The sequence below is a fragment of the Pseudarthrobacter sp. LT1 genome (assembly GCF_035621795.1).
Taxonomy (GTDB): domain Bacteria; phylum Actinomycetota; class Actinomycetes; order Actinomycetales; family Micrococcaceae; genus Arthrobacter.
On the sequence record NZ_CP141830.1, the window covers coordinates 615,773 to 841,438 of the forward strand.

Annotated in this window: 213 protein-coding genes, 6 tRNA genes, 1 other RNA gene and 1 riboswitch (2 of these 221 only partly in view); of the genes, 90 read left to right on the top strand and 130 right to left on the bottom strand. The window is 66.4% G+C overall.

Features of this window, described 5'->3' with window-relative positions:
* Positions 1–661 carry the 5' portion of an ABC transporter ATP-binding protein gene (locus tag VIK36_RS03010; protein ID WP_324644015.1) on the bottom strand. The gene continues 155 nt to the left of window position 1, outside the view, so 661 of the gene's 816 nt are visible here — the first part of the coding sequence; it begins with the start codon at positions 659–661; its stop codon lies beyond the left edge, outside the window.
* A gap of 317 nt (positions 662–978) precedes the next feature.
* Here VIK36_RS03010 and VIK36_RS03015 point away from each other — a divergent pair, with 317 nt between their 5' ends.
* Entirely contained in the window at positions 979–1,404 is a 426-nt protein-coding gene (locus VIK36_RS03015) for a CoA-binding protein (RefSeq protein ID WP_255174320.1), read from the top strand.
* Between the two features lie 24 nt (positions 1,405–1,428).
* Here the strand turns inward: VIK36_RS03015 and VIK36_RS03020 are convergent, their stop codons facing one another.
* Positions 1,429–2,463: an isopenicillin N synthase family dioxygenase gene (locus VIK36_RS03020; RefSeq protein ID WP_255174321.1), complete on the bottom strand. Its 1,035-nt coding sequence runs from the start codon at positions 2,461–2,463 to the stop codon at positions 1,429–1,431.
* 45 nt (positions 2,464–2,508) lie between these two features.
* On the opposite strand from VIK36_RS03020, the gene VIK36_RS03025 reads away from it, so the two are divergent.
* The 5 genes from VIK36_RS03025 (at position 2,509) to VIK36_RS03045 (ending at position 5,149) form a co-directional block, all read left to right on the top strand.
* Entirely contained in the window at positions 2,509–2,922 is a 414-nt protein-coding gene (locus VIK36_RS03025; RefSeq protein WP_255174322.1) for an MmcQ/YjbR family DNA-binding protein, read from the top strand.
* The gene (locus tag VIK36_RS03030) at positions 2,915–3,463 is read left to right on the top strand and encodes a DUF1990 domain-containing protein (RefSeq protein ID WP_324644016.1); all 549 of its coding nucleotides are present in this window, start codon (positions 2,915–2,917) and stop codon (positions 3,461–3,463) included. The genes VIK36_RS03025 and VIK36_RS03030 overlap by 8 nt, the downstream gene beginning before the upstream one ends.
* On the top strand, positions 3,460–3,780 hold the full coding sequence (locus VIK36_RS03035; protein ID WP_255174324.1) for a putative quinol monooxygenase: 321 nt from the start codon (positions 3,460–3,462) through the stop codon (positions 3,778–3,780). Before VIK36_RS03030 ends, VIK36_RS03035 begins: the two co-directional genes overlap by 4 nt.
* A gap of 15 nt (positions 3,781–3,795) precedes the next feature.
* The gene (locus VIK36_RS03040) at positions 3,796–4,089 is read left to right on the top strand and encodes a DUF503 domain-containing protein (RefSeq protein WP_159633515.1); all 294 of its coding nucleotides are present in this window, start codon (positions 3,796–3,798) and stop codon (positions 4,087–4,089) included.
* Between the two features lie 118 nt (positions 4,090–4,207).
* Positions 4,208–5,149: a hypothetical protein gene (locus tag VIK36_RS03045; protein WP_324644017.1), complete on the top strand. Its 942-nt coding sequence runs from the start codon at positions 4,208–4,210 to the stop codon at positions 5,147–5,149.
* A 137-nt stretch (positions 5,150–5,286) separates the two neighbouring features.
* Here the strand turns inward: VIK36_RS03045 and purL are convergent, their stop codons facing one another.
* Genes purL through purS form a run of 3 tightly spaced genes read right to left on the bottom strand, consistent with a single transcriptional unit; the run spans position 5,287 to position 8,619 of the window.
* Positions 5,287–7,596, bottom strand: coding sequence for a phosphoribosylformylglycinamidine synthase subunit PurL (purL, locus tag VIK36_RS03050; protein ID WP_324644018.1), 2,310 nt, complete (start codon positions 7,594–7,596; stop codon positions 5,287–5,289).
* Positions 7,593–8,366, bottom strand: coding sequence for a phosphoribosylformylglycinamidine synthase subunit PurQ (gene purQ / locus VIK36_RS03055; protein ID WP_159633509.1), 774 nt, complete (start codon positions 8,364–8,366; stop codon positions 7,593–7,595). Before purQ ends, purL begins: the two co-directional genes overlap by 4 nt.
* A gap of 1 nt (position 8,367) precedes the next feature.
* Positions 8,368–8,619, bottom strand: a complete 252-nt coding sequence (purS, locus tag VIK36_RS03060; RefSeq protein ID WP_015935902.1) for a phosphoribosylformylglycinamidine synthase subunit PurS — start codon at positions 8,617–8,619, stop codon at positions 8,368–8,370.
* A gap of 270 nt (positions 8,620–8,889) precedes the next feature.
* On the opposite strand from purS, the gene VIK36_RS03065 reads away from it, so the two are divergent.
* A complete protein-coding gene (locus VIK36_RS03065; RefSeq protein WP_159633506.1) occupies positions 8,890–9,075 on the top strand; it encodes a hypothetical protein in 186 nt (61 codons plus the stop codon).
* A gap of 249 nt (positions 9,076–9,324) precedes the next feature.
* On the top strand, positions 9,325–12,456 hold the full coding sequence (locus VIK36_RS03070) for a S8 family serine peptidase (protein WP_324644019.1): 3,132 nt from the start codon (positions 9,325–9,327) through the stop codon (positions 12,454–12,456).
* Between the two features lie 89 nt (positions 12,457–12,545).
* Here the strand turns inward: VIK36_RS03070 and VIK36_RS03075 are convergent, their stop codons facing one another.
* The 4 genes from VIK36_RS03075 to VIK36_RS03090 all read right to left on the bottom strand — a co-directional run bounded on the left by VIK36_RS03075 (position 12,546) and on the right by VIK36_RS03090 (position 14,909).
* Positions 12,546–12,878 carry a serine protease inhibitor gene (locus tag VIK36_RS03075; protein ID WP_324644020.1) on the bottom strand — a complete coding sequence of 111 codons (333 nt, stop codon included), beginning with the start codon at positions 12,876–12,878 and terminating at the stop codon, positions 12,546–12,548.
* Positions 12,875–13,798 (bottom strand): 3-methyladenine DNA glycosylase, encoded by a 924-nt coding sequence (locus tag VIK36_RS03080; RefSeq protein WP_420716243.1) that lies wholly within the window; start codon positions 13,796–13,798, stop codon positions 12,875–12,877. The genes VIK36_RS03075 and VIK36_RS03080 overlap by 4 nt, the downstream gene beginning before the upstream one ends.
* Positions 13,785–14,360 (bottom strand): SSI family serine proteinase inhibitor, encoded by a 576-nt coding sequence (locus VIK36_RS03085; protein ID WP_324644021.1) that lies wholly within the window; start codon positions 14,358–14,360, stop codon positions 13,785–13,787. Before VIK36_RS03085 ends, VIK36_RS03080 begins: the two co-directional genes overlap by 14 nt.
* A gap of 75 nt (positions 14,361–14,435) precedes the next feature.
* Entirely contained in the window at positions 14,436–14,909 is a 474-nt protein-coding gene (locus VIK36_RS03090) for a MarR family transcriptional regulator (RefSeq protein WP_324644022.1), read from the bottom strand.
* A 78-nt stretch (positions 14,910–14,987) separates the two neighbouring features.
* Between VIK36_RS03090 and VIK36_RS03095 the strand changes: the two genes are divergently transcribed.
* Together VIK36_RS03095 and VIK36_RS03100 are read left to right on the top strand one after the other, a co-directional pair.
* Complete coding sequence (locus VIK36_RS03095) at positions 14,988–15,224, top strand: hypothetical protein (RefSeq protein ID WP_324644023.1); 237 nt, start codon at positions 14,988–14,990, stop codon at positions 15,222–15,224.
* A 117-nt stretch (positions 15,225–15,341) separates the two neighbouring features.
* Positions 15,342–15,557 carry a hypothetical protein gene (locus VIK36_RS03100; RefSeq protein WP_159633488.1) on the top strand — a complete coding sequence of 72 codons (216 nt, stop codon included), beginning with the start codon at positions 15,342–15,344 and terminating at the stop codon, positions 15,555–15,557.
* A gap of 83 nt (positions 15,558–15,640) precedes the next feature.
* Here VIK36_RS03100 and VIK36_RS03105 read toward each other — a convergent pair whose 3' ends face one another.
* The 4 genes from VIK36_RS03105 to ffs all read right to left on the bottom strand — a co-directional run bounded on the left by VIK36_RS03105 (position 15,641) and on the right by ffs (position 21,773).
* Positions 15,641–16,999 (bottom strand): aspartate kinase, encoded by a 1,359-nt coding sequence (locus tag VIK36_RS03105; protein WP_224024744.1) that lies wholly within the window; start codon positions 16,997–16,999, stop codon positions 15,641–15,643.
* Positions 17,000–17,220: 221 nt separating this feature from the next.
* Positions 17,221–17,820 carry a recombination mediator RecR gene (recR, locus tag VIK36_RS03110; RefSeq protein WP_141158226.1) on the bottom strand — a complete coding sequence of 200 codons (600 nt, stop codon included), beginning with the start codon at positions 17,818–17,820 and terminating at the stop codon, positions 17,221–17,223.
* A gap of 73 nt (positions 17,821–17,893) precedes the next feature.
* A complete protein-coding gene (locus VIK36_RS03115) occupies positions 17,894–21,655 on the bottom strand; it encodes a DNA polymerase III subunit gamma and tau (protein WP_420716244.1) in 3,762 nt (1,253 codons plus the stop codon).
* Between the two features lie 21 nt (positions 21,656–21,676).
* Positions 21,677–21,773, bottom strand: an RNA gene (gene ffs / locus VIK36_RS03120) — signal recognition particle sRNA small type.
* 393 nt (positions 21,774–22,166) lie between these two features.
* Between ffs and VIK36_RS03125 the strand changes: the two genes are divergently transcribed.
* Positions 22,167–22,251 (top strand) — tRNA-Ser (locus VIK36_RS03125).
* 79 nt (positions 22,252–22,330) lie between these two features.
* Here the strand turns inward: VIK36_RS03125 and VIK36_RS03130 are convergent.
* Positions 22,331–23,266, bottom strand: a complete 936-nt coding sequence (locus VIK36_RS03130) for an oxygenase MpaB family protein (RefSeq protein ID WP_255174333.1) — start codon at positions 23,264–23,266, stop codon at positions 22,331–22,333.
* 185 nt (positions 23,267–23,451) lie between these two features.
* On the opposite strand from VIK36_RS03130, the gene VIK36_RS03135 reads away from it, so the two are divergent.
* From VIK36_RS03135 to VIK36_RS03145, 3 genes are all read left to right on the top strand, one after another.
* Positions 23,452–25,134 carry a M23 family metallopeptidase gene (locus tag VIK36_RS03135; RefSeq protein WP_324644025.1) on the top strand — a complete coding sequence of 561 codons (1,683 nt, stop codon included), beginning with the start codon at positions 23,452–23,454 and terminating at the stop codon, positions 25,132–25,134.
* Between the two features lie 52 nt (positions 25,135–25,186).
* Positions 25,187–25,699 carry a glutathione peroxidase gene (locus tag VIK36_RS03140; RefSeq protein WP_255174334.1) on the top strand — a complete coding sequence of 171 codons (513 nt, stop codon included), beginning with the start codon at positions 25,187–25,189 and terminating at the stop codon, positions 25,697–25,699.
* 159 nt (positions 25,700–25,858) lie between these two features.
* On the top strand, positions 25,859–26,788 hold the full coding sequence (locus VIK36_RS03145) for a phosphodiesterase (protein ID WP_255174335.1): 930 nt from the start codon (positions 25,859–25,861) through the stop codon (positions 26,786–26,788).
* 85 nt (positions 26,789–26,873) lie between these two features.
* Here the strand turns inward: VIK36_RS03145 and VIK36_RS03150 are convergent, their stop codons facing one another.
* A complete protein-coding gene (locus VIK36_RS03150) occupies positions 26,874–28,511 on the bottom strand; it encodes a stealth family protein (RefSeq protein WP_324644026.1) in 1,638 nt (545 codons plus the stop codon).
* A gap of 76 nt (positions 28,512–28,587) precedes the next feature.
* Positions 28,588–29,517, bottom strand: coding sequence for a hypothetical protein (locus VIK36_RS03155; protein ID WP_324644027.1), 930 nt, complete (start codon positions 29,515–29,517; stop codon positions 28,588–28,590).
* 148 nt (positions 29,518–29,665) lie between these two features.
* Between VIK36_RS03155 and VIK36_RS03160 the strand changes: the two genes are divergently transcribed.
* Positions 29,666–29,965: a type II toxin-antitoxin system VapB family antitoxin gene (locus VIK36_RS03160; RefSeq protein ID WP_026264985.1), complete on the top strand. Its 300-nt coding sequence runs from the start codon at positions 29,666–29,668 to the stop codon at positions 29,963–29,965.
* The gene (locus VIK36_RS03165) at positions 29,958–30,632 is read left to right on the top strand and encodes a LytR C-terminal domain-containing protein (protein ID WP_324644028.1); all 675 of its coding nucleotides are present in this window, start codon (positions 29,958–29,960) and stop codon (positions 30,630–30,632) included. Before VIK36_RS03160 ends, VIK36_RS03165 begins: the two co-directional genes overlap by 8 nt.
* 9 nt (positions 30,633–30,641) lie before the next feature.
* Here the strand turns inward: VIK36_RS03165 and VIK36_RS03170 are convergent, their stop codons facing one another.
* The gene (locus VIK36_RS03170; protein WP_159633458.1) at positions 30,642–31,292 is read right to left on the bottom strand and encodes a TetR/AcrR family transcriptional regulator; all 651 of its coding nucleotides are present in this window, start codon (positions 31,290–31,292) and stop codon (positions 30,642–30,644) included.
* Between the two features lie 35 nt (positions 31,293–31,327).
* Positions 31,328–32,026 (bottom strand): DsbA family oxidoreductase, encoded by a 699-nt coding sequence (locus tag VIK36_RS03175; protein ID WP_324644029.1) that lies wholly within the window; start codon positions 32,024–32,026, stop codon positions 31,328–31,330.
* 214 nt (positions 32,027–32,240) lie between these two features.
* On the opposite strand from VIK36_RS03175, the gene VIK36_RS03180 reads away from it, so the two are divergent.
* Positions 32,241–33,302 carry a glycosyltransferase family 4 protein gene (locus VIK36_RS03180; protein ID WP_324644030.1) on the top strand — a complete coding sequence of 354 codons (1,062 nt, stop codon included), beginning with the start codon at positions 32,241–32,243 and terminating at the stop codon, positions 33,300–33,302.
* 57 nt (positions 33,303–33,359) lie between these two features.
* Positions 33,360–35,540: a glycogen debranching N-terminal domain-containing protein gene (locus VIK36_RS03185; RefSeq protein WP_324644031.1), complete on the top strand. Its 2,181-nt coding sequence runs from the start codon at positions 33,360–33,362 to the stop codon at positions 35,538–35,540.
* Positions 35,541–35,544: 4 nt separating this feature from the next.
* Here VIK36_RS03185 and VIK36_RS03190 read toward each other — a convergent pair whose 3' ends face one another.
* Both VIK36_RS03190 and VIK36_RS03195 read right to left on the bottom strand, forming a co-directional pair.
* Entirely contained in the window at positions 35,545–36,078 is a 534-nt protein-coding gene (locus tag VIK36_RS03190; RefSeq protein ID WP_324644032.1) for a GNAT family N-acetyltransferase, read from the bottom strand.
* A 25-nt stretch (positions 36,079–36,103) separates the two neighbouring features.
* Positions 36,104–37,063, bottom strand: coding sequence for a D-2-hydroxyacid dehydrogenase family protein (locus tag VIK36_RS03195; protein WP_324644033.1), 960 nt, complete (start codon positions 37,061–37,063; stop codon positions 36,104–36,106).
* 145 nt (positions 37,064–37,208) lie between these two features.
* Here VIK36_RS03195 and VIK36_RS03200 point away from each other — a divergent pair, with 145 nt between their 5' ends.
* On the top strand, positions 37,209–38,402 hold the full coding sequence (locus VIK36_RS03200) for a CynX/NimT family MFS transporter (RefSeq protein WP_255174345.1): 1,194 nt from the start codon (positions 37,209–37,211) through the stop codon (positions 38,400–38,402).
* Between the two features lie 191 nt (positions 38,403–38,593).
* Here the strand turns inward: VIK36_RS03200 and aceB are convergent, their stop codons facing one another.
* Both aceB and aceA read right to left on the bottom strand, forming a co-directional pair.
* A complete protein-coding gene (gene aceB, locus VIK36_RS03205) occupies positions 38,594–40,246 on the bottom strand; it encodes a malate synthase A (RefSeq protein WP_324644034.1) in 1,653 nt (550 codons plus the stop codon).
* A gap of 101 nt (positions 40,247–40,347) precedes the next feature.
* Positions 40,348–41,664, bottom strand: a complete 1,317-nt coding sequence (aceA, locus tag VIK36_RS03210; RefSeq protein WP_324644035.1) for an isocitrate lyase — start codon at positions 41,662–41,664, stop codon at positions 40,348–40,350.
* A gap of 149 nt (positions 41,665–41,813) precedes the next feature.
* Between aceA and VIK36_RS03215 the strand changes: the two genes are divergently transcribed.
* Positions 41,814–43,325, top strand: coding sequence for a helix-turn-helix domain-containing protein (locus VIK36_RS03215; RefSeq protein ID WP_324644036.1), 1,512 nt, complete (start codon positions 41,814–41,816; stop codon positions 43,323–43,325).
* Between the two features lie 202 nt (positions 43,326–43,527).
* Here VIK36_RS03215 and VIK36_RS03220 read toward each other — a convergent pair whose 3' ends face one another.
* The 3 genes from VIK36_RS03220 to VIK36_RS03230 are packed head-to-tail and all read right to left on the bottom strand — an operon-like array spanning position 43,528 to position 46,650.
* Positions 43,528–44,538, bottom strand: a complete 1,011-nt coding sequence (locus tag VIK36_RS03220) for a TAXI family TRAP transporter solute-binding subunit (protein WP_324644037.1) — start codon at positions 44,536–44,538, stop codon at positions 43,528–43,530.
* Positions 44,531–45,982 (bottom strand): HAMP domain-containing sensor histidine kinase, encoded by a 1,452-nt coding sequence (locus tag VIK36_RS03225; RefSeq protein ID WP_324644038.1) that lies wholly within the window; start codon positions 45,980–45,982, stop codon positions 44,531–44,533. Before VIK36_RS03225 ends, VIK36_RS03220 begins: the two co-directional genes overlap by 8 nt.
* Complete coding sequence (locus tag VIK36_RS03230; protein ID WP_324644039.1) at positions 45,979–46,650, bottom strand: response regulator transcription factor; 672 nt, start codon at positions 46,648–46,650, stop codon at positions 45,979–45,981. Before VIK36_RS03230 ends, VIK36_RS03225 begins: the two co-directional genes overlap by 4 nt.
* A gap of 238 nt (positions 46,651–46,888) precedes the next feature.
* Here VIK36_RS03230 and VIK36_RS03235 point away from each other — a divergent pair, with 238 nt between their 5' ends.
* Complete coding sequence (locus VIK36_RS03235; RefSeq protein WP_255174351.1) at positions 46,889–48,283, top strand: MFS transporter; 1,395 nt, start codon at positions 46,889–46,891, stop codon at positions 48,281–48,283.
* Positions 48,284–48,380: 97 nt separating this feature from the next.
* Here VIK36_RS03235 and VIK36_RS03240 read toward each other — a convergent pair whose 3' ends face one another.
* The gene (locus tag VIK36_RS03240; RefSeq protein ID WP_324644040.1) at positions 48,381–48,695 is read right to left on the bottom strand and encodes a hypothetical protein; all 315 of its coding nucleotides are present in this window, start codon (positions 48,693–48,695) and stop codon (positions 48,381–48,383) included.
* A 98-nt stretch (positions 48,696–48,793) separates the two neighbouring features.
* Here VIK36_RS03240 and VIK36_RS03245 point away from each other — a divergent pair, with 98 nt between their 5' ends.
* On the top strand, positions 48,794–49,417 hold the full coding sequence (locus tag VIK36_RS03245) for a TetR/AcrR family transcriptional regulator (RefSeq protein ID WP_255174353.1): 624 nt from the start codon (positions 48,794–48,796) through the stop codon (positions 49,415–49,417).
* A gap of 84 nt (positions 49,418–49,501) precedes the next feature.
* Positions 49,502–51,250: a pyruvate dehydrogenase gene (locus VIK36_RS03250; RefSeq protein ID WP_255174354.1), complete on the top strand. Its 1,749-nt coding sequence runs from the start codon at positions 49,502–49,504 to the stop codon at positions 51,248–51,250.
* A gap of 137 nt (positions 51,251–51,387) precedes the next feature.
* Here VIK36_RS03250 and VIK36_RS03255 read toward each other — a convergent pair whose 3' ends face one another.
* From VIK36_RS03255 to VIK36_RS03290, 8 genes are all read right to left on the bottom strand, one after another.
* Positions 51,388–52,245 carry a hydroxymethylpyrimidine/phosphomethylpyrimidine kinase gene (locus tag VIK36_RS03255; RefSeq protein ID WP_324644041.1) on the bottom strand — a complete coding sequence of 286 codons (858 nt, stop codon included), beginning with the start codon at positions 52,243–52,245 and terminating at the stop codon, positions 51,388–51,390.
* 135 nt (positions 52,246–52,380) lie between these two features.
* Complete coding sequence (locus tag VIK36_RS03260; RefSeq protein ID WP_324644042.1) at positions 52,381–53,319, bottom strand: hypothetical protein; 939 nt, start codon at positions 53,317–53,319, stop codon at positions 52,381–52,383.
* Positions 53,320–53,475: 156 nt separating this feature from the next.
* On the bottom strand, positions 53,476–54,225 hold the full coding sequence (locus VIK36_RS03265; protein ID WP_255174357.1) for a dienelactone hydrolase family protein: 750 nt from the start codon (positions 54,223–54,225) through the stop codon (positions 53,476–53,478).
* A gap of 35 nt (positions 54,226–54,260) precedes the next feature.
* Positions 54,261–55,547, bottom strand: coding sequence for a tRNA guanosine(34) transglycosylase Tgt (tgt, locus tag VIK36_RS03270; RefSeq protein ID WP_255174358.1), 1,287 nt, complete (start codon positions 55,545–55,547; stop codon positions 54,261–54,263).
* Positions 55,548–55,586: 39 nt separating this feature from the next.
* A complete protein-coding gene (locus VIK36_RS03275; RefSeq protein ID WP_255174359.1) occupies positions 55,587–56,315 on the bottom strand; it encodes an SRPBCC family protein in 729 nt (242 codons plus the stop codon).
* Between the two features lie 117 nt (positions 56,316–56,432).
* Positions 56,433–57,464, bottom strand: coding sequence for a DUF6707 family protein (locus tag VIK36_RS03280; protein ID WP_324644043.1), 1,032 nt, complete (start codon positions 57,462–57,464; stop codon positions 56,433–56,435).
* An 88-nt stretch (positions 57,465–57,552) separates the two neighbouring features.
* A complete protein-coding gene (locus VIK36_RS03285) occupies positions 57,553–58,092 on the bottom strand; it encodes an NUDIX hydrolase family protein (protein ID WP_255174360.1) in 540 nt (179 codons plus the stop codon).
* 9 nt (positions 58,093–58,101) lie between these two features.
* Positions 58,102–58,860 (bottom strand): VOC family protein, encoded by a 759-nt coding sequence (locus tag VIK36_RS03290; protein WP_324644044.1) that lies wholly within the window; start codon positions 58,858–58,860, stop codon positions 58,102–58,104.
* A 105-nt stretch (positions 58,861–58,965) separates the two neighbouring features.
* Here VIK36_RS03290 and VIK36_RS03295 point away from each other — a divergent pair, with 105 nt between their 5' ends.
* A complete protein-coding gene (locus VIK36_RS03295) occupies positions 58,966–59,568 on the top strand; it encodes a YdeI/OmpD-associated family protein (protein WP_255174362.1) in 603 nt (200 codons plus the stop codon).
* A gap of 132 nt (positions 59,569–59,700) precedes the next feature.
* Entirely contained in the window at positions 59,701–61,368 is a 1,668-nt protein-coding gene (locus VIK36_RS03300) for a glycoside hydrolase family 32 protein (RefSeq protein ID WP_324644045.1), read from the top strand.
* Here the strand turns inward: VIK36_RS03300 and VIK36_RS03305 are convergent.
* Positions 61,365–62,657 carry a glycoside hydrolase family 76 protein gene (locus VIK36_RS03305; RefSeq protein WP_255174364.1) on the bottom strand — a complete coding sequence of 431 codons (1,293 nt, stop codon included), beginning with the start codon at positions 62,655–62,657 and terminating at the stop codon, positions 61,365–61,367. The two genes, VIK36_RS03300 and VIK36_RS03305, sit on opposite strands and share 4 nt — an antisense overlap.
* A gap of 141 nt (positions 62,658–62,798) precedes the next feature.
* On the opposite strand from VIK36_RS03305, the gene VIK36_RS03310 reads away from it, so the two are divergent.
* Together VIK36_RS03310 and VIK36_RS03315 are read left to right on the top strand one after the other, a co-directional pair.
* Positions 62,799–63,593, top strand: a complete 795-nt coding sequence (locus VIK36_RS03310) for a 3-hydroxyacyl-CoA dehydrogenase (RefSeq protein ID WP_324644046.1) — start codon at positions 62,799–62,801, stop codon at positions 63,591–63,593.
* On the top strand, positions 63,590–64,795 hold the full coding sequence (locus VIK36_RS03315; protein WP_255174366.1) for an acyl-CoA dehydrogenase family protein: 1,206 nt from the start codon (positions 63,590–63,592) through the stop codon (positions 64,793–64,795). The genes VIK36_RS03310 and VIK36_RS03315 overlap by 4 nt, the downstream gene beginning before the upstream one ends.
* On the opposite strand, the gene VIK36_RS03320 is transcribed toward VIK36_RS03315, so the two are convergent.
* Positions 64,792–65,646 carry a DUF1684 domain-containing protein gene (locus VIK36_RS03320; protein WP_324644047.1) on the bottom strand — a complete coding sequence of 285 codons (855 nt, stop codon included), beginning with the start codon at positions 65,644–65,646 and terminating at the stop codon, positions 64,792–64,794. The two genes, VIK36_RS03315 and VIK36_RS03320, sit on opposite strands and share 4 nt — an antisense overlap.
* Before the next feature lie 115 nt (positions 65,647–65,761).
* Between VIK36_RS03320 and VIK36_RS03325 the strand changes: the two genes are divergently transcribed.
* From VIK36_RS03325 to VIK36_RS03335, 3 genes are all read left to right on the top strand, one after another.
* Positions 65,762–66,448, top strand: coding sequence for an NADPH-dependent F420 reductase (locus VIK36_RS03325; protein WP_324644048.1), 687 nt, complete (start codon positions 65,762–65,764; stop codon positions 66,446–66,448).
* A gap of 136 nt (positions 66,449–66,584) precedes the next feature.
* The gene (gene ppc, locus VIK36_RS03330; protein ID WP_324644049.1) at positions 66,585–69,392 is read left to right on the top strand and encodes a phosphoenolpyruvate carboxylase; all 2,808 of its coding nucleotides are present in this window, start codon (positions 66,585–66,587) and stop codon (positions 69,390–69,392) included.
* A 93-nt stretch (positions 69,393–69,485) separates the two neighbouring features.
* A complete protein-coding gene (locus VIK36_RS03335; RefSeq protein ID WP_043449019.1) occupies positions 69,486–69,791 on the top strand; it encodes a hypothetical protein in 306 nt (101 codons plus the stop codon).
* Here the strand turns inward: VIK36_RS03335 and VIK36_RS03340 are convergent.
* Entirely contained in the window at positions 69,788–70,411 is a 624-nt protein-coding gene (locus tag VIK36_RS03340) for a DedA family protein (protein WP_159633366.1), read from the bottom strand. The two genes, VIK36_RS03335 and VIK36_RS03340, sit on opposite strands and share 4 nt — an antisense overlap.
* A gap of 34 nt (positions 70,412–70,445) precedes the next feature.
* Here VIK36_RS03340 and VIK36_RS03345 point away from each other — a divergent pair, with 34 nt between their 5' ends.
* Entirely contained in the window at positions 70,446–70,976 is a 531-nt protein-coding gene (locus VIK36_RS03345; RefSeq protein ID WP_255174369.1) for an O-acetyl-ADP-ribose deacetylase, read from the top strand.
* Here the strand turns inward: VIK36_RS03345 and VIK36_RS03350 are convergent.
* Together VIK36_RS03350 and VIK36_RS03355 are read right to left on the bottom strand one after the other, a co-directional pair.
* Positions 70,948–71,940 carry an RluA family pseudouridine synthase gene (locus VIK36_RS03350; protein ID WP_324645215.1) on the bottom strand — a complete coding sequence of 331 codons (993 nt, stop codon included), beginning with the start codon at positions 71,938–71,940 and terminating at the stop codon, positions 70,948–70,950. The genes VIK36_RS03345 and VIK36_RS03350 overlap by 29 nt on opposite strands.
* Before the next feature lie 12 nt (positions 71,941–71,952).
* Entirely contained in the window at positions 71,953–72,105 is a 153-nt protein-coding gene (locus VIK36_RS03355; RefSeq protein ID WP_324644050.1) for a hypothetical protein, read from the bottom strand.
* A 46-nt stretch (positions 72,106–72,151) separates the two neighbouring features.
* On the opposite strand from VIK36_RS03355, the gene VIK36_RS03360 reads away from it, so the two are divergent.
* The gene (locus tag VIK36_RS03360; RefSeq protein ID WP_255174370.1) at positions 72,152–72,787 is read left to right on the top strand and encodes an ArsR/SmtB family transcription factor; all 636 of its coding nucleotides are present in this window, start codon (positions 72,152–72,154) and stop codon (positions 72,785–72,787) included.
* Positions 72,784–73,476: an SRPBCC domain-containing protein gene (locus VIK36_RS03365; protein WP_324644051.1), complete on the top strand. Its 693-nt coding sequence runs from the start codon at positions 72,784–72,786 to the stop codon at positions 73,474–73,476. The genes VIK36_RS03360 and VIK36_RS03365 overlap by 4 nt, the downstream gene beginning before the upstream one ends.
* A 109-nt stretch (positions 73,477–73,585) precedes the next feature.
* On the opposite strand, the gene VIK36_RS03370 is transcribed toward VIK36_RS03365, so the two are convergent.
* The gene (locus VIK36_RS03370) at positions 73,586–75,082 is read right to left on the bottom strand and encodes a PLP-dependent aminotransferase family protein (protein WP_324644052.1); all 1,497 of its coding nucleotides are present in this window, start codon (positions 75,080–75,082) and stop codon (positions 73,586–73,588) included.
* 60 nt (positions 75,083–75,142) lie between these two features.
* On the opposite strand from VIK36_RS03370, the gene VIK36_RS03375 reads away from it, so the two are divergent.
* A complete protein-coding gene (locus VIK36_RS03375) occupies positions 75,143–75,763 on the top strand; it encodes a hypothetical protein (RefSeq protein ID WP_324644053.1) in 621 nt (206 codons plus the stop codon).
* Between the two features lie 18 nt (positions 75,764–75,781).
* Here the strand turns inward: VIK36_RS03375 and VIK36_RS03380 are convergent, their stop codons facing one another.
* The 3 genes from VIK36_RS03380 to VIK36_RS03390 all read right to left on the bottom strand — a co-directional run bounded on the left by VIK36_RS03380 (position 75,782) and on the right by VIK36_RS03390 (position 83,441).
* Positions 75,782–76,612: an Fpg/Nei family DNA glycosylase gene (locus VIK36_RS03380; RefSeq protein ID WP_324644054.1), complete on the bottom strand. Its 831-nt coding sequence runs from the start codon at positions 76,610–76,612 to the stop codon at positions 75,782–75,784.
* A complete protein-coding gene (locus tag VIK36_RS03385; RefSeq protein ID WP_324644055.1) occupies positions 76,605–81,728 on the bottom strand; it encodes a DNA glycosylase AlkZ-like family protein in 5,124 nt (1,707 codons plus the stop codon). The genes VIK36_RS03380 and VIK36_RS03385 overlap by 8 nt, the downstream gene beginning before the upstream one ends.
* 126 nt (positions 81,729–81,854) lie before the next feature.
* On the bottom strand, positions 81,855–83,441 hold the full coding sequence (locus tag VIK36_RS03390) for an FAD-dependent oxidoreductase (RefSeq protein WP_255174373.1): 1,587 nt from the start codon (positions 83,439–83,441) through the stop codon (positions 81,855–81,857).
* A gap of 201 nt (positions 83,442–83,642) precedes the next feature.
* Here VIK36_RS03390 and VIK36_RS03395 point away from each other — a divergent pair, with 201 nt between their 5' ends.
* The gene (locus VIK36_RS03395) at positions 83,643–84,107 is read left to right on the top strand and encodes a DUF4383 domain-containing protein (RefSeq protein ID WP_255175527.1); all 465 of its coding nucleotides are present in this window, start codon (positions 83,643–83,645) and stop codon (positions 84,105–84,107) included.
* Positions 84,108–84,228: 121 nt separating this feature from the next.
* On the opposite strand, the gene VIK36_RS03400 is transcribed toward VIK36_RS03395, so the two are convergent.
* Positions 84,229–84,885, bottom strand: coding sequence for a DUF4232 domain-containing protein (locus VIK36_RS03400; RefSeq protein WP_255174374.1), 657 nt, complete (start codon positions 84,883–84,885; stop codon positions 84,229–84,231).
* Positions 84,886–84,986: 101 nt separating this feature from the next.
* A complete protein-coding gene (locus tag VIK36_RS03405) occupies positions 84,987–85,193 on the bottom strand; it encodes a hypothetical protein (RefSeq protein ID WP_255174375.1) in 207 nt (68 codons plus the stop codon).
* 271 nt (positions 85,194–85,464) lie between these two features.
* On the opposite strand from VIK36_RS03405, the gene VIK36_RS03410 reads away from it, so the two are divergent.
* Positions 85,465–85,812 carry a hypothetical protein gene (locus VIK36_RS03410; protein ID WP_255174376.1) on the top strand — a complete coding sequence of 116 codons (348 nt, stop codon included), beginning with the start codon at positions 85,465–85,467 and terminating at the stop codon, positions 85,810–85,812.
* A gap of 78 nt (positions 85,813–85,890) precedes the next feature.
* Here VIK36_RS03410 and VIK36_RS03415 read toward each other — a convergent pair whose 3' ends face one another.
* The 9 genes from VIK36_RS03415 to VIK36_RS03455 all read right to left on the bottom strand — a co-directional run bounded on the left by VIK36_RS03415 (position 85,891) and on the right by VIK36_RS03455 (position 96,324).
* Complete coding sequence (locus VIK36_RS03415; protein ID WP_324644056.1) at positions 85,891–86,544, bottom strand: NADP oxidoreductase; 654 nt, start codon at positions 86,542–86,544, stop codon at positions 85,891–85,893.
* Positions 86,545–86,578: 34 nt separating this feature from the next.
* Positions 86,579–88,294, bottom strand: coding sequence for a thiamine pyrophosphate-dependent enzyme (locus VIK36_RS03420; RefSeq protein WP_324644057.1), 1,716 nt, complete (start codon positions 88,292–88,294; stop codon positions 86,579–86,581).
* A 37-nt stretch (positions 88,295–88,331) separates the two neighbouring features.
* Positions 88,332–89,849, bottom strand: coding sequence for an amino acid permease (locus tag VIK36_RS03425; RefSeq protein ID WP_324644058.1), 1,518 nt, complete (start codon positions 89,847–89,849; stop codon positions 88,332–88,334).
* 45 nt (positions 89,850–89,894) lie between these two features.
* Positions 89,895–90,848 (bottom strand): glutaminase, encoded by a 954-nt coding sequence (locus tag VIK36_RS03430; RefSeq protein WP_255174380.1) that lies wholly within the window; start codon positions 90,846–90,848, stop codon positions 89,895–89,897.
* Positions 90,845–92,440: a helix-turn-helix domain-containing protein gene (locus VIK36_RS03435; protein WP_324644059.1), complete on the bottom strand. Its 1,596-nt coding sequence runs from the start codon at positions 92,438–92,440 to the stop codon at positions 90,845–90,847. Before VIK36_RS03435 ends, VIK36_RS03430 begins: the two co-directional genes overlap by 4 nt.
* A gap of 243 nt (positions 92,441–92,683) precedes the next feature.
* A complete protein-coding gene (locus tag VIK36_RS03440; protein WP_324644060.1) occupies positions 92,684–93,442 on the bottom strand; it encodes a maleylpyruvate isomerase family mycothiol-dependent enzyme in 759 nt (252 codons plus the stop codon).
* Positions 93,442–94,269 carry a fumarylacetoacetate hydrolase family protein gene (locus VIK36_RS03445; RefSeq protein WP_324644061.1) on the bottom strand — a complete coding sequence of 276 codons (828 nt, stop codon included), beginning with the start codon at positions 94,267–94,269 and terminating at the stop codon, positions 93,442–93,444. Before VIK36_RS03445 ends, VIK36_RS03440 begins: the two co-directional genes overlap by 1 nt.
* Positions 94,269–95,399: a cupin domain-containing protein gene (locus tag VIK36_RS03450; protein ID WP_324644062.1), complete on the bottom strand. Its 1,131-nt coding sequence runs from the start codon at positions 95,397–95,399 to the stop codon at positions 94,269–94,271. Before VIK36_RS03450 ends, VIK36_RS03445 begins: the two co-directional genes overlap by 1 nt.
* 118 nt (positions 95,400–95,517) lie before the next feature.
* Complete coding sequence (locus VIK36_RS03455) at positions 95,518–96,324, bottom strand: IclR family transcriptional regulator (RefSeq protein WP_324644063.1); 807 nt, start codon at positions 96,322–96,324, stop codon at positions 95,518–95,520.
* Positions 96,325–96,372: 48 nt separating this feature from the next.
* Between VIK36_RS03455 and VIK36_RS03460 the strand changes: the two genes are divergently transcribed.
* Together VIK36_RS03460 and VIK36_RS03465 are read left to right on the top strand one after the other, a co-directional pair.
* Complete coding sequence (locus tag VIK36_RS03460) at positions 96,373–97,668, top strand: aromatic acid/H+ symport family MFS transporter (RefSeq protein ID WP_324644064.1); 1,296 nt, start codon at positions 96,373–96,375, stop codon at positions 97,666–97,668.
* Positions 97,661–98,908: an FAD-dependent monooxygenase gene (locus VIK36_RS03465; protein WP_324644065.1), complete on the top strand. Its 1,248-nt coding sequence runs from the start codon at positions 97,661–97,663 to the stop codon at positions 98,906–98,908. Before VIK36_RS03460 ends, VIK36_RS03465 begins: the two co-directional genes overlap by 8 nt.
* A 120-nt stretch (positions 98,909–99,028) precedes the next feature.
* Here the strand turns inward: VIK36_RS03465 and VIK36_RS03470 are convergent, their stop codons facing one another.
* Positions 99,029–99,565, bottom strand: coding sequence for a hypothetical protein (locus VIK36_RS03470; RefSeq protein WP_324644066.1), 537 nt, complete (start codon positions 99,563–99,565; stop codon positions 99,029–99,031).
* Positions 99,566–99,917: 352 nt separating this feature from the next.
* On the opposite strand from VIK36_RS03470, the gene VIK36_RS03475 reads away from it, so the two are divergent.
* Positions 99,918–100,958 (top strand): LLM class flavin-dependent oxidoreductase, encoded by a 1,041-nt coding sequence (locus VIK36_RS03475; RefSeq protein WP_324644067.1) that lies wholly within the window; start codon positions 99,918–99,920, stop codon positions 100,956–100,958.
* Positions 100,959–100,995: 37 nt separating this feature from the next.
* Positions 100,996–101,622 carry a serine esterase gene (locus VIK36_RS03480; protein ID WP_324644068.1) on the top strand — a complete coding sequence of 209 codons (627 nt, stop codon included), beginning with the start codon at positions 100,996–100,998 and terminating at the stop codon, positions 101,620–101,622.
* A 124-nt stretch (positions 101,623–101,746) separates the two neighbouring features.
* Here VIK36_RS03480 and VIK36_RS03485 read toward each other — a convergent pair whose 3' ends face one another.
* Positions 101,747–102,802, bottom strand: a complete 1,056-nt coding sequence (locus VIK36_RS03485; RefSeq protein ID WP_324644069.1) for a LacI family DNA-binding transcriptional regulator — start codon at positions 102,800–102,802, stop codon at positions 101,747–101,749.
* Positions 102,803–103,024: 222 nt separating this feature from the next.
* On the opposite strand from VIK36_RS03485, the gene VIK36_RS03490 reads away from it, so the two are divergent.
* From VIK36_RS03490 to VIK36_RS03535, 10 genes are read left to right on the top strand one after another with little or no spacing between them, the layout of a single operon-like run.
* A complete protein-coding gene (locus VIK36_RS03490) occupies positions 103,025–104,386 on the top strand; it encodes an ABC transporter substrate-binding protein (RefSeq protein ID WP_324644070.1) in 1,362 nt (453 codons plus the stop codon).
* 6 nt (positions 104,387–104,392) lie between these two features.
* A complete protein-coding gene (locus VIK36_RS03495; protein WP_255174393.1) occupies positions 104,393–105,403 on the top strand; it encodes a carbohydrate ABC transporter permease in 1,011 nt (336 codons plus the stop codon).
* Entirely contained in the window at positions 105,400–106,323 is a 924-nt protein-coding gene (locus VIK36_RS03500) for a carbohydrate ABC transporter permease (RefSeq protein WP_324644071.1), read from the top strand. The genes VIK36_RS03495 and VIK36_RS03500 overlap by 4 nt, the downstream gene beginning before the upstream one ends.
* Positions 106,324–106,325: 2 nt before the next feature.
* Complete coding sequence (locus VIK36_RS03505; RefSeq protein WP_324644072.1) at positions 106,326–107,174, top strand: sugar phosphate isomerase/epimerase family protein; 849 nt, start codon at positions 106,326–106,328, stop codon at positions 107,172–107,174.
* On the top strand, positions 107,171–108,334 hold the full coding sequence (locus tag VIK36_RS03510) for a Gfo/Idh/MocA family oxidoreductase (RefSeq protein WP_324644073.1): 1,164 nt from the start codon (positions 107,171–107,173) through the stop codon (positions 108,332–108,334). Before VIK36_RS03505 ends, VIK36_RS03510 begins: the two co-directional genes overlap by 4 nt.
* 4 nt (positions 108,335–108,338) lie before the next feature.
* Positions 108,339–109,244 carry a sugar phosphate isomerase/epimerase family protein gene (locus tag VIK36_RS03515; protein ID WP_324644074.1) on the top strand — a complete coding sequence of 302 codons (906 nt, stop codon included), beginning with the start codon at positions 108,339–108,341 and terminating at the stop codon, positions 109,242–109,244.
* A gap of 2 nt (positions 109,245–109,246) precedes the next feature.
* The gene (gene uxaC / locus VIK36_RS03520) at positions 109,247–110,650 is read left to right on the top strand and encodes a glucuronate isomerase (RefSeq protein WP_324644075.1); all 1,404 of its coding nucleotides are present in this window, start codon (positions 109,247–109,249) and stop codon (positions 110,648–110,650) included.
* Positions 110,647–112,074, top strand: coding sequence for a mannitol dehydrogenase family protein (locus tag VIK36_RS03525; protein WP_324644076.1), 1,428 nt, complete (start codon positions 110,647–110,649; stop codon positions 112,072–112,074). Before uxaC ends, VIK36_RS03525 begins: the two co-directional genes overlap by 4 nt.
* A gap of 36 nt (positions 112,075–112,110) precedes the next feature.
* Positions 112,111–113,340 (top strand): D-mannonate dehydratase ManD, encoded by a 1,230-nt coding sequence (manD, locus tag VIK36_RS03530; protein WP_324644077.1) that lies wholly within the window; start codon positions 112,111–112,113, stop codon positions 113,338–113,340.
* 29 nt (positions 113,341–113,369) lie between these two features.
* Entirely contained in the window at positions 113,370–115,649 is a 2,280-nt protein-coding gene (locus VIK36_RS03535) for a gluconokinase, GntK/IdnK-type (RefSeq protein WP_324644078.1), read from the top strand.
* Between the two features lie 69 nt (positions 115,650–115,718).
* Here VIK36_RS03535 and VIK36_RS03540 read toward each other — a convergent pair whose 3' ends face one another.
* Entirely contained in the window at positions 115,719–116,339 is a 621-nt protein-coding gene (locus VIK36_RS03540; protein WP_324644079.1) for a Rho termination factor N-terminal domain-containing protein, read from the bottom strand.
* Between the two features lie 492 nt (positions 116,340–116,831).
* Here VIK36_RS03540 and VIK36_RS03545 point away from each other — a divergent pair, with 492 nt between their 5' ends.
* Positions 116,832–117,344 (top strand): hypothetical protein, encoded by a 513-nt coding sequence (locus VIK36_RS03545; RefSeq protein WP_324644080.1) that lies wholly within the window; start codon positions 116,832–116,834, stop codon positions 117,342–117,344.
* 11 nt (positions 117,345–117,355) lie between these two features.
* Here the strand turns inward: VIK36_RS03545 and VIK36_RS03550 are convergent, their stop codons facing one another.
* A complete protein-coding gene (locus tag VIK36_RS03550) occupies positions 117,356–117,742 on the bottom strand; it encodes a hypothetical protein (protein ID WP_324644081.1) in 387 nt (128 codons plus the stop codon).
* 187 nt (positions 117,743–117,929) lie between these two features.
* On the opposite strand from VIK36_RS03550, the gene VIK36_RS03555 reads away from it, so the two are divergent.
* Both VIK36_RS03555 and VIK36_RS03560 read left to right on the top strand, forming a co-directional pair.
* The gene (locus tag VIK36_RS03555; RefSeq protein ID WP_324644082.1) at positions 117,930–118,466 is read left to right on the top strand and encodes a GNAT family protein; all 537 of its coding nucleotides are present in this window, start codon (positions 117,930–117,932) and stop codon (positions 118,464–118,466) included.
* A 178-nt stretch (positions 118,467–118,644) separates the two neighbouring features.
* Positions 118,645–119,679, top strand: coding sequence for a zinc-dependent alcohol dehydrogenase family protein (locus VIK36_RS03560; RefSeq protein ID WP_324644083.1), 1,035 nt, complete (start codon positions 118,645–118,647; stop codon positions 119,677–119,679).
* Positions 119,680–119,796: 117 nt separating this feature from the next.
* Here the strand turns inward: VIK36_RS03560 and VIK36_RS03565 are convergent.
* Positions 119,797–119,886 (bottom strand) — tRNA-Ser (locus tag VIK36_RS03565).
* A gap of 110 nt (positions 119,887–119,996) precedes the next feature.
* Here VIK36_RS03565 and VIK36_RS03570 point away from each other — a divergent pair.
* The 4 genes from VIK36_RS03570 (at position 119,997) to VIK36_RS03585 (ending at position 124,148) form a co-directional block, all read left to right on the top strand.
* On the top strand, positions 119,997–121,553 hold the full coding sequence (locus VIK36_RS03570; RefSeq protein WP_324644084.1) for an HNH endonuclease signature motif containing protein: 1,557 nt from the start codon (positions 119,997–119,999) through the stop codon (positions 121,551–121,553).
* A gap of 70 nt (positions 121,554–121,623) precedes the next feature.
* A complete protein-coding gene (locus tag VIK36_RS03575) occupies positions 121,624–122,664 on the top strand; it encodes a dehydrogenase (RefSeq protein ID WP_324644085.1) in 1,041 nt (346 codons plus the stop codon).
* A 3-nt stretch (positions 122,665–122,667) separates the two neighbouring features.
* Positions 122,668–123,063 carry a 6-carboxytetrahydropterin synthase gene (locus VIK36_RS03580; RefSeq protein ID WP_324644086.1) on the top strand — a complete coding sequence of 132 codons (396 nt, stop codon included), beginning with the start codon at positions 122,668–122,670 and terminating at the stop codon, positions 123,061–123,063.
* 2 nt (positions 123,064–123,065) lie between these two features.
* The gene (locus VIK36_RS03585) at positions 123,066–124,148 is read left to right on the top strand and encodes a glycosyltransferase family 4 protein (protein ID WP_324644087.1); all 1,083 of its coding nucleotides are present in this window, start codon (positions 123,066–123,068) and stop codon (positions 124,146–124,148) included.
* Here VIK36_RS03585 and VIK36_RS03590 read toward each other — a convergent pair.
* On the bottom strand, positions 124,105–124,653 hold the full coding sequence (locus VIK36_RS03590) for a nucleoside deaminase (RefSeq protein ID WP_324644088.1): 549 nt from the start codon (positions 124,651–124,653) through the stop codon (positions 124,105–124,107). The genes VIK36_RS03585 and VIK36_RS03590 overlap by 44 nt on opposite strands.
* Positions 124,654–124,708: 55 nt before the next feature.
* Here VIK36_RS03590 and VIK36_RS03595 point away from each other — a divergent pair, with 55 nt between their 5' ends.
* The 3 genes from VIK36_RS03595 to VIK36_RS03605 are packed head-to-tail and all read left to right on the top strand — an operon-like array spanning position 124,709 to position 126,660.
* The gene (locus VIK36_RS03595) at positions 124,709–125,533 is read left to right on the top strand and encodes a phosphatase PAP2 family protein (RefSeq protein WP_324644089.1); all 825 of its coding nucleotides are present in this window, start codon (positions 124,709–124,711) and stop codon (positions 125,531–125,533) included.
* A gap of 12 nt (positions 125,534–125,545) precedes the next feature.
* Positions 125,546–126,181 carry a uracil phosphoribosyltransferase gene (gene upp / locus VIK36_RS03600; protein WP_141158139.1) on the top strand — a complete coding sequence of 212 codons (636 nt, stop codon included), beginning with the start codon at positions 125,546–125,548 and terminating at the stop codon, positions 126,179–126,181.
* A gap of 44 nt (positions 126,182–126,225) precedes the next feature.
* A complete protein-coding gene (locus VIK36_RS03605) occupies positions 126,226–126,660 on the top strand; it encodes a glyoxalase superfamily protein (protein WP_324644090.1) in 435 nt (144 codons plus the stop codon).
* A gap of 224 nt (positions 126,661–126,884) precedes the next feature.
* Here the strand turns inward: VIK36_RS03605 and VIK36_RS03610 are convergent, their stop codons facing one another.
* The 6 genes from VIK36_RS03610 to VIK36_RS03635 all read right to left on the bottom strand — a co-directional run bounded on the left by VIK36_RS03610 (position 126,885) and on the right by VIK36_RS03635 (position 135,905).
* A complete protein-coding gene (locus VIK36_RS03610) occupies positions 126,885–127,595 on the bottom strand; it encodes a hypothetical protein (protein WP_324644091.1) in 711 nt (236 codons plus the stop codon).
* Positions 127,596–127,600: 5 nt separating this feature from the next.
* A riboswitch (cyclic di-AMP (ydaO/yuaA leader) is annotated at positions 127,601–127,762 on the bottom strand.
* Positions 127,763–128,032: 270 nt separating this feature from the next.
* The gene (locus tag VIK36_RS03615; protein WP_324644092.1) at positions 128,033–130,159 is read right to left on the bottom strand and encodes a glycosyltransferase family 39 protein; all 2,127 of its coding nucleotides are present in this window, start codon (positions 130,157–130,159) and stop codon (positions 128,033–128,035) included.
* 6 nt (positions 130,160–130,165) lie between these two features.
* Entirely contained in the window at positions 130,166–132,244 is a 2,079-nt protein-coding gene (locus VIK36_RS03620; RefSeq protein WP_324644093.1) for a glycosyltransferase family 39 protein, read from the bottom strand.
* Positions 132,241–133,584 carry a bifunctional glycosyltransferase family 2/GtrA family protein gene (locus VIK36_RS03625; RefSeq protein ID WP_324644094.1) on the bottom strand — a complete coding sequence of 448 codons (1,344 nt, stop codon included), beginning with the start codon at positions 133,582–133,584 and terminating at the stop codon, positions 132,241–132,243. Before VIK36_RS03625 ends, VIK36_RS03620 begins: the two co-directional genes overlap by 4 nt.
* Before the next feature lie 74 nt (positions 133,585–133,658).
* Positions 133,659–135,152, bottom strand: coding sequence for a HAMP domain-containing sensor histidine kinase (locus VIK36_RS03630; protein ID WP_324644095.1), 1,494 nt, complete (start codon positions 135,150–135,152; stop codon positions 133,659–133,661).
* 12 nt (positions 135,153–135,164) lie between these two features.
* Positions 135,165–135,905 carry a response regulator transcription factor gene (locus VIK36_RS03635; RefSeq protein ID WP_324644096.1) on the bottom strand — a complete coding sequence of 247 codons (741 nt, stop codon included), beginning with the start codon at positions 135,903–135,905 and terminating at the stop codon, positions 135,165–135,167.
* Positions 135,906–136,129: 224 nt separating this feature from the next.
* Between VIK36_RS03635 and VIK36_RS03640 the strand changes: the two genes are divergently transcribed.
* The 3 genes from VIK36_RS03640 (at position 136,130) to VIK36_RS03650 (ending at position 139,293) form a co-directional block, all read left to right on the top strand.
* A complete protein-coding gene (locus tag VIK36_RS03640; protein ID WP_324644097.1) occupies positions 136,130–137,146 on the top strand; it encodes a hypothetical protein in 1,017 nt (338 codons plus the stop codon).
* Positions 137,147–137,712: 566 nt separating this feature from the next.
* Complete coding sequence (locus tag VIK36_RS03645; protein ID WP_159632957.1) at positions 137,713–138,579, top strand: winged helix-turn-helix domain-containing protein; 867 nt, start codon at positions 137,713–137,715, stop codon at positions 138,577–138,579.
* 186 nt (positions 138,580–138,765) lie between these two features.
* On the top strand, positions 138,766–139,293 hold the full coding sequence (locus VIK36_RS03650) for a SixA phosphatase family protein (protein WP_324644098.1): 528 nt from the start codon (positions 138,766–138,768) through the stop codon (positions 139,291–139,293).
* Here VIK36_RS03650 and VIK36_RS03655 read toward each other — a convergent pair.
* Positions 139,262–140,200: a LysR family transcriptional regulator gene (locus VIK36_RS03655; RefSeq protein WP_324644099.1), complete on the bottom strand. Its 939-nt coding sequence runs from the start codon at positions 140,198–140,200 to the stop codon at positions 139,262–139,264. The genes VIK36_RS03650 and VIK36_RS03655 overlap by 32 nt on opposite strands.
* A gap of 72 nt (positions 140,201–140,272) precedes the next feature.
* On the opposite strand from VIK36_RS03655, the gene VIK36_RS03660 reads away from it, so the two are divergent.
* The gene (locus VIK36_RS03660) at positions 140,273–141,277 is read left to right on the top strand and encodes an EamA family transporter (RefSeq protein ID WP_324644100.1); all 1,005 of its coding nucleotides are present in this window, start codon (positions 140,273–140,275) and stop codon (positions 141,275–141,277) included.
* 544 nt (positions 141,278–141,821) lie between these two features.
* On the opposite strand, the gene VIK36_RS03665 is transcribed toward VIK36_RS03660, so the two are convergent.
* The 5 genes from VIK36_RS03665 to VIK36_RS03685 form a co-directional block, all read right to left on the bottom strand.
* On the bottom strand, positions 141,822–142,469 hold the full coding sequence (locus VIK36_RS03665; RefSeq protein ID WP_324644101.1) for a TetR/AcrR family transcriptional regulator: 648 nt from the start codon (positions 142,467–142,469) through the stop codon (positions 141,822–141,824).
* Positions 142,466–144,502: a YhgE/Pip domain-containing protein gene (locus tag VIK36_RS03670; protein WP_324644102.1), complete on the bottom strand. Its 2,037-nt coding sequence runs from the start codon at positions 144,500–144,502 to the stop codon at positions 142,466–142,468. The genes VIK36_RS03665 and VIK36_RS03670 overlap by 4 nt, the downstream gene beginning before the upstream one ends.
* Positions 144,499–145,221, bottom strand: coding sequence for an ABC transporter ATP-binding protein (locus VIK36_RS03675; RefSeq protein ID WP_324644103.1), 723 nt, complete (start codon positions 145,219–145,221; stop codon positions 144,499–144,501). The genes VIK36_RS03670 and VIK36_RS03675 overlap by 4 nt, the downstream gene beginning before the upstream one ends.
* A gap of 67 nt (positions 145,222–145,288) precedes the next feature.
* Positions 145,289–146,743, bottom strand: a complete 1,455-nt coding sequence (locus VIK36_RS03680) for an NAD(P)/FAD-dependent oxidoreductase (RefSeq protein WP_324644104.1) — start codon at positions 146,741–146,743, stop codon at positions 145,289–145,291.
* A gap of 76 nt (positions 146,744–146,819) precedes the next feature.
* A tRNA-Arg gene (locus VIK36_RS03685) sits at positions 146,820–146,896 on the bottom strand.
* 276 nt (positions 146,897–147,172) lie between these two features.
* Between VIK36_RS03685 and VIK36_RS03690 the strand changes: the two genes are divergently transcribed.
* A complete protein-coding gene (locus VIK36_RS03690; protein WP_324644105.1) occupies positions 147,173–149,005 on the top strand; it encodes a phosphoenolpyruvate carboxykinase (GTP) in 1,833 nt (610 codons plus the stop codon).
* 82 nt (positions 149,006–149,087) lie between these two features.
* On the opposite strand, the gene VIK36_RS03695 is transcribed toward VIK36_RS03690, so the two are convergent.
* The 4 genes from VIK36_RS03695 to VIK36_RS03710 form a co-directional block, all read right to left on the bottom strand.
* Positions 149,088–150,248 carry a globin domain-containing protein gene (locus VIK36_RS03695; RefSeq protein ID WP_324644106.1) on the bottom strand — a complete coding sequence of 387 codons (1,161 nt, stop codon included), beginning with the start codon at positions 150,246–150,248 and terminating at the stop codon, positions 149,088–149,090.
* Positions 150,249–150,387: 139 nt separating this feature from the next.
* Positions 150,388–150,837, bottom strand: a complete 450-nt coding sequence (locus VIK36_RS03700) for an RrF2 family transcriptional regulator (RefSeq protein ID WP_255174428.1) — start codon at positions 150,835–150,837, stop codon at positions 150,388–150,390.
* A gap of 15 nt (positions 150,838–150,852) precedes the next feature.
* The gene (locus tag VIK36_RS03705; RefSeq protein WP_324644107.1) at positions 150,853–151,326 is read right to left on the bottom strand and encodes a hypothetical protein; all 474 of its coding nucleotides are present in this window, start codon (positions 151,324–151,326) and stop codon (positions 150,853–150,855) included.
* A gap of 6 nt (positions 151,327–151,332) precedes the next feature.
* Positions 151,333–152,751: a phosphomannomutase/phosphoglucomutase gene (locus VIK36_RS03710; RefSeq protein WP_324644108.1), complete on the bottom strand. Its 1,419-nt coding sequence runs from the start codon at positions 152,749–152,751 to the stop codon at positions 151,333–151,335.
* Positions 152,752–152,902: 151 nt separating this feature from the next.
* Here VIK36_RS03710 and VIK36_RS03715 point away from each other — a divergent pair, with 151 nt between their 5' ends.
* Positions 152,903–155,107, top strand: coding sequence for a RecQ family ATP-dependent DNA helicase (locus tag VIK36_RS03715; protein WP_324644109.1), 2,205 nt, complete (start codon positions 152,903–152,905; stop codon positions 155,105–155,107).
* Here VIK36_RS03715 and VIK36_RS03720 read toward each other — a convergent pair.
* The 4 genes from VIK36_RS03720 to VIK36_RS03735 all read right to left on the bottom strand — a co-directional run bounded on the left by VIK36_RS03720 (position 155,031) and on the right by VIK36_RS03735 (position 159,742).
* A complete protein-coding gene (locus VIK36_RS03720) occupies positions 155,031–156,512 on the bottom strand; it encodes an MFS transporter (protein WP_324644110.1) in 1,482 nt (493 codons plus the stop codon). The two genes, VIK36_RS03715 and VIK36_RS03720, sit on opposite strands and share 77 nt — an antisense overlap.
* A gap of 260 nt (positions 156,513–156,772) precedes the next feature.
* Positions 156,773–156,861: transfer RNA gene (locus tag VIK36_RS03725), tRNA-Ser, on the bottom strand.
* Between the two features lie 107 nt (positions 156,862–156,968).
* Positions 156,969–157,493 (bottom strand): GNAT family N-acetyltransferase, encoded by a 525-nt coding sequence (locus tag VIK36_RS03730; RefSeq protein WP_324644111.1) that lies wholly within the window; start codon positions 157,491–157,493, stop codon positions 156,969–156,971.
* Positions 157,494–157,498: 5 nt separating this feature from the next.
* Entirely contained in the window at positions 157,499–159,742 is a 2,244-nt protein-coding gene (locus VIK36_RS03735) for a prolyl oligopeptidase family serine peptidase (protein ID WP_324644113.1), read from the bottom strand.
* Between the two features lie 84 nt (positions 159,743–159,826).
* Between VIK36_RS03735 and VIK36_RS03740 the strand changes: the two genes are divergently transcribed.
* On the top strand, positions 159,827–161,761 hold the full coding sequence (locus VIK36_RS03740; protein ID WP_324644114.1) for an FAD/NAD(P)-binding protein: 1,935 nt from the start codon (positions 159,827–159,829) through the stop codon (positions 161,759–161,761).
* 102 nt (positions 161,762–161,863) lie between these two features.
* Here VIK36_RS03740 and VIK36_RS03745 read toward each other — a convergent pair whose 3' ends face one another.
* Together VIK36_RS03745 and VIK36_RS03750 are read right to left on the bottom strand one after the other, a co-directional pair.
* On the bottom strand, positions 161,864–166,384 hold the full coding sequence (locus VIK36_RS03745) for an ExeM/NucH family extracellular endonuclease (protein ID WP_324644115.1): 4,521 nt from the start codon (positions 166,382–166,384) through the stop codon (positions 161,864–161,866).
* A gap of 420 nt (positions 166,385–166,804) precedes the next feature.
* Positions 166,805–166,892, bottom strand: a tRNA-Ser gene (locus VIK36_RS03750).
* Positions 166,893–167,000: 108 nt separating this feature from the next.
* Between VIK36_RS03750 and VIK36_RS03755 the strand changes: the two genes are divergently transcribed.
* The 9 genes from VIK36_RS03755 (at position 167,001) to VIK36_RS03795 (ending at position 177,068) form a co-directional block, all read left to right on the top strand.
* Entirely contained in the window at positions 167,001–167,984 is a 984-nt protein-coding gene (locus VIK36_RS03755; protein WP_324644116.1) for an NAD(P)H-quinone oxidoreductase, read from the top strand.
* A gap of 123 nt (positions 167,985–168,107) precedes the next feature.
* Positions 168,108–168,713 carry a PadR family transcriptional regulator gene (locus tag VIK36_RS03760; protein WP_324644117.1) on the top strand — a complete coding sequence of 202 codons (606 nt, stop codon included), beginning with the start codon at positions 168,108–168,110 and terminating at the stop codon, positions 168,711–168,713.
* The gene (locus tag VIK36_RS03765; protein ID WP_324644118.1) at positions 168,710–169,447 is read left to right on the top strand and encodes an ABC transporter ATP-binding protein; all 738 of its coding nucleotides are present in this window, start codon (positions 168,710–168,712) and stop codon (positions 169,445–169,447) included. Before VIK36_RS03760 ends, VIK36_RS03765 begins: the two co-directional genes overlap by 4 nt.
* The gene (locus VIK36_RS03770) at positions 169,447–172,302 is read left to right on the top strand and encodes a hypothetical protein (RefSeq protein WP_324644119.1); all 2,856 of its coding nucleotides are present in this window, start codon (positions 169,447–169,449) and stop codon (positions 172,300–172,302) included. Before VIK36_RS03765 ends, VIK36_RS03770 begins: the two co-directional genes overlap by 1 nt.
* Positions 172,303–172,449: 147 nt before the next feature.
* The gene (locus VIK36_RS03775) at positions 172,450–174,747 is read left to right on the top strand and encodes a carbon starvation CstA family protein (RefSeq protein WP_324644120.1); all 2,298 of its coding nucleotides are present in this window, start codon (positions 172,450–172,452) and stop codon (positions 174,745–174,747) included.
* A complete protein-coding gene (locus tag VIK36_RS03780) occupies positions 174,747–174,950 on the top strand; it encodes a YbdD/YjiX family protein (protein ID WP_324644121.1) in 204 nt (67 codons plus the stop codon). The genes VIK36_RS03775 and VIK36_RS03780 overlap by 1 nt, the downstream gene beginning before the upstream one ends.
* A gap of 79 nt (positions 174,951–175,029) precedes the next feature.
* On the top strand, positions 175,030–175,656 hold the full coding sequence (locus tag VIK36_RS03785; RefSeq protein WP_255174443.1) for a bacterial proteasome activator family protein: 627 nt from the start codon (positions 175,030–175,032) through the stop codon (positions 175,654–175,656).
* A 7-nt stretch (positions 175,657–175,663) separates the two neighbouring features.
* Positions 175,664–176,107, top strand: coding sequence for a hypothetical protein (locus VIK36_RS03790; protein WP_255174444.1), 444 nt, complete (start codon positions 175,664–175,666; stop codon positions 176,105–176,107).
* A gap of 115 nt (positions 176,108–176,222) precedes the next feature.
* A complete protein-coding gene (locus VIK36_RS03795; protein ID WP_255174445.1) occupies positions 176,223–177,068 on the top strand; it encodes an aldo/keto reductase in 846 nt (281 codons plus the stop codon).
* 139 nt (positions 177,069–177,207) lie between these two features.
* Here the strand turns inward: VIK36_RS03795 and VIK36_RS03800 are convergent, their stop codons facing one another.
* The 3 genes from VIK36_RS03800 to VIK36_RS03810 all read right to left on the bottom strand — a co-directional run bounded on the left by VIK36_RS03800 (position 177,208) and on the right by VIK36_RS03810 (position 179,692).
* Positions 177,208–177,393, bottom strand: a complete 186-nt coding sequence (locus VIK36_RS03800) for a hypothetical protein (protein ID WP_324644122.1) — start codon at positions 177,391–177,393, stop codon at positions 177,208–177,210.
* Positions 177,394–177,494: 101 nt separating this feature from the next.
* Positions 177,495–178,583, bottom strand: coding sequence for a hypothetical protein (locus VIK36_RS03805; RefSeq protein ID WP_324644123.1), 1,089 nt, complete (start codon positions 178,581–178,583; stop codon positions 177,495–177,497).
* A gap of 74 nt (positions 178,584–178,657) precedes the next feature.
* Positions 178,658–179,692: a hypothetical protein gene (locus VIK36_RS03810; RefSeq protein WP_324644125.1), complete on the bottom strand. Its 1,035-nt coding sequence runs from the start codon at positions 179,690–179,692 to the stop codon at positions 178,658–178,660.
* A gap of 131 nt (positions 179,693–179,823) precedes the next feature.
* Here VIK36_RS03810 and VIK36_RS03815 point away from each other — a divergent pair, with 131 nt between their 5' ends.
* A complete protein-coding gene (locus VIK36_RS03815; RefSeq protein ID WP_324644126.1) occupies positions 179,824–181,065 on the top strand; it encodes an NAD(P)/FAD-dependent oxidoreductase in 1,242 nt (413 codons plus the stop codon).
* An 82-nt stretch (positions 181,066–181,147) separates the two neighbouring features.
* On the opposite strand, the gene VIK36_RS03820 is transcribed toward VIK36_RS03815, so the two are convergent.
* Positions 181,148–181,789: a hypothetical protein gene (locus tag VIK36_RS03820; RefSeq protein WP_324644127.1), complete on the bottom strand. Its 642-nt coding sequence runs from the start codon at positions 181,787–181,789 to the stop codon at positions 181,148–181,150.
* A 142-nt stretch (positions 181,790–181,931) separates the two neighbouring features.
* Entirely contained in the window at positions 181,932–182,870 is a 939-nt protein-coding gene (locus tag VIK36_RS03825; protein WP_255174451.1) for a polysaccharide deacetylase family protein, read from the bottom strand.
* Positions 182,871–183,225: 355 nt separating this feature from the next.
* Between VIK36_RS03825 and VIK36_RS03830 the strand changes: the two genes are divergently transcribed.
* The 8 genes from VIK36_RS03830 (at position 183,226) to VIK36_RS03865 (ending at position 187,753) form a co-directional block, all read left to right on the top strand.
* Positions 183,226–183,441 (top strand): hypothetical protein, encoded by a 216-nt coding sequence (locus tag VIK36_RS03830; RefSeq protein WP_224024964.1) that lies wholly within the window; start codon positions 183,226–183,228, stop codon positions 183,439–183,441.
* 178 nt (positions 183,442–183,619) lie between these two features.
* Positions 183,620–184,111 (top strand): HAD domain-containing protein, encoded by a 492-nt coding sequence (locus VIK36_RS03835; RefSeq protein ID WP_324644128.1) that lies wholly within the window; start codon positions 183,620–183,622, stop codon positions 184,109–184,111.
* 28 nt (positions 184,112–184,139) lie between these two features.
* On the top strand, positions 184,140–184,547 hold the full coding sequence (locus tag VIK36_RS03840) for a hypothetical protein (RefSeq protein ID WP_255174454.1): 408 nt from the start codon (positions 184,140–184,142) through the stop codon (positions 184,545–184,547).
* Between the two features lie 294 nt (positions 184,548–184,841).
* The gene (locus tag VIK36_RS03845; protein ID WP_324644129.1) at positions 184,842–186,050 is read left to right on the top strand and encodes a tyrosine-type recombinase/integrase; all 1,209 of its coding nucleotides are present in this window, start codon (positions 184,842–184,844) and stop codon (positions 186,048–186,050) included.
* A 38-nt stretch (positions 186,051–186,088) separates the two neighbouring features.
* Positions 186,089–186,574 (top strand): hypothetical protein, encoded by a 486-nt coding sequence (locus tag VIK36_RS03850; protein WP_324644130.1) that lies wholly within the window; start codon positions 186,089–186,091, stop codon positions 186,572–186,574.
* A gap of 35 nt (positions 186,575–186,609) precedes the next feature.
* A complete protein-coding gene (locus tag VIK36_RS03855) occupies positions 186,610–186,885 on the top strand; it encodes a DUF3263 domain-containing protein (protein ID WP_324644131.1) in 276 nt (91 codons plus the stop codon).
* Between the two features lie 44 nt (positions 186,886–186,929).
* Complete coding sequence (locus VIK36_RS03860) at positions 186,930–187,226, top strand: hypothetical protein (protein WP_324644132.1); 297 nt, start codon at positions 186,930–186,932, stop codon at positions 187,224–187,226.
* Positions 187,227–187,561: 335 nt separating this feature from the next.
* On the top strand, positions 187,562–187,753 hold the full coding sequence (locus VIK36_RS03865; protein WP_324644133.1) for a hypothetical protein: 192 nt from the start codon (positions 187,562–187,564) through the stop codon (positions 187,751–187,753).
* Between the two features lie 54 nt (positions 187,754–187,807).
* On the opposite strand, the gene VIK36_RS03870 is transcribed toward VIK36_RS03865, so the two are convergent.
* From VIK36_RS03870 to VIK36_RS04015, 30 genes are all read right to left on the bottom strand, one after another.
* Positions 187,808–188,164, bottom strand: coding sequence for a hypothetical protein (locus tag VIK36_RS03870; protein ID WP_324644134.1), 357 nt, complete (start codon positions 188,162–188,164; stop codon positions 187,808–187,810).
* A gap of 373 nt (positions 188,165–188,537) precedes the next feature.
* Positions 188,538–191,030, bottom strand: coding sequence for a polysaccharide deacetylase family protein (locus VIK36_RS03875; RefSeq protein ID WP_324644136.1), 2,493 nt, complete (start codon positions 191,028–191,030; stop codon positions 188,538–188,540).
* A 130-nt stretch (positions 191,031–191,160) separates the two neighbouring features.
* Entirely contained in the window at positions 191,161–193,257 is a 2,097-nt protein-coding gene (locus VIK36_RS03880; protein ID WP_324644137.1) for an acyltransferase family protein, read from the bottom strand.
* 87 nt (positions 193,258–193,344) lie between these two features.
* Entirely contained in the window at positions 193,345–194,862 is a 1,518-nt protein-coding gene (locus VIK36_RS03885; RefSeq protein WP_324644138.1) for a hypothetical protein, read from the bottom strand.
* 36 nt (positions 194,863–194,898) lie between these two features.
* Positions 194,899–195,060: a hypothetical protein gene (locus VIK36_RS03890; RefSeq protein ID WP_324644139.1), complete on the bottom strand. Its 162-nt coding sequence runs from the start codon at positions 195,058–195,060 to the stop codon at positions 194,899–194,901.
* 9 nt (positions 195,061–195,069) lie between these two features.
* Entirely contained in the window at positions 195,070–195,654 is a 585-nt protein-coding gene (locus VIK36_RS03895) for a hypothetical protein (RefSeq protein WP_324644140.1), read from the bottom strand.
* 67 nt (positions 195,655–195,721) lie between these two features.
* On the bottom strand, positions 195,722–196,093 hold the full coding sequence (locus VIK36_RS03900) for a hypothetical protein (RefSeq protein ID WP_324644141.1): 372 nt from the start codon (positions 196,091–196,093) through the stop codon (positions 195,722–195,724).
* Positions 196,090–197,070 carry a M23 family metallopeptidase gene (locus tag VIK36_RS03905; RefSeq protein ID WP_324644142.1) on the bottom strand — a complete coding sequence of 327 codons (981 nt, stop codon included), beginning with the start codon at positions 197,068–197,070 and terminating at the stop codon, positions 196,090–196,092. The genes VIK36_RS03900 and VIK36_RS03905 overlap by 4 nt, the downstream gene beginning before the upstream one ends.
* Positions 197,054–197,446: a hypothetical protein gene (locus VIK36_RS03910; RefSeq protein ID WP_324644143.1), complete on the bottom strand. Its 393-nt coding sequence runs from the start codon at positions 197,444–197,446 to the stop codon at positions 197,054–197,056. The genes VIK36_RS03905 and VIK36_RS03910 overlap by 17 nt, the downstream gene beginning before the upstream one ends.
* Positions 197,443–197,661, bottom strand: a complete 219-nt coding sequence (locus VIK36_RS03915; RefSeq protein WP_324644144.1) for a DUF7620 family protein — start codon at positions 197,659–197,661, stop codon at positions 197,443–197,445. Before VIK36_RS03915 ends, VIK36_RS03910 begins: the two co-directional genes overlap by 4 nt.
* Positions 197,658–197,951, bottom strand: a complete 294-nt coding sequence (locus VIK36_RS03920; protein WP_324644145.1) for a hypothetical protein — start codon at positions 197,949–197,951, stop codon at positions 197,658–197,660. The genes VIK36_RS03915 and VIK36_RS03920 overlap by 4 nt, the downstream gene beginning before the upstream one ends.
* Positions 197,951–198,901 carry a hypothetical protein gene (locus tag VIK36_RS03925; protein ID WP_324644146.1) on the bottom strand — a complete coding sequence of 317 codons (951 nt, stop codon included), beginning with the start codon at positions 198,899–198,901 and terminating at the stop codon, positions 197,951–197,953. The genes VIK36_RS03920 and VIK36_RS03925 overlap by 1 nt, the downstream gene beginning before the upstream one ends.
* A gap of 32 nt (positions 198,902–198,933) precedes the next feature.
* The gene (locus VIK36_RS03930) at positions 198,934–200,043 is read right to left on the bottom strand and encodes a Gp37-like protein (protein WP_324644147.1); all 1,110 of its coding nucleotides are present in this window, start codon (positions 200,041–200,043) and stop codon (positions 198,934–198,936) included.
* Complete coding sequence (locus tag VIK36_RS03935; RefSeq protein WP_324644148.1) at positions 200,043–201,020, bottom strand: hypothetical protein; 978 nt, start codon at positions 201,018–201,020, stop codon at positions 200,043–200,045. Before VIK36_RS03935 ends, VIK36_RS03930 begins: the two co-directional genes overlap by 1 nt.
* Positions 201,021–201,029: 9 nt before the next feature.
* Complete coding sequence (locus tag VIK36_RS03940) at positions 201,030–205,574, bottom strand: peptidoglycan DD-metalloendopeptidase family protein (protein ID WP_324644150.1); 4,545 nt, start codon at positions 205,572–205,574, stop codon at positions 201,030–201,032.
* A 20-nt stretch (positions 205,575–205,594) separates the two neighbouring features.
* Complete coding sequence (locus tag VIK36_RS03945; RefSeq protein WP_324644151.1) at positions 205,595–205,978, bottom strand: hypothetical protein; 384 nt, start codon at positions 205,976–205,978, stop codon at positions 205,595–205,597.
* 53 nt (positions 205,979–206,031) lie between these two features.
* On the bottom strand, positions 206,032–206,370 hold the full coding sequence (locus VIK36_RS03950) for a hypothetical protein (protein WP_324644152.1): 339 nt from the start codon (positions 206,368–206,370) through the stop codon (positions 206,032–206,034).
* 33 nt (positions 206,371–206,403) lie between these two features.
* Entirely contained in the window at positions 206,404–206,565 is a 162-nt protein-coding gene (locus tag VIK36_RS03955; RefSeq protein WP_324644153.1) for a hypothetical protein, read from the bottom strand.
* Between the two features lie 90 nt (positions 206,566–206,655).
* Positions 206,656–207,321, bottom strand: a complete 666-nt coding sequence (locus VIK36_RS03960; RefSeq protein ID WP_324644154.1) for a hypothetical protein — start codon at positions 207,319–207,321, stop codon at positions 206,656–206,658.
* A 52-nt stretch (positions 207,322–207,373) separates the two neighbouring features.
* Positions 207,374–207,697: a hypothetical protein gene (locus VIK36_RS03965; protein WP_324644155.1), complete on the bottom strand. Its 324-nt coding sequence runs from the start codon at positions 207,695–207,697 to the stop codon at positions 207,374–207,376.
* A gap of 77 nt (positions 207,698–207,774) precedes the next feature.
* Positions 207,775–208,053 carry a hypothetical protein gene (locus VIK36_RS03970; RefSeq protein WP_324644156.1) on the bottom strand — a complete coding sequence of 93 codons (279 nt, stop codon included), beginning with the start codon at positions 208,051–208,053 and terminating at the stop codon, positions 207,775–207,777.
* Between the two features lie 366 nt (positions 208,054–208,419).
* Entirely contained in the window at positions 208,420–208,827 is a 408-nt protein-coding gene (locus VIK36_RS03975; protein WP_324644157.1) for a hypothetical protein, read from the bottom strand.
* Between the two features lie 6 nt (positions 208,828–208,833).
* Positions 208,834–209,157, bottom strand: coding sequence for a hypothetical protein (locus VIK36_RS03980; protein WP_324644158.1), 324 nt, complete (start codon positions 209,155–209,157; stop codon positions 208,834–208,836).
* A gap of 64 nt (positions 209,158–209,221) precedes the next feature.
* Positions 209,222–210,241 (bottom strand): major capsid protein, encoded by a 1,020-nt coding sequence (locus VIK36_RS03985; RefSeq protein WP_324644159.1) that lies wholly within the window; start codon positions 210,239–210,241, stop codon positions 209,222–209,224.
* A gap of 16 nt (positions 210,242–210,257) precedes the next feature.
* Positions 210,258–210,644: a head decoration protein gene (locus VIK36_RS03990; protein ID WP_324644160.1), complete on the bottom strand. Its 387-nt coding sequence runs from the start codon at positions 210,642–210,644 to the stop codon at positions 210,258–210,260.
* A gap of 12 nt (positions 210,645–210,656) precedes the next feature.
* Positions 210,657–211,295: a hypothetical protein gene (locus VIK36_RS03995; RefSeq protein WP_324644161.1), complete on the bottom strand. Its 639-nt coding sequence runs from the start codon at positions 211,293–211,295 to the stop codon at positions 210,657–210,659.
* 70 nt (positions 211,296–211,365) lie between these two features.
* On the bottom strand, positions 211,366–212,166 hold the full coding sequence (locus VIK36_RS04000; RefSeq protein WP_324644162.1) for a hypothetical protein: 801 nt from the start codon (positions 212,164–212,166) through the stop codon (positions 211,366–211,368).
* A complete protein-coding gene (locus tag VIK36_RS04005; protein WP_324644163.1) occupies positions 212,166–213,599 on the bottom strand; it encodes a hypothetical protein in 1,434 nt (477 codons plus the stop codon). The genes VIK36_RS04000 and VIK36_RS04005 overlap by 1 nt, the downstream gene beginning before the upstream one ends.
* Before the next feature lie 12 nt (positions 213,600–213,611).
* A complete protein-coding gene (locus VIK36_RS04010; protein ID WP_324644164.1) occupies positions 213,612–215,117 on the bottom strand; it encodes a hypothetical protein in 1,506 nt (501 codons plus the stop codon).
* Positions 215,118–215,133: 16 nt separating this feature from the next.
* Positions 215,134–215,541 (bottom strand): hypothetical protein, encoded by a 408-nt coding sequence (locus VIK36_RS04015; RefSeq protein ID WP_324644165.1) that lies wholly within the window; start codon positions 215,539–215,541, stop codon positions 215,134–215,136.
* A 118-nt stretch (positions 215,542–215,659) separates the two neighbouring features.
* Between VIK36_RS04015 and VIK36_RS04020 the strand changes: the two genes are divergently transcribed.
* A complete protein-coding gene (locus tag VIK36_RS04020) occupies positions 215,660–216,004 on the top strand; it encodes a hypothetical protein (protein WP_324644166.1) in 345 nt (114 codons plus the stop codon).
* 162 nt (positions 216,005–216,166) lie between these two features.
* Here the strand turns inward: VIK36_RS04020 and VIK36_RS04025 are convergent, their stop codons facing one another.
* Positions 216,167–216,472 carry an HNH endonuclease gene (locus VIK36_RS04025; protein ID WP_324644167.1) on the bottom strand — a complete coding sequence of 102 codons (306 nt, stop codon included), beginning with the start codon at positions 216,470–216,472 and terminating at the stop codon, positions 216,167–216,169.
* Positions 216,473–216,511: 39 nt separating this feature from the next.
* On the opposite strand from VIK36_RS04025, the gene VIK36_RS04030 reads away from it, so the two are divergent.
* Entirely contained in the window at positions 216,512–217,123 is a 612-nt protein-coding gene (locus VIK36_RS04030; protein ID WP_324644168.1) for a hypothetical protein, read from the top strand.
* Between the two features lie 7 nt (positions 217,124–217,130).
* On the opposite strand, the gene VIK36_RS04035 is transcribed toward VIK36_RS04030, so the two are convergent.
* From VIK36_RS04035 to VIK36_RS04070, 8 genes are all read right to left on the bottom strand, one after another.
* Positions 217,131–217,204 (bottom strand) — tRNA-OTHER (locus tag VIK36_RS04035).
* Between the two features lie 137 nt (positions 217,205–217,341).
* Entirely contained in the window at positions 217,342–217,938 is a 597-nt protein-coding gene (locus VIK36_RS04040) for a hypothetical protein (protein ID WP_324644169.1), read from the bottom strand.
* Positions 217,935–218,168: a hypothetical protein gene (locus VIK36_RS04045; protein ID WP_324644170.1), complete on the bottom strand. Its 234-nt coding sequence runs from the start codon at positions 218,166–218,168 to the stop codon at positions 217,935–217,937. Before VIK36_RS04045 ends, VIK36_RS04040 begins: the two co-directional genes overlap by 4 nt.
* Positions 218,165–218,569, bottom strand: coding sequence for a RusA family crossover junction endodeoxyribonuclease (locus tag VIK36_RS04050; RefSeq protein WP_324644171.1), 405 nt, complete (start codon positions 218,567–218,569; stop codon positions 218,165–218,167). The genes VIK36_RS04045 and VIK36_RS04050 overlap by 4 nt, the downstream gene beginning before the upstream one ends.
* Positions 218,566–218,868: a hypothetical protein gene (locus tag VIK36_RS04055; RefSeq protein WP_324644172.1), complete on the bottom strand. Its 303-nt coding sequence runs from the start codon at positions 218,866–218,868 to the stop codon at positions 218,566–218,568. The genes VIK36_RS04050 and VIK36_RS04055 overlap by 4 nt, the downstream gene beginning before the upstream one ends.
* A complete protein-coding gene (locus tag VIK36_RS04060) occupies positions 218,865–219,059 on the bottom strand; it encodes a hypothetical protein (protein ID WP_324644173.1) in 195 nt (64 codons plus the stop codon). Before VIK36_RS04060 ends, VIK36_RS04055 begins: the two co-directional genes overlap by 4 nt.
* Entirely contained in the window at positions 219,056–219,502 is a 447-nt protein-coding gene (locus VIK36_RS04065) for a hypothetical protein (RefSeq protein ID WP_324644174.1), read from the bottom strand. The genes VIK36_RS04060 and VIK36_RS04065 overlap by 4 nt, the downstream gene beginning before the upstream one ends.
* Before the next feature lie 204 nt (positions 219,503–219,706).
* The gene (locus VIK36_RS04070; protein WP_324644175.1) at positions 219,707–220,195 is read right to left on the bottom strand and encodes a hypothetical protein; all 489 of its coding nucleotides are present in this window, start codon (positions 220,193–220,195) and stop codon (positions 219,707–219,709) included.
* 52 nt (positions 220,196–220,247) lie between these two features.
* Here VIK36_RS04070 and VIK36_RS04075 point away from each other — a divergent pair, with 52 nt between their 5' ends.
* Together VIK36_RS04075 and VIK36_RS04080 are read left to right on the top strand one after the other, a co-directional pair.
* Positions 220,248–220,910, top strand: a complete 663-nt coding sequence (locus tag VIK36_RS04075; protein WP_324644176.1) for a hypothetical protein — start codon at positions 220,248–220,250, stop codon at positions 220,908–220,910.
* 192 nt (positions 220,911–221,102) lie between these two features.
* Positions 221,103–221,687, top strand: a complete 585-nt coding sequence (locus VIK36_RS04080; RefSeq protein ID WP_324644177.1) for a hypothetical protein — start codon at positions 221,103–221,105, stop codon at positions 221,685–221,687.
* A 2-nt stretch (positions 221,688–221,689) separates the two neighbouring features.
* Here VIK36_RS04080 and VIK36_RS04085 read toward each other — a convergent pair whose 3' ends face one another.
* From VIK36_RS04085 to VIK36_RS04100, 4 genes are all read right to left on the bottom strand, one after another.
* The gene (locus VIK36_RS04085; protein ID WP_324644178.1) at positions 221,690–223,225 is read right to left on the bottom strand and encodes a DNA cytosine methyltransferase; all 1,536 of its coding nucleotides are present in this window, start codon (positions 223,223–223,225) and stop codon (positions 221,690–221,692) included.
* A 64-nt stretch (positions 223,226–223,289) separates the two neighbouring features.
* Complete coding sequence (locus tag VIK36_RS04090) at positions 223,290–223,607, bottom strand: hypothetical protein (protein ID WP_324644179.1); 318 nt, start codon at positions 223,605–223,607, stop codon at positions 223,290–223,292.
* The gene (dnaN, locus tag VIK36_RS04095; protein WP_324644180.1) at positions 223,604–224,734 is read right to left on the bottom strand and encodes a DNA polymerase III subunit beta; all 1,131 of its coding nucleotides are present in this window, start codon (positions 224,732–224,734) and stop codon (positions 223,604–223,606) included. The genes VIK36_RS04090 and dnaN overlap by 4 nt, the downstream gene beginning before the upstream one ends.
* 230 nt (positions 224,735–224,964) lie before the next feature.
* Entirely contained in the window at positions 224,965–225,282 is a 318-nt protein-coding gene (locus tag VIK36_RS04100) for a glutaredoxin family protein (RefSeq protein ID WP_324644181.1), read from the bottom strand.
* Between the two features lie 285 nt (positions 225,283–225,567).
* Between VIK36_RS04100 and VIK36_RS04105 the strand changes: the two genes are divergently transcribed.
* On the top strand, positions 225,568–225,666 hold the 5' end (the start) of the coding sequence (locus tag VIK36_RS04105; RefSeq protein WP_324644182.1) for a hypothetical protein. The gene runs 279 nt beyond the window's last position; only the first 99 of its 378 coding nucleotides appear in the window; its start codon is at positions 225,568–225,570; its stop codon lies beyond the right edge, outside the window.

Below are 225,666 nucleotides of genomic sequence, written 5' to 3' on the forward strand. Positions count from 1 at the left end.
GGTCGGCGAGCTGAAGGGCTTCGTCAACGTCGTGGGTCACCAGCAGGACGGTGGTGGGCTCTTCCCGGTGGATGTCCAGGAGCAGGTCCTGCATCTTGATGCGGGTGAGGGCGTCCAGCGCGCCGAAGGGTTCGTCGAGCAGCAGGACGCCGGGGTTCCGGGCCAGGGCCCGGGCAAGCGACGTGCGCTGCGCCATGCCGCCGGAGACCTCACGGGGACGGTGTTTGGCGAAGTCCTGGAGCCCCACGAGTTCCAGGAGCCGCGCCACCTTGGCTTTGCCTTCTTTCGCGCTGGTTCCGGCAGGCAGTCCGATGGCGACGTTGGCCTGCAGGGTGTGCCAGGGAAGCAGCCGGGGCTCCTGGAAGGCGAAGGCGCACCGGGGATCGATGCCGTGCACGGGGGTGTCCTCGATGACCACCGACCCCGCGCTTGGATAATCCAGGCCGGCGGTGGCGCGCAGGAGGGTGGACTTTCCGCAACCGGAGGGTCCCAGGATGGCCAGCACCTCGCCCGCTGCCACATCGAAGGTCACGTCCCGCAGGACGGTGTGGGCAGCGGAACCGGTACCGAATGTGCGGCGCAGGCCCCGGAAGGACACCGGAAGGGCTGGGGCGTGGGCGGTGCCCGCCCCGGCAGGCAGGGGCGATAAAACTGCGGTCATAGGATCACTCCATCGGTCCTGGCAGTAGCACCCTACGGAGCCAGCCGTCCGGAGTGGTCAGTTCCGGATACCCGCGGCTGCGGTCCTTGCTATCGCCGGGGCGTTGGGGCGCGTCCGGCGACCAGGGTTGCTGCGGCGTCATCGATCCAGGTCTCTCGGCCGCTCGGGATGGTCAAAGACCACTACACAGCAATGAATCGGCGAGAGCAAACTCTCGCGTGCGCCGCGTAATATTCGTTCACGCGGCCGTCTGCAAGGGCAGATCGTTCTTTTATTCGACGCTCTACGAGTCCGGGCATGGCGCGTAGGCTGATCCCATGGGCCACACGAACGATCCTGCAGTCATTGAACGCCTCATGCGAACCAAGGGCCGCTGGGCCATCGTCGGCCTCACCACCAATGAGTGGCGCGCAGCCTACGATGTTTCGCTCTTTATCCGCGACAAGCTTGGCATGGACATCATTCCCGTCAACCTGCCCGGCGATGCTGTCCACGGCGAAACCGGGTACCCAACCCTGGCCGACATCCCGGCGGAAAAGCAGCCCATCGACGTCGTGGATTGCTTTGTGAATTCGCAGAAGGTGGGCAGCGTGGTTGACCAGGCCATAGCCGTGGGGGCCAAAGCGGTGTGGCTGCAGCTGGGCGTCATCGATGAAGCGGCGGCGGAGCGCGCCGAGGCGGCCGGCCTCGATGTGGTGATGAACGCCTGCCCGGCGCAGCTCGCCTGGAAGTACAAGCTGTAGCGCTTCAGCGGCCCCGGCACTTCATCAGCTGCGGCCCTGCATCAAGTGGGGATAATGCCGCTCTGTAACGTCAGGGTGCGCGCGCATACGGCCTTTGAGCATGTTCAGGCCGAAGGAAGCCAGCAGCGGGTTGGCGGGATCGTCCGTGATGCCGCGGGCCGCCGCCTTCAGCCCGGGAGCCAGCGGAACCGGTTCGATGACTGCATCGAGCCGGGGCGACCAGAAGAACGGTACCGAGTAGCGGTCCACACCCGGCGGCGGGGCCTGGACGCGGTGGATGGTGGCGGCGAGGTATCCCTCCGTGGCTACTTCCAGCATCTCGCCAAGGTTCACCACCAGGGCTCCGGGAAGGGGCTCCACGGGCAACCACTGGCTGGTGCCGGGCGGCAGTACTTCCAGGCCGCCCACGCCGTCCTGGAGCAGGAGGGTCACGAACCCGTAGTCGGCGTGCGAACCGACGCCCTGGTCACCGGCGGCTTCCACCACGCCGCCCACGTAGTGCACCAGCTTGCCCATCCACGCCGGGGTGTCCTGGAACGGTTCATCGAAGTAGTCCTCCGGCAGCTGCAGCGACACCGCGATGGCCCGCAGCAGCTCCATCCCTACCTCCGACATGAGTTCGGCCCATTCCATGGCGGCAGGCCTAAGCCCGGGGAACGCTTCGTCCGGCCAGAGGTTGGGCCCCTGCAGCAGCCAGAAGGGCTGGTCCTCCGGATAGTCCTTCACCGGCTCACGTTCCGGGGAGTAGTCGATCTGCTCCCTCGCGTCCGCCCGGCCCTGGGTCACTTCGGTGCCCATCCGGGTGTAGCCGCGGAAGTGCGGGGACAGCCGGTTGTCCAGCTTCATCCGTTCCTCAAGCGGCAGGCTGAAGAAGCGCCTGAGGAGGTCCAGCAGCTCTTCTGCCTGGCCAGGGCGGCCTCCGTAGCCGGTGATTTGGAAAAAGCCCACATCGTGGGTGGCATGCCGCAGCTGCTCGATGAACTCCGGGCTGAAGGGCCCGTAGGGCTGCCGTGCGGTACTCAGATCCAGAACAGGTATGGCTCCCTGGTCGCGTGACATCCTCGCAGACTAGCACCGTGCAGGCCTGCTTTATAGGCTTCCTTCATGGACCCAAACGCGCTGCGGACGATCTGCCTTTCGTTTCCGGGAGCCTACGAGGATTTTCCGTTCGGACCGGAAACATCGGTCTTCAAGGTCCGGGCCCACATTGCCGGCGGCACCCGCCATGAGGCCAAGCTGTTTGCCCTGTCATCCATGGATGAGGACGACTTCTACGTGAACCTGAAGTGCGAACCGGCGCTCGCGGTGCAGCTGCGGGCGGTGCACCCGGCGATTACCGGTGCGTGGCACATGAACAAGACCCACTGGAATGGTGTCCGCCTTGACGGTTCGCTGCCGGACACGATGATCAGGGACATGGTGGAGGACTCCTACGACCTTGTGGTGTCAGGCTTGAGTCGGAAGCAGCAGGAACAACTGGGGTGGGCCCGCCTCGGGAAGGAAGGCAGCATTGACTGACAAAGCAGCGGCCAGGCTGGACTACCCGGGAGTCGGAGGCACGGAACAAGGCACCGCTCCCGAGGGGTACGGCCGTGTCCTGGAGGAGGCGCGGCTGGGGACCGGACTGGACGTTTACCGTCGCGTGGCGAACGGCATCCTCGCCTGGGAGCTGCAGCGGCGGGCGGGGCTGCACGTCCGCGCAGACTCGCCGAAGGCTGTCCCCGGCGCACGCGTGGTGAGCGGATTCGGCGTCGGGCCCTTCCGCCTGCCGGCCCCCTGCCAGGTGGTGTGGGTCCATGAGCCGACGCCGGACGGTGTTCCGCAATCGGCGGGTTTTGGCTACGGGACGCTGCCCGGACACCCTGCCCGCGGGGAAGAATCCTTTGAAGTGGAGATTAACAACAAGGGGGAGGTGTGGCTGCGGATCCGGGCGTTCAGCAGGCCTGCCAACTGGTTCTACGCGGCCGGCGGCGTGGTCACCCGTGCGGCGCAGCGCTACGTTACTTCCCGGTACATTGAAGGGGCACGCAGTCTCGCCGCGGAAGGAAAATCCCAGTGATCTTTATTGTCGTCAAGTTCAAGGTCAAGCCCGAGTGGTCCGAGCGCTGGCCTGCCCTCGTGGCGGACTTCACCGAAGCCACCCGGAAGGAATCCGGCAACCTCTGGTTCGACTGGTCCCGCAGCCTGGACGACCCCAACGAATACGTCCTGGTGGAAGCCTTCAAGGACGACGCCGCCGGCGACCACGTCAACAGCGACCACTTCAAGAAGGCCATGGCGGACATGCCGCAGGCCCTCGCCGAAACGCCAAGGATCGTCAGCCGGCAGCTCGACGGCGATGGCTGGGACCGGATGGGCGAGCTCACCATCGACTAGGGGAGGTCCGGAGCCATGTGGATTGGCTGGATCGAGTTCGACATCCTCCTTGGCGACGTGCACAGCCTGAAGGAGAAACGGTCAGTCGTCAGACCGCTCCTGGCCGAGCTCAAACGCCGCTTTGAGGTGTCGGTCGCCGAGGTGGGGGATCACAGCCAGTACCGGCGCACGCAGCTCGGCGTCGGCCTGGTGGCAGCGGACCGGCCACACCTCATGGAGGTGCTTGCCGCCGTCGAACGCTTTGTGGCCGGCCGGCCCGAGATCGAGCTGCTCAGCGCCCGCCAACGCGAGCTCCACAGCGAGGACTGACCCCGCCGATTGCTGAGTAAACGCCCTTTTGGCGCCTCAAAAGGGCGTTTACGGAGCAGTCGATGGAGGGTGTGGATAACTTCTGCGGACATGCGGCTCCTTCTGCTCTGATGTAGCAATGAAGACTGCACGTCCGCTTCCTGAAGTACTTGAGGGCAGGCCCTTCACTGCGGCTGAGGCGGCAAGGGCGGGGGTCTCAGCCAAGCGCTTGAGGCATCGTTTCCTCAAAAGGCTTGGTAAGGGCATCAGAGCAGACGGCCCGACGGCGGAGCTTGCGTTGGCCATGCGGGTGGGGCCCTTCATCGAAGTCAATGAGCTGTGTGCTGCCTCGCACGTTACGGCCGCGGAGCTTCATTCGCTGCCGCAGCGGCGCCGGGACGAGGCCTTCGACGCTTTCCACCTCATCCGTCCCGAGGGCGCAGCCCACCTGGACCGGCCCCACGTCGTCGCGCACCGCATGAAGCTGTACGGGGACGAAGTCGCAACGATGGACGGGATTCCGGTCACCACGCCGGCGCGGACCTGGCTCGACATGGCCGAGCTGCTGTCCATCGATGAAATCGTGGCCATGGGGGATGCCTGCGTTCGCGTTCCGCGCCTCGAATTCGAGGGGCGAAGCATGCCGCTGTGCAGCCTGTGGGATCTGCAGCGGACGATTGACAGGCACCGGGGAAAGCGGGGACTCCGGAAGGCCAAGGAGGCTCTGGAACTCATCCGCGTCGGATCGGATTCTGCCCAGGAAACCATGCTCCGGCTCGCGATTGTCCGCGCGGGCCTGCCCGAACCTGAGCTGAACGTCCCGATCATCACTGAGGACGGCGTCAGGCACCATCAGCCGGACCTGTCCTACCGCAAATACAGGATCGGAATCGAGTACGAGGGCGAGCACCACGGCGAGGACAGCCAGATCGCCAGGGACATCACACGCTCCGAACGGTACGCCGCGTTGGGGTGGACTGAGGTCAGGATCTCCAAACGCCACATGGTCAACGATGCGAAACCGGCCGCGGCCAAAGTCCTTGTTGCCTTGGCCCAGGCCGGCTGGCGGAGGGGTCCTTAAAAACGATTGCTCCCCACCGGCTCCCGGCCTTCGCAAGCTCAGGCCGGGTCCCTCGCCGGTGGGGGCCCACGCAACCGCCGTTTTGAGGGTTCAAAAGGGCAGTTACGGAGCAGTCGATGGGTGGGTGCCGGTGGGGACTAGCCGAAGTACTTGGGCAGGGTTCCCTCGTGGGCTTCGCGGAGGGCGTCAAGGGAGAGGCTCTCCACGCCGTTGATCTCCAGCTTGCCGCTGGCAGCGTCCACTACGCCGATGCGCGTGTGCGCGAAGCCGCGGGCGGTGCACATGTCGGTGAAGCGGACTTCCTCGGACCGCGGGACACCCACAATGGCGCGGCCCTGGGACTCGGAGAAGAGCGCCGTGAACAGGTCCACGCCGTCCCGGTCCATGATGTCCTGCAACGCGATCCGGGCGCCCACGCCGTAGCGCAGCGAGGACTCAACCAGCGCAGCCGCGAGGCCGCCCTCGGAGAGGTCGTGCGCGGAGTCAATCATGCCGTCGCGCGAAGCGTTGATCAGGATCTCGCCCAGGGCGCGTTCTGCCTCAAGGTCAACCTTGGGCGGCTGCCCGCCCAGGTGGTCGCGCATGTTGGCCCACTCGGAACCGTCCAGCTCGGCGCCTGTGGTGCCCAGCATGTAGATGGCCTGGCCATCTTCACGCCAGCCCGACGGCGTGCGGCGCGCGACGTCGTCGAGCTTGCCCAGGACTGCCACCACGGGGGAGGGGTGGATGGGCGTGGTACCCGTCTGGTTGTACAGCGAGACATTGCCGCCGGTGACCGGGATGCCCAGCACCATGCAGGCGTCGGACAGGCCGCGGATGGCCTCTGCCAGCTGCCACATGACGTCCGGATCCTCCGGGGAACCGAAGTTCAGGCAGTCGCTGACGGCCATGGGAATGGCGCCCGCGGTGGCGACGTTGCGGTAGGCCTCGGCCAGTGCCAGCTGCGCGCCGTGGTACGGGTCCAGGTAGGTGTAGCGGCCGTTGGCGTCGGTGGCCAGGGCCACGCCCAGGCCGGATTCCTCGTCAACGCGGACCACGCCGGCGTCGTCGGGGAACGCCATGGAGGTGTTGCCGCCCACGTACCGGTCGTACTGGTTGGTGATCCAGGACTTGGAGCACATGTTCGGCGACGCCACGAGCTCAGTCACGGCCGCAGCCAGCTCAGCCGGAGCGGCCGGGCGGCCGGCATCCTGCACCGAACCGGTGAAGGTGTCGGCCTGGACGGAATCCTGCCACTCGGGACGGGCGAACGGGCGGTCGTAGACCGGGCCGTCGTGCGCCACGGTGCGGGGATCGACGTCGACAATCACGTCGCCTTCCCAGGTGATGATGAGGCGGCCGGTGTCGGTGACCTCGCCCAGCCAGGAGTACTCCACGGCCCACTTGTCCATGACGGCCTCGAACGCTTCCACGTTCTCCGGGGTGACCACGGCCATCATGCGTTCCTGCGACTCGGACATCAGGATTTCGCCCGGGGTCAACGTGGGGTCGCGCAGCAGGACGGAGGTCAGCTCAACCTGCATGCCGCCGTCGCCATTGGAGGCGAGCTCGGACGTGGCGCAGGAGATGCCCGCCGCGCCAAGGTCCTGGATGCCTTCCACCAGGGAGCCCTTGAACAGCTCCAGGCAGCACTCGATGAGGACCTTCTCGGCGAAGGGGTCGCCCACCTGCACCGCGGGGCGCTTGGAGGGCTTGGAGTCGTCAAACGACTCGGAGGCGAGCACGGACGCGCCGCCGATGCCGTCGCCGCCGGTGCGTGCACCGAACAGGACCACCTTGTTGCCCTTGCCGGAGGCGTTGGCCAGGCGGATGTCCTCGTGGCGCATGACGCCCACGGCGAGGGCATTGACCAGCGGGTTGCCCTGGTAGACGGAGTCGAACACCATCTCGCCGCCGATGTTGGGCAGGCCCAGGGAGTTGCCGTAGCCGCCGATGCCGGCCACGGCGCCGTGCATCACGCGCGCGGTGTCCGGGTGGTCGATGGCGCCGAAGCGCAGCGGATCCATCACGGCCACCGGGCGGGCACCCATGGAGATGATGTCGCGGACAATGCCGCCGATGCCGGTCGCGGCACCCTGGTAGGGCTCAACGAACGACGGCGAGTTGTGCGATTCGATCTTGAAGGTCACGGCCCAGCCGTCCCCCAGGTTGGTCACACCGGCGTTTTCGCCGATGCCCACCAGCATGTCCTTCTTCATTTCCTCGGTGACCTTCTGGCCGAACTGGCGCAGGTGGTTCTTGGAGGACTTGTAGGAGCAGTGCTCGCTCCACATGACGGAGTACATGGCCAGCTCGGCGCCGGTGGGGCGGCGGCCCAGGACCTTGACGATCTCATCGAACTCGTTCTGCTTCAGGCCCAGCTCGGCCCAGGGCAGCTCGGTGTCCGGAGTCTTTGCAGCGTTCTCGACGGTGTCGATGTTGAACTTCTTGGTGGTTTCGGTGGTCACTTGTCGCCTCCCACAATCTTGTTCAGTACGGAGGTGAAGAAACCGAGTCCGTCGGTGTCGGACCCGCCGATGCCGTCCAGCGACTCGGGGCCGAAGCCCGGTTCCACGGCGTGCTCCGGGTGCGGCATGAGGCCCACCACGTTGCCTGCGGCGTTCGAGATACCGGCGATGTCGCGGCGCGAGCCGTTCGGGTTGAAGCCCACGTATCGGAAGACGACGCGGCCCTCGGCCTCAAGGGCGTCCAGGGTTTTTTCGTCGGCGATGTACTGGCCGTCCTGGTTCTTCAGCGGGATCGTGATTTCCTGGCCCGCTTCGTAGTCCAGGGTCCACGCGGTGTTGCTGTTCTCAACGCGCAGCACCTGGTCGCGGCACAGGAATTTCAGGTGGTCGTTCTTGATCATCGAACCGGGCAGCAGGTGCGACTCGGTGAGGATCTGGAAGCCGTTGCAGATGCCCAGGACGGGCAGCTTGGCGTCGGAGTTCGCGGCGTCGATGATTTTGGACATCAGCGGCGCGAAGCGGGCGATGGCGCCGGCACGGAGGTAGTCACCGTAGGAGAAACCGCCGGGGATGACCACAGCGTCCACGTCACCGAGCCCGGTGTCGCCGTGCCAGAGTTCGACGGCGGTGGCACCGGCCAGGCGCACGGCGCGGGCAGCGTCCCGGTCGTCAAGGGTGCCGGGGAAGGTAACGACGCCGATCCGGGCGCCGGCAAGGCGCGGCTCCGCCGCGACGGCGACAGCCTCGCCAATCAGGGGAAGTTCAGTCATCTCAGGCCTCGACGACCTCGACGTTGACGACGTCCTCGATCACCGGGTTGGACAGGAGGGTTTCGGCGGCGTCGCGGGCCTGGGCCAGGATTTCCTCCGTCACCTCGCCGTCGACCGTCAGTTCGAAACGCTTGCCCTGGCGGACAGAGCTGAAGCTGGTGAAGCCCAGCCGGGGGAGAGCGCCAACGATTGCCTTCCCCTGCGGGTCCAGAATCTCGGGCTTGGGCATGACGTCAACAACGATCCGGGGCATCCGGCAACTCCTGTGCGTGAGCTTGGGTAAGGGCGCAGCGGAGTGGTGCCGTCTCACGCCGTACCGGGGGTGCCGGGGACAAAGGGTCACCTGCGTTGGTTCACCATGAGGTCGGGCGCTCCGCGAGCTTGCTTTACCATTCTACCGGCCCGGGCGCATCCCTTTGAATCGCGGGGTTCTGTGCAGCGGAGCCGCACAAAACTCCGGGGCCGCAGGGCCGTTCTTTGGCAGGTTCTGGAGTTGCCGGGAGGCCTTCACTAGGATTGCTGGATGGCTGAGAATTCGAAGTCCGTGCTGTTGCCGGTGGTTGCCGCTGCCGTGTTCGCCGGTCTGGGCCGGATGGTGTTCCAGAAGGTGAAAGCGGACCGGCTGGCCCGCGAGACCCGGGTTGCCGGACCCGTGGATGAAAAGACCAGGCAATGGATCAGTGATGTGGTGCGCACTCCCCGGCAGTAGCGCGGGCAGGCTTCCTCCGCTCCTTGCAGGGCGTCCTTCGGGGCGCCCTTTTTTAGTTCCCTAATCCTTCAGGGGTCCCCGTATGACAAGCGAAATTTTCCTGAATGTGCCCTATGTCATATCGCGCTATCAGTCTGTACTCTGTGAACAGTCTGGTCGCGGCAAATTACAAAACCTGTAATTCCCTCTGCAGTGCCAGTCATTGGGGCGCCCACCAAGTATGGGCCGCACATCGTGAAAGGGTTGCACGTGAAATCAACTGGAAAGAGCCCTTCGCGGGCTGGGGGACTCCGGAAGGCGGCCGCGCTGGCCGTCGGGCTGCCCCTGATCCTCAGCTCGCTGGCCGTGGCTCCCGCTTCGGCGGCGCCTGCCGTCCAAGGCCCGGGAAATGTTTCCTCCAGCGCAAAGGACAGTCAGTTCAAGGACGGCCGGTACATCGTGGTACTCGCCGGCCCGGCCGCCGCGGCATACGAAGGGGGAGCTGCAGGGCTTGGTGCGACCAAGCCCCAGCTGGGCAGGAAGCTCGACGCCGGCAGTCCCAACTACAAGGCGTACGACGCCCACCTGCGCAACCAGCAGCGGGACGTTGCAGCGGCCCAGGGCGTCACCCCCGCCAAGCAGTACACCGCAGCCCTTAACGGGTTCACAGCGGAACTGACCGCGGTGCAGGCCGCCGCACTGTCCAAGGACAGCAGGGTCCTGGCCGTGGCACCGGACGTCGAGAACAAGCCTGACTACACCACCACGGACTTCCTCAAGCTCACCGGCCCCGACGGCGCATGGGCCCAGCAGTTCGGCGGCGAAGCCAAAGCCGGCAAAGGCGTCGTGGTGGGCGTTATCGACTCCGGCTACGCGCCGGACAACCCCTTCCTCCAGGGCGAACCGCTGAAGCCGCTGCAGGGCGACCCTCAGGTCGGCGTTCCTTACCGCACCGGTGACGGCAGGATTGCCATGCTCAAGGCGGACGGCACCACCTTCGAGGGCGAATGCCAAAAAGGCCAGGGGACCGGGGCATCCTTTGACGGATCCCTCTGCAATTCCAAGGTCATCGGCGCCCGCTATTTCGCGGATTCCTTCCTTCAGTACGTGCCCCCGGCAGAGCGTGCCCCGGAAGAGCAGATCTCCCCGGTGGACGTGGGCAGCCACGGCACGCACACCGCCACCACGGCCGCCGGCAACGCCAACATCGAACAGGTGATCGACGGAGCCAGCTTCGGAAAGAGCTCCGGCATAGCCCCCGCCGCCAAGGTTTCGGTCTACAAGGTCTGCTGGGAGGATACGAACCCGGACACCGGCGGCTGCTACTCCTCGGCGTCGGTTGAGGCCGTGGACGCAGCCATCAAGGACGGCGTCGACGTCCTGAACTATTCCATTTCGGGCAACAACAACAGCACCACCGACCCCGTGGCACTGGCATTCCTGAACGCTGCGGCCGCCGGGATCTTTGTCTCGGCCTCCGCGGGAAACTCCGGCCCCACGGCCTCCACGGTGAACCACGCGTCCCCGTGGCTGACCACGGTTGCTGCGTCCACCTTCCCCAGTGACCTCCTGGGAACGGTCAAGGTGTCCGACGGGTCGCTGTACCGCGGCGCGTCGATCATGAAGTCCGAAGTGGCGGACAAGCCCGTTGTCGTAGCTGCTGCTGCGGCCGCCCCGGGCGCGGCCAACCCCAACCTCTGCGGTCCGGGAACCCTTGACGCCGGCAAAGTGGCCGGCAAGGTAGTCGTCTGCGACCGCGGCGTGGTGGACCGGACCGCCAAGAGCCAGGAAGTCCTGGCCAAGGGCGGCGTGGGCATGATCCTGGTCAACCTCACCAGCAGCTCCGAGGACGCGGACAACCACGTCATTCCCACCGTCCACGTCAACGCCCCCAAGAGCCTGGAACTGAAATCCAAGCTGGAAGCCAACCCGGCGCTGACCGTCAGCCTGGTCAAGGGCGACCTGACCGGCCTGCCCCCGGCAGCCGCACCCCAGATCGCCGGCTTCTCATCCCGCGGACCCACCCTGGCATCCGGCGGTGACCTGCTGAAGCCGGACATCTCTGCCCCCGGCGTGAACGTCCTGGCCGGCGTCTCCACCATCGGCAACCACGGCGCCCAGTTCGGATTCATGTCCGGTACTTCCATGGCAGCCCCGCACATCTCCGGTTTCGGCGCCCTGGTGCTGGGCAAGCAGCCCAAATGGACCCCCGCCAGGGTGAAGTCCGCCATGATGACCACCGCCTATCCGCTGGTCAACGCCGATGGCACCCCCAACACGGATCCCTTCCAGGGCGGCGCCGGCCACATCGATTCCACCCGGGTGCTGGATCCCGGACTGGTCTACGACTCCGGCATCCAGGACTGGCTTGGCTTCCTGAACGGACAAGGGGTGCAAACCGGGGCGCCAGAGGCAGGCACCATTGCTGCCCGCGACCTCAACCTGCCCTCGATCGCCCTGGGCAGCCTGGTTGGAGAGGTCCAGGTGAAGCGCAAGGTGACCGCACTGGTGCCGGGCATGTACCGTCCCGAGGTGAACATGCCGGGCTTCAGCGTCAACGTCGAACCCAAGGCCCTGAACTTCGCCAAGCCCGGCCAGACCCGTGACGTAACCCTGACCATCCGGAACGTCAGCGCACCAATGGGCAAATTCAGCACCGGAAGCCTCACCTGGAAGGGTCCCCGGACGGTGACGTCACCAATCGCCATCCGTCCCGTCGACGCCCAGATCGCCCCGTCCTTCTCCTTCAGCTCGGCTACGGGCACCGGCAGCGGCACCATGGAACTTGTCTCCGGCTCGGACAATCCCATCGCCGTAGGCGTGGAAGGACTGGCGCCGCTGGGCCAGACCGCCATCACCAAGACCCCGGGCGCGTATGCCCCGACGAATGATGCGCACAACGCCCTGGTCCAGGTAAACGTGCCCGCCGGCACGTCGTTTGCCCGGCTCGGCATCCAGGCGCAGTCGAACGACGTCGACTGGGACATGGTGGTTTACGCGCCGAACGGAGCGGGTGGCCTCGCGGCCACCCAGGTGGCAACGGCATCCGCCAGTGAGTTCCTGGACTTGGAATCACCCCGTCCCGGAACCTACTACGTGGTGGCCAACCTGTACGCCACACCTGACAACGGCCCCGCCACTGCCTCCGTCCAGGCCGTGACATTTGCGGGGGACGCGGGCAATCTCACGGTGAACCCGAACCCCATCCTGGCGCCGAACGGAACCGCCACCTCGGCGACGCTGCACTGGACCGGCCTTGCTGAGGGTTCCTACCTCTCACGGCTGAGCCTTGGCAGCAACGGCATCAAAACGTGGGTGAACGTACAGGTGGGACCGGGCTCCGCGCCCGCCCCGGCCGGCGCTCCCCAGCTTGGCCTGGCGCAGGCGGTACCCGCCGCCTGACCGGGAAGACATGGGGGGAGGTCCCGGGTGGTCGTCAGGCCACCCGGGACCTTTTTCGTTCCGGCCGCTTTCGTTCCTGCCGCAGGAAGCTACGTGGCCGTCCCGCCCAGCAGGGGGCCCATGGCCTTCCAGCGTGCGATTTCGCAGCCGTCGGTACGGGAGAAGGTCGATTGGACGGCACGCCCTCGGTATGTGCCCGTGACCACGGCAACCTGCGGGCCCCCGTACTGCTGCGTGCACAATTTGGGCGGCCCCGGCTTGGGGAAAAAAATGTCTTCGCCGAACCGCTCCACGGCGGCAATGGCCGCCACGGGCTCGGGCAGGGTGGTCCCGGCAGCCGGGTGCCCGTCCTTTGATACCAGCCGGAACACGTGTTCGGGAGCGTCGGGGTGGTCTCGGATGCTGATGGTCAGGTCTATCACCGTGGCACTCCTTCCGCGATGACCCCGAGCTCCGCTGCCAGCCGTTCGCGCAGGGCACCCGCTTCCGCTGCGAAAGAGCGTTGGTGCTCAACATAGGCGGCCTTGCCATGGGGCGTCTCAATGGGGATGGCGGGATACCCCCAGTCGGCCAGGTCGTACGGCGATGCCTGCATATCCATGGCCCTGATCCGCCAGGACAGTTCGAAGCAGTCCATCACCAGCTCGCTGGGCAACGCCGGCAGCAGTTTGTAGGCCCATTTGTAGAGGTCCATGTTGGCATGGAGGCATCCCGGCTGCTCCATGTGCCGCTGCGATTCCCGGCTGGGTGAATGCTCGTTGAGCGGGATGGCGTCCGGGGTGTAGAACCGGAAAGCGTCGAAGTGGGTGCAGCGGATCCTGTTGTCCTCCACCACCTTGTCCGTACCGGCCGCACCCAGCCGCAGCTGCAGGTATTCATGGCGGAGGTCGAACTTGTCCTGGCGGTAGACCATGGCCCACTCGTGCAGGCCGAAGCAGCCAAACTGCGCCGGCCGGGCGGCGGTCCCGCGGAGGATGATGCCGGCGAAGGCCACTGCATCCCTGCGGTCGGCCAAAAAGGCGTGCCGGTCGAAGGTGACCGCGGTGCTTCCTGCAGGCAGCCCCAGGGAGGCAAGCTCGCCGTCGTCGAGCGTCCGGTAATGCTTCCAGCCGAGCCGCCCGGCTGCCTGGGCGCCGGTGAGGACGTCGCCGGCACCCGGGTGCCAGCGCTTCAGCTGGCCGGGTTTCCGGGTGTAGTAGGTGAAGAGGAAGTCCTCCACCGGGTGTTTCTGTCCCGTGGACCGCCGGGCCAGGTATGGATCGGCATAGCGGCTGACGCGCTGCAGGTGGGCCTCTTCCCTTGCCTGCGCACTGTCCGCCGCCAGGAGCTTAAGAGGCTCCACCGGATGCGCCCAATACGTCCTTGGCAGCGTCCCATGTGCTGATCTCGCATCCGTTGGTCCGCGAAAACTTTGAATCCACGGCGATGCCGTCCACCATGCCCGTGACGGCGGCCGTCTGGGGGCCGCCATACTGCTGGGTGCAGGGCTGCGAGGTTCCCGGTGCGGCCGGAGCTGCGATGGCCGGATTGGCTTTCAGGGCCGCGCACGCGGCAGCTGCGTTGGGATGGCTGCTTTCCGCGGCCGGCTCGCCTGAGGAGCAGACCAGGGTGTAGTTGACTTCGGGCGCGCCCGGGGACGGCACCAGGGTGATGGCGAGTTCAGCGTTCCCCTGCCCCGGGCCATTGCCAGGCCGTGACGTGGCGGGCGCAGGAGCCGGCACTGACGTTTCGGTGTCGGGGGAGGGGGCTGCGGAGCCCGCGGGAGAGCTTCCCGGGGCCGTGGAGGTTGAAGCGGAGGAAGGCGCTGTTGCCGTGGACGTGCCGCTGTCAGGAGTGCCGCTGCAACCGGAGATCAGCCCAGCGCCGACCGCCAGGAATGCCGCGAGCATCCGAAATTTCCGCATCAGGCCACCTCTCCTTCGTCCAGTAATTCTAGTCGCTTGGCGTACGGCGGCAGGTTTCCGTTTGGCCGCAATCATTCACTGGGAGGTGGCGGCGATCAGTCCCATCATTGACGCGTGCAGTTCGGTGACCTGCCCGCGGGTCAACCCCAGACGCTCCATCATGGTCCCCGGCACCTGGAGCGCCTGCTCCCGCAGGGCGGCGCCTTTGGGTGTCAGTTCGACGGCGAGGGCGCGCTCATTGCCGTCCGCACGGCGCCGGGTGATGAGTTCCGCTGCTTCCAGCCGGCGCAGAAGCGGGGAGATGGTGGCCGGTTCCTGGGCCAGGGCTTCACTGATGTTCCGGACAGTGCGGGGGCTGTCTTCCCACAGGCAGAGCATTACCAGGTACTGCGGGTGGGTGAGGTTGAGCTTCTCGAGCACGGGCTTGTAGGCGCCCACCACGCTGCGGGCAGCCACGGTAAGCGCAAAGCAGAGCTGATGCTCGAGCAGCAGGTCTTCCTCGTGGGCTGAGTCGGTTTCTTTTGAGTCCGTTGCCGCTGTGGCAGTCATTGGTCCTCCGATTGTTAGTGCACTAATGATTAGTGTACATTGGTGTTAGGTTGGATAGTGAGTGGAAGGAACCTCTTCATGGGCAGGTCCGCGGACAAGGGCAACGCCTCCCAGCGCTTCATGCGCGCCACCGGGAAGTTGAGGGCCGTATTCGGTCCCGCCAACCGCACCGCGCTGGCGCATGACATGACGGACGAGAACCGCCGCCTGCTGGCCCAGCGCCAGGCGGAGACCCAACAGTGGGAGACCATCACCAGGCCGGACGGCAGCACCTATGTAGTGCCGCGGAATCCTGAAGACCGCTCCCTGCGGTAGCGATTCCTTCGCTTTACGCCGGAGCCTTTTCCGCGTCCCGGGCATAAAATGGGGGCACTGGCTCCTGCCGGGGCCGGCTGCACTTTCGCCCGATGGTCGGGAAGGGGGTGGAAAACAGTGGCACATGTCCTTACCAGTTTCATGGGCCTGACTGACAGGCTGCGCTTCGTCTTTGGTCCTGCCACCCGACTGGACGCCGACGCGCCCGTGGTGCACAAACACGACGAATTCGAGCAGGCCTCCGAAGAGGACCTTTCGCATTTTGTGGTGGAAACCGACTCAACCGGCCACCACTACGCGGTACGCCGCGAAGATTTGGAACGCGAAACCTGATTCATCCTGGATGCTTCCAGAGACAGAAAAGCCGGGCTGCCTTCTCCTTTTGGGGAAAGGGCAGCCCGGCTTTTCGTTGGCGATCAGCGGCCGGTGCCGCCGTATACCGTCGCTTCGCTTTCGGTGTCGAGCCCGAATGCCTTGTGGATGACCCGCACGGCCTCGTCCAGCAGATCGGCGTGCGTGACCACCGAGATGCGGATTTCTGAGGTGGAGATCATGTTGATGTTGATGCCGGCGTCGGAGAGTGCCTTGAAGAACGTGGCGGAGACGCCGGGGTGGGACCGCATGCCGGCACCGATCAGGGACAGCTTGCCGATCTGCTCGTTGTATTCGATGGCCTCGAAGCCGATCTGGTCCTGCGCGGCGTGCAGGGCGGCCAGGGCATCGGCACCTTCAACGATGGGCAGGGTGAAGGAGATATCGGTCTTGCCCGTGCCGTGCGTGGACACGTTCTGGACGATCATGTCGATGTTCGAGTGCGCGTCGGCGATGACCTGGAAGATTGCGGCGGCCTTGCCGGGGATGTCGGGGACGCCGACTACGGTGACCTTCGCTTCGGAACGGTCATGCGCAACGCCGGAGATGATTGGCTGCTCCAAGGCAACTCCCTCTTGAGTGGTGATCTTGTCGTCGGCGCTGGGGATGACCCAGGTGCCTTCATGCTGGCTGAATGAGGAGCGGACGTGGAGCGGGACGCCGAAGCGGCGGGCATATTCCACGCAGCGCAGGTGGAGGATCTTGGCGCCGGAGGCCGCGAGTTCCAGCATCTCCTCGCTGGAGATCGTGTCGATCTTCTGGGCTGACGGGACCACGCGCGGATCGGCGGTGAAGATGCCGTCCACGTCGGTGTAGATCTCGCAGACATCCGCTTCGAGGGCTGCCGCGAGTGCCACGGCCGTGGTGTCGGAACCGCCGCGGCCCAGCGTGGTGATTTCATTGGTGGCCCGGGTCATGCCCTGGAAGCCTGCCACGATGGCGATGTTGCCCTTGTCCAGGGCGGTGCGGATGCGGTGGGGGTCGACGTCGATGATCCGTGCCTTGCCGTGGATGCCGTCGGTAATCATGCCGGCCTGGGACCCGGTGAAGGACTGCGCGGAGGCGCCGAGCTTGTTGATGGCCATGGCCAGCAGCGCCATGGAAATGCGCTCGCCGGCAGACAGGAGCATGTCCATTTCGCGGGCGGGGGCGGAGTCGGTCACCTGTGCGGCGAGGTCCAGGAGCTCGTCGGTAGTGTCGCCCATTGCCGAGACGACCACCACGACCTCGTTGCCGGCCTGCTGGGCATCAACGACGCGCTTTGCAACGCGCTTGATGCCGTCAGCGTCCGCGACGGAGGAGCCGCCGAACTTCTGCACAATGAGTTGTTTGGTCACCGCGCCGGAGGCGGGTGCCGCCAGCGGCTGTGTTGCGTTGTGCACTTCGGTGGTGGGCGTACTCATGCGCGTACCTTCATCGGATCAATTGGAGTTCTGGAGGCCAGGCAGCCTGACGCTGGACGGCGCGGCTTTCCTGCACAGTTTATCGCCGCCCCCGGAGGGACGTTGAATTGTGACCACATTCCGGCCATGGGGTGCCGCGCCAGCCGCGGACAGGGCTGTGGACAGGGCCGCGCCACGTCCGGCCCGGCGAGGAGTACGACGGCGGGAGGCCGCCGAGTGCCTCAGCCCAGGGCGTTCCGGCGTCCTTCGAAGGCGCGGCCCAACGTGACCTCGTCGGCATACTCCAGGTCGCCGCCCACGGGAAGCCCGGAGGCAAGGCGGGTCACTGCGATGCCGATCGTCTTAAGCATCCGGGCCAGGTAGGTGGCCGTTGCCTCACCCTCCAGGTTGGGGTCGGTGGCGATGATGACTTCCTGGATCTCACCGTCGTTAAGCCGGGTGAGCAGTTCGCGGATCCGCAGCTGCTCCGGTCCCACACCCGCGATGGGATTGATGGCCCCGCCCAGCACGTGGTACCGGCCACGGAACGAACGGGTGCGCTCCACCGCCAGGACGTCCTTTGACTCCTCCACGACGCAGATCACGGCGGGGTCGCGGCGGGGATCGCGGCAGATGTTGCACAGCTCCTGCTCCGTGACGTTGCCGCAGACGGTGCAGAACTTCACCCGTTCCTTGACGGTGGTGATGGCCTCAACCAGCCGCTTCATGTCCTGGGGGTCGGCTTCAAGAATGTGGAATGCCAGCCGCTGTGCGGACTTGGGCCCCACGCCCGGAAGGCGTCCAAGCTCATCGATCAGCTCCTGGACAGCACCTTCGTACACGTTTCCCTCTTTAGCTTGGTGTGAATAGCGGATGGATCAGTCAGATGGCAATGCCCGGCGGCAGGCCGGGCCGTCAATAGCGTGGCGTAACCGGGCTTCCGTCCAGGGACCGCTCCTCGATCAGTTTCCCGCCCAGGATGCGTTCGACGGCGGCCCGGCCGAAGACACCTGACTCCTCGATGGTTTCATCGTCGGCGCTTGGTATGTCCTGGACGTAGGCACTCGGGGTGGCGGCGGCCCTGGCCGGCGCCTTGGCGCGTCCTGCCTCAGCTTCGGGGCTGTTGGACAGCCGCTGATACAGGCTTTGCCGTGTTTCCGTTCGTCCGGCCGCCGGTGCAGAAGTCCCTGCAGAAGCCGGCGCGGCATTTCCTGGCTGTGGCCGGGAGGGTGTGGCCGGTGCCTGCGTAACGGAGGCATGCGCCACCGCCGCCTGTGCACCCGGTGCCTGGGAAGCGGTTGCCTGTGTAACCGGTGCCTGAGCAACAGTGGCCTGGGCAGCGGAAGCATGTGTGACCGGTGCAGGTGCGGCGGCCGCCATGGCGAATTCGGGTACCGGAGCGTGGTCCGGGGACTGGGCCTGGTACGCACCCGCAGCCGGCTCCGTCCGGCCGGGGCCGAAAACTGCCCCCGCGGCCCAGTCTGGCCCCGCTGCCGCAGCAGCCGTGGCCGTCGAGGCCACGGGAATGGAGGGCGGCACCTGGGCGGTTGCGGGCTCGTAATGGGGGACGGCGGCGGACGCCCCAATGTTGTCATTCGCGGATGCAGGTGTTGGCTTGGCGCCGACGTTGCTTTTGTCTCCCACTACCCATATTCCGGGTGCCTGTTCCACGGCCCGGGTCCAGGGATCGTGGGCGGCACCAGCATGCTGGGAAGCCGGTTGGCCAGCGGGTTGGGAAGCGGTGCTAGAGCCTGGCCCGCCGGGCGCAGTCCCCTGGGGGCGCGCGGCAGCTGCAGGGTGGGCGCCGTCTGCCGCCTGGTCGATGCCAGTGGCAGGGGAGGGTGGTGCCGTCCGGTTGCCCGGACGGGCGGAGGGCTCCCAGTCCATGGGGGGTTCCTCATCCAGCGGGGGAGCGTCCTCATCCCGCGGCGGTCCCCAATCGTCATCAGAGTAGGAGTAGTCGCCTCCGGCAGGCGGGTACGCGGGGTGTGCGGAATTCGTGCCGGAGGTGTCGGCAGCGGTTCCTGCAGCCCGGGCGCTGGCACCGGCGGTGGCACTGGTGCCAGACCCCGCAGGATCCATGCCGTGGTTGCCCCGCGCGTTGGCGTCGGCCGCCGGGCGTGCCCCCGGAGAGGTGGCAGCCGGAGAGGTTGCGCCCGGAGAGGTGGCACCTGCAGGGGCGGCCGTGGGTGCGGCCGAAGGGCTTGCGGCGACAGCGGAACTTCCCGAACTGCCGTAAGGGGCGGTGCTTCGCGCGGCGGGGGTGCTGCCGGCAGCGGCCGGGCTTCCGGAACTACCGCTCAGCGGCATTCCGGTGCACGCCGCTGCTGCGGGTACGTGAACCGCTGGGGATGCCTGGGCTGGGGCTGGGGCTGGGGCTGGGGCCGGGGCAGGAGCCAGGCCCCAGGCAACGTCAGCTGAGGTGGCCGGAACCACCGGGCTGGCGGGAACTTTTGGGTTTGGCTCAGAGCTCGCTTGGCTGGCGCCGCCGGCAACCGCTTGGATCTGGCAGTCGATGCCGACGGTCTTGTGGATGGCCTGGCGCAGGTTGTCCGAATGGTCCGCCCTGCCGAAGGCGCCGGCAAGCCCGGACGTGGTGAAGGACAGGGTCAGGACACTGCCGTCGAACGCCTGGACCTGCGCATTGGGTTCAACGAGGGCCCAGGTGCTGCGCTTGATTTTGGACAGTGCCTGCAGGACATCCGGCCAGGCCCTGCGAAGGACCTCCACGTCGCCCGTGGCCGGGGGGTTGGCTGGGGCGGACCCGCCGGGTGCTTGGTGGTGCGCTGCGGGAGCCTGATGGACAGGGGCCTGCGGTCCTGGCACCTGCTGGCCTGGCATTTGAGCGCCGGGGGAGTTGCTGCCGGGCCCGTGGGTGGCAGGCACCTGGTCGCTTGGGGCCTGCGGCCGGTCCGGGACGCGGGGCGCAGCGGACTGGCTGGGCGCTGGCCGGTCTTCCTGTCCCCGCGGCGCTGCATTGTCGTGGCCCTGCGGCGCTGAGTTGTCCTGGCCCTGCGGCACTGCCTTGTTTTGCGGCGCTGAAGAGGCCCGCTCGGCGGGGTTGATGGTCCCCGCGCCTGCGGCAGAACCTTGGGAGCCCTGTGGTGTCCGGGGCCGGGACGGTTCCTCGACGGGCCAGTCGCTGGTGCTGACCCGAGGTGGTGTCAGGGGACTGCGGGCGCCGTCAGAGGCGGGAGCACCCTGTCCGTCCCCGGAACCGGGCATAGCGGGAGCCGCCGGTCCGGCCTGGGCCGACGCGGATTGGGCAGGGGCAGCCTGGGCTGCGGAAGAGTGGGCCGCAGCAGTATTGGCAGAAGGCTCCGGGGCGGCCGAGTCGTGCGCGCGCTGGGAATCCAGCGGGGAACCGGCGGGAGTGGCAGCTGGTGCCGTTGGCTGGACTGCCGTTGGCTGGACTGCCGCCGCTGGTACCTCCGCCGATGCCGGCGTAACCGTGGCGGGAGCGCCGACGTCGTTTCCGGCGTAGTTCAACCGCCGTTCCACCCGGTCGATCCGGGCTGCCATGCCGCGCTCATTCTGTTCAGCGCTGGGCAGCAGGATCCGGGCGCACAGAAGTTCCAGGTGCAGCCGGGGGGACGTGGCCCCGGTCATTTCGGTCAGGGCCGTGTTGGTAACATCAGCGGCCCGGGAAAGCTCCGCCGCGCCAAGGTTATGGGCCTGGTTCTGCAGCCGCGCGATCTGGTCCTCCGGCATCCCGCGCAGGATGGCGTGGGCGCTCTCGGGCATGGCCTGCACGATGATCAGGTCGCGGAAGCGCTCCAACAGGTCCTCTACAAACCGGCGGGGATCGTGGCCGGTCTGGATGACCCGGTCCACCGCGCGGAAAACGGTGGCGGCATCGGAAGCAGCCACGGCTTCCACGACGTCGTCCAGCAGTGAAGCGTGGGTGTAGCCGAGCAGGGCCACGGCGAGCTCATAGTCCAGCCCGTTGGGTCCGGCGCCTGCCATGAGCTGGTCCAGGACGGAGAGCGAATCGCGGACGGAGCCGCCGCCGGCGCGGATGACCAGAGACAGGACGCCAGGGGCGACAGGAACGTTTTCCTGGCGGCACAGGAGCTCCAGGTACGCCATCAGGGGCTCAGGCGGCACCAGCCGGAACGGGTAGTGGTGCGTCCGGGAACGGATGGTTCCAATGACCTTGTCCGGCTCCGTGGTGGCGAAGATGAACTTGATGTGTTCCGGCGGCTCTTCCACGATCTTCAGCAGGGCGTTGAACCCGGCGGAGGTGACCATGTGGGCTTCGTCGATGATGAAGATCTTGTAGCGGTCCCGCACCGGGGCGTAGGTGGCGCGCTCGCGGAGGTCCCTGGCGTCGTCAACACCGCCATGGCTCGCGGCGTCAATCTCGATGACATCAAGGGAACCTGAACCGCCACGGGCCAGTTCAACGCAACTGGGGCAGGTCCCGCAGGGGGTGTCCGTGGGCCCTTGGGCGCAGTTAAGGCAGCGGGCCAGGATGCGGGCGGACGTGGTCTTGCCGCAGCCCCTGGGGCCGGAGAAAAGGTAGGCGTGGTTGACGCGGTTTTTCCGCAAAGCCGTCATCAGCGGCTCGGTGACATGCTCCTGGCCAATAACGTCAGCGAACGAGTCGGGACGGTATCTGCGGTACAGGGCGGTAGTAACTGTCACAGAGAAAACCCTACCAATCCGGGCTGACATCATGCCGCCCTGTGGGGGAATAGTAAAGACCCCCCATGCACCCGCCAGAGCCCGTCTACCCTTGCTACCTTCCGGTCCTGGGGGAGTTCAACAGGATGACGCCACATGAGGGGCCGTCAGATACTTTACCCGAACATTCGGTCCGACTCGAATCGGACCCGGCGCCGCCGGCGGAGGCCCTGGCCCGTTGCCGGTGCCCTGCCCGTGGATGCCCGGGTACGGATGTCCATTGCTTATCCCCGCCCCAGCCGGGATCATGGCTATGTACACCGATTGGGGCAATCTCAAGGTTGTGAGCTGCGTGGCCTGGCTTAATGGGGCTGGACCCGGCAGCTCAACGGTGCACCAGGGAATGGGCGCATTGGGGGCGTCCATTTTCAGGTTAAGGCAACCATCGCCGTACCCCTTTGAGGCGGGATGCGGCCGGCAAAAAACCGATGCCGGATGGGCCAATTGGGCGATGCGGAAAACTTCAGGTAATCTAGTACCTGCTTTTGATTCAGAAGCAGTTGGAGAATTCGCCTAGCGGCCTATGGCGCACGCCTGGAACGCGTGTTGGGTTAACGCCCTCGGGGGTTCAAATCCCCCATTCTCCGCCGGTCAAGAACCCGGCCCCGGTAACCCGGGGCCGGGTTCTTGCTTTTTCCGCCTCCGTTACAGCCTTCTGGTTGGTGGTCAGGCCAGATCTGCCAGCGGTTCACCAAGCCGCCTCAGGCGCTGCCTCGCTGCTGTTTCGCTGGGACCCATCCCCCTCCGGGGACCGCCCAGGGCCAGGTGGACGACGCCGAGCACCACCTTTGTGGTTAACCGCACGGGCAGGGGAAACGGGCCCAGCCGTGGAAGAGAGAGCCCCAGCATCTGGCGGTACCGGGGTTCCAGGCTGTAGACCGCAGCGGCAAACAGGATCCGGTAGCCAGGCTTCAGCAGCGGATGCAGGGGCGCATTGCGGATGAACTCCACCGTCTCCTTGACGCGGCCGTCCGCCCGCAGCTCGCCCTGCGCGTACCAGCGTTCCAGTTGGCTGCGCATCTGCGCTTCCGTCAGCGGCGGGTCTTCCACACCCATCAGCCGCCCGGCCTGGGCCCACTCCCGCACGTAGGCGTCCTGGCCGCCTGGGATGGGGCTGCCCCAAATTCTGTGGGCTGCGAGGAAGCCGTCCGTGAAGGCCAGATGGATCCAGTTGGCCAACCCGGGATCGTTGGCACTGTAGGTGCGCACTTCGCCGTCGTTGTCCTTGTAGTTGCCCTGGACAGGCTCATGCAGGCGGCGGACGCGCCGTGTTGCCTCCTCCGCGGCGTCCGTGGATCCATAGGTCACCGTAAAGATCCAGCGGATGGTGTTGGCCAGCCGGCGCAGGGGATCGTCACGGAAGTTGGAGTGCTCGTGCACCCCCGCCAGCGCGCCGGGATGGAGCGACTGCATGAGCAGCGTGCGGATTCCACCCACGATGGGCGTCATGGAGCCGTGCACCGCCCACACTGCCGAGCCGGGCAGGTGGTAGCCCACGTCGTCGCCCTCGGCCAGCTTGAGCGTCCAGTCCGGCGGGGCGTCGGCCCTGCCCGAGAAGGTCTTCTTGATTTCGTCCTGCCAGGTACGAAGGACATTGCGCATGAGACATTGTTGCCCATTTGCGCCACGCACGGCTGGATCCGGCAGAGACGCGCAGCTCCGGCCCCTAACGACCCACAAAAAACCCGCATTGTCCGGCTACGGGGTTTCCACGCCTGCGGTCCTGTGGTCCCATGGGACATACCGTCGAGACACCGTGCGGCAGGCCACGTCGTGGAGTCAGTCAATTGGGCAAGAATTCCGTGCCCGGCAACAGCAAGCCGGACCAGCGTACCCTTCCCCCCGTTGCCCGGGCCGTTGCTGCTGCCGGCGTGCTGGCGGCGTCCGTCTGCGCCGTCAACCTTTCCGCCGGCTCCGCTGAACCGCCACAGTTGGCGCGATCGGTTGCCGGAACCGGCACCACTCAGGGCAGTGCCGCCCCGTACGGAACGTCCGGAACGGCGAAGCTCCGGGAAGGGCACAGCGAACCAGCCCCCACGGCAACAGACCAGCTTGGCGCCGCTGCCCTTCCGCCGGCCATCTTCTCCAATCCACCTGTGGCATTGGCCTTCCCGCACACGTCCATTGGCGGCGTCGACCAGAGCGCCAGGGCGGCCCTCACGCTGGGCCCGGCCGGTGCCGGCAGGCCCTTGCCCGGCTTCCTCATGGCGCCCCTGCAGCTACTGGACCCGAGCTCGCCGTTCGGGTTCCGGGTCAGCCCGATCAGCGGGGCAGCGGGAGACTTCCACCTGGGCCAGGATTACGCAGCCCCCTGCGGAACTCCCGTCTACGCCGCTGACTCCGGTGTTGTGCGGGCGGCCGGCTGGCACCCCTGGGGCGGCGGCAACCGGATTGAGATTGACCACGGCGACGGGCTCATCACCACCTACAACCACCTCGAATCCATTGGTGTGCACACCGGCGACCAGGTGCGGGTGGGCCAGGTCATCGCGCGTGTTGGGACCACCGGATGGTCCACGGGCTGCCACCTGCATTTCGAGGCAATCCTGAATGGCCGCTACACCAACCCCTTGAGATGGAACTTCCTCCAGCTCCGTGCAGTGGACCAGGCCCTTCCGGCTAAGATGGTTTCGTACGTGCCCGGCACGGGGTTGTCCGGCGGCAGGATCAGCTGGACCATCCCCCTCCAGGTTGACCCGGGAGACGGACTCCCCGCAGCCGGGCTTCAGGTTTCACCCTTCCCGCCGCTTTTCGTACCAGGCCCGGCACCCTCGCCATCCCAGGCAACGGGCATCGTGCTGCCCGCTCCGAACGTGCAGTTGACGACGACGGGCCCGCCGGCCGCTGAACCGTCGGTAAGTGCCGCGCCGCCTTCGCCCGCGGCGGCACCCAGCGATCCGTCGACGATCCCTGCAAGCCCAACGCTGGCTCCGTCACCGACCGAGCCATCGCCGTCGCCCGCTTCGCCAACCCCTACTTCACCAAGTCCCACGCCGACGCCCGCTCCGACGCCGACGCCCGCTTCGCCAACCCCTACTTCACCAAGTCCCACGCCGACGCCCGCTTCGCCAACCCCTACGTCACCAAGTCCCGCGCCGACGCCTTCGCCGTCTCCCACTGACCCTGCCAGCCCAACGCCCACGCCGACGCCCACGACTTCACCGACTCCCGTCCAGCCCACACCCACCGAACCGGCTCCGGCGCCATCGCCGGTTGAGCCTGGGCCCGCTCCGGCCCCCGCACCCGAACCCGCCCCGGCTCCTGCTCCGATTGAGACCGCACCTGCGCCCGCCCCGGCCCCCGCTCCCGCCCCCGAACCGGTGCCAGCACCGGTTGAGCCCGCCCCGGCACCCACCACTGCCGCCCCGGCGCCTGCCCCAACCCTCCCGCCCGCGGAGCCTGCCCCAACGCCGACCCCAACCCCCACCCCTACGTCGACTGAACCAGTACCGACGGCGCCCCCGGCCTAGGGAATTTGCACCCGGAACCCGTACGGCGCCCCGCCGGCACCGAATCCCTTGCATGAACATCTCTCCTCTGACACGCAGCCAGCGACCCCTCTATCCGATCCCGCTGATCCTGAACGATGGCACCAGGACAAATTTCGGCCAGTTCAAGGGAAAAGTGGTGTTGGTGGTCAACGTGGCGTCCAACTGCGGCTTCACGCGGCAGTACGCCGCCCTGGAGGCCCTCTACGGCAAGTTCCGCGACCGGGGGTTCGAGGTCCTGGGCGTTCCGTGCAACCAGTTCGCTGGGCAGGAGCCCGGGACCGACAGCGACATTGCGGACTTCTGCGAACGGAATTTCGGTGTCACGTTCACGTTGACGGCCAAGGCAGAGGTCCGCGGCAGAAACCAGCACCTGCTCTATTCAGAGCTCACCAAGTTCAAGACCGGGCTGCTGCCGGGGCTGGTGAAGTGGAATTTCGAGAAGTTCCTGGTCAACCGCGAGGGGGACGTGGTGGCGCGGTTCGCCCCCACGGTCGAGCCCGACTCGCCAGAGATCCTCGACGCCATCGAGCAAGCGCTCGGATAAAGGGTGGCCGGCCGAATTTGCCCTGCAAAAGCGCAGTTCTTTTAACTTTTTCCACATCAGCGGCGGAGATTTACCCCATGTTTGCCAAATGTCTGATTGGATAAATATTACTGAAGGGTACAAGGGAAGAACGGCTTCCCACCGACCATAGAGGTAGCAATGGAGCACATCGAGGCCGAACATCCCCGGCCACGCCACTTCCTACTCCACCTGAGTGATCCCCACCTGTTGGGAGGTCCAGAACCCCTCTACGGAACCGTCGACAGCGAAGCCAGGCTCGCCCAGCTCTTCGATGAAGTCAAAGCGTCCGGGGCCAGGCCGGAGGCCGTGATCTTCACGGGCGACCTTGCCGACAAGGGCGATGCCGGGGCGTACGTGAAGCTTCGGGCCATCGTTGAGCCGGCCTGCAAGGAAATGGGCGCCCAGGTCATCTGGGCCATGGGAAACCATGACGACCGGGCCAACTTCCGCAGGGGACTCCTTGACCAGCCGGGCAGTGACGAGCCGGTGGACCACAGCTACTTCATCAACGGGCTGCGGGTCATCACCCTGGACACCACGGTCCCGGGTTTCCATCATGGCGAGCTGAGCCCGGCGCAGCTGGAGTGGCTGGCCCGCCAGCTGGAAACTCCTGCCCCGGACGGCACCATCCTGGCCCTCCACCACCCTCCGGTCCCGTCAGTGCTGGACCTCTCGGTGCTGGTTGAACTGCGCGACCAGGCGTCCCTGGCCGCAGTGGTGCGTAATTCGGATGTCCGCACCATCCTTGCGGGCCACCTGCACTACTCCACGACGGCGAGCTTCGCCGGCGTTCCCGTCTCGGTGGCGTCGGCTTCCTGCTACACCCAGGACCTGAACGTACCTGTGGGCGGGACCCGCGGCCAGGACGGCGGCCAGGCGTTCAACCTGGTGCACGTGTATGAACACACCATCGTGCACTCCGTGGTGCCGATGGGCAGTGCCCCCACCGTTGGCGAGTATGTGTCTCCCGAAGAGACCGCCCGGCGGCTGGAGGCTGCCGGGATCCGGATCCCGGAAACCACCAAGCAACGCGGCAGCACCAAGCTCGGGGTGCCTACCAGGCGGTAGCACCCCTCCACACAGCACTGGGGCCGGCTCCGTCAGGGCGCCGGCCCCAGTGCTTTGGGCTTGCGGGGGTCGACGCGCGGCCGGCCTACTTCTCCCAGGGTGCCTTGATGGGGAAGTACCTTTCCAGGAAGTCCGTCACCACTTCGGCGCGCTCGTCCGCGCTGACCTCAGGAAAGCTGCCGTCGTTCAGGCAGAAGAAATCCATGTTCCGCTTTGCGAGCAGCTTGGGCAGGTACTTCAGGCCCGAGCGCATGGTGGTGTCCACGTAGCGCACCTTCGCGGCAGTCTGCGTTACGGCGCGGCCGGTCAGCAGGGCGTAGTAGTGGTAGAAGGAATTGGTCACGGAGATGTTGTCCGCTGCACGGAACCGGCTGGCCGCCGTCTTGCGGAACTCCTCCGGGAACTCCTCCTCCATCTGGCCCACCACGCTCCGCCGCAGGGGCGCAGCGGTGTGCTCCAGGTGGCGGGTGGTGATCCGGCCGAACCGGTTCCACAGGAGCTTGCGGTTCACCCGGGCGGCGTTCTCGAACCCGCTGCGCTCGGCGTCGTTCTCGCCCAGGCCAATCCTGGTTTCCGCCTCGATGAACTTGGTGATGCCGCCGGGCGTGAAGAACATGTCCGGGCCCACCGGCCGGCCAAAAAACATGTCGTCGTTGGAGTAGAGGAAGTGCTCGGACAGCCCCTCGATGTGCTGCAGCTGGCACTCCACGGCCTGTGAATTGTGCGTGGGCAGCACCGAGGGATCGGAAAAGAACTCCTCGCTCCGGACGATGGTGACGGAAGGGTGCTCCGCCAGCCAGGAAGGTGCGGGGGAGTCCGTGGCGATGAAGATCCGGCGGATCCAGGGCGCGAACATGTACACGGACCGCAGTGCGTACTTGAGTTCATTGATCTGCCGGAACCGGGCTTCATGGTCGTCGCCTTCGCCCAGGACATGTCCCTTTTGCTGGGCGCGGCGGGCCGCGATGTATTCGGGGGAGCTGCCGTCGACCCAGGAGAACACGATGTCGATGTCGAAGCTGATGTCGCTGGCATGGTCGGCAAACATGTTCTCGATGGTGGGCCACGTGTGTCCGTAGCGTTCCACGGTGCCCCGGACCGCATCCTGGCGCAGCAGCGTCCTGCGGGTCAGGGAGTTCTCGATCGGAAGAATGAGCTGTTCTCCCTCGAAGGACCACAGCTCAATCTGGACGCCGGCGGAAGCGCCGAACTCGAAACCGCCCACCGGCTCCACCCGCGGCCGGTACAGACGGAAGATGCGTCCCTGCCGGTTGGGGGACAGCTCGCCGTCCGCCACCAGGACGGACGTCTTTTTCTTCGCGTCCACGGTCATGGAGTAGAAGGGCTCGTCCCGGCACGCCTCCACCAGGGCAGCCCGGAGTTTCTTCCGGTCTTTCCAGTCCAGGGCCAGCACGGGGCGGTCATTGTTGCCGCGGACCAGGAGGTACGCCAGGCCGGCGTTTGCCAGGACGTTCCGCAGGAACAGCAGGTCTTCCACCATCGCCTGGTATGGGGTCCTGGTGTCGTTGATCAGGGCATAGCGGCCCTTGTGCCGGACGACGTCGGCCCGGTGGCTCAGCCGCCGTTCTGCCGCCGCCGATGTGATCTCGGCGTGAAATTGTTCTTCCACTGACGCCTGGGCGCCGTAGTAGACCTCGTCCTGGACCGGTGCTTCTGTAATGGTTGTCTCCGTGCTGGTGGAAGTGGGCATTCTTACCTGCATGATAGTCCTGCCTGGGTAACGGAAGGTTTCGCGGCGTTATTGCGGCGGCGCGGGGAATTCCCGGCCCGGCAGGGGCTCAGGCGTCCAGCGCCTCACGCCAGGCCCGCAGGAAGGCGCCGCCGGCGTCGTCGTGGATCACCGTGGACTCCAGCCCCAGGTCCGCTGCCGTCAGCACGAGGTAGGGCTTGCTGGGCACACCGTCCGCGGGCCGGACGTCCACGTGCTTCACGGGATGGTCGTTGTGGTGCAGCCAGTCCGCCATGGCGTAATCGGTGCGGGAATCGCCCACGGTCCGCCACGCCTGCGGGGTGATGCCCTGCGCCGCGAGGAGCTCCACCGCACGGCTGGCGCCCAGGTCCTTTCCCAGCCGCACGGACTCAATGTCCGTGGAAATAATGGTGGGATCGACGCGGTAGTCCACCTCGTCGTCGGAATTTGGCACGTGATGGTCAAGCCGGACAACGCCCAGCCCGTGGCGTGCCATGAGTTCCATCGCCTCGGCGTCGAACAGCTTCTGCTCCGCCAGGTAGTCAGCGCTGGGCACATCGATGTGCTGCTCCACTGACACCATGGCGCGCTTGGTCTCGTCAAAGAACATGTGGGCGGCATAGTCCTCGGCCACCAGCCGGCGGATGTCATCCCCGTACGCTGCCGGGACGGCGAGTTCCCGGTCCACATGGATGGGGCCGGGGCCTGCGGAGGTATAGCTGAACCAGACCGCGCCCTTTTCACAGACGGCGTGGATAACGGTTCCCGCCGGGATGCCGGCCGCGATCATGGGTTCCATGACCTGTTCGCGGATAAAGGCGTCGGAACGGCCGGTGTTGAAAATGACAGGAATCCCGGCTGCTGCGAGGGCCACCAGGTCCAGGATGATGCCGGGCTTTACGTCCCGTGTCACTGGGCTGGCCACCGGCCCGTCCACGTCCAGCAGGAGCGCCAGCGGTGGTGCGGACGGCAGGCGGATTCCGGGTGCGGACACGGCAGGGGACTCGGATACTGTCATGGGTCCATTCTGTCAGCAGGACCGCCGCCGCCCCGTGCGTGCGCCCGCCGACCCGGCCGTGTGGCGGTATGGTCACTGTTTGGCTACAACCTGGCGCGGGCCAGCCCTGCTACTTTCGCTGGGGCACCACGGTGCCTACTGTGGCATGGTGATATTCAAAGCTGTGGGCGAGGGCCGCCCTTACCCCGACCATGGTTACAGCACTCCCAAGCAGTGGGCATCGCTGCCGCCGCGGCCGGTGCGGCTGGACGAACTGGTGACCACCAAGCGCACCCTGGACCTGGAAGCGTTGCTGGCGGAAGACTCCACATTTTTCGGTGACCTGTTCCCGCACGTGGTGCAGTACCAAGGGACCCTCTACCTGGAGGATGGCCTCCACCGCGCAGTGCGGACCGCCCTGCACCAGCGCACCGCGATCCACGCCCGGGTCCTGGTGCTCGATGGCTAGCAAGCGGCCCAAGGACCCCGGCATCCTGCATGGCCACCACGTCGTTTCCGGACCGGAGCTGCGCGCCGCCATGGAAGCGGCACGGGACGCCGACGAGACCGTCCGGGTCCGCCGCCGCGTGCTGCACGGAGTGGTGCTGGTCCTGCTGATCGGAGTGATCGCCGCAGGCATCATCGTTGCCCTGGCCATCATCAACGGCCGGCTGAAGCTGCCCTCGGCCGAGCCCGCCCCGACCCCGGTGTCATCCTGTCCGGCCTCAATGTTCGATTACACGCCCACCGACAAGATCAACCTCAACGTCTACAACTCCACCAGCCGGCCCGGCCTTGCCCGCTCCGTTGCGGACGAACTGCTGGCACGCAAGTTCGTGGTGGGAAACGTATCGAATGTCAACGCCGGCTACCGGGGCGTGGCCGCGGTGGTGTCAGGCGCCGCAGGCCAGGCGGCGGCGTTCACGGTGCAGCGCCATGTGCCCGGATCCGATTACTTCCAGGACGGCAGGACAGACGCCAGCGTGGACGTCATCCTGGCGCAGGATTACAAAGCGCTGGTCCCACCGGAACTGGTGGACCAGACACCGGGAAAGCTCAGCTGCCCGCGGGAGAACCGGCGCACGGCGGACACGGACAAGCTGCCCGTCATGCCCGCCGCCGCTCCTACGCCCTGACCGCCGGACTCAGCCGGCCACAGCCGGGAGCTGTCCGACGCGCACGGGCCGGCCGCCGTCGTCGAACCTGGCGCCAGCGCCCAACTGGATGAAGCGCACGGTCCGTGCCACGCGCGCCTCCAGTTCCGCCGGCTCGTCGCTGCCCCTCGCGGCACTTGAGGACAAGGTGCCCAGGATCAGCTGGGACTGCTGGCCCACATCCGCCACCGGCAGGTAGCCCTGCTCCATGCCGTCACGCAGGATGCCCTGCAGCAGGACGCTGAGCTCGCCCACATGGTCGGAGAGCTTGGCAAAGGACGACGGCGACAGCACCGCCCCCATGGCAGGCCCCGGCGGGAGGTGGCGGCGGCTGAGGTCAACCACCTGGGCGCGGACGTACAGCGCCAGCCGCTCCACCGGGTTCTCCAAACGGTTCAGCGATTCGCGCAGGTCGGAGAGGAATTTCTCGGTCTCGTCCAGGGCATAGGAGATCAGCAGTTCTTCGATGTCCGCGTAGTAGTTGTACACGGCGGTGCGGCCCACACCTGCGTGCCGGGCCACATCCGTCATGGTCAACCCCGGAAGGCCGTGGGTGAAAAGGAGCTCGCCGAAAGCGGTGAGGATGCGGCGCTGGGTGTCCGCGCGTTGTTCGGCGTTGCTGGCGGCTGAAATCCTGGGCATGCAGACACTTTACCGCGATGTGTCAGTAAAAGATGCTAAACCGCGCAGCCGTCCGGGCCGCACGCGTCAGCTTCCGAGGAATTGACCAGGACCAGCGGGTTGGCGTCCTGCCAGGCCTGGTTAAGGGCAGCGGTGAACGTCTCCGTGGGCTGGGCGCCGGACAATCCGAACTTCCGGTCGATTACGAAGAAGGGAACGCCGCTGATCCCGAGGCCTTGGGCCTCCTGGAAGTCGAACCGGACCTCGTCCGAGTACTTGTCGGTGGTGAAGAGTTCCTCCACCTCGTTGGCCGGCAGGCCCAGGTCCGCGCCCACGGACGTGAGGTAATCCCGGCTGCCAATGTCCTTGCCGTGCTCAAAGTGGTCGCTGAGCAGGCGCTCCTTGGCCGCATCCTGCCTGCCGTGGGCTGCCGCGAGGTGGATCAGGCGGTGGGCGGTGAAACTGTTGGCCACCACAACCTTGTCGAACCGGTAGTCCAGGCCTTCACCCTTGGCCTGCTGGGCCACGTGCTCGAACATCTGCGAGACCTGCGGCGCGGGCATTCCCTTGCGGCTGCTCAGGTACTCCAGTTCGGTCCCGTCGTAGTGCTCCGGCAGTGTTGGGTCCAGCTGGTAGCTGCGCCACACCACGTCGACGGCTTCACGGTGGGGAAACGCTGCCAAGGCAGCTTCGAACCGGCGCTTGCCGATGAAACACCAGGGGCAGGCAACGTCCGACCAGATCTCAATCTTCATGTCCTGCATAACCCGGCCGCCCGGACAGCCATTCCGGCGCTTGCCGTGAGATGGGCCACATTCAACCCTTGTGGCCGGGGCATTCGTGGGCAATAGTTCTGAAGTAGGTGAAGCAGACGCCATGGAAATGTCGAACACCGCGGGGCAGGCATGCCCGGCGGCGGCAGGTGCCTTGCGGCTGGGGAGCTCGGGCCTCGTCATCTGGAGGCCAGATATGCGTATCGGAGTTATTGCAGGACCGTGGATTCCCATTCCACCGGGTACCTATGGCGGCATTGAAAGAGTGGTGGACACCCTGGCGCGCGGGTTCGTCGCCGCCGGCCATGAGGTGTTGCTGGCGGCCCCTTCCGAAAGTACCTGCCCTGTACCGAAGGTACCGGGGATGCGGCCAGCATCCCGGGATGAGCTGGGCTTCACGATGTCCGAGCTCAGCCATGTCATCCGCGCATACAAGGGACTCCAGGATGTGGACATCATCCATGACCACACACTGGCCGGGCCCCTTTACGCGCACAGGCCTCCTAAGGTGCCGGTGGTAACCACCATCCACGGGCCGCTCCACCAAGACGCCGAAGACCTGTACCGGGCCATGGCCCGGGACGTCGCCATCGTGGCGATATCGCGGGACCAGGCGTCCCATGCCCCGGAAGTCCCCGTCACGCAGGTGATCCATCACGGCATGGACGTTTCCGCCGTCCCGATCGGAAGCGGGCGCGGCGGTTACCTGTGCTTCGTGGGCCGAGCATGCGAGGACAAGGGGCTGCTGGAGGCAATAACCATCGCACGGCAGGCAGGTGTGCATCTGAAAATCGCTGTGAAAATGCGGGAGCCCGAGGAGATCCGCTACTTCCGGGAGGTTATTGAGCCGATACTTGGCCCCAACGAGGATTTTGTGGGGGAGGTGGATGACGCCGCCAAGTACCGACTGATGGGTGAGGCGCTGGCCTTCCTGAACCCCATCCAGTGGTCCGAGCCTTTCGGCCTGGTCATGATCGAGGCGATGGCCACCGGAACTCCCGTCATCGGCACGCGCATCGGCTCGGCCCCGGAAATTGTTGAGCACGGCCGCACCGGCTTCTTGGGGGATACCCAGCAGTTGAGCGGCTTTATTGAAGCGGCCGCCGGCTTGAGCAGGGAACGGTGCCGGGCATCAGTGGAGGAGCGGTTCAGTGCCCAGCGGATGGTGGCACAGCATCTCAGGCTCTTTGATGACCTGCTGGCCGGGAGATTGCCGGGAGGGGTTCCGGTTACCACGCCTGTGCACCAAAATCGATAAGGGGGCGGGCGGCCATTCGGCTCCCGGCAGCAATCCGCCTGAGAAGGGAGTCCTTCCATGACCGCCTGGAACGAAGATAATGAGGCCTCGGGCTCCGACGTGGGTGCCGTCACCGTTCTGGAAGGTTCTTCGTTTTGTATTTCGGCGGGGACCGGCGACATCAGTCACGACGGGGGCACGAACGGGGCGTTCTACCAGGACACCCGGATCGTTTCGCGCTGGGTGCTGCGCATCAACGGCTCGCGGCGCGAACCATTGTCAGCCCAAAAGCCGCAGCCTTTCGAGGCGACATTTGTTGGCCGCGCCACCTGGCCGGGAGGCCGGTTCGACAGTCCCCTGGTAGTCCGCCATGTCCGCCACATCGGGCCGGGCCTGCAAGACGACATCACCCTGCAGAACTACGCTGCGGAACCCGTTGAGTGTGCCATCGAACTTCTCGTGGACGCAGACCAGGCCGACCTCTTCGACGTGAAAGGCGGCCGGACAACAGGACCCGATGACACAACCCGCACCGTGGTGGATGGAAAGCTCATCATTGAAGCATCCCGGCACGGCCAGCAGCGGGGTTCCGCCATCGGGGCCCGGGGTGCTGAGGTGGAGACTGACGGGCTACGGTTCAACGTCACCGTTCCGGCCCGCGGCAAATGGAGCACCAGCGTCATCGTGGTGCCGCTGGTCAATGGGGAAGCCCCGGAAAAGCCCTTCACCGAAGGCCAACTCCCGCACCACCGTGAGGGCGTGCGGCGCCACCTGGCGTGGGAGGAGAACGTTCCGCGGATCAGCATCGAGGACACCAGCTTCCAGAACGTGCTCAACCGCAGCCAAAGTGACCTTGGTGCACTCCGCATTTTCGATGCCCGCCATCCCAACCGCGCCGCGGTCGCAGCGGGGGCGCCCTGGTTCATGGCGCTGTTCGGGCGGGACTCGCTGCTCACGTCCTACATGAGCATGATGGTCAACCCCAATCTTGCCCTGGGCACGCTGCAGACCCTGGCCGGTATCCAGGGGAAGAAGGTGGACGTGGACTCCGAGGAGGAACCGGGCCGCATTCCCCATGAGGTGCGCTTGGGCGTCACTGCCGGCCTGTCGCTGGGCGGCACCGCGTACTACGGCACGGCCGACGCCACTCCGCTCTTCGTATCCACCCTGGGCGAGTTAAGCCGGTGGGGGTTGTCACGGGATGCGATCCAGCCGCTGCTGGCGCACGCGGACCGCGCCCTGGAATGGATTGAAAGGTACGGCGACCGCGACGGCGACGGCTTCGTTGAATACCTGCGGCCAAACGACCATGGCCTGGTCAACCAAGGCTGGAAGGACTCCTGGGACGGCATTAATTTCGCGGACGGGACCATCGCGGAGGCCCCGATCGCGCTCTGCGAAGTCCAGGCCTATGTCTACTCCGCCTACCTTGGCAGGTCGCTGCTGGCCCACTGGACCGGAGATTCGGACCTGGAAAAGCACTGGGCCGACAAGGCGGCAGCCTTCAAGGAGGAGTTCAACAAGAAGTTTTGGCTTCCTGACAAGGGCTATTTTGCGGTGGCGCTGGACAAGGACAAACGGCACGTCGATGCGCTGACGTCGAACATCGGCCACTGCCTGTGGACGGGTATCGTGGACGAGGACAAAGCAACGTCCGTCATGGAAAACCTGATGTCCCCGCAGATGTTCACAGGCTGGGGTATCCGCACCCTCGCCTCCGACATGGGCGCCTACAACCCCGTCAGCTACCACAACGGCTCGGTGTGGCCGCACGACACTGCGCTGGTAGCCACGGGGTTGATGCGTTATGGGTTCGTGGACGAGGCCAAGAGGGTGGCCCTGGGCATCCTCGATGCTGCCCAGCATTTTGACGGCCGGCTGCCGGAGCTGTTCTGCGGGTTCGACCGCGGCGAGTTGCCGGGCCCCGTTCCCTATCCCACCGCATGCTCACCGCAGGCCTGGGCCGCGGCCGCACCGGTGCAGCTTGCACGGATCCTGTTGCGTTTCGACCCTGTGTTCACCCGCGGGGTGGTGCACTTGGCGCCGATCCTGCCGGAGTCCGTGGGTTCGTTCAGGGCCGAAAATGTCCTGCTGGACACCAGCCGGGTGACCATCAGCGCCACCGGATCGAGCGGCACCATCGAGGGCCTCCCGCCTGGGCTGAAGCTCCTGGCCGAACCGCGGCCGCCGCTGGCCTACCCGTTGGAGGAACCACTGGCAGGCCCAGGCATCCGGAGGCTGCATCAACCGGGAACGTGAGCGGTTATGGCAGGGGACGCTCCAGGACGAAGTCGTGCTCCACGGTGCTGCCCAGCCGGAACGATTTGGTACCCACCTTCCGGAATCCGGACTTCCCGTAGAAGCGGATGGCGCGGACATTCTGGCTGTTCACACCCAGCCAGGCCCCGGCGCCGCCGGAAGATGCGGCCGCCTGGAGGCTTGCGTGCATGAGTTCTGCGGCCGCGCCCAGCCCGTGATAGTCCGGGTGGACATAGCATTTGCTGATTTCCACGGACGGCAGCAGCGTCAGCACGGAAGCCACGTCCGGGTCCGCTGCGGGCCTGTCCACCAGGAGGCTGTAGCCGCAGAGCTGCCCGTTGGTGTCGATGACCAGGACGGTGATGTCCGGGTCGGCGAGGTAGCCCTTGAAGTGCTCCTCGCTGAGCGTGTTGGCCAGGTGGGCGGCAATGTCGGCAGGTGACGACGACGGCGGGCAGGCCAGCGGAAAGGTGACGGCTGCCAGCCCGGCGAGGGGGCCGGCGTCGTCCGCTGTTGCCGTGCGGATGATGTGGGTCATTCGGTTGCTCCGGTAGTAAAAAGGGTCAGGCCGTGAGGGTTCGGATGGGGGAGCCGGCAAGCCAGGCGGTGACGTCCTCCAGGGCGCCGCCGTAGAACTGGCGGTAGCTTTCCTGCGTGACATAGCCCAGGTGGGGGGACAGCACGGTGTTCGGGGCGGCCAGGAGCGGGTGGCCGGCCCGCAGGGGTTCCTGGTCGAAGACGTCCAGGGCGGCGCCGCGGATCCATCCTTCGTTCAATGCCCTGATCAGGGCTTCCTGGTCAACGAGTGGCCCCCGGGCGGTGTTGACGAGGATGCCCTCCGGTCCCAGCAGCCGCAGCTCGGCCTCGCCCACGGTGTTTTCCGACCGCGGGGAGAGCCTCAGATGGAGGGTGGCGACGTCGGCCACCGTGAAGAGCTCCTCCTTGGACACCAGCCGGGCCCCGGCCTCTTTGGCCGTCTCCGCCGTGAGGTTCTGGCTCCACGCCACGACGTCCATCCCGAAAGCCTGCCCGTAAGCGGCCACCCGCCGGCCGATTTTGCCCAGTCCCACGATGCCCAGCGTCTTGCCGGCCAGCTCAAAGCCCACCGTTGACTGCCAGGTACCCGCCCGGAGGGAGCTTTCCTCGGCAGGAAGGTGCCGGGCGATGGCCAGCAGGAGGGCCCAGGTCAGTTCGGGCGCGGCCGTGGGTGAGCCGGGCGTGCCGCACACCGTCACCCCGTGCTCGGCCGCCGCCGCCACGTCGATGGCGGCATTCGCCATCCCCGTGGTGACCAGCAGCTCAAGCGCCGGCAGTTTCTCGAACACTTCGCGGGGGAACGCCGTCCGCTCCCGCATCGCGATCACCATGGTGGTGTCCGCCAGCGCCGAAACCAGCGCGTCGCCGGAAGCAAAAGGCTCCCGGTAGGACGTCACCGTGACCCCTTCGGCCTCCAACGCCGTGAAGTCGGCGAAGCCGTGGGCCACGTCCTGGTAGTCATCGAGGATGGCAAGGCGGTGCGTCATCGGTGTCCTTCGCAGTGTGTCCTACGTCCTTGGGTCACGTTCATCGTATGGCAGGGCCGTCCGGGAGGGTGCCTGAAACTCCAGCACCGCGGAGCGTGATAGCAATGGGAGTGATGAATCCACGCCCATTCCCGATTTTGACCCTGTGAGCAGCCGCGTCCTGTCCCGCGTCCCGAAGAGCTGGGTCCTGCTGGCCTGCATCGGCCTGCTGGCGCTGAACCTCCGTGGCCCGTTCGTGGCCGTTGCGCCCCTGGTGGACCTCATGCAGGCGGAACTGCACTTTTCGCCGGTCATGCTGGGGCTGCTGACCAGCATCCCTGTGCTCTGCTTCTCGCTCGCGGCTCCGCTGGCGTCCCTGGCCGCCCGGAAGTTCGGTGCCGAGTTCGCCGTGACGCTGACCATCCTGGGGGTCCTGGCCGGCGTGCTGCTCCGCTCCGCGGGAGGACCGGTCCTGGTGGTGGCCGGCACGGTGGTCATCGGGGTGGCCATCACCATAGGCAACATCGCGGTGCCATTGATCATCCGCCGCGATTTCGCTCCCCGACGGCAGGGGACCGCGATGGGAATCTACACCGCAGCCCTGAATATCGGGTCCTTCCTGACCTCGGTGATCATGGCCCCGCTCGCGGCAGTGACCGGGTGGCGGCTTGCCTTGGGTGCCGTCGCCGTCCTGGCCGTCGCCGCGGTGGTGGTGTGGGTGCTGGCAGTGGGGCCCCGGACGGCTTTCCTGGCCGAGGCCGAAGACGGCGGGGACACGCCCCGGGCCCCGGCAAGCCGTTCCGGCTGGACTACTGCAGGGCTCACGGCTGGCTTCGGCGGCCAGGCGTTCTCCTATTACGGCGTCACGGCATGGCTGCCGAGCTACCTGCACGACGAACTGGGAATGAACGCAGCCCAGGCCGGCGCCGCGTCCTCAATCTTCCAGATCCTGGCCATCGTGGGCGGACTCGGCGTGCCTTTCGCGGCCAAATACATGAATACGACGGCGGTGGCGGTCACCCTGGGTACGTTGTGGCTTGCCGTTCCGGTGGGGCTGCTTTTCCTGCCGCAGCTGTGGTGGCTGTGGTCCACCTCCGGCGGGATCGCCCAGGGCGGCGGCATCACCCTGATCTTCATCGCCATCATCAAGCTGGCCCGCGACCAGGCCTCGGCCGGCCGGATGTCCGCCACTGTCCAGGGCCTGGGATACTGCCTCGCCGCCGTCGCGCCGCCGCTGGTGGGCTTCGTCCACGACAGCTCAGCATCGTGGACGCCGGCCCTGCTGGTCATCCTGGTGTCGGTGCTGACCTTCTTCGTCAGCACCACCCTGTCCGTGCGGCAGGTGCCGAAGGGGCGCTAAGGCGAGGCCCGCCGTCGTACGTTCCCTTAGACGCCCGCTCACTGCAGCAAACAAGGCAACGCCCGCCCACTCTCCCTGGGGAAAGTGGGCGGGCGTCATACGGGGTGCTCCGTTGCCGGACCGGCGCCCCGGATTTCGGGGGGCCTGTTGCGAAGGGCGTGCCGGCCCGGCAGACGGAAGTACTGGTGGGGTCAGGCCGCGGTGAGCTCCTCGACGGTGGCCTTTTCACGGGCCTCGGTCAGGTAGCGGGCGTAGGCCGGCAGGGTGAGGAAGGTCGGGAACTCCCGGCTGAGCGTGACCTCTTCGAAGATGTCGCGGGCGTCCTCGAACCGGTCGCCGTCGAAGCGTTCCAGCCGGGCGAATTCCTCGTCCAGGAGGTCCTCAACCCATTCGTGGCTGATGATCTCGCCGTGGTCCGTGATGGCCCGGGCGTAGATCCACTGCCAGAGCTGGGACCGGGAGATCTCGGCGGTGGCGGCGTCCTCCATGAGGTTGTGGATGGCCACTGCGCCGTTGCCGCGGAGCCAGGATTCGATGTAGCGGATGCCCACCTCGATGTTGTTCCGGATGCCCTGTTCGGTGATGGTGCCGGTGGTGGCGGCAACGTCGATCAGGGCGCGGTCGTCCGGGGTGACGTCCTCGCGGAGCCGGTCCAGCTGGTTCGGCTTGCTGCCCAGGACGCCGTCGAACACTTCGCGGCACACGGGCACCAGGTCGGGGTGGGCCACCCAGGAGCCGTCGAAGCCGTCGTTGGCCTCGCGGGTCTTGTCTGCGCGGACCTTCTCCATAGCGTTGGCGTTGGCTTCGGGGTCCTTGCGGTTGGGGACGGCTGCTGCCATGCCGCCGATGGCCATGGCGCCGCGCTTGTGGCAGGCGCGGACCAGCTGTTCGGTGTAGGCGCGCATGAAGGGCTGGGTCATGGTGACCTGGCCGCGGTCCGGCAGGACGAAGCGGGGGCCGCGGGTGCGGAAGTTCTTGATCAGGGAGAAGATGTAGTCCCAGCGGCCGGCGTTCAGGCCTGCGGCGTGGTCGCGCAGTTCGTAGAGGATCTCCTCCATTTCGAAGGCTGCGGTGATGGTCTCGATCAGCACCGTGGCGCGGATGGTGCCCTGCGGGATCCCGAGCAGGTCCTGGGCCAGGATGAAGATGTCGTTCCACAGCCGGGCTTCGAGGTGGTTCTCGATCTTGGGCAGGTAGAAGTACGGTCCCTTGCCCTGGGCCAGCAGGCGGCGGGCGTTGTGGAAGAAGAACAGGCCGAAGTCCACGATGCCGCCGGCGATGGGCTGGCCGTCGATGAGCATGTGCTTTTCCGGCAGGTGCCAGCCGCGGGGACGGACCACAATGGTGGGCAGCTCGCCGGCCGGGCGGAGCTTGTATTCCTTGCCCTCCTCGGACGTGAAGTCGATCCGGCGCTCCAGGGCGTCGGTGAGGTTCAGCTGGCCCTTGATGACGTTCCGCCACGTGGGGGTGGAGGAGTCCTCCATGTCAGCCAGCCACACCTTGGCACCCGAGTTCAGGGCGTTGATGGTCATCTTCTTGTCCACCGGGCCCGTGATTTCGACGCGGCGGTCCTCCAGGCCGGGTGCCGGGGGAGCGACCCGCCAGGACGGGTCATTGCGGATGTGCTCGGTCTCCCGCAGGAAACGGGGGTCCGCTCCGGCGGCGATGTCAGCCCGCCGTGTGCGCCGTGCCTGCAGCAGCTCCTGCCGCCGCTCGGCGGTGGCCCGGTGCAGCTTCGCAATAAAGGAGAGTGCATCCGGCGTCAGCACCTCGTCCTGCCGGCAAATCGGCTGCGCGGTCAAGGTAATGCCGTTGATCGTAAAGCTATCGGTGAAGCTGTTCATGGGAATCTCCTGGTAACCCCGGTTGCTCCATCACTTTTGGTTGCCAAGGCGGCCTGTTAGGGGCCAAAAGTGATAGAGCAACGAGCGGGAAAGGCTGGGTTTTAGTGGAACTGTCCCTCTTCGGTCGATCCGACCAGTGCGAGGGTGGACGCGTTCGGGTTGAGCGCCGTGGAGATGGTGTCGAAGTAGCCGGTGCCGACTTCGCGCTGGTGCTTGGTTGCGGTGTAGCCGCGGGACTCGGAGGCGAATTCCTTTTCCTGGAGTTCGACGTAGGCGCTCATGCCTTCACGGGCGTAGCCGTGGGCGAGATCGAACATCGAGTAGTTCAGGGCGTGGAAGCCGGCCAGGGTGATGAACTGGAACGTGAAGCCCATGGCGCCGAGTTCACGCTGGAACTTGGCGATGGTGTCGTCGTCCAGGTGCTTGCGCCAGTTGAACGACGGCGAGCAGTTGTAGGAGAGCATCTGGTCCGGGAACTCGGCCTTGACGGATTCGGCGAACTTGCGGGCCAGCTCCAGGTCCGGCGTGCCGGTTTCCATCCAGATGAGGTCGGAGTACGGGGCGTAGGCCTTGGCGCGGGCGATGCAGGGTTCGATGCCGTTGCGGACCTTGTAGAAGCCCTCGGCGGTGCGCTCGCCGGTGATGAATTCCTGGTCGCGCTCGTCGACGTCGGAGGTGATGAGGGTGGCGGCCTCGGCGTCGGTGCGGGCGATGACGACGGTGGGGGTTCCCGCGACGTCGGCTGCAAGGCGCGCGGCGTTCAGCGTGCGGACGTGCTGCTGGGTGGGGATCAGCACCTTGCCGCCGAGGTGGCCGCACTTCTTCTCCGAGGCGAGCTGGTCCTCCCAGTGAACACCGGACGCGCCGGCCTGGATCATGGACTTCATGAGTTCGTAGGCGTTCAGCGGGCCGCCGAAGCCGGCTTCGGCGTCGGCAACGATCGGGACCAGCCAGTCCTCAACGGTCTGGATCCCTTCGGAAAATTCGATCTGGTCCGCCCGGAGCAGGGCGTTGTTGATGCGGCGGACCACGGTGGGGACCGAGTTGGCCGGGTAGAGAGACTGGTCCGGGTAGGTGTGGCCGGAGTTGTTGGCGTCGGCCGCGACCTGCCAGCCGGAGAGGTAGATGGCGCGCAGGCCGGCTTTGACCTGCTGCACGGCCTGGTTGCCGGTAAGGGCGCCCAGAGCGTTGGTGTAACCGCCGGTCTTGTGCTCTTCGGTGAGCTGCTTCCACAGCTTTTCCGAACCACGGCGTGCCAGGGTGTGCTCTTCGGAGACGCGGCCGCGGAGGCGGACGACGTCGGAGGCTGAGTAGTCCCGGGTCACACCTTCCCAGCGGGGGTTGGCGGCCCACTCGAGCTCCAGGGCGGCGGCCTGCTCTTCGGGCGTCTGCTGGGTGGGCTCAAATGCTGCAGTCATCGTTGATCTCCTTGATTGAGCTCCGGACGGGGTAGGTGGGAACCGCGTCGTTGAGGTTCCCACCGGCTTATCCGGTGCGGTGTTTCTTTCCGTGACAACCACTTTTCAGCACTTTCAACCCCCTTTCTAGATAAAAAGTATGGAAAGAAATGCACTTCTTCACGTATTCTTCAGAAATGTCGCCTTCAAGCTGGAACAGGGACGTTTCCCAGCCACCGTCAGCCGCCGCAGCGGAACTGGACGTCATCGCGCTGGGCCGCCGCGTCCGCCATCTCCGCAAACAAGCCGGGCTCACGCTCGATGACCTGAGCGCCGCCGTCGGCACCGCTCCCAGCCAGCTAAGCCTGATTGAAAACGGCAAACGCGAGCCCAAACTGACGCTGCTCCAGCACCTCGCGGGCGCACTGAACGTCAGCATCGACCAGCTGCTTGGGGCCGAGCCGCCCAGCCGCCGGGCCGCCCTCGAAATCGAGCTGGAGCGCTACCAGCGCGGGCCGCTGTACGAATCGCTGAACCTGCCCAAAATCCGCATCAGTTCGCGGCTTCCAGTGGACGTGCTCGAGGCCCAGGTGGGGCTGCTGCACGAGCTGGAACGGAAGATGAACGAGCAGGTGGCCACCCCGGAGGAAGCCCGGCGCGCCAACGGCGAGCTGCGGGCCATGATGCGGGAGCGCGGCAACTATTTCCCGGAGTACGAGGCAGAGGCACAGAAGGTCCTCAAGGAGGTGGGTTACACCACCGGCCCACTCAGCCAGCACGTCATCGCGGACATCGCCGAGCACCTCGGTTTCACCCTGCACCACGTGGGGGATTTGCCGCATTCCACCCGCTCCGTGACGGACTTGAAGAACCGCAAAATTTACCTGACGCAGAGCCAGCGGCAGGACCACGACCCCCGCTCGGTGCTGCTGCAGGCCCTGGGCCACTACGTCCTGGGCCATGAAACCCCCAAGAACTACGGTGACTTCCTGGCCCAGCGGGTGGCCACCAACTATTTCGCCGCCGCCCTGCTCCTGCCCGAGCAGGCCACCGTCGAATTTCTGCAGAAAGCCAAAGCGGCCAAGGAAATCGCGGTGGAGGACATCCGGGACGCCTTCGCCGTGTCCTATGAGACCGCGGCGCACCGCTTCACCAACCTGGCCACCAAGCACCTGGGCATCACCACGCACTTCCAGAAGACGCACCAGAGCGGCATCATCTACAAGGCGTACGAGAATGACGGCGTGAACTTCCCCCAGGACCACACCGGAGCCATCGAGGGCCAGCCGTCGTGCAAGGCCTGGACCTCCCGGGCCGTGTTCGATGTGCCGGACAAGTTCAGTGCCTACAGCCAGTACACCGATACGCCGTCCGGCACGTACTGGTGCACCGCCCGCACCGAGCGGTCCGCCAGCGGCGAGTTCTCGCTCAGCATTGGCGTGCCGTACCAGCACGTGAAGTGGTTCCGCGGGCGGGAGACCACCGCCCGGGCCAGGTCCAACTGTCCGGATCCCAATTGCTGCAAGCGGCCGCCTGCCGAACTGACCAACCAGTGGGCCGGGAACGCCTGGCCGTCCGCCCGGGCCCACTCGCACCTGCTGGCCGCGATGCCTCCGGGAGCCTTCCCCGGCGTGGATGAGACCGAGGTGTACAGCTTCCTGCAGGCGCACTCCGGCTCCTAGGAACGCCCCATCAGCTCCCGCCGGTTTCCTCCGGACGCCCCATCACTTCCGGCCGGTTTTCTCTGGACGCCCCATCACTTCCGGCCGGTTTCCTCTGGACGCCCCACCACTTTCCTGACGAAAGTGATGGGGCGTTTGGCTTTGTGCCGCCAAAGGTGATGGGGCGTTTGGGTTCAAGCGGCAAATGGTGATGGGGCGTTGGTCAGCCGTGCAGCGTTCGATACGCTGCCGCGGCGGCGGGGTGCAGCGGGATCCCGGCGGTGTTGATGAGGCTCTCCGCGCTGAGGAACTGCACTCCCAGGGTGGACTGGGGGATGAGTTCGCCGGCGTTGTGCACCAGCAGCTGGACGGTGTGCTCCACGGTGTCGCTGTCCAGGTCCCTGCGGCAGAGCAGCAGGTTGGGAGCACCCACCGTCCACACCGCCGGAATGCCGGGATAGCTGCCTTCCGGTATCAGGACCCGGTCGTACATCCCGCCGTACCTCCGCCGCAGTTCCGGCAGCAGCGCGGACAAATCCAGCAGTCCGAGCGCCACGTCCTGCTGCGCGGTGGCGATGGCCGCAGTGGGCACGCCACCGGACCAGAACAGGGCATCCACGGTCCCCGCCTTGAGTGCCGCGATGCCGTCATTCAGGCCAAGATGTTCGACGGCGGCAGTTCCGGCGGAGGGTGCCGAGGCATCCGCGGAGGTGCCCAGGCCCGCTGCTTCGAGCAGCCGGGGAGTGGTAAGCGAGGTGCCCGACCCCGGCTGGCCCACGGCAACCCGCCGCCCCGCCAGCCCGGAAATTTCCCGGATCCCGCTGTCCTTCCGTACCACGCAGTGGACGTAGTTTTCGTAAACCTTCCCGATGGCGGCGATCTCAGCTCCGTCCCCGCCCGCCTGGCCGGCGGCATCGGCCAGGGCCACGGCAAAGTCCGCCCGGCCCGCCCGCAGTTCCGCGATGTTGTCCAGGCTTCCGCCGGTGGCCACGGCCCGGGCATGGCCGGCTACGCCGTGCCGTTCAAGCGCCGCGGCCAGCAGCGTCGAGAACTCGAGGTAGAAGCCGCCCGGTTCGCCGCCGGCCACCACCAGGTTCTCCGGCCGGTCGCCTCCGGTGCACGCGCTGAGGGCAGGCGGCAGGCAGGCTGCGAGTCCGACGGCGAAGGCCCACTTAAGCACGGACCGTCGCGGCGGCAGGGAGACAGGGCGGCCCGGGGCAAGCGGTTCACGCATTGGCATCACCACTCCTGGTGCCCGGAAGCACCTGATCAGAAGCTGGAGCGGGAAACTCGAGCCGGGCCACGAGCCCATGCGGGGCCGCTTCGCCCAGCACCAGGCGCCCACCGTTGGCCGCGGCAAGCTGGCCCACGATCGTCATGCCCAGCCCGGTTCCCGGAACCGACGAATGCTGCGGGGACCGCCAGAATCTGGTGGCAGCCGCGGCCCGCTCCGGGGCAGGAAGCCCTGGACCGTCGTCGGAAATCTCCACCACCACCGCGCCGCCCTCCAGCTGGGCCGCGGCCGTCACGGTGGCACCGGGGGCGTACTTGATGGCGTTGTTGAGGAGCTCGGCCGCCATCTGGGCCAGCTCCGCCGGGTGGCAGGCAACCAGTGCCGGCGGCTGCGGCGCCGGAGCAAGGACCAGCCTGCAGCCTGCCTGTTCTGCCAGCGGTGCTGCCCGCTCGATTTCACCCTGGAGGACCGGGAAAGGGTCCACCGGATCCGGCGCAGGGAGGCTTTGCAGGCTGCCGGCAGCCCGGAGGTACCCCTCGGATGCACGGTGCTCTGCGGCGGCGAGTTTCAGGACCCCGTCCAGGATCTCCTCAACCCGCTCCAACTCCGCCATGGCCCGTTCGGCGGCGTCGTGTTCACGGGCCGTCTTCAGTTCCAGCTGCAGCAGGTCCAGCCGAAGCCGAAGCGCCCCCACCGGGTTGCGCAGCTGGTGCGACGTGTCCGCAATCAGCTGCCGCTGCGCTGCCATGCTGGCGCTCACGGTCCGGGCCATCACGGTGAAGGACCGGCTCAGTTCCCGCAGCTCGGGCGGCCCGTCCTCCGGAAGGCGTCCCGCGCGGCCGGTACTTTCCAGTTCGTGCACCGCCGAGTTCAGCCGTTGGACGGGCCGGAGGACCCATCCGGTGACCCGGGCCGCGCCCAGCAGGAGCACGGCGGCAAGGGCAAGCGCCGCCACCCCCACCGCGAGCCACCGTTCCCGGAGCTTCTGCTGCGCGGTGCCGGCGTCCACGTCCAGCACCACGGCGCCCAGGACCTGGCTGGCGCTGCCGAAGGGCCGGAAGATCACCCGGGAGCCGGAACCGAAAGGTTCCAGTGGTTCCAGGGCGGTGTTGCTGACGTTCAACCGTGCCAGGGACAGCGCTTCCTGCACGTCGGACCGCCCGGCATCAAGATTCCCGGACTGAAGGGTGGCCTGCTGGACACGCACCACGATCCCTTCCCCGTACAGCCCGGAGTACGTGTCCATCTCCCGCTGCAGCCGTGCCGTGTCCCCGTCGGCGGAGGCATCGAACGCAACCTGGGCGAGCCGGTTCAGGGACGCCGCACGGTTGATCTGCAGCTCCTGGGTCAGCTCGCGGGAAGCTGAGGTGAGGATGGTGCCCGAGATCAGGAAGACCACCACCAGGCAGAGCACGCTGAGGACGCCCAGCACCCGCAGCCTCATCCGGAAGCCGCCTCCACCCGGTACCCCACACCACGGACGTTGATGATGAAGCCGGGTTTCTGCAGTTTTGCCCGCAGCCCGGTGAGGTGGACGTCCAGGGACCGGGAGGAAGCCAGGAAGGCGTCGCCCCACAGCGCGTCAAGGATTTGTTCCCGGGTGACCACCGAGCCGGCATGGCGTGCCAGCAGCGCGAGGAGTTCGAACTCCGTGGCGGTCAGGGCGAGCGGCGAACCGGCTTTGGAAGCAGTGCGGCGGTTCAGATCGATCGCCAGGTCATCCAGCACGATGACGTGCTCCTGCGGGGTGCCGCCGCCGCGGCCGGCCCGCCGCGTCACCGCTTCGATCCGGGCCAGCAGCTCCACCAGCTTGACGGGTTTGACCAGGTAGTCGTCCGCGCCGGAACGCAGCCCGAGCACCACGCTGCGTTCGTCGTCCCGGGCGGTCAGGATCAGGATGGGGACATCGGTGACCTGGCGCAGTTTGCGCAGCACCTCCAGCCCGTCCATGTCCGGCAGGCCAAGGTCCAGGAGGATCACCTGGAAGTTCCGGTGGGACAGCAGCGCATCAGCGCCCCGCGACAGCCGCTGCGGGTGGTGTCCGGCGCTTTCGACGGCGGCGGTGAGGGCACCGGCCATGGCGTCGTCGTCCTCGACGATCAGCACGTCCATTGCCATCTTCCTTGCGTTGTGCGGTCTCCCGGATCATCCCCCGCATTTGGAGACTACCGCGTGCTGAAGGGTTTTGCCCGACGGCGGCCGGCAGCCGGGCGGGACCGGCGGCGCAGGCAAAACCTAAGGAAGTGTTAGGAAATGCCCCGCCACGTTGGCTGTGCGGTGGATCACCCATACCGTGGATGAGGCCCTCCGGCGTTGGAGGACGCACGTCACCACAAGGAGGAACTCACCGATGAGCACCCAACAAACCGCGCCCCTGACGGAGGCCGCCCAGACCCGGCGGGCCGTGGGCAACATCCTGAAGGGTTCCGCCGGCAACCTGGTGGAGTGGTACGACCTCTACGTCTACACCGTTTTCGCCGCCTACTTCCAGTCGCACTTCTTCAATTCCAAGGACGACCTGCAGGCGGGCCTTGAGGCCATGGCCGTCTTCTCGACGTCGTTCCTCATGCGTCCCATCGGTGCCTGGTTCTTCGGCCGCTACGCCGACCGCAAGGGGCGCAAGGCCGCGTTGACGCTGAGCGTGACCCTGATGTCCGCAGGCTCCTTCGCAATCGCCATCCTGCCCACACAGCAGCAAATTGGGCTGTGGGCCATGATCCTGCTGGTGCTGGTCCGCGTCATCCAGGGCTTCTCCGTTGGTGGCGAGTACGGCACCAGCGCAACCTACATGTCCGAGGCCGCAACCTCCAAGCGCCGCGGCTTCTTCTCCAGCTTCCAGTACGTCACCCTGATCGGCGGCCAGATGCTCGCCCTGTTGGTCCTGGTGATCCTGCAGAACGTCATGCCCAAGGGCGACCTGGGTGAGTGGGGCTGGCGCATCCCGTTCGCCATCGGCGGCGTAGCTGCCCTGGTGGTGCTGTGGCTCCGCCGCTCCATGGAGGAGACCGTTTCCGCCGAGCAGATCGAGGCCGCGAAGACTCCCGCGGTTGCCGGACAGGCCCAGCCGGGCACCATGAAGCTGCTGTTCACGAGCTACTGGAAGCCGCTGCTGGTCTGCATCGGCATCACCCTTGGCGGCACCGTGGCGTTCTACACCTACACCAACTTCATCCTGAAGTTCATGAACGATACCTCCGGCATCGCCAAGACCGACACCTCCGTGATCAACTTCTGGGCCCTGTTCATCTTCATGCTGCTCCAGCCCGTCTACGGCATCATCTCGGACAAGGTTGGCCGCAAGCCGCTGCTGCTCTGGTTCGGCATCACCGGCGTCCTCTTCACCTGGCCGCTGCTCTCCACCCTGGCCGGCACCAAGGACCCATTCACCGCGTTCCTGCTCATGATGGGTGGCCTGGTGATTGTCGGCGGCTACACCTCGATCAATGCCCTGGTGAAGGCCGAACTGTTCCCCGCCTCCATCCGCGCGCTCGGCGTGGGCCTGGGCTATGCAATCGCCAACTCGCTGTTCGGCGGCACCGTGCCCCTGATCGGCGCGGCCTTCCAGAAGGCGGAGCGGGAGGACCTGTTCTTCACCTACGTGACCATCGCCATCGCCATCTCGCTGGTGGTCTACATCTTCGCCCTGAAGAACAAGAAGGCCACGCACCTGGACGACGAACAGGGCCACGCCTGGGAGCAGGCGCCGCAGGGTGGCGGCAAGGACAAGGACGCGCTCGGCGTTTAGCGCCGGAGACACCAAAGTACCTGATCCGTAAGGAGGCGTACGACGGCGGCTGCCGGGCCGCCGTCGTACGCCTCCTTTTTGCGCTGCGGGGGGAGTCCTAGCGGCGGATGCTCCGCCTGGCGGCCAGGGCGCCGTGAAGGGCGAACAGGCGCGGGAGCACGAGATAGACCGCGGTGGGAACCACCACCATAGTCAATCCCATGGCGCGGAAGATGGGGTGCCACGTTTCCATGAGGGGAGCGGCCGCCATCATGCCGATGGCCACAAGCGGAAAAATTGCCAGCCAAGTGATGGCCGCGCGGACATGGATGGACGGCGGGCCGGCGACCGCTACAGGCGCTGCAGCCTGGACGCCGGTGGACGGCGCGGGCTCGGCAGTGGAGGGGGAAGCGGGTGATGAAAGCGTGGCCATGAAAATCTCCAACTAGTTGGTTGCTTTTGCTTGCATCGACAATAAGTGTGCCCGGACGCAATTGCAACTACCTGGTTGGAATTGCGTAGACTTGTGTCATGGCATGGAACACGGAGCGGACCAAGGAGTTGCTGCTGGCGGCTGCAACGGAGGAGTTCAGCGTCAAGGGCCTGGCCGGCGCGCGGGTGGACCGGATCGCAACGGCCGCCGGCGTGAACAAGGAACGCATCTACCAGTACTTCGGCAAGAAGGATGAGCTGTTCGACGCCGTCCTGGCTGCCGAAATGGTCCGGGTAATGACCGAGGTGCCCATCACCGGCAGCGGACCGAAGGCGTTCGGTGACTACGCCGGCCGCCTCTTCGACCGGCACACCACTGATGGGGTCCTGCCCAGGCTCCTGTTTTGGGAAGGCCTGGAGCGGGGCGGGGAAACTGTCAGCCGCGCCACCCGGTCCGACCACTGCGCCGTCAAGGTGGGCCAGGTGCTGGACGTCCTGCCCGGGATCGACCGGACTGACGCCGCGGACCTGCTGATCACCGTCATCACCCTTTGCGACGGCTGGCCCGTCCTGCCCCAGATCGACACGCTCCTGGCGGGCAGCAGTGCGGACCGGACCACCCGTCGTCGGGCGTTCATTGTGCGGACCGCAACCCTGCTCGCTGAAGCCCTCGCCGCCGAGGTGCGGGCGGCACCCGAAGCTGCCCTGGACCACGCGGGCTAGCAGGCCTGCCAGGGAAGCCGGCCGGGTGGGCGGACTATATTGGGCCATGTCAGCACACCACCACCATCGCGGGAGTCTGCACCCATGGCCAAGGAACTTGCCACCCAGCTCATCGAACAACTCCAGGCTGCCGGCGTGCAGCGGATCTACGGGATTGTGGGCGACAGCCTCAACCCGATCGTGGACGCCGTCCGCCAGACCGGCGGCTCCGCGAAGGGCGGCATTGACTGGATCCACGTCCGCCACGAGGAAGCCGCCGCCTTTGCCGCCGCAGCCGAAGCCCAGCTCACCGGCAAGCTTGCCGTGTGCGCGGGTTCCTGCGGCCCCGGAAACCTGCACCTGATCAACGGCCTGTATGACGCCAACCGCTCCGGCGCGCCGGTGCTGGCCATCGCCTCCCACATTCCCAGCAAGCAGATCGGCAGCAGCTTCTTCCAGGAGACCCACCCGGACCGTCTGTTCAACGAATGCTCGGTGTACTCGGAACTGGTCAGCACCGCAGAGCAGGCTCCCCGGGTGATGCACAGCGCCATCCAGCACGCGCTGGGGCTTGGGGGAGTGGCCGTCGTGACCCTGCCGGGCGACATCGCCGGGCTGGAGGCTGCCGGCCCCACCCCGCTGCCTGCCACCTTCCGGCCCGCCAGCCTGGTCCCGGACCCTGCCAGCGTCCAAGCCCTCGCGGACGCTATCAACGACGCCGGCAAGGTGGCCATCTTCGCCGGCGCCGGCGTGGAAGGGGCACACAGCGAGCTGATGGCGCTCGCCGACCTGGCCAAGGCGCCGGTGGGGCACTCGCTGCGCGGCAAGGACTTCGTCCAGTACGACAACCCGTTCGATATCGGTATGACCGGGTTGCTGGGCTACGGGGCCGCGGCCGAAGGCATTGAGGACGCCGACCTGCTGATCCTCCTGGGCACGGACTTCCCGTATGACCAGTTCCTGCCGGACACCCGCACCGCGCAGGTGGACCGGGTGGCCCACCGGCTGGGCCGCCGGACCGACGTCGACATTGCCGTCCACGGCGACGTGCTGCCCACCCTGCGCGCGCTCCTGCCGCTGGTGAAGGCGAAGAAGAGCCGCCGGTTCCTGGACCAGATGCTCAAAAAGCACGACCGGCTGATGAACAAGGCCGTGGGCGCGTACACCCGGAAGGTGGAGAAGAAGCAGCCCATCCACCCCGAGTACGCGGCATCGCTGCTGGACCAGGTGGCCGCAGAGGACGCCATCTTCACCGCGGACACGGGCATGTGTAATGTCTGGACCGCGCGGTACATCAACCCGCTGGGCACCCGCCGGCTGATCGGGTCCTTCCTGCACGGCTCCATGGCCAACGCCCTGCCGCACGCCATCGGCGCCCAGTTGGCGTACCCCGGGCGGCAGGTCATCTCGGTGTCCGGCGACGGCGGGCTGTCCATGCTGCTGGGCGAGCTCATCACCGCCGCCGCCTACCAATTGCCGGTGAACGTGGTGGTGTTCAACAACTCCACCCTGGGCATGGTCAAGCTTGAGATGCTGGTGGACGGACTGCCCGATTTCGGCGTGGATGTCCCCGACGCCAACTATGCGGCCGTGGCACAGGCCCTGGGCTTCCACGCGGTGCGGGTCACGGATCCGGCGCAGATCGAGGCAGCGTACCGGGAAGCGTTCGCGCACCCCGGCCCGTCACTGGTGGAGCTCATCACCGACCCCAAGGCGCTGTCCATTCCGCCGAAGATCTCCGGCTCCCAGGTGATCGGATTCGCCACGGCCATGTCCAAGGTGGTCCTGAACCGCGGGGCGGGCGAGGCCGTGAGCATGGCACGCAGCAACCTGCGCAACATCCCGCGGCGCTGACCGGGTCCAGACCCGCCATCAGATCCTGCCCTTAAATCCGGAACGCGTCTGCATAAAGTGCAGACGCGTTCCGGGTTTTCCTGCGAAAAGTGATGGGGCGTTTGGGGTTAGGCGTCGAAAAGCGATGGGGCGTTTGGTCAGCGGGCGCCGCCCTGCCACAGGGCATCGAACGGGGCGCCGGAGGCAAGGCGGTTGCGGATGCCGGCGGTGACGAAGTCCTTGGCGGTCCGGGCGGCCTCCAGCGGGCTGGCACCCTTGGCCAGTTCTGCCGTCACGGCCGCGGCGAGCGAGCAGCCGGCGCCGGAGACGGCCACCTCGCCCACCTTCGGGGCGCTCAGGACTTCCAGGGTCTCACCGTCGTAGAAGACGTCGACGGCGTCCGGGCCTTCCAGCCGCACCCCGCCCTTGGCCAGCACTGCAGCGCCGCTGAGCTCATGAATGCGGACGGCAGCGGCTTTGAGGGACTCAACGTCAGTGATCTCGAGGCCGGACAGGGACTCCGCCTCAAAGTGGTTGGGCGTAACGAACGTGGCCAGCGGCAGGATCTGCGCCTTCAGGGCCTGGTCCGTGTCCAGCGCGTGGCCCGGCTCCTGGCCCTTGCAGATCAGCACCGGGTCCAGCACCACATTGGTGAAGCTGTTCTCCTGCAGGGCACCGGCCACCGTGTTGATCGTCGCCGGGCTGCCCAGCATGCCGATCTTCACCGTGTCCAAAGCCGAAGGGGCGCCCGACGCCGGACCATAAGCCGCCGTCGTTGCCTCCAGCTGGTCTGCGATCACCTGCTGGTCCACCGGCACGAAGCGGTGGTTCCAGCTGTCCTTCGGGTCGAAGGACACGATGCAGGTGAGGTTTGCGATGCCGAAGACGCCCAGTTCCTGGAAGGTCTTCAGGTCAGCCTGCGCGCCGGCACCGCCGGTGGCTTCTGACCCGGCGATGGTGAGGACAACGGCGGGACTTGCGGCGGGCAGCGTTGCGTCAGGGGTAGCGGAAGTCATGCACCCATCCTGCCACCCGGCGTCGGACGCCTGCCAAACCGGTGCCCCAAGTCCCCACACGCCGGAAAGGTGCCGGATCGCCGGAAAAACCGGCGATCCGGCACCTTTCCGGCGATTTGGCGCTCCGGCGGCTGGCTAGCCCTGGAGCACAGTGAGGATACGGGCTTTGAACTCATGCTCCCGGAAAAGATCGGCCCAGGTCACTCGGACAAAGGTCCAACCATTTTCGGTGAGGGCCTTCTCGCGCTGCCGTTCCCGAAACAGCACCTCAGGCGTAGGCCTGTAGTCGAAGTACTTCGTTTTCCCGTCGAATTCGAGGGCCACCTTCTTTTCCTTCCAGGCGAAATCCAGCCGATACCGGCCAGCACGGGTAGCCACCGCGACCTGGGGCTCCGGCAGGGGAAGTTTCAGCCGTATCAGGAGTTCACGCGTGAGAGTCTCACCGGCCGACTCCGAGCGCGGATCTGCGTAGGCGAGCGCCAGGCGGAGAGTCCGGATCCCGCGGCGCTCCTGCAGGCCGTCAGCCATCGTTTCCATGAGGAACTTGTCAGCACCGAGCCGCAGGGCGTGATCCATCAGCACCAGCGCCTGCCGGTAGCCCAGCATCATGGCGCAATCCACTGCCGTGCGTTCGAGCGAGGTCACCCGGAGGCCGCCGAGAGTCACCACCTCCGGCGCAGTCCACGCTCGGGTATGGCCGCGGACATCCTTGCCGAGCCGTTCGCTGGAAGGGTTTCCCGGCAGCAGGAGGTGGATCAGGTCATCAACATCCCATAGATACAACCCGTGCAGCCGGGCCGCCGAGGTGTGGCTGTAAACGTAGCCGCCGGCCGAAGTGGTCAGCGTCCCGTGCGCATGGGCGCGAATCAGCTGCCTGCTGCGGACGGGGCGTGCCTGCTTCTCCCACAGCTCGGCGCGGATGTAGCAGCCGTGGCGGAGGCGGACCAGCTGCCCGTGGAGGATCAAGGCCTTGATAGCCCGGGAATTGAGGCCCTTCTCCTGCAGTTGCCCCGTTCGCCACAGGTTGCCGGTGCCCGGAAGCGCGGGGAGCGGGACTGGCCGTTGCGGTGTCATCCCGACAGCATCCGGCCGGTGCGTCAGCTCCGGAAGGCGCCGCCGTCGTCATGTGGAAAACGTCCCGAGTCCGGGGACCGCCGGAACCCGCCCGGATCGCCGCAACTTTCCGGCGATCAGGCAGGTTTCCGGCGAGTTCGACGGCGGCCGGCCGGGTCAGGCCTTCAGCGTCCCGTCCAGCAGGGCCCGCAGCTCCCGGAAGTGCCGCTCCGTGGCTTCCGGGTGGAACGCCGAGGTGTCCGCCATGGTGTAGCCGTGCGGCGCCCCTTCGTAAATCTCGTTGGATGCCTCAAGTCCTGCGTCCTTGAGCGCTTCGCCGAGGCGGGCGACGGCCTCGGGGGCCATGCTCCGGTCGTGGTCTGCGTGGCCGAAGACGAACCGCGCCCGCGCGTTGCCAAGCCCCAGGTGCGGGCTGTCCTGTTCCTCCGTCGCCAGTCCGCCACCGTGGAAGCCGCCACACGCTGCCACCAGGCCCGGGTGTGAGGTGGCGGTGCGGACCGCGAGCCGGGCACCCATGCAGTAGCCGGTGGTGCCGATGGGGCCCGGCGCCACGCCGTCGAGAGCTGCCAGCGCGGAAACCCAGGCATCAATGTCCGGCAGGGCCTTGTCCGGGGTCAGCCGCCCAACCCGGGGGAAAGCAGCCTTGCCGGCGGCTTCCCGGCCCTCCTCGGTGGACATGTCACCACCCGGGGCCAATTCGGCGGCCGTTCCTTCACGGTAGAAAACGTTGGGTGCCAGCACCACGTAACCCCAGTCGGCGATGCGCTGGGCCATCTCCTGGATGCGCGGGCGCAGGCCGAACGCGTCCATGTACAGGATGACGCCGGGAAACGGGCCGGTCCCGGTGGACGGGCGGGCGACAATGGCTTCGGCAGGGCCTGCTGCGGCCTGGATCTCGATGAGCATTTGGTCAGGATAGCGGAGCCACCCGGGAGCCACGCTCAGGAGTAGTACCGGCCCAGGGTTTCGGCCTTGAAATCGAAGAAGGTGCCGGACTCGATGGCCAGCCGGGCGTCGTCCACCATCTTCACCACGAACCGCTCGTTGTGGATGGAGATGAGGGTGGCGGACAGCATTTCCTTGGCCTTGAACAGGTGGTGGATGTAGGCCCGCGAATAGTTGGCGCAGGCGTAGCAGTCGCAGCCCTCCTGCAGCGGCCCAAAATCACGCTTGTACTTGGCGCCGGAAAGATTGAACCGGCCCTCCGGTGTGTAGAACGCGGAGTTGCGGGCCACCCTGGTGGGGGAGACGCAGTCAAAGGTATCCGCCCCGTTTTCGATGGCCGTGAAGACGTCATCCGGCTCGGAAATACCCAGCAGGTGCCGCGGCTTGTCCTCCGGCAGTTCCTCGTTGCACCAGCGCACGATGGTCCCCAGGTTTTCCTTCTCCAGCGCCCCGCCGATGCCGAACCCGTCGAACGGCATGGCGCCAAGGTCGCGGCAGGCCTTCCGGCGCAGGTCTTCATACTGGGCGCCCTGGATCACGCCGAAAAGCGCCTGGTAGGGCTTGGCGGCCCGTTCCTCCGTCAGGCGGAAGTGTTCCTCGATGCACCGCTCCGCCCACAGCCGGGTGCGTTCCAGTGATTCCTCCTGGTACCGCCGGGAGTTCTGCAGGGTGGTCAGCTCGTCGAACGCGAACATGATGTCCGCGCCGATCTGGTGCTGGACCTGCATGGAGATCTCGGGGGAGAAGCGGTGCCGGTCGCCGTTCAGGTGGGACTTGAACCAGACGCCGTCGTCGTCAATATGGGCGAGGCGTTCCTTGCCCGGGGCCACGGCGTCATCCGGTCCGGAGGCGTCCACGGATTTCATATCGATGACCTTCTTGAACCCCGAGCCGAGGCTCATCACCTGGAATCCGCCGGAGTCGGTGAAGGTGGGGCCGGACCAGTTCATGAAGGCACCCAGGCCGCCGGCCGCGTCCAGGATGTCCGGGCCCGGCTGCAGGTACAGGTGGTAGGCGTTGGCCAGCAGCGCCTGGGCGCCCAGGTCCGCCATGGACTCCGGCAGCACGGCCTTCACGGTGGCTTTGGTCCCGACGGCGATGAAGGCCGGCGTCTGGATGTCACCGTGCGGGGTGGTGATGGTGCCGGTGCGGCCCAGGAATTCCCCGTCGTTTTCTGCTGCCTGAGCCGCCGACGGCGGGCAGGAGTCCGCCAGGCGGGTGCCGACCGTGAAGGAGAACTGTGATCGGGTTTCAGGCAGGGCGAAGGCGGGGTTGGCTGGCACCGTACCAGTGTGCCAGCAAACCGCCCGGCCCCAGTAAACTCAGCTGGCTGGTTCCGAGGCCGGGTAGTTCTCGGACCGCCAGGAATCCCAGGATTGCCGGATGGCGTCGAAGGCGCCGGCGCCAAGGTCGTACGTGGAAGCGATGACCAGCGAGCCGTCCCCCTCCGCGCGGACGTCCTTGATGGCTGGATGGTCCGCCACCACCAGCAGTCCTTCGCCGTGTTCGGCGTAGCTGTGCACCGTGAGCCCCAACTGGTGGCTGGTCCGGTACCAGACCTTGCCGCTGATGTCCTCGCCGGTGCCGAGCGTCAATTGGTATGGCTCGCCCGGCGCCGGAAGGTCGGAGAGCCCCAGCTTCTCAATGGCGGAGGCTTTGCCCTCGGTCAGGTGCAGGAACAGGGTGTGCCGTTTGCCGTGCGGGTGGCGTTCCAGGGCGAAGCGGAGCTGCTGCAGGAAGGTCAGCCAGCCCTGCGTGATGTCCTCGTCCCAGGCAGCCCATTCGGAGTCATGGTCCACGGCGGCGCGGGTGACGCTGACCCGGGTTCCACCGGCTTCCGGGTGGAGCTCGAACGTGTCCCCGCCGTGCACGGTGAGGCTGGTGTGGTCCGGTGCTTCCTGCACGTCGCCGGAGAAGTAGATCTCCTTGATCTCGGACTCGAGGTCCTCGGCCTGCCAGCCATGCCACTGGGCCACCTTGGACGGTTCACGCAGCATGGTCCAGACCTGCGGCGCGTCGGCGTTGATCACTACGCTGAGATTGTTGGTCATAGCCCCGAATGTACGCCCCGGACATAGCCTCGGGTAGGGGCAATTTCCCATTGCCGGAAGACGCCGGGAAGGCGCCGGGAAGACGCCCGGGAGACGTCCGCAGGACGCCCCCGCGGGTCAGGAGCGGACAGCCTCCAGCTCGTTGCTGATGCGCCGTTCCAGTTCGGACGTCCCGATGGTTTCCGAGCCGCCGTGCGCCCGCAGGAACAGCAGGGATTCCAGCCGCAGCAGCCGCCATTCGCGCTCGGCGTCGTGGTTGGAGTTGTCGATGGAGCGGAAGATTTCCTTGTCGTACAGGTTGGGCTCGTTGAGCGAGCGCTGCCGCACCTTGGCTGCCATGCGCGCCTTAAACGGGTCCGTTTCCTGGTTTTCCGGGGTGCGGATCAGCTTTTCGTAGACTTCCGCGCGCTCATTTTGGCCGTCCTGGCGGCAGATGTAGCTGGCCAGTGCCAGCGCCGCCTCCACCGAGGTCCACCGGCCCGGGTTTCCGTCATAGGGCAGCACGGTGATCAGGTCCGCCACCGACAGTGCGCCATCCGCGTCCTTGAGCGTGATGAACAGTTCGTGCGCCAGGTCGCTGAGGTCCTTCAGGCAGCTTCCGGACTTGAAGTTGACGCCCTTGGAGAGCCTGTCGGCCAGGAGCAGGACGCCCTCCGCATCCGGGTGCGCCTCCGCGGCGGCCTCCACCACCGATTCGGGAGTGCCGGCCGGCGCCGGGATGAGTGCCAGTTCCTCCTCGCTGGGCCCGGTCGCTGCAGGCGGCGCCGGCGGGAGGGGAGGGACGACGACGGCGGGCGCCACATTGAGGGGACCCGTCCCGGCGCCGGGCTGCTCCTGCGCGCCGTGCCGGGGCGTCAGGGTTTCCGCCGGTGGTGCGGCCTCCGGAAGGTCCGCCGGCAGCGGAAGCTGGGTGACGTCGTCGTGCGCTCCGTCCACCACCGTGACCATGGTGCCGATGGCCACCCGCAGTGTTCCGCCGCCGGAAAGGCTGGCCAGTACCAGTGCGGGGGAGCCAAAGTCGTCGTGCTCAAGCTCCACCTGGTCGATTTCGGCAGTGCGCCGGCCGTCGGGGAGGAGGATGTGGCTGCCGGTGGTCAGAGATCCAGCCTGCTGTTCACGGTGGTGCCTGGCGGCTGGTGATTCGGTCATGGGAGTCCTTAAGTTCTCTTGCGGTCCGCCCTACAGTCTACAAAGGCGGGCACTCAAAACCGGGGACCCCCACGTCCCGGCGGGGTGGTCAGAAGCCCACGCCTGCAAACGCCAGGGCCTGCCGGATCAGGCCGCCGCGGCCGCCGGCAAACTCCATCTGGACGCCCGGGCTGAGGACTTCCTCCGGCGTCATCCAGGTCAGTTCCAGGGCGTCCTGGCGGGGCTCGCACTCGCCCGTAACCGGGATGACGTACGCCAGGGACACGGCGTGTTGCCGCTCGTCGGTGAATCCTGTCTGGGACGGTGCCGGGAAGTATTCGGCCACCGTGAACGGCACGGGGCTCAGCGGCAGCTGCGGGAACGCCAGGGGGCCCAGGTCCTTTTCCATGTGCCGCAGGAGGGCGGCGCGGATGGTTTCGCGGTAGATGACGCGCCCGGACACCAGGGAACGCACCATGGTTCCGTCCGCGTCCGCCTGCAGCAGCGTGCCCACTTCGTTGACGTAGCCAAGCGGGTCCAGGCGGACCGGTACTGCCTCGACGTACACCATGGGCAGCCGCCCCCGCGCCTCAAAGAGGTCTTCTTCAGAGAGCCAGCCGGGATTCGGGTCAGGTGTGCGCACGTTCATGCTTAAGTTCTACCCCATGGGGCGCCGCTGGGAGATCCACACCGTGGCGGGCGCGTTGGGGTTGCCGGCATCCGGATTGGCTACGTGGAGGGTGCTTCCAAAAGCCTCCTCGGTCAGGCTGGCGGTGAGGCCCGCGGCGGTGAGGCGCTCCTGCAACGGTTCCAGCCCGCCGTCGTACTCGAACCCCAAACCTGACCTGGACGGTCCGGCGGCCGGCCGCACCAGCAGGACGCCACCGTTTTTGGCAGTGAAGTCCGCCGTTTCGTCATTGTCCGGGACAGGGCGGGGGCGGGCACCGGCATGCAGCAGCGTGCGGACGGCCCCCTCCGGGTCCGCGGTGTACCAGACCGCCACGACGGCCAGGGCGGCATCGGCGTCGGCGCACTGGGCGAAGTGGGCGGCCTTGTCTGCCAGGAAGCTGAACCCGTCAGGGGCGCTGATCCTGCAGGCTTCGCCGTGATCGGCGGTGACCAGCTCCGCCGGCGGCGGTCCTTCCTCCCGTGCCCCCTCTTCCTGCGCTTTCTCCTCCTCTGCGGACAGGTTGGTGCGGCGCGCGAATTCGGCCACGTCACCCACCTCGACCGCAAGCACCGTCCGGCCGTCCTGGCCTGACCCCGCCTCCGCGGAGTGGAGCGCCACGCGGCCCGACGCCGAATCAAAGACCTGCCACCCGCCGTCGTCCTCTGTCTGCACCATCCCCAGGGCGGTGAGGAGCTGCTTCCAGGACTCGGTGCGGGAGGTGAAATGGACGGGGCGGACTCGGAGCATGGCGTTGTCCTCAGGTGGCGGATGGATCTGTAGGGCCATGATGCCACGCGAAACTGCTCTGCACACGGGGCTTGTGGCACGGGATTCCACGGGCAGAATTAGGCCATGGCCAATGAGCTTGAGGAACTGCTGCTCCCCGATGCCGCTGCCTGGCGCGCCTGGCTTGAGGCGAACCACAGCACCAGCCCGGGCGTGTGGCTGGTCCTTTCCAAGAAAGGCGGGACAGCTACCGGACTGGACTATCCAGGCGCTTTGGACGAGGCCCTGTGTTTTGGCTGGATCGACGGCCAGGGCCGGCGCCGGGATGACCACAGCTCCCTGCAGCGGATGACGCCCCGGCGGCCCAGGAGCGTCTGGTCGGCGCGGAACGTGGGGCACATCGCGCGGCTGGAAGAGGCGGGCAAGATGACCGACGCCGGCAGGGCGGCGGTGGAGGCCGCCAAGGCCGACGGCCGCTGGGACGCGGCCTACGGCGGCCAGGCCGACGTCGAAGTTCCCGCAGACCTGGCAGCCGCCATCGCCGCCAACCCCGCCGCGCAGGCGATGTTCGACGTCCTGACGAAAACCAATCTGTTCTCCCTGGTGTACCGGACGAATTCGGCCAAGCAGGCGGCCACCCGGGAGCGCAGGATCGCGGGCTTCGTGGACATGCTGGCACGCGGCGAGACGCCGTATCCGCAGAAGAAGCGCCCCGCCGGGCAGGGTTAGCACCGGCTGTGTGACGCCCGGGATTCTGCTCCCGCCGGGCTGGCCGGTAAAATTGACGGTTCACTTGCGCTGGTGCCGTTCCCCGAACCCGGGGGACGGCACTTGTGCGTTCAGCGAGGGATAGACACCGCCATGCCCCCCAAAATTCCGGAAACCGTCCTTGCCGCCGTTCGGCGCCGCCCCGTCCTTTGGGCCCTGGCGGCCGTCGCGGTGCTGGTGCTGGCAGGACTGCTGGTTCCCGCCGGACTCGGCGGGACCGGTGACGGGCAGTCCGGCGACGGGCATGCCGGACCTGGGCCGTCCGAAACCGGGCAGGCGGGCGATCCGCCGGCAGCTGCCCCCGCGGACGATGCAGGCTACCGGCCCGCGTACCACCTCACCCCTGACCAGCACTGGATGAACGATCCGCAGCGGCCCTTCTTCCTCGATGGCCTGTGGCATTACTACTACCTCTACAACGCCGACCACCCGGCGGGGAACGGCACCGAGTGGTTCCACGCCACCAGCACGGACCTGGTGCACTGGAAGAACGAGGGGGTGGCCATTCCCAAGTTCCGCAACGGCCTGGGCGACATCGAGACCGGGTCCGCCGTGGTGGACACCGAGGGGACAGCCGGGTTCGGCAAGGGAGCCGTGATCGCCGTCCTCACCCAGCAGCACGACGGCGTCCAGCGCCAGTCCCTGTTCTACTCCACTGACAAGGGCTACAGCTTCCAAAGCTATGGGCAGAACCCGGTGATGGAAAACCCCGGCGCCGAGCACTGGCGGGACCCGCGGATCGTCCGCGACGAGGCCTCCAACCAATGGCTCATGCTGCTCGCGGAGGGCCACAAAATCGGCTTCTACACCTCCCGGGACCTCAAACAGTGGACCTACGTGTCCGGCTTCCAGCAGGAGGGGCTGGGAATCCTCGAGTGCCCGGACTTCTTCCAGATGGACGTGGACGGCGACCCGGCCAAACGGACGTGGGTTTTGGCTGCGGGCGCGAACGGTTCGGCGGAGGCCCGCACCACCGGCGTGGCCTACTGGACCGGCAGCTTCGACGGAAAAGCCTTCACCCCGGACGGTGGACACCAGTGGCTCGACGGCGGGCCGGACTTCTACGCGGCCGTCACCTGGGATGACCCCCGGCTGGATGACGCGCAGCGGAAAGAATCCCGGCATGCCATCGGCTGGATGAACAACTGGGCCTACGCCCGGCAGCTTCCCACAGAGGGCTGGTACGGGTCGGCATCGGTGGTGCGCGACATCCGCCTGGCGTCCAACGGCGGCCGGCCGGCCTTGGTGTCCGCGCCCACCGCCGCGCTCCAGTCGCTGGAAGGGGACCCGGTCCAGCTGCCCGGCGGCAGCATCGGGGGCGGGACGGCACTGCCGGTTCCGGACAGCGGCGCCTTCAAGGCCGACGTCGAGGTGGCCAAGCCCGCGGACGGGACCGGGGAGGCGCGGCTGCTGCTGCAAAGCGGAGGCGCAACCTATGCCACGGTGGGCTACGACTTCGCGGCCGGCCGGGTGTTCGTGGACCGCCACGGTGACGCGGCGGCCGATGCCAGCGCCCTCGCCGGAGACGCGGAGGCCCGCGCCGAATACCGGCAGGCGCGTTCGGTGGACGCGCGGCCCACCGGGGACACGGTCCGCCTCACCGTCTACGTGGACAGGTCCTCTGTGGAGGTCTTCGTTGACGGACAGGTCCTGACGTCCCTGGTGTTTCCGCCGGCGGGTCCCAGGGAAGTGCGGCTGGCGGCCGACGGTGCCGTGTCGCTCCGGCACGGCACCGTCACGCCGCTGGCCGGCATCCGCTAGGCGCGGGCGGCGGCCGTGACGGCCGCCGCGGCCTCCAGCGTCATCCACGCCTGGAGCTGGGTGGAAAGTTCGACGGCGGCGCCCGGCGGATACGTAGCAGCCGCCGGTTGGGCGGCGTGCAGTGAAAAGATGCTCTTGCCTTCCCGCCCGGGCCCCGCTTCACCTGGCCCCACGGGGCGCCGGCCGGACCAGAAAGCGTCAGCCGTTTCCGTCACCAGCCGCGCGGCCGTGGCGCGGGTGGCGTCGGGAAGCCGGCGGTCTGCTGCGGCGAGCGCCAGGTAACGGCAGAGGATCCCGGTGAAGAGGCCGCCGTCGCCCGTTCCCTCACAGCGCAGCACGGAACTACCGGAGCCGGTGCCGGGGCCCGGAGTGTCCGTCGGGACGGTGAGCAGCCGCTGTACCGCGTCCACCAGGACCGCGGCCCGCGCCAGGTTCGCCTCGCCCCCGAGCTCGAGGAGCGCGCCCAGCACCGGGCCCTGGTTGTACGTGTACACGGCCCGCTCCAGCACCACCTCTCCGGCGGGATTCAGGCGTGCACCGTCAAGGTAGAGGGCCTGGGCCGGGTCGAAGAGGGTGGCGTCCAGCCAGTCCAGCAGCGCCTGGGCCTTGGCCTGCTGGCCGGTGCGGGCATAGAACAGGGCCACCGGTGCCGTGGCGGGGGTGTTCTTGAAGTCCCGTTTCTTGCTCCAGAACGTCCCGCCGCCCAGGTCATCGGTGCACGCGGCGTCGAACTGCAGCGCCAGCGACGCGCGGACCACCGCGTTGCGGCGGCGGCCTGGACGCCGGGTCTCCTCAGCCAGGCTGTCCAGCCGGAGGGTTGCCAGGGCAAGCCACGCCATGTCGTCGTAGTAGCTGTTCACGAAGGTCAAGGCGTTGCGGAGCCTGATCCCGGTGACCAGCCGCGAGGCCAGGTGCCCCGCGCTGGGCCGGCCCGGGCCGTTGAACCGGGCCGCGGGGGTGGCTCCACCGCCAAGTTCCCGCCGCCCGGTGTCCACCAGGCAGTCAACGTAATGCGCCTGCCACCAGTAATGCCAGGGGAGGACCAGTCCCGCGGCGGGCCGTACCCGGCGGAGCGCGGCAAGCCACCGCGGCGCGGCCCGGCTGCCCGGCTCCTGCTCCGGCACCGACGGGCTGTCCGGCCGTGCCGGATGCCTGCCCTGCCACAGCACGGCGCCCAGGTGGGTTCCGGGCAGGAACAGCAGTTTCCGGCCGAACAGGGCGGTCACAGAACGGGCCGCGTGGTTCGCCCTGTCCTGCCAGGCGGTTGGGGAGGTGCTGCTGGACGTCATGCCGTCCACCCTATCCGGGGCGCCGGAGCCGGGAGGGCAGGGAACCCGGGGTGCGTGCGGCGGCGGCGGATTTCAGTTAACATGCATTAACTGTTGCTCGAGGCCGCGCCGCGGCGTGGGGACACGCATCAAGGAGGATGTATGGACATCAAAGGCAGCGTCGCACTGGTGACAGGCGGGGCGTCCGGGCTGGGAGCAGCCACCGCGCAGAGATTGTTCGACGCCGGCGCATCCGTCGTGCTCGTTGACCTGCCGTCCTCAGGCGGCCAGGCAATGGCGGACGAACTCAACGGCCGCGCCGCAGCCGGCCAGTCCGCCGTCTTTGCCCCCGCGGACGTGACCAGCGAGACCGACGTGAGGGCCGCCGTCGGGACCGCCGCAGGGCTGGGGCCGCTGCGGATCGTGGTGAACTGCGCGGGGATCGCCACCCCCGGCAAGGTCCTGGGACGCGACGGCGTGCTGCCGCTGGAAACGTTCAGCAAGGTCATCCAGGTCAACCTGATCGGGACTTTCAACGTCCTGCGCCTGGCGGCCGAAGCCATGGTGGCCACCGAGCCCGCCGCCACCCCGCTGGGTGGCCCGGAACGCGGTGTCATCATCAACACCGCGTCCGTGGCGGCCTTCGACGGGCAGATCGGCCAGCCCGCGTATTCCGCCTCCAAGGGCGCCGTGGCCGCCATGACGCTGCCGATTGCCCGGGAACTGGCGCGCTCGCTGGTCCGCGTGGTCACCATTGCCCCGGGCATTTTCGAGACACCCATGATGGCCGGCCTGCCGCAGGACGCGCAGGACTCGCTGGGGGCGCAGGTTCCGCACCCGTCCCGGCTGGGCAAGCCCGCGGAATACGCCAACCTGGTGGCGCACATCGTGGACAACGCCATGTTGAACGGTGAAACCATCCGCCTGGACGGTGCCATCAGGATGGGACCGAAATGAGCGCGCCGAACGTGTCGCAGCTGCCGGCGGCGGACTTCTTCGCCGTCGAAGCAACACTGGACCAGGCTGAACGGACCAAGCTCGCCGAACTGCGGGACTTCCTGGCAGCCGAGGTGGCACCCTACGCCGGGGACTGGTGGAACAAGGCCGAGTTCCCCGCGCACATCCTGCCCAAGCTGGCGGCCCTGGAACTGAGCACGCCCGTCCACCGCGGCTACAGCCACCTGTTCGCGGGGCTGGTCATTGCGGAGATAACCCGGGTGGACACCTCCCTGGCCACGTTCTTCCTGGTCCACCACGACCTCTTCGTGGAGTCCCTGCACACCTTCGGCACCGAGGACCAGAAGCAGCGGCTGCTGGCCGACGCCTCGGAGCTGCGCACCACCGGCGCGTTCGCGCTCACCGAACCGCTGCACGGCTCGGACGTGGCGGGCGGCCTGGAGACCCGGGCCCGGCGGATCTCGTCCAGTACGGGAGAAGCGGACGACGCCGGCGACACCTGGGTGCTGAACGGGGCCAAGCGCTGGATCGGCAACGGGACGTTCTGCGACTACATGCTGGTGTGGGCGCGGGACGAGGCAGACGGCTCGGTGCGGGGCTTCATCGTGGACGCCACCCTGCCGGGGGTCAGCCGGAGCAGGATCGAGAACAAGATCGCCCTGCGCACCGTCCAGAACGCTGACATCCAGTTCCGCGACGTCAGGATTGCCGAGGCGGACCGGTTCGGCGGGATCAGCAGCTTCGAGGACACCAAGGAACTGCTCCGCAGCTCACGGATCATGGTGGCCTGGCAGGCGGTGGGCCAGCAGTTGGCAGCCTTCGACGTTGCCCGGCAGTACGCCGTGGAACGGCAGCAGTTCGGCCGGCCGCTGGCCCATTTCCAGCTGATCCAGCAGCAGCTGGTGACCATGCTGGGCAACACCGTGGCCAGCATGTCCATGATGGCCGGGATCGCCAGGCTGCAGGAGGAGGGCGCCGCCGGCATGCCGCAGGTGGCGCTCGCCAAGTCCTACCTCAGCGCCCGCATGCGTGAGACGGTGGCGCTGGGCCGGTCCATCCTGGGCGGAAACGGGATTGTCACCGATTACCGGATGGCCAAGATCTTTGCGGACGCCGAGGCCATCTACACCTATGAGGGCTCGTTCGAGGTCAACACCCTTATCGTGGGCCGGTCCATCACCGGGATCTCAGCCATTTCCTAAGCGGGGTAGGGCTCTTTCTCGCCGGCCTCCACCCGGATGTCGAGGCTGTTGTTCTTCACCGGCATGGGGCAGGTGCCGTAGGGGGTGAAAGCGCTGGGGTAGTTGATGGCCCGGTTGAAGTCCAGCACCACGGAGCCGTCCGGCCGGGGCCTGGGGAGGGAGAGCTTCCGCCACTCATCGGTGGTGTCGCCGTTGGTCTCGTCATGGAACGTGACGGTCAGGGCGCCGAGTTTCTCTTCCTCCGCCTGGAGCCGGAACTCGTGGCTGCTGCCGGGGAGGCGGAACACCACCTCGCCAACGCTGCGGTGCACGCCGTCAACCAACGGGTTCGCGGTCCCGATCGGCACATTCACCGGTGCCGGGTACGGTTCAAACCGGCCCGTCACCTCCCAGTCCGGGTTGTACGGAAAGGTGGGCACGCCGTCGAACTTCGTAAAGACCGGCGATGCCGCGTCCCGGGTCCGGACCGCATACCTGCCGCCGCGCATGGCCAGTTCCACCACCACCTGGTCCCCGTCGGGGCCGCCGAACTGCACCCACATCAGCGACTCCTCGTCCGCCAGGACGGCGGACACGGTGCCGTCCACCTTTTCCCCTGTCTCCACCAGCGTGAGCCCGTCGGACGGAACCGCGGTGAGGAACGCCGTCGTACCTTTTCTTGAACCGGCGCCGTCCGTGGACCACAGGCCCGGGGCAAGGTCGACGGCGGCCGGTGCGTCTTCCAGCCACTGGAAGGAGGTGAGGGTGAGCCAGCCGTGCGGCGTTGCCAGGGCCTTGTTGCGGTTGGCGCGGAAGCGCTGCCAGCGCTCCTCCCTGGCGGCTGGAGCGGTGGCTGCTGGGGTGGTGGTCATGGTTCCTTCCGTTTCGTCTGCCCCCGCTACAACCGCCGGACGGGCACGTTCATTCCACCGCTGATTGCTGCCGGTTTCCCCTTGCCCTGTGCCGCGCGTGGAGTAGCGTTCTGCCATGGAGATCGCAGTTCTTGGGACCGGCACTGTAGGCCGCACGCTGGCAGCAGCATTCAGCGCATTGGGGCACGAGGTAGTCCTGGGAACCCGGGACCCCGGCGCGACGGCCGGCCGCACCAGCCCCGAGCCGATGGGCGGCACGCCCTTCCGGGAATGGCAGGCGGAGCACGGCGGCATCGGCTTGGAGACGTTCGCGGAGGCAGCCGGCCGCAGCGCGCTGGTGGTCAATGCAACGAACGGTGCTGCGTCCCTGGCAGCCCTGGCCGCGGCCGGTGAAGCGCGGCTCGCCACAAAGATTTTGGTGGATGTCTCCAACCCCCTCGACTTCTCGCAGGGCATGCCGCCGGTGCTGAACCCGGTCAACACGGACAGCCTGGCCGAGCGGATCCAGCGGGCATTTCCCGATGCCAGGGTGGTGAAGACGCTGAACACCATGAACGCCGGCATCATGGTGGATCCGGGCAGGCTCGCGGACGGGGACCACTCGGTGTTCGTGTCCGGGGACGACCCCGCAGCCAAGGAAACCGTCACCGGCCTGCTGAGGGCACTGGGCCACCGCGACATCATCGACCTCGGCGACATCACCACGGCCCGCGGCGCCGAGATGGTGCTGCCGCTGTGGCTGCGGCTGTTCGGCGCGCTGGGGACACCGGACTTCAACTTCAAGATCGTCCGCGGAGGGTAGGGCCGCTCTATGACATCTTGTGAGACGGATTCCACTGAGCCACGGGTCCGGGGGTAGCATCTTTAGCTAGTAACGTGGCTCACAGTATCCAGCGCAGTGTACGAGCCAAGTCCAAATCCCTCGAAAGATTGTTTCAATGGCTCACACTGCAACACCTCCCGAGACCGATCTTGCCTCCGAACTGCGCGCTGACGTCCGGCGTGTGTCCACCCTGCTGGGTGAATCGCTGGTCCGCCAGCACGGACCGGAACTCCTGGACCTCGTGGAGCAGGTCCGGCTCCTGACCAAGGAATCCAAGGAAGCGGCGCGCGGGGGTGCCCACGCCACCGGGCCCTGGAGCGCGCACGACGTCGTTGCCCAGGTCCGCGAACTGCTCGGCTCCCTGCCGATTGAGCAGGCAACCGACCTGGTGCGTGCCTTCGCCTTCTACTTCCACCTGGCCAACGCCGCCGAACAGGTGCACCGCGTCCGCGGCCTGCGGACCCGGGCCGAAAAGGACGGCTGGCTGGCCAAGACCGTGGCCGACATTGCCGCGCAGGCCGGCCCGGACGTGCTGCAGGAAGTGGTCAACGGGCTGGACGTGCGTCCCATCTTCACCGCCCACCCCACCGAGGCGTCCCGCCGCTCAGTCCTGGACAAGATCCGCAAGCTCTCCGACGTCCTGTCCCAGTCCACGGCTGAGGGGTCCACGGCACGCCGCCGGCAGGACCGGCAGCTGGCAGAGATCATCGACCAGATGTGGCAGACCGACGAGCTGCGCCAGGTCCGGCCCACCCCCGTGGATGAGGCCCGGAACGCCATCTACTACCTGGGCGGCATCCTCACTGACGCGATGCCGGAAATGCTGTCCGAGCTCTCGGAGCTGCTGGGCGGGCACGGCGTCACCCTGGCTTCCAAGGACGCGCCCATCCGGTTCGGCTCCTGGATCGGCGGTGACCGCGACGGCAACCCGAACGTCACCGCCGCCGTGACCCGCGAAATCCTGCAGATCCAGAACCAAAGCGCCATCCGGATCAGCATTGGCATGATCGATGAACTGATCTCCATCCTGTCCAACTCCACGGCCCTGGCAGGCGCAGACCAGACGCTCCTGGAGTCCATCGACGAGGACCTCCGAAAGCTTCCGGGCCTGGACAAGCGCGTCCTGGAGCTGAACGCCCAGGAGCCGTACCGCCTGAAGCTCACCTGCATCAAGGCCAAGCTCATCAACACGGGCAAGCGGGTGGCCGCCAACTCCAACCACGAGCACGGCCGCGACTACAGCGGAACCGAGGAACTCATGGCGGACCTGAACCTGCTGGAGCTCTCGCTCCGCAACCACTCCGCCGCCCTGGCAGCGGACGGCTCCCTGGCCCGCGTCCGCCGCGCCATCGCCTCCTTCGGCCTTCACCTGGCCACCTTGGACATCCGCGAACACGCTGACCACCACCACGACGCCGTTGGCCAGCTGATGGACCGGATCGGTGGCCCGGGCCTGCGCTACGCCGAGCTGAGCCGTGAGGAACGCTTCGAGGTGCTCGGCTCCGAGCTGGCCTCCCGCCGCCCGCTGTCCGGCCACCCGATCAAGCTCGACGGCGCTGCCGACGGCACCTACGACGTCTTCCGCGAGATCCGCCGCGCCCTGCGCATGTACGGCCCGGACGTCATCGAGACCTACATCATCTCCATGACCCGCGGCGCCGACGACGTCCTGGCCGCCGCCGTCCTGGCGCGCGAAGCCGGCCTGGTGAACCTCTTCGGCGACAAGCCCTACGCCAAGCTCGGCTTTGCGCCGCTGCTGGAGACGGTGGAGGAACTGCGGGCCTCTGCCGAGATCGTCGACCAGCTGCTTTCGGACCCGTCCTACCGTGAGCTGGTGCGCCTGCGCGGCGACATCCAGGAAGTGATGCTGGGCTACTCGGACTCCAACAAGGAATCCGGCGTGATGACCAGCCAGTGGGAAATCCACAAGACCCAGCGCAAGCTGCGGGACGTCGCCGCCAAGCACGGCGTGCGCGTCCGCCTGTTCCACGGCCGTGGCGGCTCCGTGGGCCGCGGCGGCGGACCCACCTACGACGCCATCCTGGCCCAGCCCAACGGTGTCCTGGAAGGCGAAATTAAGTTCACCGAGCAGGGCGAAGTCATCTCGGACAAGTACTCCCTGCCGGAGCTTGCCCGCGAAAACCTGGAGCTGTCCCTGGCCGCCGTGCTGCAGGGATCTGCGCTGCACCGGAACCCGCGGACCTCCGAGGACCAGCGCGAGCGGTATGGCCACGTCATGGAAGCCATCTCGGATGCGGCGTTTGACCGCTACCGGAAGCTGATCGACCACCCGGACCTGCCCGCCTACTTCATGGCCTCCACCCCGGTGGAGCAGTTGGGCTCCCTGAATATCGGTTCCCGCCCGTCCAAGCGTCCGGACTCCGGGGCCGGCCTGGGCGGCCTGCGCGCCATCCCGTGGGTATTCGGCTGGACCCAGTCCCGGCAGATCGTGCCCGGGTGGTTCGGCGTGGGCTCGGGGCTCAAGGCCGCCCGCGAAGCCGGGCACTCGGCCCAGCTGGTGGAGATGATCGACCACTGGAACTTCTTCAAGTCCGTGCTGTCCAACGTCGAGATGACGCTTGCCAAGACGGACATGGATATCGCCGGCTACTACGTGTCCACCCTGGTCCCGGAGGAACTTCACCATCTGTTCCGCACCATTCGGGAAGAGTACGAACTCACGGTGGCCGAGGTGCGCAAGCTCACCGGCGAGAACATCCTCCTGGATGCCCAACCCACCCTGAAACGCTCCCTCGAAATCCGCGACCAGTACCTGGACCCCATCAGCTACCTCCAGGTGGAACTGCTGCGCCGCATCCGCACCGAAGCGGGCATCACCGGGGCCGAGATCGATGAACGCCTCCAGCGGGCCATGCTGATCACCGTCAACGGCGTGGCGGCCGGCCTCCGCAACACCGGTTAATTCTCCAGTTGCTCCATCACTTGTGGTCCCTAAGAGGAGCTGTTGGGGACCACAAGTGATGGAGCATCCGGGGGTTTGGATAGGGTTGGAGGCATGCCTTCCTTCCAGACCCGCCTCAAGATCACCGGGCTCCGGCCTGGGAATCCGCCCGAGTCCGTCATGGACGCGGCCGTGGAGGCGCTGGGCACCCGCCACCACGTGGAGGCGCACCAGCTGCAGATCGCCGGCGGCGTGCCGCAGCTGAACCTGCGCTTCCTCGTGGAGGCGAGCGAGTACAGCGGTGAGAACCGCCAGGCGGTGGAATCGGCAGCCATGATGCGCGACGCCGTCGAACGCGTTGCGCTCACGGGCCCGCTGAGCGTGCTGCGGCGCAGCCGCGGCAAGTGGCTGCCCGTCTAGCCTGCGTCCGGGAGGGGCTCCTCCTCCACCGGGGACCGGTCGCCGCGGCGGCGGGTCACGAGGATGCCCACGACGGCGCCGATCACCAGGCCCACCGCCACGCCGATGAGGGAGCTCGCCCAGAATGGCAGCTTGGTGGTTGACCCGGTGAAGTAGCCCAGGCCCACCAGCCAGCATGCCCACAGCACTGCGCCCAGGGCCGCGCACAGGCTGAAGCCGCGGACGGACACGTTGGCCACGCCGGATGCCGCCGAGGTGGCAAGCCGTCCGCCGGGAATGAACCTGGCGCCGATGATGGTGCCGTACGTTGAGGAGCGGCCAGCCTTGGCCAGCGCCGCATGGATGCCGCTGTGGACCCGCCGGCCCCACTTCCACCGGTCCAGCACATGGCTCAGCCGCCGCCGGAAGAGATGGAACACCACCATGTCGCCCAGCCAGGACGCCACGGCCGCGAGTACCAGCACCAGGAACACGTTGGCCCGGCCGTCCGCGGACAGGGCACCCCCGGTGATCACCAGCATCTCGGAGGGGATGGGCGGAAAAATGGCATCGCCGATCACCACGGGGATGACCCAGAAGTACAGGGCCGTCCCCCAGCTGTCAACGCTGCCGAAGTCCATTGCCACAAGGTACCGCACTTGGGAAACTGGCGGCATGCGGATCTCGGTTCTGCGGGGCGACATTACGCAGCGGCGGGTGGACGTGGTGGTGAACGCTGCGAATTCCTCGCTGCTGGGCGGCGGGGGAGTGGACGGGGCGCTGCACAGGGCCGCCGGGCCGGAACTGCTCGCGGCATGCAGGGAGCTGCGTGCCACCGGGCTGCCGCACGGCCTCCAGGCCGGAGCCGCCGTGGCAACACCTGCCTTCCGGCTGCCGGCCCGCTGGGTGATCCACACGGTGGGGCCCAACCGGCACGCAGGACAGACCAACCGCGTCCTCCTGGTGTCCTGCTTCAGCGAAAGCCTGCGGCTGGCCGACACATTGGGTGCCCGGGAGCTGGCCTTTCCCGCGGTGGGCGGCGGAGCCTACGGGTGGAGTGCCACGCACGTGGCGCAGGCGGCGCTTGAGGCGGTGACAGGGTTCCGGACCGTCCATCCGGCCAGCGGGCTGGAGCTGGTGGAGTTCGTGCTGCACACCGCGGAGATGGAGGCGGTGTTCAGGGACGTGCTCGGGCCGCTTCGCTGAGCTCCAGGCTGCTGCGGTATTCCACGGGCTCTCCCGAGATCGGGTCAACGAACCGGATGCCCCGTGCCAGCAGCTGGAGCGGCCTGGCGTAGTCGTCCGGGGCCTTGTCCAGCAGGTCGGGATAGAAGGCGTCGTTCACGATCCCCAGCCCCAGCGAGGCCATGTGGACCCGCAACTGGTGGGTCTTGCCGGTGTGGGGTTCCAGCCGGTACCTGGCCAGGCGCTGCCCGGTACCAATGGCGCCGGTACCGTTTGCCCCTGTACCGCCGGCACCTGCCGGTGCGCCGCCGTCGAACGTTTCCAGCCGCTCAATCCTGGTCTCCGCGTTCGGTTCGCCGTCCACGACCTCCGCCAGCAGGTAGCTGCGGGACTTGGTCATCCGGTTGCGGACCACCACGGGAAAGTCGACGGCGGGGTGCCCCGGCGCGGGCTCGGCGGCGGACACACACTCGTACTCCTTCTGCACCTGCCGCTTCTCGAAGAGCACCTGGTACTTGCCCCGGGTCTGCGGGTTGGTGGAGAAGAGCAGCACGCCGGCCGTCATGCGGTCCAGCCGGTGCATGGGGATCAGGTCCGGCAGGTCGAGCTGGTTCCGCAGTCTGACCAGGGCGGATTCCTGAATGTACGTGCCGCCCGGTGTAGTGGGCAGGAAGTGCGGCTTGTCCACTACCAGCAGGTGGTGGTCCTGGTGCAGGATGCTCAGTTCCACGGGAAGCCGCGTTTCCGGCGGCAGGGTGCGGTAGTACCAGATGAAGGTGTGCTCCTGCAGCGGCGTGGCCCGGTCAAGGGGGATGCCGCCTTCGCCCACGATCTCGCCGGCGTCGAACCTGTCCTCGATGCCCTGCGGGTCGATGTGGCCCCAGCGGTGCATCATGTAGTCCATCGCGGTCTCCCACGGGCCCTCCTCCGGAAGGCGCAGGCGCGTGGCGTTGACGCCAGCGCGGACGGGGAGGGGGGATTGCATCACCGGTCCATTCTACCGGCGCTGCTTCGGCCGGTCTGGCCCGCTGCCGGCCGTCCGCCCGCCGAGTTCGCCGGAGGCCTGCGAGTTCGACGGAAGTTTCCGGCGACCCGGCAGCGTTCCGTCGAACTCGATGCCAACCCTGGACGTCCGCACCTGACCGACCATAAAAAATTCCTTGACAATAAAAGTTGTCGGTAGGCACACTGGAGGCATGCAGGACATTGCAGTTATCGAGGACCCGGCAGCCGCCGAAGCATCCCTGGATCCCATCCGTACCCGGATCCTGCGGGAGCTGGTCCAGCCGGCCTCGGCCACGCAGCTGGCGGTGCGGATTGGCCTGCCCCGGCAGAAAGTGAACTACCACCTCAAGGCGCTGGAGCGGCACGGCCTGGTGGAACTCGTGGAGGAACGCCGCAAGGGCAATGTAACCGAGCGGGTCCTGCAGGCCACGGCCGCCTCCTACCTCATCTCGCCGTCAGCGCTCGCCGCCGTCTCCCCGGACCCGGTCCGGTTCGCCGACCGCTTCTCGGCGTTCTGGCTGCTGGCGCTCGCCGGGCGGATGGTGCAGGAGGTGGGAAAGCTCATCGCCGGCGCCGCCGCTGCCCGGCAGAAGCTGGCCACATTCGCGATCGATGGCGAGATCACCTTCCGCACGGCGGCGGAAAGGGCCGCGTTCGCCGAGGAACTCGGCGTCGAGGTCACGCGGCTGGTGGACAAGTACCACGACGCCGGCGGACCACCCCGCGGGCGGCGGCACCGGCTCGTGGTGGCGCTGCACCCCGCCCTGAAAGAGACCAGTGCCGTCACGGCAACCAACGAAACAGCAGGCAAGGAGCAGGACAAATGAGCGACAAACGGGACTTCGAGATCGTCCAGGACACCGAACTGCCCGGCACCCCCGAGCGGGTGTGGGAAGCCGTCACCAACGGAACGCCCGCCTGGATGTTTCCCACGGACCAATGGCCGGCGGTCAGGACGGTAGAGGAATACCCCCACCACTTGGTGTCGCGGATGGAGGGGCCGGACGGCTGGTTCAACCAGCTGGAGCACGTGCTGGAACCGCTGGACGGCGGCCGCGCCCGGCTCCACTATGTCCACAGCGGCATCTTCGCGGACAACTGGGACCAGCAGTATGACGGCGCCAGCCGCCACACCGAGTTCTACCTGCACACGCTGGGCCAGTACCTGCAGTACTTCGACGGCCGCCCCGTAGCGTTCACCGACATCCAGGCCCCGGCGGCGTCCCAAACAGCGGACGGCTTCACCCGCCTCCGTGACGCGCTGGGCGCGGGTTCCGCAGGGCAGGGCGCCAAGGTTGATGTGGAGCTCGACGGCGTGGGGCGGCTTGCGGGCGACGTGGACTTCTCGAATGAGCACTTCCTCGGCATCCGGACCCCGGACGCCCTCTACCGGTTCTTCGGCCGCAACGCGTGGGGTGCCCCCGTGGGCATGACGGTGCACGATTTCAGCGGCACCGGCGACACGGAAGCCACCGCCAAGGCCTGGGGCGGGTTCCTGGAGCGCGTGTACGGGTAGCTCCCGCTTCCCGTTTCGCGCCCAGATCGCCGGAACGGTGCGGGGTCGCCGCCTCTTTCCTGCGGTTACGCACGGTTCCGGCGATTCCGGCGATTCCAGTAGCGGCTGGTCAGGCGATGGCGACGGCGGGAGCCTGGGTCAGCGAGCGCCGAAGCTGGGGTGCGGCGTCCAGACGGTCCTGGGCCGCCCGCAGCGCCAGGACTGCCGTCTCGAGCTTGTCCGGCGGGAGGGTGAAGGGCAGCCGCAGGTTGCGTTCAAATGCGCCGCCGATTCCGAACCGGGGGCCGGCCGCCAGCCTGATGCCATATTCCGGGGCCAGGACGGTCAGGGCCGTGCTGATAGGGCCGGGCAGCCGGCACCACACGGAGAGGCCGCCGGCGGGCCGCGCCACCTGCCACGTGGGAAGGTGCTCCGCCAGGAGGCCGAGCAGTGTGGACCTGTTGCGGCGCAGCGTCTGCAACAGGGCGGGCAGGGGCTCCTCCAGTGCCCGCACCAGATGTGCTGCCGCGAGCTGCTCCATGACGGGGCCGCCCAGGTCCAGGGTGGTCCGGGCCGCGGCAAACCGCTGGATCATGGACTCCGAGGCGCGGATCCAGCCGGTGCGCAGCCCGCCCCAGTGGGACTTGCTCAGTGATCCGATGGACACCACGGTGCTGCCGAAACCCGCCAGGGGAGTGGTGGCAACGCCGTCGAGGTTGAGGTCACGGAGGGTTTCATCCGCCACCAGCACGGTTCCGGGCGCGGCGGCCGCGCGGGCCAGCCGGTGGCGCTGGGCATCGGGCATGATCATGCCGGTCGGGTTGTGGAAATCGGGGACCAGGTAGGCAAGTTTTGGCTGCTGCTGGACCATGGCGGCTTCCATCGCGGGCAGGTCCCAGCCGGAATCGGCGAAGGCCACCGGGACGGGGCGGCACCGGGCGGAACGGATGGCATCCAGCGCGTGGGGGTAGCTGGGGTGCTCCACCAGGATCCGGTCCTGCCGGTCCGCCAGGGTGCGGATGATGATGGTCAGGGCGTGCTGGGCGCCGGAGGTCACCATGATCTGGCCGGGCTGTGTTGGCACGCCGGCAGCTGAGTACCGGTCCGCCACCGCCTGCCGCAGCGGCAGCAGTCCCAGGGCGTCATAGCCGAACCCCGGGAGCAGTGCGGGTAGCTCCGTCAGTGCCGCGGCGAAGGCCCGGTGCACCACCTCACCGCTGGCGGGCAGCGCCGAATAGGCCAGGTCCACCAGCCCTCCGGGTGCCGTGAGTCCGGGCGCGGTGAGTCCGGGTGCTGCCAACAGGCCGGTGGTAGGCGGCTGCGGACCAAAAAGTGCCGGGCCGAAAGGTGTCAGTTCGGGGATGCGGGTCTTGCCGCGGCTGCCCTGGCCGCTGCTCAGGAAGCCTTGCTCCCTGAGGCTGGCGTAAGCCGCAGTGACGGTGGTCCGGCTGACCGCCAAGGTGGAGCACAGCGAACGCTCGCTGGGCAGGGCGGTATCCAGCGGGATGCGGCCATCCAGGATGAGCAGCCGCACGACGTCAGCCAGCTCGCGGTACGCCGGCCCGGTTCCGGTGTTCCACGGGCCAAGAAGGCGGGACAGGGCGAGGGCGGTAAGGGCAGCGGCCATGTAGCCAGTATTTCAGACTGGATATGTAATTCAATGCCAGTTGGCTGCGAGCATGGTTTCATGATGACCCGCAGACTCGTCCAGCTTTTTACCGGCCTCGCCATGTACGGCATCTCCTTGGCCATGTTCATCCGCGCCGGTCTGGGCCTGGACCCGTGGGATGTGTTCCACCAGGGCCTGGCCAACCGGAGCGGACTGAGCATCGGCGTGGTGGTGATCGCCGTGAGCTTCCTGGTGCTGCTGCTGTGGATCCCCCTGCGCCAGATGCCCGGCTTCGGAACGCTTTGCAACGCCATTCTGGTGGGCGTCTTCGCGGACATCGGGCTCGCCGTGATCCCGCCGATAACCCACCTGGCCGCCCAGATCGGCCTCCTCGCCGGGGCCGTACTGGTCAACGCCGTAGCCTCGGCCTGCTACATCGGCGCCGGCTTCGGGCCAGGCGCCCGCGACGGCCTGATGACCGGGCTGGCCCGGCGCACCGGATGGACCGTCAGGTTCTCCCGCACGCTGATCGAGGTCACCGTGCTGGCAGCCGGTTGGCTGTTGGGCGGCTCGGTGGGTGTGGGTACCGTGGTCTACGCCCTGGCGATCGGTCCCCTGGTCCATATCCTGCTGCCGCGCTTCATGGTGGCGGCCAGTCAGTCCAGCACCGTCAAGGAACCCAGCGCGTCGACCTGTTAACCTCACCCCTGCAGCACGTCAGCCGGGCGGAGGCTGGCACTTCGGGCAGAAATAGATGTCCCGCTCCTCTTCGCCGTTCGGCTTGCCCAAGAGTCCACGCTGGATGGGGGTGCCGCATTTCAGGCACGGCCGCCGTTCTCCGCCGTATACCCAGTAGCCGGGCCTGCCGGCCATCCTGCCCACCGGCAGCCCGCGGCTGTTGAGGATGGTGACGCGGCGCCCCGGGCCCAGGTTGACCTCCAGGAGCTGCTTGGCGTCCGTGATCATGGTCCGCACGTCCGCGACGTCCGAGACGGGAGTGGCCGGATGTACACCCGACAGGAAGCACGCTTCGCAGCGGTAGATGTTTCCGATCCCTGCGAGGTTCCGCTGGTCCAGCAGCGCGACGCCGATGGGAACCTCGGGCCGCGACCTGACGCGCCGTTCGGCCTCGTCCAGGTCCCAGTCCGGGCCCAGCAGGTCCGGGCCAAGGAAACCAACGATCGAATCCTCGTTGGCGGTGGCCACCACTTCCACAATTCCCAGGGAGAAGCCGACGGCGTCAGCGACGGCCGTGCGCAGAACGCACCGGGCGGTGTAACCCGGCTTGCGCCACCTCCCGCCGGGCGGGTAGACCTGCCAGGCGCCTTCCATCTTCAGGTGCGAGTGGATGGTCAGCCTCTTGTCCTCCGGGCTGACCACCCGCATCAGCAGGTGCTTGCCCCTGGGGATCACCTCATCGACGGTCCAGCCGGACAGGTTCAGGGTGGCAAACCGGGGCACGCGGAAGTCCGAGGCAATCAGTGTCTGTCCCGCCAGGGCCTCATGCAGCTGGCGGGCGGCCCGCCAGACGGAATCCCCCTCAGGCACGGATCCTCAGCCCCTTCGGCGTGGAGTAGGCGCCGGCGGAGCTGAGGGCGACGGCGACCGGGGTGTCCAGGATTCCGTGCCCGTTCACCTTCTCCATGATCAGCTTGTCCACTGCTCCCCGGGTCACCACACCCACCAGCGCCGCACCTGCCGCCGCCAGGACGGCGTCGTCTTCGCTGAAGGCCAGCAGGGTCTTGCCGCCGCGCTCCACGTAGAGGACCAGCGCGCCGTCCACCAGGACAACCAGAGCTCCTGCCTTCCGGCCGGGACGGTGGCCCGTGCCCGCGTCCGTCTGCAGGGCCGGCCAAGGGAGGGCCGCACCGTACGGGTTGGCGGGATCCGTGGCGGCGAGGGCCAGGGCTACAGGTTCGGCCTCGGCCAGCTGGGTGTCTTCCGAGTAGGAACGTAGCCGGTCCACGGTGGCCGGCACCGCGAACTGGGCGGCGCCGAGGTGCTCGATAAAGTAGCCGCGGCGGCAGCGGCCGGCTTCCTCCAGCCGGGCCAACACCTTGTACATGAGTCCGAAGCCGCCCAGGATTTGCTCAGCCATGACGGAGCCCCTGGTGACCACGCCGTAGCGGTCCAGCAGCAGTTCGGCGGTGGCACGGGCGTGGATGGTGGCATCGAGTTCAGGCTCGGGCAGGGCAGACCAGCGGCCCGCAGCGGTGGGCGGGGTGGAGGCCCCCTGCGATCCGTACCGGCCGCCGGCGAGCCCGGGGGATCCCATCAGGCCGGTGCCATGGGAACGGCCCAGGCGGCTGAGCCGCGGTGCCCTGGCCCGGGGTGCGCGGGCCACCTGGCGGTGGGCTGTGTGGCCTCCGGCAATCAGTGCCCGGACAGGCGCGAACGTGTCCCCGGTGATCCTGCCGGCCCAGGCGAGGTCCCAGAGCGCAGCCACTACTTCCTGGTCGCTGAGGACGGCGTCCATGCCTCCGGCCACCTCGGTCAGCTGGCGGAAGAAGTACCCGCCGCCGTTGTTCCGCAGGTGGTCCAGGAGCCGTTGGCCGGCGTCCCCCGGTTCAAACTCGGGTGATGGGTTGAGCGTCAGTTCCACCGAATCCGCCAGATGAAGGCTGATCCAGCCGTCATTCCCCGGAAGTGCGCCGGCTCCGGACCACAGAACTTCACCGGCAGCCATCAGTTCATCCAGCATGGCCGGCTGGTAGTTGGAGACCCGCGTGGCCAGCACCAGGGGTTCCCATGCCGAGGCCGGAACGGGCACGCCCGAGAGCTGGTCGATGGCGGTGATAATGCCGTCCAGTCCCCGCAGCGAGGGCTGGCCGCGGCCACCGCCCGGGGTCCTGACGTGCTGCCATGCCGGCAGGAAGCGTCCGTAGGCGGCGGCGTCCACCGGCTCCACTTCCGCGCGCAGGGCGGCCAGCGAACGACGGCGGAGCTTGCGCAGCACCTCGGCGTCGCACCATTCGCTGGCGATGCTGTGCGTGGTGCCGGCGGGGGAGCCGGCCGCAAGGGCAGGCAGTTCATCCGTCGGCTGCGTACCGGCCTCAAGCCCGGATTCCTGCGCGGATTCCCGGGCAGATTCCGGGGCGGTGCCGTCCTTCGGCCCGTCCTGCGCTGGGGAGCCCGGGTGTACGGCGCCTGGTGTGGTGACGTGCGGCCGGAATTCGCCCTCCACCACGCGGCCGTCCGCCGCAAGGCGTTTCAGCGCGGTGCCCACCACGGCTACACCCAGGCCCAGGCGTGCCGCTGCCTCGGCCGCGGTGAAGGGGCCGTGGGTGCGGGCATACCGGGAGACGAGGTCGCCCAGGGGATCGGCAACCGGCTCAATGAAGGCCAGCGGAACACCCATGGGCAGCGGCACGCCGATGGCGTCGCGGAGACGGGCTGCGTCCTCCACGGCCGCGAAACGTTCAACGCCGCCGATGTTGACCTTGATGGCGCGGTTGGCACGCTGGAGGGCGGCCAGGTGGGCGGCCGCTTCAGCCACGGTGGCGGAAGCGGCGGGTGCGGTCTCCACGGGCTCACCCACCGGTTCGGCGGACTCATCGACCAGGGTTTCAGCGGGCTCAACCACCGGGGCTGCGGCAGGTTCCAGCCGCAAAGCGGCCTCTGCCGGATCCAAGGGTCCCAGCAGCCGCAGGAGGTCCGCCACGCCTTCCATTCCGCGTGCACGGCGGTCCGGGGCCAGACGCTGGAGCTCGCGTTCGGTGGCGTCGATGACCTTGGCGTCCAGGAGTTCGCGCAGTTCCACCCGGCCCAGCAGCTCGTTGAGGAGCGTGGAGTCCAGTGCCAGGGCGGCGGCGCGCCGCTCTGCGAGCGGGGAATCGCCCTCGTAGAGGAACTGGGCCACGTAGCCAAAGAGAAGGGACTTGGCGAACGGCGAGGGCTGCTGCGTGGTGGTCTGCACGATCCGCAGTTCGCGCCGCTCCACGGACGCGGCGATGTCCTTCAATGCCGGCAGATCGTAAACGTCCTGCAGGCATTCCCGCACGGTCTCCAGGACGATGGGAAAAGTGGGGTATTTCCTGGCAACGTCCAGCAGCTGCGCCGACCGCTGGCGCTGCTGCCATAGGGGCTGGCGTTTGCCGGGGGTCTGGCGGGGCAGCAGGAGCGCACGTGCGGCGCACTCGCGGAAACGGGAGGCGAACAGGGCACTGCCCCCTACCTCGGCCGTGACGATCTGTTCCAGTTCCTCGGGATCGAAGAGGAACAGCTCGGCGCCCGGCGGCTCGTCCTCCATCATGGGCACCCGCAGCACGATGCCGTCGTCGGCCGCCATGGCCGAGCCGTCCAGGCCGTAGCGTTGGTGGAGCCGCTGCCCCACGGCCAGGGCCCACGGTGCGTGCACCGGCATGCCGAACGGGCTGTGCAGGATGACGCGCCAGTCGCCCAGTTCGTCGTGGAACCGCTCCACCACCAGCGTGGTGTCGCTGGGAACCACCTCGGTGGCCTGTTTCTGCTCGGTGAGGTACTGGATGAGGTTGTTGGCGGCGAAGTCGTCCAGGCCGCTGGCCTTGCAGCGCTCGGTGGCAGGGCCGGCGTCGGACGCGGACAGTTCGCGGACAAACGCGCCCAGTGCGCGGCCCAGGTCCACCGGCCGGCCCAGGGAATCACCCTTCCAGAACGGCAGCTTGCCGGGCTGCCCGAACGCGGGGGAGACCAGGACACGGTCGTGCGTGATGTCCTCGATCTTCCAGCTGGTGGCACCCAGGGCAAAGACGTCGCCCACCCGGGATTCGTAAACCATTTCCTCGTCCAGCTCGCCCACGCGGCGGCCGCCCTTGGGTGCGCGCGCCGGTTTGCCGTCCTCGGAGGGGGAAGCGGACCCCTCCTGTTCAGTGCCGATGATGTAGACGCCGAACAGCCCCCGGTCCGGGATGGTGCCGCCCGATGTCACAGCCAGGCGCTGGGCTCCGGGCCGGCCCTCGATGGTGCCGGCGTTGCGGTCCCAGATGATCCTGGGCCGGAGCTCGGCGAATTCGTCGGACGGGTACCGCCCCGCCAGCAGGTCCAGGGTGGCCTCGAAGGCCGACCGGGGGAGGGACGCGAAAGGCGCGGAGCGCCGGACGGTGCTGAACCATTCCTCCACGTCAATGCTGCCCAGGGCGGTGGCGGCCACGGTCTGCTGGGCCAGGATGTCCAGCGGGTTGGCAGGGATGCTGAGCCGCTCGATCTTGCCGTCCAGCATGCGCTCCACCGTGATGGCCGTGTGGACCAGGTCAGCGCGGTGCTTGGGGAAGAGGACGCCCTGGGAGATTTCGCCCACTTGGTGCCCGGCGCGGCCCACCCGCTGCAGGCCGCTGGCCACGGAGGGTGGCGACTCCACCTGGACCACCAGGTCCACGGCGCCCATGTCGATGCCCAGTTCCAGGGATGACGTTGCCACCACGCACCGCAGCCGCCCGGACTTGAGGTCGTCCTCGATGAGCGCGCGCTGGTCCTTCGACACGGAACCGTGGTGGGCGCGGGCCAGTACCGGGTCTGCCCCGGCGGAGCTTCCGGCCTGGGCCATCATGTGTGCCGGTGTGGCGGTGGACGCGGGAATGCCCGACGCCGGTCCCCCCGTAGTGCCGGGCGCAGCCGCCTGCCCTTCCGGACCGGGTCCGTCCCAGCCGCCGCCCACGGCGATCAATTGCCGCTCTGCGTAGATTTCATTGAGCCTGGCCGTGAGGCGTTCGGCGAGGCGCCGAGAGTTGGCGAAGACGATGGTGGACTGGTTGGCCAGCACCAGGTCGACGATTTTTTCCTCCACATGCGGCCAGATGGACGCCTGCGGCTGGAGCCCGGATGCGGGGCCGGAATCGAACGCCCCGGCCGCGCCCTGCAGGTCCGACATGTCCTCCACCGGGACGGAAACCGTCAGGTCCCAGTTCTTCCTGGCCGGCGGAGCAACGATCTCCACGGGAGCCGAACCCGCAAGGAACTGCGCCACGAGTTCCCGGGGTTCCACCGTGGCGGAAAGCCCGATGCGCTGTGCAGGTTTGGGCAGCAGCGCGTCCAGCCGTTCCAGTGATACGGCAAGGTGCGCTCCACGCTTGGTGCCGGCCACGGCGTGGACCTCGTCAATGATGATGGTGTCCACCTCGGCCAGGGTCTCCCGGGCCTTTGACGTGAGCATGAGGAACAGCGATTCGGGGGTGGTGATGAGGATGTCCGGCGGGTTGCTCAGCAGCCCGCGGCGCTCAGCTGCGGGAGTATCCCCGGACCGGACCCCGACAGTTATCAGCGGGGCGGGAAGCCCAAGCCGCTTTGCGGTCTGCGTGATGCCGATCAGCGGGGACCGCAGGTTCCGTTCCACATCCATGCCCAAAGCCTTCAGCGGCGAGATGTAGAGGACACGGGTTTTGCGCTTGGGTGCCCGTTGGCGCTTGCCTTTCGCGGGCGCCTCCGCAGCGGCAGGCTCAGGGGCGTGGGACTCCGAGGCCAGGAGCCGGTCCAGCGCCCAGAGGAAGGCCGCCAGGGTTTTTCCGGAACCGGTGGGGGCCACCACCAGTGCGTGCGAGCCGGAGGAGATGGCATTCCAGGCCCCGGCCTGTGCAGGGGTCGGCTCCGAAAATGCGCCCAAGAACCAGTCCCGGGTGGGCCGGCTGAACTGGCCCATTGGCGCAGCCGTACCGGAGGCACCACCACCGGCAGGACGCTGTTCCTGGTTCATGCCTCCATCATGCCCCAAGGCACCGACACGCAACTCCGCGATTGGCCCCGGCTCCGCCACCAGCAGAAACCGGACTGATCCAACCCAAGATGCCGCTAACTGATGTCCCGCGTGATGCGGCCCCGCTCACGCCGTCCCAGCCTGCGGCAGGTCCTTGGTGGCAGGGCCCTCAAGCAGCTTGCCCTCGTTCGTGAAGCGCGAGCCGTGCAGGGGGCAGTCCCACGTCTGTTCGTTGTCGTTCCAGTGCAGGATGCCGCCCAAGTGGGTGCAGACCGCGGACAACCTGCAGGTGCTTCCGCCAACGGTGGACACTGCCACCGGCCGGTTGCCGTCGCGGTAGACCTTGCCCTGGCCTTCGGCCGGGGCGGTGGCAGGCGCGGTGCCCGCAGGGACAGGAGCCGTGGTGGAAGTCCCCTCAGGAGCGGGCACGGCAGTCCGGTCCCTGCCCCGCTTCAAGCCATCGAACCTGCGGCCCTCGGCGGCTACCTTCCCCCAGTCAGACGCCAGCCTGGCTGCCACACCTGCGTTCAGCGCGACGGCGGAGAACGCGCCGGCCGGTGACGTGACGCGGTGGTGGATGGTGTCAGCCCACGGGATCTGGCCGCCCAGGATGTCCGCCGATATGCCCAGCGCGGCGGCGACGGCGTTGGTCATTCCCCACTTGTTGTAGCCGGTGCCGAAGTAGATCTGGCCCTTGCCCCGGGGGAGCTTGCCGAAAAACGGCATGAGGTTGGTGGGCATGTAGTCCTGCGCGGACCACGTGTGGGTGGTGGCAGCGCCGGGGTAATGGTTTCCTGCCCAGTCCATCAGGCCGGCGAGGTGGGCCTTCTCGGAGTCCCTCCTGCCCACGTGGTGGCCGTGGCCGCCCACCAGCAGCAGGTTCTTCCCGTCCACCTCGTAGTCGCGGAGCGAATGGGTGGGCTGTTCGACGGAAATGTACATGCCCGGCGGCGGCGCCTGGTCCTCCTGCAGTTCAAGCGCGGCCGCATAGGAACGGGCGGGCTTCAGCTTGGCGAAATACAGGCCGCGGTCCAGGACCGGGATACCGGTGGCGAGCACTACCTTGTCCGCCCTGACACTGCCCCGGTCGGTCCGGACGGCGGAGGGCGCATCACCGGTCACGTCGCGAAGCCGCACGCCACTGACGATGTGCCCGCCCCGGCTGCGGATGTCCGCCACCAGCGCGTCGAGGACATCCATCGGGTTGATCTGGGCCTGGTCGCGCAGGCGGACGGCGCCGTGGACGGGAAACGGCAGTCCGGCGTCGCGCACGTAGTCCACGTCCAGTCCCGCGGTGCCGGCAGCGCTCATCTCTTCCCGCAGCTTCTCGGTGCCCTGGGCGGAGGCAGCGTAGGTGTAGGCGGTGCGGCGCTGGAAGGGCACGTTTTGTTCCGCCAGGTAGCGCAGCAGCCACGCCTGGCCCTCCCGGTTCCCGTCCACGTACGCCTGCACCTGTTTCTGCGAATACTGGCGGGCGAGCTGGGACAGGAACGTGCCCTGCAGCAGGCTTACCTTGGCGGTGGTGTTGCCGGTGGTCACGGCCCCCGGGGAGCGGGCCTCCAGTACCAGCACGCTTTGCCCGGACCGGGCCAGCAGCAGGGCGGTGACCAGCCCGGTGAGTCCCGCACCTGCAACGACGGTGTCATACCTGGAATCCGGTTCGAACGGATCAGAGGCAAAAGGAGCCCTGCGGTCCAGCCAAATCGACGTCATGCCAGTCAAACCTGCCTTCGGTCCACAACCCTCACAAGCCAGTTTTGTGATGGGTCCGTTATGCACCCCTGCTATCCGCGGCGTATTTGATAAGTATACTTACGATGTCGGGGTTTAAGTCTATGGTCAGGCAGTAACGGTCACGCATCGCCCGGCAGCCAGAACCGCACAACGACACAAGCAGGAGACATCATGACAAGCATGAATTCCAGCGGTCGCACCGTAGGCCGGACCAACATACAAAAAGCCACCCTTGCCGTGGGCGCGGTGTTCCTCCTGGTAGGCGTCCTGGGGTTCATCCCCGGAATCACCTCCAACTATGAATCCCTGGGGTTCGCCGGGCACGGATCGGGTGCCATGCTGCTGGGCCTCTTCCAGGTGTCGATCCTGCACAACATCGTCCACCTGCTCTTCGGCATCGCGGGCGTCGCCATGGCGCGCAGCGCGGCTGCCTCGCGTAATTACCTGGTGGTCGGCGGAGCCATTTACCTGGTGCTTTGGCTTTATGGACTGTTCATCGGCCATGACAGTGCCGCCAACTTTGTTCCGGTCAACATCGCGGACAACTGGCTGCACTTCATTCTCGGAGTGGCCATGATCGGCCTGGGCGTGGCTCTGTCCCGCCGCGCCGCGGGCACCGGCCGCACCACCACGGCCACCCGGTAAGCACTCCGGGAGCGGCGTCGAAGCGTAAGCGTCCGACGCCGGCCCAAGGGTACGGAAGGCGGCCCGGCTTGTCAGCCGGGCCGCCTTCGTCATTCCGGGGCCGTCCCACGGGGCCAAGCGGTCAGGCGGGCTGGAATGCCCCGATGCTGAGCAGGGTGATTTCGGCATTGCTGCACGCCGTGGTGGGCTTCGGGATGAACAGCGAGTCGGTGTCCTCCGGCGGGTAAATCCGGTAACCGGCGGCGTCCACGACCACGCAGCCCTGGTAGTTGCGGGCCTGCGTGTAACGGAGGACGGCGGTGCCGGTCTGGCCGGGAGCCAGGAGGACGTCCGCTACGCCGGCCGAATCATCCCGCGTTGCCGGAGCGCCGATGGGGGCTCCGGCGGCGTCCGCCACCAGGGAGACGCCGGCGTATCCCCGGAGGATGCAGGGTTCGGAACCCTTGTTGGTGAGGTTGAGCTTCATGTAGACACTGCCTGCCGCGCCGCCACCGGATGCGTCGGTGGCAGCGGTGAGCCCCGCCGACTTGCACAGGCCGGGTTCCCCCGCCGCCGTAGTGCCGGGGGCGGGTGAGGCCGGGGTTGAGCTGGCTGGCGCCGACGACGCCGGAGGCGGCGTGGACGCCGTTCCCGTGGGGGACTGGCTGGCCTGCCCGGTGGCGGGCGACGTGGTCGTCTGGGACTGCGGCTGGCTTGGACCACATCCGGTGAGCAGCAGTGCTGCCGCTGCTGCCGCCGTCGTCATGGCAAACCCCTGGGAAATTTTCTGAGACCTCATGGCACCACCTTCGCGGTAGCCGTTGCCCACGTCAACGATGCCGCATGCACTGGCGGCAATTTGATGCCCGGATCGTGATGATCCGGGCCTCAAATGCGTCCTTACTGGTTGCCGGTTGCCGCGTTACCGGCCGGTGCGCGGCGTCCACCCCTGGTCCGGAGCAGGGCCGCAAGCTGGCCGCCGCCCAGGAGTGCGCCGATGGCGGGGAAGGAGAGCCGGAGCCGGGTGGCAACAGTGCTGGCCAGTGCGGTCAGTGCCAGTACCGCGAGGAGGATGGCGGGGGCCGGCAGGTGGCCTCTGCCAGCCACGTGGGCGCCGGCGGCCAGTGCCAGGGTGCCTGCCGCCAGGGTTGACGCGCGGAGGAGGTGGAACGGTGACCGCGGAAGCTAACCACGCACGGCTGCTGCTCCTGCTGTCCGCCGGCGCTGCAGGTTGCGGGCCGGTTCCGCTTACTGGTCCGGAACGAAGGGTCCGGCCTTCAAGATTCTACCGGCCCTGCCGCGTGGCCCGGGCCTGTGCCGGCATTGAGGGGCAGCGTTAGACTGCCAGCGTACGTGTTGGCGATCGAAGGAGAAGTTCATGGACTACACCGGAAGCCAGTCGGAGAAGGTCATTCACGCCGGTGAACTGGGCCGCGGCCATATTGGGCAGACAATCAGCTTCCAGCCGAACGAGTTCACCGTCGTCTTCGGGAAGCTCGCAGGGATCGCACGGACGGAAGCCATGGTCTACCTGTCCCTGTCGGGAGTGGGAAACGGCACCCACCTGAAGGATGAATACGACCTGCCCGTGACCCATGAGGTCTACGTGCCGGTGGACGTCATTTCCAACGCGGAGTCCACCATCAAGGACCTGTTCGGGAAGGTCCAGGAGAACCTCCGCGGGGCCGGCCACAAGGGCGGCGAGGACCGGACGGACCGGCTGTAGCTTGATGAAAGCGCGAAAGGGAAGGCCGGCACGCTCGTGCCGGCCTTCGCTTTGTCTTCCAGCTGCATACTTTCCCGGCTAGGCCGCCGGGGCAAACCTGAGGGCCGAGTTCCACTGGAACTGGGGCAGCTGCTCATTGGCTGAGAGCAGGATGTTCAGGAAGCCCGCTTGTTCCAGCTGCCGGGCACGGCGGAGCGGTCCCACCACGATGGGGGTCAGGCCGGCGGCGGACGCGAAAGCGGTCACGGCCGCCACTGCATCCTCGTCGTCGCCGGCAACCAGGACGTCCAGCGGCTGGCCGGCCACCCTCCCCTCGCCCAGGGTGGCGGCGAAGGTGGTGTTGAACGCCTTGACCACTTTCGCTCCGGTGGTCTTCTGCAGTTCCTCGGCGGCGGAGCTGCCGGCGGGGACCGAGAGGCCTTCAAAGGTGGAGAAGTCCACAGGGTTGGTGATGTCGATATACACCTTGCCGTCCAGGCTGTTGCCGTAGCGGGCCACGATGTCCTTGGCGGCGTCGAAGTACACAGCCGGGATGACGATGGAACCGGTGATGGCGTCGCCCAGCACGCCGGGGTCCACCTGGCCTGTGAATTCCGCGGCCAGGGCGTCGGCCTTGGCCTTGTCGTCGTGGGCCAGGAGCTGGACGCTGTTGCCAGTTGCTGTTCTATTCCGCTGGCCGGCAATTAAACCTAAGCGGACGACGGCGGGAGGTCCCGCCGTCGTCCGCGTCACCGGATGAAGCTGGCCGCATCAGCGGCACGTTGCCTTAGTACGCCTTGACGCGCTGCTCCACGATGAGGTGGATGAGGGCAAACATCCCGTCATCGTCGATGGCTGCCAGCGCGGCATCCAGGGCGGCCGGCACGTCCCGGTCTTCGGTGACGGTGATGCCGAAACCGCCGAAAGCCTGCGCCATCAGGGCAAAATCAGGGTTCTTCAACTGCGTTCCGGACACGCGCTGCGGGTAGTGCCGTTCCTGGTGCGTGCGGATGGTGCCGTACTCCTGGTTGTCCATGACCACCACCAGGGGCGTGGCACCGTACTGGGCGGCGGTGGCGAGTTCCTGCCCGTTCATGAGGAACTCGCCGTCCCCCGCGATGGTCACCACCCGCCGTCCGGGCGCAGCCAGCGAAGCGGCGATCGCGGACGGTACCGAGTACCCCATGGAGCCATTGCGGGCACTGATCATGGACGCGTAGCGGCGTGTCGGGAAATACCGGTGGGCCCAATTGGTATGTTCCCCGGCCCCGAACGTCACCATCGCGTCCCCGGGAAGACGGGGCACCAGGTTGGCCATCAGGGTGTCCATCCTCGCCTGGCCCGGAGCCGGCGCTGCTGGAGGGAGTGCCGCGAAGCTTTCCTGCTCGGCGCGCATCCTGGCGGTCCAGGCCTTCCACTCCTCCTTGACTGGCAGGTCGATGCCCTCCAGGTCGCGGACGAACGCGTCGGGTTTGGCCAGGATCTGCCGTGACACGGGTCCGGACCGCCCCCGCAGCGACGGGTCCGCCGTCACCAGGAAGTTCTTCTTGCTCCAGTCCTGGCGGCACACGAATCCGTCAGTGATCACATCTCCCGGCACCGTGCCCACGAACACCAGGAGGTCGGTCTCCTCCAGGAGGTCATACGTGGGCCGCGGCCGGCCGTACCCGATGGGCCCCACGTAGGACGGCGAATCAAAGGACACCGTACCCTGCGTGCGCCATTCCGCGGCGGCCGGGATGTGGTGCCGCTCCAGCCAGGCGGTGAGCTGCCCGGCTGCCTCCTGCGTCCAGTCGTTGCCGCCGGTGACGAAGAGCGGCTTGCTGGATTCGGCCAGGGCAGCCTTCAGCGCCGCGGAGTCCGTGCCGCTCAAACCCCCGGCGGCTACGGGTATGGCGGGGTGGAGTGCCGGGCTGACCTGCTGCCGGATCACGTCCTCCGGCAAGCCGACAACCACGGGCCCGGGCCGTCCGCTCATCGCGGCAAACATGGCTTCCGCCACGATCTCGGAGGCCCGCTCCGGATGGTCCAGGACCATGACGCGCTTGGCGCCGGTATCGAACCAGGACTTGATGTCGAATTCCTGGAACGCTTCCCGGTCCCGGTGGGCGAACGGGATCAGGCCCACGAAGAGCAGCATGGGGGTGGAGTCCTGCCAAGCGGTGTGCAGGCCCACATGCGCATTCGCGGCGCCCGGTCCCCGGGTGACCATCGCTACGCCCGGGCGCTGCTGCATCTTGCCGTCCGCCTCCGCCATGTATGCGGCCCCGCCCTCATGCCGGCAGACGATGGTTTCGATGCTGGACTGGTGCAGGCCGTCCAGCACGTCGAGGAAGCTCTCGCCGGGAACCACGTAGGTGCGTTCCACACCGTGGGCCACCAGTGAATCGACGATGACGTGCCCGGCGGATTTGAGGGCGGGTGTCACGCGGTCCTGGGGGCGGACGACGGCGGCGGGCTGGGGACGGGATGTGGTCAGGGTGGGCTGCGGCTCTGGTGTCATGGTCTTTCTTCAGCTCGGAGGATTGGAGGCGTTGTGGTCAGGAAATGGGCGTCCGGTTGGCGATCACGGGTGCTGTCCCGGTGAAGCCTTCGCGGGTTTCGGCGATTTGGCGGATGCGGTGGCGGCAGGCGTACCAGCCGATGACCATGAGCACGGACGCGATGGCGGTGACGAGCATGGTCAGGGGTGAGTCGATGAAGACCATGACCAGGACGCCGACGAGGAAGACCAGCGACAGGTAGCCGGTGTAGGGGGCGCCGAACATCCGGAAGGAGGGGCGCTCCACCCAGCCCTTGTCCGCCCAGCGTTTGAGCTGGATCTGGCAGAGGACGATGGTGGCCCAGGTCATGATGATGCCCACGGAGGCGATGTTCAGCACGATCTCGAAGGCGTCGGCCGGGACGAGGTAGTTCAGCGGGACGCCGAGGAGGGAGACGACGGCGGTGATGGCGATGCCGCCGTAGGGGACGCCTGCCTTGTTCATGCGGGAGGCGAACTTAGGGGCCGAGCCGTTCACGGACATGGAGCGCAGGATCCGGCCGGTGGAGTAGAGCCCGGCGTTCAGCGAGGACAGGGCGGCGGTGAGGACCACGAGGTTCATGATCACGTCCACGCCCTGGACGCCGATGGAGCCGAAGAACGTCACGAAGGGGCTGACGCCCTTCTGGTAGGAGGTGAAGGGCAGCAGCAAGGCCAGCAGGATCACGGAGCCGACGTAGAACACGGCGATGCGGAAGACCACGGAGTTGATGGCCTTGGGCATGATCTTTTCGGGGTTTTCGGTTTCGCCGGCGGCGGTGCCGACCAGTTCGATGGAGGCGTAGGCGAACAGGACGCCCTGCATGAGGATGATCATGGGCAGCAGGCCGTTGGGGAAGATCCCGCCGTTATCGGACAGGAGGCTGATGCCGACCTGCTGGCCGTCCACGGGGGTGCCGAAGATGACGAAGTAGGTGCCGATGATGAGGAACGCGACGAGGGCGGCGACCTTGATCAGGGCGAACCAGAATTCCATTTCGCCGAAGACCTTCACGGAGACCAGGTTCAGGGCCAGGACCACGATGAGGGCGGTCAGTGCCCAGGCCCACTGCGGGACGTCGGCCATCCAGGGGATGTAGTTGCCGAAGAAGTGCATGTAGAGGGCGGCGGCGGTGATGTCCACGATGGTGGTGGTGGCCCAGTTGATCCAGTAGAACCAGCCGGAGACGAACGCGGCCTTTTCGCCGAAGAACTCACGGGCGTAGGAAACGAACGAGCCCGAGGAAGGCCGGTGCAGGACCAGTTCGCCCAGGGCGCGCAGGATCAGGAACGCGAAGAACCCGCACACCGCGTACGCGATGACCAGGGACGGGCCCGCCGCGTTGAGCCGGCCGCCGGCGCCGAGGAACAGGCCGGTACCGATCGCACCGCCGATCGCGATCATCTGGATCTGCCGCGGCTTGAGGTTCTTGTGGTAACCCTTGTCCTCCGCGTGCAGGGAGGTCTCAGACGCATGCGCGTGACCACCATCAATAACGTGGTCGAACTCAACCTCTTCATTGGGGTTGTTGGGCATGGGTATTCCTTTCGATCCGGGGAAGATCTTGCTGGATGGGGAAACTTAGAAGACTGACCAGCCGGTGCGGTCGGAGAGGTCGGCCAGGGCGGCGGTGCCGGCAAGGGAGTTGCCTTTGGCGTCCAGGCGGGGGCTCCAGACGCAGATGGCGCACTGGCCCGGGACGATCACCAGGATCCCGCCACCTACTCCGCTCTTGCCGGGCAGGCCCACCCGGTAGGCGAACTCGCCGGCGGCGTCATACATGCCGCAGGTCAGCATGATGGAACCGATCCGCTTGGCCTCGCTGGGGGACAGCACCCTGCCGGTTGTTCCCTGGCCGTCGTTGGCGAGGAACAGGCCGGCCCTGGCCAGCTGGACGCAGGTCATCATGATGGAGCACTGGCGGACGTAGTTCTCCACCACTGCCGCGGCCGGCTGGGTGAGGTTGCCAAAATCCTTGAGGAAGTGCGCCAGGGCCAGGTTGCGGCTGCTGCTGGCCAGCTCGCCGGCAGCAGCGGCTTCATCGATGAACGGTGCGCGGGAGCCTCGCTCCGCCTCATGGCTCCCCGCTTGTTCGGTGAGGAACCGCAGGAGCTGCGTGGCGGCGTCGGGCGTCTCTTCCAGTAGGTGGTCGGTGACCACCAGGGCGCCGGCGTTGATGAACGGATTGCGGGGGATGCCCTTCTCGGCTTCCAGCTGGACCAGCGAGTTGAAGGACGTTCCGGAGGGTTCGCGCAGCACCCGGGACCAAAGAGCGGTGGATCTGCCGCCCTGCAGGGCCATGGCCAGGGTGAATACCTTGGAAATGCTTTGGATGGAAAAGGGAACGCCGGCGTCCCCGGAGCTGAAGACCTCGCCGGAGGTGGTGGCGACAGCGATGCCGAAGCGGTCGAACGGGACCGTGGCAAGGAAAGGGATGTTTCCGGGAACGCTGCCGGCGTTCTGCCTGGGCCGGTGGCGCCGGACGATGTCCTCAAGGAGGACGCCCAGGGGCGGTGCGCTGAGTATGGTGCTCATTTCCTGCCTGAATTGTCGGTGGAGGCGGCCCACTCCTGGAGATGGAGCAGGGCCACCAGTGAGTCGCGGGGGTTGCCGAAGTCCAGGCCGGTGACCCTGGCCGCCTTGGCAACGCGGTAGTAGACGGTGTTTTTGTGCAGGTTCATGTGTTTGGCGCATTCGGAGACGTCGAAGCAGGCGTCGAAGTAGGCCTGCAGGGTTGCTGCGAGTTCGGCATCCTCCTGGAGCAGCGCCGCCATGCTGCGGTGCCGGAAGGGTGAGCTGTGGAAGTTACGTACGGCCTCGCGGTAGAGGATTTCCGCCTCGAAATCGTCAACGGTGGCCACCGTGCCCGGTGTGGCGTTCCGCACGCAGGCCAGCAGCGCTTCAGTGATGCCGGTGACCCCGTGGATGGACAGCAGGTCCGGCGCCAGCGGTCCGACGGCGGCGAAGGGAATGATGCCCAGGTGCTTGCGGGCATCCTTGACCACCGCTTCGGCAAGTGCCCTCAGCCCCGCTTCCGCCGTGCTGGACTGCAGGTCCGGCAGGATGATGGCCGTGTCACCGTTGAACTGGCCCACGACGGCGGATGCCTTGTACGCGGCGGCGTGGATGGAGGCCAGGTTGGCCAGCTCGCCGTGCTTGAGCGCGGCGTCGTCAGCCCGGGAGTCGGCGTCGGACATACCGATGAGGAGAAGCGCCGCGGGACGTTCGGAGGGGATCTTTCCGCTGTGGGCGCTGGCGGCGGCCTCGGCGGGACCTGACAGGATCCGTGCCACCCGGTCCTCCCGCATGTGGACGGACTGCTGGTTGCGGTAGCGGATCAGTTCGGCGGAAACCCTGGCTGCGGATCCGGTGAGGACGTACTCCACGTCCGGGCCGAAGCCCTCTCCGGTCTCCTGGAGCCAGATGTAGCCCATGATCCGCTCCCCGGCGAAGAGCGCGATGGCCACCCGTTCACGCAGCCCGTCCTGGGGCCGGGCAGGCACGCGGACCGGCTGCCGGGTGCGGTGGAGTTCGCGGTATGCACCCAGGTCCTTGAGCAGCAGCTCGTACTTCCGGGGGCCGCGGCGGGACAGGATGGACGCTTTGCGGAGCTCGTCGATGTCGTTGGTGACCGTGGAGTACGCCAGGACCTTGTTGGCAGCGTCCTCGATCAGCACGTGGCTGGAGGTGAGCCTGGCCGTGGTCTGGGCGATGGCGAACAGGTCTTCCTCGAGCAGGGTGAGGACTTCGCTCTCGTAGCTGCGCGGCTGGATCCGGTCCTTTGCGATGGACAGCAGGCGGTCCCAGTCGGCGGCCGGATCAACCAGCAGGAGGCCCGAGCCCGCTGCCTGCAGGAGTTCTTCAGCTTCGGCGAGGTCTTCGCGGTTGCCCTTGACGGCGACTACCGGTGGCGGGTCTTTCAGGAGCCGCCGGAGCGCCGGCAGGGCGGAGCGGCCGCGGACACCGATGAGCAGGACAAACGCGCCGGCAGCCTGGACCGACTCGTCGTCGGCGTCGACAATAAGGAACCGTTCAATGGCCGGCGCCGACGGGGCTGGGCGGAGGATGAGGCTGGCGAAGCCAAGGGGGAGATCCGAGAGGATGTCATCCACCGTAACCGCGGCCATGGGTTTTCCTTTTGCGTCGATCCCGCCGGACGGCTCTGTCCGGTCACCCCATGCTATCCAGCGGCCGCCGTCCCGATTATGGACGCGGTCCCAAACGAGGGGATGGATTTTTGGTTTGCAGCCCGAGGCGAAGGCCGGCCGCGTGGGAGGAGTCCGGAGGGCAACGGCAAAGGCGGGCCAGCGTATGCTGGCCCGCCTTTGGTGCGGTGTGGCACATGGCTTGCCCGGGTGCTCGATTTATAGCTAGATCCAGGCCGGCGCCGGGGGCGCGGGGGTGACCGATCCGCCGTCGTGCTGTGCCGTGGTGCCGTTCGTGCCGCGGCCGGTGGCCCACTGCGCAATGGCGGCCAGGGAGCCGGACACCACGGTGGGGGAGGTGGCTGCCGTGTCACCGAAGACCAGCGCAGAGGGCTGCCCGGTGACCTCGACCACCAGGTCCTTGTCCGTCCCGCGGGCGTGCCAGGCGCCGGTGATGTCTGTCAGGAGCCGTTCCAGGACGGGTGCGGGGATGTCCTGGAACGTGGCGCCGTTGTCCAGGTCAACGGCGTGCACCCACACTTCCCTGGTGCGCATCCAGACGGTTTCTTCGGCGGGGACAGTCCTGCCCTGGACGGTCTTGACCTTGTGATGCCAGTTGTCGGCGGGCAGGTCGCGCCACTCGACGTTCAGGTGCACGGCGGAGTGGTCGAACAGGTTCCGCAGCGCGATGGGACTGAGCGTGGCGCCGAAGTCGATCTCGTGGTTGCGGACCTCCACCGAGGGGTACATGGGGGTCTCCACGCCGGTGGCTGCCCATTCGACCAGCCGTGCCACGGCCCGCGCGTTGTAGCCCACGTGGGCTACAACGTGGCGGCGGGTCCAGCCCGGCAGGAGCGAGTCCCCGTCCAGTTCCGCGTCCGTGAGCTCGTTGAGCTTGCGGGCGAAGAACGCGGTGCCGCGCCGGGCCTGCAGGAGCCCGTCGAGCAGGACGGGATCGGTGGTCTGGTCGTGCCGGGCAACCATCAGGCTTCCTTGACCACGCGGTTGGTCAGCTGGCCCAGGCCCTCGATGGTGGTGACCAGGACCTGGCCCTCCTGCAGGTAGCGCTTGGGGTCCTGGGCGTGGCCCACGCCGCCGGGGGTGCCGGTGGCGATCACGTCGCCCGGGTTCAGGGTGATGATGGTGGAGATGTAGGAGACCAGGAACTCCGGGGTGAACACCAGGTCCGAGGTGGGGGTGGACTGCTGGACTTCGCCGTCCACGGCGGAGGTCATCAGCGGGGCGGCCGTGAACTCGTCCTTGGTGACCAGGGCCGGCCCGAACGGGGTGGACTTCTCCCAGGTCTTGCCCTGCAGCCACTGGATGGTGCGGAACTGGTAGTCGCGCATGGAGACGTCGTTCAGCACGGAGTACCCGGCGATGTGCTCAGCGGCTTCGGACTCGGGGATGCGGCGGCCGGCCTTGCCGATGACGACGGCGAGTTCGGCTTCCCAGTCCACGGTGTCCGATTCCTGCGGCAGGGCCAGGTCGTCATTGGGGCCGATCAGGGACTCGGCATACTTGGCGAACAGGGTGGGGTGCTCGGGAACCTCCCGGCCCATTTCCTTGATGTGGTTGCGGTAGTTGTGGCCCACGCAGATGATCTTGCCGGGGGCGGGGACGACGGCGGCAAGGTCGGCGCCGTCGAGCGCATGCGTTGCGCCGTTGCCCGCCTTCGCCGTGGCTTCCCAGTTGGGGTCCTTCAGCAGGGCCCCGACGTCGGGGAAGCCGGGAATCTCGGTGAGGGTGTCGCCGTCCTGGCGGACTGCTGCGGTGCCGCCGTTGTCGAGGCGGAGGGTGAGGAGTTTCATTACTTGGTGCGTCCTTCGATGTAGGTGCGGTTGAAGTTCAGGCGCTCAAAGATGGGTGCGTCGCTGAACCGGAACAAATCAAACTCAGTCTCGGCCTGCAGGGACCAGGCTGCCCAGGACGGAACCACGAACAGGTCGCCCTTGGCCAGGACACGGGTTTCGCCGTTAAGGGTCACGGTGCCGGTGCCTTCGAAGACCTGCCAGACGCTGGAGCCCACCTCGCGGACGGTCTCGGTCCAGGCGCCGGCCCGCAAGCGGTGGAACTCCGCGCGGATGGTGGGCATGACATCCCCGCCGGTGGTGGGGTTGGTGTACCGGATGGCGGCGTGGCCCTGGGACACGGTGGCGGGATGGCCCTCGTCCTCCAGGAGCAGTTGCTCGCGCAGGGCGGCGTCGGTGTACTTCCACCGGTACGCGGCAATGGGGGAGTTCGTGGTGTTCTCCAGTCCGGAGAGGGGGCGCAGGCCGGGGTGGGCCCACAACCGCTCGGAACGGGAGATGTCCGGGGTGGCCTCGTCCGTGACGCGCTCGGTGCCGAATTCGAAGAACCCGGCATCGGCGTAGTGGACGAACGGGATGTCCAGGCCGTCGATCCAGGCCATGGGCTCATCGGTGTCGTTGTGGTGGCCGTGGAAGTTCCAGCCCGGGGTGAGCAGGAAGTCGCCGCGGGACATGCGGACGGGATCGCCGTTCACCACCGTCCACACGCCTTCACCTTCGACGACGAAGCGGAAGGCGTTCTGGGAGTGGCGGTGCTCCGGAGCGGTTTCGCGGCCGCCCAGGTACTGGATGGCGGCCCAGAGCGTGGGCGTGGCGTACGGGGTCCCGGCCAGGCCCGGGTTGGCCAGCGCGATGGCACGCCGTTCCCCGCCGCGGCCCACAGGCACCAGGTCGCCGGCGCGGGCAGCCAGCGGGTAGAGGTCATCCCACCGCCACACGTGCGGGACTGCCTTGGGCGACGGAACCATGGGCATCAGGTCCGCGATCTCCGTCCACAGCGGAATCAGGTTTTCCTTATTGAAATCCTTGTACAGCTGCTCCAGCTGGGCAGCCTCCTCGGGGGTGGGCTCGGGAACATGGTGTTCCTGTGCCACGGATTCGTGCGTTTGGTTTTCAGCGCTGATCGACACTGGCCTTCTCCTTGCGTACGGACTGACTGCGACGTGGATTCGACCCTAGGGAAGGCAGGCTGTGACCTCCAGCATATTCTGGCTGACAGAATTCGGCCGAAGGCCTTCCGGATAAGTGTCAGAGGTGCTGCGCCCCGTCCACCGGATTGGCCGCGATGTCCATCTCCAGCTGGCGCCGGGTTTCCATCATCACGCCCACCAGCCCGGCGTCGAACAGCGGCCGGAACCTGGCCACCGGAGTGGCCACGCTCAAGGCGCCCACCACCATGCCCCTGCCGTTGTGCAGCGCCATCCCAAAGGCGCTGATGCCCTCCTCGGTGCCCTCGAAGTTGGCGGCGAATCCGTTGGCCCGCACCGACTCAAGCTCGCGCAGGAACGCCGGGTACTCGGCGTCGGGAATATAGTCGCCGGCCAGCTCCGCGTTGGGGCTGCGGAACAGCTGTTCCAGCGCGGCCGGTTCCAGCTCGGCCAGGATGGCCTTGCCGCCCGACGCCTTGTGCGCCGGCAGCAACGTGCCCTGGCGGTCCCCGACCCGCAGGATATTCGAGCTTTCCACCGTGTCCAGGAAACGGACCTTGGTGCCCACCCGGATCATCAGGTTGACGGTCTCGTTGGTGCGGGCGCACAGGACTTCCATGTGGGGCCGGGAGATGTCCCGCAGCTGGCGGGTCCAGCTGAACCCGGCGGGGCCCGCGCCCATCGCCGGGCCCGGCACGTACCGGCGCGTTTCGTCCTGCACCGCGAAGCCGCGGTAGACCAGCATGGCCAGGAGCCGGTGGGCGGTGGACGGGGCCACGCCCAGTTCCGCGGCGGCGTCCTTGAGCCGCAGGCTGCCCACGTCGCGCAGGAGCTGCAGCAACTGCAGGGCGTTGTCCACCGCCTCAATGGAGTAGGTGGGCTTCCGTCGGGCCGGAAGATTCTGCATAACAGAATCTTATGTGCGGAGCGGTAAGGCTGCCAGCACAGTGGTGGGATGAATCACATAACTTCCGCTGCAGCGCCGCAGCGCACGGCCGCCCCCGCTCCGGGCGCCGGCCGTTCCGGGTTTCCCCGGCGTTCCGTGCTTGCCGTCCTGGTGTGCTGGCTGCTGGTCGTTTTCGACGGCTATGACCTGATCGTCTATGGGACGGTCCAGGGCTCGCTCATCAGCGATACCGGCTGGGGCATGACCAAGGCCACCGCCGGCACCATCGGGTCGATGGCCTTCATCGGCATGATGATCGGAGCGGTCTTCGCAGGCCGCATGTCCGATACCTGGGGCCGACGGCGCACCATCATCGGCTGCGCCGTCGTGTTCTCCCTCTTCACCATCCTTTGCGCCTTTGCCCCCAACGCGCCGGTCTTCGGCGGCCTGCGTCTCCTGGCAGGCATTGGCCTGGGCGGCCTGGTGCCCTCGGCCAACGCCCTGGTGGCAGAACTCGTTCCCGAAAAGTGGCGGTCCACCATCGCCACGCTCATGATGTCCGGCGTCCCCATCGGCGGCTCCATCGCAGCCCTCGTCGGCATCCCGCTGATTCCTGCCTTCGGCTGGCCGGTCATGTTCCTGGTCGCCGTCGTCGCCCTGGTGGTGGTCATCCCGCTGGGCATCCGCTACCTGCCGGAGACGCTGGCACCCGGCCCCAAGGGCGCAGCCCAGGGCAGCACCGCCAAGGACGCCGTCGGGTTCGGGTCCCTGCTTCGCGCGCCCTACCTCGGCACCAGCCTGCTGTTCGCCATCGGCACCCTGGTGACCCTCTTCGCCTGGTACGGGTTGGGCACCTGGCTGCCCAACCTCATGCAGCTGGCAGGCTACAACCTCGGGTCCGCCCTGACGTTCGCACTGGCTCTCAACCTGGGCGCCGTGGCGGGCTCGGTGCTCACCGCGTGGGCCGGCACCCGGTTCGGCCCCATCCCCACCGCGATCGCGGCAGCGGCCGTAGCCGCCATCGGATTGCTGGTCCTGGTGACCGGGCCGCCCGTCGCCGTCGTCTACCTCATGCTGGTGCTCGCCGGCGTGGGCACGCACGGCACCCAGTGCCTGATCATCGCCGCCGTGGCAAGCCACTACCCGGCACACCTGCGCGGCACCGCCCTTGGCTGGGCGCTCGGCGTGGGCCGGATCGGGGCCGTAGCCGCCCCGCAGGCCGGCGGGCTCCTGCTCGCAGCGGGCCTGGGCGTCAACTCGAACTTCCTGGCATTTGCCGGAGCAGCCGCAGCAGCAGCAGTCCTGCTCGCAGCCGTCAATACCAAAATCAAGAAATCAACAGCAGTAGGAGTTTCCAATGTCTAACCTCAAAGGGTCCACCGACGTCCTGGTAGTGGGCGGCGGCATGGCCGGGCTTGCCGGAGCGCTGGCGCTGCGCGAAAACGGCGCCGACGTCACCCTGGTTGAAGTGGCACCCGCCTTCGGCGAAGTCGGCGCCGGCCTGCAGATGGCCCCCAACGCCTCCCGCGTCCTCAAGCGCTGGGGCCTGCTGGAAAAGGCGCTGGAAATCGGCGTCCAGCCCAAGCACCTGGTGTTCCGCGACGCCATCACCGGCGAGGAACTCACCCGCCAGACCCTGGGCGGCGAGTTCGAGGAACGCTATGGCGCCCCCTACGTCGTGATCCACCGCAGCGACCTGCACCGGATTCTGCTCGAAGCCTGCCAGGAAGCCGGCGTCACCCTGGTGAACGACGTCCTGGTGCAGAAGGTGGAGACCGACGGCGACCGCGCCCGCGCCTACACCGCCAAGGGTGAGGTGTTCGAGGCTGACGCCATCCTGGCAGGGGACGGGCTGAAGTCCACCCTCCGCGCCACCGTTGCCAACGACGGCCCCGTCAACTCCGCCTATGTGGCGTACCGCGGCACCGTGCCCATCACCGAGGAAACCCCCGCCGCGGACCTGGAGGACGTCATCGTCTACCTCGGCCCGAACTGCCACCTGGTCCAGTACCCGCTCCGCAAGGGCCAGCTGCTCAACACCGTGGCAGTGTTCAAGTCCCCGTCGTTCGAGCGCGGCGAAGAGCAGTACGGCGGCGTGGACGAACTCCAGGCGGCCTACAAGGACTGCGTCCCCGCCGTGCAGAGAGCCCTGAAAAACCTGGCCACCGGCATCCGCTGGCCCATGTATGATCGCAACCCGATCGAGAACTGGGTTTCCGGCCGCATGGCACTGATCGGCGATGCCGCGCACCCGATGCTGCAGTACCTGGCCCAGGGTGCCTGCCAGGCGCTCGAGGACGCTGCAGTGCTGCAGGACGCCGCGCAGAACAAGGTCTTCACGCCCGAAGGCATCGACGCCGGTGCGTGGGAGGATGCCTTCCGCGAGTTCAACGAAACCCGGGCGGCCCGCACCGCACGAGTCCAGACCACCGCCCGGATCTGGGGCGAGTCCTGGCACGTGGACGGCGTGGCACGCGTCCTGCGGAACATGCTGTTCAAGAGCCGCGGCGACAACAACTTCCAGTACAACGACTGGCTGTACGGCCGCAACGCGCCGGGGGGCCCGGCGGAGGTTCCTGCCGGCGCCAAGCTCGTGGGAGCCTAAGCACCCCGATCCACAGGCCGGCGTACGACGGCGGGCGGCTCCCGGCGTCGTACGCCCGCCTTGCGTCGGGCCGGCGTCCGGCGCCCCGGGTCCACCGTGCGGCGTCCGACGTCAGGGAGGTTACGTGGGGCAGCTCAGGTCCGGATTGTAGGAAGCGAACATGCCGTCCGGGTTGTCCCGCCAGATCCACGCGTGAAGCGCATAAGAACCGGGGAACGGCCCGTCCTCGAAATCGAGGCCGGCGAGGGTGGGACGGTCGGCCGCCGTCGAGATGAATTCGGCAGCCACCAGCTCGTACTGCCCGTCCTCGTCAGGCATGTACACCAGGACCTCGGGCTTCCGGGCCTGGGTCTTGTCATCGATCAGTTCCTGCTTCGCGTAGTGGAAGCCCATGGCTCCCACGCCCGGTTTGTCAATGCATTCGGTGATCTTCCGGTATCCGTCCGCCTCCGCGTTCTCCAGCCAGCGGTAGTCGTCGGTGACGTCACGCAGGGCCCTGACCAGCCGGCGCTGATCGTCATTGTGCCGCCAGTCGTCACTCTGGTCCGGGTCCCCGTGCCCGGATCCGCCATGGGCCACAGCAGCTCCGGGAGCAAGTCCCAGGGCAAGCACGGCGGCGGACGCCATGGACAGCAGTCCCGTCCTGGTGTGTTTCATCGTTGATCTTTACCCCTTTCGAGACCGGTGTCTTCCGTCCAAGGGCTGCGACGCGGCGGGGATGTTCCCCCGTCCCGCAGCGGGATGCCGGCAGAATCCCCTGGAACTGCCGGTGAGGGTGCGGTGGGACGTCTCTTTCGTCCATCAATGCGAGTGGCGGGTCAAGTATGCTCCGGCGCCGAAACGGCCCGCTACGCTACGGGCAGGTAATAGGGACCCCCTGGTGCATCGCTTCCGGGGCGGAGGCCCCGGGGTGCACGCCCGTACCTATTTGCGGGTCCGGGGCAGGTCCCGGCGTCGATCGGCCGGCGCAGCTTCGGAATACTTCTGTAAAGTTGAATGTTCAACCAATATGGACTTCGGCATTTTTACCTTTGGTGAACTATCCCGCGACGGAATAACCGGACGCGCCCAGTCGCCGCACCAGCGGCTGGAAGAGATCATTGGGCTGGCCAAGCTTGCTGACCAGGCGGGCCTCAGCTTCCTGGGCCTGGGCGAGCACCACCGCCACGACTTCGCCTTGTCCGCCCCCGAGATGGTGCTGGCCGCGGTTGCCCGCGAGACCACCGACCTAAGGTTGAGCACCGCCGTCACCGTACTGTCCACCCAGGATCCGGTGCGGCTGTTCGAACAGTTCGCCACCCTGGACCTGGTTTCCGGCGGCCGCGCCGAGATCATCGCCGGGCGCGGCGCGTTCATCGAGTCCTACCCACTGTTCGGCTACGACACCGCCGATTACGACGCCCTCTTCGACGAAAAGCTGCGCATGCTGCTGCAGCTTCGGGACAACGCCACCCTGGACTGGCAGGGTACCTTGACCCAAACCATCCACGGCATGGACATTGCCCCGCGGCCGCTGCAGGAAAAACTTCCCGTCTGGGTAGGGGTCGGCGGCACGCCCGCAAGCTTCGCCCGCGCCGGACGGCTGGGCCTGCCCTTGTTTGTCGCGTTGCTGTCCGGACCCGAAAGGTTCCGCCGCCTGGTGGAGCTGTACCGGCACACCGCGGCCGAGGCCGGGCATGACGCCGCCGCCCTGCCGGTGGGTGCCGGCGGCCACTTCTACGTGGCCCCCACCTCCCAGCAGGCACGCGACACTTTCTACCCCTATTACCGGGCGTATTTCGAGCAGAACATGCCCCGGCCCGTGGACCACTTCCCGCGCTCAACCTTCGATGACTGGTCTGAACCCGGCGGCGGCCTGCTGGTGGGGAGCCCACAGCAGGTGGTGGAGAAGATCCTCGCCATCCACGAGGCACTGGGCACCAGCCGCTACATGGCCCAGATCGGACTGGGCGGCCTTCCGTTCGCCGAGACGGCACGTTCCATCGAGCTGCTCGCCACCGAGATCATGCCCGCAGTCAACCGGGAAATCGGGGCCCCGGCCCCTGCCTGACCCAAGCCATTTCCACCACCAACACCAAGGACACGATATGCACGCACCGTTCGCCGAACCCACCGTCGCCTGGCAGAGCCCCGACGATCCCAACCGCCCGCTCGTGGTGCTGCTGCACGGGCGCGGATCGAACGAATCAGGAATCATCGGACTGGCCAGCCACCTTCCCGCAGGCCACTCTTACGCAGCTGTCCGGGCGCCAATCCCGGCAGGGGGCGGGTTCGCCTGGTTCGCGAACCGGGGGACCGGGCGGCCCGTGGCCGAGTCCCTGGCCCAGACAATGGAATGGTTCCGGACCTGGCTGGACCCGATCGCCCCGGAAGGACGGCCGGTGATCCTGGTCGGCTTCAGTGGCGGTGCGGCGTTCGCGGGCGGGTTGATGCTGGCTGCTCCGCAGCGTTTCTCGGGCACTGCCATCCTCTACGGGACGCTGCCGTTCGAGGCTGGTGTGCCGACGTCGCCGGACCGCCTCTCCGGGGTTCATGTGTTCCTGGCCCACGGTGAAGCCGATACCGTCATCCCGGCTGACCTGCTGGGCCGCACCTGGGACTACCTCCTGGGGGCCTCCGGGGCGGATACCCACGCCCGCAAGGACCCGGGTGGGCACGCCCTCACCACGGAAACCGCCGCCGAACTTGGTGCGTGGATCACGGAACAGGCCTAGGTCACTCTGCCCTGGCCGGCCTTCGTCGCAGAGCAGGTGCTACCAGCTGTCCGCCAGCACTTCCAGGGCGTGCTCGCGGTTCGGTTCCATCTTGCGGCGGGTCCTGCCGTTCACTATGGGCTGATCAGGCCGGGGCAGGGCCTGTCGATTCCCTCACGGTCAGGTGCGTTGGCATGACGGCGAGCTGCCTGCTGGCACTTCCCGACAGCGGGTTGAGCTGCGCCAGCAGCATGGACACGGCCACCCTGCCCGCCTGCTCGATAGGGCTGGAGATCGTGGTCAACGGAGGATTGCAGAAGTCCGCGCCGAAGATGTCGTCCGAGCCAATGATGCTCATGTCGGCAGGAACCCGGATGCCGCGGGCCTGGAGGCGCTGGAGCATGCCGATGGCCAGCAGGTCGTTGAAGACGATGCAGGCTGTTGCCCCCGTCCTGACGGCCGCATCCGCCGCCGCCGCACCGGACGTGGTCTTTGGGGTGTAAGGGCCGATCCGGTGGACCTCCATGCCCCGTTTGGTCGCGTCCTCCTCGAAGACCTTCCACCGCATCTGGTTGGACCAGGAGGTGGGCGGTCCGGCCACATAGCAGACTTTGTGATGGCCCAGGGAGGCCAGGTGCTCAAGGGCCTGGATGATGGCAGAGGGAGTATCGATCATCACCGTCGGGGCGCTGGTGGAGGCGCGGTTGAACGTCACCAGGGGCTGCGACTGCGAGACCTCTGCAAGCTGGGCGTCCGTCAGGCGTGACGCGGCAAGGATGAAGCCGTCCGCGGACTTGCGCATCTTGTGCAGGGCATCGAGTTCCATCTCACTGGACTCCTCGGTGTCCACCAGGAGCTGGGTGACCCCGGCGGCCTTGAGCTGGTGCTGGGTGCCGCGGATGATGTCGAAATAGAACGGGTTGGTGATGTCGGGTACCAGGACGGCCACCGCGTTGGTCCGTCCGGAACTGAGACCGCGGGCCTGGGAGCTGGGCACGTAATTGAGCTCCGCGGCCGCTTCCTCGATCCGGATGCGGGTCCGCGGGTTGACCCGGTCGGGCCGCGCGAGGGCCCGCGACACGGTGGAGGTGGCCACCCCGGCGAGTTCCGCCACGTCCCGGATGGTGGGTGGGCGGTCCCGCCGGGTGCCCGTGTCAAGGCTTGCCGGGACTGACGACGCCGTCGCTGCTGGGTCTGCCATCGCTGGGCCTTCCTCGCGGACCGGGATAAAACCGGCCATGTGGGGTTTCCAAGGCTACTCGTTCCCGGAATCCTGTTGAACTCAATCTGAGCATTTATGGCAACTTTTGGCAACCGCTTGCCATGTACGTTGCCATCTTCCTAGACTGGCTTTCGAGTCGCCTGCAGTGATCTCCGCCACAGGACGGATGTGGCAATGCGGGTGTCCAAGAGGAGAAAAACAATGAGGTTTAAATCGACTACTGGGCTCGCGGCAATTGTTACGGCTGCAGCACTCGCCCTGACCGGTTGTGGATCCGGAGGCTCGGGTAACAGCGGAGGCTCCGGCAACGCCGGCGGGAAAGTGGACGGAACGGGCAAGACCCTCAATGTCCTGACCGGCGTCCTGGCCCAGTACCCCGAGCAGCAGAAACAGTGGCAGAGCGACATCGCCGCCAAGTTCAAGGCTGAAACCGGAGCCGACGTGAAGTTTGAGACCTTCGCTTCTGCCAATGACGAGCTCACCCGCATCCAGACCTCCGTGGTCTCGGGCCAGGGACCGGACGTTTACGGGCTCGGCACCACCTTCACCCCAACGGCCTACGCCACCAAGGCTTTCGTCACCCTCTCGGATGACGACTGGAAGGCAGTAGGCGGCAAGGACCGCTTCAACCAGGCCGCCCTCGGTATTTCCGGGCCGGACAAGGACCATATGGCCGGCATCCCCTTCGTGAGCCGTCCATTCGTGATGGCCTACAACAAGGACCTCCTGGCAGCAGCAGGCATCGACAAGCCCGCCACCAGTTGGGACGAACTGGCAGCCCAGGCAAAGAAGATGACCAAGGGCGACACCTACGGCATCGCCACCGGCTACAAGGACAACTACGACCCCTGGAAGTTCATCTGGGCCATGTCAGTCCAAGCCGGCAACCCTTTGGTCGATGGCAACAAACTGAAGATGGACGACCCCACCGTCAAGAAGGCCTACGAAACCTACTTCGGCTGGCTGACCGATGACAAGGTTGTTGACCCCGCCTCCGTGGGCTGGAGCAACAGCAACGCCGTGGCGGCCTTTGCCAGCGGCAAGGCGGGCTACCTGATGATGACCACGCCAAGCTCCATGCCCACGCTCGCAAAGTCGGAGGTTGCCAACAAGTATGAGTACACCTTGATGCCCACCATCGCCCCCGGTGAGACGCAGTCCAAGTCCGACGGCGACGCGGCCAGCATCCTCTCCGGCGACAACCTGGTGGTGGCTGACTACTCGAAGCAGAAGGACCTCGCCTTCGCCTACATCAAGCTGATCACGTCCAAGGATGAGCAGCTGAACTACCAGAAGATCTTCGGCGACCTGCCGGCCAACGCCGAGGCCCTCGCCAGCCTAACCGATCCGAAGCTCAAGCCGCTGGCTGACGCCGCTGCCAAGTCCAAGGCGACACCCTTTACCGGTGCCTGGGGCGACATCCAGCTGGGCCTTCTCAACGTCACGGTCCAGTCCGTTCCGGACCTGGCCGCCGGCAAGGTGGACGAGTCCGCCCTCGACCAAAGGATCAAGGACGCCCAGAACAAGGGCCAGGCATCCCTGGACCGCGCCTCCAAAGGATAAGTTCTGATGTCAACCGACGCCTCTCATGAAGTCCGGCTTGCGGCGGATCCCGCCGCAAGCCGGGCACCCCGGAATACCGACGACGCCGGGCAGCAGCCCGGGCACAAGGGCGGCCCGCGCCGCAAGGGCCTGAGCGAACGCAACCGCCCACTGTGGATGCTGATCCCGGGCGGAGCCCTGATGATCATCATCATCGTGGTCCCGCTGCTGCTGGGCATCTACATGTCAGTCCTCAACCTGGACCAGTACACCCTGCGGAAATGGATCAGCGCGCCGCTCATCGGAGCCGAAAACTTCGTTGAAGCAGTCACGGATTCGCCCCTGCTCCACGCGGTCTGGCTCAGTGTCAGCTACTCGCTCCTGGCAATGGTGGTGACGCTGCCGCTCGGCATCGCCGCCGCGGTGGCCACGCAGAACGCCTTCAAGGGCCGGGCGGTGATCCGCTCGATCTTCCTCATCCCGTACGTCCTCCCATCCTTCGTGGTGGCAACGGTCTGGCGGACCATGCTCCAGCCCGGCGGAATCGTGGACGAGGCCCTGGGCGCCGTGGGGATCCACGTGGGTCTGTGGCTCAACGGACCGCAGACCTTCTGGACGCTGGTCCTGGTCCAGATCTGGGCGTCCTGGCCGTTCATCTACCTGCTGGCGCTGTCCGGCCTGCAGTCAGTTGACCATGAGGTGCATGAGGCCTCGGCCCTGGACGGTGCACTGTGGTGGAACAAGCTGCGGTACGTGGTTTTCCCCTACCTGAAGGGCCCGCTGTCGCTGGCCTTCCTGATCGGGATGCTGCACCACATCAACAACTTCACCCTCCCGTTCGTGCTCTTCGGCGTCCCGGCCCCCGCGGACGTCGAAGTCCTCCCCATCCTGACGTACGTCACGAGCTTCCAGAGCTTCCGGTTTGGCCTAAGCGCCGCGATGGCCTTCATCTCCCTGGTGCTCATCGCCATCCCGCTGTTCGTCTACCTGCGTGCCGTCAAGCTTGACGACGCCGAAACACCAGGAGGCAAGAAATGAGCGCCACGACAGCCACTCGGCGGAGTACGCCGACCTTCGAAGTCGACCGTCCCGGCTCGCACCGGCAGCACGAGGTGCTGCGGCTACTCCCGACCCCGCTGCTGATTTTCGTTCTGGTGTTCCTGGGCGTCCTGGTCCTGACTCCTGTGCTGTACATCTTCCTGGCCTCGGTGAACTCGGACATCGGGGTGGCCAACGGCGAGTTCTGGCCATCTACGGTCACGTTCGAGAACTACTCGAAGATCTGGACCAGCGTGGGCCTTGCCACGGGCCTCACCAACAGTGTGCTGGTGGCCGGCGCAACCGCAGTGGTGTCCGCCGCGCTGTCCGTGTCCACCGCGTTCGTCCTGGTCCGCTACACCTTCCGCGGGCGGCTGACCATCCTGCGGGGCCTGCTGGCCCTGCAGTCGGTGCCCGGAACCCTCATGGTGCTGCCGGTCTTCGTCCTGTTTTCCTCGGCTTCCACCTACCTCGGGATCCAGGTGATCGGAACCCAGTGGGGACTGTTCGTCACCTACCTGACGTTCGCCATGCCGTTCTCCACCTGGGTGATGGTCACCTACCTCCGCGGGCTTCCCAAGGAACTGGAAGAGGCAGCCCGCATCGACGGAGCGTCCAACCTCGGAGTGCTTTTCCGGATCATCCTCCCGCTGAGCTGGCCCGGCATCGTCGTCTCCGGCATCTTCGCCTTCCTGCTCGGCTGGAACGACGTCCTGTTCGCCTCGGTGATGACCCGTCCGGAAAGCCAGACCGCCGCCGTCGCACTCCAGATCTTCGGTGCTTCACAGGAAGGTGGCGCCATTCCCTACTACGGCCAGATGATGGCGGCGGCCCTGGTGTGCGCCGCGCCGGTGGTCATTCTCTACCTGATATTCCAGCGTTACCTAGTAGGCGGCCTGACCGCCGGAGGAGTTAAATAACCATGGTTTCGACCAACCAGGTCACGTGGCAGCTGTCAGGCTTTGGCGACGAGATCGACGACGACCCCGCGGTCCAGATCGCAGTGCTGCAGGCGCTCGGCGCCAACCACATCGAAGTCCGCAGCGCCTGGGGCACCAACATTGTGGACCTCAATGATGAGCAGCTGCAGGCACTGGCGTCACTGCTGAACAGCAAGGGCATGAAGGTCTCAGCCATCGCCTCGCCCATCGGGAAGGTGGATGTCAGCCTTCCCGTGGAGCACGAGGTGGAGCGTCTGCGCCGCGCGGTCAACGCCGCCAAGGTCCTGGATGCCAGGTACATCCGCATCTTCTCCTTCTACTACGGCGAGTCCGTGCAGGTGGAGAGCATCCGCGACGCGGTCATGGAACGCATGCGGGCGCTCGCGGACGTCGCGGAGGAAGCGGGTGTGATCCTCCTGCATGAAAACGAGAAGGACATCTTCGGGGACGTCCCGGACAGGGTCCTGGACATCATCCAGACCGTCAATTCGCCCGCTTTGAAGGTGGCGTGGGATGCCGCCAACTTTGTCCAGGTAGGGGTCAAGCCGTTCGACGAGGCTTACGCCAAGCTGCGCCCCCACCTGGAGTACCTGCAGGTCAAGGACGCACTCTTCGCCAACGGCCACGTAACGCCAGCCGGCGAAGGGGACGGTGACCTGCTCAGGACGGTCGAAGCACTCAAAGCCGACGGGTACCAGGGCTTCGCGTCGCTGGAGCCGCACCTGGCGGGCGCCCACGGCCTGGGCGGGTTCTCCGGCCCCACCGCCTTCGGCATCGCCGCCCGGGCCTTTGCAAAAGTCACCGCAGAAGCAGGAGTCCAGACCGCATGAGCACCTTGAACGTAGCCATCACCGGGTGCGGCGTCATTGGGCGCACCCACGCCGTAGCCCTTCAGTCCTTCCCGGATGCCCGGATTGTGGCGCTCGTCGATGCCATTCCGGCGGCTTCCGAAGCGCTCGCCGACTTCATCGGGAACCAGGGCGGGCAGCGGCCGCCTCAGTTCAGCACGCTGTCGGACGCCTTCGCGGCGGTGGACATTGATCTCGTTGCACTGGCAACGCCCAGCGGCCTCCACATCCAGCAGGGCCTGGAAGTCCTGGCCGCCGGCAAGCACGTGGTCATTGAAAAGCCCCTCGACGTGGACCTCACGCGGGCCCAGGAAATCGAAGCCGCGGCAAAGGAAGCCGCTGGCAAGGGGATCGTGGCCTCCGTCATCAGCCAGCACCGGTTTGACCAGTCCAGCGTGGCTGTTGCCGATGCCATAGCCAAGGGACGCTTCGGCCGGCTGACCTCTGCCATCGCTTCCGTGGCCTGGTGGCGCAGCCAGGGTTACTACGACTCCGGCGACTGGCGCGGCACGTGGGCCATGGACGGCGGCGGCGCCCTCATGAACCAGGGTGTCCATACCGTGGACCTGCTGCTGTGGTTCATGGGACGTCCGGTGGAGATCCACGCGCACACCGCACGGTTGGCCCATGAACGGATCGAGGTGGAGGACACCGCCGTTGCCACTGTCACCTTTGAAAACGGGGGACTGGCAGTGCTGCACGCCACCACCGCCGCCTACCCCGGCCTGACCGTGCGCGTCCAGCTGATGGGATCCGAAGGATCAGCCGTGGTGGACAACGACCGGCTGGAGTACTTCCACAGCAGGGACGCCGGCGGCGAGTCCGCGGACATGGGCCTCCAGGGCGGGGGCAACCAGGCCGAAGAGGAACTGGCCAAATACCCGGAAGAGGACTACAAAGCAGCCGACCCAACCACGTACCCCGCCGGGCACGTCCGGCAGTACCGGGACATCCTGGCCGCTATCGCCGCTGGAAGACAGCCCGGCGTCACTGTCAGCGACGCCGTCAACGCGCTCGCAGCGGTGCGGGCCGTGTACGTATCGGCGACCCTGGGCCAGCCCGTCCTCTTCGATGACGTTCTGGCGGGCAAGTACAACGATCTCGAAGTCCGCACCGGCAATAATGCGGCAGAAAGCGCCTGAGGCCATGAAGTTTTCAGTATTTACGGCATCAACCCCGGAATGGACGCCGGAAGAGGCTGTCCAGCACCTCGCGGACCAGGGCTGGGACGGCGTCGAATGGCGCGTCACCGACCAAGCTGAGGCGGCGGAGCCCGGCTTCTGGGCCGGCAACAGGGCCACGGTCCCGCTCACCGGGGTGGAAGACCACCTGGACCGCATCGCCAGCCTGACCAGCGGGGCGGGCCTGGAGTTCTCCGGGATTGGCGGGTATGCGCGGTGCGACAACCACGCAGACGTGGACCGCATGTTGGCCGCCACGGCCCGGCTGGGCGCGGAGAAAGTCAGGGTGACCACGCTTCCGCTGGGAACTGCGGCCTGGGGCAATGAACCGGCCAGCGGCACGCCCTACCCTGAGCTCTTTGCCGCAGCCCGCCGGGACTTCGAATGGATCGCCGAACGGGCTGCCCACCATGGCGTGAAGGCGCTCGTTGAGCTGCACCACCGGACCATCACCGCTTCCGCGTCGTCAGCGCTCCGGCTGCTGGACGGGCTGGATCCGCGGCACGTGGGCGTCATCCATGACCTGGGCAACCTGCTCATCGAAGGGCAGGAGGACTACCTCCCCGCGTTCGAGCTCCTGGGCGACTACCTGGCCCATGTCCACGTGAAGAACGCGGTCTGGGTCAACAGCGGCGAAACCGATGAGTCCGGCGCCGCCGTCTTCCGGAACGAGTGGGCTCCACTCCGCTCGGGCCAGGGCAGCGTGCTGCAGTACTTCAAGGCACTCGCGGCCTTTGGCTATGACGGGTGGGTGACCGTGGAGGACTTCTCCACCGACCTTCCGCTGGCGGAGCGGACGGCTGACAACCTGGACTACCTTCGTTCCACCGCGGCCCTGGCGGGGCTCTCCGTCCCGGCAGGAAGGCGTTGAGCATGGGCCAGCCCATAGCGGATCACCCGGACCGGCTGCTGCCCGCCGATCCCGGCGTCCGGGACATCGCACGGTCGCTTTTCAAAACAGTGGAAGGACTGCCGATCATTTCCCCCCACGGCCACGTGGACGCGGCAATCATCGAGCAGAACACCCCCTTCCCCGACCCGGCGGCGCTGCTGGTCACGCCGGACCACTACGTCACCCGGCTGATCCACGCGGGTGGGGTGCCCATGGACCAGTTGGGCCTGAGCGGTCAGCCTGCTGATTCACGGCAGGTGTGGCGCCGCTTCTGCGAGGCGTGGCCGCACTTCGAGGGAACCGCGTCCGGGTATTGGATCCGGCAGGAGTTTGCCCACGTGTTCGGGTTGCCGGAGGAACCGTCCGCGGACAATGCGGACAGGCTGTATGACGCGCTGCAGGCCAAGCTGTCGGAGCCGGGCTTCCGGCCACGGGAGCTGTTCAAGGAATTCAACATCGAGGTGCTCGCCACCACCGATGACCCCCTGGACTCACTGGACAGCCACGCGGCCCTGCACGCCGACCCTTCATTTGCCGCAAGGGTGCTGCCCACCTTCCGGCCGGACCAGTACCTGAACATGGCGCATCCGGTGTGGCGGGACAACGTGGAACGCCTCGTCGACACAGCAGGGGAGGGCGCTTCCGGCTACGCCGGCTACATCAAGGCACTCGAAGCGCGCCGGCGCCACTTCGTGGAGCGCGGCGCGGTTTCCGCCGACCACGGCGTCTTCACGCCCGCCACGCTGAAACTGGACGACGGCGAGGCGTTGCGGCTTTTCGAGCGGGGACGGGCAGGCCACGTCAGTCCTGCGGACCGGGATGCCTTTGAAGCGCACATGCTGTACCAGATGGCCCGGATGTCGGTGGAGGACGGGCTGGTCATGACTATCCACCCGGGCTCGTTCCGCAACCACCATTCGCCCACGTTCGAGGCATTCGGGGCCGACACCGGCCATGACATTCCGGTGGCGGTCAATTACACGGAGGCGGTGCGCCCGCTGCTGCAGGACTTCGGGACGGCCAAGGACTTCCACCTGGTGCTGTTCACCCTGGATGAGACGGTGTTTTCCCGGGAGCTGGCGCCGTTGGCGGGCTTCTACCCATCGGTATACCTGGGGGCGCCGTGGTGGTTCCTCGATGCCCCGGATGCGATGCTGCGCTTCCGGTCGGCGGTGACGGAGACGGCCGGCTTCTCGCGGTCCTCCGGCTTCATCGATGACACCCGTGCGTTCTGCTCCATCCCGGCCCGGCATGACACCGCCCGGCGGATCGAGGCGTCCTTCCTGGCCAGGCTGGTTGCTGAACACCGGGTCAGCGAGGAACGCGCGCATGAACTGATCGTGGACCTCGTGGACGCGTCTCCCCGGCGGGTGTTCAAGCTGTGAACGCCGCGCCGCCTGCACTCAACCGCAGCCTGAAGCCGCTGCCCAAACCCCCGGTGCGCATCGTGCACCTTGGGCTGGGGGCGTTCCACCGCTCCCACCAGGCCTGGTACACCCAGCACGCCCCGGACGCGGCGGAGTGGGGGATCGCGGCGTTCACGGGCCGCCGCCCCGACGCCGCGGCAGCGTTGTCCCGCCAGGACTGCCTTTACACGCTGGTGGAGCGGTCGGCCGGCGGGGACAGCTTCGAAGTCATCGGCAGCATCGTGGAGGCGGTGGACGGCGCCAACACCGCACGGCTCTGTGGGCTTGTGGCGGCGAAAGAGACCGCGATCGTCACGCTGACCATCACCGAGGCTGCCTACGGGCTGGCTGCGGATGGAACGTTCGACGCCGATGCTCCGGGTGTGGCGGATGACCTCCGGGCGCTGTCGGCAGCGGCGTCGGGAGGAACAGAATCAGGGGTGGCCGGAGTGCCCGGCACGCCGCTGGGGCGCCTGGTGTTGGCCCTCGCCTGGCGCCGGGACAGCGGCGCCGGCCCACTCGCCGTCGTCAGCTGCGACAACCTGTCCGCCAACGGTGAAGTTGCCCGCCGCGCCGTCCTGGGCCTTGCATCCGGGTGGGGTTCCGGGCTGGCCGGGTGGATCGAAGCGAACGTCAGCTTCGTCAGCACGTCCGTGGACAGGATTACGCCGCGGACCACCGAGGCGGACATCCTAGAGGTGGAAGAGCAATGCGGTTACAGCGACAATTCGCCGGTGGTGGCTGAACCTTTCCGGAACTGGGTGCTCAGCGGGGACTTCCCGGCCGGACGTCCGCGCTGGGAGGAGGCCGGCGCCGTCGTGGTCGGTGACATCGAACCCTATGAAAACCGGAAGCTGTGGCTCCTCAACGGCTCGCATTCCATCCTGGCCTACGCGGGACAGCTCCGCGGACATGCCACTGTGGCGGACGCCCTGGCAGACCCCCTCTGCCGGAAAGCCGTGGAGGACTTCTGGGACGAGGCAGCCCGCCACCTGCAGGCGGAAAGGTTGGACATCCCGACGTACCGCCAGGCCCTGCTGGAACGCTTCGGAAACGCGCGCATCGCCCACCGGCTCGCCCAGATCGCGGCCGATGCCACCACGAAGCTGCGCATGCGCGCGGTGCCCGTGATGACGGCGGAACGGGCCGACGGCCGCAGTGGCGCAGGCAGCGCTTTGATGCTTGCCGCCTGGATTGACTACGTCACCGCGGGAAACGACTTCCAGGATCCGCTCGCCGCCGAAATCCAGGCTGCCGTGTCGCTTGACGGAACCAAACGGGTGCAGGGGTTGCTTCGCCTGGTCAGCGCTGCCCTCGCGGACGACCCTGACGTCGTCGCCCTTGTTGCCCGGCTGTGCGGATCCTTCGCGACGACCCCGGCCGCCACCCCTGCACGTACCTGAATCCCGCTTTTACCTCCGGAAGGAACAGTTAGTCCCATGAAAATCATTGCCGCCGACGTCTTCGTTACCAGTCCTTCCCGGAACTTTGTGACCCTTCGGATCACGACGGAGGATGGTGTGACCGGTATTGGTGATGCCACGTTGAATGGCCGGGAGCTCGCCGTTGCTGCGTATTTGAAGGAGCATGTGGCGCAGCTGCTGATCGGGAAGGATCCGCACCGGATCGAGGACACGTGGCAGTTCCTGTACCGGTCCTCGTACTGGCGGCGGGGTCCGGTGACCATGGCGGCGATCGCTGCGGTGGATATGGCGTTGTGGGATATCAAGGGCAAGCTCGCGGGGATGCCGGTGTACCAGCTGCTCGGTGGTGCGTCGCGGAACGGGTTGCGGGCGTACGGGCACGCTTCGGGGTCGGATATTGAGTCGCTGTTCGATTCCGTGCGTGAGCACCTGGAGCTGGGGTACAAGTCGATCCGGATCCAGACCGCCGTCCCCGGCATCAAGGCCGTGTACGGTGTTGCCGCGCAGGCGCAGGCGTCGGGGGAGCGGTATGACTATGAGCCGGCCGGGCGGGGTGCGTTCCCGGTGGAGGAGGACTGGGATACCCGGGCGTACCTGCGGCATTTGCCGACCGTGTTTGAGGCGGTCCGGAACGAGTTCGGTCCGGAGATCCCGTTGCTGCATGACGGGCACCACCGGATGACGCCGATCCAGGCCGCGAAGCTGGGCAAGGCGTTGGAGCCGTATGACTTGTTCTGGTTGGAGGACTGCACTCCGGCGGAGAACCAGGAGGGTCTGCGCCTGGTCCGGCAGCACACCACCACGCCGTTGGCGATCGGGGAGATCTTCAATACCGTGTGGGATTACCAGACGCTGATCAAGGAACAGTTGATCGATTACGTCCGGGCCGCGTCCACGCATTTTGGCGGGATTTCCCCGTTGAAGAAGGTGATGGACTTCGCCGCGCAGTACCAGATCAAGTCCGGCTTCCACGGCCCCACCGACATTTCCCCGGTGGGGTTCGCGGCGCAGCTGCACGTGGGGTTGGCGATCCATAACTACGGGATCCAGGAGTACATGCAGCACTCGGACAAGACCAACGAGGTCTTCGAACAGTCCATGACCTTCGTGGACGGGTACCTGCACCCGGGCGACAAGCCCGGCATCGGCGTCGAATTCAACGAAGAAGCCGCAGCAGCCTACCCCTACCAGCAGGCCTACCTGCCCTACAACCGGCTGGTCGACGGCACGGTGCATGACTGGTGAGCACGGCCACGACTGGTGAGGCACCAACAATGACAAAGCACCGCATCATCGTCATGGGTGTTTCCGGCTGCGGCAAGACCACCATCGGCGACCTTGTGGCCCGCGAACTGGGTGTCCCGTTCCTGGACGGCGACTCCCTCCACCCTGTGGAAAACGTCGCCAAGATGGCGGCCGGAACCCCGCTGACCGACGAGGACCGCTGGCCCTGGCTCGCAACCGTGGGCGCCGAGCTGGCCAAGGCAGGCGACGGTGGACTGGTCCTGGCGTGCTCTGCCCTTCGCCGCAGCTACCGCGACGCCATCAGGGAACAGGCACCGGACACCATTTTCCTGCACCTGAACGGCAGCAAGGAGGTCCTCGCGCAGCGCCTTGAAGGCAGGTCGGGCCACTTCATGCCCACCACGCTGCTGGACTCCCAGCTTGCCACCCTGGAACCGCTGCAGGAGGACGAAGCCGGCGTGGTGGTGGACATCGCCGCGCCCGTCCCGGACGTGGTGGCCCAGGCGCTCAAGGGGATTGCCGCCGTCGTACGTCCTGCCAACGGTGCCCATGGCACCGCGCCGGGCCGGTTCGACGTCGACCTGGCGGCTGCCCCGTTCAATCTCGACGGCGACGCCATCGCCTGGGTGGAAGGCACCCTGGGTGCCATGACGCTCGAGGAGAAGATCGGGCAACTGTTCATCAACCACAACAATGACTACTCACCCGGGTATCTGGACGGCGTGCTGGAGAATTACCATGTGGGCGGCATGCGGTACCGCCCGGGTCCCTCGATAGCCGTGCAGGAACACATCCGCTACGCACAGTCCAAAACCCGGATTCCCTTACTGATTGCATCCAACCCGGAGATGGGCGGAGCCGGCAGTTGCGACGACGGCACCTTCGTGTCCACGCACCTGCAGGCAGGCTCGCACCCGGACAAGGCCATCGCCCGGCAGATGGGGCAGGTGGCAGGAGTCGAAACGGCGGCCCTGGGATGCAACTGGGCGTTCGCGCCGATCGTGGACATCCACTACAACTGGCGGAACACCGTCATCTCCACGCGCTCATTCGGGAACACTCCGGAAATCGTGGTGGAGCGCGCCAAGGAATACTTCGACGGCATCAGTGAATCGCCCACGGCCTGCGCCATGAAGCACTTCCCAGGCGACGGAATTGACGAGCGCGACCAGCACGTCGTGACGTCCTACAACACCCTCCCTTATGAGGAGTGGAACCGGACGTACGGCCACGTGTACCGGGAGATGATCGCGCACGGCGTGCAGTCCATCATGGTGGGCCACATCGGGGCCCCGGAGGTTTCCCGGCATTTCCGGCCAGGCCTCTCTGACGCTGAGATCCTTCCCGCCACGTTGTCCCCGGAACTGCTGCAGGACCTGCTGCGCGGCGAACTCGGCTTCAACGGATTGGTGCTCACCGATGCGTCACAGATGGTGGGACTCACTCAGGCGCGGAAGCGCAGGGACCTGGTTCCGGCCACGATCGCTGCCGGCTGCGACATGTTCCTGTTCTTCCGCAACCCGGCCGAGGACTTCCAGTACATGCTGGAAGGCTACAAGTCCGGGATCATCACGGAGCAGCGGCTCCACGATGCGCTGCGGCGGATCCTTGGGCTGAAGGCGTCGCTGGGACTGCACCTGAAGCCCGCTGACCAACTGGTACCGCCTACGGAGGCGCTTGCGGTTATTGGATCCGCTGAGCACCGTTCCGTGGCTGCCGGGATTGCGGACAAGACCGTGACGCTGGTCAAGGACACTGCTGGCAACCTGCCCATCACCCCGCAGACGCATCCCCGGATCCGTTTGTACGGCATTTCCGGCGGCTCCGACTTCACCCGTGCCGATCCGCTGGCTTACCTGGAGGTGGTGAAGGAGGAACTCGAAGCGGCGGGTTTCGAAGTGCACCTGTTCCGCACCGCTGAGCAGCGTGAGGCGGCGGGGGAGATCGGGGTGAACTTCATGTCCATCATTTCGGAGGAAGCCACGGGGGACTACGCGGAGAAGTACGACGCTGCGTTTGTCTTCGCCAACGTCAAAGGCTTCGCGCAGGAGGCAGCCATCCGGATCAAGTGGTCCTCGCCGATGGCGGCGGAAATCCCGTGGTATGTCACGGAAGTTCCCACGGTGTTTGTCTCCCTGAACCAGCCGAACCACCTGATCGACGTGCCCATGGTCAAGACGGCGATCCACGCCCATGCGGGCACCCGGGAAGCCATCCGGGCAGCCGTGGAAAAGATCCAGGGCAAATCGGAGTTCCAGGGCACGTTCAACGACAACGTGTTCTGCGGGTCCTTCGACACCCGGCTTTAGGAACCAACTGAAAGAGGCGTTACCGCAGCAGCGGTAGCGCCTCTTTCATGCGTCAGGCCCGGGTGCCCGCTAGGCGTCTTCACGCTCCGGGTTCTCCAGCCGGAAGAAGTTGGACTGTCTCCCATCTGACCGCTGTTCCTGGTAGATGAAGTTGAGCCCACGGTCGTCAAACGTCTTGAACCACTCCTCCCAGCTGACTTCGCGAAGGTTCGCGTCCTTCTCCCTGAAGTCGATGCGCAGGACGCCCAGGTGGTCCCCGTGTTCCGTGCCGTCAACTGTCGCCGGAACGCCGCCGCGTTCTTCCGCCCACTGCCTGATGACCTCATGGTGTGTGGTCGCGAGGCTGCGTCCTTCGCGCTCGGGCTCCTCCTCGGTGGACGTAATTTCCTGCGAGTACTTCAACGACTTGGACGAGTCGTCGCCATGACGGATCCTGCCGCCGTCGGGGCCGGCTCCCAGGTCTTCCGCGTCGTCTGCCCCGGAGCGGCTGTTGTGGCCTTGGCCGTTATCCGCGTCTCCCTGCCGGGCCTGGGCCACCTCTTTCACCAGTTCTTCCTTGCGCATGCCCGAAGCGCCGGCGATGTGCTCCTTCTTGGCCTCCTGGCGGAGTTCGTCCACCTTCTTGTTGCGCAGTTCGGTCTCACTCACATCAGGCGTATTCGGTGTCTGGTTACCCGGTTTGTCACTCATGGCATGTTTTCCTTTTGCGGAACTGTTGTGCAGGATCGAGAAATAATAAGGCTACTTACTTTCTAGCGCGTGCGGGACGGGACCGTCAAGCACTGGGTGCGGGTCAGCCGTGGACTGTGGGCCTAGGGGCCGGTACGGGGGGCTTTGGACTCTGGGTCCCGGGGAACCCTGCCCATACGCTCCTTGCATCCAAATCCGGAGGAGCGATGCCATGACCAGCCTGACGCCGGGTTTCCTGGCTACCGTAAAAACGTCACAGCGGGGGAACCGGGCAAGTGCTGGTTTCCGCTCGGCTGGCTCGCGCTCTGGTGGTTTGCGCCCTGGTGGTTTGCGCCCTTGGTTGCCGGCGGTTTTCGGCATTGCCGCCGCGGCCGGGTTCATTACGCATGGCCTCATGCCCCGGGCCTTGGGCACCTGGGGAGCGACGGAGCCGGAAAGATCGAGCCCCTTCCCGGCGACGAACTGATTCCCGCTCCGGCTGAAGTGCAGACCATGGCGGTCACCGTCCATGCCCCGCGGGAGGAGGTCTGGCCGTGGCTCCTGCAGATGGGGGTGGACCGTGCGGGCCTGTATTCCTACACCTGGGTGGAGAACGGGCTGCTCCATTTGGGCGTCACCAATGCGGACCGCATCCACCCCGAGTGGCAGGACCTCCAGGTGGGAGACATTATTGCCTTCATGCCGGAAGGTTATCCGGGCGGACGCAGTGGGCCGCGGGTGGTGGATATCGAGAGCTGCCGCCATCTGGTCCTGGACTTGAGCCCTGGTGCGCCGCCGGGGACGGTCACCGGGACCTGGCAGTTTGTCCTGCAGGATGCCGGTGGTGCGGGGACCAGGCTGCTGCTCCGCACCCGGTCCGGCCCCGGACGGCCGTGGGGTCTTCGCCTGATGGATTTCGTCCTTCGGCCGGGCTACCTCGTCATGGATCGTGCCATGCTGCTGGGGATCAAAAAACGCGCCGGCAGTGACGCACAAAGGAAGCCGCCGCCGTCGGCGCAGCAGTGACAGCTACGCTCTCAGCGCTCAGTGCGAAGCGCCTTGCCCGGCGTGCCGGCCCGGTTGCCCTGCTCCGAAAGCCAAAGCAGGGCATCGGGGGCGTTGGTGAAATATGCCGTGGGAGTCAGGGACCGCCGGGAAAACGCCGCCACGACCTTGCCCATCGGGCCATCCCCAATGAGGGCGACGGCGGAGAACCCCCGGTAGGCATTCATACCGGCCCTGGCCTCGGGCGTCAATCCCGCAACCCCCGCGAGGTCAACAAGAAGAGGCAGGATCCGGCCGCCGCTGAGGCCTTCCAGGACCCGCGCCGCCCGTACGGCCATGTCATAGGTTATGAGGACTTCCGGGCTCCACTGCAAACGCAGCACGCCATTGTCGAAAGAGGCAGTAAAGAATTCGTTCATTCCCGTCCTGGATTCTCATTGAGGACTTGTATTCCAGAGCTTGGACTAATTCAGGCCCATCTGCCTGATGGTGACGACAATAGGTGCAGCGGCAGCCAGGGACTCATTGCTGGCCAGGGCAAAGTGCCGGTCCGGGACAAACGGTGGGCCCCGGCTGCGCGCTTTTCCGGCTGTGTAGCCTGAAGCAGTGGACCTCTCATGTGAACTCGCTGACGGCATTATTCTCCGTCCCGTACAGGCTGCCGACGCAGGGCCGCTGGCTGAGGCGCTCCAGACCAACCGTTCCCACCTTGCCCCGTGGGAACCGGCCAGGGCGGAGGAGTTCTACACCGTCGAAGGCCAGCGCGAGGTGATCAGGAGAAGGCAGACTGACCTTGAATCAGGCGCAGCGCTTTCCATGGTGCTGACTGGCGGGGACGGCATTCTGGGACTCCTGACGCTCAGCTCGATCGTCCGGGGCGCATTCCAAAACGCCCACGTCGGCTACTGGATCGCCCAGTCTGTCCAGGGCCGGGGGCTGATGACAGCAGCGGTGGCCGCGGCCGTCGGCATCGCGAAAGATGGACTCGGACTCCACCGCCTCGAAGCAGCCACCCTGGTGCGCAATGCGGCATCGCAGAGGGTGCTCGAGAAGAATGGTTTTGAGGCCTACGGCACGGCGCGCGCCTACCTTCGGATCGCCGGCCAGTGGCAGGATCACCGCATCTACCAGCGGCTTCTCTAACCGCCGCGCCGTTTGGACGCGCGGTTTGGAACAGGCCCGACGACGGTCCCAGGCATTACGCAGCGGCCCGGGCACCCTCTTGGGAAGGTTTTTCAGCGCATCGGCGCCACGTGGGAAGATGTCTCGGCCGGAGCCGCTCAAGCATGTGCGCGGCATAACGTCGATATGTGGAGGTCATATGCGCGCGATTGTCTTGGATCAGATAGCAGGCCCGCTCGCCGTCCGGGAGGTTGGAGAGCCTGAGGTGCCGATGGGCGGCGTCGTCATCAGCGTCGTTGCCACGGGGCTCTGCCGCAGCGACTGGCATGCCTGGGCCGGACATGACGACATAGCGCTGCCGCACGTCCCGGGCCACGAGTTCGCCGGAGTCGTTGCCAGTGTCGGTCCGGGAGTGACGAAGTGGACGGCCGGCGACCGGGTTACCGCACCATTCGTCGAGGGCTGCGGCACCTGCCAGTGGTGCCTCGGCGGCAACGCGCAGGTTTGCCCGGAGCAGCAACAGCCTGGCTTCACCCACTGGGGTTCGTTTGCCGGGCAGGTCGTGATCCATGCGGCGGACACCAATCTCGTGGCCATTCCCGAGGGCGTCAGCTTCGAGGCAGCCGCCAGTCTGGGATGCCGGTTCGCCACTGCCTACCGTGCGCTGACCGGCCGGGCGGACCTTAATGCCGATGAATGGGTTACCGTCATCGGGGCAGGCGGCGTGGGGCTCAGCACCGTCATGATCGCCAAGGCACTCGGCGGCAAAGTGATCGCTGTTGACCGGAACCCGGCCGCCCTTGAGGTGGCTGCGCGCCTCGGCGCAGACCACGTCCTGGTTGCAGACGGTTCAGACATTCCGGCGCAGGTGCAGGCCCTCACGGGAGGGAGCCATGTCTCCGTCGACGCCGTCGGCAGCGAGCAGACGTGCGCCGACGCACTCTTGAGCCTGCGCCGCCGGGGCCGGCACGTCCAGATCGGTCTCCTGCCGCCGGTGGAAGGCCACCCCCGTGTGCCCATGGCGCGGGTGATTGCGTGGGAACTGGACGTCTTTGGAAGCCACGGGATGGCCGCGGCGGACTACCCCGGAATGCTCGCCTTGATTGAGTCGGGAGCGCTCGAACCGCAGAAGTTGATCGAACGCGTGATTGGTCTGGAGGAGGCTGCCGAAATGCTGCCCCGGCTTGATACCGCCAATGTTGCGGGCATGACGATGATCGATCCCACCCGCTGAGGCTTTCGTCGCCAACAGGTGGGTAGTCCACATCCTGGCGTCCCTTGGAGGCACCTTTTCCCCGGGATGTAGAAAGGCCCTGCTTCCCTTTTGCAAGGGAAGCAGGGCCTTTCTACGTGGCGGTGACGGTGGGATTTGAACCCACGTTGGCTTTTACACCAAACAACATTTCGAGTGTTGCACCTTCGGCCGCTCGGACACGTCACCAACCTCAATAGGGTACCGGAGCAAGGCCTGCATCCCCAAAACGTGCGTAAGCCAAGCCAGTGCTTCGGCGGCCGGTATTGATTGTCAGACCCCCTTGCCATGATGGGTTCATGGGGAAGGCAGCGGTGGTGAGGGCTTTTGAGGAGGTCCGTGCTGCCCTTGCTGTGCTGAATGCTGAGGTGGATGGGGCCGGTGCAGTGCCGTTTTCTGCGGCGGACCCGTTGGCTGGTTTGGCGGATGGTTGCCTGGACATTTTGGCCGGGTCCCGTGAGGTTGAGGCCGGGATTGCTGCGCTGAAGGCCAGGGCCGCGGTGAAGTACGCGGCCACCGCCTGTGCCGTTGCCGGGCCGGACGTGCCGGTGCAGGCGCAAGAGATGGCGGCCGCGGCGGAAATCGGCTGTGTGCTGGCCTTGGGGCCGCGGGCGGCGGGTTCGTTCCTGGCCACCTCGCACGCCCTCACGGCGACGTTGCCGCGGACGTTGGAGGCTTTGCAGGCCGGGGTGATCTCCTGGCAGCACGCGGTGGTGATGGCGGACGAGACAGCCAGTCTGGATGCCGCGGGGGCTGCGGCGTTGGAAGCCCATTTCCTGGACCCGGACGCACCGGACCCGGCACGGGGGTGCCCGGTGGGTGGGTTGCCGGCGCACCGGTTCAAAGCCAAGGCCCGCACCTGGCGGGAACGCCACCAGGCCGGGTCCATCGAACAACGCCACGCCAAAGCGGTGGCGGACCGGCGGGTGGAGTTCCGGCCGGACCAGGACGGGATGGCCTGGCTCTCCGCGTACCTGCCCGCGGACCAGGCCCAGGCCGGGTGGAACCGGCTCACCGCGACCGCCCGGGCCCTGCAGGGACCGGATGAATGCCGCACCATGACCCAGCTCCGGGCCGACACCTTCGCCAACGCGATCCTCACCAACGGCACACCAAACCACAGCGACACCCGCGGCAGTGACAGCACCAGCGGCAGCTTCACCGAGGGTACGGGTGCGAACGGCAGCTCCGGCGACGGTGCCGTCCGGGACCGTGTGCAGGCGCCGATCCGGGCGCAGGTGCTGGTCACCGTCCCGGTGTTCTCCCTGCTGGGCCTGACCGACGAGGCGGCGATGCTGGACGGGTACGGTCCCATCCCACCGTCAATGGCCCGGGAACTCGTCGCCTCCGGTGCGGGGTCGTTCTACCGGGTGCTGGTGGATCCGCGGGACGGGGCACCACTGGAAATCGGCCGGACAAGCTACCGGGTCGCCGGCGCGATGCGGTCCTGGCTGCGGATGCGGGACGGGAAGTGCCCGTTCCCGGGCTGCAGCAACAACTCCCTGGACAACGACGCCGACCACATCCTCGCCTGGGCCAAGGGCGGTACCACCGGGATCAGCAACCTGGGACAGCCGTGCCCGAAACACCACAAACTCCGCCACACCACCGGATGGAAACCCACACCCGCCACTAAGAACGAACCACCCGGCTGGACCTCACCCACCGGCCGCCACTACCAAAGCGAACACCAGGACTGGGAACCACCACGCTGGCCCTCGGGATTCCTGCAAGGTGAAAGGTACCTGCCAGGTGGGCGCATCATGCCGGGCGAAGAGCTGGTGCCTGAAGAGCTGAGCCTTGCCAAAGAGCGCAGCCTCCTTGAGGAAGCGCTCCTCCAACACCTTGTCTCTTGAAGCAATCAACCCTGCCACGCGGCGTCGGACTTTCCCCGTCCCTGCACGTCCGGTTAGATTCATCAGCAAGATGACAAATTCACAGACTCCGATCCACGCAACCGCATACTGGACCACTGCCAAGGAGCACGGCGAGCTCAGAACCGAGGACGTGCCGGCCCCGGGGCCCGGTGAAGCGTTGGTCCGTGCCCTCTACTCGGGCATCAGCAAGGGCACCGAAATGGTGGTCCACGCCGGGGCAGTGCCGCCGCGGGTCGCGGAAAAAATGCGGGCCCCGCACCAGGAAGGCCAGTTCCCCGGGCCGGTGAAATTCGGCTACCTGTCTGTCGGCATCGTGGAGGAAGGGCCCGAGGGGTGGAAAGGCCAGCGCGTCTTTTGCCTGAACCCGCACCAGGACCTCTACGTGGTTCCGGTGGAGTCCTTGACCAGGATTCCCGACGACGTCCCCTCCCGGCGTGCGGTCCTTACCGGAACGGTGGAAACAGCAGTCAACGCCCTGTGGGAAGCCGGGCCGCGGCTGGGGGACAGGGTTGCGGTCGTGGGTGCAGGCCTGGTGGGCGGCATGGTGGCCACGCTTCTGCGCACTTTCCCGCTGCAACGCCTTCAGCTTGTGGACCTCGATCCCGGCAGGACGCGGCTCGCGGACACCCTGGGCGTGGACTTCGCACACCCCGACGGCGCCCTGGCCGACTGCGACATCGTGTTCCACTGCTCGGCCTCGCAGGAAGGCCTCGAACGCAGCCTGCAGCTGGTCGGCGATGAAGGCGACGTCATCGAGATGTCCTGGTACGCCAACCGGGAAGTCACTGTCCCGCTGGGGGAGGACTTCCACGCACGGCGGCTGTCCATCAGGGCCAGCCAGGTAGGCATGGTGGCGCGTGCGCGGCGCCACCGCCGCACCAATGCGGACCGCCTGGACCTGGCAGTGTCGCTGCTGAAGGATCCCGTCTTCGACGCATTCCTGACCGGCTCTTCCAAGTTCGAGGACCTGCCCGGCGTCGTCCAAAGCCTGGCGGACGGCACCCTGGAAGCGCTGTGCCACGTCGTCGAGTACCCCGCCACCAACCAAGCACCCACCCCAGCCGCCCACGACTCCGAAAACTTGAGGTAACCCATGTTCAGCCTGACAGTCCGCCGCCACTTCATGATTGCCCACAGTCTTCCGCGTGAAGCGTTCGGCCCGGCCCAGGGACTCCACGGGGCAACCTTCGTCGCCGAGGTGACCTTCCGTCGTCGTGCCCTGAACGATGACGCGATCGTCCTGGACATCGGCGCCGCCGGAACCATCATCGAGGAAGTGCTGGCTGGCCTGAACTACCGCAACCTCGACGAGCACCCGGATTTCGAAGGCAAGCTCACCACCACGGAAGCGCTCGCCCAGTACATCGCCCAGGAAGTCGCCGCCAGGATCAAGGACAGCGACGACGGCCGCGAACTCGCAGGCCTCGACGTCACGCTGCGCGAGAATCCGGATGCGTGGGCCGCCTATTCCCTGGACCTCACCGCCTGACCGTGCGCCACATCCGGCTGCTGGTCCCCGGCAACATCCGCCACAGCTCAGGCGGCAACGTCTACAACGCCCGCCTGGTTGCAGGGTTGCGGGAACTTGGCGCCGCGGTGGACGTGATCAGTGTTGAGGGGGACTGGCCGCAAGCCGGCGCCACCGGACGACGCCGGCTGGGCACCTTCCTCGAAGCAAGCGAACGTGGGGCGGGCCCGGGGCGGCCAGTGGCGATCGTTGACGGGCTGGTGGCCGTTGGTGCCCCGGCTGAGCTGGAAGCCGCGGCCCGCACGGGACAGGAAACATGGGTGCTGGTGCATATGCCGGTGCCGGAAAGTTCAGGCGCATCAGCCCTTGCAGACGAGGCCAGGGCTCTCAGGGCAGCAGCCGGTGTGATCTGCACCAGCACCTGGGCAGCGTCGGTCCTGATCGAAAGAGGGCTTCCGCAGGCACACGTCGCCCTGCCCGGAGTCGACCCCGCAGCCCAAGCCGGCGGTTCCACGCCTCCGCACCTGGCAGTGGTCGCCGCCTTGCTGCCCAACAAGGACCAGATGCTGGCTGTGGAAGCACTCGCCCTGGTCCAGGACCTCCCTTGGACCGCGTCCCTGGTGGGCTCGGACCAGGCAGACCCCAACTACGCGCGGAAAGTCCGGGCTGCCATCACGGAGAACGCCCTGCAGGAACGGGTGCGGTTCACCGGTGAGCTCGCCGGCGAAGCGCTGGAAGCTGAATGGGCGCGGACGGATCTCAGCCTCCTGGTGTCCCGGCAGGAGGCGTTCGGCATGGCCGTCACCGAGTCCCTGGCTCATGGCATCCCGGTCCTGGTCCGTGAAGGGACAGGGGCGGTTGAGGCGCTGGGGCTGGCGGGTTTAACAGCGGCCGACGGCGGACCCCGGCTTCCCGGGGCAGCGCTGCCACTTCCGGAAGGTGGTCAGGAAAGCCCGGGCCTGCTGGCCGGCGTCCTGCGCCACTGGCTTCAGGACCCGGACACCAGGGAAAGCTGGCGCGCAGCAGCGCTGGAGGGGCGGACACGCCTTCCGGACTGGAGTGCTACGGCAAGGGGAGTGCTGGCCCTGCTGGCGGAACAGGACTAGAAGTTGCTCCGCGGTGCCCGGCGAAAAACTCGCGCAGCAACAAGGCGCACTCGTCCTCGCGGACTCCCGAATACACCTCAACCCAGTGGTTGAGCCGGCGTTCGCGGAGGATGTCGAACACCGAGCCTGCGGCGCCGGCCTTCTCGTCCCAGGCCCCGAACACCACCCGCGGGATCCGGGCCAGGACAATTGCTCCGGCACACATTGCGCAGGGTTCCAGGGTGACCACCAGCGTGCAGTCGGACAACCGCCAGCCATCGCCGCGGCCGCCGTCGAGCCGTGCCCGTTGCTGCAGCCGCCCCGCCGCTTCCCGGATGGCCACCACCTCGGCATGGGCCGTAGGGTCGCCCAGTTCCTCCCGCTGGTTCCGGCCGGAACCCAGCACCCCGCCGTCGGGCCCTATCACCACGGCGCCGATGGGAACATCCTCCGTGGCGAGCGCGCTGCGTGCTTCCGCCAGGGCAAGGCCCATCCAGGCATCATGTTTCTTTTCGGGCAACGGCATGGCTCAATGATAGTTTCGGGGATACTCAGGTTACTTACGGATGCCGGGAGGCACCATGGACACTCTTCGGGATCGGCTAGGTCTCTGGTTCAAACCTTACGCGGCGCTCGTCCTCACCATCCTTGTGGGCGGCGTCATCATCGTGTCCCTGGCTTTGCTGGGCGCCGAGGTGTACGACAACGTGGTGGATTCTGCCGGCCTGGCCAACCTGGACAAGCCTGCCCTGGCCCTGGCCGAGAGCCTGCGCAGCCCCGGACTTGATGCGTTCGTTACCGGCTTCACCAACATCGGCGGCGGCATCGGCATGCCCATCCTTGCCAGCATCCTCACCGCCTGGTTGACGTTCCTCAGCCGGAACTGGCGCCCGCTCGTCCTGATCGGCGGTGCGGCGGGGGTCTCCATCATGGCCACCACCTTTGGCAAGAAACTGGTGGGCCGCACCCGCCCGGACCATGCGGACGCGGTGCCTCCTTACGAGGATTCGCCCTCCTTCCCCAGCGGCCACACCCTGAATACCACCGTGGTGATCAGCCTGGTGGCCTACCTCATCTGCCTCCAGTTCAACACCATGCTGGTGCGCGTCACCGCCATCACGGCCGGCGCGCTCTTCATCATCGCCATGGGGCTGAGCCGCGTCTTCCTTGGCCATCACTGGCTGACGGACGTTACGGCCGGGTGGTTGCTGGGCCTCACCTGGGTGGGCGTGGTGATCCTGGCGCACAGGCTGTTCCACCTGGTCCGCAGGCGGGAGCACGCCGGTGCGGCTCCGTCGTTCGACCGTCCGATCGTCCGTGATGTGGTGGCAGAGGAAGTGCACCACCACGGCGACGGCGGCAAGGAGCATGCCCGCGGCAGCCACAACAAGGACACCGCCGGATGATAGTTTTGGGGGATGCGTACTCTCGTTGTTGACCACCCCCTGGTCGCCCACAAGCTCACCGTCCTGCGGGACAAGAACACGCCGTCGCCGGTCTTCCGCCAGCTGACGGAAGAGCTGGTGACCCTGTTGGCCTACGAAGCCACGCGGGAGGTCCGCACGGAGCCCGTCACCATCGAGACGCCCGTCAGCACCACCATCGGCACGGCGTTCACCAAGCCCACCCCGCTGGTTGTCCCCATCCTGCGCGCAGGCCTGGGCATGCTGGAGGGCATGACCAAGCTGGTCCCCACCGCCGAGGTGGGCTTCCTGGGCATGGCCCGGGACGAGGAGACGCTGGACATCATCACCTATGCGGAGCGCCTGCCGGAGGACCTGACCGGCCGCCAGGTGTTCGTCCTGGACCCCATGCTGGCCACCGGTGGCACGTTGCGCGAGGCCATCAAGTTCCTGTTTAAGCGGGGCGCGTCGGACGTCACCTGCATCTGCCTGCTGGCGGCCCCGGAGGGCCTGGCCAAGCTGGAGGAGGAACTGGGCGACGCAAACGTGCACATCGTCCTGGCCTCCATCGACGAGAAACTCAACGAGAAGTCCTACATCGTTCCCGGCCTGGGTGACGCCGGCGACCGCCTGTACGGCATCGCAGGGTAGTTTTCACCCTTTTTTGAAGCCGTCCCCGCGGTTAGCCTGTGCGGATGGACTGGAAACTGGAACTTGTCTATGTCCCCGTGTCCGACGTTGACCGGGCCAAGGATTTCTACGTCAACAAGGTGGGCTTCAACGCCGACTACGACGAGCGGCCTTCGGACGACATCCGCTTTGTGCAGTTGACCCCGCCCGGGTCGGCCTGCTCCATCTGCATGGGCGAGGGGCTCCTGGACGCCCCACCCGGCACGGGAACCACGCTCCAGATGGTGGTGGACGACATCCAGGCAGCGCACGACCACCTGAGGAACAATGGTGTGGACGTCAGTGACATCGAAGTGCTGCCCTGGGGCCACTTTGTCTACTTCGCCGATCCTGATGGCAACAAGTGGTCCGTCCAGTACATCCCGTGGCGGAACGCCGGGCCGGACGCAACCCCAAGCACCGCGGCCCAAAGCACCGCAACCCCAAGCACCGCACCATGAGGCACTGCAGCTGAAGCACCTTGAGGGTTAAGGCAGCCTGGGATTAAAGCACCACGGCCCGCATCCCTATGGATGCGGGCCGTCGATGACGCTGCAATTCCCTGCTGTGGCCCTGCCCAAGGCGTACGACGGCGGGGAGCCGGCACGCGCCGTCGGCCGCGGTCAATGCAGGGGAGGCTCCGCGGAAGGTGGTCCTTCGGCGCGCAGCCGCAGGGGAGCGGTGGCTAGTACCAGTTGTGCGCCAGGTGGAAGTTGAGCGCACCGCACGGGGAGGCATAGCTGAGCTTGATGTAGTTCAGGCCCCAGTTGATCTGCGTGCGGTAATTGGTGAGGTAGTCGGCGCCGGAGCTGGCCATCTTCTCAGCAGGGAGGGACTGGACGATTCCGTACGCACCGCTGCTGGGATTAGTGGCCGTAGTGGTCCAGTCCGATTCCTTGGTCCACAGCGTCTGGAGGCACTGCATCTGGTCCGGACCCCATCCGTACGTGGCCAACTGGCTGGCGGCGTAGGCCTGGGCGCCGGCGGGGTCATTGACCGCGACGACGGGTGCCGGCTCCGGAGCCGGGGCGGGCTCGGGTGCGGGTACAGGTGCAGGGGCCGGCGCGGGGGCGGCGGGTGCCGGGGCCGCGGGAGCGGGCTCCGCCGCCTGTGGAGCCACTGCGATTGCAGCGGGAGCGGGGCTCGCCGCCGGGTTGGAACGGATCTCACTCTTCTCGATGCTCATTTGGGCATCGGACGCTGCCTGAGTTGCCTGGGTTGATGACACCGGGGCCATGCTGCTGGTGGCCTGGCCGGCTGCGCCGACCCCAACCAGCACCGCGCAGGATACTGCGAGGATTCCGGCCCGGCGGCCCAGGGTGGTTTTCTTTGCCTGCTGCGTGGCCTTATGTTTAGCCTTGGCATGCAGGCGTGCTTCTGCCGTGTTTTTGAACATGATTGATCGCCTCTCACACCTGCGGAGTTAGCTGTCGGGTTCGGATGAGGGCATCCGGCCGTACGGGAAAATCACGTACTGGCTTAACCCCAAGGGCATTCATTGCCCGGGACGGTGGGTCCCCCGCCTCTGCCGTTGCTCAATCGGAAATCCGGGGAAGCGGCAGAGCTTGGCGTCAACCCGGGATATGCGGCCCGAACGGGGACCGCACCCAGTCGACGGTACAGGAAGATCAAGTGAAAGTCACATTTAGGTAACGGAAGTCACGGCCGGCAGCGCGTCGAGTTGCCTGGCTGCGACGGGGAGTATCCGGGTGGGGACCTGCCCGGCCGGGCATCATGCAGCCCCGCCGGGTGGGTACCTGCCGTGCCGGGCACCATGCAGCCCCGGCACTCGCGTGCCAAGCCATCATGCAGCCCGGGCCCGGGCGTCCTCCGCTAGTGGCCGGTCAGTTCGTAGACCGTAGTGTCGCCAATGCTCTGCGACGTGAAATTGGCTGCCACCCACTCCGCGATCCGGGTGGCAGCGTCGGAACCGCTGTTGGAGCGCATGGCTCCGCCGCCGATGAAGTAATGGATCTCTCCCAGGGCTACCAGGTCCTGGAACTGCGCCAACGTGGGGGAGGGGTCGGTACCGTTGAAGCCGCCCACCGCCATGACCGGCAGCTCCGTTGCCAGTTGGTAACCTGCGGCGTTGTTGGAGCCCACCACGGCCGCGGCCCAGGTGTAACTCGAGGCGCTGCTCTTGAGCGCGGCGACCAGATCAGCCGACGGCGTGGGCGCACCCAGGAGGCCGCCCGCGCCACCCCCGCGGCCGCCGGCGAAGCCCGTGCCGCCCTGGGCATTCGGCTGCCGGAAGCCCTGCCCCGTATTGCCCTGTGCCGTACTGCCCGGGTTTGTGTTGCCCTGCCCCGCAATACCTGTAGGGCCGGTGCTGTTCGCGCCGGAGCCGTTCCGGCTGTTCCGGACGCCGGCGGGGGCACCGCCTGGCCCTGCGCCGAATCCGGAAATGGGGCCGGCACTGACAATTGCCCCACTGTGCGCTGTGGACGCGGTGGAGATGGAGAAGGCCAGCGGCCCGGCGAGCGTTGCAGCGATGGCCAGCGCCGCCGTCGTCCGCTGCACCGAACGCATGCCCAGGAACTGGCTGAAGCCCGCGCCTGCTGCCCCGGCCAGCCCGCCTGCAAGGACCACCCACCGCAGCCACGGACCGTAGGCCGAGGTGGTGCCCAGCAGGAAGAACGCCGTCAGGGCTGCCGCGGCCACTGCAGCCGCGAGCCCGATTGCGGCGGCCGCCTGCTGCCTGCGCTGCCACAGCAGACCTGCACCCAGGCCGGTCAGCCCGGCGATGCCCGGCGCCAGCGCCACCGCGTAGTAGGGGTGGATGATGCCTGCCATGAAGCTGAACACCAGGCCGGTCACCAGCACCCAGGAGCCCCAGACCAGCACGGACGCCCGCACCGGATCCGTCCGCGATGCACGCCTGCCGACCCACAGCAGGCCGGCCGCAAGGATCAGGGCGGAGGGCAGCAGCCAGGCGATCTGGCCACCGAACTCATTGTTGAACATCCGGAACAGGCCGGGAACGCCCCAGCCGTTGCCGCCACCCACGCTGCCCGTTTCGTCGCCCGTCAGCCGGCCCAGTCCGTTGTAGCCAAGGGTCAGCTCCAGGATGGAGTTGTCCTGCGAACCGCCAATGTAGGGCCGCATGTTGGCCGGCGTCAGCTGCACGGCCACGAGCCACCAGCCCGCGGAAACCACCATCGCCGCCCCCGCCGCGGCCAGCCGCAGCACGCGCCGGCCCAGCCTGCCCGGCCCCGCAACCGTGTAGGCCACGGCAAAACCGGGAACCACCAGCAGGACCTGCAGCTGCTTGGCCAGGAATCCAAAGCCCAGGAACACCCCGGCCAGCAGGAGCCAGCGCAGCCGGTCCTCCTGGACCGCGCGGAGTACCGCGTACGCGGCCGCCGTCATGAGCAGCACCAGCAGGGCATCCGGGTTGTTGAACCGGAACATCAGTGTGGCAACCGGGGTGAGGGCCAACACCGCGGCCCCCAGCAAACCCGCCCGGTGGGCGGTGGTGGCATCTCCGGTGGCGTGCGCCGCGGCCCGGCGAACGGACAGGTAGAGCAGCCAGACGGCGGCAACGCCCATCAGCGCTTGCGGAACCAGGATGCTCCACGGGTTCAGCCCAAAGAGCCGGACCGACAACCCCATGACCCACAGGGAGGCCGGCGGCTTGTCCACGGTGATGGAGTTGGCGGCGTCAGAGGAACCGAAGAACCAGGCAGTCCAGTCCTGTGAGCCGGCCTGGGCGGCAGCGGAGTAGAAGGCGTTGGCCCAGCCGGACGCCCCGAGGTTCCAGAGGTACAGAACCGCCGCGCCCGCCAGCAGCGCTGCCAGTTCCAGGTGCCGCCGGCGGGCCAGGGGATCCCGATGCCGGCTGGCGGGCCGGGTCCCCTGGGCCGTGGCGGCCCCGCCCCCTCCCGACGCACGGGGCAGGAGGGGGCGCGTGAACCCGGTTGTTGGGCTTGAAGGCATGGAGCTGGGGTAGTGGCTGGCCATGGCGGGCTACTTGGTCAGGTCGTAGACAGTGGAATTGCCCACGGTCTGGGCCTGGAAGTTGGCCTGCACCCAGGCGGCCACCTCCGAGTTGCCGCCCCGGCCGCCCATGCCGCCGCCCATGCCGCCGCCCTGGATGTAATATCCGATCTCACCCTTGGATACCATGTCCTGGAACTGGGCGAGCGTGGGGTACGGATCCCCGCCGTTCCACCCGCCGAGCGCGATGACGTTGGTGTTCGTGGCAAGTTCCAGGCTGGCTGCCTGGCTGGCGCCGGAGACGATCGCGGACCACTTCGTGGTGGTGGAGGAGAGCAACGCGGTCACTGCGGCATCGGCCGTTCCCTCGCCGGGCCCGCCCGCTCCGCCGGGACCACCGGCCCCGTCGGCTGCGCCGCCCATTCCGTTTGCGGGGTCAAACCCGTTAGCGGGGTCTAACCTGTCGGTTCCGGTGGCGGTGTCCGTGCCGCCGGTGCGGTCGCCGCGGAAACCAGCTGCCCGGTTCCCAAAGCCGCCTGCCGCCGAACCTGCGGGCCCCGACGTCGGAATGGAACCCGAATGCGCGGACGCCGCGGTGGCGACGGTCCAGGCACCCGCCCCGACTCCTCCGGCCAGGAGGGATACGACGACGACGGCGGCAGCGCCCGCGCGCCGGAACCGTCCGGCCGTGCCAAGGCCGTCAACGCGGAGCAGGAGGCCCGCGGCTGCAAGGACGCCAAGGACGATGACGACGATGCGCAGCCAGGGGAGCCAGGACGCGTCGCGGCCCAGGAGGACCGCCGACCAGATGGAGGTGCCCAGGACGGTTGCGGCCAGGACAATCCTGGCCGGCCAGGAGGCCCGGCCGCGCCAGAGCTCCACCGCGCCGGTTCCCACCAGTGCCGCGATCGCCGGTGCCAGCGCCACGGAGTAGTACGGGTGGACAATGCCGCTCATGAAACTGAACACACCCGCGGTGACCAGGAGCCAGCCGCCCCACAGGATCAGCGACGCGCGGCCCATCGAAGTGCGGGCTTCCCGCCGGGTGAACCAGAGGCCGGCAGCCAGCAGGACGAGGGCGGCGGGCAGCAGCCATGACACTTCGCCGCCAAAGCTCGTCCCGAACATCCGCAGCAGGCCAGCAGCCCCGCCGAATCCGCTGTTGCCCCCGCCGAAACCGCCGCGGGGACCGCCGGCCGCACCGCCCGCTCCGCCGCCGGGCATGCCTTCACCCGAGCCGGTGATGCGGGCCAGGCCGTTGTAGCCGAAGGTCAGCTCCAGGAAGCTGTTGGTGGTGGAGCCGGCCATGTACGGCCGGGCCGAAGCCGGTGTCAGCTGGAAGAGGGCGATGTAGCTGCCGGCAACCACGATGATGCCTCCCAGCGCGCCCATGAGGTGCACCAGCCGGCGACCGATCGAGGTGGGGGCTGCCCACAGGTAGGCCAGTCCCAGCGCCGGAACGACCAGGAAGCCCTGCAGCATCTTGGTGAGGAAAGCCAGGCCGATCACGGCTCCAGCCGCAACAAGCCACTTCCAGCCCGCCCGTTCGGTGGCCCGGATGGTGAAGTATGCCGCCAGCACCAGGCACAGGGTGAGCATGGCGTCGGGGTTGTTGAACTTGAACATGAGCGCAGCCACTGGCGTCAGCGCCAGCGCGGCGCCGGCCAGCAGGCCTGCGGCCGGTCCTGAGACCCTCTTGACCGCCAGGTAGAGGACGCCGACGGCGGCCACGCCCACGAGTGCCTCGGGCACCAGCATGCTGAGGGACGAGAATCCGAAAATGCGGCCCGCCAGGGCTGGAATCCACAGTGCCGCCGGGGGCTTGTCAACCGTGATGGCGTTTCCGGCGTCGAGCGATCCGAAGAGGAACGCGGTCCAGTCCTTGGTACCCGCCTGGATGGCCGCGGCGTAGAACGAGTTCCCGTAGCCGGTGGCGGCAAGGTTCCACAGGTACAGGACCGCCGTGGCCACCAGGAGCGCGGCGGCCGAGGGACGCACCCAGCGCGGGGCGGGTTGTGAAGCTCCCGCGGCAGAGGCCGGGCCGCCGGCGTTTGCGGGCCGCGGTGTGGCAGTTGAGCCGGTGCCTGCCGGTGAGATGGTGGAGGTCATGGTGCACCCGTTTCTGTGGAGGTGGTGGCGTGGGTTGTCTTGTTGGTGCCGGCTCCCCGGAAGACCCAGAGCCGGAACAGCAGGAACCGCACTGCCGTGGCAGCCAGGTTCGCCGCCACCACGGTGAGGACTTCCATCCACCGGTCGGGCGTCGTGGTCCGGTGGACCAGGGCGAGCGCCCCGGAGGTGAGCACCAGGCCGATGCCGAACACGATCAGCCCCTCAAAATGGTGCCGGACCGGGTTTCCGCCCTGGATCCCGAACGTGAAGCGCCGGTTGGCCCCGGTATTGGCCACGGCCGTGACCAGCAGGGCAAGGAAGTTGGCCAGCTGCGGATCCATGAAGCCCCGGCAGAACAGGAAGATCAGCAGGTAGGCCAGCGTTGAGGCGGCGCCGATGGCGGCGAACCGGACCAGCTGGCCGAACAGGCTGCTGCCGCGGGTCTGTTCGCCAGCCCGGGACGACGCCGGGAGCGGGCCTCTGGCAAGGGCGGCGCGCAGTTCCGGAACCGGGATGCGCCCGTAGACCAGGTCGCGGGTGAGCCGGGCCATTCCACGGACGTCGGCCAGCGCTGTGCGGACCACGTCCACACTGGAGTCGGGATCGTCGACCCAGTCCACGGGAACTTCGTGGACGCGCAGGCCGCAGCGCTCAGCCAGGACCAGGAGCTCGGTGTCGAAGAACCAGGAATTGTCAACGGTGTAGGGGAGGATCTGCTGCGCGACGTCGGCACGGATTGCTTTGAATCCGCACTGGGCGTCACTGAACCGGGCAGCCATCAGCGAGTGGAGCATCAGGTTGTAGCTGCGCGAGATGAACTCCCGCTTGGGTCCGCGGACAACCCGGGAGTTGCGGGTCAGCCGGGTGCCGATTGCGAGGTCGGAGTGCCCGGAAATCAGGGGTGCCAGCAACGGGGGCAGGGCTGCCAGGTCGGTGGAAAGGTCCACGTCCATGTAGGCCAGGACCGGCGACGGGGACGCGAGCCATACCTTGCGCAGCGCGTTCCCGCGACCCTTCTCATCGAGGTGTACCACGGCGACCTCCGGGAACTCGCGGGCCAGCCGTTCGGCGATCTTCAGGGTGCCGTCCGTGCTTGCGTTGTCCGCCACGGTGATCCGGAAGCTGTGCGGGAAGGTGTCGCGCAGGTGTCCGTGGAGCCTGCGGAGGCATTCCTCAAGGTCGCGCTCCTCGTTGAAGACGGGGATGGTGACATCAAGGACGGGGACTGCGGTGCGGGTGTCCACGGGCGCGCGCCGTACGGCACGTCCCGGGGAGGGAAGGCCCGGCGGCGCCACCGCGGCGTCCTGCAGGGTTCCTGAAGTGTGGTCGGTGAGCGTCATGCATCAAGAGTGGCGCTGCCTGATTTGAAGGCTTTAGGCACAACCTGTGACGCGGCTGTGTAAGTCGTGGCGCTTCAGGGCTGCGCGGGTCCGGCCGCCGGAAGGCGGACCGCGAACTCGGTCCTGCCCGGCCGTGATACCAGTTCCACGGTGCCGCCGTGGGCCATGACAATCGATTCGACGATGGACAGCCCGAGGCCCGAAGAACCCTCGGAGCCGGAGCCTTCCGAGCCGGAACGGGCGGCGTCGGCCCGGGTGAAGCGCGAGAAAATACTGCCCTGGAATTCGGCCGGGATGCCGGGCCCGTCGTCGGTAACCGTAACCACCACGCTGCCGTCGGCCGAGCGCATCACGCCGGTGGTCACGGTTGTGCCGGCCGGGGTGTGCTTCCGGGCGTTGGAGAGCAGGTTGGCCAGCACCTGGTGGAGCTGGGTGGTGTCCCCGCGGACCGTGACGGGTTCGTCGGGCAACTGCAGCTGCCACGTGTGGTCCGGGGCCATGACCTTTTCGTCGCTGACGGTTTCCACCACCAGTTGGGTCAGGTCCACGTCGGTGGCTTCGGTTGCCTTGCCCTCGTCCAGCCGTGCCAGCAGCAACAGGTCCTCCACCAGCGCTGTCATGCGCTCCGACTGGCTTTGAACACGGCCCAGCGACTTCTGGCCGTCCTCGGTCAAGGGTTCAGTCATGCGCATCAGCTCGGTGTACCCGCGGATAGCGGTCAGCGGTGTTCGAAGTTCATGGGACGCGTCGGCAACAAACTGGCGCACCTTCGTCTCGCTCCGCTGGCGTGCCTCCAGCGCACTGGAGACGTTGTCCAGCATCAGGTTCAGGGCGTGGCCCACGCTGCCCACCTCGGTGGTGGGATGCGCCGCAGAGGGCGGCACCCGGACAGCGAGCGCAACCTCACCGGCGTCCAGGGGGAGCTTGGACACTTTGGTGGCGACGTCGGACAACTGTTCCAGCGGCCGCATGGTCCGGCGGATCAGGGCAGTGCCGGCCAACCCGATCAGGACCAGGCCGCCCAGCGAAACCAGCACCATCGTCAGGACCAGCGAGGCCTCGGTGCTTTGTTTCGTTGCCAGTGGCAGGCCGGTGATCACCACATCGCCGTACGGGGTTTCGGTTGCCATCAGCCGGTAGTCGCCGTTGGACAGCTCGCGGTCCACCGGCATGCCGTCGTGGGGGAGCGCCTGCAGGGTGGCCGCGTCCCGTGCGGTCAGGGCTGTGCGGGTGGCGTCCGAGGAAAGGAATCCGGCTTCCCGGCTGACCTGTCCGCCCACCACCCTTGCATTGAGCGTTCCCACGCTTTGTCCGCGTGCGTCGAGGGGGTCGGGACGGCCGGACGGGTTGCCTTCCGGCGGCCGGCCGCGGGACGCCAGCTTCAGCTGGGCGTCCAGCTGGTTGGTGAGGACCACATCCATGGAGGCATAGCTGACCACGCCGATCGCACTGGAAATTGCCACCAGGAGGGCCATGGAGAGCAGGATCAGGCGGGTGCGGAGGTGCCAGGTTGAGGGGTTGAACCAGGAGCGGCCGGCAGGCCGGGGGACACCGGAAAGCGATGACATGCGTGTCCCCGGCTAGTCTGCGGGCTTGATGACGTAGCCCGCCCCGCGCACGGTATGGATCATCGGCGGATGGTTCGCTTCGATCTTCTTGCGCAGGTAGGAGATGTACAGTTCCACGATGTTTGCCTGGCCACCGAAATCGTAATCCCACACGTGGTCAAGGATCTGGGCTTTGCTGACCACGCGTTTTGGGTTTTCCATCAGGTAGCGGAGGAGTTCGAACTGTGTGGCCGTCAGCTGGACGTCGTCCCCGGCACGGGTGACTTCCCGGGTGTCCACGTTGAGCACCAGGTCGCCCACCACCAGCTCGGCGGTGTCCATGGCGGCCACCCCGGAACGCTGGACCAGGCGGTGCAGGCGGAGCAGGACTTCCTCCATGCTGAAGGGCTTGGTGACATAGTCGTCCCCGCCGGCGGCCAGCCCCACGATGCGGTCCTGGACGTCGTCCTTGGCCGTCAGGAAAAGCGCGGGCACCTCCGGCGTGAAGGCGCGGATCCTGCCCAGCAGCTCCACGCCGTCGAACCCTGGCAGCATGACATCGAGCACCAGGACGTCCGGGTGGAAGTCCTTGGCGAGCTTCACGGCAGTGGGCCCGTCGCCGGCCACGGCTACGGACCAGCCTGCCATGCGCAGGCCCATGCTCATCAGTTCCGACAGGCTGGGCTCGTCATCCACCACCAGGGCGCGGATCGGGGAACCGTCCGGGTGGGTGAGCTGGGGAAGGTTGTTGGTCATGGGGTGCGGGGATGCCATGGGACAACTCTCCGATCTGTCGGTTTGCCGATGCTTTGACGTTGCTGTGTTCCGGCTGTGAGCTCCAGCCTAGCCACCTGTGACTCCCGTGAGGTGGCGGCCTGGCTTGTTGCCCTGGCAGGTCACAGGCAGGCTTGGTCCGCCGCACAGCCCCTGCACAGCAAAGCGGCACAGCCTGTTGGGACAACAGCACCACCAACAGCTACGACTTCTTGGAGAAAACCATGGAACAGCACGACAACGCCTACCCCGGGGCATCAAGCCACAACCGTCAGGCGAACCCGTCCGCAGAAGGCCGAAAGCAACAGGGCCAGCCGGCCCCGGTGTGGGAAGGCACGGCAGATGGTGCCGGCCGCGACGGTGCCGCGCAGGGATGGAATGCCCAGGCAGGCCATCCCGGCCCGGGCCAGGAGCCGGCAGGACGGGAGCAGGCGTCGCGGGACCAGCCGCAGCAGGAGCAGCCTGCCCAGGGCTGGGGCGCCCCCGTTCCGGGTTCGCCTTCTGCGGGGTGGGGTACGACGACGGCGCAGGGCCAGGTGCCCGGCTCCGGCATGGGATGGGGCGCACCCCAGCAGTACGCACCCACTGATTCGACCCGGGGAGGGAAAGGGAACTGGACCGCGAAGAAGGGCCTCCTGGTGGGTGGCGTTGCGGTGGTGGTGGCCGCGGCAGCCGGTGCCGGCGCCTACGCTGCCGGAAACGGGAGCGGAACGGCTTCAGCGACCAATGGCCAGGGCGCGGGTGCCATGGGCCAGGTCGGTCCCGGGAGCCAGAGCGGCGTAACCGGTCCGGACGGCCAAAGCGGCATGGGTGGCGGCATGGCAGGCGGCATGGACGGCGGCATGTCAATGGACGGCGGACCGGGTGGCCTGGGGGTGGGGCCGGCAGGACTCAACGCCGCCGTCCACTCCGAATACGTGGTCCTCCAGGGCTCCGGCTACGTCACCATGGCGGGGCAGGCAGGCACCGTCACGGAAATCTCCGGCACGTCCATGACCGTAAAGAGTGAGGACGGATTTTCCCGGACCTACGCCGTGGGCTCCGACGTCGAGGTGACGCAGGGGATGCGGCAGCGAGGCGGAGGTTCCACCGGCACCACACTCAGCTTCTCCAATGTGACCTCCGGCGCCAGCGTCCGGGTGACCGCCCTAAAGGACGCGGAAACCTATACTGCCGAGACCATCCAACTGGCTGCAGCCACCACCGCAAGCACCCCCAACCAGGGAAGCAGCAGTAACTGACGGCGGCCCGAACGATGGTCGGACTGTCCTGCCTCCGGCTCAGCGGCCTTCGCGGGCAAAAAAATCTGCTGGGGGCAGGACTCCGGTTGGACACGCCGCAGAGGTCGGGGGCCGATTCCACGTCAAACGGTTGAATTTCGGACACATTCGGTAATCTGCCAAACTGGCGAAGATTCTTCTGCAGAGGGCCGAATTTTGGCGTTTTGCCGATTCGAGCGTCCCAATTCATCCCCGCTTCCGAAATAGTGACATGCAGCACAATTCCTGGATTTGTCTCACGATGCGGACGATTCGGTCCATTGTTACTTGCAAGTTGGCATTGTTACGCGGCACACTTCCAATGTGAACAAGAACTCAACAGCACCTGCAGCCGCAGAATATTGGCCCAGCACATCCGCTGCTGCCGACATGCGCTGTTGTCGAATGCACGCCTGACCTTCCCACCCACCGAAGTTCTTAGGCATTCGCCCCCAAGCCCAGCGTCGGGCGTCCCTCCCCGGTCCGCGTGACGGGGAAACCAGCATTCGAGCCGCGGAGCCGGCCATTTCACATTGAGGTAAGCATTCATGTCAGTTGCATCCGGATACGTCCACATCTCTGTCCGTAACGCCGCCAAGGCCGGCCAGGCCACCGGCCTTCGCCCCGGCTTCGGCCCGCGTCCTTCGCTTGCTCCCTCCGCATCCGGAAGCAGCTTCCCTGCCCAGGGCTTCGCCCCGCAGGGTTACAACCCGAATTCCTACGGTCAGCTTCGCGCCGTGCATCCCGCCGAGTCTGCTCCCGTTACTGCCCCTACCCCTGTGGTGCCCGGTGCAAACCAGGTCCGCCCGGTAGCCAACGACAACGTTGCCCGCGGGTTCGTCCTCTACATGGGCATCGATGAGGAGACCGCGGCGGCGGCCGGCACCTCCATCGCCAAGCTCGCGCAGGAAATCCGCGCCTACGCCCAGTCGCTCGTCTCCGGTGCCGAAAGCTACGCTGCCGTGGCGGTCGCGCCGGCCGGCACCCCCGGTTCCGCGCTCGACGTCGTCCGCTCCACCTTTGGCGACCCCACGGTCAACTCCCGCCAGCGCACCGAAACCCCGCGCCCTGCCCAGCCGCAGGAACCGCGTCCCTCCGGTGTGCTGATTGACCTTGCCCGCCGCGAAGTCCACCTCGACGGTGAATCCCTGAACCTCACGTTCAAGGAATTTGAGCTCCTCAACTACCTCGTCGAAAACGGCACCCGTACCGTGGGCCGTGACGAGCTCCTCGAGGGGCTGTGGCGCAACGCCGAAGAAGTGCCCAACGAGCGCACCATCGACGTCCACATCCGCCGCCTCCGCTCCAAGCTCGGCCGCCTCGCCAACACGGTCCGCACCGTACGTGGCCAGGGCTACCGGTTCTACGAGCACCCTGAGGTTGTTGTCTGGGCCGCTCCGGAGTACTCGATCTAACTCTCTTTCGCGCGAAGGCGACCTGCTCCTGTCGGGCTGGTCGGTCCTGGCGTCACTGTGGGCACGTTTTAGGGCTCTTGCCTGTGGCGGTCCCCTGATTTCACAGGCATTGTCCCCTTGTCGGTTCTTGAAAGCGTGCCCTGCGTGACGCTGCTTCTGAATGTTCCCGCCAGCTAGGCTTGGGCCATGAGTTCGCACCACGTTCGACGCCTTGTGATCATGCGCCATGCCAAGGCTGACTGGCCCGGCGGCGTGGCTGACCACGAGCGGCCGCTGGAGGAACGCGGACACCGGGAAGCGCCGCTGGCCGGGCGCTGGCTGCTCAAGAACAACATCGTCCCGGACTTCATTCTGTGCTCCAGTGCCCTGCGCACCCGGCAAACGTGCACCTGGGTGTGCTCTGAACTCGGCGACAAGGCCCCCACGCCCAAACTCGAAGACGGCCTGTACGCGGCCTCGGCCCTACGGATGCTGACAGTGGTCAACCACGTGCCGGACACCGTGACCACGCTGATGCTGATCGCGCACCTGCCGGGCGTACAGGACCTGGCCATGCACCTCGCCTCACGGGATTCCGACCACGACGCCTACATGGACGCCGCCACCCGTTTCCCCACCAATGCGCTCACCGTCCTGGAGACGGAGAAGCCGTGGGCGGAACTCGACGGCCAGGACGCCCGGATTACCCGGTTCGCGGTTCCCCGGGCCCACTAGCTGCAGCTCCACTGCCGGCAATCCCGCGCAGCAGCGCCGCCACGTGCCTGATGCCAGGGCTGGCCGTCATGGTCCTGCGATGGACCAGCCCCACCTGCCGGGCCTGGATGGGGTTGACCACAGGAACGGCCACCACGTCCGAGGGCAGCGCCGGCCGCCCCAGGCGGGGCACCAGCGCAACGGCCACCCCCTGCTCCACCAACGCGATGTGCGTCGCAAAATCGGGGTCGTAAACCCTGATGTCCGGGACCCGCCCAAGATCGGCGAAAATCCGCAGGAGCGCTTCGTTGCAGATGGCGCCGTCGGGCGTACTGATCCAGCGTTCGTCCACCAGCTGTGCCGGCTCCACCTCTGCCTGGCGCGCGAGCGGATGACTGTTGTGCACCAGGACGTCCGCCACGTCCTCGCAGAGCCACTCCAGCGTCAGGTGCTCCGGGATCACCAGCGGCACCGAGTTCCAGTTGTGCACCAGGCCCAGGTCCGCCTCGCCGTTGGCAACCCGGGCCACGGCCTCGCGTGGGTCCTCGGCCAGCACGGAAAGATCAAGTGCGGCCCCCGACTGCCCGATCTGCGCCAGCAGTGGTCCCACCAGCCCCCTGACGGCAGTGGAGAAAGAAACCACGCGGAGGCTGCCCGTGGGCTTGGCCGGATCCGCCAGGAGCGTGGACTCAAGCTCCTCGAGCTCGGCCAGGATGCGCCGGCCGTAAGCTGCCAGGGCCAGCCCGCGCTCGGTCAGCAGGACGCCGCGGCCGCGGCGCTCCAGGACCGCGAAGCCGCCCTCCTTCTCCAGCTTCTTCACCTGCTGGGAAACAGCCGACGGGCTGAACCCCATCGCCTCTGCGGCGGCAATGACTGTGCCATGCTGCTCAATGGCCGCGAGGGCGCGCAGCGACCCGATGTCAATCATGAAGCAAAGGTACATGATTGATTGCTGAATTAGACGCTGGTGCTTCATCCGGTGCTCTGCCACAGTAGGAGCGTGAACCTCCGCGATTCCCTTCTTGCCGTCGTCGTGGCCCTGCTGTGGGGCCTGAACTTCGTGGCCATCGACATTGGGCTCCACGCCGGCGGCCAAAACTTCCCCCCGCTGCTGTTCGTGGCCATGCGCTTTGTCCTGGTGGTCGTCCCGTGGATCTTCTTTGTGCGGAAGCCCACGGTGTCCTGGAAGGCCATCATTGGCGTCGGACTGTTCATGAGTGCCGGCCAGTTCGGCCTCCTTTACCTGGCCATGGCGCTGGGCATGCCGGCCGGCCTCGCATCCCTGGTCCTGCAGGCGCAGGTGCTGCTGACCGTCCTGCTCGCCGCGGCGTTCCTCGGTGAGCGGCCCAGCCGGCGCCAGCTGGCGGGGGTGGCGCTCGGCGTGGCCGGGCTCGCCCTCGTGGCGGTGGGACGCAGCGCCGTGGCGCCCCTGCTGCCGCTGGTCATCGTCCTGGCCGCGGCGCTGTCCTGGGCCGCCGGGAACGTCATTGCCCGGAAAGCCAGGGCAGCCTCGGGCCTGGGGCTGGTGGTGTGGTCCGGTGCCGTGGTTCCGCTTCCGCTGGCAGCGCTGTCGGTGCTGGTGGACGGGCCGGAAACCGTCTGGCAGTCACTGTCCTCTCTTCAGGCACCCACCATGCTCAGTGCCCTGTACACCGCCGTTTTCGCCTCACTGGTGGGCTACGGAATCTGGAACCGGCTCCTGGCCACCCACCCGTCGTCGGCCGTTGTTCCGTTCACCCTGCTGGTCCCGGTAGTGGGAATGAGCGCTGCGTGGCTGGTCCTCGCGGAGGTGCCGTCTCCAACGGAGCTGGCGGGCGGAATGCTCCTGTTGGGCGGCGTGGCGACGGCGGTGCTCACCCGGGCACGCGGGCGGCGTCAGCGGCGGGGGAGCGGGCCGTTGCCGGACCTGGGTGCCGGCCTGGGCGAAGGCGGGGCGGACGACGACGGACGCCGGGCTGCGGAGGACGTCCCCCGGGCGGGGGTTCGGGGAGCCGACGTTCGCTGAACGGGGGATGCCTGGCCGCCGGACGTGCGGCCAGCAGCGCGGGATGGGGCCGCCTGCTGGCTGCGTGCCGTAGCCGGGCCAGTCCGCTGTGATGACGCGCGTTGTGCCGCCTGCCGTGGTGCCGGCCTGCGCGCCGCCGTCGTCCGTCTCTTCCCCGGCCACAGGGCACCCAGGAAGAGGACCCCGAACGTGGCCGCCAGGGCGCCCGCAGCGCCGATGAAGTAGTTGTCGGGGTCGTCGGTGGGCAGCGGGGTTCCCAGGAAGGAGGACTGGCCGTCGAACGCCAGCTCCCATGTGCTGAGGAACGCCAGCGAAAAGCCAAGGGCAAGCGCGGTCCCGGCGCCGGCCGCAAACAGGGCAAAGCGCCGCCGCCTCACCAGGACCTCGGCGACAGCGGCCAGGTAGGCCAGCCCCAGGACGCCCAGGAACGCGAGGAACACCGGCTCTGCGAGGGTCATGGCCGTGAGCACCAGCAGTCCTGCAGCAACGACGCCGCAGATCACCGCGAACTTTCCGCTTTTCCCCGTATGGCGCATGTGCTCCATCATCCCTGAGGAGCTGACCCCTTCAGGACGTAGCCGCGCATGATGGCCATGATTGCTGCAACGCTTTGGTCCCGGGTGCGCTCGGGGTTGTACGTCTGCCGGTCCAGGCCCACCACAAAGCACGCACCGAAGATCGCCGTTTCCAGGCTTCCCCTCGACACGGAATTGTCCACCGGGTAAGCCTCAGCCACCTTCTCCACGGCCTGGCCGATGACTTCCAGGAGCTCCCCGCGCAGGACGGAAAACGTACCCTGCCATTCGCTGGGAATCCGCCAGTTTTCGCTGACCCACAGACGCGCGAAGGACGGGTACTCCGCCATGAAGTCCATGGCCTGGCCGATCATCGCTTCCATGGCGAGCAACGGGTCGCGGCCCGTTGCTCCGCCGTTGGCGGCCTCGAGCAGCCGTGCCTTGAGGATGTCCACGCCGTGCCGCAGGAGCTGCGCGATGAGCTCCGACTTGCTGCCGAAGTTGTAATAGACGGTGCCCTTGGAAACCCCGGCGGCTGCCGCGATCTCATCCACGGTGACACTGGCGGCCCCGCGCTCGCCGATCAGCTCCATGGAGGCGTCGAAGAGCTTCTGGCGGGTGGCGTTGGTCCGTGCGGGCCGCAGCCCCTTGCCCGCGGACGTGGGTTCGGTGGTCATACCGCGATCTCCGGCTTCAGGGTCTTGAGCGTCCAGTACTTGTTCTTCCGCACCGCGAGCGTGGACATGGCCGCGCCCAGCACCGTGTAGCCCAGCAGGCCCACGAAGGTGGGGACAATCATGGACAGGTCCCCGCCGTAGACCAGGTGCCGCATTCCGGTCACCACGTATCCCATGGGCAGGACCTGGTGCACCACATGCAGCGGCTCGGGGGTGGTTTGCCAAGGGAACGTGCCCCCGGATGACACCAGCTGCAGGACCAGCAGGATGAGCACCACCAGCTTGCCGGGGGACCCCAGCAGCGCCACGATGCCCTGGATGAGAGCGCTGAACGCCATGGCGGCGGCCAGCATCAGCAGCCACATCAGGACCGGGTGGGCGGGATTGAGCCCCAGCGCGAGGTCAGCCACCAGGGTCAACAGGGACGCCTGCACCACCGAGACCAGGAAGAAGGGCAGCCAGCCGCCCAGGGCGATCTTCCATGACGGCGCGTTGGAGGCCAGTGCCCGTTGCGTAATGGGCCGCATGGCCTGGACCAGCATGAAGATCCCGATCCACATGGCGAGCGTGAGGAAGAACGGTGCCAGCCCTGCGCCGTACGATCCGGCCTTGGCCTGCGAGACGTTACTGACCGCCACGGGATCCGCCATCACCTGGGACAGGTTGCTCTTCTGCGCGTCATCGGGGTTGGGGACCTGTCCGGCGCCCTTGCCGATCTCATCGGAGAGGGTGCGTGAACCTGTGGCGGCCTGTCCCGCGCCGTCCGAGAGCTGGGCGGCCCCGGCGTCAACCTTCCGCGCTCCGGCGGCAAGGCCGGCGGCGCCGTCGACGGCGGACTGCTCACCGGCTGCGAGCGCGGCGGCGCCCGTGTGCAGCTGGTCAGCCCCTGCCGAGGCCTGTGCGATGGCACCCTTGAGTTCCGGCATCCCGGCTGCGAGCTGGGCTGCGCCGACACTCACGGCCTCGGATCCGTTGGCCAGCTGCTGGACCTGGGCAGCATCCGCCTGGATTTTGCCCTTGGCAGCTGCCATCGGGCTGGCCGCGGCGGTGGCATCGAAATCGGCCAGCACTTTGTCCGCCTGCTCCTGGGTGAGGACGCCTGACGCGACGAGCCTGCTGTTGGACTCCACCACGCGGTTGCGGATGCCCTGGTCTACCGCCTCCAGCTGGGCCGCCACGTCCTGCACCTTGGTGTTCAGCTGTGCGTTCCCGGCGGCAACCTGGGCGGCGCCGGAAGCAAGGGTCTGGGTATCGGTGGGCAGGGTGGCTGTCTTGTCCTTGAGGACTGCCAGGCCGCTGCTGAGCTGCCCCGCGCCGTCGGTCAGCTGGTTGGCGCCGTCCCGCAGCTTGAGCTGGCCGGCGTACAACTGGTCCGCGCCGCTGCTCAGGGCTGAGGTCCCCTCGTGGAGGGTGACCGTTCCGTCCCGGAGCGTGGCTACGCCGTCGGCCAGCTGGGAAGCGCCGTCCGCCGCCTGCACCATCTTGGAGTGGATGGTGCCGAACCCGGTGAGCAGCTGGTTGGCGGTTTCCTCGCCCACTTCCTTGGCCACCGTGGTGTGCACGGCAGTGGTCAGCTTGTCCACGATGGTGCTCAGGAGGTAGTTGTTGGCATCGTTCGTGGTCACGTTCAGCATGGCCTGGCTGGCTGAGTCAAAGCTGCCGGGGGAGACCAGGTTGGCGGAGAAGTCCTTCGGGATCTTCAGCGCGAAGGCGTACTGGCCGCTGCTGACGCCGGCATCGGCTTCCGCCGAGCTTTCCACCGGAACCCAGTGGAACACGTTGCCCTCCACCAGGCTGTCCGCCACCTTTGTCCCGGCCTCAAGGCGCGTACCGTCGGCGTTGGTGGCGCCGGAGTCCTCCACCACCAGGGCAGCATCCAGGTTGTTGAGGTGGCCATAGGGATCCCAGTTGGCGTACAGGTAGACGGCGCCGTAGAGCAACGGGACCATGGTCAGCGCCAGGATGGTCAGCTTGGGCAGGAGCCCACCGGTCATGCGCTTCAGTTCGGAGCGGGCCAGCCGCAGGACAGTCACTTGGCAACCTCAGTTTCGAGTTTGGTTTCCTGGTCTTCCGGTTCCAGCACGGCCTCCGCGGTGTGTTTGGCGGCGGGGGTGGCGGAGGCAGGCTCGGGTGCGGCATTGCCGATCCCGGCCACCGGGCCGTTCCATGAGGCGGGGACGGCACTGACTGCCGCCACGACGGCGAGCGGCCGGCCGGCGTCGTACGCCAACTCCTGGAGGCGCGGCAGCCAGGTGAGTTCATCGGCGCTGTGGCGGTCCGGCGAGTCAACCACCAGCAGGTCCGTGCGGGGGTTGGCCAGCGCCAGCGCGGTCAGCAGTTCAAGCCGCCGCCCGGGTTCCAGCTGCTCCGTCCACAGGCCCGCGATGTCCTCGAAGCGGTTGACCTTGAGCCAGGGGCCGCTGAGCAACGCTCCCCGGTAACGGCGGGGTATCAGGGCAAGGTCCTCGGTCACCAGGTCGCGGACGCTGAGGTGCTCCTCGGGTTCGTTGACACCCGGGGAGTCCACCAGGGCAGCGGCGAGGCGGAGCTGTTTGGTGCGGGAACCGCCGTCCCAGCTGAGCTGTCCGGCGGCTGCCCTCATCCTGCCACTGAGCAGCAGGGACAACGCGGTGCGTTGGTCCTGCCTGTCGCCGGTCACGAGCAGCAGTTCGCCGCGCGCCACCCCCAGTGAGGTGGGGGGAAGCAGCGGGTCCCGGCGTCCTTTGGCCTGGAGCTGATGTGCTGAGAGCAAGGATTGCCTTTCGCAGAAGAAGTCCGCATCAAGGCTAACCGAACTGACTGGTCAGTTCAAATAGAACTCAGAGCCCGTACTTTTCCAAGAGGCGGAGCCACACCTCACTGATGGTGGGGTAGGAAGGGACTGCGTGCCAAAGGCGGTCCAGCGGCACCTCACCCACCACCGCAATGGTGGCGGCGTGCAGCAGCTCGGCCACATCCGGGCCGGCGAACGTTGCGCCGAGCAGAACCTTCCTGTCTTCGTCAACCACCAGTTGTGCCCAGCCGTCGTAGTTCTCGGAGTGGAGGGAGGATCCGGCAACCTGGATGGGCAGCTCCACGGACGAGGCGTTGTATCCGTCCTTCCTGGCCGCCTTCAGGGTGCGTCCCACGCCGGCCAGCTCGGGGTCCGTGAAGACCACACTGGGCACGGCATGCTGGTTGGCCGTCTGGGCGTAGCGGCTCCAGTCGTCCGGGGTTCCCTTCAGCTCACCCCTGGCCCGGGCGGCAATGGCGTCGCCCGTGGCGCGGGCCTCGTATTTGCCCTGGTGGGTGAAGAGGTTCTTGCCGGCGGCGTCACCCACGGCGTAGAGCCAGGGATCGTCGCCCGGTGCTTCGCGGACCAGGCCCGAGGCGTCCGTTGACAGGGACAGGTGGCCTGATTCATCGGGCTCGAAACCCACGCTTTCCAGGCCCAGGCCCTCCAGTGCCGGGTGGCGGCCAGTGGAGACCAGGACCTTGTCCGAGGTGACGGTGGTTCCGTCGCCGAGGCTTACGGTGAGGGTTCCGTCGTCGTTCCCGCTGATCCGCTCCGTGGCGGTGTGCAGCCGGAGTTCGACGCCGTCCGCCCTCAGTCCCGAGGCGACCAGCGCCGCGGCCTCTTCCGGAAAAGTGCCCAGCAGCGCGCTGCGCGCCACCAGGGTAACGCTTGAACCAAGCCGGGCGAAGGCCTGGGCCAGCTCTGCTCCGGCCACACCCCCGCCCAAGACCGTCAGCCGGTCGGGGACCTCGCTGGCCGACGTTGCTTCGCGCGTTCCCCAGACTTGCACATCCTGCAGTCCATCAATGGGCGGCATATTGGGAGTGGAGCCCGTGGCAAGGACCACGGCATGCCGCGCCCGCAGCAGGTGCTGCGTGCCGTCCAGGCCGGCCACCTCGACGGCCTTGGGCCCGGTCAGCCATGCGTGCCCGCGCACCAGTTCGATGCCGGTGTCCTTGACCCACGAAACCTGGCTGTCATCCTGCCAGTTGGAGGTGAAGTAGTTGCGGCGCTCCAGGACGGCGGCGGCATCCAGGGTTCGGGTGACCGCCTCCTTGGCGCCGGGGGTGGTCTGTGCCCCATGGAGCGCAGTACCGGGCCGGAGGAGTGCCTTCGATGGCATGCACGCCCAGTAGGAGCATTCGCCGCCCACCAGTTCCGCTTCCACGAGCACGGCCGTCAGGCCGCCCTGGACCACGCGGTCGGCCACGTTTTCCCCTACGGCGCCTGCGCCGATAACAACAACATCAAATTCGCGCCGAACGGCCTCGGGATTCATGACCAAAGCCTAGCCGGGGACGGCCGGCCTGACAGCACAAAAAAGGTCCGCACCGGCGAACCGGTGCGGACCTTGTTGGTGCGCCCAAAGGGATTCGAACCCCTGACCTTCTGTTCCGTAGACAGACGCTCTATCCAGCTGAGCTATGGGCGCATTCCGTGTCCCGGGAGAAGAACCGCTCTCCCCGAACCTCGAATTACTTTACGCGAGGCGGAGCCTGATGCCAAATCGAAGCGGCTGTAATCTGTACGACTAGACCGGTCTAGGTGACCTTTGTCACTTAATCGGCGTTTCTGCGGCAACAATTCCTTGATTTCCCGCGGAATTCACTTTCGGTGACCGGATATGTCAGTCAAGCTCCCCAAAAACTCCACTGGTCCGGACCATAGCATTTAGGACACACCGATGAACCCGAGGAAGGGAACTGCAATGGGCGATCTGGCGCAGAAGCCGCTGCTTGAGAAAGCACCCACCACACATGCCGGCCTGCTGGCATGGGTCGAAGAGGTTGCTGAGCTTACGCAGCCGGACCGCATCTACTGGGTTGACGGCTCCGAGGAGGAAAACACCCGCCTCACGGACGAGCTTGTTGCTGCCGGCACCCTGACCAGGCTCAACCAGGACCTGTTTCCGAATTCCTTCGCCGCGTTCTCCGACCCTGCCGACGTAGCCCGCGTTGAGGAGCAGACCTTCATCTGCTCCGAAAACGAGCGGGACGCCGGCTTCACCAACAACTGGATGGACCCGCGGGAGATGAAGGACAAGCTGCGCGGCCTGTTCGCCGGTTCCATGCGCGGCCGCACCATGTACGTCATCCCCTTCGTCATGGGGCACCTCGACGCCGAGGACCCCAAGTTCGGCGTCGAAATCACGGACAGCGCCTATGTCGTTGCGTCCATGCGCATCATGGCCAACATCGGCACCGCAGTGCTGGACAAGATCACCGCGACCAACGCCTTCTTCGTTCCGGCCCTGCACTCCCTGGGTGCCCCCCTGGCGCCGGGCCAGGAAGACGTGGCATGGCCCTGCAACCCGGACAAGTGGATTGTCCACTTCCCCGAAGAGCGGTCCATCTGGTCCTTTGGCTCCGGATACGGCGGCAACGCCCTGCTCGGAAAGAAGTGCTACGCCCTGCGCATCGCCTCGGTCATGGCACGCGACGAAGGCTGGCTGGCCGAGCACATGCTCATCCTCAAGCTGACCTCCCCCGAGCGGAAGACCTACTACGTCTCCGCAGCCTTCCCCTCCGCCTGCGGCAAGACCAACCTCGCCCTGCTCGACCCCACCATCGAAGGCTGGGAAGTCGAAACCCTGGGCGATGACATCACCTGGATGCGCATCGGCAAGGAAGGCGAACTTCGCGCCACCAACCCGGAGGCCGGCCTCTTCGGCGTGGCCCCCGGCACCGGCTGGGGCACCAACCCCAACGCCATGCGCGCCATTGCCAAGGGCCACAGCATCTTCACCAACGTGGCATTGACCGACGACGGCGGTGTCTGGTGGGAGGGAATGACGGACGAAGTGCCCGCGCACCTGACCGACTGGGAGGGCAACTCCTGGACGCCGGACTCGGACAAGCCCGCTGCGCACCCGAACTCCCGGTTCTGCACCCCGATCTCGCAGATCGACATGCTGGCTGAGGAGTACTACAGCCCCGAAGGCGTGGAGCTGTCAGCCATCCTCTTCGGCGGACGCCGCAAGACCACCGTTCCGCTGGTCACTCAGGCGCGCAGCTGGACCAACGGCATTTTCATGGGTTCCACCCTGTCCTCCGAGACGACGGCCGCTGCGGCCGGGCAGGTCGGCGTGCTCCGCCGCGACCCGATGGCCATGCTGCCGTTCATCGGCTACGACGCCGGTGACTACCTGAAGCACTGGATCAGCGTCTCCGGAAAGGCCAACCCCGAACGCCTGCCGCACATCTTCCTGGTGAACTGGTTCCGCCGCACGGCTGACGGCGGCTTCGCGTGGCCCGGCTTCGGCGACAACGCCCGCGTCCTCAAGTGGGCCATCGAGCGCATTGAGGGCAAGGCCGACGCCGTGGAAACCCCGATTGGATACGTTCCTGCCGGGCACTCGCTGGACCTCACCGGCCTGGACCTGACCCACGCCCACGTGGAGGACGCCGTCCGCGTTGACCGCGGGGAGTGGGACACGGAGCTTGCCTCCATCGAGGAGTGGTACGCCAAGTTCGGCGACTCGCTGCCTGAGGCCCTGCGCTCCGAGCTTGATTCCCTCAAGGAGCGGATGGCCAAGCACTAACCTTTGGCTAAACCAACGACGGCGGCCCCGCACCTTTTCGAAAAGGTGCGGGGCCGCCGTCGTTCACGAAGTGCGGCGGAAATCAGCTGGCGAGCCAGATGTCCGGGCCGAAGACCTCGTAGTGGATCCGGGTCGCGGGGATCCCGGCGTTGATGGCCTCGTTGCGGATGTTCTTCATGAACGGCAGCGGGCCGCAGAGGTACAGGGAGGCGTCGGCCGGGAGGTCCACTTCCCGCAGCGTCATGAATCCCTGCTTGGCGCCGTCCACCGGCTTCTCCAGCCAGAGCTGCAGTTCGGCACCGTCGAGGCGTTCGACGTCGTCCGTCATCTGGCTGCGCAGGGCCCAGCTGTCCAGGGTGCTTTCGGCATGGAGCACCAGGACCTGGCGGTCGGAGCCCGACTCCGCGAGGGAACGGAGGATGGAGGCGGTGGGGGTGCAGCCGATGCCGGCGGAGGCCAGGACCACGGGGCCGTCGCCCTCCTTGAGTGTGATCTCGCCGTAGGGGTTGGAGATCTCGACGACGTCGCCCACCTGGACAGTGTTGTGCAGCACGGGGGAGACCTCGCCGCCGTCGTCCAGCTTGGTGGTGAAGGTGCGGCTGGTGCCCGCATCGCCGGAAAGGGAGTACTGGCGGACCTGGCGCAGGCCGTCCGCAACGGCAGCCTTGACGCTGATGTACTGTCCGGGAAGAGCCGGGGTGACGGGGGTGTCATCCGTGGGCTCCAGGGTGAAGGTCATGGACCCGGTTCCTGCGGGGGTCTTGGCCGCCACGCGCCACGGCATCCACATCTTGTCATTGGCCTGGGCTGCGTAAAGGCCCTTCTCGAGCTTGATCAGGGCATCGGCCATCAGCCAGTACACCTCGGTCCAGGCCTCGGCGATCTCGGGCGTGATGACCTCGGCCAGGTCCTCGGCGATGGCGCCGAACAGGTGCTCGTAGACCACCTGGTACTGCGGCTCGGTGATGCCAAGGGAGGCGTGGCGGTGGGCGATGCGGGAAAGGACCGTCTCCGGCAGGGTGCCCGGGTTGTTCACCAGGTGGGTGGCGAAAGCGGCGATGCTCCCGGCCAGGGCCTGCTGCTGGTTGCCGGAGCGCTGGTTGGAGCGGCTGAACAATCCATCCATCAATTCGGGGTGCGCCGCGAAAAGGCGGGCGTAGAAGTTGGGGGTGATGGATCCGATCCTGGAGCCGACCAGCGGCAGGGTGGCCTCAATGACGGGGCGGGACTTGTCCGAGAGCATCTGTACTCCTGAGATTATGGCCGGGGCCTTCGTCCGGCCGGATGAAAACTCATATTTGAAATGCGAGTATTTCTGCCTCAGTTCTACACCTTGTAGAAGTTTGAAATCAAACCGGGAGCGGGCAACCGGATAGGTGCACTCAGAGGCCCGGGCGGAGGCCGATCATTTGGAAGACCGGCGCCATCTGCCGGGCCTGGGGAAGGTCCCCGATCACCACGGAATCAAGCTCGGCGTAAAAAGCTTCCCGCGCACGGGCCAGGGCGCCACGCAGCCTGCACTCGTTGATCAGGGGACAGTTGCCGGCGGGAGACACGCAGTCCGCGGGATCCGTGCGGCTATCAAGCTGCCGCAGGATCTGGCCTACCGTGGCGATGCGTCCCGCATGGCTGAGCCGCGAACCGCCGGACCGGCCGCGCACTACCTCGATCAGGCCCATGGTCCGCAGCCTGGCCATGGCCTTGCTCACGTGGTTGTACGGTGTCCCCACCGAGTCCGCGATGCTCTGGGTGGTGAGCAGCGTGCCGTCCGGAACCGCTGCGAGCACCATGAGTGCCCGCAGGCTCACGTCAGCGAAGGCATTGATCTTCATGGCAGCAAGTCCGGTCTAGTCCACCCAGATGACGGGCTCGCTGGCGTCTGCACCGAGCTCGCCGAATTCCCAGGACTGGGTGGTTGCGTTGGCCGAGTAGGGGAGCACCGCGGCGAAGAGGGAACCATCCCGGTGTTCAGCAGCCACGTGGATGGCGTCCGAATCCTCCTCCACCAGCAGGATGTCGCACACCACGGCGGCGGCGCGGAAGTCGTCCCGGTTCTGGCGGAGGAGGGCCTGCAGGTCGCTGATCATGGCGTCGGCGTCGAAGTCCGCGCCGCTGCCCTCTCCGGCATCTGCGGGAGAGACGGCAACCAGCCGCACCTCGCCGTCGTTCTGGACGGTCAACGCAAAGGGCAGGAAACCGCCGTTGCGCTGGAGCTGCTCCTGGGCCGCGCTGACGCCCGTGCCCAGGAGGTTCTCCAGGTCCGTTGCCGTGGCTTCGGAGACGGAATCGCGCCAGCTGTCCTGCCCGGTATGGTCAGCCATCCGGTGCTAGGCCCGCACCAGCGAAAGGACGCGGTCGCGGACGCGTTCCATGGTGGCCCGGTCCGTGGCCTCGGCGTTGAGCCGCAGGAACGGTTCGGTGTTGGACGGGCGCAGGTTGAACCAGTAGCTGCCGTCGTTCGCCGTGAACGTGCTGCCGTCCAGGTTGTCGATGGTGAGGTCCTCGTCCGCGAACGCCTGGCGCACGCGCTCCACCGCTGCCGGCTTGTCCTCCACCTCGGAGTTGATCTCGCCGGAGCTGACGTAGGGCTCGTATTCCCGGGCCAGGTCGGAAAGCGGGCCGTCCTGCTCGCCCAGCGCCGCCAGGACGTGCATGGCGGCCAGCATGCCGGTGTCAGCGTTCCAGAAGTCGCGGAAGTAGAAGTGCGCGGAGTGCTCGCCTCCGAACACGGCGCCTTCCTTGGCCATGACTGCCTTGATGAAGGAGTGGCCCACCCGCGTGCGGACCGCGCGTCCGCCGTCGTGCTCCACCAGTTCCGCGACGGCGCGGGAGGTGAGCAAGTTGTGGATGATGCTGGGCGTTTCCTCACCCTGGGCCTTGGCGCGGGCGATTTCGCGGCGGGCCACCATGCCGGTAATGGCCGACGGTGAGACGGGCTCGCCCTTCTCGTCAATGACGAAGCAGCGGTCGGCGTCGCCGTCGAAGGCAAGGCCGATGTCCGCCCCGTGCTCGATCACAGCGGCCTGCAGGTCGCGGAGGTTTTCCGGCTCCAGCGGGTTGGCCGGGTGGTTGGGGAAGGAGCCGTCCAGTTCGAAGTACAGCGGAACGATGTCGAAGGGCAGCTTGGGCAGCAGCGCGTCACCCAGGACCGCCGGGGTAGTCAGGCCGGCCATGCCGTTGCCTGCGTCCACCACGACTTTCAGGGGGCGGGAGGCGGAGAGGTCGACGAGCTTGCGGAGGTACTCGGAGTAGTCCTTGAGCACGTCGCGGACGCTGATGAGGCCCCTGGTGCCGGTTGCGGGAATGGAGCCGGAGTTCAGGTACTGCTCCGCGAGGGCCTGGATCTCCTTGAGGCCGGTTTCGGAGGAAATGGGGACGGCGCCCGCCTTCGCCATCTTGATGCCGTTGTACTCGGCGGGGTTGTGGCTGGCGGTGAAGGTGGCCCCGGCGCGGTTGAGGAATCCGCAGGCAAAGTAGAGCTCATCGGTGGAGATCAGGTCCAGCAGCTCCACGTTGGCGCCGCGGGCTGCCGCCCCGTTGGCGAACGCCTTGGAGAATTCGGGGGAGGAAGGACGCATGTCCCCGCCCACCACGATGGTCTGGCCTTCGAGCTGCAGGACATCCACGAACGCGGCCCCCACGGCTTCGACGATTTCGGCGGTGATCGACTCGCCCACAATCCCACGTACGTCGTAGGCCTTGAAGGATGCCGAAAGGTCAAATGTCGTTGTCTGTTCGCTAGTCACGGGCTTTATCTTACGTGTGCGGCGCATGTGGCCAACGGGTTTGTGGAGAACTTGCGTCACAGCTGGGGCTTTGCAGCGCGTGCCTGGCCGGTTTCCACATAGCGCCGCCATCGCGGTGCGGGGTGTCGGAGGGTGCTGGGATACTGAATCAATGGCCGATAACCAGTACACGTCCACCCTTTCCGCTACCGCCGTTGCAGACCCGGCAGGTCCCGGCACACCCGGAACCGCCACCCACGCCGAAGCACTTGAGGTCCTGCGCGGCCTGGTGGGGCACCCGGACGCGGTCTTCCACGAGGGGCAGTTTGAGGCCATCGAGGCATTGGTCGACGGCGGGCGGCGGGCTTTGGTGGTCCAGCGCACGGGCTGGGGCAAATCGGCCGTGTACTTTGTGGCATCGCTGCTGCTGCGGCGCAGGGGAGCCGGGCCCACGCTGATCGTCTCGCCGCTGCTGGCCCTGATGCGGGACCAGGTGGCGGCGGCCGCCCGCGCCGGGGTGCGCGCCGTTGCCATTAACTCGGCCAACCAGCTGGAGTGGGACACCGTACGTGAACAGCTGGCCGCGGACCAGGTGGACGTCCTGCTGGTGTCCCCGGAACGGCTCACAAATCCGGCGTTCCGGGAAACCCAGTTGCCCGAGCTGCTCCGCCGGACCGGCCTGCTGGTCATCGACGAGGCGCACTGTATTTCGGACTGGGGCCACGACTTCCGCCCCGATTACCGCCGGATCGCGGACCTCATCACCCGGTTGCCGGACACGGTGCCGGTCCTGGCCACCACCGCCACGGCCAACTCACGGGTGGTGCACGATATCGAAGAGCAGCTCGGCGCCGGGGTCCTGACCATCCGGGGCTCCCTGGGCCGCGACTCATTGCGGCTGGGAGTCCTGTCGCTGCCCAATTCCAAAGAGCGGCTGGGGTGGCTGCTGACCCACCTGGCAGACCTCCCCGGCAGCGGCATCATCTACACCCTGACCGTCTCCGCGGCGGAGGACACCGCCCGGCTGCTTTCCGAAGCGGGGCACAATGTGCTTGCCTACACCGGGCGGACCGACCCGGCGGACCGGGAACGGGCAGAGCAGCTCCTGAAGGACAACCAGGTCAAGGCGCTGGTGGCCACCTCCGCACTCGGCATGGGCTTTGACAAGCCCGATCTTGGTTTCGTCGTCCACCTGGGCGCACCGTCCTCACCGGTGGCCTATTACCAGCAGGTGGGCCGCGCCGGCCGTGGGGCCGCGAACGCCGACGTCCTGCTGCTGCCCGGCTCCGAGGACCGGGAGATCTGGCAATACTTCGCCACCGCGTCCATGCCGTCCGAGGAGAAGGCAGCGGCCGTGCTGACTGCTCTGGCCGAGGCGGGCACCGCACTGTCAACGGTGGCGCTTGAAGCCCGGGTGGACCTTCGCCGCACTCCGCTTGAGCTGCTGTTGAAGGTCCTGTCCGTGGACGGAGCGGTGGAGCGGGTCGGCGGTGGCTGGCGCTCCACGGGCCAGCCCTGGGTTTATGATGCCGAGCGCTACAGCCGCATTGCGGAGGCACGGGTGGACGAGCAGGACTCCATGGTCATCTACCAGGACACAGCCGGTTGCCGGATGGAGTACATCACGTCGGTCCTGGACGACGAGACAGCCCGCCCCTGCGGCCGGTGCGACAACTGCGCCGGCCAGTGGTTCCCTGCGGATGTGGCCGCCGATGCCACGGCGGCGGCCAACCAGACCCTGAGCCGGGCGGGCGGTGTCCTGGAGCCGCGTCTTCAGTGGCCCAGCGGCATGGACCGTCTTGGGGTGCCGGTGAAGGGGAAACTCAAACCGGCCGAGGGCCTCTCGGAGGGGCGCGTCCTGGCCCGCCTGACGGACCTCGGCTGGGGCGGCGCCCTGCGGGAACTGTTTGCCGTCGGCGCGGAGGACCGGCCCGTGGACCAGGGCATGCTCCAGGCCTGCGTCCAGGTACTGCGCGAGTGGGGGACCGGCGATGGCCGGAACCCGGGATGGAGCGGGGTGGGCAGGCCGGCCGCCATCGTGGGTGTGCCGTCGCGTGGCAAGCCCCAGCTCGTGGGCTCGCTGGCCCGGGGAATCTCGGAAATCGGGCGCATCCCCTACCTTGGTGAGCTGCAGCTGGCCCACGGCGGGCCCACCGGGGGCCGCGGCGGCAACAGCGCATACCGGCTGGCGGGGGTATGGGACCGGCTGGTGGTGGGCCCGGAGCTCGAAGCGGCCCTGCAGTCAATCCAGGGCCAGCCGGTGATGCTCATCGACGACCTCACCGACAGCCGGTGGACCCTCACCGTCGCGGGGCGCGCCCTTCGGCAGGCCGGGGCGGGAGCGGTTCTGCCCCTGGTGCTGGCCCAGGCCGGCTGACTGCTGCCCCCGCGTGCCGGGGGAGCAGGATGCTGTCCACGGTGCTTGCCAGCATCAGGGCGGCCATCGCCAGGAAAGCGCCGCGGAAAGGGCCGGCCGGATCCTGGGCCGCGGTGGACAGGCCCTCGAAGGTCCGGATCAGCAGGGCAGCGATGGCAATGCCGGAGCCTGTGCCGAGCTGCACCAGCGTGGCGGACACGGTGTTGGCGGAGGTCAGCTGCGCCGGGGGAATGTCCGCGTACTGGACCGAGGCGTAGGCCGAAAAGCCGATGGAGCGGAAGGCGCCGCTGCACACCAGCAGTGCGGCCATCAAAGCCACCGGGGTTTCCGGTGTCAGGAAGGCACAGAGGGCGAACGTCACGGCTGATGCCAGCGAGGCGAACACCAGCATCGCCTTGAAACCGAACTTCCGGATCAACGGTGTGGTGGCCGGCTTGATCCCGATGTTTCCAACGAACACTGCTGCCACCAGGGCGCCGGCGTGCAGCGGTGACCAGCCGAACCCCGCCTGGAACATCAGCGGCAGCAGGAAGGGGACGGAGCTGATGGTGACCCGGTACACGAACCCGCCCGTGGCCATGGCCCGGAACGTCCTGGTGCGGAAGACCTGCAGATTGAAGAGCGGATGCGGAGCCCGGCGCATCCACAGGACCGCCCCGGCCAGTGCCGCGATCCCGGCTGCAGCGCTGACTCCCGCCCAGGGCAGTCCTGGGTGGCTGCTGGCGAGCTCCAGACCAGTCACCAGGGCACCGACGCCAACCGTTGTCAGGAGCATGCCGGGCCAGTCCAGCCGCCGGCCGGGATCTCCGGCCACCGCCGGAACCAGCCGCAGGGACGCCACGAAGGCGGCTACCCCAAGCGGAAGGTTGACCAGGAAGATCCAATGCCACGACAGGTACGTGGTGAGCGCCCCGCCCACCAGTGGCGCGAGTACGGGTGCCAGGAGCCCGGGCCACACCAGGAACGCGGTGGCGCGCAGCAGCTCGGACTTCGGGGTGCCGCGCAGCACCACCAGGGTTCCCACCGGTACCATCATGGCGCCGCCGGCACCCTGGGCGATGCGGCTCAGGGTCAGGGTGGCCAGGTCCTGGCTGAGCGCACACGCCAGGGATGACAGGGTGAACACCGCGACGGCAGTGCAGAAGATCCGCCTGGCACCAAACCGTTCCGCCAGCCAGCCGCTGAGGGGAATGCCGATGGCAACCGTCAGCAGGTAGGCGGTCATGGTGATGTTGACGTCGGCGGCGGGGATGGCAAAGTCCGTCGAAATGCTGGGAATGGCCGTGGTGAGGACCGTGCCGTCCAGGAATTCCATGAAGAACGCTGCCGCCACCAGGAGTGCCAGGCGCGGATTCCATGCCGTCTGGGCGCCGTCCGGGTGGTGTGGGTTGCTGGGTGCCGACATGCGCCAATCCTGCCACCGCGGCATCGGCGGCGCCCGCCGCGTCCGATTATCGGACAGCGTTTTCCGGTGGTGGTTGCCCAGCCACGCCCCGGAGAGTCATAAGGTTGTTCGCGTTTCCGAAGCTTGAACGCCCGGATCTGCGAAGCAGCCCAGGACTGGCGGGAGCCCAGGCTGCAGGGGCCGTAGTGCAGGTACTCTCCGGAAACGCAAAAGGCCCCGGAAACGCAAAAGGCCCCGGTCCAAGGGACCGGGGCCAAACGCGGAGACGGGGGGATTTGAACCCCCGGTCGAGTTTAACCCCGACCCTTCATTAGCAGTGAAGTCCATTCGGCCGCTCTGGCACGTCTCCAGTTGCTATTACTAGCCCACCAAGGATACGCAGATCCGGCCATGCAGTGCAAAACGGTGCCCGCCACAGGCGCCGCCCCCGGTAAACGGGGTTCAGGTGCTCCGCGGTCAGCCCTGCGCCGGGCGGACCATCCGGATCTCCAGCAGGTCCTCCCACTCAGGCAGGACGTCCTCTGCGCCGTCCGGTGCAAAGCCGAATCGGCGGTAGAAACCGATGGCCCGCCTGTTGGCGGCTGCCACCCAGAGGCTCGCCGCCCTGGAGCCGATGGCCGCGTCCAGCAAAAGGGCGCCCAAGCCAAGACCCTGGTGCGAGGCCAGCAGGTACAGCCCCCACAGCTCCAGGTCTCCGGAGGCAGGCGGCGGATGCCCTTCCGGGGAACCGGGGGCAGGCAGGCGGCGTGAACCGGCAAACCCCACCACCGTCCCGCCGTCGCACGCCACCCACGCCTCGGCAGGTTCGGCCCGGTCCAGAAGGTGCTGCCAGAGCCGCAGCCGGCCCGCGGGGTCCACGGCGGCGAGGAAGGCATCGGACAGCATGCCCCGGTAGGTCTCCTGCCAGCAGCGCACGTGCACCTGGGCCAGCCGCTCCACATCCGCGGCAACGGCCCGCCGTACCGCCAGACCGGGTGCCATGGCGGTCAGCCTGCCAGCGCTTTCCACAGGAAGTGCTGGCTGCGCGCCTGCAGGGCAGCGGCCTGCCGGTTGTCGGAGGCGCCGGCGTGGCCACCCTCCAGGGCCTCGTGGAACCACACGTTCGGGATGCCCATGGCCAGCATCCGGGCGGCCATCTTCCGTGCCTGCACGGGGCCCACCCGGTCGTCCGAGGTCGCGGTCCAGATGAACGTCTCCGGGTACTCCACCGCGTCCTTGAGCAGGTGGTAGGGCGAGAAGGTCCTGATGTACTCCCACTGCTCGGGAACGTCCGGGTCCCCGTACTCGGCAATCCACGAGTGCCCCGCGGAGAGCTTGGTGTAGCGGCGCATGTCCAGCAGGGGCACGCCGCAGGAGACGGCCCGGAACAGTTCCGGATACCGGGTGAGCATGTTCCCCACCAGGAGTCCGCCATTGGAACCGCCCACGCAGCCCAGCCGCCGCGGCGAGGTGACCCCGCGGGAGATGAGGTCCCGCGCCACGGCTGCGAAGTCCTCGTAGGCGCGGTGCCGGTTTTCCTTCAGCGCGGCACGGTGCCAGGCCGGCCCATATTCGCCGCCGCCGCGGATGTTCGCCACCACGTACACCCCGCCGCGCGAGTGGGGTGCCTTCCCGTCGCTGCCGTCCGAGAGCGTGGTCCGCCGCTCCAGCCACGCCCGGCCCACGGTGCCGCTGTAGGCGGGCGTCCGTGAAACCTCGAATCCGCCGTAGCCGGACAGCTGGGTGGGGTTCTGCCCGTCCAAAGCCAGGTCCCGCGGAGCTACCTGGAAATACGGGACCCGGGTGCCGTCGTCGGACACGGCAAAGTGCTGCTGCACTTCATAGTCAGCGTCGGCAAAGAACGACGGCGAGCTCTTGACCACCGCATGGCGGCTCACCACGCCGGACGTCCCGGCGCTCCCGCGTTCCAGGGTGCCGCGCATCAGCGTGGTGGGGGTGGTGAATCCCGTGGCGATCAGCCAGAAGTCATCGCCCGCGCCGCCGTCCGCCGGCCCCTCGTCCTCGTCATCCACGGCGTAGGCGTTCACATCGTGCAGCGGCGGGCAGGCGTCCAGGAGAGTGGCCGCCCAGCCACCGTCCGCGCCGTCGGACGGCCGGGACGGGTCCAGGACCCGGATCTCGGAGGAGACGTCCTTGAGTAGGTTGAGCAAAAGGAAGTTCCGGGTCCAGCTCCAGGACTGCAGGGACGTGTGCGCGTCGGGGGTGAACAGGACCGTGAGGTCCCGGCTGCCGGCGAGGTAGTCCTCGAAGTTGGCGGCAAGCAGGGCCCCGGAAGGATACGTAGTACCGTCCAGGACCCAGTCCTGCTGCGGACGGAAGAGCAGCCATTCCCGGTGGGCGCTGACGTTGACGTCCGTGGGAACGTCGATCTGTACCCAGGATCCGTCCCGCAGCACAAAGTTGGTGCGGTTGAAGAAGTCGATGTAGTCCACGGCGAAAGTGCGCTCAAAGCCGGGGGTGGAGTCATGGGCCGCCACGGCCATCATGTGGTCTTCCGCCACCTCAAAGAGGCGCGGAGCCGCTGCCAGGGACTCTCCGCGCTTGAGCGTCACCGCAGTCCGCGCGTAGGAGGACGCTGTCTTGGGCAGCCCGTCCGCGGTGGAAGCAACCAGCAGGGTGTCGGCGTCCAGCCAGGACACGTTGCCTTTCGCCGTCGGGAGGTCAAACCCGCCGCGGGCGGGGTCCACGAAGCCGCGCGCCTCGACGTCGAACTCGCGGTACCGGTTGGCGTCGCCGCCGTCGGGGGAGAGGGCAAGCAGCGCCAGGCGGTAGGGCTCCCCGGCGGCGGGGCGCAGGAACGTGGCGCCGTGGAACACCCACTCTTCGCCTTCGGCGCGGGACAGCTCGTCAACATCGAGCAGGACGTCCCATTCCGGGGAATCGGTGCAGTAGCTTTCCCAGGTGGTCCGCCGCCACAGGCCCTTGGGGTTCTGCCCGTCCTTCCAAAAGTTGTAGTACCAGTCGCCGCGCTTGCCCACCATGGCGATCCGGTCCGTGGAGTCCAGCACTTCCAGGATGCCGGTTTCCAGTTCCGCGTAGCCGCCGTCCTCCAGCAGGTCCTCGGTGCGGGAGTTTTGCTCCTTGACCCAGGCCAGCTGTTCCTCGCCGTAGATGTCCTCCAGCCACACATTCTCGTCGACGGGTTCCGGCGCGGTTTCCCGGGAGTTGCTGCCGGAAGTGTCCCGGCCGGGGCCGGGTACGGACGCTTGATCAGCTGCTGTGGTGGTCATGCGCCCCATCCAAACAACATCCCCCATGGCTGGCAAGTCAAGCGTCCGGCGCACGCTCCGCTTCCAGCCCGTACGCTGTATGGCGTGGAAATATCGCAGAGCAACCGGGCCGTCATCATCGGTGGCGGTCCCCGCGGCACCAGCGTGCTGGAGCGGCTGCTCGCCCACACCGCCGTCGCCGGCAACCCGAAAACGGACCTGCACATCGACGTCGTGGACCCCTACCCGGCAGGCCCCGGACATGTGTGGCAACCGGGCCAGTCCCGGCTGTTCCTCATGAACACCCAGTCCTTCTACCCCACCCTGGTTCCCGAGGATCCGGCCCTCCCCGCACCTGTTGCCGGCGCCACCTTCGACCAGTGGCGGGCCAGGCAGCAGCGGGACCCGCTCCCGGCCCTCACCGCCGGGGACCGGGCGGAGCTGGCGGTACTGGGATCGAACGATTTTCCCAGCCGCGCCCTCTACGGACGCTACCTGCGCTGCACCGTGGAGGAATTGCTGGGCACGGCTCCCGACGGCGTCACGATCGCATTCCACGAAACGACCGCTGTGTCGGTGCGTCCCGCGGGGGACGGAATGTTCGACGTCGGCCTGGCCACCGGGGAGGGCATCCGCGCCCATTCCGTGGTGCTGGCCCTGGGACACATCCCCTCCCGGCTGAATCCTGAACAGCGGGAGCTGCAGGCAGCCGCCGGGCAACTGGGCCTGCAGTACTTTCCCCCCGCCGTCCCGGCGGACGTGGACTGGTCCAGGATCCCCGCCGGCGAGCCGGTCCTGGTCCGCGGCATGGGCCTGAACTTCTTCGACACCATGGGCCAGCTCACCGAAGGCCGCGGCGGCAAGTTCGTGTCCAACGGCACAGGCCTGGAGTACGAACCGTCCGGCCAGGAACCCCTGATCATCGCAGCGTCCCGGCGTGGGACCCCGTACCGTGCCAAGGCGGCACTGGACGGCTACTACGCCTCCTCCATCACGCTCCGCTACCTCACCGAGGCCGCCATCGAACGGCTGGCGAAGGCCGGGATCCGCCCTTCGTTCGACCACGACCTGTGGCCGCTGCTGCACCGCGACGCCCTGTGGGCCTACTACTCAACGCTGGTGCGCTCGCAGCCCGGCGCGGTGCCCGACGCGCCCGCGTTCCTCACCGCGCTGGAGGAAGCCCTTCAGCCGCACGCGCACAGCGCCGCGAACTGGGAGGACAGCGTTGAGAGCGTCCTGGCCGTCCACGTGGGTCCCCGGCACCGCCTGGACCTGCCGGGGCTTGCGGCTCCACTGGCAGGCCGTTCGTTCGACTCCCGCAGGGGCCACGACGCCGCCGTGGTGGAGTTCCTGCTTGACGATGCGCGCCGGTCGGCCCTGGGCGAGGACGATCCGGTCAAGATGGCCATCGCCGCGCTGCACCACGGCCGCGCCGTCCTGAAGTCGGCAGTGGCCGACGGCGGCATCACCGACGAGTCATGGGTCGCCGGCCTGCGCGGCTGGTTCGAGTCGTTTGTGGAGGGCCTGGCCAGCGGACCGCCGGCGCTGCGTTCCGAACAGCTCGCGGCCCTGGCAAGGGCCGGGGTGGTCAGCTTTGTTGGGCCGGACCCGAAATTCCGGGTGGACCGGAAGGCGGCCATGTTCACCGCTGCTTCGCCGTGGGTTTCCGGGCCGCCCGCCACGGCACGGACCATGGTGGAGGCCCTGGCTCCCGGAAACCGGGTCTCGGCCAACGATTCACCGGTATTGGAGCAGCTGCTGGCCGATGGGCTGGTGCGGCCCAAGCTCATGATGGCCGCCGAAGGTGCTCCCATCGAGTCCACCGGCCTGGACGTGGAGGCCCACCCGTACCGCCCGGTGGCTGCCAACGGGTCAGTGACCGAGGGTCTGTTCGTGCTGGGGCTGCAGTTGTCGTCAGCGCAGTGGGGCACCGCCATCGCCGCCGAGGCCGTCCAGCCCGGCGGACCCGCGTACCGCAGCGGCCAGCGCACGCTCCGCGACGCGGACGAGATCGCCGCCGCCATCCTTCGCCGGGCTTAACTCGCCGCACTTAATTTCGCAGGGCTTAAATGGCGATGCGCCATCACTTATGGTCGCTAAACCGGCGGAATAGGGACCACAAGTGATGGCGCATCCAGGGTTTTAGCCCCGCAGGCAGGCGCGGTAGGCGGCCATGGCCTGGCCGTAGTTCGCCTGCCCCCTGACGTCAGCGGGACGGGTGGGCTTGACCGGCGGAACGCAGACCGGCTGCGCCGGCGTATCGGCTCCCACCAGTACGGCCACCTTCACCGTGGTCCCGGACTCGACGGCGGTGAGCACCAGGGTTGCCGCGCCCTCCGCCGCCCCGGCCGGGACGGCCAGGTCCATCGAGGCCGCGCCGGCGGCCACCGGTACTGTGCCCAGCGGGGTGACCGTGCCGGCGGCGTCGGTGAACGAAGCTTCCAGGGCGGTGTTCACCGGGCTGCCCAGGGAGGTCAGGTCAAGCTTCGAGACCGCCAGGGTGACGGGCCCACCGGGCTTGACCCCGTCGGCGGTGGTGTTGGTGACCGCCACCGAACGCCGCGCGAAGTCCGGAGCCACCGGGCTGCTCTTCTGGAGGTAGCCGATCCAGGCGTCCCGGTCCACCAGCCCGGAATCCCGGGTATTGGTGCCTTCGGTGAAGATCCGGAAGTTGTCGCCTCCCGTGGCCAGGAAGCTGAACGTGCCCACCCGGTAGGACCTGGCCGGGTCCAGCAGTTCACCGTTCACCCGCACCCCGGTGATCCGGTCACCCGCGGCCCGGGCGGCGTCGTAGGTGTAGTTCACGTTCTTGGACAGGCCCAGCTGCAGGTAGGCGCGGCTGGGGACCGTGCCGTCCGGATTGGTCTGCCACTGCTGCTCCAGCAGGGTCGTGAACTGCGCACCGGTCAGGGACGTAGTCCACAGGTTGTTCACGAACGGCAGGACCGCGTTGGCCTCGGCGTAGGTGATGGTGCCGTCCGGCGCGTAGTACAGCTCGTTGCGCAGGCCGCCGGGATTGACGACGCCGATTTCCGCGCCGCCGAGCTCGGCCGGCTGCAGGGAGGAAAGCAGCGAGTCGGCCACCAGGTTGCCGAGGGTGGATTCGCTGCCGCGGTCATCGCGCTTGGCGGTGCCGGTGGCATCGGTGGTGAAAGCCGTGGTGATGTCCTTGGTGACCGAACCCACGGGCTGGTTGCCCACCACAGCGGCGTCCGCCAGGGCCTTTTTGACGATTGCGTCGACCGCGGCCACGCGCGGGTACGCAGCCACCAGGCCGGCGGCGGCGTCGGTGGTGCGCTTGACGTTCCCGGCCTTGTATGCGGTCACCTGCTTGCTGGCGGTGTCCACGGTCAGCTGGATCTGGCCCACGTTCTCGCCGTAGTTGCCGGTCTGCACGATGGGCCGGGTCTTGCCCGCCACCCCGGGAACAGGTGCGTCCCAGGCGTACTCCTTGTGGGTGTGGCCGGTGAAGATGGCATCAACGTCAGCGGACGTTTCGGTGACCAGCCTGGCGAAAGGCCCGCCGGCTGTCACTTCCTGCTCCAGCGTGGCGCCTTCCACCACACCCGAGCCGGCGCCGTCGTGATCTTCCACGATGATGACGTCGGCAATCTTGTCCGCGGTGATCTTTGCGGCCACCCGGTTGATGGCGTCCACCGGGTCCCCGAAGTCGAGGTCCGTGATGCCGGCCGGCGTCACCAGGGACGGCACCTCCTGGGTGACGGTGCCGATGACGGCCACCTTGACGCCGTTCAGATCCAGCACCGTGTACTCCGGAAGTGCCGGCTCGGTGGTGCCCTTCTTGTAGACGTTGGCGCCCAAGTAGGGGAACTTCGCATTCGTGCCGCCGGCAATGACGCGGTCGCGCAGGTCCGCCCAGCCGCCGTCGAACTCGTGGTTGCCCACAGCGGATGCCTTCAGTTCCAAAGCATTCAGCACGTCGATGGTGGGCTGGTCCTTGGCAATCGCCGAGGCGAACAGGGAGGCGCCGATGTTGTCACCTGCGGACAGGAACGCCGTGGCCCCCGGAGCGGCCGCGGCGCGCAGCTTTTCAATGGTGCCCGCGAACTGGACCGTATTGGCGTCGATCCTGCCGTGGAAATCGTTGATGTTCAGGAGGTTCAGGTCAACAGTGGCAGGTGTGGATGCCAGGTCCAGGCCCACCACCACGGGATCGTGGTCGCTGGCGCGGAACTGGTCCGGTGCGTAGTAGTTGGTGACGTTGTTGTTGTAGCGGCTGTACTCCAGCGCCACGGACTCCACCGAGTTGATGTTCCAGATGTCCGCGCCGGTGACGACGGCGTTGGCCGCCGGGGAGGCCAGGATGTGGTCGAGGGAGCCCACCATGCCGCCGAAGAGGTAGGAGTGCTTGGCGGTGCCGTCGGCGTTCTTCGCCTTGTCGTCCTGGTTGACATACCCGGCGCCCGTGAGGACGTTGATCGGGTCTTCTTTGCCGTAGGAGTTGAAGTCACCGATCAGGAAAACCTTGTCGGTGCCCTTGGACTTCTGCAGCTCGTCGGAGAACGCCAGCAGGGACTGCGCTTGGGCGGTGCGGGCGAGGTTTGAATTGCCCTGGCCCTTGTCGGTGTCGTCCGGAGTGGCAGCTGAGCCCTTGGACTTGAAGTGGTTGGCGATCGCGATGAACTTCTTGTCATCAGGGGCGCCCACGGGCTTGAACACCTGGGCCAGGGGCTTGCGGGCGCTGGCGAATGCAACGGTGTCGTTGTGGATGATGGATTCGCCCACCGGTTCCGCGGCTGCCTTCTTGAAAATGAACGCCGTGCGGATCATGTCCTCATCGGCCAGCGGGGGCGCGTTCGCGGGTGAGCGGACGTAGTCCCAGATGCCCGGGGTGGGGATGTTGAGCGCCTCCACGAGTTTGGCCAGGGCATCATCGCGGTCCTTGCCGAACTGCGCGGAGTTTTCAACCTCCATCAGGGTCACCACGTCGGCGCCGGACTTGGAGATGGCGGCGACAATCTTGTCCTGCTGGCGCTTGAAGTTCTCGGCGTTGGCGGCGCCGCGGACGTTGCAGCCGCCGCTGACGGTGATGGGGTTGCCTGCGCGGTCGGTGTAGAACTTGCAGCCGGAGAGCATGTCACCGGTGGTGGGGAAGTAGTTCAGGACGTTGAACGAGGCGATCTTGACGTTGCCGCCAACGGCGGCCGGGGCATCCGTCCGGGTGGCTCCGAAGCCGGCCGGCTGGACCGTTGCCTTGTTGGCCTCGGTCAGGTGGGTCAGCGGCTGGAGCTTCCAGGAGTTGTTGGCGTAACCCAGCACCACGTTGGTGGTGAAGTCCACCGGCGAACCCACGCGGACGGGGTCCGTGGTGGTCAGGTACGGCAGGACCTCGGCCTTGGTGGCGGCGTCCTTCAGGAAATTGGTGCTGGACCCGTCGTCGAGCTTGATGCCGCGGGCAGCGTTGTCAGCCACCACGGCGGTGTACTCGGCGGAGCCGAACGGTGCCACAGCTGTGGGCTGGACCAGGGGAGTGGTCCCGCCCGCGAGGCCAATCTCGCCGTACTGGTTCAGGCTGTAGTTGTCGCTCACCGTCAGGGGCCCCTGGGGTGCCAGCAGCATGCCTTCCAGCGATTCCCGGAAGGTTTCCGCGGCGGGAAGGGTGAAGATGGTGGGCTTGACCTCGGGCGCAGCTTCGGTGAGCTTGGTGAGGCCCGCCGCCGGGACGTTGAGCTGGGTCATGCCGTAGTACTCGGCCACTGTGCCCGTCACCTGGACGTAGTCACCGGCCTGCACCGAAGCCACAGTGGCGGGGGAGTAGACGAAGATGCCGTCGGATGCGGCGTGGTTGGTGGCCGTCAGGTCACCACCCGTGCCCGGCGTCTGGAGGTAGTAGCCGTTGAGGCCGCCCGTCGGAAAGGCTGCCGTGACTTTGCCCTTGGTGGTGACGGTGGCTCCGGCCAGCGGGCTTTCCGTCCCTGTGCCCTGGATTTCCGCGATGGTCCTGGAAATGGGATCCGGCGAGGGGGTGGGGTCGGGAGCCGGAGCTGTGCCGCCCGCAGGTGTTGGCGTGATCGCGCCAAGGAGCGTGAAGTCAGCGGTGTTGTTGTTGCTGTCCGCCCCGGCGGCCCTGTTGAGGCTCTTCACATCGGTGTTGCCGGCAGGTGCCGCAGCAGCCTGGGTCTCGAAGGTGTTGGAGGCACCGTAGCCCAGGAGGTCGGCCACGCCGGCTGTTTCCACCACGGAACCGGTGGGAAGTGCGACGGCGGTGGGCTGCTTGGCGAGCACGATGGTGCCCGAGGCCCCGGCGAAGTTCAGGGCGCCGGCCACGAGGTCAGGCGTGGGCAGGTCTGCGCCGTTGGTGCCATTGCTTCCGCCCTGGACGAGGTAGTAGCCCTTGGCAGGGATGGACCCTGACAGGGCAGCCACCCCGCTTGGCGCCGCAGTGCCGGTACCGGAGCGGTACTGCACGGACCAGCCCTCAAGGGAGACCGGGGCGTCCGAGGTGTTGTACAGCTCCACGAATTTGTTCCTGTAGGCGGCGCCGCTGCTGCCGCCGCTGAGGTAGGCCTCGTTGATGACAACGGGGGAGGTGCCGGCCGCGGCTGAGACCTCCGCGGCCGCCGGGACAGCCGCCAGCGGGGCGGCGATGAGCCCCGCGGACAACGCTGTGCCCAGCGATAACTTCCATGTTTTTTGATGCATCCGCTCTTACTTTCATTGAGGTGTCCCGGGTGGGGACCCGGTGGAGTGCGTCCGGGGTTGTACCGATCGGACGTGGGCCCGGACCCTGCTCCTGGTCAAGTGGTGTCCGGCACATGACAACAGCGCTGAATGAACGCAGGATGGCTAGAGCGTGCATTCGGCGGGACGTTCCCCAGCGGAGCGGCCCGCCCTGCGGCCCGGAGCTTCCCTAGCCCGGACCGGAGGTGCTGTTGGCGGGAGTGATGCTGCCGGCAAATACGCATATGTGCCGGCAGTCACAAACAATACCCGCGGGTAGCTTTGGGGCCCGGGTTCGGCAGGGGGTTAGTCCAAAGAATTTACGTGTTCGCAACAAGGCAGGCCGGGGCTGCTTAAAGCAAAAAACCCCTGGCGGCCTACAGGCTGCCAGGGGTTCCCTTGCGGAAGGTAAGAGATTCGAACTCTTGGTACGGGGTTACCGCACACTGGTTTTCAAGACCAGCTCCTTCGGCCGCTCGGACAACCTTCCTCAGCTAGTAGTGTTTCATAGGCGCTTGCCTGCAACAAAACAGGCCCGGGGAAGCGCGCGGTGCACACTGGATGCAGCCAGGATTTTAGTCAGGAACGGGAGAGGTCCATGAAAGCCGTCTACATATCGGAACCGGGCGGCCCGGAAGTGCTGGAAGTGCGGGACGTGGCCGCCCCGGTGCCCGGCCAGGGCGAAGTGCTGATTGACGTGGTGGCGGCCGGCCTGAACCGGGCCGATGTCCAGCAGCGCAGGGGCTTCTACCCGCCGCCGCCGGGCGCTTCCGAGGTCCCCGGGCTGGAAGTGTCAGGACGGATCGCCGGCTTCGGGCCCGGCGTCAGCAAGCCTTTCTCGCTGGGGGACAAGGTAGTGGCCCTGTTGGCAGGCGGCGGCTACGCCCAGCAGGTGGCGGTCCCGGCCGAGCAGGTGCTTCGCGTCCCCGAAGGGGTTGACCTGGTCACCGCCGCGTCGCTGCCGGAGGTGGCTGCGACGGTGTACTCAAACCTCATCATGACGGCGCAGCTGCAGCCGGGCGAAACGGTCCTCATCCACGGTGCCACCGGCGGGATCGGCACCATGGCCATCCAGCTCGCCAAGGCCTTCGGCGCCAAGGTGGCCACCACGGCCGGGTCTGAGGAAAAGGTCAGTACCGCCAAAGCCTTCCTCGGGGCGGATATCGCCATCAATTACAAAGAGGAAGACTTTCCGGAGAGCCTTCGGCGGCAGAACGGCGGCAAGGGGGCCGACGTCATCCTGGACGTGGTGGGCGCCAAGTACCTGCAGCAGAACGTGGACGCCCTGGCCGACTACGGGCGCCTGGTGGTCATCGGCCTGCAGGGCGGAACCAAGGGTGAACTGGACCTGGGGCTGCTGCTGAAGAAGCGGGCGGCCGTGGTGGCTACTGCCCTGCGGCCCAGGCCGGTGGCGGAAAAAGGTGCCATCATGACCGCCGTGCGTGAGGCTGTGTGGCCGCTGGTGGCAGACGGCAGGATCCGTCCCCTGGTTGCCAAGACATTCCCCCTGGATCAAGTGGGTGCGGCGCACCGGTACTTTGACAGCGGCGATCACGTGGGCAAGGTCCTCCTGGTGATGTAGGACCCCCGATACATACCCGGTATTGCGTTCCGGGATGCTTCCGGTCTAGGCTGGCCATACGCGGTATGCACGGGTCTTGGGGGCCTGTGCATGCCGGTAAATGACTAAGCCCGGGGGAGCATCATGTCGATTCGCCATAGCCTCCTCGCCCTGCTGCAGGACCAGCCACGCTATGGCTACCAGCTGCGGGTCGAGTTCGAGAACCGCACCGGAGCCACCTGGCCCCTGAATATCGGGCAGGTGTACACCACCCTGGACCGGCTGGAACGCGATGCCCTGGTGGCCAAGGAAGGCGATGACGGCGAAGGCCATGTGGTGTACAGCATCACCCCGGCCGGCAAAGCGGAGGTGCGGAGCTGGTTTGCCGCCCCGGTGGAGCGGAACAACCCGCCCCGCAATGAGCTCGCCATCAAGCTCGCGCTCGCCGTCACCCTGCCTGGGGTGGATGTCCAGGCCATCATCCAGGCCCAGCGCGTGGCGTCCATCAGGGCCCTGCAGGACTACACCAAGGCCCGGCGTGACACGGCGGCGAACCAGCGCGCCACGGATACCGCCTGGCTGTTGGTGCTCGACTCCCTGATCTTCCAGACCGAAGCGGAAGTCCGCTGGCTTGACCTCTGCGAGGCCAGGATGGTCCAGCAGGCCCAGGCCGCCGCCACAGGTCCTGCCCGGAAGGCGTCCAACGGGGCCCCGGAAGATGCCCCGCTCAGCGCGGACAGCCGCCGGTGAGCGTGCAGGGGCCGCAGCAGGTCCTTGAACTCGCCAAGGTTGGCAGGACCTTCGGGGAAGGCGCGACGGCGGTCGCCGCACTCCGCGACGTCGACCTCACCATATCGGCGGGGGAGTTCGTCGCTGTCATGGGACCTTCGGGCTCAGGCAAGTCCTCCCTGCTGGCCGTCGCCGGCGGACTGGACCGGCCGACGTCGGGCGCTGTCTTTGTCGAATCCACGCCCCTGGCCGGGCTGGGCCTGAATGAACTGGCCCGCCTGCGCCGCCGCGCCGTCGGCTACATTTTCCAGGACTTCAACCTGGTCCCCACGTTGACTGCCGGCGAAAACGTGGCGCTGCCGCTGGAGCTGGATGGAACATCCGCGAGGAAGGCGCACCGGCAGGCCGCGGACGCGCTGCGGCAGGTGGGCATCCCGGAGTTGGCGGACCGGTTCATGGACCAGATGTCCGGCGGACAGCAGCAGCGCGTGGCGATCGCCCGGGCCATCGTGGGCAACCGGCGGCTGATCCTGGCTGACGAACCCACCGGTGCACTGGATTCGACCACCGGCCACGGGGTCATGGAGGTGCTGCGGGCCCGGGCCGACGCCGGGGCGGCGGTCATGCTGGTCACCCACGAGGCCAGGCATGCCGCCTGGGCGGACCGGGTGGTCTTCCTCAGGGATGGGCGCATCATCGACCAGGCCGCCGCCATGCACGATCCCACCATGCTCCTGACGCAGGCCGGACTCTGATGCCGCTTGACCTCGCTCCGGTGCCGCAGGGGCGCCGGAGCAGCTGCCGCGTTGCCCTGCGGCTGGCGCGCCGCGACATCGCCCGCCACAAAGGCCGCTCCCTCCTGATCATCCTGCTGATCATGCTGCCCGTGGCCGGAATGACCGGCGCCGCCACCCTCTACCAGAGCTCCCAGCGCACGCTTGGGGAGACGGTCCGGTACGAACTGGGCAACACCCAGGCCAGGTTCGGCGTCCTGCCGGTGCCCAGCGCGGATTCCCTGCAGGATCCGCTCGATGACGGCGTCGTCGCCTCCAGCACCGGCCGCTATGACCCGGATTTCCAGCGGACCGACCCTTTGGACGCCATCCCGGCAGGCTATGAAATCCTTCCGCATCGCCTGCTGCAGCTGACCACCGGCGTGGGGAAGGCCCTCGTTTCACTGCAGGGCCGCGAGGTGGACGCACTCAACCCGGCCTTCACCGGCAAGTTCAGCCTCCTGGCCGGAAGGGCACCGCGGGACGGGAGGGAGGTGCTGCTTTCGCCCGGACTGATGTCGCGGTTCCACCTCACCTTCGGACAGGACTTTACGACGTCGGCCGGAACCTTTGTCCCGGTGGGAACCATCCGCGACGCGGCCGCCTCGGACGGCAACAGCTTTCTGTACCTGCAGGCAAGCCAGGTTCCCGCCGACCTCCCACAGGGGCCGCTGACCCGCCAGTCCGTGTCCTACTACCTGGTGGGCCCTGGGCCGGTCACCTGGGAACAGATCAAGGAGGCCAACAGCAAAGGCGTGGGCGTGCTCTCCCGCAGTGTGGTGCTGAATCCGCCGCCCGTCGACCAACGCACCGTTCCAGGTGCGCAGCTGCACGACAATACGTCGGTGCTGGTGACCGTCTATGCCACCTTCGGGCTGGTCGGGGCGCTCGCACTGCTCGAAGTGGGTTTGCTGGCCGGTGCCGCCTTCGCTGTCGGAGCCAGGCGGCAGGTGCGCGAACTGGCGCTGCTGGCATCCGCGGGAGCGGAAAGTTCCACCATCGGTGCCGTCGTCACCGCGGGTGGACTCTGGCTCGGCAGCTTTGCCGTGGCCCTGGGAGCCGCGGCGGGGCTGGGGGCTGCCGCCGTCGTCGTGCACGTGGTCCGCTCGACTGGTTCTGCCCGGCTGGCCGGCCTGCACCCGGATGTCCCGCTGACCGCGATGGCCATGGCCATGGGGCTGGGAGCATGTGTGCTGGCGGCCATGGTCCCGGCACGACAGGTGTCACGGCAGGCGGTGCTGGGCGCGCTCAAATCCGGGAGGACAACGGCACCGAAGGGGCGGCGAATGACCGTGGCCGGTGCCGGGACGCTGGCACTTGCCGCGGGGCTGCTGGCAGCCGGCTGGCTTATCAGCGGGTCCACCGCGGACCCAGACCGGCGGGCGGACCAACTGCCCTTGGTGGTCACGATGCTGATTGCGGGGGCGGTCGCCGCAGTTGCAGGCCTGGTGATGTTGACCGGCTGGCTGATCGGTTGCCTCACGTCCAGGACGCAACGGCTGTCCCTCTCCCTGCGGATGGCAGCGCGGGATTCGGCACGGAACCGCGGCCGCAGCGTTCCCGCGGTGGCGGCAGTCCTGGCCGCCGCCACACTTGCGGGCGCGGCCCTGGTCCTCTCGGCCAGCCAACAAGCGGGCCTGCGGGACGCGCATTACTGGAGCGGGCTGCAGAACCAGGCGTATCTGCCGTTGACGGTGGACCGGCCCCCGGCGGCGGACGGCAGCCGCCGGCCGCCCCTGCACGTGGAAGCATCCACACTGTCCTCGGCGGTGGCAGGTGCCTTGGGGACCGTTGAATCAACCCAGCTCATCGCGGCTCCTGCCGGCCTGCGGAACTGCCCTGAGGGGCCCGCCGATCCAGGGCTGCCGGCACTGACGGATACCTCCAATTGCCTGCTGTTTTCACTTGCCAGGCCGAAGGGCAATGAGTGCCCGACCACCCCCAAGGGAAGGTTGACGGACCCGGGGGACTGGCGGTGCCGCGGTTCCATGGTCAATGAACAACCCTCCGACCGGGCCATCCTGGTCGGCGGCGAAGAGGAAATCCGGGCGGCGCTGGGACGCAGTGCGCCCGCGGAGGCCCTGGCGGTGCTGGACGCCGGCGGGATGGTGGTGACCAACCCGGTCTTCATCAGGGATGGAGCAATCCTGCTGGAAGGCAAAGACGTGAGGACGCACGGGCCCGCGCCCTCAGGGCCCGGCACGGTCCCCGCAACGGTACGAAGTATCCCGCTGCCCGCAACGGTACTTGAGCCGGTGGTCGCGGTCCCTTACTACGGAGTTGTCTCGCCCGAAACAGCCCAACGGCTTGACCTGCGGCCGGAACCCGCCGGACTGCTGGTGCAGCTGGCCACGTACCCGTCCCAGGCTGAGGCGGATGCAGCCTCCGCCGCGGCTGCTGCCGTCTACGGCCAGGCCGGCATGACCTTCCAGGCCGAACCGGGCATTACCCAGGGGAGCCAGTGGATGACCTGGTTCATCGTGGCCGCCGCCGCCCTCGTCACTTTCAGCGCAGCGGGCATCACCGCCGGCCTGTCCCTGGCCGACGCCCGCACGGACCATGCCACCCTTGCCGGGGTCGGCGCAGCACCAAGGCTGCGCAGGGCGCTGGCAGGCTCCCAGGCCCTGTTTACCTCTGGGGTCGGGGCCGCGCTGGGGGCGCTCGCCGGGTCAGTGCCGGCTCTCCTGCTCGTCCTGTCCACGGATATGCGGACGGCGGTGGAGGTTCCCTGGCTGCATCTGCTGGCCCTCGTGGTTGCTGTCCCGTGCACGGCCGGGGCGCTGGCGTGGGCCTGTACCCGCTCGGGCCTGCCCCTGTCCCGCCGGGGCCTGGCGTAGCAGGCGGGCCGCCGTCCCCTCATTCGTCGCCGCGTCGCTGCCGCTCAGCGCACGGCCCGGCGCCGCGCCGCCGTCGGCCGCTAAAGCGCTGACCGGCGTTGGTAGGGTGCCCAGTAGCAAAAGCGGGAAATCTCTCAAGGAGGAGACATGGCCGGAGTGCCTGACCAACGGAAGAACGAATCCCGGGCGGAGGGCGGACTGGCTACGGACCCGGATCTTCCCCCGCCCGCCGTGAACGAGGCGCGGCTCGAAGCCGAGGACCGGAAATGGACCCCGGCAAAGATCGCGCTCTGGGCCGCGATCGCCCTGCTGGGCGGAGTCGCCTGGTTCATGCTGGCGATTGTCCGCGGTGAAACCGTCAACGCCATCTGGTTCGTCTTCGCCTCCGTGTGCACCTACCTGATTGGGTACCGCTTCTACTCCAAGGTGATCGAACGCTACATCACCAGGCCGGATGACCGCCGCGCCACCCCGGCCGAGTACAAGGCCGACGGCAAGGACTACGTCCGCACCGACCGCAACGTGCTCTTCGGCCACCACTTTGCCGCCATCGCCGGCGCCGGCCCGCTGGTGGGCCCGGTCATCGCGGCGCAGATGGGCTACCTGCCCGGCACCATCTGGATCATCATCGGGGTGGTCCTCGCGGGAGCCGTGCAGGACTACCTGGTGCTCTTCTTCTCGATGCGCCGCGGCGGCCGTTCCCTCGGCCAGATGGCGCGCGAGGAACTCGGCATCATCGGCGGCACGGCCGCCCTCATCGCCACCCTGCTCATCATGGTGATCATCGTGGCCATCCTGGCGCTCGTCGTCGTCAACGCTTTGGGCGAAAGCCCGTGGGGCGTGTTCTCCGTGGGCATGACCATCCCCATCGCCCTCTTCATGGGCGTCTACCTCCGCTACCTGCGCCCCGGCAAGGTCATGGAAGTCTCCATCATTGGCTTCGTCCTGCTGATGGCTGCCATCATCGGCGGCGGTGCCGTGGCCGGCACCGAATGGGGCGCGGCGTTCTTCCACCTGGACAAGGTGACCATCGCCTGGGGCCTGATCATCTACGGCTTCATCGCCGCGATCCTGCCGGTGTGGCTGCTCCTGGCCCCCCGCGACTACCTCTCCACCTTCATGAAGATCGGCGTAATCGTCATGCTGGCGCTGGCCATCATCGTGGTCCGCCCCGAAATCACGGTCCCGGCCTTCAGCGAATTCGCCTCCCGCGAGAACGGACCCGTGTTCTCCGGTGCCCTGTTCCCCTTCCTGTTCGTCACCATCGCCTGCGGTGCGCTCTCGGGCTTCCACGCGCTGATCTCGTCGGGCACCACACCCAAGTTGATCGAGAAGGAACGCCAGACCCGCTTCATCGGCTACGGCGGAATGCTGATGGAATCCTTCGTCGCCATCATGGCCCTGGTGGCGGCCATTTCGATTGACCGCGGCATCTACTTTGCGATGAATGCCCCCACCGCCCTGACGGGCGGCACGGTGGAGACGGCCGCGCAGTGGGTCAACAGCCTCGGCCTGGCCGGAGTCAACATCACGCCGGACCTCCTGGCGCAGACCGCCAAGGACGTCGGGGAGCAGAGCATTGTGTCCCGCTCCGGTGGTGCTCCTACCCTGGCGGTCGGCCTGGCGCACATCATGCAGCAGTTCATCGGCGGGACAGCCATGATGGCGTTTTGGTACCACTTCGCCATCATGTTCGAGGCCCTTTTCATCCTCACCGCGGTGGACGCCGGCACCCGCGTTGCCCGCTTCATGCTGCAGGACTCCATCGGCAACTTCGTCCCCAAGTTCAAGGAAGCCTCCTGGCGGCCGGGCGCTTGGTTCTGCACTGCCGTCATGGTGCTTGCCTGGGGTGCGGTGCTGCTGATGGGCGTCACCGATCCGCTGGGCGGCATCAACACCCTGTTCCCGCTGTTCGGCATCGCCAACCAGTTGCTGGCCGCCATTGCGCTGGCCGTGTGCCTGGCCATCGTCGCCAAGCGCGGAACCTTCAAGTACCTCTGGATCGTGGCCCTGCCGCTGGCCTTCGCCGCGGTGGTCACCATTACGGCGAGCTACCAGAAGATCTTCTCCTCCACTCCTGCCGTGGGGTACTTCGCCAACAACGCTGCCTTCAGCAAGGCCCTGGCCGACGGCAAGAAGGAGTTTGGCACAGCGAAATCAGTCGCTGCGATGGAAGCCGTGGTCCGAAACACCGCCATCCAGGGTTGGCTGTCCGTGATCTTCGTGGTGCTCAGCATCATCGTGATTGCGACGGCGGTGCTCGCCACGGTCAAGGCGTTCCGTGACCGGTCGGCTGGCGTGGCCACCGCCGACAACGAGGACCCGGCTGTTCCGTCGCGCGTCTTCGCGCCGGCCGGGCTGGTCCCGACAACCGCGGAACGTGAACTGGCTGCCGAGTGGCAGAAAGTGCCCGCCGAGGCCCGCCTTGAACGGGCAGGGCACTGATGAGCACCGGCATCGCCCTGGTTGCCAACGGGTTCCGCGGGTTCGCCCGCTACCTGGGCGGCGTCATGGGCGCCGACGCCTACGCCAAGTACCTGGAACACCACCGGGCGGCAGGGCACCAGGAAGCACCCCTGACGGAGCGGGAGTTCTGGCGCGACCGTACGGACCGCCAGGACAGCAACCCCCAGGGCCGGTGCTGCTGATTGAGCCCGCAGCGGACAGGCAGGGCCCACCGGGCTTCCCGGTGGGCCCTGCCTGCATGGGCCGTGAGAGTATGAACGCATGAGCGATCCCAATGACACTCAGGCAGCTGAGGATCTCCCGGTAGAAGGCACTCCCGTTGATGACAGCGAGGCACCTGTCCAGGCCCCGTCTGACGGGGACGGCAGGCAGCGGGGCAGCAGCCTGCAGGACCTGGTGGACGAGCCCGCCAAGGTGATGCGGATCGGCACCATGATCCGGCAGCTCCTCGAAGAGGTGAAGTCCGCACCGCTGGACGACGCCGCAAGGGGCCGGCTCGCCGCCATCCACGAGCGCTCCATCAAGGAACTTGAGGACGGGCTCGCGCCGGAACTGGTGGCGGAGCTGGACAGGATCAGCCTGCCCCTCTCCGACGAGGCCACTCCCTCCGACGCCGAGCTTCGGATCGCCCAGGCCCAGCTGGTGGGGTGGCTGGAGGGCCTCTTCCACGGGATCCAGACGGCCATTGCGGCCCAGAACGCAGCCCGGGAACACGCAGCGGCACAGCTGCAGCTGCGCCAGCTGCCGCCTGGCACCATGATTGCGCCCGGCGTCGTGATCGGGGAAAACGGCGAGCCCCAACGTGCGCCGGCCGGCGCCCGGCCGGGGCAGCCGGCACGTCCCAGCCAACGTGAGGACCCGGACCACGGCCCGGGCCAGTACCTGTAGGTTCCGCTTGGGCTTTTTCAGCGCCGCCAGGCAGGGGCGCAAAGACGACGCGGAGCTGGGCCAGGGGTTGTGGCGCCGGGCGCACGACCGCTTCCACCGGGGACTGGACCGCTTCCACCAGGTGCTCGAGGGCGTGGAGGACGACCAGTTGTACGGCGAACTGGTGGGCATCGCCAACCAACTCGCCGCCCTGCTTCCGCGCGTCCGGGCTGTCTGCATGGAGGCGCAGCGGCGTGCCCCCAGCGAGGGCCTGGACATACCGGCGGCCCTGGCGGACGTCCACAGGTCCTTGTCCAAGGCAGGAAATTCGCTGGCAACGACGGCAGAGGCGGCGGCAATGCTGCGGCTCGCCGTGGGTCCGGTGCCGGTGGGTGCAGCATCAGTCCACCGCCGCGCCGAGGCTGTCTTCCAGCAGGTGGACGACGCCGAGAGGCAGCTTCACGCGGAATAGCTGCACAGGTGCCGCGGGATATTCCCGATTTGGAAGCCTACTTTTCAGTTAAGCGTGTGGCTGACAGGGGCCGAATCAGGAGCGCCGGGGCGGACAGCTTTGGCAGGATGAAAGCATGACTCTTTCACCTACCTTGACTTTCAATGACGGAAACACGATCCCCCAGCTCGGCTACGGTGTGTGGCAGGTTGAGGACGACGTGGCTGAAAAGGTCGTGCGCCAGGCGTTCGAGGCCGGCTTCCGGCATATCGACACGGCAAAGATCTACGGCAATGAGGCAGGCGTGGGCCGGGCCATTGCCAGTTCCGGCCTGTCTTCGGAGGAAATCTTCATCACCACCAAGCTGTGGAATGCGGACCAGGGCTACGAGTCCACCCTCGCCGCCTTCGAGGAGTCCATGGACCGGCTCGGCCTGGAAACCCTTGACCTGTACCTGATCCACTGGATGCAGCCCAAGCAGGACAAGTACGTTGACACCTGGAAGGCGCTGATCGAACTCCAGAAGCGCGGACGGGTGAAGTCCATCGGTGTCTCGAACTTCACCGCAGAGGGCCTGCAGCGGCTCATCGACGAAACGGGCGTGGTTCCGGCCATCCACCAGATCGAACTGCACCCCTACTTCAGCCAGCGCGAACTGCGTGAGTTCGGTGCCGCCAAGGGCATCCTGACCCAGGCATGGTCTCCGCTGGGCCAGGGCGGGGAACTGCTGCAGGACCCGGCGGTCGCCTCCATCGCTGCCAAGCACCAGGCCACCCCGGCCCAGGTGGTTATCGCCTGGCACCTGGCGATCGGCAACGTGGTCATCCCCAAGTCCGTGACCGAGTCACGGATCAAGGAGAACTACGCAGCCCTTGAGGTATCCCTCGATCCGGAAGACGTCGAAGCCATCAACAACCTGGACCGGACCGCCGGCGGCGAAGGCCGCATCGGCCCCGATCCCGCGGTCTCCGACTTCGCCTAGGCCCGTGACGGCGGCACCGGTCCCAGCGGTCGGTGGAACTCCGCCAAGCCAACCCCAGCCCGTGCTGCCGGCAACTGCCAGGCAGCACGGGCTGAGGCTTTTAATCTGACCTGTACCGGGCCGGGCGGATGTGGGCCGGTCAGGCAGCGATCTGGACGTGCTCCACGGTGACGGCGTCCACCACGGCCCAGCTGTCCTCGCCGTGGCAGTGCCGGCCGGCGAAGCGCTCGGCTTCGTCAAGCGTGTCAAAGACCTCGGACCGTGCCCGGCCGCAGTCGGCGTCGAAGTACGTCACGTGAAATTCCTGTACTGCTTGGTTTTCCATGAATCCAGTCTGCAACCAGGGTCTGACATTCTTTGGAACCGACTCCGCGTGTTGTGGACAGACGCCGGGCAGGGCGCCGCAGGACGGGTGTGGCCGGCCGGTCAGCGGGCCCTTGGATCCTGGGTGGCCGCGCCGGCCCGCACCTTCAGCGTGAGCGCGGCGAGTGCGAGCATGCCGAGTCCGGTCCATACAAGGGTTCCGCTCCAGACCTCGGGCGAGAAACTGAGGGCGCCGTCGTGGAGTGCCACGCCGGCGAAATATGGGGCCCAAAACACCACCGGGGTGAGGCCTGCCGCGGTCATGAGCCGTGCGGGACGGCCAGGGGTGGGACGGACCACCGCCCACACCGCGCCCACGAGGATGGAACCGACCAGGGCAACCGGGACCAGCCAGGCGTCGCGCAGCGCCACCATGACCTGCAGGGCGACGGAGGGGACCAGCGCCATGGCCGCCGGAACGGCAGGGTGCAGGCGCCACCGCAGCGACAGCAACAGGACGGGAACAAAGAGCGCGAACGTCGAGACGAGGAACGATGCCAGGGACACCATGATGCTTGAGGACGTCGGTACCGTCACCGCGGGCTGCGTCCCGGCAACGGTTGTGTACGTCTGGATGAGTCCGTGGCGGGCGAAGACCGCGAACTCCTGCAGGATGAACGCGGCAACCATGCCGGCGAGCACGGCGCTGGCTACGACCGGGAGCAGCCGTGGCCACGGCCGGGCCGGGGTGTGCCACGCGGCGGAGAAGGGTGCTCCCAGGATGAGGAAGCCGCCAGTGGCCAGGCCCAGATGGGACGGGCTGAACAGGGCGCTGATGTTCTGCTCGATCCCGAACACCGAATGCCAGGCGAAGTCTCCTGCCCCGGATGCGAGGAAGAGTACGACGCCGGCCGCTGCGGCCCCGTAGCCGGCAGGGACGGCGTCCATCCACCGCGTGCCCGGTGCGTGCCGGCGCCAGGTCAGCGCGGCGATCCAAACGGCACAGGCAGCGAAGCCCGAGTAGAGGACAGCGTGCCACGGAGTGAAGAACGTCTCGAGGTTGCGCAGGTTGTTGTGGGCCCACCCGTCAACATAGGTCCCGGTGAGGAGCCAGACGCCCGCGGCCAGGGTAATGATGTCTTCCCTGGCCGTGGTGGGGCGGTGGACTGATACCGGCGGAATCGCAAAGGCATGAGTTGCTGCGGCGTCCATAGCTCCAGAGTAGGTCCCGTCCGCGCCCGGGGCGACAGGATTTTTCCCGGGCCATTCCCGTATGCGCCCTCCCTTTAGCTGCTGCCCAGGCGGAGTACGCGCTCCTGCGCCAGCATTGCCGTCCGGCTGGCTTTGTCTGCCGCCCGTGCGGCCTGTTTCGCTTCCGCTGCGGTGGTGGCAAGCTGCTTGCGGGAGCGGTCAAGGCGTTCTTCGGCGGCCTTGAGCCGGCTCCTGAGTTCAGCCGTTTCCTGCTGCAGTTCCGCGATGTCCGCACGCGCCTGCTCTTCCTGCTCCCGCAGGCCGCCGGCCAGTTGTGACGCTGCTTCTTCGGCCTCCCGGGCTTCCTCGAGGGCGGCCTTGGCCCGTTCCAGCGCAGGCGGCGAGGCCGGGCGGGGGGTCTGCCGGACTGCCTCAAGCCGGGGCTTCGCCGGCGTTGGCGCGGTGCCGTGCGGCGCCGTCGCCGGCGTCTTCGATGCCGCCACCTTCGCCGCTGGCGTTTTCCCGGCTGGCGGCTTCACCCCTGCCGTCTTCATACCGGCCACCCGCCGTGCAGGCGGGGGAGTATCGGCGGCCCGGTTCGGCGGTGCGGCCGGGAGCAGACCGGGGAGGGCCACCGCGCCGCCAAGGTCCACGTCGTTGACGCCGTCCGAGGAGAGGACTTTCAGCAGCCGCCCACTGGCAACGGCGTTGGCTGCACCCGTGTCCGCCGTCAGGGCCCGGAGTGTTTCCTCGACGTCGGCTGCCATCGCGTCGCTGATGGGCCGGCCCTGCTCAAGGGCCACAGACCGGGCGGTGTCGACGGCGTCTGCGAGCATGGTGCGCCGCTCCCGGCCGAGTTCGCGCATGGCAGGGGCGTCCAGCGAGTCCTGGGCGGCCCGCATCCGTGCCCCAAGGTCGCCCAGCCGGGCCGGCACTTCCGGGCGGTGCCTGGCAAGCATGTTGAGCGCCCACGCGGCGACGGAAGGTTTCGGCAGTCCCCGCACCGCTGCCGCGAGGTCCTTGTCCCGGCCCGCTGCCTCCTTGGCGGCGGCGGCGCGGGCTGCAATGAAGTCCTCCAGCGCCCCTGCATACAGCCGGTCGGCAATGTCCGCCAGGGCTTCGTCTTCCATGCCGCCATCTTAGGTGCCGGGAACGCTGCCTTCCGTAGATTCACCGCCGTGGGAGACCGGCCCACGCCCCCACGGCCGGTGCGGGAAAAGGCACCCTGTTACTCGCAGGCCGGGAGGGGTAAGTTGCACGAATGGACGATTCATATCAGGTCATCGTGGTTGGCGGCGGTTTTGCCGGGAAAGCTGCGGCTGAAGAGTTGGGCCGCAAAGGTGTCCGGGTTCTGCTGCTTGACGCCAACAGTTACCAACAGTTCCAGCCACTCCTCTACCAGGTGGCTGCGTCCCAGATCGGCGTGTCCACGGTGACGCGGCCGCTGCGCGCGGAGTTCCGCGGAATCAACAGCGTCCGGGTCCTGACGGCGGAGGTGACCGCCATCGACGCGGCGAACCGGACCGTGACCACCGCGGACGGTTCCACCTACCGGGCCCAGGCCCTGGTCATCGCCACGGGGGCAGTTCCGAACTTTTTCAACACCCCGGGCGCGGATGAGCATGCCTACCCGCTGTACTCGGTGGCGGATGCAACACGGCTCAGCGCGGCCATCACCGCCATCCTGGACGAGGCCGACCGCGAGCCCGGTGCAGGCGCTGACGTCATTGTGGTGGGCGGTGGACCCACCGGCGTCGAGACTGCCGGCGCGCTGGCTGAAAACGTGAAATACCTCGTGCCGAAGTACTTTTCGCCGGAGCTGGCGGGTCGGTGCCATGTCCATCTGGTGGATATGGTTCCGAACGTCCTTGCCGCCTTTTCGGAGAAATCGCAGGCGTACGCCCGGGACCGCCTGACAAAACTCGGCGTGCAGCTGCATATGGGCCAGCCCGTGGCTGACGTCCGCCCGGACGGGGTGACCCTCAAGGACGGGACGGTGATTCCTGCCCGGGTTGTGGTGTGGGCCGGCGGGCTGCAGGCCGGGCGGATCATCACCGAGTCCGGCCTGAAGCAAGGCAGGGGCGGCCGCGTGGACGTCCAGCCTGATCTGAGCGTCCCTGACGTCGAGGGCGTCTATGTGCTGGGCGACTCCGCCAACATCACCGACGCAGCCGGGAACAAGCTGCCACAGCTCGGGTCGGTGGCCCAGCAATCGGGTAAGTGGGCGGCCCGCAACATCTACGCGGATCTTACCGGCGGAGTGCGCGAGCCCTTCCGCTACTGGGACAAGGGGTACATGGCCATGGTGGGACGCGGCGCGGCGGTCGCGGAACTGGGCCGCCGGCGCCTGCAGCTTCAGGGGCCCCTGGCATTCGTGTCGTGGTTGGCGGTCCACCTGGCCCTGCTGCCCGGATTCCAGCAGAAGGTCAGGGCGCTGTTTTCCTGGGCCAACGGCTACGTCACCCACAGCCCCTCCCAGGTGGTGGTGGGCAGGCCGGATTAGGGCCCTTCACCCAGCGGGTCAGGCTGGCCGCCGCAGGTCCCCGGCTGCCTGGCGCCCACCCCGGTGGGCTGGCCCGCCGTCGTCAGTTCCTTTCGAAACTCGCCAGACGGCCCGCAGCAGCCCACCCGGATGCTTCGTAGGAGGCGGCAGCGTCCGGGTGGACCACCATATGCAGGTACTCGGCGCCATGGAGGAAAGCCTCCTCCGCCATCGCCGCGAACAGGCCCCGTTCGAAGGCCTCCTTCTCCGGCCCCTGCGGGAGTTCGGTGATGGCCACCGCCGCGAAGTCATCCCGCACCTGGATGCGGCCCTTGGCGACAGGGTGGTCGAAAACGGTGATTTCGACGGCGTCATAGGTCTCCATGGGTGCCAGGGCCACCTGGGAGTTTTCGGGCAGCTCCACAGCCACGTCCAGCCCGGCTGTCGGGGCCATGAGCAGGACCTGCTCAGCCACGGGAGCGAGGCTGGCCGGTGCCAGGCCCTCTGCGGCGCCGGCGTCGGCGCAAAGCAGGGTAAGGCGCCCACCGGGTTCGCCCGCGGCTTTGCCTGCAAGTTTTTCAGCGTCAGGTCCCGGCCAGCCTGCCACGTATTCCTTGCCTGCGGGATCCTGCCCCTTGCCGGCTTCGACGACGAAGCCCGCGCCGATGGGGTCTGCGCCGCGTTCCTGGAGGTCGGCCCAGGCGGGAACCCAGCCGATTGCGGGAAGGTCGTGTTGTTCCGGCATGGACAGTTCCTTACGTTCGGCAGCGGCGGGACAGGGTCATCCGATGCGGCTGGGCAGGTTCCCTGTCAACGTATCGGATCGGCATGCGGGCCGCCAGCGGAACGGCACGGCGCCGCCACGGCTGATGCTTCGGTGCAGTGGGTCAGGGCAGGTGGGCGAAGGACATGCCGGCTGCCAGCAGTTTGTCCACCGCCTGTTTCAGGCCTTCCGCTGTTCCGCCGTTGGGGTGGTTCCCATGGCAGATGACCACGTCCCCTGCCCGGGCCTTGCCCACCTCCCGGGCAACGACGGCGGCGGGATAGGTTGCACCGCCGTCGCCATTGATGCTGAAGCCCACCGGCTTTACGCCCAAAGCACCCAGGATGTCCGTGGCGACGTCGTCCATGTAGGCGGTGCCTGGGCGGAAGTACCGGGGACGCTTACCCGTAATGCCCGCCAGGGCGTCGTCGTTCGGCATGACCTCGTCATAGACTTCCCCCGCGTTCCTGGTCCCCGGGATGCCGTACGCCGTATTGCCGGTGGTGGACAGCGGCTTATGCGAAGTCCCGTGGTTGGCCACCTCGAAGAGGGGGTCTGCCGCTAGCTGCCGCGTGGCAGCGGGGTTGGCATTGATCCACCGGGAGTTCAGGAAGAGCGTGGCCGGGATGTGGCGTTGGCGCAGCGTGTCGAGCAGCGCCTGGTCGTAGCCGCTGCCGCCGGGGCCGCCGCAAAAGTCAAAAGTAAGGGCGATTCCCTGTGAAGCGGGTGGCAGCCGCGTAAGGACTCCGGGAGCCTCCAGGCCCCAGTACCGGGCCGGGTGCTTCCCGTAGGTGTCAACAATCTGGGCACGTGACGGAATGGGCGCTGCCGGCGTGTTGGGGGCGGGCGCGTCGCCATCGGGCCCGGAGTGCAGGACGGTCGAGCTGGCACCCGCCGCACCGTCGTCGGGCGCCGGCATGTCCGATCCCCGGACTTGGTGCTTGGGGTGCGGTTGCAGGTCGGGCACGGCGGCGGACATCGTCAGCACTGCCGCCAGCAAAACCGCCCTGCGGCCGGGACCCTTCCCGTCCTGGCTCAAGTGCCGGGGGACATGTGGTTCCACCGCTAGTTCCTCTTCCGGGACTGTTCTGCGGCCCGCGCCCGGCCTACCCTGTCCGGGCAGGCAGATGGGGAAGGTGCGGGCAGGCTGCAGGCTGCGGGAAATGCAGCGTCTAAGGCAGCAGCGCGCGCAACAGCAGCCTGGAAGCGGGGGGTCATACCCGGAGGATACCTTGGCTGCCTTGCCGTTTCCTGAACCTTGCCCGGCGCCTGGGCGCCGGCCGTAATAAAGCGCCGCGGCAGGGACTTTGGTCCCTGTGCCCTCCGCCCGGTCCGGCGTTTACTTGTGGTTTGGGGTGGGCACAGCCGCCCGCTTCAGAGTCAGTTCTGTCACCCGAGCACGGAGGCTACATCCAGCAATGAACCTCAAAGACCGATGGGGCCGCCTGGACCCGGCAACCCAGAAGTGGCTGATCGACAACCCGGGATGCCAGATACTTCCACGAACGATCACGGCGGTGATCTCCAAAGAGAGCGGGGAGAGCCTTCCCACGGGACAGCACGGCGAGGCAGCCGTTTCCCGCGAGGACCAGGACTTCATCCGATCGAAGCTGAACGAGTTTCCCAAGGCCTGAGGCCCCGCCGCGATCACGGGCGAACCCGCGAAAAACTGGCGCGCCCGCGGGTAGTAGACTCAGCGCAACATTGGCACTTGGGGGAGTGGGACATGACAGCAGCAATCTCACCGGCGGCGGCCGGGTTCACCAGCCCGGCATTCCTTCGGACAGCCTGCATTGCCGTCACCTTCCCGCCGTGCATCAAACCGTGAAGCCCATCATCCTGCTCGACATCGATGGCGTCCTGAATCCCGCCGTGCGCCCGGGCAGCGGGATTGACGGGCCGCTGCTTCGGCTCTCCAACGAGAAGCGCGCCCTGGTCCGGCGCTTGGCCCGCAGCGGACGCATTGCGTGGGCGTCCACGTGGCCGGCGGACACCGTCGCCGGTCTGGAAGCCCAGCTGGAGCTTGACGTCGAACCGCTGCGGGTCACCATGGTGTTCCGGCAGTCTGACGCGGGCGTGCCGACGCCAAAACTGACATCGATTGCCCGGTGGCTGGCCAGGATGGACGCCAGCGACAACGCTGACTGGGATTCGGTCGTATGGATCGATGACGTGCTTGGACCCGACGCCAGGAAATGGGCCAGCGGTCACGGCCAGCCGGTGCACCTCGAACAGCCTGATCCTGACCGCGGCCTGGCGGAAGTCCACGTGGCACGGATCGAGGCCTTCATCGCCGGCAGGTGACGTGTTGGTTGCCAAGGAGAACAGCCCGTTGGGGACAAGTTCGGACGCAAGGCGGCGGTGGGCCGGAACCACTGCCTGGATCCTGCTCGTCTTAAGCTCGCTGGTCCTGGTCAGCTACGGGATCGCTCGTGCCGATTGGTTTCTCTGGCTGCCCACGCCGGCTGAAATGGAGCAGTCGTGGACCGGCAACCTGTTTGTCTACGCCGGGTGCGCCGTGTCCATCGCAGCTTCCGTATGGTCACATGCCCGTGGCAACCCGGTGTGGGTGACCGTCTGTGTCGGGCTGCCAGGCGTCCTCGTGGGCTGGGCGGCGCTGGTGGACCCCTACAGCCTGCTGCGTCACCTGGCCGCCGTCGTCGCATTTCCCATGGCCCTCAGCGCGGTGGCCGAGGTCATCTGGGCCCGCGGCTACAGGCAGCGGGGACTGGGTCGATAAGGAGGCCGCCTCCCGTGCCCGCGGTGAAAACCGGAAAAGCCGGTTAACCAGCGAAAAACCCCGGAAACCCCTAAAAGAAGGGGCTGTCCGGGGTTTATCCCGAGCTTCCTATCAGAATCGAACTGATGACCTTTTCATTACGAGTGAAACGCTGGGATACTCTGTATGTAGCTATGCCACTAATAACCGCGGAATATAGGGGTTTTTGAAGCTACGAAGTATGCACATGCTGGACTGCTCGTGCATAGTAATGGGTACACTAATGGGTACACCTAGGGAAAGTGAGGTCGGGGCATGGCGCGAGGCAAGGGCGAAGGGGCTCTATTCAAGGACGCCAGAGGATACTGGACAGTCCGCATCGAACTGCCGAGCCCTGACGGAAAGCGCCGGCAAAAGGTCATCCGCCGCAAGGACAAGAAGGCCGCCATGGCCGAGATGTCCGCCATCAAGAAAGAGCTCGACAAGCTCGGTGACCTGCCGACGTCGAACCTCGCCGTGGAGAAGTGGCTCCGGCGCTGGATCGACGACATCGCTCCGAATGAGATCCGGCCCAAGTCATACGCTTCATACAAGTCCACCGTCGACGGCTGGCTCATCCCGATCCTGGGCAAGCGGAAAATCGACGCGCTCAACGCCGACCACGTCCGGCAGATGTTCAAGGTCATCCAAGCCACGCCGAAGAGCCTCAAGCTGCGCAGTGTGGACCCGAAGGACTGGCCAGCCGGCACGGCAATGGTCGGTGCCGACACTGCCATCAAGGCCCACGCCGTCCTATCGTCCGCGCTCAAGACGGCCATGCGCGAAGGCAAAGCCACTCGAAACGTCTGCGAGATGGTGGATCCGCCCCGCAAGGCAAAGACCGAACAGAACGCACTCAGCACCGAGCAGGCGATCGAACTGCTCGCGCACCTCACTACCCGCGAGGACCGCGCACTGTGGGCGACGTACCTGCTCACCGGGGCCCGCCGGGGCGAGATCCTCGGCCTCGAAGCCGACCGGGTAACCGACCACCTCGACTTGTCTTGGCAGCTGCTCCGCATCACGGACATCACGACGGCCCCGGCCGACTACGAGTACCGGCACCTCGAGGGCACGCTTTACCTGACGCGGCCGAAGTCGCAGTCCGGGTGGAGGATCCTGCCGCTCGTCGAGCCGCTGAAGTCCATCCTCGCGCTTCACATGCAAGGCAGGGGAGATGGCCTGATCTTCACCCGTAACGGTCGCCCTTGGGACCCTGACGGAGCCACGGAGGCATGGGCTAAGCTGCTGGCCGAAGCTGGCCTGCCGGACGACATCGTCCTTCACGGCGCCAGGCACACGGCCGTGGACTTGCTGGACGCGGCCGGCGTCGACTGGGACACGATCAAGGACATCGTCGGCCACTCCACCAAGAAGATGTCCCAGGCCTACCGGACCAAGGTCGACATGAAGCGTCTCACGGGGGCGCTTCAGCAGATGAGTAAGATGCTCGAGGCTCCGGCTGGCGACGGCGCTGCAGCCTGAGGGGGATGCCGACGTTTCTACTTCGGTAGAGTTTCGGCGTGGACGACTTGATTGATGAGATTGACCGCGCTGTTCGGGCGGAGTTATGGATGCTAGCTTTGGCTGGAGCCTTGGCCCTTCCGGACATATGTGCAGCAGTGCAATCTCCAAACGGCAAAACGACGGGTTCCAAGTACAAGCGTTGGGTAATGGACTACCTACTCGGCGCATACCCCAAGCTGGACCCGGACGAGCTGCACCAGATGAGATGCAGTTTGCTGCACCAGGGGACCTCGTCGGCCATCAAGTACAAGCGTGTTTGCTTCGTATCGCCGCGGTCAGGCCTCATTATCCACAACAGCGTCATAAACGACGCGCTGATTCTGGACATGCCCATGTTTTGCCGAGACGTCATCGCTGCCGTGGAAAGGTGGCGTCTATCAGTGCAGCACACTGAGGCTTACCGGAAAAACATTGAACATGTGATGCGCTGGCACCGCGGCGGCGTCGGCGACTACTTTCTTGGAGGCGAGGTCCTGACCTAGTTGGATGTCAGGGCCTGACCGTAACGTTTTCCACCGTGCTAACAGACAGACAGAAGGCCATGCTCAACCTCGCGGGCGAGACGTTCAAGTACGCGGGTTCCCTTGATGCTGCGGCGGGGGAGCGCTTCGGCCTATCCCCGACGCGATACTGGCAGGAGGTCAACGCGCTCCTGCGCACTGAAGCAGCGGTCGCGTACCGGCCGGCGCTCGTCACCATGCTCAACGGTCGGCGGCGGACCTATGCCCGCCCAAACCAGCGGATCCTGGCCTACGATGGCCGTGGGGCCAGCCGTGCCCACACGTCACATTAGGGGGAACAGCGAACGCCAACAGCCAGCAGAGGTTCGACGTCGCCGTGCCAGGCACCGTGGAGAGCGTCTATGACACGGTCCTTCGGGTCATCATGGAAGGCCGGTACAAGAAGGTCGAGCCGTCAGAGTTCACCAAGATGATCACCTTCCGCACAGGAGCCTCGCTGATGACCTGGGGTCAGCGCTGGATTGTGCAGGTATCCGTCGGCGTAGACGGGCTGCCGCACGTTATCGCTACCGTCACTCCACGTAACGGCGGCCAGCAGCTGGACGCTGCCCGCATTGCCAAGCTCGCGAACGAGTTCTACCAGAAGGTTGCGGCCGCAGCGCAGCCCGTCTAGAACTGGACGAACTTCCCGCGCCACTCGTCGGGCCCCTGGCGCCGCACATCCTTGGCCGGCACCCAGCAGACGCAATAGGAGTACTCGTACGATGCGGCGGATCGGATCCTCGGGGGAAAGCGCCGAACCGCCTAGGCAAAGTTACAGATTGGTCGTCGCCTCAGCAACATGCGTTCTCGCAGGTACAGTCTGCAGCAATGCATAGACTTCGGGGGACAACTTCATTTAGGGGGAACATGATGCAGTACAAGCAAGCGGCCGGACTATTCGTTGGTGGTATCACCATGTGCATTTGCGGACCAGTCCTCAGCGCTGGATCTTGGTTCTTCGCCAGCATGGCTATGGTAAGAAACGATCAGCAGATGGCCGTGGTTTTCTGGATCGTTGCCGCGATAGGGGCCTTGCTGGGGCTAATCGGGTCAATCGTGCTCATCGCAGCCGCGCACCGTGCCTTGGTCAAGATCGACGCCCTACCTCTTCGGGACCAGTACAGCCCTGCGGAGGACTACCGCGTCCGACAGTACTGACGACGAACAGCGCCCCACCTCCGAAGAGATGGGGCGCTTTGTCGTGCTGTCAGGTTAGAGCCCTCTGCGGGCGACTTCGGCTAGGAGGTCTGCGTCTGAGGCAGTGTCCAGCCGCGGACTGACTGATGCCAGGTACAGGCTGTCTTCGGCGTCGAGGTCTTCCATGGTGAGCGTGCCGGCCGTGCGGTCGGCACTCATGACGTCATCGATGGACTCTAGTCTCCAGTCCAGCGCCTTCTCGAGTTTGCGGCGGGCATCCTCTTCCGGCAGGTGCCGGCCGTGCTCGAAGTCGCGGATGACCTGCTCAGCCTCGATGCCCGCTTCCCGAGTGAAGGCTTCCCGACTGAGGCCGATCTCTTCACGTCGCCGCTTAGCCAGCGCGCCAAGTTCCCGTACGAGTGTTGCAGCCAATTTCATTCCCCCTTGTTGCCGGATTACGAACGTGGCGAGCCTACTCCACGCCTCCGACATCGCGCCGACCTGCCGGGGGAATAGCTAGCTGCCCAAGGAGCGGGCAGACTAAAGCGGCAGGAGCCCCCCAAAGGAACCCCTGCCGCCTGCCCTCATGCTAGTGGCTCAGCCACACCCTTGAAGACAACAGAAGACCCCGAGGCCTTGGGGGGCGGCTCGGGGTCTTCCTGGCTTCTACGTTCGCCGGGGGAGGGCTACGGTAGTCACCTCGAAAAGGTTACTGGTCGGTATCCTCTCCAGCAACTTGCGTTATTGCATCCGGGACCTGCGTTCACGCAGACTCGATTTGTCCGCCGAAGGTCACTTCAGAGGGTCATTCGCTTCGCATGACTTGGCCGATGGTTCGGATGGGCATTCCCAAGGATGCGGCGTAATCAAGGATGGCGACTAGGTCTGCCTTGTTCACGTTTGTTCCGCCGGAAGCGCCGGATGCCACGATCTGGTGGACCATGAGCGTCAGATGACGTCCGTGGGCCTTGGCGAAGTCAATGTAGCTCTTGTAGGTGGCCAGGGGTGTGTCTGAGGTCACCGACACCGCTTGGTGCCGCATCGGCTGAGTGGGAAATCCCGCAGGGGCGTAGTACCCGCCCGTATGCCGAGCCCAGGAAAAAAACTTTCGGGCAATCTTCGTGGATGCGACGTCGTTGGCGCCCACAGGCCACGCGAAGTAGTCGGAGGCTTTAAATCCTTCGCTTCGCAGCCACGCTTTCAGTCCGCCCAACTCATCGGCCAGTTCTTGTGGTGACAGGCTGGGCATACCGCGATTGTGGTTGGCAGTTAGGTACGCGTGGCCTCCCATTTCATACCCGTGTTTGTCTTCTAGCTCGTGTGCCTGATCGACGTTGAAGCCCTGCACATAGGTTGAAGGGTTCGAGCCGAACACAGGAGACCCTGCCATTTGATCGGCAATCAACAGCATCGTCGCCGCCGCACCGTACTTTCCGAGAATCTGGGGAAGATACGTGTACTGGCTCAGCAAAGAGTCATCGCAGGTGACCGAGAGGACGCCGTCGGGGTAGGCGTTCTTTGGCGTGTAAATACCGATTTGCTGGACGTTCACATTCAGCGGCCCCGCATTTTTGTCCGTTACTCGGATCTTGAGGTTAGTTATCGAGGAAAGGTCCACGGTGCCGGTTTTATTTGAGAAGTCATTCGCGGGGACATAGAACCAGGTCCAATCGGTAGGTAAAAGCATGGCTGACGCGCCAGTGCCCTGTGACTCGGCTTGTATGGAAGTGTTGAACGAGGCGTAGTTGTTTTGCCCCCAGAAGAGGATGACGTTCGCCAGCCTGTCCGGATTATCTACCTTGAGTTGGAAGGCGATCCCCTTGCCGGTAAGGTTCAACGGCGAGAGGGCGGGAGAAATGATCTCTACAGTGCCTCCTGTGCCATTAGTTGTGGCCTTGATTGACTGAGTGCCGATCAGAAAGTCCGTCGTATCGGCCGTGAAATTGGTCCCGCCGGCCATCGATGCGACGCCCCACCCGTGCCCGGCCTGGAATGTAGTCAACGGGGCCACTACAGGTTTCGGCGGGAAGGTCGTGGGTCCAACGACCCGAACCGCCGCCGCTGTGAGTGACTGGGCGGTCATGGCAGGGGCGGCGGTGGCCGGAACGGCGGCAGTGCCCCGGTTGATAGTCCAAGTTCCCCCAACAGTGCCGAGCCAGAGATCCAGTGCTAGGCCGTTCTCGGTGAGCTTGGGCAGGACGCATGAGCGGTAGCGGTTTGCGGTCGCTATGGGGTTAGTGGCTCGGTTGAAGGTCTTGCCGTTGTCTTCCGACAGGGCAAGATACACGTCACCTCCGCCGCTGTTGGCCGCCGCGTCCTGGATTACCATCAGCACCTGGGAGCCGATTTGCATTGCATCGATATGCCACGGCGACTTACCGGTTCCCCAGGGAAGGTCAAACTTAACGTCCTGGTCATAAGTCCAGGGCCCGTAGGGGTTGGAGGCGGTGAACCGTTGGACAATGCGCGGCTGCGCAAGGATTTCGACGCCCACCATCACCCACTTCAATGCGGATGCGTCCCACCACACGGCGGGGGACATGAGCCGCTTTACCGTGTCGGAGTAGCCGAGCACCTTGACGGGGGTGGTCCAGGTGATCCCGTCCACGGACTCCGTCAGCATGATCTTTTCTGCGTTTGTTAAGCGCGAGGAATACTCGCGGTAGAACAACAAAAGCTTGCCCTCCGGGGCTTGAATCAAGTGCGTGTCAGAGTTGTAGCCTCCGGGTGGTGCCGGTACCAGTGGGTTGGTCAGACCGAGAGGCGCAGTCCAGTTTGTCCCGTCCGTCGAGACATAGATGCAAGGGTTTTCGAGTTGGTTGTCGGAGTTTGCGTAAGGGGTGGCCGCTGCCCACCAGTGGTACCCGTTGAAGCCATTGGGAAAGAACCGCACCGTCGGGTGTGCCACTACGCCTGAACCATCTGGCGTGGTCCACGTCGTGGTGGTTGTGGGTCCCAGCGAGAACTTATTCAGGTCCGTTATGCGCAGTTCCACGCCGGCGCGATAAACGGTGGAAGCCGTGACAGTGGCCGAAAGGTCGGGAAGCTGAGAGGCGATTATCTTCGCATTCGCATCCAAGGCTGCGACGCCGGAGGGTGCAGCCTTTTCGGAAACGGGTATATAGGTGACCGCGGTCTGAGCGTCTGCGGCCTGGGCGCTGCCAGCGCCCAGGGCAGTCATTGCGGAAGCGCCCGTGACGGCAGTTATCAGCGATCCAAATCGCAGCAGCCCGCGGCGCTCCATGCCAGTATCTGTGAGTGATGTCGGTTGCTCCCCAGCAACAATCTCGTTTGTCATACGCAGAAGCTATTGGGCCTGTAAATGCACAACCACCGTGGCGAATACGTGTCTTACTGCAGACTGGGTGGCGGCTTGGAGTAAGTAATACTCAGTCTGACGCCTAACGCGGGGTCGGGGTACTTAGACGTTAGAGGAGCTTTTTGGCTTCCAACGATTCGCGGATAGCAGGCCCTATGTGCTGTGCGTATGCCTCGGTCATGTGAACCTTGTCGAGCTTCATGGGGATGCCACCGGCGAAGCTCGGGCAGGAGTTGCCGGAGCAGAACCAAGGGCTGGAGTCGAGATAGAACCCGCGGCTTCCGTACTGCGAGGCAAGCCGTCTGTCCGTGGATCCGAAGTCTGACTTCATGGTCGTGATGCAGTCCTCGGGCGAGCTCAGCTTGTTGTAGCACTCTGCGATGTTCTTGTCCGCCGGCGGCCCCGGCAGGAACACAAAGGTTGATGGTGCAGTGATCTTCTTGATCTGCTCGTCTGTGCCCGTGGTTGACCCGGAGAAGATGACCATCTGTGGTTTGATGCGGTTGATGGCCTGGACGGCGGCATCGGGTCTGTCGGTGCATCCTTCGGGGATGACGTTGCGGGTTCCGATTTCGGCGCGGGTGGTGAACGGGCAGCCGAACATGCCGTAGGAAGTGACGCTCCATCCGCTCGTGTTCCCGATGGCTGACCGGAGCGCGGCAACGTAGGTCATGCTGATGGAGTCGCCCACGGTGACGATGGTCTTGGTGGCGTTGGGGTCGCCCCAGGTGCAGGCGCCCTCGTCGAACGACACCTTGCCGTCACCGCAGCGCATGACGTCTGAGGGGGCCTGCTGGCTCCCAATCACGGAGTCAATTGACGGGTTCAACTCGGGCCACTGCTTGGCTTTCAGAGCGGCAGCCAGCTCGGCCTGCAAGGCGTCGAGTTTGGGCGTCGTGGAGGCCTTTGCGCCTGCGGATGGCGTGACAATTGCGGGCGCCGCGACGGCGTCGTACGTTGGCGGCTTGGAGAGCAGGAGCGTTCCAACCAGACCGGCGGCCACCAGCGCTAGGAGGCTGAGCGCGGTGATCTTGTAGCCTTCGGAAAGTCCCTGACGTCGAGCCCCCCGAAGCTTCGCTTCCGGCTTAAGCCAGTTTGATTTGCGGATGGGGTTCTCGACCAGGTGGTAGGAGTAGATCGCCGTCACGAGCGCGAGTGCCGCGGCAATAAGGCTTTGCAGTTGACCATTCCCCATGGCCGTCGAGACGAAGATAATGGCGGGGAAATGCCACAGGTAGAGGGAGTACGAGATGTCGCCCAGGTAGCCGGAGATGCGGTTGGTGAGCAGGCCGGGGGCGGCGCTGTGGTCGCCGGTGCCGGCGATGATCACGGCGGCCGTAGCGAGGACCGGGAGGGCTGCCCATGGTGCCGGGAAAGCTGACTCGCCGGAAACCACGAAGAGGGAAACGAGGATCCCCGCGAGGCCCGCGTAGCTCATGATCTTTCGAACGGTGTAGCTTATTGTCCGGAAGGACGGGCTGAACACAGCGATCAACGCACCAACGCCAAGTTCCCATGCGCGTGAGAACGTCGAGAAGTAGGCCCACGTGGGGTTGTTCGCTGTCTCCCACATCGCCCAGGCGAAGGAAGCTGCGCAGACGACAATGAGGACGGCGGCCGCGGCACGCCGTGCCCTGACCTTGTCCGCTTCGGCCCTGCGTCCGACGAGCACGAAGATCAGGAGCATCAACCACGGCCATACGAAGTAGAACTGCTCTTCAACGGCCAAAGACCAGTAGTGCTGAAGCGGGGACACTGGGCCGGATGCCTGGAAATAGTCGGTGCCAGCCGCGGCGAAGTGCCAGTTAGCGGCGAAGAAGAAGCCCCAGATGCTGTCACCCAGGGTGGACTGGAACCGGGCTTGGTTGAAGAGCAGCCATGCGCCCAGCACGGTTACTGCCAGGACGAGTGTGGCAGCTGGTGCGATCCGGCGTATGCGGTTCCGGTAGAAGCCGGTGAACGAGATGGTCCCGGTCCTGTCGTGCTCGCGGAGCAGCAGCCCGGTGATCAGGAAGCCGGAGATGACGAAGAACACGTCGACGCCCACGAACCCGCCGGATGGCCAGCCCACCAGGTGATCGAGGACGACGGCCACGACGGCGATCATTCGAAGACCTTGGATGTCGGCTCGGAAGTTGCGCTTGGTAGCGGTTTTCGAAATCCGTGCGCGGCTGAGTAACTTCAACGCCATGTGGCGGCCCCCCATTGTGATATGCCCAGAACCATCACAATATAGCGGAGCGCTGCCTTGCCCCACCAAACGGAGTCACCGCTGGTGGGGCAGGGGTTCGGCTTAGGCCAGGGTCAGCGAGGGCTGGTAGTCGAGCAGCGAGCACTTCATGGTGGCGAACTCGAAGCCTGCCTGCGCTACCGGGCGGCAGTTCAGGGTGGCCCCGGATGTGACCTGGTACTGGATTTTGATGGGGATGTACCCGCCGACCTGCGCCCGGGGTATCTGGGCGTTCATCGACACGTTTACGGGTGCTCCGTTGGTACCTGCGATCGCACCCATGTTCACGTTGAGCACCGACAGGGAGCCCGCGACTTCCGCGTTTGTCTGCACCCTGAACTGGTATCGGGTGGTCGAGTCGCCGGAGGGGGTGAAGACGCCTCGGAAGTCCACCTCGAACTCTGTCCCGTTGGGCGCCCACACGATGGACAGGTTGGGCACGTCGGTCCACGTTGTTGCGGTTCCGCTGAAGTCAGCGGTCAGGGTCTTCAGTACCGGCGGCTGGTACTGGCGGGTTCCTTCGGCCGGGATCGCCGGCTTGTCCACTGGTACCCAGACGTTCCCGTCCCAGCGCTTCCGGGTTGGCATCAACGCGGAGATGACCACGCGGGCGCGCATCGGGTTCCGGTTATCCAGGCCGGTCCAGAATGCGTATACCTGCCCGTTAGGTGAGTGCATGGCTTCGAAGTCGGCGGTCTGGTCGATCTCGTATTTTCCGGCACGGCGAATGAACTGCCGCCCGCCGTCGAGCACCGTCCAGTTGTCAGCCTTGAGGCTGGGCGCGGTGGCCCGGAAGATTTCGGTGGGCAGGTTGCCGAGTTGCCCGAAGCCTGCGTGGTAGACCATGGTCCATTGGTTGTTCTCACGGGTCACCCATGCGCCGCCGCACATCGACCACCGGCTGTTGGGGTAGATGCTCGTCATGGTGTTGGTGACACGGGTGAACGTCCCGGTCAGGGTGGCAGAGGTTGCCTGTGCAAGCTGCCACCGGGAGGCCGAGTCCTGGAACTCAATGAACATCACATAGGTGCCGTCAGTGTCCTGCACCACGAAGGTGTTACCGAAGTGCAGCGCACCGGCAGGCATGGCCGAGAGAGCCATCGACTGGCCCACCATGGTCCAGACTGTCGGAGCTGTCTTGGACGCGGTGTACACCTTGATGGTGTTGCCCACCTGATCGTTGCCGAAGCAGTAGACCGTGCCCGTTGCGCTGCCCGGGTTTGGGTCGTACACGGAGGCGTGGTTGATCTGGGCCACGCCGTTGCCGGAGCCGACAACGGCGGCGGTGGTGTACTTCGTCCAGTTCGCCAACACGGTGGGGTCGGCGGTCAGCGGGCAGGACTGGTACCAGAGGCCGTTCCCTGCGGTGTAGAGCATGTTGAACTTGGTGTCGTCCAGCCAGGTTGCCGCTTCCTGGTTGGAGTCGCCGTCCGCCCCCGCCACGGTCGTGATGACCTTGCGGTCTGCCGGGTTCGGTGACACGCGCAGGTCAGCCATCGCAGAGGACAGCCACTCCTGCCCGACGACCGGGTTAGCTGGGGCCGTAGGAGTCGCGGGGAGCTTGGCGGGGAAGCTGTCCAAGCGGTTTCCTTGCGAGTCTTTCATGTAAGCCATCTCTTAGGCCTCCGATACGATGTCGAGGATATCGCCGGTGGTGGAGTCCACCTTGATCACGACATTCCGAGCGGGCAGGGGATTTCCGTTCTGATCTTCGAAGCGGACATACGTGGCCGACGCGGCCGCTTCAGTGAGTAGACGTTTGCTTGGTGACTGTGGCATGTGTTTCTCCTAAATGAAGTAAGGCTGTCCGTCGGTATCGGCAAGGATCTGCACGGCATTCGATCCCGCTGCGAAGTAGGGGGTTCCGTCGGTGTCTAGGGCAATATTGGAAATGCCAGCCGGACCTTGCGGCCCCTGGAGGCCGGTGTCGCCTTTGTCTCCTTTTGGTCCGACGACCGAACCGGCGTCCACCGTCTGCGCGTCCGCTTTAGTGAGGATGAGCTTCCCGGATCCGTTCACGCTCGCGGCGGTGACCCTCTCGGCAGCCGCTGCTGCAGCTTGGACTCGAGCGGCTTCGGCGTCGGCTGCCGACGCAGCGGCCGCGTCCCGCATGCCCTTCGCCGAAGATACAAAGACGGTCAGCCCGGCACCGACATACTTGATGTCTTGAGACGGGGCATAGATCGGCTTCACGAAGGCGTCCGCGCTGGACGTCAGCGGGTTGGCCGTCGGAAGCCCGGAAGCATCCTTCAGCGCGAGAGGCGTGCTGTTGGTTGTGTCGTTTGCGTCATACACATAAACCTGCGCGTTCGTGGCGCGCTGGAACGTCACCGGGTCAGCAATCAGCTGCCCCTCGTAAGGGAAATCAGTCACTTAGTGCTCCTTCAGGGCATGAAAAAAGCGCCCATGAAGGCGCCGTGAGTGTTTCGCTTGGGTGGGACTACGCCCGGTGATCGGGCCCGTCCACGCGGTCAAGGGACTGGGACGCGACGCGCGCAGCTTCAGTGGACGTGGCAGAGGATGGGTTCACGGAGACGGTGGAACTGTAAATGGGGGTCTTCGAGGAACCGAGTGCAGCGCGAACCAGCCACGCGGGAAGCTTGGGCTGGAGCCATCGCCATGCCGCGTACCACGCGCCGATCACGACGGCGGTAATCGCCGAGGTAGCGGCAGTGGTTATGACATCTGATTGACTCAACAGATAGTCCTGCAACGGGGCGAGGGCCGGCAGAAGCAACACCGCCCACGTGACGAAACTGCCCCACAGGGACGGGATGACCGTGCGGAGGACCGCGGTAAGGAACTGGCTCACTTTTCCACCTCGTCCCGGGTTGCGACGAACTGGAGGTCGGAAGACCCCAGCGCGGCGGCAATGGTGGTCGTCCCCTTGACCTCATTCGTACGTGGCTCGCGGTAGATGAACGGCTGGTTCACCGTTGCCTGGGCGCTTGCCTCTGCAGTTAGGCGCTCGACGTCCACGCCGAACAGCCCCTCCGGGAGGATCTGAACTTCGCCGCCCTTGAAGATGGACATCTTCCCTTCCCGTGCCATGAGCTGCAGGTCGGCAAGATGCTGAGGGTCACGGACCTTGGTCTTGAGTAGTGCGTTGCCGATCCACGTCTGGTCCGGGGTGGCAGATGCTGTATCGCGGAAGATGGTAAGCATTTCGTCGTCCTCTTCTTGTGCTTGGGTTGCTGCTGCGTTGGTGATGGCGCCCTGCAGAACGATGCCCTGGGCGCCGAAGAGCGGGGTGGGGTCGATGCATCCGAAGATGATGCGCGGCCAGTCGGTGGAGTAGTTCACCGGATCCGCGACCGTCACGACGTGGAGATGCGGGCCGACCTTCTCGGTGCGGGTCTTGGTGTCGCCGGACTTTCCGATGACCTGGGCCTCAGCCACATGCATGCCGACGCTGACTTCGTCGTTGCTGGACTGGTGGCCGTAGATGTCGAACTCATCGGTGCCGTCCGCCTTGATGACGGTGACGATGCCGGGGAAAGTCTTGTACATGCCCCAGCGGCGGAAGTACCCGGAGGTGCTCCACGAGTCGTCACCGGGCAAGTCCTCGCCCCAGCCCGCGTAGACGACGGTGCCGGAGCGCATGGCCCGGATGGGTGTGCCGACCGGGCATGCAATGTCCACGCCAGCGTGCCCGTAGTGCTGGTAGTCGCCGTACAGCCAGACGAGGTATTCGACCTCGGTGCCGTCCGGGCGGCCAACGACGCCGGCGGTGGCCAGCCCCGCGAAGAGCTGGCTGATGGGGAACTTCTCGTCAACTGGTCTTGTCATCGGGGGTCTCCTTGTTCTCCGTGGCAACGACAACCGTCACCGGGCCCGTCGTGCCTCTCTTGCTCTTCTGCATCTGGCGGGCTTTGCCTGCACGCATCTCAGCGCGGATCGTGTAGCCGATGTGAATTAGCGCGCCCAGCAGCAGTAGGTAGAGGCCGAAGTAGAGCTCGACCTTCCCCGGGTAGCGGGGCAGCAGGACATTGACGGCCGCGTTCACAGTGATAATCACGATGACTCCGAGCAGGGTCATCAGGGACCGGCCCGCCGGCCAGAGCTTCCAAGAGCCTCGAGTGGAGCGGTGCCAATAGACCATGAGGCCGATAGTCACCAGCCCAACCAGGCCGATCACGGCAGCGTTCAGTGGAATCAGGGTCATACTGTCCTCCCCCGGAATGCGTGGGTCAGTGATTCGGAATAGTGGTTTCGCGTGTCCGCTTGCCGAAGTTTCGCGGCCTGCTGCTCCGCCTGCTTCCGGATGGCCTCAACCGTTTCGGCGTCGCGTTCTGCATCAGCGAGGATCGTGCGGTTGCGTTCCAGCGCCTCCTTATTGGCGGCATGCTGGGGGAGTAACTTCTTGAAGAGGAATTTCACGGCGCATCGACCGCCTTCTGCCGGGCATCCTGCAGGGCAGCGACGAACTTCTCGACCGTGTCGCCCACGGCGGTGTTCCGAAGCGCTGCCTGCGAGAGATCGGCATTGTTCGCGGACAGCCGTTCGTTGGCGGCCTCTGCCGCCAGCGCACGCGCCATGAGGGTGTCGTAGTGCGGCTTGGGAATGATCCAGCCCTTGAACACGCCGTAGAAGATGAAGGCGACGACGCCGACAAGAAGTCCCCAGGGCCCGACGTCGATGAGCCCTGTGGGTATCACCCAGCCGTCCATCAGCCGATCCTTGTGATCCGGACCCGGGACGTGAACGTCCGGTTCGACGTTCCAGTGTCGTCCGGGCCACTGCCGTGCGCGAGCGTTGGGTTGATGACCTGGCCGGCGGTCAGCATGATGTTCGGCATGGGCACAACGAAGTTCTGCAAGCCGCCGCCCAGAGCCGTTGTGTACGCTCCGTCAACTGAGCCCCAGGACACGCCAGAAATCGGCTTGGTGAAGGACAAGAGAACAGTGACCGCGTACAGCCCTGCGTCGCGGACCTTGATCAGGTCCGTCCCGTTCGGCGCGGCCAGAGTCAGGTCTGTGCTTTTGGGTGAATCCACCGAGAACGTGCCGAGTCCCCAAATCGTGTTGGGACCAGCCGTGTTGGCCGCTGTCGTGAGCTCGATGTGGAACGGCGGGATCCGCTCCCACCCTGCCATGTCATTCACACCCAGCTTGTAGACCCATTTGGCCCCGCTGATATTCACCTCGGTGCCGACATCGGTGAGGTAGGTCCTGACCAGCTCGCTCTTGGCGTACAGGCCTCCGTTCCCGGCCCAGACGCGCAGGTCGATGAACTCGACGGGCGCGGACGTTCCACCCTGCCACTTCACAAGGAACAGCGGCTGGTCATCCTCCACGCCGGGCCCGATCTTCCGGGTTGCCGGGATTATCGGGTCAGCGCCGGCCTGGATCACTTCGAGGGTCGACGGGCCGCCAAGTGCCGGCTGCCAATTCCGGCGGACCACGATCAGGTCCCACCGGGTCCCTGAGGCAATCGTTGCGCACTGCACGACCTGATCAATTTCAGCCTCGTCCGTGACGCCGTAACCATGGGCCCGACCCTGCTTTACCAGCACGGCGTATGGGATCGAGGGGTGCGCGGTCACCTTGAAATCGCCCGGCCCGTACACGCCATACTGGGCAGCGCCAGCAAGGTTCTGGGCACGGTCAGTCTCAGTCACTGGGCCGTCATAGTAGACGCTTGTCAAAGCCATCAGCGGGCCATCCTGTCGTTGTCGCCGCGCTTCAGAGCGCGGATGCTCTTAGCAAGCTGGGTGTCTGTGTCGTCTTTGCGTTCACCGACGACGGGCGTCGCGGTATCGCCGTCCTTCGCGTCCCAAGAGAGCTGCACTTCCCGGAGAACATCGGTGTAGGTTTGGCGGCCGATCATTGCCGTTACCCGGTCGCCTACTCGGAGCCCGTCGCCGCCGTAGCGGAAGTGCTTCGTCTCCGTGAGCTCGAGGGACAGACCGGTCATCGGTGCGCCTTCGGCCAAGGTTTCGTTGGCGCGGGTTGTGTACACGTCGCCGCTGGAGGAGTCGCGTGCGTCCCGTAGCGTTTCGATGATGTCCGTCCAGTCGGCTTCACGGGTCGTGTCCTGGAAGCCGCGGAACTCGCGTGCCGTGCCCTCGCCTTGGCCTCCCACGACGACGCGGGTGGTTGCCGGCGCCGTGAGTGAGTAGCTGCCACCGATCACGGTCCCTGCTTCGAGGGAAAGCCGGTGAGGGTAGTTCCGTGGTTCGTAGCAGTCCAGCAGCAGCCCGTTACCGGAGTGCTTGACCGTGACACCGATCCCGGCTTGGTCCACAGCGGGGAACAGCCGGTCGTAGGCGGGGTGGAACCGGAACGTGTACGTCCCGGAGGCCCCGCGCCCTTGGTCGGTCGCGATAGTGAGCGGGAAGCCGAGCCTGGCCGCGTTCTCAGCCAGGACCGTTTTGACGACCGTTTCGGCAGGGCCGGTGATCGTCCGGTACTCCACATCCTGCGCGGACAGTGCAGCGCCCGGCTTCGGCCATGCCAGCCAGTTATGCAGGATACGGAAGTCGTCCTCAACCGAGAACGTCAGAGTTGAGTTGATAGCGAACGTCCCCGCGGACTGCCGCACCGGGCCCGACATCTGAAACTCACCATGCCGGTAGATGATTACCCGCGCCCCGGGGGACATCAGGTTGGCCGCCTGCCGGTGATCCGCGTCCACGGTGAACGTTGCCGTGGACTTGACGTTATGCCGGATCGTCGGTTTCACATCGCCCGGGCGGCCTATCCAGCCCTTGAAGTCCCAGCCGACGTACACCAGGATCTCGTAGGGGATTTCCGAAGCCACTAGAACGCCCTCCGGTACTTGTTTGTGACCTCGGCGATGATCGTGCCCAGCCCGGTCATGGTGAACGACAGCGGCCGGTCCTGGCCAGCAGGGATGGGCAGGAAGGCCGAAGTCGGGTCAAGTTCCGGGGTCCGGTCAATCGGAGAAGTGAGAACCTTCAACGCCGGGTCCCACAGCCCGTACCAGAGGACCTGCCCGTCCACCGGGTCAGTGTCGATCTGCACGGCGTACCCGGCGGGTATCTCAAACGGGACCGTCACCGTGCCGGCGCCAACACCGAACGAGGCCGCCGTCGTAGGGCCGATAACAGTCCACACGGGGTAACTCGGCACATCGCCGTCATTCGTGAACGTAGCCGACGCCAGCGTGCCGCCCGGTGAGACGTAATGGATCACATCGTCCGGGTAGCCATAAGTGACCCTGTCTTCTGACGTGATGTAGTAGTTGCGGAGATCGTCTTGATCCCACGACCGGCGGACAGTCTCGCCCAGCCAGTACGGCTGATCCGCGAGCAGATTGATGGCATATGCCGCCCACCCCCGCTGCACGGGGTCATAGTTCAGCGTGTCGTCCGCGCTTGTCAGCCGGAGGTCAAGGGTACGGCGGGTGCCGTCCGGCAGCGAAGCCGTCCAAGTACCCTCCACCTCAGTGTCCAGGGACCGCCAGAACGCACGGTCACGCGCCAAGAACTCGGACGAACTGGCGTCTGAGTAAAGGTAGAGCGGCCAGAACACGTCCCGGTCTTTCGTTGACGTCCCTCGATGCCGTGAACCCGCGACGGTGGGGGAGGTGCTGGCCTGCCGCTCGAGAGTCGGCAGGCCAAGCCCCCTAACGCCCGGCTTCAGGAACAGCCCAGTGGATGGACGCGTAAGCTCCCACTCGGAACCGTCACAGCCCGTCCAGGACAGCCCCACGCCGCGCCACGGCGAAACCGGTGGCGCGGGCGGGGTGTACGGAAGGGCGTAAGCGATACCCACAAGGGCCTCCTAAATGCCGAACGCCGCGAACGTGTCGCGGCGCTTCGTTTCGATTCGGTTAGCAACCTCGTGCGGGTCCCACCCGACAGGGCCGTTGAAGTGGATGTCACCGCGGCCGCCTTGCCCGCCGCTCGTAGCCAGTCGGTGAATGTCCGACCACTGCTGGGCGTTCAAGATCGCCTCAGGTTTCCTCGTGGCGTTCACGATGGAGGACAGCCCGGGGTTCAGCACGCCGCCCTGGTCGTGCAGGTAAGGCAGGCCTGTTGAACCGATGCCTTTGTCCTTGCCACCGTTGCCGGTCACAAAGTCCACGGCACCGTCGAGCAGTTTCTTACCTGCACCAATGGCCAGGTCAGCGATGAATCCGGCGGCCGGGAAGGCTTTCCTGAAGCCGTCCACAAGCCCGTCGATGATCCCAGCGATCGGGTTCCATCCACCGCCCTGGCTGCCAGCCTCGCCTCCACCGTCAAGGTAGGGGGCAGGGTTCATGTAGTTCGGCCAGCCACCATTCAGCACCATGTAGTGCAGGTGCGGGCCGGTGCTGTTACCTGTCGAGCCGACCTTGCCGATCAACTGGCCGCCGCTCACCATGTCGCCCAACTTCACCGCGAACGATGAAAGGTGCGCGTACCAGGTCTGCAACCCGTTGGGGTGGTCGATGTGGATCTCGTTACCACCGCCGCCCTGGGACCAGCCAGCCGACGACACCCGGCCGGGACCAGCAGCATCAACATCCGTGCCAGTCGGCGCCGCGAAGTCGATACCGTTGTGCGACCCGCTGAACGGCTGCGAAATGACAGCGTTACGGATAGGCCGGACGAGCCCGCCCATCGCGTAGCCGGCAGCCTTGCGCAGTGACTCCACGACGCCGACACCGCCCCAGCGGGAGATGTCGTCCTGCGACCACACGATCTCGCCTGCGTGGACGATACCCGCGGGCTGATACTTCCCGCCGGGGCCCGTGTAACCACCATCAGAGAATCCCTGAGGGAGCTCAATATGGGGGATTGCTGGCAGCTTCAGGAAACTACCGATGCCGTTCAGCCCGTCGATGAGGCCCTTGTTGATGACCGTGTCGACAACGAACTTCACCGGCGCCTTAGCAAGATCTTGGAGCTTGCCCCACGCCTCGCCGATCCACTTCACGCCCTTTTCAAAGGCGTTCGGGACGTCTTCTGTGATGAATTTCGCCAGGTTGTCGAAAACGGGCTTGACATACTTTTCCCACATGTCCCGCGTCCACGTGCTGATCGTGTCCCAGTTCGCGATGATGATCGCGGCGAGCCCGATTACGGCTGCGATAACGATCCCGATCGGGCCGAGCGCAATCAGCCAGGCCAGAGCCATGCGACCAGCGGCCAGCATGGACTGGATGCCCATGAGGACCCAGCCGCCGACAACGGTGGCCGCGCTGATCATGAAGGAAATCGCGCCAGCGGCGGCAGGCGCGATGATGCCCCACAGCCACGCAGCGGCGGTCTTGATGCCCGACGCCACAGCCGCCGCCGACACGGAAACCCAAGCGGCCACGACATAAGCGGACTGGATCATGTACTGGATCGCGCCACCGATAGCCTCGGCCACGTAGAGCGCCCAGATAGCGGCGGTTTGCGCCCCGGACACGATGGCGGCCGCACCCATGGCAATCCATGAGCCGACCACGATCACGCGGGACACGGCCGCCGCCGTCGCCATAATCCCTGCAGCTGCAGCTGCCGCCATGAAGAGTCCGATGAGTATGCCCATGGCAACCGGGCTGCCGACAACTGCCACAAGCAGCGGAGACAGGAAGGTGATCACCTGGGAAAGCCCATCAGCGAGTGCCGTTATTACCTGCACCAGGGCCGGGCCCACTACGGCAGCAATCGGAGCCAGCGCCGTTAGCAGGGACCCGAAGGCCGCAGCCATCCCGGGAAGGTGGGGAGCGACAGCCTCAACGCCCTGCTGAAGGCCGCCCATGAAGGTGTTCAGGCCGGCCCCGAAAGCAGGGTCTGAGAACGCGGTGAATATGCCGCCAATGAACGTACCTGCTATCTCCCCGCCGAGCTTCAGGAACTCAGCAAGTGCAGGAGCGCCGCGGGTAAAGGCATCACCGATAGGCCCAATAGCCGCCTGCAAGCCCTTTGCCCCATCAGCGGCACCCTGAAATATCGTCGCCATGGTCGTCTGGAAGACAGGGCCCTTCATAACGCCCTCGACGTCACGAAGCGAACCGGCCAGGCCGCCCAATGTGGCGGCAAATCCGCCAGCCTTGGCAGCGTCATTCAAGGCACTGAAGATGCCGCCTATTGAGTCAGCAATGCTCCAGAGATCCTTGAGTCCCTGTATCCCGTCTTGAATCCATTTGTCGAGACGCCCATCAGCAGCGGCCGCCTGGATGAAGCCATTGAACTTATCCGCGATCTTGACGATCAGATCGGAGATCTGCGGCATGTACTTCATGCCCACAACGCCCAGCGTCGTGAAGGATTGGACGATAGGATCAATGGCCCTATTCAGCACCGAGATGTTGGTGGCGACGCCTTGCAGCAGCCCGTCCAGCACTCCGCCGCCGAGGGCCTTCTCCAGCGAGCCCATGAAGATCTGAGCTCCATCACCAAGCGCAGATGCGATAGCCCCTACACCTGTAGCAAGCTGCGGCATCAGGCCGCCTGCCAGTGACAGCAGCGGCCCGGCAAAACCCTTGAAGAAGCTCTCCTGAGCGATTTGCCTGATCTTGCCCAACTGGTCGTATACAGAGAGCAGTGCCCCCACTGCCGTCTGAGCGGCAGGGGTGAGCTTAGCCATCGCGTCAACCGACTTCTGGTTAGCTGCCGCGGCGGCGTCTGCCTGCTGCAGCTGCACACGCTCCAGCGCCCGGTAAGCATCAGCAACGCTTTCGGCGGAGTCGTGTTGGGTTCGGGCGGCCTGCTCTGTGGCATCAGCGATCGCCTGCTGAGCCTCAGCGACGCGCTGTGCGCCCTCCTGCTCGACCTTGGCGACCTCGCGCACGGCGTCCTCGCGGGCCTGTACAGCTTCCGTGGCGGCGTCCCGGGCGTCGGCGAGGGACTGTTCGGCCTTGATGACCTGCTTGTTCCCCTGCACGCCCTCTTTCGAGGCCTGCGCCTGCTCGACGCGGAGGTTTTCAGCGTCTTCCTTGGCCGTCTTGAGCCCATACGCGGCTTGGTCAAGGTCCAGCTGCAGGCGCCGCATCTCGTGCGATGAAGCATCGGCTCCACCAGCAACAGCGGAATTGAAGGCAGCCAGGGCGTCCTCGTACCGGAGCGATGCTTCCCGCTCGCCCAGCCCTGCCCGCTCGAGCGAACGGGTCAAGTCCTCCACACGCTGCACGGCCTCTGCCCGCGCATCATTCAGAGCCTGCTGCGACTCGAGGACATTCCGGTTAGCGCGCTCGACACCCTTCTCAGCGTCGGCCACGCGACGGACGGCAGCGGCTTGCTGATCAGCGTTCTGCGCAACGACAGAGGCAAGGTTTTTCTTGGCGTCCTCAACGCGGCGCGCTGCCTGCACCTGGGACTCGGCAGCGCTTCGCTCAGCCCGTTCAACGGACCTCGCTGCGTCCGCCATCGCCATAGCGTTCAGCTGCGCGGTGCCGGCGGCCTGTGCCTTCTGCTCGGTCGCTGCCTTCAGGGCATCGCCGATGCCGGAGAATGCCGCCACCAGGACGCCGGCGCCAGCGCCGACGGCCATCAGGCCTGCCGGTACGAGCGCAGCAACCCCGGCCAGGGTGGTCAGGGACGCTGCCAAAGTCAGAACGTTCCCCGCGGCAGATACCACCGCCGAACCCGCAGCGCCAGCCGCCGGCAAGATAGCCGCCAGCCCCGTCCCCACGACAGCGAACCCTTGCAACACGGCACGACCGCCGCGGGCACTCGCCCCAGCAAGGTCCTTCGAGAACTTACCGAAATCAGCCTCAGCGCGGTCAGTGTCGCGCCGCATCCCGCTCACCATCGACGCCAGCGGGCTGCCCCGGAAAGCATTACCCAGGGCAGCGCCAAGGCGACCGAAGCGGCTCCCGGTCCGCTCTGACTCATCTCCAGCCTGACGCATGTGCGTCTCGAGCTTTGCCGCGGCTTCAGCTGCCCGGCCCTGCGCGACGCCCAGCTCGTTAGTCGCCTTGGCGTGGTTCCGGTCTGCAGTCTCCCGGTTAGTGGTCGCAGCAGCGGCGCGCTGCTGCATGACGCTGAGTTTCTCTTCAGCCGCCGCAACCTTTGAAGCCTTGGCGCTCGAGTTCTGTCGAACCTCCTGCAGCTTCAGCTCCGCGACGCGCAGGTCGCCCAGGGCCTTCGACTCGGCGGCAGAAGCGGACGCGAGCCGGCCCTTGGAAGCCGCGACTGTTCCTTCTGCCTGACTCACAGCCTTGGCCATGCGCCCGGCTTCAGCTTCGAGCCCGGCAGTCTCGGAGGAGAACCCCGCTGCCATGCCGGCGCCCAGATCCTTGCCGGCAGCCCGGCCCGCCTTGGGCATCGTCTTGCCGAACTCAGAGGCGATCTTCCGCTGCGCGCCAGTGAATACCGGCGAAATCAGGACCTCGGCAATACCGACGACAGCCATGGGGTACCTCGAATCTCTATTCAGATGTCTTCGGCAGAGAAGCCGAACTGGCCCACAAACGACTCAGCCCACTGCCTGTCTGCGTCTTCGATTGCGCGTTCAATTTCAGTGCGGGGCGCGGGGAACGGCTTTTCCTCGGAAGGTCGTCCACCAGCTGCCGCGACGGTGACCTGCTTGAGGTTCCGGACCTCGTGTAGAAGGTCGCGGAGCAGATGTTCGGTGAGGCCAAACTCGGAGACCCTAGGCGCCCACTCGCTCTCCGATTTCGGCAGAGACGCTAAATGTGCCGCGTATTCTTTGTCGTTGGCTATTGCCTCGTTGAGCCTGCAGGCGCTGGGCAGCATGTCGATGTAATCGAGCAAGGCCACCCAGCGTCCCGCGGCGTACCACTCCGCAAGATCCACGCCGGGGTACTCGTGTGCGAGGTCGGCGCGGATTTGCGGGCGGAAACGCTGAATTAGCCCGCGGAGGCGTTGCCTTCCCCCGCGGTGCCGTAGATGTCCTCGTAATGCTGGATCGCGGCGCGCATGACCGTGGCGAGCTCGATCACGCTCAGCTTCTCAGCCTGGAGCGCGTCGGCATCTTCCTTGGACAGCCATTTGCGGATCACGGTCCAGTTCGTCGCACTGCGGTTCAGACGGGCGAAGATGTCCTCGGCCTCGGTGGACTCCATCGCGTACACGTCAGGGAAGGTGATGACCTTCGAACCGCTCAGTGCCATCTTCAGCACATCAGCGGTCTTGACCTCCTTGCGGAGCTTGGCGAGGGAAAGCTGGACGGTCGGCTTATCAGCCATGGGGTTACCTCCGGGTGGTGCTTGGTGGTGGGTTTACTTGGGAGACTTCGGGGACGCCTGGACGGCATCGGCTTCCTTGACCTCGGCGGTTCGAGCCTTCTGTTCGGTGAAGCCGTCGCGGCGGAGCTCGGCGGCCTCGGTGGGCACGGCCGTTTCGATGGTCAGGTTTCCGTCGGGCGAAATGAAGCGGGGCATGATCGACTCCTATGAAGGCGGGTGGGGTGGTGTGAGTGGAGAGCGGGCCGCGCCACCACCACCCGGAAGAATGGCGCGGCCCGCGGTCTGTTAGGCGCCGGCAGTGAAGCCCAGGGCAGTCTTGTGCGCCAGCGCGCCAGTGCCGCCCATGTAGTGGCGGACAGGCGTGCCGATCTCGGCGTCGGTGAACACGTCGAACGTCACGGACTGCTGCACGGCATCACCGGAGCCCCACTTCTGGGAATCGGTAGCGGAAAGCTTCACGGAGCCGTAGCCGCGGCCGACGATCCAGTTCTCAGCGGCAGGGCCGTCCGAACCAAGGATCAGCAGCCGGTACTCCTGGCCCACAGGAAGGTCGGGCTCGTCAAAGACGATCTCGCCTGTGGTGGCCGACTGCGTGATGGCGGACAGGTCGGTGCCGTAGGTAGCTTCGAGGATGTGCCGGCGCCCAGTCTCCAGCAGGGTCGCCTTCACCGTTCGGGCAACCTCAGTGATGTCAGACCGAACAGCCGATGCGTATCCGAGAGCGGACACATCCTCCTTGTTGATGTCCCGCCCGAACTCCCAGCCGTCTGGGGTGACAATGCCGAACGGCAGGTACCCGAGCGTCTTGAGGTCCACAAGCGTGCCCGCCGCAGAGAACAGGGTGTCAGGAAGCTCGACGGAAGTGGGAGCCAGGAAGCCGATGGCCTTCTGGATCTTGCGGATCAGATTCCGGTTGTCGGAATCCGTGCGGATTGTGTCGAATGTGGGCATGGGTTTCGACCCCTTTCAAGGGCATGAGTGTTTGTTGATCCCCGGGAGGGGCCTAGTTGATTGGCCGCGATGTAACCATGAAGGTCGCCACAGCCTTGTTCAGCGTTTCGGACTGGAAAGGAACGTCCTTGGGTACTTGGTCGGGCTGGATGCTGTCCAAGTAGCCGTGGCCCGTTTCGATGTCGGTTCCTCGTATGAGCGACTTGATGGATTCGAGTGTGTCCACCGCCTGTGTGCCAGGCGTGTAGCATTCGAGCGTCACCCGGTCCACCCGGTCCACCCATCCCTCAGTGCCGTCCGTGGAGTAGATCAGTACGATCGGCCAGAGGAACTGGTTGGTGAATGCGTCTGCGGGTAGATGCCATACCGCTGTCACTGGATTCCCGCCATGGCTGGTCCCATTGACTAGGTCACTCAAGCATTCGCGGACGTCCGGGAAGACGAGACCGTCGTTCATCTCTTCCTCACCCTTCTCATGGCGTCAGCAACGCGCAAGAGGATCGCGTCACGCGAGTCCTCCCAGTCGTGTTCAACCTCGCGCACGACTGCGCCGGCGCGCTCCTCGTTGTCCCAGCCTGCAGTGACCTTTGCTGTGGCCGCTTCGTATTTGGAATCACCCACGGCGTTAGCGTTCCCAGCCATCCGCTCGGCCACGTCCAGGACTGCCTTCGAGACGCCGGGCGAGTTCCCCAGTTTCCTTAGACCAAGCGGCAGCGCCTCGTACTTGCTCACACCCTCACCAGCCCAAGCTCGACGCCATAGGGCCACTCTCCAGGCTGCCCGTCCACGGACCACTCGCCAGACATTCGCGCACCAGCAGGCACCCGAATCCGGTCAGTGGAAAGGAACGTGAAGCCGGGCCCGCAGTAGAGCACCGCCTTGCCGTCCACGACGTCCGCGTGGTCTACCGGGTCAGCGGTAGCGCGGGCACCTATCAAGCAGTCGGGTACCTCGATTTCGTAGGTCGGGCGGGGATTGCCCTTAGCGTCACGGCCGCCATTCCGGAGTACCGTGACGGTCACCCGCCACGACTTCGGGAACCTGCGGAGGAAGCCGAGCCCCTGGACTGGTTGAGGAAGTGAATAGGCAACCCCCATGTCAGCCTCCCGAAGGGTGAATCGTCCAAGCCTGCTTACGTGGCTTGGACTTCGCCAACAGACGCTTGTCGGCAGCCGTGAGGTACACATCGCCGTCGGGGTTGCGGAGCTTCCCGCCCATGCTGAACGGGCCCGTGCCGAACTGGAACGACTCGAAGCCGGCCGTCGGGGCATCCTCGCTGACATCCAGTGCGCGCTTCACCATTCGGCAAACAACGAGCTTCGGGATGTCAGGATCAATGCCGCCGTCCGCGACTGCCACAGTGAGGCGCAGATCGAGGTCCGGGTAGTTACCCCGAACCTCGACCGACGCCTCGTGGAGCTTCTGCGGCGCATCAGCCTCGGCGTCAGCCGGGATCTTTGCCCAGTGCAGCTTCAGGTCGGCCAGTGTCGCGTAGTCGCTGGCCATGCCCGGTTACTGCTTCCGGGAGCGGCCGCGGCGAGCCGGGGCCGGCTTGGTGAAGTCCGGGGCGTTGTCGTCGCTGGATTCGGAGTCGCCTTCGCTGTCGCCAGAATCTTCGCTGTCAGACTCGTCGGTGTCTCCGCTGTCCTGATCTTCGCCCTTCTCGTCCGATTCGTCCTCACCGTCAGATTCGTCGGTGTCGGCCGGATCCTCGGGTTCGAGGACATGGGCGCCGACCTGCCCGTCAGCCCATTCCGGTACCTCGTCGCCGGGTCCGAAGCTCACAGCCTGGTACTCGGGAGACATGAGAGCCACGTGAGTTGAAAACTTTGGCACTGTCGTTCCTTTCGATCAGTGTTGGGATGGGGCGCGACCGAAGCCGCGCCCCATCACGTCACGCTTAGAGAACCGTGGCCACCAGGGACAGGTTCGCGTTGGCCAGTACCGGCAGGGCGATGGCGTCAGATTCGACGGTCGCGATGTGCGGGATCGAGGTCGCCTTGTGGGCGCCAACGACAACGCCCGGCTGCTCGACATCGGCCAGCTGGTAATCGGCCTCCTGCGAGGTCAGAGTCTGACCCCAGAAGGTGCCTCCCAGGTCCGACTCGCCCGCCATCGGATCAACCGGAGCGGGGAGCAGGAGCAGCTTGTTGTCCGACAGCACACGGCCGCCGGAAGTGCGGCGGTCGTAGATCGTGACGGGCGGGAGGCCAGCCGACACGAGGTACTGTCGAACCTCGTCCTCGATGGCGGGGCGGGTTGCCCCGCCGACCAGCGTGGTCTTGAACTGATCGCCAGCGGCGAGAGCAGTGAAGACGCGCTTGGACATCACGATGGCGCCCGGGTCCTCTTCGTCGTTGGTGGCCTTGTAGGTGGACACCAGCGTCTGCAGGTAGGTCAGGCGGTCCACGCTGGACGTGGACCACAGCTGCGCGGCCGTCAGGGTGTGGCCCGCGGTGCGACCGAAGTCGTCATCGAAGAACACGTTGCCCTGGTTGACCGTCGCCTTACCCGTCTCCAGCACGGTGCCGCGGAGGCGCTCGATGCGGTCGGCGATGGCCTTAGCGACGTTCTTGGCCTCCTTGAGGATGCTGTTGCGCAGCACCTCATCGGAAGCGTTCCGTGCGCGCAGCTGGTCGTACTCGGAGATGATGCGCTTCTGCCCGAGGGGGAGCATCTCCAGAGTGACGCGCTGACCGGTAACGCCGCCGGCAATCTCAGGCTCGGCGTCGAATGCGCGGAAGGAAGCTTCAGCGACAAGGCCAGCCTGTCCCTTCACGAAGCGAACGGTGATGTCGTTCACGAAGGTGTTGGGCAGCCATGGTGCGAGCGAGGTCCGGTTGACTTCCAGATCCTCAAGGGCCGTGCGGACGTAGCCGGTCAGTTCGGCGGGAGTGATGAGATCAGTCCAAAGTGCCATGAGTCATCCCCCTTTCTTAGACGTAGACGATGGTGGTGGCGGACAGCTTGGCGGCCGCAGCAGGCTTCACGAAGCCGCCCGGGACCTTGGATGCCTTGACGCGTCCGTGGTCGATCAGGGGAACGGGGAAGTCCGACGTGCCGCTGACCTTCTGGTCGAACAGGACGTGGCCCGCGATGATCCCGGCACCGGTTACAGTGCCTTCGGTCGCGTCGTAGGGCACGAGGACCCCGCCGACCTTGGCGACAGGCTGGCCGGAGCGGATGTAGCCGTCCGGGTAGTGGGTGCCGGCAGTGAAAGTGGAGATATCCAGAGTCTCGGTGCGCGCTTCGTTGATGCCGTGCGCGGACCCAAGCCAGGACTGATCTCCGCTACCGAAGGATTCGGTGGTAAGACGAGGCATGATGTGCCCTTCCTAGGAGTTCTTCTTGTGCTTTGATTCGTAGAGTTCCCGGCCCGCCGCAAGGGAACCGCCAGCAGTGTTGCCGCTGCCTTCGCCACGCTTGCCGGATCCGGGAACCGGGTCATTCTTTGGAGCTTTTCCCTCAGCCTTCGCATACAGCTCAGAGATCTTCTTGGCGGAGGCGAGGTAGCTTGCCTCGTCGGTGCCGGTCACCAGATCCTGGTAGTCCTTGGGCACCGGGTACTCCGCCAGAGCGGCGAGACGTGCATTGGTGGCCTTGAGCGTCGCGTTCTCGGCCGCCGCGTCATCGCGTTCTTTCTGGGCTCGCTGAATGTCGGACAGCTTCGCGTCCTCTGCGGCCTGGATCTTCGCCTCAGCCGCAGCCGCTCGCTTTTCAGCCGCGTCGGCGCGGGCGCGTTCCGACTGAAGCGCTTTGATCCCGCCTTCGCCAAGCTTCTCGTCGGCCTTCGCGGCCTCAGCGCTTGCAGCGTCGGCGGCGGCCTGCGCCGCGGCAGCATCGGCAGCAGCCTGTGCAGCTGCGTCAGCGTCCTCCATAACGGCATCCCCGAAGGTCAACCGGTGGAAGTCCATGAGGGCGGTAATACCGCCCGGCGCGGTGATGTCGATGCCATGGGGGAATTGCTTGTTCAAGGGAAATGCTCCTTCGGTGAATGCCGCATCGCACGGCGAAAAACCCCGCCGCATCGCACGGAAGGGAAAACTAATGGGTGTGGACCCCGTCTTTGAGCACGTCGGGGAACTCGCGGCGCATCGCGAAGACGATGCCTTTCAGCTGGCGGTTCTTGTCGTGCTCGTCCAGAGAGTCCATGAACGCCCGGACTTCCGGATCCGAGCGCATCTTGTCGTCGCCGACCCGGTACATGTCGTAGAAGTCATCCGGCAGGTAGCCAGGCGGATACTGGTCATCCGTGCCGAGGCGAACGACTTCGCAATCGCAGTCGCCGTGGAATGCGTTCTCGTCGCCGAAATCGCGGCTGCCGGCGGACTCTTCCGACCAGTAGATGGCGTTGCGGCTGGCCAGCACGAGGCAAAACGCGCACGTCCTGTCACCCGTTGGCACCCTCGCGTAGCCAGCGCCTTCCTGCCCCGCGTTCCATGTGATGGTGTCGCGGCCGAACTGCTTCACGTACTTGTCCGATGCTGTGGACAGGTTGGAGAGGATCTTCTCCGGCTCCGGGGTCCACAACTGCTTGGCCAGATACCGGACTTTCGCCTCGACCCGCTCGGGCGTGACCGACGGCGCCGGGGGAGCAGTCACCAGGAAACCGGCGACCGCGCCGGACTCGAAGCGCAACTGCTCGTACCATTCCATCGCCAGAGCCTGGGCGACCTGGCCATACTCCGCGATCAGAAGTGGCATGAAGTCCAGCAGAGCGTTCCGGACAGGTTCCGGGCGGGACAGGTCGAGCGCTGCGAAATATGCGGCCAACTCGTTGGCCACCAACTGCGAAAGGTCGGCGGCTGCCGCCCGATGCTGCTCAATCGAATCCCGGGAAACCACTACTGCACACTCGCCGCAGCACCAGGAGCACTGAACACGGGAGCGGCTGAGGACTTCGCAGCTGCCACCATCGCAGCCAGCTTGTTCGCGCCTTCCTTCCTGGTCCGGTACGCGTTCATCCGCTCGATCTTCTGCTTGTCCAGCCCGTAGACCTCCATGGCAACCTCTGGGTCGCCGTCAGGGAAGGTCTGAGTGAACTTGAGCCCGGCGTCAGCCTGGGCAGCCTTGGAAGTGGTGCCCGGGTCCATGAAGTGCGCGGACAATCCCCGCAACTCAGCTTCCATCGCGGAAGTCCACTCGCCGTACTTCACAGCCAAGACATTGCGGGCGAGGTCCACGCGGGACATCCCGATGCTCGGCAACTCCGCCTCCACGACCGACACGAGGTCTGCCTCGTTGGCCCTGATGGCGTCCGCCGACGACGGGTTGTCGTGGACAATGCCGAGGTAACCGACGGGGATGGACGTCTCACTGGATACCATGAGCCCGATGCCCTTGAGCATCTCGCCGTGCGGCTGGAAAGTCGCCTGCGATAGCTGCTGCAGCGTCGGCTTGACCAGATCGCCTGTTTCCTCGTCCCGAGTGTTCGGCAGGGCCCAGACGCCGCCAATGAGTGCGTCCAGCGGAGAGATGCGCTTCCCGTTGGCATCAATGAAGTGCTCTTCCTCAGCGCCCAGCAGGGCTCGCTGAGGGGCGCCGTAGAACTCCGCGTTGACTTCCTGCCGCAGCATCGTGCGCACAGCCATGTCCGTGAAGCCCATCAGCGGGCGAGTGATCCTCGAATTACCGAAAGGACGCTCCAGCGACCGGCCCCAGACGTACGGGGTGCACGTGACGCGGTTCGGCACGCCAGCGTAAATCGCCGTGACCAGCCACTCGCCCTTCACGTACTGAAGCCGCAGCGTCTCGCCAGGGAGGTACAGCAGCGCCTCCCACCGACCGACCACCTCGAGAGCCCTCAAGACACGGTTGGTGCGGGTGTCGATCTCGGCCGTAGCCTCCAGCGCCGTCCGGGCCGCCACAATGATCCCCGGCTCACCCGCATCAGTGTCGCCAGGCGTTACAAAGACGAAGGACACCGAGTGCTGAAGCGACGCTTCAATGGCCATCCGCTCGACGGCGGCGAAGTAGTTCTCGCCGAAGACCTCTTCAAGCTCGCCCAGCATCGTGGACTGGCGCGGCAGAGTGAACCCGTCAGGACGAACCCGGCGCGACGGAACCTTCACGGCCTTCGCCGGCCAGCCGATCACCACCGCGAAGTCCTGCATGTGCGGAGGAATCGAGAAACCGATCTTGTCCAGCCGCTTCTTCGCATCCATGTACGACGTGCGCAGCTGGTTACGGTCCCGCTTCCTACGGATCAGCCGCAGCATCGCCTGGAACGACCGAGTCTCGTCCTCAGTCAGGGGGCGGGCTACATCGAGTACAGCCAAGCAGGCCACCTCCTAGAAAACGATCGCGCCGCGCTTCTTCGGAGAAGACTTCGTGATACGGCGAGCAAACTTCTTGGCGCCCAGGTAGGCGCATGTGATGGAGACTGTCGGGGCGAGATCAGCGTCGAGGCTGTCGCGGTTCCACTTGAAAGACCCGGGACGGTTCTTAATCGGCTCCTGCACGGTGTGCTTTACGGACTCGTCAAGGTGCTCCTGCCCGAAGTGCGTGATCGACGGGTGCTTCTCAACCGCTTCATGCAGCAGCCCGCACGCCTGCGTGTACTCCCGAGCTTCGAGGATGAACACCTTCATCTTCTTCGCCTTCAGCAGCGGCTCCAGCAGGTCACGGCACGGCGACAGAGCATCGATGACGACCGGGATGCGACGCTTGGCACGTTCCCACAGCCACTCCACAAGGGCCGTCGTGCCGCGTTCATCGAACGGGGCGTCAGCGGCGAGCTCAAGATGAATGCTCTCGCCCTCACCGAACGCCGAAACGCCGATTGAAACCTTCGTGCGCTCCGGATTCATGTCCACGCCGTACGCGGCAATCTGCCACTCCGGATCCGGGTCATCAATCGCCAGCGAATCCCACTTCGTGAACGCCTTCTTGCCAGCATCCGTCGGCGTGGGCCACATATTCAACCGCTCGCGGGCGTAAGACCGAGGGGAGAACTCATTGAGCTCGTCCTGGATCGTTTCTAGTGAGATCCGGATGCCCAGCGCGGGGTTAGCGGCTGCAGCGTTCGTGAGGTCCCGGACGAACACCGCCAATTCGGTTTCGGACATCTTGTCGACGTCACCGCTGGCAGAGTGCTCAACCCATGCGGCGCGCTTGTTCTTGCCCGTCACCGCATTGTTGCGGACCCGGACGAACGGCTCGCCACGCTCCGACAGATCCCGAGGGGGAGTGCCCATGAAGATCGTCACCGGATCGCCGCCAGGGGCCGCCGAGATCGTCGGCTTCAGGGCCTCCTGCTCGTCCTCTTCGTACTCCTGCGCCTCATCGATCACAAGGACGTCGAACGAACTACCGCGGCCGGCGCCACCAGTACGGGCGCCGAGCTCGATCATGCCGCCGTTATTCAGCACGATCGCTTCCTGGCCGTTCGTCTTCCGAATCTCAACGACCATCGCGTTCAGTTCGGGGAAGCGCGCATTCGGGTCATCGACCTTCTGGCCGAAAAACTGCATGAGGCGCTTGAACGCCTTGCGGGCCGATGTCAGCAGATGTGAAGTGTGCAGGATGCTCAGGCCGAGCTGCACCAGCATGTAGAGCTCGACAGCTTCAAGGCCGCCGTTCTTGCCATTCTGGCGAGGGACGGAGATGCCCCACGTGCCCGCGCACCACTTGCCCGTCGTAGTCGTCCGCAGCCAAGCCCGGACCATCTTTTCCTGCCACTCATCGAGAACCAGGCCGTAGCCGGCAGCAAGATCGATCGCAGCTTCAGCATGGTCACAGGAATACCCGCGAGGCGTGGGAGAGATGTAGAAGCGGGCATCCTGGGAGCCGATCAACCCGCACCACCACCACTCAAGCCTTCTTCAAACCACGCGCCTTGATTCGATCCAGCGGGGTAACGTTCGCCGCCATCGGGGCAGCAGCGGGAGCAGCTTTCGGCTTCGCAGCAGCCTCGGCAGGGGTCAGCTTCGTGAGGATCGTTGCGAAGGCGATTGCCTGCTGGCGAGCCTCCGCGAGCGGCGCCGCGAATTTCACCTCGACGTTGATGTTCCGGTCGCCGTCATCGTCGATCTCATCGAGGTGCAGCCGGAACTGCATGAGGTTCAAGACGCCGTTGCCCTGAATGATGTTGTCGAGCTCGTCCAAACGATCAGCCAGCCGAGCAGCCTCGAGAACCAACGCATTCCGGGCGACGTCCTTGCCGGACAACTCTTCCCACAGCGCCGAGCCACGCTCGCCAAGACCAGGAGGAACATCCACGGGATCGATCCTCCTAATAGCCGAGAGGCGCGGGCTCTATGCCCTAAACAGAAAATGGGGTAGCCCCATCAGCGAAGAAACGCTTGCCTGCGCGTAACGTCAGACTGACACTGATGCCATGAGTGAGGCCGAATACAAAGCTCATCCGTACGCCTTCGCCCTGGGTATCGGAACTCACGCGACCGTCGGTGCCATCATCGGCGGAATGCTCAAAAACAAGGTCGACCCCTGCAAGTTCTACTACGACGGCGCGTTCTACAACAACATCCTCGCCCACCCGAATGGCCTCTTCACACGATGGCTATACGATCCCCCAGACAACCCAGGGCAGCCACTTTGCGCAGTAGTGCTCATGGGCCCACCCGAAGGTGTCGGAACCATAATCGGAGCCGCACTCGGCGTCATCACCGGATTCCTCTTATCGATGTATCTGGAGATGCGGAAAGCCGCTGGGGCAACATGAAGTAGACGGCCGGCGCTCAGCCCATCGAGCTCGGGGGGAGATTTTTCGCTAAGCACGGGGGGCGAGGCGCTGGCGGTGGGGTAGGGGTGCTCCCCCTACCCTTTCCGACATGTCGTTTCGGGATACGAGTATTCGTATTTGGGGTTTTCCACAGCCTATGGATTACCAGCGGCGGCTGGTTTTGAGTGGTTTCGACTTCAGCACCGTCGATGTCTTCGGCGCTGGTCGGTCGCCCTTGGACTGGTTGCACCTTCGACAGCACACAGCAAGGTTCTCGTGGTGATCTGCTCCGCCTCGTGCATGTGCGATGACGTGGTCTGTCTCTGCACTGTTGGGCTTGAGCCCGACGTCGTAGTCGAGTTCGACGTTGCAGTATGGGCAGTGGGTGATGCCGCGGACTTTGGCGAGGTGGAGTGCTCTCTTGCGGGCCTTCTTGTACTGGGATGTGCCAGTGCGTGATGTGGCCATGAAGTGCTCCTGGTGTTGGATACCGGGGATACTGATCGAATGTCTAAGATCACTTCGCTAACGCCCGAAGACTTCACGCTCTATGCCGACCAGATGGAGAAGATCAAAGCGCGTATCGATGCAGCGGCCATGTTTTTGCAGCCTCCGCACGTGTATCCCTCGGTGGAGGCGGGCCTCCTGCAATTACGTCTTGCGCTCGAGGCTCTAGCACTGTCTTCCCTGGTGACGAATCGAAAGGCAGTGGCGACAGTTTCAGCAGCGTTCATGAAGAAGGACCATGCAGGTGCCCTAAAACTCGTGAAGAGAGTGAACGCAGACTACTATCCGCTGCCGAGCGAACAGACTCTGGATGAGTCAGGACGGGCGGTGGCGATGCGGGAGATCACCGAGGGCTTTCTTACGGAAGGAGAGTATCTTCCGGTGTGGGGCCGCCTCAGCGAATGGATGCACGCAAGAAACCCATTTCAGATCATGCCTGATCCCGCCGAAGGCGCAGCCTTCGGCGAAGACGTCATTGGGAAGTTGGTAGCGCTGTTGAATCACCATACGGTCCAGCTACTTGAACGTGGTGAACTGCTGGCTTGCATGATGAACGAATCGGAGTCGGGGCGAGTTCACGTTTTTGGGTTTGAAAAAGCCTCTGACAATTAGGTGGAAGTGGGCGAGGCAGGAGTCGAACCTGCATCACTTGGTCTTTCGACCGCGTCGGCTTACCGTTCGCCGCACTCGCCCGCGCTGTTACGGGCGCTTCCCGTCGTGCCGGACGTATCGGTCAGGGCACGAAAAAAGCCGCCCTACTGTGAGGTGCGGCTTGGTTTTGGGGACGACGAAAGTCCCACGTGACACACTTTAACACACGTCGAGCGAGGTCAGGTGCGGCTTTGTTCGCGGCGTGTTTCGTACCAGGCGTCGAGAACTTCGTGTGGGTGGTAGGTCGGCGATGGTTCCCTTTCGACGGCGTGGAGCTTGCCGCGGCGGGCCCAGTTGCGGATGTCCATGCTCGTGACCACGACTTTGGCGTTCTGCCGGAGCCATGGCACGAGTTGCCGGGTGGGCATGGCCGGTGCGATGCCCTTGACCCGTTCCCGATTCGCCTGATGGTTCACAGGAGGTTCGTCGGGTCCGCTGACCATGCGTTCCGCCTTTGTGACCCAGTCTTGAATGAGCCAGGCCATCCCGGCGGCTTGTGGGTCCGATGCGTAGCCGGCGGCATACCCTCCGACGCTGCGGAGGTTCTCCTGCAGCTGGAGCGCGTCGAGGTTGATGGGGGCATCGCTGCCGGGCTTGTGGCCGCCTCCACCTCCGCCGCCTGCTGGCCGGACATTGTCGAGCTTGGCGATGGTGACGCTGAGTTCCACGATCAGGACCGGGATCTTATCGATCCACGCTTGCAGGTCGCTGACGCATCGGCCGCAGAGGTAGTTGTGGGCCTGGTTCTGGCATTCCTTCGTGCATTCTTGGCTCATCTTTTGATCACCTCCCTGATGCTGAATGCCTTGGTGGCGAGCACGAGGATGCGCTCGCCGGGGTGGTCTGGGTCGTCGTTCCAGAAGCCGACTCGGCCGGCCTCGTAAAAGTAGACGTCTTGTGCGCTGATCTCGTGCTCGATGCCCTTGTCGTAGACCCGGTACGCGAAGTTGCGTACAGGGCGGGGCGGTGGTGGTGCGGGGGCTTCGTCTTGCCCGGGAAACCTCATTGGCTTTCTCCTGCTTCGGTGATGGTGACCATGACGCCTGGGGCGCCGTGGTAGGTCTTTGTGGCGGTGATGGAGACGATGCGGGCGTCGTCGGTGATGACACCACGCTGGGTCTTGGTTGTGGACATGGAGTCGAGTGCGGCTCTTATTAATTTGTCCGCGTCGGGCTTGACCGCTGGGAGGCTCCAGCGGGGCCGTTGGGGCTTGGGCATCTGGAAGACGAGCGAGACGGCGAGGGGCCCGTCCATCGGCTCGCCCGGGTGCTTTGCGAGCAGCGCGGCCCGGATCGAGTCTCGCCACTTCCGGAGTTCGGGCTTCACGGACACGACGCGCCCGCCGTACACGCTCACAGAGCCTTGCGGGACAGGCTTCCCGGGCACGAAGACATGGATGAGCTTCATCGTCCGCCCCACTTTCGCCGGTCCCGGAGCAGCGAGGGGTCATGCGGGAGGTTGGGCGGCGGGATCAGGGCGTAGTCCTTCTGGAATTGCTCGGCGGTGCCGGCGAGGGCTCGGGCGGCGGCTACGTAGGCGTCGATGACGGGCTGAATTGCGTGCCCAAGCTGCTCGAAGCCGTGGGCGAGGCTGCGGACGTGGTGCCACTGGAATTCGTAGACCGTCCACTGGTCGGGCCCGGCCACCGTGATGTCGCAGGTTGGGCAGGTGTAGACCCAACGGGCCTTGCGCTCTTTGCGGATCATCGGGCCACCTCCGCCGGGGCTTCGGCGAGGACGAGCTCGTGCGGGCCGAACCAGAGCGGGTTCTGGTCCTGGACTTGGACGCGGAACGGGTGGTGCGCGCCGTCCACGACGTCAACGATCGCGCCGACGTCATCAAACTGGCGGCATCCGCGGGCGATGACGCGAACATGGTCGCCGATCTTGAATTTCATGAGTCCTCCTGAATGGAAGAAGCCGCCCCGGTTGGGACGGCTTCGAGATATTCGTCTTCTGGTTCGTGGTGTTTGCCGACGCGGTCGGCTGGGCGGATGCCGGCTTTTACGTCTGCCCAGCAGCTGGAGCATGTGTGGGCGTCTTTGCCGATGTGGTCTTCGCAGGGCGGGGGCTTGGGGAGCTGGGCTCGTGCGGTTGCTGGCCAGTGGAGCCGGACCTCGAAGATGCGGCCGGGAGTCTGGGTGGATGGGTCGCGGGCCGCTGCGACGGCGGCGGCCAGTATGTCCGCGAAAGGGGCGGTGTGGTCGCTGTTCCGTTCGAGGACCTTGAGGGTGCCTTCGATACCCCATGCTGGGCGGATCTCGTGGAGCACGTGGGCGATCATCTTGGCTTGCTTTTCGGTGATCAAATTTCCCCTTTCATCCATCCAGACGTCGCTCACTTTCGCCGCTGCTTCGGTGCCGATTTCTGCGGCTCCTGGTGAGGTTAAGTACGAAACTTGGGTGGGGGATTAGGTGTAGGTGTGAAGGTGTAGGTGTTAGGTGCAGGTGTTACCGATGCCTTTCAAGACCCCTTCGGTCACGCTGTAACGGAAGGCGACCGGAACCCTTTCCGGAAGGGTTTCCCGAACCCTTTCCTGATGGCTTTATGCAGCGTCGACGGATACCATGTCGCGAGGGTTTATCGACCGCCCGGCCATGGCATCCTTCAAGGCTCCCCAACTGGTCCATTCGGGGTTCTCGGCCTGCAGTCGGTGGAGCTCGTGAACTACGACGCCGCGGATCGTCCTGGAAGCGACCGATGCGTATGCCTTGGCCACCGCCGCGCCCATGTTCCGCTGCTTCAGTAGCCCGTCGCTGCGCATAAACGAGCGGACGAGGACCTCTTCCGTGTCCTCGTCCGCCACGATGTAGACGTTCTCGATGAGCTCCTGAGCTGCTGATTCCAGCACGTCCAGGGTGAGTCCATTCGCCTTCGGAACGATGCGTTTGAGGCGCCAATCCAGCACGCCGCAGTGGCTCAGGTCCGCGTGCGTGGACAGGTGGATGAATAGCCACTGGGCCATGGGGGACAGGTCGAGGAAGTCATCGTCAACCCAGATGCTCACCTTGATCTGGCCGTATTGCCTGGCCATGTTTGATCCTTTCTTTTGGATGGGCGGGTTAGCCCGCTTGTATGATCCGGGAATGGATTCGTTCGTTTGTTCTGACTATTTCTCCATCACTTGCGGCACTTGGATTGCCCTATTGAATGGATCCGTCGGAGCGCTCGTTTCTGCCGTCATCGGCGGCCTGGTTGCGTTGCTCGTTGTTCGGCTGACGAATGCCCAACAACGACGCGCAGCCAACCGGACCGTAGAGATTGCGGCGATCGCTGACTTTATTTCGGCCATGGAAGAGGCGTGGGACGTCGTTCTCCGGCGGAGTGCCGTGGAGAGCTTTGACCGCGGCAAGCACACCCGCCTCATGCGGGCGCCAGCGATTAGATTGGAAATGTCCAGTAAGGCGGCGCAAGCCGTGTCAGAGGTCATCATGTTCTGGCCCTATGAGTTGACAGACCTGATGGACTTTCTGCACAGGACGCAAGACCCTAAGGGGCCAGTCGCTACCAAAGTGTTTCTTGATGTTCGTGACGCCGTAGCCGTTGTCGGTACCTACTTGACTCTGTACACGGACCCGCTGATGAAGAAAACGGCACTGAAGAAACTGGTTGGAGTCAATGGACAGATTCGAACATCCGTCAAGCTGGTGGATAACCTCCCACCGACCGAGAGGACCGTGGGCGCTCAAATCAGACGGGCGAAGTTTCGAAAGCAGCAAGGCGCAATTCCCCGGACCCGCAGAATCTAAGAAATCCCTTGCATCTAGGGGGCGCAACTTTAGTTGGATCAGGTTTGTGGCTTTTCCGCCATGCTGGGTGCGAGGTCGCGCGCGGCCAGTTCGAGCATTCATCAACCCAGATGCTCACCTTGCTCCGCCCGGACTGCGTGGACATGTGTTTCTTCTTCGGAGTTGGGCCCGGGTCGCTTGTATGATCCGGAAGTGAATTTAATTGTTTGCGGCGACGCCCTTTGGATCTCGTGCGGCACGTGGATTGCATTCTGGAATGGCGCGATTGGGGCCTTTGTAGCCGCCTTTGTAGGAGGCTTAGTTGCTCTCGGGGTTGTGCGCCTCACGAACAATCACCAGTCAAAGCTCGCCAGCAGCGCCAGGGAACGGGAGGCCGCCGCCGAAATGGCTGCCGCACTGTCCTCGATGACCAAGAAGTACGTCGCCGGCAAGCAGACCATCACAGAGCTGTACGCGGTTGCACAGGCCGCTTCCCTAAGGTGGCAGATGGAATTAACCAATGACGACATGGAGTTTGAGATCGATAGGTGGCCGCACCACGTGGGGATGCTGGCCTTTGAAGTGATCAATCAAAAAGGGAATCCGGAAGCGGAAGACGAGGCCTTCGACCGGCTCTCGGATGCCGCTTCAGCCATTGAGGTTTTTGTTGTCGATTGGGCGAAGGCTTCCGACCATGAACGGGACCATCACCTCCTTCCGGAGCTGCATGAGGACCGCAAACGAACCGAGAAGCCGAGTCCGAAACCTGAATCAACCGAGCCGGCCGGATCGAACTAAGTTCATACCGCCTGCAGTGTCTCGGCCATGCACGCCACCAGGTCGCGGGCGGCCGGAGGTGTGACGGCATTTCCCGCCATCTTGACCTGCTCGCGCTTGTTGCCGAGCATGATGTATTCCTTCGGGAAGGCCATGCCTGCCTTGATCTCGTGGGGTTCCAGCATCCGGAACTCACAGTCGTTGATGTCGGGGACCCTCCATTCGGCGAGGCCATGGTGCAGGCCGTTGGCTGCGAAGGTGTCGAGCGGCTGCCCGACGTCCTTCGGCGCGTTCTGCCCGCGGAGGGTGGTGATCATCGCGAAGCGGTCGTGCGTGGTGATGGTCGGAATCGCCTTGGAGACGTGGTGCACCTGGCCGTTGCCGTAGTACTCCATGAGCATGTGATCCCGCGGGCCCGTGACAAGCGCGTTGGCGTCCCGCGTGGTCAGCGCCCTCATGGTGTCGGACGTCGGGCGGGCGTCGTCATTCCACGTCCCGCCTGCCGGCACCAGCAGGCCCGTCTCATTCCGCGTGGTCTGCGTCCGCATGGGTTCGCCGGACAGCTGCGCCTGCTTACCCTCGCGGCCCTCCACCGGGACAAGCAGGGACCGCGTGTAAGCGGTCGTCTGCGTCTGGAAGGGCTCGTGGTTGACGGCGGACAGGATCTGCGAGCCTCGGACGGAGTCGATGCTGACCGGCTCCTGCCCGTACTTGGCCAGACCGGCGACGATCCTGGCCATCGTCTTCGGCGCGAGCGGCCGCTTCCGGTCGCCGATACGCTCGCCCCGCAGTGACCAGTCGATCGCGGCCGATGCGGGCAGCCAGCCGGGCTCCACGATGGCGTTCTTGCAGGTTGTCTTCGGACAGCGATAAACGTACTGGGCCCGGTAGCGTCCCCATGGCTCGTTGACCTTCTTGAAGACCTGCATGGCGTCTACTACTTCGTCGCAGCTGGAGCAGTAGGCCTTGGGCCGGAAGTACTTCTCAACGTCGGGCGCCTTGTTGCCCTTCTTCCAGAAGAGGACGTACATGCGGTCGCGGGACTGCGGTGCGGGCAGCCCGCCGTGCTGGGCGTGCATGCTGTTGAGGTACTGGATCCGGTGCTCGTAGCCGAGGGACTTCATGGCCAGGAGCCAGGCCTCGAACATGACCCACTTCGCGGCGTCTACGACGTTCTCCGTGATGATGGCGCGGTAGTGGTGGACCTCGGCGAACCGCGGCACGTCCCACATGGTGGCGCGGGACCGGTCGGCGGCTTCGTCGGGCAGGTTATCCCCGAACATGTCGGGTTGGTTCGTGACGCGTTTCCGGCCCTTGGCGACAGAGTGGTTAGTGCACTCGGGGGAGGCCCAGAGGATGTCGGAGTTGCCGATGTAGCGCGGGTCCGTCTCCTTGATGTCGGCCTGGACGTGGATGGTGTCGGGGTGGTTGGCGTTGTGGGACTCGAGGGCCTTGTCCCAGTGGTTCAGCGCGGTCTTGACGCTGATTCCAGGGAGCATCGTCGCTCCGGTGCTGGATCCGCCGGCGCCGCAGAACATGTCGGTCATGGTGAGGCTCATTGTGGTTTGTCTCCTGCTGATTCGTTGTGGTCTGGTTCGGGCTGTTCGAGGGCGTCGTAGATGCTTAGCTGACCCTCGAGGACCGGTATCTGCCGGTCAGTGGTGGTATCCACGGGGCGGCTGCTGCGACGGCGGGTGCTTCGATGATGACGACCTCTCGGGCGCCGCCGGATCCTGGGACCCGGCGGCCGTCGGCGATGCATGCGCGTGGAGGGCCCACGATCTTGGCTTGATGTCGGTGTGCGACGTTGGGAAGATCTCCGATGGCTTGGAGGATCAGTTCTTGGTTGGTCTGCGCAGTGCCGGCGCCGTCGATTACGGGCCAGACGGCGCGGAAGTTGTGCGTTGCCGGCGGGGCGGGCTTTGGCTTGGGCTTAGTCATGACGGCATCCGGACGGGCATGATCAGGTGCTTAGACGATTGGGGGTCATCCGTTGCGACACCCGCGGGGGAGAAGAGGAAGGGCTTCGGCGCGCTCGTGTAGGAGATCCGCACCTTTTCGCCTTCGAGCTGCTGCAGCGTTTCCACAAGGTAGCGGGGGCTGATGGCGAATTTGATCTCGTCCTTGAGCCCGGCCACGGCTTCCCCGGCGGCGACTGGCGCTTTCGATGGCCCGAACAGCCCGTAGTCGAAGGTCACCTCGGCGCCGCCCTCGAACAGGCGGACGAAGCAGGGCGAGAAACGTTCGTTCATCCGTTCTGCGACCTTCGCAGACTCGAGAAGGATGGCGCGGTCGACCTCGAATGAGGCCGTAACGTCGGACGGGAAGAGGGACTTGATCTTGGGGTAGTCGCCGTCGACGCTCAGGGAGGTGAACGTGACGTGCTCGGTGTTGATGCTGATGCGTCGGTCGGACAGTCCGATGGTGACGTCGTCGCCCGTGAGGAAGCGATCCAGGGCTTTGATCGTTCGGCCGTTCAGCAGGAAGTCGGCGGCGCCTTTCCCTTGACCGTCGACGTGGTCCTCGGCGAGGCGGTAACGGTCCGTAGCCAGCAGCTCCATGGCCCCGTCGCTAATTGATACGCGGACGGCCGTCAGGAGCGGCAGCGTCTCGTCCTTGGACGCGGCGATGGATGCTCGCCGCAGTGCTGCCCGGAGGGCTGCGGCTGGGACCGTGGCGAGGATGTCAGACGGCTCGGGGATCTCGGGGTATTCGGCCACAGGCAGCGACTCGGAGTGGAGTTCGTAGCCGCAGGCGGAGACCGTGACCTTCTTGTCGTCAACGGTGACCTGGACGGGCGCGGTCTTCGTTTTGCCGGTCGTGCTGCGGATGGCGTCGAGCAGCCAGCGGTAAGTCACCAGGATCGGGTCCCCGGCTCCTTCAGACTCGGCGATGTTGGTGACGCACGAGGTGTCGTAGTCGTATGCGGAGACGGTCCCCGATGCAGGGTCGATGCGGACGCCGTATAGGACGGGCATAGGTTTCTTGCCGGCCATGGCCGGAGCGACCCGGGTAAGGGCGGCGATCCAGTAGTTGGCCTGGGCGGTGATTACGTGCTGGCTGCTCATTGCTTAGTTCTCCTTGGGGTATGAGAAAGGCCTCCGCGGGGAGGCCTTTGGTTTGCGCTTGGGGGAACGTGAGGTGTTCCGGATCGCCTGGTCGGCGGTGGGGTCGCGGTGTGTGCGGCGGGCGCGGGCGTCCGCCTCGTCCTGGGCCTGCGCGAGTTTGTGGTGCTCGCACTGGCCGCGGGAGAGGCAGATGCCGTGCGCTCCCTTACACAGGAAGCAGCACGGATCCACTAGGCTGCGTCCGCCCGCTCGGTGATGTGCTTCTTGATTGACTGGGGCTGGAGGCCGGACCAATGGATGTCGCCGTCGATGGTGGAGACGTAGACGACGGGCGCCTGCGAGTAGCCGAGGGTCTTAGTCACGTACTTGTAGGCCGTGGAGTCCTTCTCGATGTCTACTTCCGTATAGACGATGTCCTTCTCGTCCAGCTTTTCCTTGGTCTTGCGGCAGCCGAAGCACTCTTCTTTGCTGTACAGGACGACGGCGACGCCGTCGCGTGCCTGGATGAGGTGGCTGAGGTTGGTGGGGTCGGTTGCTGCTACGGTCATGTGCTTCTTTCGGGGTATGAGGCGGGCGCCAGACCGGGTAGGATCCGGGCGCCCGCGGGCATGAAAAAAGCCGCTCGGTGGCGGCTTTGGATTGGTAACTGGTGGCGACTTCGAGAAGCGCGGCAGTTCACCTGTTACTCGTGTGACGGGGGAAACTACTGTTATTGAAGAGGTAGATGACAATTCTGTCGTGGCTCAGTCGTTGTGTACGCCGCTCGGGCGCTGTTTGGATGAAACTGCGTGTAGCCCGGCTGGCGGGGACCGCACCATTTGAAGGGGACACAGATGACTATCCTGACCACATTCAGAAAACCTAAGAGGTGGCTTGCAGCTGCAGCCATCACAACAGCACTCGTCGGAGGTCTCGCCGCAGCCCCGGCCGAG

Coding starts and splice junctions, on each gene's coding strand:
- VIK36_RS03015 (WP_255174320.1), top strand. CDS start 979: ATGGGCCACACGAACGATCCTGCAGTCATTGAACGCCTCATGCGAACC.
- VIK36_RS03020 (WP_255174321.1), bottom strand. CDS start 2,463: ATGTCACGCGACCAGGGAGCCATACCTGTTCTGGATCTGAGTACCGCA.
- VIK36_RS03025 (WP_255174322.1), top strand. CDS start 2,509: ATGGACCCAAACGCGCTGCGGACGATCTGCCTTTCGTTTCCGGGAGCC.
- VIK36_RS03040 (WP_159633515.1), top strand. CDS start 3,796: ATGTGGATTGGCTGGATCGAGTTCGACATCCTCCTTGGCGACGTGCAC.
- VIK36_RS03045 (WP_324644017.1), top strand. CDS start 4,208: ATGAAGACTGCACGTCCGCTTCCTGAAGTACTTGAGGGCAGGCCCTTC.
- purQ (WP_159633509.1), bottom strand. CDS start 8,366: ATGACTGAACTTCCCCTGATTGGCGAGGCTGTCGCCGTCGCGGCGGAG.
- purS (WP_015935902.1), bottom strand. CDS start 8,619: ATGCCCCGGATCGTTGTTGACGTCATGCCCAAGCCCGAGATTCTGGAC.
- VIK36_RS03065 (WP_159633506.1), top strand. CDS start 8,890: ATGGCTGAGAATTCGAAGTCCGTGCTGTTGCCGGTGGTTGCCGCTGCC.
- VIK36_RS03085 (WP_324644021.1), bottom strand. CDS start 14,360: ATGCGGAAATTTCGGATGCTCGCGGCATTCCTGGCGGTCGGCGCTGGG.
- VIK36_RS03090 (WP_324644022.1), bottom strand. CDS start 14,909: ATGACTGCCACAGCGGCAACGGACTCAAAAGAAACCGACTCAGCCCAC.
- VIK36_RS03095 (WP_324644023.1), top strand. CDS start 14,988: ATGGGCAGGTCCGCGGACAAGGGCAACGCCTCCCAGCGCTTCATGCGC.
- VIK36_RS03105 (WP_224024744.1), bottom strand. CDS start 16,999: ATGAGTACGCCCACCACCGAAGTGCACAACGCAACACAGCCGCTGGCG.
- VIK36_RS03115 (WP_420716244.1), bottom strand. CDS start 21,655: ATGTCAGCCCGGATTGGTAGGGTTTTCTCTGTGACAGTTACTACCGCC.
- VIK36_RS03130 (WP_255174333.1), bottom strand. CDS start 23,266: ATGCGCAATGTCCTTCGTACCTGGCAGGACGAAATCAAGAAGACCTTC.
- VIK36_RS03140 (WP_255174334.1), top strand. CDS start 25,187: ATGAACATCTCTCCTCTGACACGCAGCCAGCGACCCCTCTATCCGATC.
- VIK36_RS03145 (WP_255174335.1), top strand. CDS start 25,859: ATGGAGCACATCGAGGCCGAACATCCCCGGCCACGCCACTTCCTACTC.
- VIK36_RS03150 (WP_324644026.1), bottom strand. CDS start 28,511: ATGCAGGTAAGAATGCCCACTTCCACCAGCACGGAGACAACCATTACA.
- VIK36_RS03155 (WP_324644027.1), bottom strand. CDS start 29,517: ATGACAGTATCCGAGTCCCCTGCCGTGTCCGCACCCGGAATCCGCCTG.
- VIK36_RS03165 (WP_324644028.1), top strand. CDS start 29,958: ATGGCTAGCAAGCGGCCCAAGGACCCCGGCATCCTGCATGGCCACCAC.
- VIK36_RS03170 (WP_159633458.1), bottom strand. CDS start 31,292: ATGCCCAGGATTTCAGCCGCCAGCAACGCCGAACAACGCGCGGACACC.
- VIK36_RS03175 (WP_324644029.1), bottom strand. CDS start 32,026: ATGAAGATTGAGATCTGGTCGGACGTTGCCTGCCCCTGGTGTTTCATC.
- VIK36_RS03180 (WP_324644030.1), top strand. CDS start 32,241: ATGCGTATCGGAGTTATTGCAGGACCGTGGATTCCCATTCCACCGGGT.
- VIK36_RS03185 (WP_324644031.1), top strand. CDS start 33,360: ATGACCGCCTGGAACGAAGATAATGAGGCCTCGGGCTCCGACGTGGGT.
- VIK36_RS03190 (WP_324644032.1), bottom strand. CDS start 36,078: ATGACCCACATCATCCGCACGGCAACAGCGGACGACGCCGGCCCCCTC.
- VIK36_RS03195 (WP_324644033.1), bottom strand. CDS start 37,063: ATGACGCACCGCCTTGCCATCCTCGATGACTACCAGGACGTGGCCCAC.
- aceB (WP_324644034.1), bottom strand. CDS start 40,246: ATGAACAGCTTCACCGATAGCTTTACGATCAACGGCATTACCTTGACC.
- aceA (WP_324644035.1), bottom strand. CDS start 41,664: ATGACTGCAGCATTTGAGCCCACCCAGCAGACGCCCGAAGAGCAGGCC.
- VIK36_RS03215 (WP_324644036.1), top strand. CDS start 41,814: ATGCACTTCTTCACGTATTCTTCAGAAATGTCGCCTTCAAGCTGGAAC.
- VIK36_RS03220 (WP_324644037.1), bottom strand. CDS start 44,538: ATGCGTGAACCGCTTGCCCCGGGCCGCCCTGTCTCCCTGCCGCCGCGA.
- VIK36_RS03225 (WP_324644038.1), bottom strand. CDS start 45,982: ATGAGGCTGCGGGTGCTGGGCGTCCTCAGCGTGCTCTGCCTGGTGGTG.
- VIK36_RS03230 (WP_324644039.1), bottom strand. CDS start 46,650: ATGGACGTGCTGATCGTCGAGGACGACGACGCCATGGCCGGTGCCCTC.
- VIK36_RS03235 (WP_255174351.1), top strand. CDS start 46,889: ATGAGCACCCAACAAACCGCGCCCCTGACGGAGGCCGCCCAGACCCGG.
- VIK36_RS03240 (WP_324644040.1), bottom strand. CDS start 48,695: ATGGCCACGCTTTCATCACCCGCTTCCCCCTCCACTGCCGAGCCCGCG.
- VIK36_RS03245 (WP_255174353.1), top strand. CDS start 48,794: ATGGCATGGAACACGGAGCGGACCAAGGAGTTGCTGCTGGCGGCTGCA.
- VIK36_RS03250 (WP_255174354.1), top strand. CDS start 49,502: ATGGCCAAGGAACTTGCCACCCAGCTCATCGAACAACTCCAGGCTGCC.
- VIK36_RS03255 (WP_324644041.1), bottom strand. CDS start 52,245: ATGACTTCCGCTACCCCTGACGCAACGCTGCCCGCCGCAAGTCCCGCC.
- VIK36_RS03260 (WP_324644042.1), bottom strand. CDS start 53,319: ATGACACCGCAACGGCCAGTCCCGCTCCCCGCGCTTCCGGGCACCGGC.
- VIK36_RS03265 (WP_255174357.1), bottom strand. CDS start 54,225: ATGCTCATCGAGATCCAGGCCGCAGCAGGCCCTGCCGAAGCCATTGTC.
- VIK36_RS03275 (WP_255174359.1), bottom strand. CDS start 56,315: ATGACCAACAATCTCAGCGTAGTGATCAACGCCGACGCGCCGCAGGTC.
- VIK36_RS03280 (WP_324644043.1), bottom strand. CDS start 57,464: ATGACCGAATCACCAGCCGCCAGGCACCACCGTGAACAGCAGGCTGGA.
- VIK36_RS03285 (WP_255174360.1), bottom strand. CDS start 58,092: ATGAACGTGCGCACACCTGACCCGAATCCCGGCTGGCTCTCTGAAGAA.
- VIK36_RS03290 (WP_324644044.1), bottom strand. CDS start 58,860: ATGCTCCGAGTCCGCCCCGTCCATTTCACCTCCCGCACCGAGTCCTGG.
- VIK36_RS03295 (WP_255174362.1), top strand. CDS start 58,966: ATGGCCAATGAGCTTGAGGAACTGCTGCTCCCCGATGCCGCTGCCTGG.
- VIK36_RS03300 (WP_324644045.1), top strand. CDS start 59,701: ATGCCCCCCAAAATTCCGGAAACCGTCCTTGCCGCCGTTCGGCGCCGC.
- VIK36_RS03305 (WP_255174364.1), bottom strand. CDS start 62,657: ATGACGTCCAGCAGCACCTCCCCAACCGCCTGGCAGGACAGGGCGAAC.
- VIK36_RS03310 (WP_324644046.1), top strand. CDS start 62,799: ATGGACATCAAAGGCAGCGTCGCACTGGTGACAGGCGGGGCGTCCGGG.
- VIK36_RS03315 (WP_255174366.1), top strand. CDS start 63,590: ATGAGCGCGCCGAACGTGTCGCAGCTGCCGGCGGCGGACTTCTTCGCC.
- VIK36_RS03320 (WP_324644047.1), bottom strand. CDS start 65,646: ATGACCACCACCCCAGCAGCCACCGCTCCAGCCGCCAGGGAGGAGCGC.
- VIK36_RS03325 (WP_324644048.1), top strand. CDS start 65,762: ATGGAGATCGCAGTTCTTGGGACCGGCACTGTAGGCCGCACGCTGGCA.
- ppc (WP_324644049.1), top strand. CDS start 66,585: ATGGCTCACACTGCAACACCTCCCGAGACCGATCTTGCCTCCGAACTG.
- VIK36_RS03335 (WP_043449019.1), top strand. CDS start 69,486: ATGCCTTCCTTCCAGACCCGCCTCAAGATCACCGGGCTCCGGCCTGGG.
- VIK36_RS03340 (WP_159633366.1), bottom strand. CDS start 70,411: ATGGACTTCGGCAGCGTTGACAGCTGGGGGACGGCCCTGTACTTCTGG.
- VIK36_RS03345 (WP_255174369.1), top strand. CDS start 70,446: ATGCGGATCTCGGTTCTGCGGGGCGACATTACGCAGCGGCGGGTGGAC.
- VIK36_RS03350 (WP_324645215.1), bottom strand. CDS start 71,940: ATGCAATCCCCCCTCCCCGTCCGCGCTGGCGTCAACGCCACGCGCCTG.
- VIK36_RS03355 (WP_324644050.1), bottom strand. CDS start 72,105: ATGGTCGGTCAGGTGCGGACGTCCAGGGTTGGCATCGAGTTCGACGGA.
- VIK36_RS03360 (WP_255174370.1), top strand. CDS start 72,152: ATGCAGGACATTGCAGTTATCGAGGACCCGGCAGCCGCCGAAGCATCC.
- VIK36_RS03365 (WP_324644051.1), top strand. CDS start 72,784: ATGAGCGACAAACGGGACTTCGAGATCGTCCAGGACACCGAACTGCCC.
- VIK36_RS03370 (WP_324644052.1), bottom strand. CDS start 75,082: ATGGCCGCTGCCCTTACCGCCCTCGCCCTGTCCCGCCTTCTTGGCCCG.
- VIK36_RS03375 (WP_324644053.1), top strand. CDS start 75,143: ATGATGACCCGCAGACTCGTCCAGCTTTTTACCGGCCTCGCCATGTAC.
- VIK36_RS03385 (WP_324644055.1), bottom strand. CDS start 81,728: ATGAACCAGGAACAGCGTCCTGCCGGTGGTGGTGCCTCCGGTACGGCT.
- VIK36_RS03390 (WP_255174373.1), bottom strand. CDS start 83,441: ATGACGTCGATTTGGCTGGACCGCAGGGCTCCTTTTGCCTCTGATCCG.
- VIK36_RS03395 (WP_255175527.1), top strand. CDS start 83,643: ATGAATTCCAGCGGTCGCACCGTAGGCCGGACCAACATACAAAAAGCC.
- VIK36_RS03400 (WP_255174374.1), bottom strand. CDS start 84,885: ATGAGGTCTCAGAAAATTTCCCAGGGGTTTGCCATGACGACGGCGGCA.
- VIK36_RS03410 (WP_255174376.1), top strand. CDS start 85,465: ATGGACTACACCGGAAGCCAGTCGGAGAAGGTCATTCACGCCGGTGAA.
- VIK36_RS03420 (WP_324644057.1), bottom strand. CDS start 88,294: ATGACACCAGAGCCGCAGCCCACCCTGACCACATCCCGTCCCCAGCCC.
- VIK36_RS03425 (WP_324644058.1), bottom strand. CDS start 89,849: ATGCCCAACAACCCCAATGAAGAGGTTGAGTTCGACCACGTTATTGAT.
- VIK36_RS03430 (WP_255174380.1), bottom strand. CDS start 90,848: ATGAGCACCATACTCAGCGCACCGCCCCTGGGCGTCCTCCTTGAGGAC.
- VIK36_RS03435 (WP_324644059.1), bottom strand. CDS start 92,440: ATGGCCGCGGTTACGGTGGATGACATCCTCTCGGATCTCCCCCTTGGC.
- VIK36_RS03440 (WP_324644060.1), bottom strand. CDS start 93,442: ATGGTTGCCCGGCACGACCAGACCACCGATCCCGTCCTGCTCGACGGG.
- VIK36_RS03445 (WP_324644061.1), bottom strand. CDS start 94,269: ATGAAACTCCTCACCCTCCGCCTCGACAACGGCGGCACCGCAGCAGTC.
- VIK36_RS03455 (WP_324644063.1), bottom strand. CDS start 96,324: ATGCAGAATCTTCCGGCCCGACGGAAGCCCACCTACTCCATTGAGGCG.
- VIK36_RS03460 (WP_324644064.1), top strand. CDS start 96,373: ATGAATCACATAACTTCCGCTGCAGCGCCGCAGCGCACGGCCGCCCCC.
- VIK36_RS03465 (WP_324644065.1), top strand. CDS start 97,661: ATGTCTAACCTCAAAGGGTCCACCGACGTCCTGGTAGTGGGCGGCGGC.
- VIK36_RS03470 (WP_324644066.1), bottom strand. CDS start 99,565: ATGAAACACACCAGGACGGGACTGCTGTCCATGGCGTCCGCCGCCGTG.
- VIK36_RS03475 (WP_324644067.1), top strand. CDS start 99,918: ATGGACTTCGGCATTTTTACCTTTGGTGAACTATCCCGCGACGGAATA.
- VIK36_RS03480 (WP_324644068.1), top strand. CDS start 100,996: ATGCACGCACCGTTCGCCGAACCCACCGTCGCCTGGCAGAGCCCCGAC.
- VIK36_RS03485 (WP_324644069.1), bottom strand. CDS start 102,802: ATGGCAGACCCAGCAGCGACGGCGTCGTCAGTCCCGGCAAGCCTTGAC.
- VIK36_RS03490 (WP_324644070.1), top strand. CDS start 103,025: ATGAGGTTTAAATCGACTACTGGGCTCGCGGCAATTGTTACGGCTGCA.
- VIK36_RS03495 (WP_255174393.1), top strand. CDS start 104,393: ATGTCAACCGACGCCTCTCATGAAGTCCGGCTTGCGGCGGATCCCGCC.
- VIK36_RS03500 (WP_324644071.1), top strand. CDS start 105,400: ATGAGCGCCACGACAGCCACTCGGCGGAGTACGCCGACCTTCGAAGTC.
- VIK36_RS03505 (WP_324644072.1), top strand. CDS start 106,326: ATGGTTTCGACCAACCAGGTCACGTGGCAGCTGTCAGGCTTTGGCGAC.
- VIK36_RS03510 (WP_324644073.1), top strand. CDS start 107,171: ATGAGCACCTTGAACGTAGCCATCACCGGGTGCGGCGTCATTGGGCGC.
- VIK36_RS03515 (WP_324644074.1), top strand. CDS start 108,339: ATGAAGTTTTCAGTATTTACGGCATCAACCCCGGAATGGACGCCGGAA.
- uxaC (WP_324644075.1), top strand. CDS start 109,247: ATGGGCCAGCCCATAGCGGATCACCCGGACCGGCTGCTGCCCGCCGAT.
- manD (WP_324644077.1), top strand. CDS start 112,111: ATGAAAATCATTGCCGCCGACGTCTTCGTTACCAGTCCTTCCCGGAAC.
- VIK36_RS03535 (WP_324644078.1), top strand. CDS start 113,370: ATGACAAAGCACCGCATCATCGTCATGGGTGTTTCCGGCTGCGGCAAG.
- VIK36_RS03540 (WP_324644079.1), bottom strand. CDS start 116,339: ATGAGTGACAAACCGGGTAACCAGACACCGAATACGCCTGATGTGAGT.
- VIK36_RS03545 (WP_324644080.1), top strand. CDS start 116,832: ATGGCGGTCACCGTCCATGCCCCGCGGGAGGAGGTCTGGCCGTGGCTC.
- VIK36_RS03550 (WP_324644081.1), bottom strand. CDS start 117,742: ATGAACGAATTCTTTACTGCCTCTTTCGACAATGGCGTGCTGCGTTTG.
- VIK36_RS03560 (WP_324644083.1), top strand. CDS start 118,645: ATGCGCGCGATTGTCTTGGATCAGATAGCAGGCCCGCTCGCCGTCCGG.
- VIK36_RS03570 (WP_324644084.1), top strand. CDS start 119,997: ATGGGGAAGGCAGCGGTGGTGAGGGCTTTTGAGGAGGTCCGTGCTGCC.
- VIK36_RS03575 (WP_324644085.1), top strand. CDS start 121,624: ATGACAAATTCACAGACTCCGATCCACGCAACCGCATACTGGACCACT.
- VIK36_RS03580 (WP_324644086.1), top strand. CDS start 122,668: ATGTTCAGCCTGACAGTCCGCCGCCACTTCATGATTGCCCACAGTCTT.
- VIK36_RS03590 (WP_324644088.1), bottom strand. CDS start 124,653: ATGCCGTTGCCCGAAAAGAAACATGATGCCTGGATGGGCCTTGCCCTG.
- VIK36_RS03595 (WP_324644089.1), top strand. CDS start 124,709: ATGGACACTCTTCGGGATCGGCTAGGTCTCTGGTTCAAACCTTACGCG.
- upp (WP_141158139.1), top strand. CDS start 125,546: ATGCGTACTCTCGTTGTTGACCACCCCCTGGTCGCCCACAAGCTCACC.
- VIK36_RS03605 (WP_324644090.1), top strand. CDS start 126,226: ATGGACTGGAAACTGGAACTTGTCTATGTCCCCGTGTCCGACGTTGAC.
- VIK36_RS03610 (WP_324644091.1), bottom strand. CDS start 127,595: ATGTTCAAAAACACGGCAGAAGCACGCCTGCATGCCAAGGCTAAACAT.
- VIK36_RS03615 (WP_324644092.1), bottom strand. CDS start 130,159: ATGGCCAGCCACTACCCCAGCTCCATGCCTTCAAGCCCAACAACCGGG.
- VIK36_RS03620 (WP_324644093.1), bottom strand. CDS start 132,244: ATGACCTCCACCATCTCACCGGCAGGCACCGGCTCAACTGCCACACCG.
- VIK36_RS03625 (WP_324644094.1), bottom strand. CDS start 133,584: ATGACGCTCACCGACCACACTTCAGGAACCCTGCAGGACGCCGCGGTG.
- VIK36_RS03630 (WP_324644095.1), bottom strand. CDS start 135,152: ATGTCATCGCTTTCCGGTGTCCCCCGGCCTGCCGGCCGCTCCTGGTTC.
- VIK36_RS03635 (WP_324644096.1), bottom strand. CDS start 135,905: ATGGCATCCCCGCACCCCATGACCAACAACCTTCCCCAGCTCACCCAC.
- VIK36_RS03640 (WP_324644097.1), top strand. CDS start 136,130: ATGGAACAGCACGACAACGCCTACCCCGGGGCATCAAGCCACAACCGT.
- VIK36_RS03645 (WP_159632957.1), top strand. CDS start 137,713: ATGTCAGTTGCATCCGGATACGTCCACATCTCTGTCCGTAACGCCGCC.
- VIK36_RS03650 (WP_324644098.1), top strand. CDS start 138,766: ATGAGTTCGCACCACGTTCGACGCCTTGTGATCATGCGCCATGCCAAG.
- VIK36_RS03655 (WP_324644099.1), bottom strand. CDS start 140,200: ATGATTGACATCGGGTCGCTGCGCGCCCTCGCGGCCATTGAGCAGCAT.
- VIK36_RS03665 (WP_324644101.1), bottom strand. CDS start 142,469: ATGACCACCGAACCCACGTCCGCGGGCAAGGGGCTGCGGCCCGCACGG.
- VIK36_RS03680 (WP_324644104.1), bottom strand. CDS start 146,743: ATGAATCCCGAGGCCGTTCGGCGCGAATTTGATGTTGTTGTTATCGGC.
- VIK36_RS03690 (WP_324644105.1), top strand. CDS start 147,173: ATGGGCGATCTGGCGCAGAAGCCGCTGCTTGAGAAAGCACCCACCACA.
- VIK36_RS03695 (WP_324644106.1), bottom strand. CDS start 150,248: ATGCTCTCGGACAAGTCCCGCCCCGTCATTGAGGCCACCCTGCCGCTG.
- VIK36_RS03700 (WP_255174428.1), bottom strand. CDS start 150,837: ATGAAGATCAATGCCTTCGCTGACGTGAGCCTGCGGGCACTCATGGTG.
- VIK36_RS03705 (WP_324644107.1), bottom strand. CDS start 151,326: ATGGCTGACCATACCGGGCAGGACAGCTGGCGCGATTCCGTCTCCGAA.
- VIK36_RS03715 (WP_324644109.1), top strand. CDS start 152,903: ATGGCCGATAACCAGTACACGTCCACCCTTTCCGCTACCGCCGTTGCA.
- VIK36_RS03720 (WP_324644110.1), bottom strand. CDS start 156,512: ATGTCGGCACCCAGCAACCCACACCACCCGGACGGCGCCCAGACGGCA.
- VIK36_RS03730 (WP_324644111.1), bottom strand. CDS start 157,493: ATGGCACCCGGTCTGGCGGTACGGCGGGCCGTTGCCGCGGATGTGGAG.
- VIK36_RS03735 (WP_324644113.1), bottom strand. CDS start 159,742: ATGACCACCACAGCAGCTGATCAAGCGTCCGTACCCGGCCCCGGCCGG.
- VIK36_RS03745 (WP_324644115.1), bottom strand. CDS start 166,384: ATGCATCAAAAAACATGGAAGTTATCGCTGGGCACAGCGTTGTCCGCG.
- VIK36_RS03755 (WP_324644116.1), top strand. CDS start 167,001: ATGAAAGCCGTCTACATATCGGAACCGGGCGGCCCGGAAGTGCTGGAA.
- VIK36_RS03760 (WP_324644117.1), top strand. CDS start 168,108: ATGTCGATTCGCCATAGCCTCCTCGCCCTGCTGCAGGACCAGCCACGC.
- VIK36_RS03770 (WP_324644119.1), top strand. CDS start 169,447: ATGCCGCTTGACCTCGCTCCGGTGCCGCAGGGGCGCCGGAGCAGCTGC.
- VIK36_RS03775 (WP_324644120.1), top strand. CDS start 172,450: ATGGCCGGAGTGCCTGACCAACGGAAGAACGAATCCCGGGCGGAGGGC.
- VIK36_RS03780 (WP_324644121.1), top strand. CDS start 174,747: ATGAGCACCGGCATCGCCCTGGTTGCCAACGGGTTCCGCGGGTTCGCC.
- VIK36_RS03785 (WP_255174443.1), top strand. CDS start 175,030: ATGAGCGATCCCAATGACACTCAGGCAGCTGAGGATCTCCCGGTAGAA.
- VIK36_RS03795 (WP_255174445.1), top strand. CDS start 176,223: ATGACTCTTTCACCTACCTTGACTTTCAATGACGGAAACACGATCCCC.
- VIK36_RS03800 (WP_324644122.1), bottom strand. CDS start 177,393: ATGGAAAACCAAGCAGTACAGGAATTTCACGTGACGTACTTCGACGCC.
- VIK36_RS03805 (WP_324644123.1), bottom strand. CDS start 178,583: ATGGACGCCGCAGCAACTCATGCCTTTGCGATTCCGCCGGTATCAGTC.
- VIK36_RS03810 (WP_324644125.1), bottom strand. CDS start 179,692: ATGGAAGACGAAGCCCTGGCGGACATTGCCGACCGGCTGTATGCAGGG.
- VIK36_RS03815 (WP_324644126.1), top strand. CDS start 179,824: ATGGACGATTCATATCAGGTCATCGTGGTTGGCGGCGGTTTTGCCGGG.
- VIK36_RS03820 (WP_324644127.1), bottom strand. CDS start 181,789: ATGCCGGAACAACACGACCTTCCCGCAATCGGCTGGGTTCCCGCCTGG.
- VIK36_RS03830 (WP_224024964.1), top strand. CDS start 183,226: ATGAACCTCAAAGACCGATGGGGCCGCCTGGACCCGGCAACCCAGAAG.
- VIK36_RS03845 (WP_324644129.1), top strand. CDS start 184,842: ATGGCGCGAGGCAAGGGCGAAGGGGCTCTATTCAAGGACGCCAGAGGA.
- VIK36_RS03865 (WP_324644133.1), top strand. CDS start 187,562: ATGGCTATGGTAAGAAACGATCAGCAGATGGCCGTGGTTTTCTGGATC.
- VIK36_RS03875 (WP_324644136.1), bottom strand. CDS start 191,030: ATGACAAACGAGATTGTTGCTGGGGAGCAACCGACATCACTCACAGAT.
- VIK36_RS03880 (WP_324644137.1), bottom strand. CDS start 193,257: ATGGGGGGCCGCCACATGGCGTTGAAGTTACTCAGCCGCGCACGGATT.
- VIK36_RS03890 (WP_324644139.1), bottom strand. CDS start 195,060: ATGCCACAGTCACCAAGCAAACGTCTACTCACTGAAGCGGCCGCGTCG.
- VIK36_RS03905 (WP_324644142.1), bottom strand. CDS start 197,070: ATGACAAGACCAGTTGACGAGAAGTTCCCCATCAGCCAGCTCTTCGCG.
- VIK36_RS03910 (WP_324644143.1), bottom strand. CDS start 197,446: ATGACCCTGATTCCACTGAACGCTGCCGTGATCGGCCTGGTTGGGCTG.
- VIK36_RS03920 (WP_324644145.1), bottom strand. CDS start 197,951: ATGGACGGCTGGGTGATACCCACAGGGCTCATCGACGTCGGGCCCTGG.
- VIK36_RS03940 (WP_324644150.1), bottom strand. CDS start 205,574: ATGGCTGTCGTCGGTATTGCCGAGGTCCTGATTTCGCCGGTATTCACT.
- VIK36_RS03950 (WP_324644152.1), bottom strand. CDS start 206,370: ATGGCTGATAAGCCGACCGTCCAGCTTTCCCTCGCCAAGCTCCGCAAG.
- VIK36_RS03955 (WP_324644153.1), bottom strand. CDS start 206,565: ATGCCCCGCTTCATTTCGCCCGACGGAAACCTGACCATCGAAACGGCC.
- VIK36_RS03960 (WP_324644154.1), bottom strand. CDS start 207,321: ATGCCCACATTCGACACAATCCGCACGGATTCCGACAACCGGAATCTG.
- VIK36_RS03975 (WP_324644157.1), bottom strand. CDS start 208,827: ATGGCCAGCGACTACGCGACACTGGCCGACCTGAAGCTGCACTGGGCA.
- VIK36_RS03985 (WP_324644159.1), bottom strand. CDS start 210,241: ATGGCACTTTGGACTGATCTCATCACTCCCGCCGAACTGACCGGCTAC.
- VIK36_RS03990 (WP_324644160.1), bottom strand. CDS start 210,644: ATGCCTCGTCTTACCACCGAATCCTTCGGTAGCGGAGATCAGTCCTGG.
- VIK36_RS04020 (WP_324644166.1), top strand. CDS start 215,660: ATGAGTGAGGCCGAATACAAAGCTCATCCGTACGCCTTCGCCCTGGGT.
- VIK36_RS04025 (WP_324644167.1), bottom strand. CDS start 216,472: ATGGCCACATCACGCACTGGCACATCCCAGTACAAGAAGGCCCGCAAG.
- VIK36_RS04030 (WP_324644168.1), top strand. CDS start 216,512: ATGTCTAAGATCACTTCGCTAACGCCCGAAGACTTCACGCTCTATGCC.
- VIK36_RS04040 (WP_324644169.1), bottom strand. CDS start 217,938: ATGAGCCAAGAATGCACGAAGGAATGCCAGAACCAGGCCCACAACTAC.
- VIK36_RS04045 (WP_324644170.1), bottom strand. CDS start 218,168: ATGAGGTTTCCCGGGCAAGACGAAGCCCCCGCACCACCACCGCCCCGC.
- VIK36_RS04050 (WP_324644171.1), bottom strand. CDS start 218,569: ATGAAGCTCATCCATGTCTTCGTGCCCGGGAAGCCTGTCCCGCAAGGC.
- VIK36_RS04055 (WP_324644172.1), bottom strand. CDS start 218,868: ATGATCCGCAAAGAGCGCAAGGCCCGTTGGGTCTACACCTGCCCAACC.
- VIK36_RS04060 (WP_324644173.1), bottom strand. CDS start 219,059: ATGAAATTCAAGATCGGCGACCATGTTCGCGTCATCGCCCGCGGATGC.
- VIK36_RS04070 (WP_324644175.1), bottom strand. CDS start 220,195: ATGGCCAGGCAATACGGCCAGATCAAGGTGAGCATCTGGGTTGACGAT.
- VIK36_RS04075 (WP_324644176.1), top strand. CDS start 220,248: ATGGATTCGTTCGTTTGTTCTGACTATTTCTCCATCACTTGCGGCACT.
- VIK36_RS04085 (WP_324644178.1), bottom strand. CDS start 223,225: ATGAGCCTCACCATGACCGACATGTTCTGCGGCGCCGGCGGATCCAGC.
- VIK36_RS04090 (WP_324644179.1), bottom strand. CDS start 223,607: ATGACTAAGCCCAAGCCAAAGCCCGCCCCGCCGGCAACGCACAACTTC.
- dnaN (WP_324644180.1), bottom strand. CDS start 224,734: ATGAGCAGCCAGCACGTAATCACCGCCCAGGCCAACTACTGGATCGCC.
- VIK36_RS04100 (WP_324644181.1), bottom strand. CDS start 225,282: ATGACCGTAGCAGCAACCGACCCCACCAACCTCAGCCACCTCATCCAG.